This is a genomic window from Desulfovibrio biadhensis (genome assembly GCF_055388615.1).
The window spans coordinates 2812500-3043185 of sequence record NZ_AP042477.1 but is presented as its reverse complement, the minus strand read 5'-3'; the positions used below and the strand labels follow the sequence as shown (position 1 = coordinate 3043185).

The following is a 230686-nucleotide window of genomic DNA, read 5'->3' as shown; positions in this document are numbered from 1 at the left end:
GAATTTCGCAGGTATCGCCCTCCACGCAGACAGGAGCGCAACGGCCCGAGGCGTCGGGTTCGCCCAATTCCATTTTCTGCAAGGCAAGCCCCTTGAGGTTGCCTTGTCCGTCATCCATAAATTCCAGAGGACCGAACAGACATTGCAGCTCCACGCCTTCTTCCAGTGCGTGTTCCAATTCCTCCAGCCTGGCCGGCATTTCCTCTTTTGTGCGGCGGTAGACAATGCTGACCTTTTCCGCACCCAGGCGTTTTGCCGTGCGTGCAGCATCCATGGCGACATTGCCGCCGCCAATGACAGCAACATGCTTGCCAGGAAAAATCGGCGTATCGTAATTGGGAAAATCATAGGCACGCCCAAGATTGACACGGGTCAAATATTCGTTGGCAGAAAAAACGCCTATGAGGTGTTCGCCAGGGACCTTCAAAAACCGGGGCAAGCCGGCGCCCACACCCACAAATACGGCCTTGTACCCTGCATCCAGGAGTTCCTGAACCAACACGGTTTTACCGCCAACCCAGTTGGTGCGGATATCCACCTTGAGTTCCTTCAGGGCCTCCACTTCACGCCTGACCACGTCTTTGGGCAGCCTGAATTCCGGAATGCCGTAGACGAGAACGCCTCCCGGCTCGTGCAGGGCCTCGAAAAGGGTAACCTTGATGCCGCGGGACGCCAGGTATCCGGCAACCGTAAGGCTGGAAGGACCAGCGCCGATGCAAGCGACTTTCAGGTCTTCATCAATATAGGGGCATTCTTCCTTGCCCGTTATTTCATCACAGGCGTCCATGGCGGCATAGGTATCTGCCACGTAGCGTTCCAACCGGCCAATGCAGACGGATTGCCCTTTGGCGGCAAGAATGCACCCCCCTTCGCACTGAACTTCCTGGGGGCAGACCCTGCCACAGACTGCGGGCAGGCTGTTGGTGCTCTTGATTACCCGGTAAGCGGCCTCCACCCCGTCCTCAAGCAGCGCGTGGATGAAGTCCTTGATGGGAACTTCCACAGGACACCCTTTTACACAGGTGGGGCGCTTGCACTGCAGACAACGCCTGGCTTCTTCCAGGGCCATCTCATGGGTATAGCCGGTGGCAACCTCATTGAAATTCCGGATGCGTTCCTCGGCCAGCTGCGTCGGCATGGGCGTACGCGGCCGGATTTCCTTTTTGGGCTTTTTTCCTTGATCAGACGAGGCCATGATTTTTCTTGTACTCCTCGTAGGAAATGGCTTCCTGGGGCTTGAAGGCCCGCAGGCGTGCGCCGAGTTCGTCGAAATCCACCTTGTGTCCGTCGAATTCCGGGCCATCCACACAGGCGAACCGGACTTCGCCCCCAACCGTAACGCGGCAGGCGCCGCACATGCCAATGCCATCGACCATGATCGAGTTCAGGCTGACCGTGGTCTTGACGCCAAATTCAGCCGTAACGTTGGCCACGGCGCGCATCATGGGCACAGGGCCCACGGCCACGACCTCGGCAACGTCCTTGTCCTCTTCCAGCCGCTTGCGCAGAACATCCGTAACCAGGCCCTTGTGCCCTTGGCTGCCGTCATCCGTACAGACAAGCACTTCGGGGCAAAAGCCGCCGAGTTCATCGCAGAACAGCAGCAAATCCTTGCTGCGCGAACCAATGATAGCCACCACATGATTGCCGGCCTGATGGTGCCCCTTTGCAATGTGATGCATGGCCGCGATACCTGTACCACCGCCGACGCAAACCACGGTGCCGACCTTGTGTATTTCCGTTGCCTTGCCCAGGGGGCCGCACAGGTCGAGAATCGTATCGCCCTCGCCCAGGGTTTCCAGCTCCGCCGTGGTCTTACCCAGTACAAGGTAGACAATGGTAATGGTGCCGGCATCCGGATCTGCGTCCGCGATGGTCAATGGAATACGCTCCCCGTTTTCGCTGACGCGCAGGATCACGAAGTTCCCCGGCTTCGCCTTTTTGGCGATGTGGGGTGCATCGATAACCAGCTTGCTCGTCATACCCGGGATGAGCTTTTCTTTGCTCAGGATAGTATCTGACATGCGCTGCATCCTTGAAATGATGATCTTGAGCGGGAATGTCCCTGTTTCCCGACTTGTTTGCCAACATTTTCCTTAAATGCAATATCTTAGTTTTGCAAGAAGAATTCAGAAACTTGCCAAAATGTTAAGCAGGTGTTATTTTTTTATTAAGGCTCAAGGTGCAGCCGTTGCAGTTTAGTGGAGACAACGCACCTTTACGTAAAGCGCGTCATGCGTATGCCTTCCACACATGCTGGCAGATGCACCACGTAAGACGTTGTATTTAAGTTGCACGAGGGCACTGATGCGAATAGACGAAAAAGCTGCAATATTTACACGCGCAGCCCAAAGCGCCTACGAGAAAGAATCCAGGCGAGCTGAACGCCCCGATTCTGCGCGTGCGTCTACCGCCCAAAAGGGTGAAAGCACCAGTGCGAGCAAAGACAATGGCTTCACCTTTTCCTTTGGCAAGTTTGGACTTCGCTACGAAGTGGAAGAACCTGAAGTCAATGCGGAAGAGATAGCGCAGCATGCGTTACGGCGTTTTCAGCGTCAGCAGGAAGCAGCCTTCCGCGCTGAGCTCGAGGTGGAGGAACTGCGACGGACCATCGCCTCGCCAGCAGAAGAGACGCAGGACGCTGCCGAAGCGATTTCTGGGGCGGCCCTCCCCGAAGGCACAGCCCCCTTGCATGTACGCAAGGCGGCGCAACGCGCCTATCAGGAAGCGGGCGAGCTCACAGAAACCATGAATTTCAGACCAGGGATACTTATAGGGCAAGCCTGATCAGTGCTCCTGTTGCACGCAGCCCGCTGCAGAAAACAAAAAACCCCCGCTTTGACTGGTTGTCCAAAGCGGGGGTTTTATAATGCCCTTTGGTGAATCAAGGGTGCAACTTCAGGCTCTATCTATTTCTTGGCGCTTTTTTTGCGCTTTTCCCAAAGTTGCATTTCCTTCATCTTTTTGCGGCGCTCACGTTGCAGAGATTTGCAAACCAGGGGAGCGCCTTTCTTGTATCCCCACTTTTCGCGGTATTCCTCGGGGGTAAGATCATGGGTACCCAGGTGCTTCTTGGTAATGATCTTGAAAGTCTTGCCGCATTCGAGGCAAACGATGGACTTCTCTTTTACAGCCTTTTTGGGATCAACAGCAGGTTCCTGACCTTCAACAGAAAGCTCGCTTCCTTCACTGATGCCCTTGATTCCATCTGCTATCTTCTTGACCATGGAGGTTATTTCCTCTTCGGTCATATTGCGCACACTTGCCTGCGCCTTCACTATCTCCAGTGCTTCTTTCAAATAATCATCCATTATCAACTCCTACGTTGTTTTAAGTCAAAATGTACGTTGCTATTACAACAGAACATTTACTCTTGTAAATACGTCTCCCTGATTTTCTTAGCATCGTGCCTTGCTACCTGCTAAGAGAGGATACACTGCGTACCCGCAGAGTGAAGACGTCTTCAAATATAAACTTCTCGCCTTGTCAACAAAAGATTATACTAAATGCCTCCTGAGAAGGCGTTTATGATACGTTTATCTGCGCTGGAGCCCCTCACCATACTCTATGGAGTCCTGATTACCAGAAATTAAGGAGCCGGTAATGTAGGGTTAATGATTCGTGCTTAGATGTAAGATAACCGCAATAGCAAAGCGGGCAAGACCACACCCGATCCAATCACCCCACACGACGAAAGCCCCCGTTCCCCCGGGGGCTTTCACATTGGATCATCTGTCCATACAGACAATTACGCAGAAAGAAGCTATTCCCAACACATCGGGAGGCCTGCTTATACACTGCTGCAACTCCCCCCGATTGCCTGCAGCAAGGGATTCTTCCAGGATTGACGCCGACGTTCATACCCGGTCTGGCACTGCGTATTCTGGACATCCGTAGCATTTCAAGCTATCGAAGCACTCCCTAATGATCATTGTGTCAGCCGGGCCGTTCTCCGCCACGAGTCACTGTTTATTCTACTGGCCTGACATGCCGCAACATCCCCGTACTGCATATGAATTCACGAACACTACTCTATATTCCCATTGAAACAAAAGTCCGCGAGTACCACGGCAAACTGCTGTTGAGCATGTACGCAGCGCGCGCCGGCTTTGATGTGGTCCTGGGCGGCCATACGGACCTCCAGAAGCATCTTCTCAAGCTTCCCACAGGGCTGGTGCTGGAACGCAACGTGAACCAGCGCAACAGGATGCCCCTGGAAAGAGCGAGCATGCGCGGGCACCGGCTGACGGCCTGGTGCGAAGAGGGCATAAGCATTTTTGACAAGCAGCAGTATGGCGCCAGGCGCATCGACAGAGACGCAATAAGCGTCCTGGACTCATTTTTCGCATGGGGTAAAGTGCAGGCCGATGCCATTGCCTCCTGGGCGCCCAATACCGCCGACAGAATAGTGCTCACCGGCAATCCACGTTTCGACCTTCTGCGGGAACCATACCGGCAGCTCTTTGCACGTCAGGCGGATGCACTGCGCAAGGAGCATGGCCCCTATATCCTGCTCAACTCAAGCTTCAGCATTTACAACAACCACTTTGGCTTCGATCACTTTCTGCAAAAAATGATGTGGCAACCCAAAGACTCCCCCCCTGATTACCAGGATTTTCTTGAAAAATGGTACGAACACATCAAGAATAGCTTTTTCGCTTTTGTGGAATTGATGCCTGTTTTGAGCAAAACCTTTCCCGACCACAACATAGTTGTGCGTCCGCATCCGTCAGAAAACAGAAACGTCTGGCGAGAAAAGACCAAGGACCTGCCCAACGTAAAGGTCATTTTCGAAGGCTCCGCCCTGCCTTGGATTCTAGGGGCGGATGCGCTTTTGCATAACAACTGCACCACCAGCATTGAAGCCCACGTTCTTGGCAGGCCGACAGTTTCCTACCTGCCCTGCAATAATCCGCGTTTCAACCATGAAGTGCCCCAGGCTGTAAGCGTGACTGCATTTACCGCGGACGAGGTCGTAACCGCACTGCAAAATGCAGTTAAACAAAATGCGGCAAACACGCTTTCCCCCGAAGATCAAAAGATTTTTGACGATCACGCTTGCGCTACGGAAGGCGCTTACTCCTGCGAGCATGTGATTGCCAGCCTCCTGGAACTGGAAAAGGCCTTCAAGGCTGGAACGCTGCCCAAACGCCTGGGAACTCTCGGGAGGGTGTTTTGGCATGCAAAGAACACCAAACGCAGGACGCGTGCATTTCTGGGGCGATTACGCGGCAGTGGCAAACGCTACGAGACATACAGTAAAAGCAAATACGACGGCATTGAACTCGATGAAATGCGCGCTGACCTGGAGCAATTCCAAGCACTGTCCGCCGGGATCACCAAAAACGGCAACGCTGCACCCGTTACAGTCATGCCCATGCAAGGGGCGGAGGACTGCTTTCTCGTGACCTGCGCAGACAAAGGCTCACACTAAACATAACGCAAATCACGGCAGATTCTGAAACAACCAGAGGGGGCACTGTGCGCACCAAACTCGTTCTGCTGATCGCTGTCTTCCTGCTGCTTGCCGGCGGCGTATGGCTGCTGTTCCAAACCCTCCCCTATGGCGAGGAGCTTGCAAGATTCAAGCGGATTCATCGCAACTGGGATCGCGAATACTCCCGCCTGACCGCTGCGGATGTGGACCAGGCGGTTGTAGCGCATTTCGACCGCGACAAGTTCCCGAATGAAACGGCCCGTATCGATGCCGTGCGCTCCCTGGTGCATGCCTTTTCCATCCGCAAACTGGACACCACCATCTCCAAGCATGGCGACACCATCACCAAGATGTTTGCCGCCCAGTTACAGGACCCTGATGCGCCCAAGCCAAAACTGCTTTGCGATCACCAGGCGAACATCATGATCGCCATCCTGGACGCCCTGGGCATCAAGGCCCGGCTGGTGCATGCCTTCAGCACCAGAAAAGCGCCCGACCTGGAAGACCACTCCTTCCTGGAAGTCCTGAACCCCGATACTGGCAGCTGGGAGATTCAAGACCCATACTTTGATGTATACTGGAAAAATAAAAAGACGGGACGACGCGCCGTGTTGCTGGACCTGGTGATGAACGACATTTCCGACTACACCCCTTGCCAGGGCGAAGTGTGCGACTGGTCCCTGAACAATATCCAGAAAAAACGCGACGGCTTCTTCCAGGCCATGGTCTGGGACTACTCCCGGGACAAGAAGCGCTCGGTCTGCATCATCAATACCAGGCGCTTCGCCCTTGATACGGTATTTGACGAGGCGAGACTTCCCAAAAAGACATTCGAGGAATTTCTGGAAAACTGGATCGATCCTATTGTCATTGAACAATAAGGTGATGATCGACCGCCCCCCCTTTTAGATGCTTCAAGACTTTCCTTCGCTTAGATGCGCGCCATTTGCCCATAAATGGCGCGCTTTTTTTATTAAAAAAGTTGTTCCTGAAATACCAACCAATTACGCTTCCATTTAATACCTATTCCATGACGAACAGCAGCCTGTAACAGCACTGACTGCAGCACGCGCCGTTCTCACCTTTTTGGCTGTAACATGCTATTTTCATAGCTATACTCTTCTAATTATATGCAATGCATGCTGTCCACCCGGTGTGCCCCCTCCTGCAGTCCGCATTGACAGCGCATGAAAGTTGTCATTGAAGTGCAAAACATCATCAATCCCTGATACGCCCGCGACATCTGTGTAAGATTTAAGCTACAAGCAACAAACTGCTGGCTTCATGCCTGCAAATCATCCCTCTTGACATTCATCCCCATATTTTTAATAAAGATGCATACAGCATACAACATATCCCACCATTATTTCCGGCATGAAATACCTGGAAAACGCAATCACTGCACGCAACGAACGGCGCGGATTACGCGAATCAATAGCCAAGCTGGATCATGCCTTGAGCTATTTGCAGCCCTGGTTTGCAAAGCACAACACGCACCTGTTGTATGTTGGCGTGGGACAAGGGCACGATGCGATGCATGCCCTGCTGCGGGGCGGCGCGGGACGTGTCATCGGCGTCGACCCATACATTGACAAGGATGGGAACGACTGTACCGATTACGAAGCGTTGCTGGCTTTGATCCGGCATTGCGAGCTGGAAAACCGCTGTGAGATACACAAAAACACCATGCAGCAGTACATTCAGGACACGGGGAAAGAGATGCAGGGGCGCTTTTCCATGATCATCATCCCCTGCACCCTGCACCATATATTTGAGACAAACACCCCATTGGGGCGCTCTCCACTGCTGCCAGAAGCCATATCCTTTTTCCGCGGCCTTTATGGATTGCTGCAACCAGGCGGCGTGTTGGTCATTCTGGAATGCACGCGCCACGGGCTGCGCCCTTTCTTGAAAAAGCTGGGACTACTCAACGAACCGGTCAATTATACCACGAAACAAGGGTGGAAAGAGTGGCGCAAGGCCATCGAGCCTGTGGGATTCACCCTGCAACGCAATAACGCCTACACGCCTTATGCCCTGCGCAGGTTTCGGGCCATTTTCGATACACGGCTCGGTTTTCTCGGCCCTGCGGACCATTACTTCAGTATCTATACCCGGGATTGATGCGCCCAGTCGGCTTTGCTCTCCATTGAGGAACTGTCGGGGTTCCAATGCAGGCGACAACCAAGGCTATGAGATCCCCTGCCCGTTGCAGACAAGGGAAAAGCTCCCATGGGGTCAAGAGACGATTCAGACCTTGGCCAGCCCAGCAAGAACATCTTGTGTGATCTGCTGCACCGCCCCTTCGCAAGGGGCGAACACCCCGGCGTATCCTTCCCGCAACCGGGCGAGCACCCCTTCCCTGTCGGCTGCTATTGCCGCGGCCTGTTGCCGGAGCTGTTCCAGATTACAAGCCCCCAGAACGAGACCATCCCGGAGGTATTGCATTTGGGGGGCGCCCTGTGCGTCAAAGGTAATGCGCGAAGACACGCTCTGGTCAAATCCCCGCAAGTCCAGCCGCTCTATCATGGGTGAATCCGCCACGATCATATCCGCGCACACGCTGGTGAGGTACGCCACGGAAAACCGGCTGTTTCTGCCCAGATAAAACGGGTGGTTTTTGGAGTATACCCAATCCACTCCCTGCCGTTCCTTGCCGAGGAGTTCCTCGTAAAGCCCTTCCTGCATTTCCTTGGGGTGCATCTTCACCACCAGGCCACAGCCCAGTTCCTCGATAACGAGTTGCTTCAACTCCTGAATGGCAATCCGCTTGCGGTCCATGGGAAAATGCCGCGTTGTGCCAGGCCTGGAAATCAAAAACACATATCCCTTGTTGCGCTGCAAAAACGCTTCGGGCAGGTCGCTTTTCACTTCCGTGCAGATACGGTCTATCCAGAATTTCTCGTGCCGGGGAACGCCCACCACTTTGCACTGCTCCGGAGCCAGGCCAAAATGTTTTTGGTAAGGGACACTTTCCACAGCGCCATGCAGGTAGGCCGTGACATTCTCCGGCACATTGAGCCCTGCCTCGGGAATGGTGTCCCCTGAAAAAATATTGGGGCCATGACGCAGCGAGAACCAGGGCAAATCCCCAAAAACCTGCAGCAGTTCCTTGAAGTAGGGCTCCGGTGAAATGTGCAAGTCGAACAGCACGGCCTTGATATTGCCGCGCACAGCCGCAAGGGGCAGCACTTCTGCATCTACGCCCTTTGGCGCGGCAACCATATCCCGCACGCGCTGCACAACCTTGCCGGCAAGCGGAACAGGGGAGCGGTTGTTAAAGCGCTTTGCAAACTTGTCCACAGTGGAAAATGCCGCCAGCTTTCGGGCGTCGGCCAGGCTTTTCGCACGTATCCATTGGCGATAGATGGAAAAAAATGTCGCGCTCTTGAAAACCTCATTCCCCATGACGTAGGTAAGGTCCCTGGGGTCGATGTTGGCAGCGCTTTTCTGCTCCGGAAACAGGATGTGCACGCCAACGCCATGCTCACGGGATAAGGAATCGATGACCGGCAGCCATTGGTCCAGTATGCCGAAACTCGGCGAGCAGATGAACAGCACGTCCCCTTGCCCTGCAGCATGGGAGACCGTATTTTTTGGAGCGGATTGCACTATTTCCCCGTTTGTTTCCCGGCATGGCAAAAGCACAGCACGCCGGCATTTTTCAGGAGCGCCCCTGCATCTGCGTAGAACACATGCAAAAAAGAAATCCCTGCGGGGCCGTACTTGGGATAGCGCAGGGGCGGCAAGTTCTCAAGACCGATATTGGTCCGGAAGGCCAAAGCGCCCCATGTATCTGCAGGTTGCAACGCCGCCTTGCTGACGATAGTAGGGAGTGCGCGCGGCGAATGCCGCGGGGGGCGGTCAGTAACACTCTTTCCGCTCATTTGAAGAGAAGAAACCGTGGCCGGTGTTTGCCACACCGGCAGGTCCGCATGATGCGGATCGCTACATAAATCCAAGCATGAAATAGACGAGCAAGAATATGACCGAGCCCACCGCTCTGCCTGCAATTCCAATAGGCCTGCGCCTGAAATCGCTGGTAAAACGCTTCAGCAACATACACCGCCCCGGTGATTTGCCGGATGTTTTTCTGTTCACCACGGCGCGCAGCGGCTCCACCCTTCTTTCGGAAGTGCTCACGTCGCAGCCGGGCATGAAGTTCGTGAATGAACCCCTGGACGTACGCGACCCCATGGTGGTTCGGGAATCCGGATTCACATCTTTTCCGGACCTGCTGCCCCACCCCCGCCGGGAGCAACTCCTGCATTATTATTTCAACAGGTTGCAACAGAACAAGATACCCTACGCCAATCCCAACCCCTTCAGCCGGGACCGCGCCCTGTTCACCAACCGCATCTGCTACAAGATTTTGCACGGGTGCAAGGACATGGCCAACTGGTTCCGCGATACATACAAGGGGCAGGTGCTGGCCATGTACCGCCACCCCATTGCAGTGACGCTCTCGCGTCGCTACTACCCCTCTCTGCCCTTTTACCTGCAGAACGAGGAATACATGTCCCTGTTTACGCCGGAGCAAGCCGCCCTGGCCGCCCGCATCATAAAAACAGGTTCGGACCTGGAACAGGGGGTGCTTGACTGGTGCCTGCAGAACGCGCCGCTTCTCTTCTGCCAGGACAAGCGCGACTGGGTCAGCGTGTGCTATGAGGACATCGTGCTGCGCCCCGCAGAAACCGCGGCCACCCTGGCCAGGGCGCTGCACCTGCCCGACCCGGAACGCATGGCCGCCAGCGCTTCGCGCCCCTCCCGCACGGTGCGGTACTCCGGCAGCGACACCAAGGAGTTCTTCGAGGGCAAAACAGGTGCGGGCGACAAACGCTACCTGGTGGAAAAATGGAAAAAACGCGTCACGCCCGATGAAGAGGCAAAGACCTTTGCCATTGTGGAAGCCTTTGGCATCGACCTCTACACAAAGGGGAACGTGGAGCCGACACGGCAGGGATAAGGCGATGCCTCTCCCTTTACTTTCCTGGCACCAGCCAACTCGCTGAGAGTGGCCGGCGCTGCTCTCTTCCTCTCAATTCCCGGGGCGCTTATCGCCCATGCTGGCCTTGCCGTGGGGGAAGAGGTTGCAGTCATAGCGCGGCAACGCCTGGGGGCGCCCCAGCAGGTCGTCAGGGGTGATGTCGCGGCCCTCCACATTGAAGGTGAAACGACAGCCGCAATCGTCCAGGATGCGTTCCGTATCCGGGGTGAAGCTGTGCGCCCCTCCGTATGGATAGCAAAAGCTACGAGGCGCCATCTGCCCCAGGCCGGATTCCAGGTAGGCAAAGGATTTATGGATGTCGTCCTGTTGCTCGTCCGGACGCAGTTTCGACAGCAGCAGGTGGTTATAGCCATGGCTGCCGATGAGCATGCCCGCGGCCTGCATCTCCCGCAGTTGCTCCATGTTCATATAGATATCTTCAATGCGCAGCCCCTGCCAGCCGCCCTCCAGAAATGCGTCGCACAGGCGGTCCAGCACTTCTTCCCGCCACTGGTAGGAAATGAAGTAGTTCAGCATGCGCTTGAAGGCGTCTGTGGCCGCGTCGTTATCTTGCCGGGTATAGGTGTGGGTCCTGAAGGCCTCCACATCCCTGTCCACCAGCATTTCCTCGTCCACTATCTCCTGGGCGGCCTCCAGCAGCGCGCTGCCGCCAAAACGCCCCAGCAGGATGTGGATGCGGTGTACGTCCAGGGGCTTGCCAGTCTCAAACATGGCAGTGGACACATAGAACGCGCCCCATAAATTACGGCGCACAAGCTCGGGAAACACGAAGTCGTAGTGGTCGGCAAAGCCGTCGTCAAAGGTCAGGATGACGCCGTCCCGAGGCACCAGAGCGGGGTCGCCCGCTTCAATGGCGCGGGTCAGGTCCTGCAGGGAAACAAACCCGTATTCGGACTCGAACAGGTCCAACTGGCGTCGGAAATCCTCCAGATGCAGGTAGCGGAAATACGGCAAAGATGCTTTGGCCTCGCGCACATAGTGGTACATTATCGCTTTCATGGCGGCCGACCTTAGTCCTGCTGCATGCTTTGCGCAAGACACGGATTTACAACCAGGGGCGCGGCCGCGTCTCGCTCCTGCTGCGCGTCGAGGTATTTCTGGATCATGCCGCCGGTAAAATTCGCGTACAGCTGCTCCACGGATTGGGGCGAGAAATCTTTGCGCATGTAATAACGCCCCCCGCGGGCTTCGCCGGCGAAAGACGGTTGCGGCATGTGCTCCAGTTCGTTGAACCGCGCAATGAGTTCGCCATAGACCATGGCGATGTCCGCAATCAGGCGGTTGCCAATCTGATGGGGCGTGTCTCCGGGATAAATTCGGGCCCGTATCTGATGGATGATTTCGCCCGTATCCACCCCGGCGTCGATGTGCATGAAGGTCGCGCCCACATATTCAGGCTCGCCATTGACCAGGGGCCAGAAGTTCGTGCCTGTGCCACGATAATAGGGCGAAAGTCCCAGATGCACGTTGAGAAAGCGCCCTGCAAAGGCTTCCAGCAAGGGCTCCTTGACCAGGGAGCAGCCATAGGCGGCCAGCACATCCGGCTGCAGGGAGACGATCGCTTCCAGGCATTCGGGCGTGTTTATCGCACCGTAGGCCAGCTCCACAGGATGCGAGTAGTCAGGCGCCAATGTCACAAAAGGGGCGAAAAAATCTTCCTCACTGCGGCGGCGCCCTTGCAGATGGCGCTCTTGCAGGGCCGCGCCCTCTGTATGCTGCTCAATGGCCGCGCGGACCTTCTCTTCCTTGTGTTCACAATACGTGCGCAGCACATCCACCTTTGGATGCAGGGAAATAGCCTTGCGCATGTATTGGTGGCGAAGTTCCGTGGCCGTAAAGAAAACTGCGTGCACTGGCGCTCTATCCTGCTGAAGTTGTTTGTTTTTGTTCATCTCGTTTTCCGCTTGCTGTTTCTCTTTGATGCCCGCAAAAGGGGCAACATGATCGCTGTCTCCAAGGGGTAGCCCGCTGCAAAGATACTGGCAAGTCCCCTTCTGTGGGGAAAAGTCGCTTCGGGTCGGCACGCCGCTCATGCATGGGGGGCTTTTGCTTACCCTTGCACATGATTGCGCCTTGCAGTATCCCACACGTGCCCCGGGATGGCCGAAAGGGCCATGCTTTGAGAAAAAGGGCCCTGTGCGATGAAGCCAGAGCGCAGCCCCTGGGAAGTACAACAATGATGAAGGATACCCTATGACCACGTTGTCCGACACGTTATCTGAGGCAAATCGCCCCAGCCTGACCATAGATGGCAAAACTTACGGCGCCCAGCACCCCTGCCTGATCATCGGTGAAATAGCGCAGGCACATGACGGCAGTCTGGGCATGGCGCACAGCTACATCGACGCCATTGCAGCAGCCGGTGCGGATGCGGTCAAGTTCCAGACGCATATCGCCTCTGCCGAGAGCACGGAGAAAGAACCCTGGCGCGTACGCTTCAGCCCTCAGGATGACACCCGCATGGACTACTGGCGGCGTATGGAGTTCACGCCGGAGCAGTGGAAAGGCCTGGAGGAGCACGCCCGGGAAAAAGGTTTGCTGTTTCTGAGTTCGCCCTTTTCCCCCGAAGCAGTGCAACTGCTCAAGAAAATCGGCATCAAGGCCTGGAAGATAGCCTCTGGCGAGGTGACCAACCCGACGCTGATGGACCCTGTGCTGGCGACGAAATTGCCGGTGCTGCTTTCCACCGGCATGAGCTCCTTGCAGGAGATCGACACCACTGTGGAAACAATCTGCAAGGCCGGCTCCCCCCTTGGGGTGTTCCAGTGCACGTCCATGTACCCCGTGCCGCCGGAAAAAGTCGGGCTGAACATGATCTCCTTTTTCCGGGAGCGTTACGGGTGCGCCGCCGGACTTTCCGACCATTCTGGCACCATGTACCCCGGCTTGGCTGCTGCTGCTCTCGGCCTGGACATGTTGGAGATACACGTTACCTTCAGCCGCGAAATGTTCGGCCCGGACGTGCCGGCCTCTGTAACCACCGGTGAGTTCAAGCAGCTTATCGAAGGCATCCGCACCATTGAGCGCATGCGAGAAAATCCATTGGCCAAGGATGATATGCTGGACACCATGCAACCGTTGCGCTCCACCTTCACCAAAAGTGTGGTGGCTGCGCACCCTTTGAGAAAGGGCACGGTGCTGACCCCGCAGGATCTGGCCGCCAAAAAGCCCGGCTGCGGCATCCCAGCGCACAGGATACCAGAGCTCACCGGCCTGGTGCTGGCCAGGGATGTGGACACGGACCATTTTTTCGATGAGAATGACTTTGAAGACCATGCCTGATGGGGCATGAGAGCTAACCGCCCAGCAACACATATTTTCCAGCGAGGAAGGACCATTGTCCAACAAGCGCAAAGTTTGCGTGGTCGTTACGGCCCGCCCCAGCTATTCCCGAATCAAGACAGCACTCCTGGCCATCCGCGAACATCCGGACCTGGAGTTGCAGTTCATTGTGGCGGCATCCGCCCTGCTCGATAGATACGGCAATGCCGTCAAAGTCATCGAGGATGACGGTTTTGACATTGCAGCGCGTATTTACATGATACTCGAGGGCGAGAATCTGGTCACCTCGGCCAAATCCACCGGCCTTGGCCTTATGGAACTGGCTTCGTCTCTGGACAATCTCAAGCCGGACGTTGTCATTTCCGTGGCAGACCGCTTTGAGACCCTGGCCACGGCAACGGCCGCCGCCTACCTGAATATCCCCCTGGCCCATGTACAAGGGGGCGAGGTCACCGGCTCCATCGACGAAAAGGTTCGCCATGCCGTTACCAAGCTGGCGAACATGCATTTTGTATCCACCAAGGCAGCAAGAGAGCGCGTCATCAAGATGGGCGAGGACCCGAAATCCGTGTACCTTACGGGCTGCCCCTCCATTGATCTGGCGCATCAGGTGCTCTCCAACCCTGAAATGGATTTCGATCCCTTTGAAAAGTATGGCGGCGTGGGCAGTTACATGGGGCTTTCCGATGGCTACATCGTAATCATGCAGCACCCCGTCACCACGGAATACGGCCTGGCCCAGGAGCATATCCTGGAGACCCTCGAGGCGGTGAGCCGGCTCGATGTGCCCTGCCTGTGGTTCTGGCCCAATGTGGACGCCGGCTCGGACGGCACCTCCAAGGGCATCCGGCGTTTTCGCGAGCAGTACAATCCAAAAAACATTCACTTCTTCAAGAATATGAAGCCCAAGGATTTCCTCAAGCTGCTCTACCACTCCCGTTGCATTGTGGGTAACTCCAGCGTGGCCATTCGCGAATGTTCCTACCTGGGCGTGCCCGCCGTGAACATCGGCACCCGGCAATGGGGGCGCGAACGGGGCCTGAATGTCCGCGATGTGGGGTATGACCGCGAAGAAATCTATCAGGCCATCCAAGCTCACATGAAAAACGGCTCCGTACAGACAGACAAGCTGTATGGCGACGGTCAGGCAGGCAGACGCATAGCGCACCTGCTGGCCACCGAACCGCTGACAATAACCAAACACATCACCTATTGAGCAGCCCTGCACTCGGGGCGGATACCGCATGTCCAAAGCCAGCCAGGAACAAGCAGGCGCACCTCAGGGACCGGGATTTTTCCGGGTCCTGTTTGAACTCAGCCAGGGGTACAGGAAAATATCCGTACTCCTGTTGGTTCTTGTCATACTGGGCGCCTTTTTCGAAAGCGCCGGGCTCTCTCTGCTCATGCCGCTGCTTTCGAGTCTTTTTGGCGTCGATCAGGGCGGCATCGGCGGCCACATGCAGATACTTCTGCAATTTTTCCCAGAACAGTACCACCTTGAGGTCATTCTGGGGCTGCTGACCATTTTCTTCTTTCTCAAAAGCGTCCTCCTCTTGAGCTACGTGGGGCTATCCACCCATTTTGCCATGTCCCTGCGCAGGCGCTGGACCACCAAACTGCTTTCCCGGTACCTCAACGCCGCCTACCTGGACGTCATCACGGAAAAACAGGGCACGCTCATCAACGACATCCGGGTGGAACCGCAGCAGGCAGCCAAGGCGCTGACCCTGATGCTCCAGATGCTGAGCAAGTTTGTTTTGTTTCTTTTCCTGCTCTCGGTACTGCTGTTCACCGACTGGAAGGTAACGTTGCTCACACTGGCATTGGGGGGCGGTCTCTTTTGGATGATGCGCGCCATCACGTCCCGCTTTTCCATTGCAACAGGCAAGCAACGCCTGGCCCTGGACCAGGAAATAACCGCCGTCACGGCGGAAAGCATCGGCGGCCTGAAAGAGGTAAAGCTCTTTAATCTACAGTCGCGCTTCATCAAGCTGGTAGACAAACACACCGCACAATTCGCAAAAATCATGACCCGTTTCAGCCTGGCTGCAGACATGCCAGGCTACACCATCGAATTTTTTGTCATTTTCCTGCTTTCCATAGCACTCATGGTCTATCACCTGACAAAGGGCGATCTCCAGGCCATCCTGCCCTTTCTCAGCTTTTTCGTTGTCGTCACCCAGCGTATGCTGGTGTATGCCTCCAACACCATGTCCCTGCGCATGAAACTGCTCTCGTTCGTGCCCTCCCTGAACATGATCCACCGCAAGATCAACGAGGGTATCTCAGCAAAGCAGTCCCGGGGAACCAAGGATCCCGGCCGCTTGCAGAAGGACATTGTCTTCGATGATGTGCATTTCAGCTACGATGGCAAGACACAGGTCTTTGCAGGGCTGAACCTCACCATCCAAAGAGGCCGCATGACCGCTCTGGTCGGGGCTTCCGGCATCGGCAAAACCACCATAGTGGACCTGCTGGTGGGGCTTTTTTCTCCACAACAGGGGCGCATCCTCATCAACGATATACCCCTGCAAGAAATCAACGAAGACAAGTGGCGCAAACATATCGGATACGTCGGACAGGACCCGCTGGTGTTCAATGCTTCCATCCGCGAAAACATCATGGTCGGGAATCCGGACGCCGATGAGGCCGCCATGCTGCAGGCGGCTAAAATGGCCAACATTCACGACGTGATCAGCGCCCTTGCCGAGGGATACGAAACCCAGGTGGGAGACAGGGGCGTTTCTCTTTCCGGGGGGCAGCGCCAGCGCCTGACCATTGCCAGGGCAATCCTGCGCGATCCGGACATATTTATTTTCGATGAGGCGACCAGCGCCCTGGACGGAGAATCGGAAAGGCTTATCCTCGAATCCATCGAAAATCTGTCCCGCTCCAAAACCGTGCTCGTCATTGCGCACAGGATCACCACCCTGCGCAAGGCAGACCGCCTTCTGGAGCTGCAACCCATGGGGCGCACCATCGAACGCAGTTATCAGGACATCCTGGATCGCCAGGAATCACTTGAAATAGAAAAATCCAAGGCCAAAGGGCCTGGGGCGCAAGAATAACAGCGCTCACGCTCATCAACACAAGCAAAGGAATTTACATGCGCATCACCTATCTGGGAGACAAGGTCGGAGCAGACGCAGCGCGAGAGGTGCTTCCGGAATCAGTTGAAATCATCCACCCTGTTGCAGAACCCGCCCCCGTGGCTGAAGCGTTGGCCCAGAGCCACGCACTGCTGGACGCCTCCATGAAGGTCAAAATTACGGACCAGATGGTTGCCGCAGCTCCTGACCTCAAGATCATTTCCTGCGCCACCACCGGCTCGGACCATATCGAACGTGGTGAATTGGATAAGCGCGACATTCCTGTCCGAACTCTAAAGGAAGACCGAGAACTGCTGCTGAACATAACCCCAGCCGCCGAGCTGTCCTTCACCCTGCTTATGGCCTGCGCCAGACGTCTGGTGGCGGCCGCGGAAAGCGTGAAGGCCGGCAACTGGACCAGGGAAAACTTCCCCGGCATCATGCTGCAAGGTAAGCGTCTGGGCGTGATAGGGTGCGGCCGTCTGGGCACCTGGATGAGCCGCTACGCCCAGGCCTTCCGCATGGAGACCATCGGGTATGACCCCTTTCTCAAGGACTTCCCCGAGACCATCACGCCAGCTTCGCTGGAAAAGGTCGTCACCACTTCGGACTTCATCTCCGTGCACGTGCACCTCTCCGAGGACACAAAGGGGCTGGTGAGCCGTGAACTGCTCAGCCGTGTCAAACAGGGCGCCATTCTCATCAATACCTCTCGCGGCGCCATAGTGGACGAGGCCGCCCTCATCGATGCCCTCAAAGAGGGGCGCATGGCCGGCGCAGGTCTGGATGTTCTCAGCGATGAACCCGAGCTGGAAAAATCCGCACTGCACGCTTTTGCCAAAGAGCACGACAATGTAATCATCACACCACACTGCGGTGGATTCTCACCGGACGCCGTGGCTGTTGTCTGCGCCCACGCAGCCAAAAAAATCCGTGAAAGGCTCGCCGTATGAACCATTTGGAGCGTATCGCGCAGGAAGCGGCAGACCGCGGCGTCAAAGACGTTTTCGGCATCCCAGGATCAGGGCCAAGCCTGTCGCTGATCCACGCCCTCGAGCAGCAAGGCGTTGCCTTTCACCTGACCCACTTCGAAGGCGCCGCCGTCATCATGGCAGGCGCCCTTGGACGCATCAGGCGCGAAACCACCATGGCGATAGGCATCAAAGGTCCGGGCCTTTCCAACATGGTGCCGGGCATGGCCGCCTGCCACCTGGAGCGACTGCCCGTTATCACCGCCACAGAAGCCTACCCCCCTGGAGCGCCCGCGAACAAGGCGCACAAGCGCCTGGACCATGGCAACCTGGTCGCGGCCGTCTGCAAGGGACGCTATCACCTGGGAGAGATCGCCCCTACTTTTCATGAACTTGCCTCCCTGGCAGAGGGCGAAGCTCCAGGCCCCGTGCACCTGGAAATCAGCGGCGCCCCCATGGAACAAGCGCCGGAATTGCCGGAATCCAACCTGCAGGAGTTCATTCCCATGGCCCTGGGGCAGGCATTGGAGCTGGCTTCCAAAGCCGAGCGCCCCGTGATCATTGCCGGCACTCTCGCCATACGTAAAAACTGGGGACCGTTACTCGAAAAGCTGGCCATTCCCGTATTTTCCACCGCTGCGGCCAAAGGCGTATTGGACGAACGCCTGCCGCAATCCGGGGGCGTTTATACAGGTGCAGGCGGCCCTCTGGCTCCCGAGAAAGCAATTTTGCCAGAGGCCGACCTCGTTATCGGCCTGGGCCTCCGCCACAACGAGGTGCTTGCAGCAACGCCCTTCCATTGCCCTGCCATTGCCGTGGATCCCATGGGGGAAGCTGAAAGCGACGGTTTTGCCTTCAGCGCCGTCATCAGAGGGGGCGCCGAGGAAATGGAGTCCCTGGCCCAGGCATTGTCCGGCAAGGAATGGGGGCTGGAGACTCTGGCCATCACCACCAAAAAGCTGCGCTCGCACCTTCTGGAACAGGGGTTCATGCCCGCCTCGATAATGGCCGCAATTGAAGAACATTTCGACCACCAGGCCAGGGTTGTAATGGACACGGGCAACTTCTGCGTGGTGGCGGAGCACGTCTGGCGGGCCCCCACCCCGGAACTGCACATCGCCTCCGGGCAGGGGCGCTATATGGGCGTTGGCCTGCCCATGGCCATTGGGGCCAGCATTGCGGACGCCACTGTGCCCACCGTGCTTTTTACCGGTGACGGGGGGCTGGGCATGTTTGTGGCCGAAGCCCGCATTGCAGTTAAATTGGGATTGCCCCTTGCCGTGGTGCTGTTGACGGACGGACATCTAGGCACCATACTTGGCGGCGCGCTGGCAAAGGATCTGACCCAAAAGCCCACGCAGATCGCCGCGCCATCCTGGCTGGATGCCATGGCCGGTTGCGGGTATCACGTCAAATCCGTGGATTCGCTTGCCAGCCTGGGCAAGGCGCTGGCCGCGTGGAACTGCAAGTCGCCCCTCTTTCTGGAAGCGGCCTTTGACCCCATGGCGTACCAAAAAATGACCGTAGGCGTGCGCTGACGCGCCTTTTCCTAATGCAGCAAAAAACGCAGGAGAACGCAATGTCTGACAAGCACATCCTGATTTTGGGCACAGGTAGCGCTGGCAAGCGCCACGCCAAGAATCTGAGCGACCTTGGGTGCAAGGTCTCCTGCATGGATCCGCGCCAGGATCGCCTGGACGAAGCAGCCCAGGCCATGCATGTGCAAAAAGGCTACACATCCCTTGAGGCGGCGCTGGCTGATGCCTCCCAGTTCAGCGGCGTGGCCATCACTTCGCCCCCTGCCTTCCACGTGGAGCAAGGGCTGGCATGCCTGGACCATAAGCTGCCCATTCTGCTGGAAAAACCCGTCTCACCAGACAAAGCATCGGCTGCCAGGCTGGCTGCTGCTGCCAATGACGCCGGCACCCCCCTGCTTTTGGGATATACATGGCGGTGGTGGCGCCCCATGCGTAAGCTCCGCGAAATGATCAAGAAAAAAGCCGTTGGTGACATACGCTTTGTCCGCTTCACCATGTCCGCACACCTGGCGGACTGGCACCCCTGGGAGCGCTATCAGGATTTTTTCATGGCCAGCAAGGAACAAGGCGGGGGGGCGCTACTCGATGAAAGCCACTGGATCGACATCATGCTCTGGCTTTTCGGCATGCCGACATCGCTTTTTGCCCGTGTGGAAAAAATAAGCGACCTGGAAATAACCACCGATGACAATGTAGATATGCTCGTGACATATCCAGGCGGTATGCGCGTGAGCCTGCATCTGGACCTTTACGGCCGGCCGCATGAAAAATCCCTGCGTGTCATTGGCGAAAAAGGTAGCATAGAGTGGGAGCCAAACGCCCTACGCACCACTGGCGACATGGAACCCAACTGGAAGGAAGAGCACTTTTCCGATGAGCGCAACGACATGTTTGTTGCTGTTGCTGAAGAATTTCTCTTGATGCTGGATTCAGGAATTACGCCCTCCTGCCATATCGACGAAGGCGTCCGTGTGCTGGAACTGGTTGAGGCCGCCAGGGAGAGCAGCAACACTGGGCGCGCAATAGACTTTGCGTAGCGTCATGAGTCTGCTTGATAACAACATACTGGCCGTGGTGCCCGCCCGTGGCGGGAGCAAGGGCATTCCGCACAAGAACCTGCAGCCTGTATGCGGCGTATCCCTTGTAGGGCACGCTGCTGCGGTAGCGAAATCCTTGCCCTGGATTGACCGCGCCATCGTCTCTACTGATGATACCGAGATAGCTGCCGAAGCAGTGCGCCATGGACTGGAAGCACCATTCATGCGTCCGGACGAGATTTCCGGAGACAAGGCGTCTTCGGTTGATATGTGGCGGCATGCCTGGCTGACCAGCGAAGCGCACTACGGCATGCGCTTTGACGTCTCGATATTGCTGGAGCCAACAAGCCCTCTGCGCCGACCGGAAGATGTTGAACGCACCGTCCGCACCTTGCTGGAATCCGATGCGGCTGCAGCAGCAACCGTGAGCCCGACTCCCGCGCACTTTACGCCACATAAGACCCTACAGCTTGATGACGGAGTTATCGGCTTTTACCTGGATGAAGGCGCACGTTTCGCCATCCGCCAGTATATTCCCCAATACTACCACCGCAACGGTATTTGCTATGCGCTCCGGCGTGAGACATTGGTGGAGAACGGGCACATAATCGAAGAGAATTGCCTTGGCGTGATCATTGAGCGCCCTGTTGTGAATATCGACGACCGGCACGAACTCGAATACGCTGCATGGCTTATGGAAAAAGAAGGACGCTGCAACGGGTAACCCTTTCGTTGCAGCCGCCTGTTTCGACTGATAGCTATTTCATACCACACTAGCCGCACTTACCTAACTTGTTTTTTACTTTTGTTTTTAAAGAAAATCATGAATGAACAAAACGACATAAAAGCAGCATTTTCATCTTTTTCGGCAAACTCCCAACCTGTTTTCCTTTTTGGCAACAACAGGGCGGGAACAACCATGTTGAACAACATGGTGGACCTGCATCCTGAAACGCTGAAGCTGCATAAAAACTCCTATTTTATCAGCCATTTTTGGCGTTATCGCCATATCCTGCCAAAAAAGATGCTGCATCGCCTGTTCCTTGCAACGCAAGTGAGGGAATGGCTACCTCCTCAGGACAAGCAGGAAATCTTTACTGCATGCAGCGATTACTTTTCCAAACTGTTGAAAAAGATGGACCCGGCAGACCTCTTGCGTTTCATTGCTTACACCCAGTATGCCTTGCAGGGGGATTCCAACCAGGCGCCCCGTATATGGGTGGAAAAGACCAACAACCATATGTTCTTTTTTCGCAAGTTGAAAAGGTGGTTTCCGCAAGCAAAATTTGTGTGCATTGTGCGTGACCCTCGCGCCAATGCTGCTTCTGCCTTCAAAGTGGCAAAAAGAGAGAACAAGGATATCAATGTTCACCGCGCAACCATGAGTGCGGCGACATCATGGACGATGCACAATAGATACATCAGGGACCTTGTAGATGCTTACCCTGCCGACAGCATTTTGCTGCGGTATGAGGATGTCGTCGCCAACCCCGCACATGAAATTGCAAAAGTATATGATTTCCTGGGCCTGACGCCTCTTTCAGAGGGGGCCGTTGAGAACAGCCTGGGCTCCTTTGGCAATGTGAAAACGTCCAACATCGGGGTTCAAAGGCAAGCTGGGATTGATACCAAATCTGTGGATTACTGGAAAAAGATACTTACGCCCTATCAAGAGGAAGTCATCACGACGATCACCGGTTCCCTTGCCGCGTCCTTTGGCTATGATCTGGACACAAGTAAGGTTACGCCCGGCAAGCACCCAGAGGACACCACGAGCATTTATCTGCGTCGCAAACTGTGGCTGGCTCTGGACAAGACACAACTGTGGAAAGTGTTGTTGCCGATTCTACAACGCTGAGCAAAGAGAGTTTCAACGTTCCCGTATGGCAAACACAAGGAGTATGGCCACAAGAGTAATGGCCACGATCTGTACCAGAAGCTGCCCCCAGGCAACCATGAGCACACCGGTAAGCGAAAAGAGAAAACGGTAACCGGCATACGTTGTCCCATCGTCCATAACAACCATGGTGGGCGGAAAGACGATCATGAACATGATCAGCAAAGCCGCCCCCATAAGTATAATACGTTGCATGCGATTCATATTCTCTATATACATTTTTTCTCTATGTCTTTCCAGCATGCTTTTCTCCCCTCTCCTTGCTTTTCGACAGCACCATAAAGATTTCTTTACCGAAATCTAAAGGTTCTTCTGATTGTGCCATCTTCCTAAATTGGCTTAGCGTAGAAGTGTAAAAAAAGCCGATTGACCTCGCTGCAAGTTATCAGCAGAACAAATAGCAGCGATTTCTGGGGGACGAGCGCAAGAAGTACAAGCGCCAAAGCATGACGGAGCATGCCATGATGTCGGTAACGAAAGTCGTACAGGAAATGGTTATGAACTGCAGCCTGCCGCTGAAGGCAGTTGCAGCGAAAATCCAAAAACCCTATCCGACGCTGCTCAGGGAACTCAATCCTTATGACAAAGGAGCAAAGCTCGGGGTGGAAACCCTTTTGGAGCTGATGCGCGTAACCAACGATGCATCACCGCTGCACCACATGGCCGAAGAACTCGGCTACACTCTGGTGCCCCAGCATCGCAACAAGCCTGTGAACGAAAAAACGGCCCAAAAGGCTGCGCACGCTCCCTTACGTGATGAACCAGGCAAGGAGCCAATCTATCTGCAGCCTTTTTTTTGAGATCTAGAAACCTTGTTTCCTACCCATATAAAGTAGGAGCATGGCAACTGCAGCCTTTTGAAAAAGAGAACCTCCATGGCCTTATTGCAGTCGCAAAAAAGGTCCTGTCTGGCTATTGCTTCATTGTCTTTCACAGGTATATGTTTTTCTTTGTGTAAATCCACCAGTTCCCCACTTTCATTCTGGTCTATTTGCAAGAGATATGGCACTGATGTAGCCAAGCTTTCTTATGCAGATTAACGTGACTGCCTATTATCGCCACCATAAATGGTAACTGCTATTCCCCTTTAAAAAAATGCTTCAATCATTTGAATTATTAGATTTTATCCCTATGGGGGCTTTTGTCCTGGATAGGCAGTACCGCGTTCTTTTCTGGAACAAGTGTATTGAAACCTGGACAGGGATGAAACGCGACGCCATTTGTGACAAAGATATCCGGGAATTTTATCCCCAGATTACGCAGTCTAAGATAACCACCCGGCTTGACGATATTTTTACAGGCGGCCCTCCCACCATGTTTTCTGCGCAGCTGCACCGCTTCATCATCCCCGCCCCTTTACCGGGGGGAAACATGCGCATGCAGAATACCCAGGTCAGTGCTGTGCTTACGGATGATGGTTTCCGTGCCTTGTTCACGCTGCAGGACGTTACGGAGATCAACCATCGTCTGGAGCAATACATTGCCATGCGCAACCATGCGCTGAACGAGGTTGAGGAGCGGCGCAAGGCCGAGCGGGAAATACGGGAACGTGAAGCCATGTACCGCGCTATTTTCGAGAAAATGCGCGCCGTCAAGCTCATTGTCGACCCGGAATCTGGCGCCATCGTAGACGTCAACACTGCTGGTTGTTATTTTTATGGCTACCCCTACCCTCAATTGCTGCGTCTGAACATCCGGCATCTCAATGGCATGGAGACGAGAGAATCCGCCGCCGCCTTGCAGCTTGCAGCAAACGAAACAAAAAACATCTTTGAAGACAGACACCGTCTGGCCAGTGGTGAAATGCGCGATGTGGAAATCCATTCCGCACCCATCGAACTGCACGGGCAAACGCTGCTTTATCAAATTATTTTGGACGTAACGGAGCGCAAGAACGCCGAGAGAGCCTTGCGTTTGTCTGAAATCAAGTTTCGCAATCTGTTCGACCTGGCTGCCGACATCATTATTGTGATGGACAAGAATGGAATAATACAAGATGGCAACCAGCAAATAGAAAAAGTACTGGGATACGAAAAAAGGGATATCAAGGGAATTGATTCCACTGAGCTTTTTGCGAGTATGCCAAAAGAGACCTATGCGCAGTATCTCTGCGACATAGTGAACAATGACGAAGTCATATCTTTTGAGGCTGAACTCAACGCCCGGGATGGTTCACTGGTGCCTGTAGAAGTGAAGGCCCGGCAGTTGGAGCTTGATGGCGAACCTGCAATTCTCAGCACCGCGCGCGATATCACGTCCCGTCGCAAAATGGACGCCTTGCGCGAAGACGTTGAGCGCATTACGCGCCACGACCTGAAAAACCCGCTCGCCGCCATGCTGGGACTGCCGGATGTCCTGCTGCAGGAACCATCTGCCCTCAACGAAGAGCAAAGTAAAATCGTCCGGGTCATTCGCAACGCCAGCTATACCATGTTGAATATGATCAACCTGTCCTTCGACCTCTACAAGATCGAGACCGGCACCTACACATTGAAACCCAGTTGTGTCGACATCCTGAAAATCCTTGAGAAGATTCTCTTCGAAGTGAAAGACAGTCTGACCTCAAAAAGGATTATTCCCTCCGTGCGTCTTTTCACACAGGAAAAAACAGAGCACGTAACTGCAATTCTCGGCGAGGAACTGCTCAGCTACTCCATGCTCCACAACTTGGTGAACAATGCAATTGAGGCATCACCAAGGGGCGAAAAGCTCTGCATAGAGATAACTCCGTGCGATAAACGCTTGCGCATAACCATACACAACCAGGGCGCTGTCCCTAAAGACATACAAAACCACTTTTTCGAAAAGTATGTCACCAGCGGCAAGCAAGGGGGCACAGGTCTTGGCACCTACTCCGCTAAGCTGATGGCCGAAGTACAGGGCGGCAGCATAGGCTTTGCAAGCAGCGAAGAGACAGGCACCGAGGTCTGGGTGGAACTGCCGCGCCCCTGATTTCCGGCCTTACGTCCTTCGCCGCAACACACACGCTTGTAATCTGTGAGCAGCCTGCCGCCAGCGAGGAAAAATGACCCCCGACAATACCTTTCCATGCCCGCTCTGCGGAAACGAGGCTGTCATTCAAGGACGCTGAAGCGCCTCCCGCATCCGCTGCACGGTGTGCGGCGCCGACCTTCTGGCCCGTGATTATCAAGAAGCAATTCAGGACTGGCTGGAGCAGCTTTGCACCACCTTTGATGCAGAACATAACGAGAGCGATACGCCTGAAAAATGAATCGCCTGCAGTTTGGAGATGACAAATCAGCCATTCCGTCAGGCTGGGGGAAGCCAGGAAAAGAGGGCGTGCAACAAAGACGCTGAAATGAGGGGGAACGGCGCTAAAACGACCTACTCATTGAGTTGCGCCATGGCTTGCCCCAGGTGATCCATCCAGATGGCCACGAACCTTTCGCGTTCAGCCGCGCTGGCCAGCACGGGAGTACAGGGCACACCTTTTCTCTCAATGACCGATTTCCAGGATTCTGCATGCTCGCCCGACATATCCCGCAGGGCATGCGCGCCAACAACCGCCAGAAGCGGCATCAGCCACGCGCGGGGCGTTCCCTGTCTGGCCAGCTCCTCTGCAATGTCTTCCACAGCGCCAACACCATCCATGGTGCCGATATATATTTCTTTGTCATACTTGCGCACTGCATCAGAAAGATGCTGATACATGGCGTCGCCCTCGTGCCAAGTACCATGCCCCATAAGCACCACGGCTTCATCAGCAGAGCGTTCCTCCGGAATGTGGCGCACAACCGCGGCAGCGGTCCGATCCACATCTGCAGCCGTCGCCATCAACGGCAGCCCAACCACTATACGCTCAAAGCCATCTACCATTCCCTGGCCCGAGTCCGGATCAATGGTCGCGGCGTCAAGACGAAATCCCTGCGCCTGCGCCTGCAATTCTGTAAACTCCCGCCCTGGAATAACGTGCAATGATTGGACAGCCACATGGGTGTAGCGCTCGAAACGCATTTTTTCCAAGGCCTTTACAACAGAGTCTGTCTTTTTGCCTTCTCCGGCCAAACGCCGACGGATAACGCCTGACGTGAAGGCCCAGCGAACAGGCACCCCTGGAAATCGTTCCCGGATTTGCTGGTCGAACTGCCAGAGGGTCTGATGCGCCTTTGGATTGCTGGAACCAAAGGCGGCCACAAGTATGCCGGTCTTGGATGTCATGTATTTCTCGTTCCCGTTGGGCAGCATAGATGTAACGTCGCTGCTGCACCCCGTTACTCTCTAGCCCAATCCACGCTTTGGGGCAATACAAGCCAGACAACTCCAAACAGGTTTCGCTTTCATCCAGCGACATTATGTCATACCCTTGTAAACAACTTGGTGGGTAGGGTTGGTACTCTCTGCTACATCACAAAAGGGATCGAAACGTGCACTCGCTTCGCAACAAAATATTCCTCCTGGTCCTCTGCATTCTGGCAATGGTCGCAGCCGGGGTCATGTTTTTTTCCAAGCAGGATGTGGAAAAGGCCATGGTTTCCGTGGAGCAGCGCTCTGCCCACAACGTCCTCGAACTTTTGAAGCTCAATCTTCAGGGACGCTGGCAAACCATGCTTGTCGACAAGGTAGATGCAGTCCAGGACGTCAAACGGAGCATAGCCCACATCTCCGGCATGGTGCTTGCCGGTCTTTCGCCCTACCGGGACATGACCCGCCAGGGCACCCTGGATGCAGAGCAGGCCCAGAAAATGGCCCTGGCCTGGCTTGCTGGTTTGCAAACCGATGGCGTCTACTGCTTTGTTGTTGATGGCAAGGGGCGCACCCTCTACCATCCAGACAAGGACCTGATCGGCAAGGACCTTTCCTCGCTGCAGGACATCAAAGGGCGCCCTCTTATCAAGGCGGCCCGGGATGATATCCGACGTTTTGGCAGCAGCTTCGCCATCTTTCGTTTCATTCATCCGCAGCGCAATGAAACCGTCAAACAATACGCCAATTTTGTGCCTGTTCCCGAATGGAACTGGCTGGTCGGGGTGGCGGCGTTCATTGGTGATGTGGAAGATATAATCGCCCATAAACGTCTTGAAATCATTGACGTTTTAAAAGACAACATCCCCAAGGTCCGCATTGCGGAAAGCGGATTCGCGTTTTTGTTCAACTCCAGAGGCAAAGTGCTTATAAGCCCGCCGGCGCAATATGCCGGCAGGCTCCAGGCGGCAACCGCGGACGGTCTTCCCTTGATGCAGCAACTGGTACGCGCCGGGCAAAGGGGTGAAACAGCCCCCATCAGTTGGGAGCTCCCGTCATCTGATGGCCAGAACGCCATTGCCATGGAGTCTCTCATCACCCTGTTCGAACCGCTGGACATTTTTATCGCCACTGCCGCCCCCAAACGTGAAGTAGCACGCCCCGCACGAGAACTTATACGTAATCAGGGTTTTATCATCGCCGGAGTTTTGGTGTTGGCCATGCTCGTTGCTCTGGCCTTTTCATCCCGGCTTTCGCGCCCTTTGTCGCGACTGGCCACCTATGCCAAATCCATTCCGGAAGAAGATTTCACAGCCCCAAATCCTGGCCCACCAGCCATTGCAGACCTTCCCCAGCAATACCGGGACGAAGTGGGACGGCTGGCAAGCGCCTTCATCTTTATGGAAGCTTCACTGCGTGAAAATATTGTCGGCCTCATGAACATCACGGCAGCCAAGGAACGCATAGAAAGCGAACTCGCCATTGCCAGAGAAATACAGATGGGCCTGTTGCCCAAAGGTGAACCGCCTCTGCCGGAATGCCCTGCCATTACACTCCACGCCTTTCTACAACCAGCCAAGGAAGTAGGGGGCGATCTCTACGACTTTTTCCCCCTTGATGACGGACGGCTCTGTTTTGGACTTGGTGATGTTTCGGACAAAGGCGTGCCTGCCGCCCTGTTCATGGCCGTTACCCAGACATTGATCCGTACAACAGCACTCCAGAATCCGCAGCCCGCCGTAATGATGCACACGCTCAATGAAGAGCTGGCCAGGGAAAATCCCAAAACCCTGTTCGTCACCTTGCTTGTTGCTGTCATGGACCTGGGGAACGGCGTGGTGGAATACGCCAATGCAGGGCACAACCCGCCCGTACTCATCCAAAATGGTGAAGCACGCACCGTCCCGGCCATCAGCGGCCCCATTGCCGGCGCCATAGAAGGATTGGACTATGAACCGCTGCGTTTGGAACTGCAGCCTGGAGACACCCTCCTGCTTTATACGGACGGTGTTACCGAAGCCATGAATGAAGCGGAGGAAATGTACACGGAAGATCGCCTGTTGCGCACGGTGCAATCCATTGCGGCGCAATCGCCGGAATCCATCGTGAATCGCATCCTTGCCGACGTGCAGGATCATGTAGCCGGTGCAAAACAGTCCGACGACATCACCATGCTGTGTCTGCGTTTCAACGGGAGGGCATCTTCATGACCCGGCATCTCTTCCCCAGCGCCATCGCCTTTATTGCGCTTTGCTGCCTGCTCATGCCTTTTTCCGCCGCGGCCCAAGCCCAACAGACAGATGCTTCCACTGAAGCCGCGCAGAAGCTGGCGCCCCATACCAGGCCGGATGGTTCCAAATGGCGCATCGCATATTACGAGGGCGGTCAGTATCCCGACTACCGCTTGACGCTGATCGCCACCCTCAAAGGGTTGGAGCGCCGCGGCTGGCTGCACGTGGAGATTCCGAGCACCGATAATGCGTTGGCGACCTCGCCCCTTTCTCCAGAAGATCACCGCGCACTCTGGCAGTGGCTTTCTGCAAACGTGCAAAGCGATTACGTGGAACTCGTGGCCGACGCCTACTTCACCTCTGGCGATTTCAATACTGCCCTGCGGGATACAACGCGAGAAAAGCTCCTGGCCCGCATCCACCAGGGAGACATCGACCTGGTGCTGGCCATGGGCACCTGGGCCGGACAAGACCTGACAAAGGGGCATTCCGTCCCCGTGGTTGTGGCTGCCGCATCTGATCCGGAGTCCGCCGACATTGTGCCCCCAGGCGGCAAAAATGGAGCGTCCCACATCTTTGCAGTGCTCCAACCCGGCAGCTTTGCGGCGCAAATCCGGCTCTTCCATGACATGGACACGTTCAAGCGACTGGGCATCGTCATGGAAGACAGTCCTGAAGGACTCACCTACGCTGGCTTTAATGAAGTAAAGCAGGTTGCGCAGGATGTGGGGTTCGACGTTATTCCCTGCTATGCCGCCTTCAATGATGTTCCCATTGCTGCATCCTCGAAGCAGGTCGTCACTTGTTACAAGGAACTTGCCCCTGTGGTGGATGCGGTCTACATCACCGCCCACCGGGGGCTGACACCAGAGGTGTTGCCCGACGCGCTGGCGCCGCTTCTGGAGCACCGAATCCCCACCTTTTCCATGATGGGGCCGGATGAAGTTCGTAGAGGCGTGCTGGCGAGCATGGCCCACGATGGCTTTGACTTTGAAGGGCAGTTCGTGGCGGACGCCGTAACCCGTATATTTGCCGGCGCCCACCCTGCAGACCTGAACATGATTCTGGAATCGCCGCCTTCCATCGCCTTGAATCTGAAAACCGCCGAGATCATCGGCTATGATCCGCCTGTCGACATCCTTATGGCGGCAGATGCAATTTACGATACCATCGCACCCCCCTCGGAAGCTGAGCAGGGAATCCTACATCAATAGCTTCCCCCTGGCAGGGCAGAAATTAAAAAAACGGCCGGAGACTCCTGTCCCCGGCCGTTTGAGCATCTTTGCGCAGAACGCCCTATTCTTTTGCAGCCCAAAGGGCAGCGCCAAGGGCGCCGTTCATGTCAGGATTTTCAGGCACCAGCATTTCCTTGCCTTCCCCCGTGCCCAAGCGTGCTTCAAGCAGCGAACGCACGCAAGGATTGTGCGCAACGCCGCCGGCAAACACCAGGGGATACACCAGCCCCACGCGGGAAAGCATGTTCACGGTGCGCTTCACAATGGCCTCGTGCAGCCCAAGAGCGATATTTTCCGGCAATATGCCCTGGGCCATCAGCGAAGTGGCTTCGGTCTCGGCAAAGACAGTGCACATGCTGTTTATCACGGGCGCCTTGTCGCCCTGCAAGGCATAATCCCCAAATTCCTCCACTGGAATCTGAAAGACTCCGGCAGTATACTCCAGGAATTTCCCTGTTCCCGCAGCGCAACGGTCGTTCATTTCGAATTTGCCGACCCTGCCGTTCTGGAGAATGGAAATGGCCTTGGTGTCCTGCCCACCAATATCCAGCACGGTGCGCGCCTCCGGAAAAAGATGGGTCGCACCCAATGCATGGGCTTTGATCTCGGTGATGCTCTCCACAGTGCCTTCCAGGCCAAACTCTCCGGCAAGACGCTCCATGAGCCCACGGCCATAGCCTGTGGCGACCAGCCGGGTCGGCTTGTCTCCATCCAAAAGCAAACGACATTGGGAGGCAGGGTTGAAGGTCGTCGGCAAACGCCGACTCTCCAGAACCCTGCCCTCCCCATAGAGTACCAGTTCGATGGAGCGCGAACCGATGTCGAGCCCCGCGAATGTGTTCTTCACTATTTCAATGTCTCCACAAAAGCTTCAATGCGCGTCTTGAGCTGTTCCACGTCTTCCATGCTGTAGTCGGTCTCTATGGCCAGCATGGGCACGCCTGCCTGCTGCAAGGCCTTGTCCACCTTGAAGGCCTCATGCGAGTAGGGCTGGCAGAAAAGCAGCGCGTAGTGGATCACACCAGCGGCGTCCAGCTCCTTGGCAAGGGCGGTGACGTTTTCCAGGCGTTCGTCATTGGGCGTAAAGCAGGCGCAGTCGATTTTCATGTAGCGATCGGTCAAAAGATCGATGAGCTCGTCAAGAGTGCTTGCCTTGGCCACAGCGTCTTCATCCACCAGATCCCGAATATTGCGCGTGCCGATGCAGGATTCCTCACCAACCACCACAGCGCCCGAACTCTCCACTACATAGGGCAGCTTCCAGTTGGGCACGGCCATGGGGCACCCGGCCAGCAACAACCGCGGCGTGCCCTTTGGAGCCACACCTTCGCCATTGGCGATGCGGCCTTCCATCTCGTCGCACAGCTCATTGATCTTGGCGGTAAAGCGCACAGGATCCTCATAAAAACTGATCTGGTTGATCAGCAAAGCGTCTCTTCCGGAAATGGGCGCGGGTTCCGCCTTGCGCAGCTTGTTCAAGCGCTGGATAGCCTTGCGCTTGCCATTGACGGTGGCAATGCCCTGCTTGAGGTCCTCGACCGTGATGGTCTTCCCAGTGAGTTCTTCCAGCTTTTCCTTGTAGCGCACCATCTCGGCACGCAACATGTCGCGGTCAGAAGCATTCTTCTGCTGCGGCACTTCCATCACGTACATATTCACATACTCGCCAAACGCCTCGTACGTTTTCTTTTTTCCGTCGCAGGTTGTCTCGCCTACGATGAGGTCGCAGCTTTCTGTAAAAGGACATATTTTCGCCAGTTTGAACCCGACGAAGGACTTGATGAGGGCGCAAGTATTCCGCGGCACCAATGTTTCAGCCGCTTCCTTGCCTGCGTCAGCCCCTGCGCAGAGACCCACCTGTATGGCATCGACTGCCAGGGTCAATTCTTCGGGCACGAAAACGCAAAAGCTTCCGATGATTTTCCGGCCTTGGGCCTTGGCGTCCTGCAGTTCCTTGATGCGCAGGCCATGGACCTCGGACAGGACAAAGTCCAGGTATTCCGCGCCCTGTAAGCGCCCCTGCTGTGAAAGATAGATGTCGCCATAAAATTTGCCGAGAACCTCGAGCAACCCGTCATGGGCGTCGATGTCCATATTCAGCTTTTCCCACATTTCCTTGTAAGGTGCTTCCGCCATAATGTGCTCCCTCGGTATGGGTTTTCAAATAGCGCGAACGATAGCACCCTGTGCGACATGCTCTGAAATGATTTTTTTGGATAGATTTAGGCAATACCAATCAGTATTTTTTATAGTTTTTTTTAGCAATTCAGCCGCAACCTTTCAGGCAGTCCCCATACATCTGCCAGGTGCGCTACACTTGCAGGCACCATGGCGCGCCAGTCTCCCCCCTGTATCATGGCCTGGCGCACATCCACGCCACTAATTCCCTTTTCAGACAAAGGGCGCTCCCACATAACCTCTACGTTCAGCCCAAGCTCCTTAAAGCGCTGCTGCTTGGCACGCCCCCAGTCATCGTAAATGGTCAAAAAAAACACGGCGTCCATTGGCACGTAATGGCAGTAAAGCTCTGGGATATTCACGGGCAAAGGCACTACACTGAACGCCTCCCAGGCCAGACCAGCTTCACGCAGCGCTTCTCGCACCATCCACTGGCGCTCCCAGTAGGTAAGAGGGTTGGCGGCCGCAGCATCCCGCTTTGCGTCGGCGCTTTCGCTTCGCGTCAACGAAGGGTCAGGGTTTGTTACCCCGACGACCAGGTGTTCACAGCGTTCTTTACCTGCCAGCAGATAACGTAAATGATCGTTGTGCAAAATCTGAAAACGACCGTGAATCACGCCTGTCGGATGCCGGGAAACCATGGGAGACCTCAGTCCAAGGTAAAAGGTTCATAAGTGCCTGGCCAGGAAGGTGTGGCGGCAAACCCTTCAGGACTGTCTCGCAGTCCCATAAGCCGGGCCCTGTCCAGATAATTGAGCACCAAAAGCATGAGTTCAGCCCCCCTGAGCAAGCCAAAGCACCCGGCAGCGGCGGCAACCTCATCAAAACGCGCCACATCGTCGCGGCGTACGCCTTCGCCACACAACAGCAAGGGAACAGGCTCCCCGGAATGAATAAGCGCTCCGGAACTGGGGGTGGAGTGATCCGCCGTAACCACAAGCAATAGATCAGGGTCATTGACCATTTCCAGCAGCTTGCCGGCGCCTTTGTCCAGCGAGGCTATAACGTCGCGTTTGTGCAGGCAGTCTTTGGTATGGGCAGCCACATCGGGTCTTTTGGTATGCAAATGCACAAAATCATAGCGCTGCAAGGCCTGCTCGGCCTGCTCCAGCCTGCCGGCCAGCTCAGCGCCGGGGTCAGGTGCTTCATGCCCTTTGATAAAATCCATGCCCACATAGCTGGCCAGCCCTTTGAACATGCTGCCCGTGGCAATACACGCCGCATGCAGGCCATGGCGCTGTCTGAAACCAAGCAGGGGGCGCGCCTGCCCTGCCCTTTGGGTTGCCAGAAAATTCATGGGCAACAGCCCTTTCCTCCGGCGCTCCTGATTCACAGGGTGGGCATCCAAAATTGCATACGCGCGACGGAGATATGATTGCAGCGCATCCGCACTGCGGCTGGCGGCTCCTGGAGCCCTGGCATCGGCAAAAGGGCGCGGCGCAATAAGCATGGCCCCATTGCGGATGGGATTCACGTCCGTCACATCCGGGCTGGGGGGCAGATTCTCCTCCAGGGAGCGCAGCAACAACACTCCATGCAATCCCTTGATGTGGCAATGCTCAAAACGCAAGCCATCCAGCTCCAAGGCAGGGAGCACAGCGGCAAGAGTGGCCGTCTCGTCGTCAGTGACGTCCCCGGGAGTATCCGCAACGAGCTGCATGGCGCCATCAACATCCTGGGCGCATACGAATCGCGCCATTATAGAGACATCGCCCCCGGCGTCATCCACCAGTGGGCGCAACGCAATGCCTGCTCCCATGGCCTCCAGCGCACCACGGCCAGGAAATGCAGACTCGGGGAACCCGAACATCAAAAAATGGGCAAGTTCACTGGGCATGGCCTGCCCCACAAGTCCGGCATGATACAGCCCATTACCACCCATGGTCGCAAGGGCGTCAAAGGTGGGTGTCGGCGCGGCCATGAGCGGTGTTGTGCCGCCAAGGGCAGCATGGGCCCTGTCTCCCAGACCATCCAGCAACAAAAGCAAGCACTTGCTTGGCATGTTTTACCTCGTGCTTGAAATATAACGGAAAACTTATTCCCAGTCATGTACGGTTTTTCTTTTGTGTTACCATCAGCATTTCAAATCATATATAGTCTGCTTCCTGATACATTCGTCACTGCAACATAGAAGCTTTCAATTTGTCATAAGCATGCTGCCGGCATATATTCTGGCTATGCTCATCGATCTTCATGTCCATTCCAGCATATCTCCCTGCAGTTGTTTGGGGATGGCTGATATTCTGTCCCACGCACGAGGCCTGGGGCTGGACGGCGTCTGTATTACTGACCACGACTGCATGGACGCACGTTTCGACGTGACGGAAGGTCTGCAATCTGACGGACTGCTGGTGCTCATTGGCATGGAGTACGCAACCGCGCAGGGCGATTTCCTTATTTTTGGGCCTTTTGAAAGCCTGCGACCAGGATTGCCAGCAATGGAAATGCTGCAACTGGTTCACAAAGCCGGTGGCGCAGCCGTTGCCGCGCACCCCTGCCGCTCATTGCGCCCTGCAGACGCTACGCTGGCCGCCAACGGGTTGCTGGCTGCCGTAGAACGCGTCAATGGCCGCAATACCACCAAAGAAAACGAACGCGCTGGAGAATGGGAAATGCGCAGTATCCAGCACAAACTGCACAGCACTGCCGGCAGTGACGCCCATACACTGTCAGAGCTGGGGCGTGCGCCCACCCGTTTTCACACCCATGTGCGCAGTAGAACCGATCTGATCAACGCCCTCAATAGCGGGATGTGCTCGCATGCCGTGCACGCCCCCCTGAAGGATCGCCTGCACGCACACCCTTCAGGCTACTTTTGCCCCCTGCCTGCGCAAAATTTTGCCGGCATGGCCCGCTAAATCCAAACGCTGTCTGCCTGCCAAATAAAAAAAGCCGGGATTGCGTCCCGACTGTTTCTTTTCCCGCCCCAGATATTGTCTACCGTTCAAATGGCGTTCTTTCAGAATCCTTTGCCCGGGTTCATAATGCCTGTGGGGTCGAAGGCCGCCTTTATCTGGCGCATGAGATTGATCTGCTCCTGACCAAGCTGCTGCCCAACATAGGGCTTTTTACTGGTGCCCACGCCATGCTCTCCGGAAAGTGAGCCACGCAGCGAAAGCACAAGGGAGTGGACTTCCTGTTTGGCGGCAAGGGCTTCTTTTTGTTGGAGAGTGGCGTCGTACATGATGTTCACATGCAGGTTGCCATCGCCCAAGTGCCCGAAAACGAGAATTATCAGTCCGTGACTACGCGCAATTTCCTGAACACCTTTTATGGCCTGGACCACCGTGCCACGGGGAACAGTCACGTCATCACTCATCTTGTCCGGGGCCAGGCTGTAAGAGGCCGGGTTGATAAGCCGGCGCAATTCCCAAAGTTCTTCCTCTACTGCGCCCGCACCTTCTGCAAGAAACTCCGGGGAGTGGCGCTCTACTATCTCACGCAGACGCCGCATGGCAGGGGGCAGGGTTTCCACAGCGCCGTCAAGCTTGAGCAACAGCGCAGCCTGCACACTGTTCGGCCAGGGAACGGTGGTGACATTGGCTATGGCGGTGAGCACCTCCGCAGCCATGAGCTCCATGGCTGTAGGCAGGATGCCGGCGGCAAAGACGGATTTGGCAACGGCCAGGCATGTATCGAGGCTTGCGCAGCCGACAAGAAGAGAGGCAGTGCTCTCGGGCAGCGGCAACAGCTTGAGCGTGATCTTTGTGGTCAGCGCCAGGGAGCCTTCAGAACCAACAAGTAATCGCACAAGGTCCAGGCCGACCACATTCTTGTGGGTGCGCCCGCCAGGGGTGATGACACGCCCTCCAGGCAGTACGGCTTCCAGCCCCAAAACGTATTCTCGCGTCACGCCATATTTCAGGGCGCGCATACCGCCGGCGCAGGTGGCAACATTGCCCCCGATGGAGGAAGAGCGCACGCTCGCCGGGTCCGGGGGGTAAAATAGCTTTTGGGCGGCAGCGGCGGTCTGAATATCATTGGTGACAACGCCGGGCTCCACAACCGCCACAAAATCATCAGGATCAATCTCGATGATGCGATTCAGCTTCAGGGTGGAGACCACCACACCAGGAGGGTGCGGCACGCAGGCGCCCACAACATTGGTTGCGCGCCCCCTGGGATATATGGGCATGTCTTCGCGTTGCGCCCAGGCCATAAGCTCACGGCACTGTTCAAGGTTTTGTGGCCGCACCACAGCCAGTGGCGCTGCGTGCTGTCTGCTGGCATCCGCCCCGTAAGGATACACCTGTTGGGATTCGAGCAGACAGTCTTGACGACCGAAAAGGCGGCGCAAAAAGGCGCGCTGGGACTTGCTGAGAGAATCAGTCATGGCCTTGCGACTGTATGGAGATCGTCATGATGTTGCCCAAAAAAAGGGCGCACGAAAAGAGACATGCTCCTCTGCTTCCGGAGCCGGCTACGCATTATTTGAGTTCGCGTGCGAGTTCCCGCTCAACGGCACGGCGTTTGAGATCGTCCCGGCGGTCATAGTTCTTTTTGCCCTTGCCAATGCCGAGCTCCACTTTGACTTTGCCGCGGGCGAAATAAAGCTTCATGGGTATAACGCTTAATCCCTTTTGCTCGGCCTTGGCAGTCAGCATATCTATCTCGCCGCCATGCAACAGCAATTTACGGGGGCGCTCCGGGTCATGGCCGCCATGGCCCACAGGGCCGGCATTTTCATACGGCGCAATATGCACTCCTATCAGCCAGGCTTCGCCATTGGAAAAACGGACATACCCATCCTTGAAGCTGGCTTTCCCTTCCCGCAGACTTTTTACCTCTGAGCCCTGCAGCACAAGACCAGCCTCAAGACGATCAAGAATTTCATAATCGTGCCTGGCCTTTTTGTTCTGGGCGATGAGGTTTTCGGATTTTTTATTTTTAGCGCACATGTGTGGCGTATGGAACCTGGGTTAAAAACCGTCGTCCTGGTCCAGGAGCGAGGCGTAAAATGAGAGTTCTTCCGGAAAACGGCGGAATATGGATTCTTTCACATGACGGTTGATAGTTGCAACCGTTTTGCAGCCCAACACGTTCTTGAGCAGGTTCATGCACTCGGTCATGGTGGTCTGGCGTATCACACGCTTGATGCCAGGTATGGCCTGGGGCGTTATGGAGATGGAATCGATCTTCATCCCCATGAGAATCGGCACGCAAAAGGGATCTGAAGCCAATTCACCGCACACGCTCACCGCGATGCCGGCCTGGTGCGCAGCGTCCACCACGTGTTTGATGCTCCGCACTATCGCGGGGTGCAGGGGCTGGTAGAGATAGGAAACATAGCTGTTGGTGCGGTCTATGCCCAGGGAATACTGAATCAGATCATTGGTGCCAATGGAAAAGAAATCGACTTCCTTGGCCAGCATTTCAGAGATCATCACTGCGGAAGGCAGCTCGATCATAATGCCCACAGGCAAATCAGGATTGAAAGCATGCCCTTCACTGTGCAGTTCCCGCTGCACTTCCCGCAGCAGTGCTTTTGCCTGGCGCAGTTCCTTCAGGCCAGAGATCATGGGAAACATGACCGCCACGTTGCCCGAAGCGCTCGCGCGCACAATGGCCCGAAGCTGGCGCTTGAAAATATCTTCATGGTGCAGGCAAAAACGGATCGCCCGCAGCCCGAGGGCGGGGTTGATCTCCTTTTCGTGCTCCATGTTCAGGGCCAGCTTGTCCGCCCCGAGGTCAAGGGTCCGCAGCACAACCCGCCGCGGCGAGAGTATCTGCGCCATGTCGCGATACTCTTCGTAAAGTTCCTCTTCCGTGGGCACTTCCTTCCGGTTCATGAAGGAATACTCAGTGCGGTAAAGGCCCACTCCCTCGCCCCCGTTGTCCAAAACAGAGGTGACTTCCTCAAAAAGCTCTATGTTCGCCATCACGCCCAGACGGTACCCGTCTATGGTTTCGCCGGGTAGGTGGCAGTCCCGCATGATCGAAACGTGGTACGCCTCGAACTGATATTTGAGATCGGAGTAGTAGGCGAGCTGCTCCTCGTCCGGGTCGATAATGAGCTTTCCCTTGAGGCCGTCCACCACGACGAGATCGCCGTCGCTAACGGTTTCCTCCAGGTCCTGCACGCCTACCAGCGCAGGAATTTGCAGAGAACGGGCCAGGATGCCTGTATGCGAGGTTTTACCCCCTTGCACCGTGGCAAAGGACATTATTTTGGAAACTTCGATGTCTATGGTGTCGGCTGGCGAAAGGTCGTGGGCCATAAGCACCACACGCCCCTGTATGGCTTTGATGGCGTGCTTGGAGCGTTCATCCACGTGACTCTGGCTGGCCAAACGGTTTTGCACGCGCTGGGCCACAAGGTTCACGTCCTGAATGCGGTCACGGATGTAGGGGTCATCAATGGAGCTGAAGGCTTTTTCAATCTCTCCGACAACCTTTTCCAAGGCCCATTCAGCCGTAATGCCCATTTCCTCCACGACCTTGCGTGCTTCATTAAAGAGCCTGGGGTCCTGACTGATGAGCAAATGGGTGTCTATGATTGCGGCGTGTTCCTTCAGCTCCGGCGGCACCTTGTCACGGGCGGCGGCAAGTTCTGACTGCTCCTCTTCAAACGCAAGGCGCAACCGTTCCACCTCGGTTGTAACGAGTTCCTGTGCAATCGTCTGCCGGGGAATCTGATGAAAGCGATGGCGGTTGAGAAAAAAAGCCTTGCCTATCGAGACGCCGGCTGAGACGGGTATGCCGGTGAGCACCCTGGGAGCCACTACTTCTCCTCTCCAAACCTCTTTTTGACCAGTGCCGCCAGGTGTTCGACAGCCTGTTGGGCATCGTTGCCCTCGGCGGAAATATGCAGTTCACATCCGCGCCCTGCAGCCAGGGTCAGGATATCCAAAATGCTTTTTGCATCAACCTGCTGCTCTCCCACAGCAAGATAAATCTTGGAGGAGAATTTTTGCGCCTCCTGGGCGATTTTTCCCGCAGGGCGTGCATGCAGGCCGAGTTCATTGCTCACGTGGACCTGCAGTGTTGCCGTGAGCAATTCTGCGTTTATTTCCTCGTTTTCCACCGTCATGTCAGTTTCCTGTGCATATCTTGACTGAAGTACGCAAAACAACAGCACTTCTCTATTAATTTTTTAGGATCGCGCCGTGCCAGTCATTTTCTGCGCGATTAAGATGCATATGTACAGAGCCGGTGCAGCATCGCATCTCAAAACGACTCATGGGACGCGACAATCCAGCAACAGCGGCGCACTTGTACGTGCTGCCTTCCGGGCGTTTCCCCGCGTCTTCCACCGCTTGAAGACAAAAAATCAGCTGCCCGCCAACAGCGTATTTTAAACCACATCCATGGCAGGCAGGACACTATAGAATGCCAGCAGGATAATCGCAACGACTTCTCTGGAAAGGGTCGCCCTGTACACCAACCAGGCGCCGATTGCCAGTCCGCCAACGCCCAGCAGCCACATATAGGACCCTGCCTGACCAGGCCAGACCAGGTACAGTACGATGGACAAAAGCAAGGCGTTTACGGCCTTGAGCCGCTGGCCCCAGTTTATAAGGTTCCAGCGCTTCAGTCGCAAGAGGAATCTCAACCCTTCCCGGTACCCCATGGCAAATGTCGCGAGCTTGAAGACATGCAGCATCACGAACCAGAGCACCATCCAGGCCACAACAAGATGAATCTGCCCCAAAAGAGCCAGCAAGATAGAGATCAACGACCAGAACACCAGGAGACTGCCCGCGAAAACCGAATCACCAATGGCGGAAAGCGTATAAATGGTGGTGTTTTTCACCCCTTCCAGCACGGACGAGGACAAGAGTCCCCGCGCAACCTTGTCCTCGAATGACAAAAACACGCCCAGCAGCAAAGGGGTCCAGAACAAATGCGTATTGTAGTGCTTCATATAGCGCTTGCGCGCGGCCAGTCGCTGCCGCAAATCCGGATAGATGCGCCGCAAACCGGGTTCCAGGCAAAAGATAAGCCCCACGTTTTGCATACCCCTGGTGTTGAAGGCAGAGCCAACCAGGTAGCTTCGCAAAAAGCAGTTCAAAAGCGTCTTGAAATTAAGAGGATTATCCATTCCAGCCCGTTTCGCCCAGTGTGGTCATCAAATGTCATCCGCGCTGCTGCAAGGCGTAAATCTGCTTCACGCTCCACCCTTGCACACGCTCTTTCACGCGCTTTGCTATCTCTTTTGGGGCGCCGCCGATTTCCTGCTCTTCTTGCAATATTCGCAGTACGTTTTCTTGCGTGTCTGCGCCGCTCTTGTCGGGTGGCCCGAGCAAGACAGTGACTTCCCCCAGAAGCTCGCGTTCCAGTTCCTTGCGCTCTTCCAACCTGCCCAAGATAAACTCCTCATGGGTCTTGGTCAATTCACGCGCTATACAAAACTCGCGAGATCCCAGCACTTCCCAGGCATCATCCAGAGCCTGCCAGACCCGGTCCTTGCGTTCATAAAAAACCAGGGTGCAGCCAATGCCGGCATATTGCGCAAAAAGCGCGCGGCGCTCCCCTCCTTTGCGCGGAGGGAACCCAAGAAAGGTATATGGATACGGAGGAATCCCGGCTGCCATCAGGGCCGTTGTCACGGCGCTTGCCCCTGGCAAGGGCGTTACAGGGAGCCCGGCGGCGCGGCAAGCCCGCACCAGGTGATAGCCGGGATCAGCCACCAGCGGGGTGCCGGCGTCCGTCATAATGGCGATACGCACGCCTTGACCGAGCTGCTCCAATACCTGTGGCAGCTTTTTCTCTTCATTGTGTTCGTGAAAACTCTGCAGCCGGGATACGCTAATGCCAAGACGGCTGCACAACAGGCCGGCGCGGCGCGTGTCTTCCGCCAGCACCAGGTCTGCCTGTTCAAGGGCCTCTTTGGCCCGGGGGGTCATGTCACCAGGGTTGCCAAGCGGTGTTGCCACCACCCAGAGACCCGGAAGCGTCGAAGGCATTGGGCACGTGCTCCACTGAAAAACCGTTTTCGCTTGCAGTCACACTGACTAGGTCAAAGCGGCATGGGCGCTCCCACAGACCGTAAGCGGAAAGATACAGGCTGGCTGCGCGACTGAGGCTCTGCCGTTTGCTTTTACCCACGGTCTGGGCCGGGGTAGCTCTGCCTCCCTGCTTTCTCGTGCGGACTTCGACAAATACCAGTGTTTCAGGTTCAGTTGCCGGATCAGCGCACACCAGGTCAAGCTCCATGCGCCCCTGCCTCCAGTTGCGTTGCAGGATGCGCAAGCCGCTTTTTTTGAGGAAAGCGGCAGCGGCGTGCTCGCCCCCTTGTCCGGTAATCAGGTGCCGGGGGGGCACAGGTCCAGGACTCCTTGCTCTGAGGCTGTTCTGGGGGGTTCAGGCGCAACGCCGCGAAACGTCATGCGGTGCATACGACACGGCCCCAAACGCTTCAAAGCAGCGTAATGCTCACGGGTGGCGTAGCCTTTATGGCCGGCAAAACCATAACCTGGATAGCGTTTGTCCAGGGAGGTAAGCAATCTGTCGCGAAATGTTTTGGCCAGAATGGAAGCAGCCGCGATGGCCGGAACGCGGGAATCTCCCCCAATGACAGTGCGCTGTTCACAGGGCATGGGCAATTCCTGATTCCCATCCACGGCAAGAAAGGCGGGGGACAAACGCAAATGCCCCACTGCACGGCACATGGCCGTGAGTGAGGCTTGCAGAATATTTATGCGGTCTATTTCCTGCGGCCAGGAAAGGGCCACACTCCAGGCCAGAGCCTGGGATTTGATGGCCGGTTCCAGCACGGCTCGGGCATCAGGAGTCAGCAGCTTGGAATCATTGAGCTTTGGCAGATCAAACGATTCCGGCAAAATGACAGCCGCCGCGGCGACCGGGCCGGCCAGGCATCCCCGACCGGCTTCATCGACACCCGCAAAAGGCGTGGGAAAATTACGCCAAAACGCATCCGAGGAGAGCTGGAGCAGTTGCCCCTGCTGCTGTTTACGTTTCGGTTTCCGTTTTCCAGTGGCCTTGCCGCCGGTACCGGCCATAGCCGGCCCCTAGGACCACTGATTCTTGGTCTTGATCTTGGCGGCTTTACCCTTGAGACCACGCAGGTAGTAAAGACGGCTACGGCGGACCTTACCTTCGGTAACCAGTTCAACGCGTTCGATGAACGGAGAGTGGAAGGGGAAAATGCGCTCAACACCGATGCCGCTGGAAATCTTGCGGACGGTAAACGTGGCGTTGGTGGTGCCGCGATGAATGCGCATTACAGCGCCCTGAAAAACCTGGATGCGTTCCTTTTCGCCTTCAATGATCCGCAGGTGCACCTTCACGGTGTCGCCGGTCTTGAACTTGGGAATATCCATGCGCATCTGTTCGCGCTCGATTTTGCGAATAACGTTCATGGCTGCCCTCCTGGGGAGTAGTATCTGCAAACGACCTGCACGGATTGCACCTGCGTTTGCGCATAACATTTAAAATTTCTCTGTACGTCTCGTCTCGCCGCCAACCGTACGTCTCGTTCCGTCTTCCGTCATGCCTTTGTGTCAGAGACAATCACCAAGGACACGGTCGCAGTATATTGCGGCTGCGGCGCGTACCGGAAGATGGTTGTATTCGCTCAGAGGGCGAATCGGCCTCATTGTCCCGTCTGCCGCCTGCAGCACCTGTGGAGCCAAACCATGCCCAGTGCCCAAAAGGAGCAAAACAGGTTCGCGCCCAAGCATCTTCCGGATGCTTCCGGGCGTTAGGCTGCCACGCATGGCAGCAGTGGTGGCAACCACCTTGGGTGTTGCTCCTGTTTCCTCACGCACCGCTTTCACGGCGTCTTCAATCAGGGGCAGAACCCTTATGCCCTCGAGAGCGCGCCCCCTTTCGGGGTTGCTTTTACAACCAGGACCTTCTGTCCAGTGCTGTAACAGCTCCCGGGCCAGAGCCTGCTGATCTTCCAGTGGCGTGAGAATGAAAGCACCACCTAAATCATAGGCACGGGAACAGCGGGCTATATCATGCAGGTCAAGGTTTGTCAAAGAGGTCGCGGCCATTTTTTTCTGACCATCCAGCACGGGATAGTGGGTCAGGGCCAGGTACAGATTGCGCCCCAACCTGGCGCAGGAGCCCGTCTGGCGCAGTCCGCGCAGGGTTGTCACGTCCGTCTCGTCCAGAGGCGCTTCACCCAGCAAATCCGGGCGTCTCTCCAGGGTCAGTTGCAGCCCCTGCTCTCTGCGCCATGCAGCGATCCGGCCATGGTCGCCGCTGCGCAAGACCTCTGGTACCTCGATCCCTTCCCAGACCTCAGGCCTTGTATAATGGGGGTATTCCAGTAATCCGGCCGAGAAGCTCTCCTCCTCGCCGGAATCGGCGTGCCCCATGAAACCTTCACGTAAACGGCCCACTGCTTCGATGACGCAAAGGGCTGCAGCCTCGCCGCCGCCCAGGACAAAATCCCCCACCGAAACAGGCTCCACCGGATACTGCTCCAGCACTCTGGCGTCCACACCTTCATAGCGCCCGCAAATCAGCGTCACACCCTCTTCTTCCTGAGCTAGCTCCCTGGCCATCTCCTGATTGAAGGGGCGACCGCTGGGAGCCATGAGCAAAATGCGGCCCGGCTTTTCCACGCTGTCCAACGCCTTTTTCAAAGGCTCGGCCAGCATCACCATGCCCGGCCCACCACCATAAGGGCGATCGTCCACGGTGCGGTGCCTGTCTTCAGTAAAGGTGCGTGGATCAACACATTCCAAACGCACCACGCCTGCATCCCGCGCTTTGCCAAGCAAAGCGCAAGAAAATGGAGAGTCGAAAAACTCAGGAAAAAGCGTAAGTACGGTAAAACGCATCTCCAGCCCCTGATGTGCGGCCCCGTGTGCAGCGTCATGCGGGCCGGGGACGGGAATCACCCCCCGAGATACAAGTCCAGCAATCCCTCAGGAGGGGCGATGCGCACCGTCTGCGCCGCGAGGTCAATGTCCAATACGGTTTCAGGATGCGCCGGTAAGAGCACTTCCTTGCCGTCGGCCGTCAATATGGCCCAGATTTCCTGCTCCGGTGTGGGAAACTGCACTTCCTGAATGTTTCCAAGAAACCGCCCGTCTTCAAGCAAAGCCGCACATCCCACAAGATCGTGGCAGTAGACTTCGCCCTCCTCGAGCGGTGGAAAGGCATCCTCAGGAATGCAGAGTAGACGGCCGCGCAGCTCTTCTGCGGCGTTGCGATCGTCTACCCCTTCAAGTTGCAACAGCACGCGTCCCTTATGTTCACGCAGGCTTCGCAGCTTGTGCGTTGGCAGTCCAGGCGCACGCCCTTTTTCCACTTCCTGCCATTGCCGGGGGGTGAACAGGCTCACCTGCCCGGCGTCGAGCAGAAAGAAAGGGTCCTCCAGGTCCAGATCAGTAACCAGGTCGCCGCGTATTCCATGCGGTCTGGCCACACGTCCTACGCAGACAAGCACTTCAGTGGCCATTGTAGTGACGACCACCTACTCGAGGATTTCCAGGACCGAGCGTTTTTTGGCCTTTGTGGAAGCAGCGCCGAGGATGGTGCGCATGGCGCGCGCCGTCCTGCCCTGCTTGCCAATGACCTTGCCCAGGTCCTCCTTGGCTACCTTCAATTCCAGCACAGAGGTCTGCTCGCCTTCCACTTCCGTGACATGCACCGCGTCGGGATTGTCCACAAGCGATTTGGCAATGTATTCGATCAAGTCTTTCAGCATGGGAACCTCCGGTCATTATCGAGGTGAGTTCGAGCGTATGTCGACCCGTTCCTGCGAAGACGCGGCGTGCCTTTTCGGAAGCAGATAGCTAGGCCTTCTTAATCTGGCGCAGCAGGGACTTAATTGTGTCAGAAGGCTGTGCGCCTTGCTCGAGCCAGCTGTTGAGCTTCTCGTTGTCCAGTTTAATCTCTACAGGGTTGACCATGGGGTTGTAGTAACCCAGGAAGTCGAGTGCACGGCCATCCCTTCTGGTTTCCGAATTAATCGCCACGATACGGTAAAACGGGCGCTTTTTAGACCCCATCCGAGTCAGTCTGATTTTCACAGCCATTGTCTGGTATTCTCCTTACATAATATGGTTTCGCGCGAAAATGGCAAGCGTCGGGGAAAAACAATCAAAATCAGCGCTTCTTGCGCTTCTTGCGCTTCTTGCGTTTGTCTTTCTTTTTCTTGGTGGCCTTACTGCCTGTGGGGCGGTTGCCCGCTCCGGGCATTCCGTCCATTCCGGGCAGTCCGGGCATTCCGTCCATTCCGGGCAGTCCGGGCATGCCGCCCATGCCACCCATTCCAGGCATGCCTCCCATTCCAGGCATGCCGCCGGGCATCTTGGGCATGGCGGGCATTTTGCCCTTCTTGCCCTTGCCGCCCATCATCTTTTTCATCATCTGCCGCATGTTCTCGAAATTTTTAATGAGCTGATTGACCTCGGCAATGTCCACGCCACTACCTTTGGCAATACGCTCCTTGCGGCTCTGGTTGATAACCTTTGGCTGACGCCGCTCCTCCATGGTCATGGAGCTGATGATGGCCTCAATGCGGCCCATGTCTTTCTCGGGGACCTGAATGTCGCCCAATTTTTTACGCATGTCCCCCATTCCGGGAATCATCTTGAGCAACCCTTCCAAAGACCCCAGCTTTTTCAACCGGCGCATCTGGGTGCGAAAGTCCTCAAAGTCGAATTCAGCCTTGGACAACTTCTTGGCCATGGCTTCGGCTTCGTCCTTCTCAAAGGTGGACTCCGCCTTTTCAATGAGGCTGAGCACGTCGCCCATGCCCAGAATACGCCCTGCAATACGGTCAGGGTGAAAAACATCCAGCTCGGAGAGTTTTTCACCAACACCGATAAATTTGATCGGCTTTCCCGTCACGGACTTGACGGAAAGCGCCGCACCGCCGCGGGCGTCGCCATCCATTTTGGTCAGCACAATGCCGGAAACATCCAGCAGGTCATTGAAGCGCTCGGCTACACTGACCACATCCTGACCGGTCATGGCGTCGGCCACGAACAAAATTTCCTGGGGCGCAACGTGTTCCTTGATGGCAGCCAGTTCCTGCATCAAGTCTTCATCAATGTGCAAACGCCCTGCAGTATCAAGCAGCACGATGTTGCAGCCCTGCTCCTTGGCATCTTCACGGGCCTTGAGCGCGATATCGACCGGGCTCATCTCCGTGGTGGAGGCATACGCCGGCACGTCAATCTGCTTGGAAAGCGCATGCAACTGCGCAATGGCCGCAGGACGGTAAACGTCTGCAGGAGCCAAATAGGGGCGCATTTTCTGCTTACGCAGGTGCAGAGCAAGCTTAGCGGCGCTGGTGGTCTTACCAGAGCCCTGCAGGCCCACAAGCATGACCACGGCAGGCTGCTTGCCGCGCAGGTCCAGCCCTTCCTGCTCGCCCCCCAGCAGCTCGATGAGCTCCTCGTGCACGATCTTGACGACCTGCTGCCCCGGGGTCAGGCTTTTGAGGACATCCTGCCCCATGCAGCGCTCGCGCACGCGCTCCACAAAGTCTTTGACGACCTTGAAGTTGACGTCGGCTTCCAACAGGGCCAAACGCACTTCACGCAGTCCCGCCTGGATGTTTGTCTCATCCAAACGGCCCTGGCCGCGAAAGCGCTTAAATACGTCGTTCAGGCGGTCTGAAAGGCTATCGAACATCATGCATCCATTGTTACAAACAGAGGTGAAACAGGAGTCGTTACGCCACCTGCCGTGCTTATGTCAAGCAAATCCATTACGGGCCGGAGCAAGGCGCCCCTGGTATTGCGTCCTCAAAAAGAGTCGTGAGATGCGGCGCTGGACAAACACAGCCCAGCCAGGCGCAAATGCGCCCCGCGAGAGACGGCAAAGGCCCCCAGCAAGCTGGAGGCCTTTGCTTACAGGCAACCCTGAAAAAACAAAACTATTTCTTTGCAGCGGCAAAACCCTTTGCGGAGCGCTCAATGACTTCCTGCCCCACGCAAAAACTCAGGCGAAAATGTCCGGGGCAGCCGAATCCCGAGCCGGGGACGGCCAGCACAAGCTGTTCCTGCAGCTTTTGCACAAAAGCGACGTCGTCGCCACCTGGCGCCTTGGGGAAGAAGTAAAACGCCCCCTTGGGCATCACATACTCGTATCCGGCATCATCCAAGACCTTGGCCATTGCCTTGCGGCGGGCGTCATAGATGCTGATATCCACAGAAGCGTTAAGGCATTTGGCCATCAACGCCTGACCAACCGAAGGCGCGTTCACAAAGCCCAGAATGCGGTTGGCCAGCACCAGCCCCTCGGCAAGCTGCGATTTGTTCGGCATATCCGGCGCCAAAAGCGCATAGCCCACGCGCTCACCAGCCAGAGCCAGATTCTTGGAGAAGGAGCTCAGCACAACACTATAGGGGTAGAGTTTCAAGACGCTTGGCACCTCGACCCCGTCATAAGCCAGAAAACGGTAAGGCTCATCCGACGCCAAAAAGATGGGGCGGCCGTATTTTTTTCCAGCGCGGGTCAGCACCTTTGCCAGGCCTTCCAACTCTTCGCGTCCGTAGACCTGTCCCGTGGGGTTATGGGGCGAGTTGATCAGCACAACGCGCACCTTTTCGTCCAGGGCATCTTCGATGGCGTCCAGATCCAGAGAAAAATCCTCTTTATTGGCGGGAACACTTTTAAAGCTGGCGCCATGATTTTCCGTATAAAAACCATATTCAACAAAATACGGGGCAATGCCCAGGACCACATCCCCCGGATTGAGCACTGCACGGAAAAGACAATTCAAAGCGCCTGCAGCGCCGCAAGTGATGGTCACATCTTCCATGCCGACCTGAACGCCCTGTTCTTGGGTAAGTTTTTCGGCCAGAGCCTGGCGCGCCCAGGGGTATCCCGGGTTCGGCATGTAGCCGAATGCAAAAGGCTTGTCCGCTTTTTCCGCAAGCTCGTGCATGGCGTCTTTCAATATGGCCGGTGGGGGCAAGTCGGGATTCCCGAGGCTGAAGTCGCATACTGCTTCTTCACCGTGTTGCTGTTTGAGCAACATGCCGGTCTCGAACATCTTTCTGATCCAGGATGCGTGCTGGATGTATCCTGCAATCTGCGTTGACAAAAGGTTCATGAACAATCCTCCTCAAAAAAATATGGCCAGCCCGAGGAACTCCCCAGGATAGTCTGTTTACATGCAGGGTGCTGCGTATCATGCAGGGGGTCCACCTGCCAACCCGCGGGAACAAATGCACGAACTGATAAAAACTCATGACAAAACATACTGGATTCCCGCCGCCGCGGGAATGACAGGGCGGCGGGGCAGATGTCTCTCACCTGTCTGACCGCTTCCAAACGTCAATTGGCATGGCGCGACGGCCTGCCCTCTTCTGATGGTGCAGCAAAAACGCCCTGTCATCCCCGAGAAATCGGGGATCCAGGGGTTGCCTTTATGGCCGCCCAGCATCGCAAGGAAGACGAAAGTCACTGGATTCCCGCTGCCGCGGGAATGACAGGGTGGCTGGGCAGATGTCTCTCACCTGTCGGACCGCTTCCAAACGCCAATTGGCATGGCGCGACGGCCTGCCCTCTTCTAATGGTGCAGCCAAAACGCGCTGTCATCCCCGAGAAATCGGGGATACAGGGTTTGCCTTTATGCCCGGCTTAGCACCGCGAGAAGGAAGACAAAAGACACTGGATTCCCGCCGCCGCGGGAATGACAGGGTGGTTGGGCAGATGTCTCTCACCTGTCTGACCGATTCCAAACGTCAATTGGTAAGGCGCGACGGCCTGCCCTCTTCTGATGGTGCAGCAAAAACGCCCTGTCATCCCCGAGAAATCGGGGATCCAGGGGTTGCCTTTATGGCCGCCCAGCATCGCAAGGAAGACGAAAGTCACTGGATTCCCGCTACCGCGGGAATGACAGGGCGGCGGGGCAGATGTCTCTCACCTGTCTGACCGCTTCCAAACGTCAATTGGCATGGCGCGACGGCCTGCCCTCTTCTGATGGTGCTGCAACAACGCACTGACATCCCCGAGAAATCGGGGATACAGGGTTTGCCTTTATGCCCGGCACAACACCGCGAGAAGGAAGACAAAAGGCTCTGGATTCCCGCAGCCGCGGGAATGACTGGGCGGCTGGGCAGATGTCTCCCACCTGTCGGACCGATTCCAAACGACATTTGCATGGCGCGACAGCCTGCCCTCTTCTGATGGTGCAGCAAAAACGCCCTGTCATCCCCGAGAAATCGGGGATCCAGGGGTTGCCTTTATGGCCGCCCAGCATCGCAAGGAAGACGAAAGTCACTGGATGCCCGCTACCGCGGGAATGACAGGGCGGCGGGGCAGATGTCTCTCACCTGTCTGACCGCTTCCAAACGTCAATTGGCATGGCGCGACGGCCTGCCCTCTTCTGATGGTGCTGCAACAACGCACTGACATCCCCGAGAAATCGGGGATACAGGGTTTGCCTTTATGCCCGGCACAACACCGCGAGAAGGAAGACAAAAGGCTCTGGATTCCCGCAGCCGCGGGAATGACTGGGCGGCTGGGCAGATGTCTCCCACCTGTCGGACCGATTCCAAACGACATTTGCATGGCGCGACAGCCTGCCCTCTTCTGATGGTGCAGCAAAAACGCCCTGTCATCCCCGAGAAATCGGGGATCCAGGGGTTGCCTTTATGGCCGCCCAGCATCGCAAGGAAGACGAAAGTCACTGGATGCCCGCTACCGCGGGAATGACAGAGTGCAAGAACATAGCGCCCCATTCTGGTGGAAGGATTCCTGCTACGTCAGCTTGGAACGAGGAAAAGCAGAAGGTGGAGCGAAAGCATTTGTTTTCGCTCATGTGGATGCAGAGCAGGCGACAACCAGAGCCGGGCCTAAGGAATATCCAGCCCCTGGCTGCGGTACTCATTGAGTTTATTGCGCAGGGTGCGTACGGAAATGCCCAGCAATTCGGCAGCCTGGGTGCGGTTGCCAGAGGTGTGCTCCAGGCCGCGCATAATCATAATGCGCTCCATTTCCTGCAAGGACATGACCTTGCCCCCAAGGAACTGCTCCGCCATCTCACCGCTCAAGGGGCGGGGCACGCCGCCGACAGAGGCCACAGCAGCAGCGGCATCCGCAATGTCGTCTGCTCCCGGCACGGCGCCAGAGGCATCCGCCACGGATTCCGCCTCGCCTTCCACAGGGGGCCAGTAGTCTTCATCGTCCAGCAGAAAATGCTGTTTCTGAACAACTCCCCCCCCTGCAAGCAGGATGGAACGCTCCATGAGGTTCTGCAGTTCACGCACGTTGCCGGGCCATTCATAGTTTTTGAGCCAGTCCACAGCTTCCTTGGAGAAATCCGTGGAAGGCAACCCATACTGCCCCCGGTATTTTTCCACAAAAAAACGCGCCAGGTGCAGCACGTCATCCCCTCGATCCCGCAACGCCGGCAATTTCAATGGGATGACATTGAGCCGGAAAAACAGGTCCTGCCGGAACTTGCCCGAGTCCACCCATTCCTGAAGGTTGCGGTTGGTCGTTGCCAGCACGCGCACATCCACCTTAACGGTTTCAGTGCCGCCCACACGGTCCAGTTCGCCCTCCTGCAGCACGCGCAAGAGCTTTGCCTGGAGCCCCAGGTCCATCTCGGAGATTTCATCGAGCAGCAGGGTGCCCTTGTCCGCCAACTCGAAGCGTCCCAGCTTGCGTTGGATAGCGCCGGTAAAAGCGCCCTTTTCGTGCCCAAAGAGTTCACTCTCCAGAAGATGCTCTGGCAGGGCTGCACAGTTGACGGCAATGAACGGTTTGTCATTGCGATCACTATGGGTGTGCACAAAACGGGCGAACATTTCCTTACCCGTGCCGGACTCTCCGGAGATAAGCACCGTAGCCTTGGAGCGGGCCACCTGTCTGGCCAATGAAAGCACCCTGCTTATGGCGGGGTGCTGGCCGATTATGCTGAAGCCACTCCCTGCATCAAAAACAGGGGGCGCACTTGGTTTCTGCGCAGCGCCACTGCCAGAAGTCGCAGCAGGTTGGGCAGGCCCAGCCGGAGCCTGCGGCGCGGCACCAGCGCCGCGACCATTCGCCACCGGCACCATTGCCTCTATCTTTTCCCACTCAAGGGGTTCGAGCCAGTAGTCTCTTGCGCCCAGCTCCAGCAATTTCTTGGCTTCTTCAGCCGTACCTTGATCCGTGAAAATAACGACAGGAGGAAAATTTTTTTCCTGGGCGGCATGGGCCAGAAGATCTTCAGCACGATAGCCAGGCATACGGGGGCGAGAAAATACGATCTCTGGCGCGGATTTTTTGATAAAACCCAACGCACCCGTGAGATTTTCGGCCAATCCGGCCTCGTATCCGTCCTCTTTCATCAGCGGAAATATGCGCGTAATGGATTGGGGCGGAGCAATGAAGAGCAGTTTTCGGCTGGGCATGGCCTTCTCAATAGCCATAAGCGGGAAGCATTTCAACGATTCTGTTGCATTTTTTCGCGAACGGGGAGCTTTTATCGTTATTTTCCACGGCTTGACCGCTCTCCATTGCTCTCGTAGCCTGCTGCTTACCGTGAGCGGTTTTGACGAAAAAGCCTGTTATTCTGGTATGTGGCGTGTACACTTCTTTGCCGTGGCGCGAATCGCATATTCAAAGTAATAAAAAGCAGTCGCTAATCGCTCTCCGGTAGGATGACGCAACTTTGCCAAGGAGACAAGCATGCACGATGATGCACTGTTGCAGCTATTGCGCGAGGTCGCTTCCGGCAACCTTGCACCTGAAAAGGCGCTTTCCAGGTTGCGGGCTGCGCCGTCCATGAGCAATGCTGCCGGCATTTCTCCAGAGCTGGGGCAAGAATCGCACACCGGGTTAGCGGAAGTGGTGTTCGCCCCCGGTAAAAACGTTGAGCAACTTTGTGCTGCTGTTAGCGCCTTGCAACGTTCACGGCAGCCGGCTCTGGCCACAAGAGTCTCCCCCCGACAGGGAAAAGGGCTTGCCGCAACATTTGCCGGCGGTGAATACTGGCAAGAGGCCGGACTGTTCGCTTTGGGAGGCTGGGCGTTACGCAGCTCCAAAGCTCCCTTGCCAACTGGGGAGTGCATTATTGTCACGGCGGGAGAGGCCGATCTCCCTGTTGCCCTCGAGGCTCTTGGCACGTCGCGCTTCCTGGGGGTGGACCCCGGGCTCATAACAGATGTGGGCACGGCGGGCCTGCAGCGAATCGAACCTCATTTGCACGCTCTTACCAAGGCCAGGCTGCTCATTGCCTGCGCTGGGATGGAAGGCGCTCTGCCGAGCGTACTGGCCGGGCTTACGGGACGTCCCGTCATTGCGGTTCCCACCTCCATAGGGTACGGAGCCAGCTTTCAGGGCATGGCAGCCCTGTTGACCATGCTCAATGCATGTGCCCAGGGAGTTGCCGTGGTCAATATAGACAATGGATTCGGCGCCGCCATAATGGCTCACAAGCTGCTGGAAATATACGAACAATGAGAATCGTTTTTGTCACTTCCTCTTCCAATCTGAGCGGTGGCTCGCGTCAGGCGCTGTATACGGCCCAAGGACTTCTCGAAAGAGGTCATGAGCTGATTTTCTTTACCCCGGCGGATGCCGAGCTGCCTGTGCTTGCACCCGAACTGCCCTGGCACCGCCTGCCCCCCCAACGCAATCAATGGGGCGCCGCCATTGCCGCCACTCTGCCTTCGCATTCCGGCTCACGGGGCATCACACGCCCTTGTGTGGTCCATGCCTATCACAACAAAGCGGTCAAGCTGCTTGCCTGGCAGGGCCTGTTCTGGCGCAAGCGAGGTGTTTTAACCGTTGCCCAGAGGGGGGTTGTGTATCGCCCCAACAATCCTTTGCCATACTGGTCCCCGGGAATTGACTGCTTCATGGTCAATTCTGAAGCATGCGCCGCGGTTTTGCGCAAAAAAGGCGTTGGAAAAGAGCGGCTGCACGTCGTTTACAATGGCATTCCTGAAACTCGCGTGACCCCGCAGTTCTCCATGGAAAAATCGCGCCATGAATTTGAACTGCCCCCTGCTGCTGCAGATGAAGTGGTTTTCGGGTGCGTGGCAAATGACAGTGACAACAAGGGAGCGAAAGTACTGCTTGAAGCTCTTGCGCTGCTCAAACGATCGGCAGCCAAGGACTTTCCTCGTATCCGGCTGATTTTGGCCGGTGTCACGCCATCGCGCTTTGCCGAGCAGGTGGAAAAGCTGCACCTGGGAGCGCAGGTGCACATGCCCGGCCCCCTGCAGCATGTGGCGGATTGTCTGCAACTGTGCGACGCATTTGTACTGCCGTCGCTTTCCGAAAGCATGCCCAACACCCTGCAGGAAGCGGTTTGCATGGGATTGCCGGTTGTGGCCAGCTCCGTAGGGGGGGTTCCCGAATGCGTGCAGGGCAATGGCCTGCTCACCCCGCCGGGTGATATTCCTGCCCTGGCGCAGGCGTTGGAGCGCATGGCCAGGGGGCAAGAAGAACGGGAACAATGGAGCCAGGCAAGCCTCAAGTTGGGACAATTATTCAGCATGCAGCACAAGCTCGACCGTGTAGAGCAACTTTACACCGATCATTGCATACGCAGGAAACTGCTCTCCGGCCAAAAGAGCGAGGAGGCAGCGGCATGACGTCGCCTTTTTCTTCCTGCTCAGCATCCTTTACCAGGCAGGGCGCTCACGGGGGCACGGTGATCGAAACCGCCCGCCATCTGGGGTTGCCCCCGGAACAAATCCTGGACTTCAGCAATAATGCTGACAGCCTGGCTGCGCCAAAAGCCCATGCTTTGCTCAGCAAGCTGGACTACCCTTTTGCGTATTATCCGGATACGTGCTGCCAGGAGCTGTGTCAGGCTCTCAGCGAGCATGAAGGCATCCCCCCGCAGGACATCATTGTGGGCAACGGTTCTTCCGAGCTCATCTACCTGACCCTCAAAACCCTGCGGCCCGCACGTGTATTGCTGGTTGGCCCCATATTTCTGGAATATGCGCGCGCCTGCGCATCATTGCATATCCCCTACGCGTTGCACGCACTGGACCCGGACGAGGACTTTCAGCTTTCTGCAGAAGAACTCTACGTGGTTCTGGATTCACTGGCTGGGGGGCGCTACGACATGCTCATCCTCTGCTCGCCCAACAATCCGACTGGGCAGGCGTTCGCGCCTTTGGAGCGGCTGCTGCACAAGGCGCCCTGCCGGACCGTCATCCTTGATGCGGCATACCGCGAATTCACATGGGGGACCCAGGCCTTTGCCGCGCATAGCCACGCCATGCTCAGCAAGCACTCCCAACGATGCTCCGACCTCATCAGCCTGCACAGCTTCACCAAGCATTTTGGCGTGCCCGGCATCAGGCTGGGCTATGCCATGGGGCCATCGCCCATCATGCATGAAATGAGTAAAGGACGCGCCCCGTGGATGGTGAGCCGGTACGCAGAGCTGGCCGGTCTGACGTTGCTCGACAACATCGAGTCTTTCCGTGCCCTGCGCAATGATTTGCCACAACGCCGCAAAGCCTTCAGGGCTGCACTTGCCGGAACATCACTGTTCACGCACATTGCACCATCGGCGTGCAATTTTCTGCTTTGCCAGCTCCGCAACAAGCAGGAAACCCGCCCACTGTATGCCTGGCTGGCCGCACGCGGCGTCCTTGTAAGGGTATGCGACACCATACCGGGCATGCCTCCTGGCTACCTGCGGCTACAGGTCAGAAGCACGGAAGACAATCTGCGTTTGGCGAAAATCTTGAAGGAATGGGCATTCAGTCAAGAACGGATGGAAGCGCTCTTGAGATAGCGGGCATACAGCTTCGGATTATGCAGCGGCCATCAGCGAGAATCACCGTGGACGCCCTGCTCGAGCATGGTGGCGGCTTCATCGCCATGAGCCCGCAACTTACGCCGAACAGCGATTTCCGATGCAGGGGGCAGTTCGTGGCTTGACATTCTTACGTCCACCTCTCCACCGAAACGCACCAGCACCATCCCTGCAAACTTGCCGTTCTTGTAGGCTTCCACGCGGTAGACAGAACCATCGTTATCCACGGAAAACCGCTTCATGAAATCGGCATGGCTGATTTCCAGACCGGATTCATTTTCCTGGGAGGGGTGGGTATAGCCGATGGCGTTTATGCGGCATCCTTCAATGTCCGTCACCTTGAACGTATCGGAAACGCTGACAATGGAGCCGAAAGGCACATGCATTTCGTGGCCGTCCACCTGCAAATCAAGCCCATTCAGGCTGAAATCATACTCAAAATACTGTGGACGGATGCTGGTGAGGTGCCTGTTGCCGTAGTAAACTTCGTAGCCTTTGCCGGCATCCCCCACCATGGTCAGCAAGGGATTGCTGGGGGTGAATTCCAGGGTATTCCCTTTGCGCAAGGGCACGTAATTTAGCCGTTTGCGTACGTTTTCCAGATCAAGGTAAATTTTGTTCCCGTAAAAGGCCATGGCGACATTGCGCTGCATGGCGCGCCCTACACCTTCCTGGGTCAATTCAAACGGGCGCTCATACTCGATGCCCATAGAATCCATGAAGGATTCGATCATTTGCAAATGGTAGTAGGTGCGCAGCGCGGAGGAAAGATTTTTGCTGGCCTCCACGCCAAAGGCTGCTTTTGCACGATTGATGGCAAAAAATGTCAAGGTCTTGGCCATTTCTTCATCGCCAAGCCGTGTTTTGGTATTCTTTACATGCAAAGTGTGCTCAGGATCGTAAAGCGAGCGGTTGACGCGATCACAAACACGCTGCGCCAGTTGGGCGAGTTCACCGTACCGGTTACGGTCGATGCGCTCCTGGTCGATGATGACACTCTGCCCCCAACGCAAGGGGTTGTGCATGGAGTCCTGATACGTATCCCGATAGAAACCGCTCCCGTCGTGCATGTTCACAATCAGGTCGATATTCGGGTTTTGGATGACGGCTTTGATGCGGCGAACGGTCTCGTAGTCCGGGTCCTGATCCTTGAGCATGGCGAACTTGCGGTTCATGTCGCCATAAACCCCGCGCATACTGCGCACAATAGCCAGGAAGTTCAGGTTGGGCACAACCCAGACCGCTCCCTTTGTTATGCGGTATTGGGAGACAAGAAGATTTGCAGCGCTGAAACCGCCCGGTTCATCGCCCTGAATACCGGCGACAAGAAGCAGCGCATGCTCCTTGCCAGGTCCGAGCTTATGCAAAGTGAACTCTAGATTGCCGCTGGCAGTGGCGATTCCAGTCGAAAAAAGAAGTATTGCCAGTGCGATACCGAGAATCCGGCGCATAGGGCACATGTATAGTCTCAGGGCAAACCTCCAGGAGCGCCCGTGTTTTCCTTCGGCGGCGCACATGCGGTGTGATATACAAAGGGGGTGCAAAAGAATCAAGACACGATGGCCGACCTTACGCATTACTCCACAAAAAAATTCAATTTTTATGACCAAAGGCATCGCTGTCAAATTATCGGACCGGCAAACGCATCATTTCAGCAGCTGTAGACGTTGATGTTTATATTAGTGTAGTATCTTGTGTATGGCAGCTTTTGCCCCTTCAACATATACCAATTCGGGGGGATTGATATATGAGCGACAACATAACACCAAAAATAATATATGACATTGATGCTAAAAACGTCATTTTTAATATTGAAGGAAGCTGGAAAGAGTTTCTCGAAGAAAATACAACCTCTGATCTCAATACCACAAACGTGATAGGTTCCTCGTTATTTACTTTCATCATTGGTGAGGACATGCGCTTACTGTACAAAGATATGCTATCGTTTGTTCGCTCCAGACAACGTGAGATATCGTTCCCTTTTCATTGCGATTCCCCCGGCATTATACGACGTATGCGCATGGACATGACCCCCTTAGCGAACAACGCCGTCCGCTTTTGCACCTCCCCCTTGGAGATCAAACCACGTCCCAAGCATATCTGGTACAAATACGTAGCTTTTGGAATGAGCAAGCACTATTTTTGCTGTAGCATCTGCAACAAAATTTTCTGTGAAAATGAATGGCTTTCTCTGGATATGGCCTTGAGCCAGGCAAAAATGCTGGATTGTGACAAACCCCTGGCCTTTTATGGGGCGCTTTGTCCCGACTGCAAGTCGGGCATCACCTCCATAGAAAAAGATTTACATAACATTCTGGAGAGTTGATCCAGACACAGCGTCTCTTCCACATCGGGCATGATTGAATGTTGCCCTTGCATCGGTAACATTCGCAAGGCATACCTATGGCAAAGGGAGTGCCCATGTCTGTGAAAAAAATATATATTCGTGCGCTGCTGCTTGGTGTTCTGCTGGTTGCCCTACTCATTGCCCTGGCCATTATCGGTCTGGGTTCCATACGTCCAAACGTCCGCGCCACGCAGGAGGAAAAAACCCTGCTCACGCAAATTTTCGGGGGCAAATACGTTCCAGAGCTTCCCGCCGACAGGGAAGACTTCGACGTGGAGCGTCACTCCTGGTATGTGCCCATGCGTGATGGCGTACGCATCGCGGTTGACGTCCTGCTGCCTGCCGACATGCAGGAAGGTGAACGTTTACCGGCTGTGTTCATCCCGACCCGCTACTGGCGCTCCTGGGACCTGCGCTTTGGACTGGACAAAGGCCTTGGCGCCGACCTGTACCAACACATGCTGGTGGCGCACGGATACGCCGTGGTCCTGGTGGATGCGCGCGGTTCTGGCGCGTCTTTTGGCACGCGCGCGTACCCGTGGTCTAAGGAAGAGCGCCAGGATTACGTGGAGCTGATGGATTGGGCAATTTCCCAACCCTGGTGCGACGGGAACCTTGCGGCATCCGGCATTTCCTACGCCGGCACGGCCGCAGAATTCATGGGCATAAGCGCACACCCAGCCCTAAAGGCCGTGCTGCCGCAATTTTCTCTGTACGACACGTATACTGACATTGCCTTTCCCGGCGGTGTCTTCAACAACTGGTTTGTGGAAAATTGGGGAGAGTTCAACCAGCAACTGGATTCGGGCATGACGCCCGGCGGCCTGGGTGTCATTGGCGAGCTGCTGGTGCGGGGGCCGCGCCCAATTCCCAAACCCGACAATACCGCCGCCTCAAATTCCCTGACATGGGAGGATGCGGCCCTTTCCCAGGCATTGGCCGAACATGCTGCAAATGTAGATATTGCTGCGGCGGCGCGGCAGGCGCGCTACCGCGATGATGTTTCCCCACTTGCCGGTACAGATGTTGATGGATTCAGCCCCCATTCCGGTAAAGAGGCCGCAGAAGCCGGAAACGCCGCCTGGTACAGCTGGGGCGGCTGGCACGATGGCGCATACGCAGCCTCGCTACTCAAACGCTTCACAAACCTGAATGTGCCCCAACGGGCCGTCATCGGCGCGTGGAATCATGCCGGCGTGCAGGACACCAGTCCGTTTCACGCTGCGGACGCGCCCCCGTCTCCACCGCGGAAAGTTCAGTTCCTCGAACAGATCAGATTCCTGGATTATTATCTTAAAGGACAAGGCGAACGCCCTGCTTCTGTGCTCCATTATTACACCATGGGTGAAGGGGCATGGAAAACCACCCAGTCCTGGCCGCCTGAAGGATTCTCTCCACTGCGCCTGCATCTGGACGCCGGCCACAAGCTTACGGCCGAGCCCGGTAACAAGACGTCTGCAGATGACGCAGACATACTGCAGGTGCGTTATGACACGGGGAGTGGCGGCAAAAACAGGTGGCGCACGCAAATTTTTCGCAGCGATGTGATCATGCAGCCGCAACCCATCGATTCAGAAGGCGTTTTGTATTGGCAAAGTGAGCCTTTGGATCAGGATGTGGAAACCACGGGACACGGGATAGCTTCCTTTGAGCTCCTTTCTGATGCCCCTGACGCTGCGCTGTTCGCCTATCTGGAAGACGTGGCCCCTGATGGCACTGTGCGCTACGTGACGGAGGCGCCGTTTCGTTTGGCAAATCGCAAGGAAATGGCTGCAAACGGTACCATCCCGTGCCTTGGCGAACCTTGCCACAGCTACCTGCGCGCAGACGAACAACCACTGCCGGAAAACAGTTCCGTCACGGTGCAGTTCAAGCTTTTGCCTGTTTCCTGGCTGTTCCAAAAAGGGCATCGCATTCGTTTCAGCATTACAGGGGCTGATGCGGACCAATTCGAGCGTACTCCCAAGGAGGGGCCTGCCCCGACGCTGCGAATTTTGCGCCCTGCCGCTGCGTCGTATCTGGAGTTGCCCGTCAAGCAATAGATGTGGCGGACCACAAAAGAAAAAGGGACAAAGCCGAGTAGCTTTGCCCCACGAATACGTTATTGCAGCGGATATGCGTTACTGCATCAGAAGTGTATGCCCAGGCCAAGGTAGGGCATCATGTCCTTGCGGTAGCCTTCCGGCGCAGTGGGCGCCAGCTTGGACTGTTCTTCATATTCCTTGGTCATGTCCCCATACTGTGCGCTAATGCGCCCCATATCCTTGCGTGGGGTGGCAAGGGTCAGACCATCTTCGGCAATACTGTCTTTATCCTTGAATCCAGCGCGGGGGGCGTTTGCCGGAGCGGCTTTTCGCTTTGCCGTCTTACGTACCGGCGCAACCACCTGCTCATCATCCACCCCTTTCCTGCTCGTTGTGCGCACCGGCCCGGGCACATACTTGTGCAGTTGGTTCATGCCCTTTGCCAGCACTTTCACACGCTGCGCCATCACTTCTGCCGTTGCCATGGGCACGCCATCGCCCGCCGCCAGACCTTCAGCCTTGTCTTTGCGCTTCGAGTCGAGGGAAGGTGCAGCAGGCGCCTTTACCTTGGCGACAACTGGGGGGGCCATTTCTGGAGAAGCCGGTGCGGCTTTGGCAGTACGGGCAGGTGCAGATTGGCGATTCTTGGACGATTCAGCCAGTGGGGCGACCGGTTGTTGCACTTTTTTTACGGGGGCAACCGCCACCTGACGTGGCGCTACAGGCGCAGGTACATGACCAGGATCATATGCAGGTGTTGCCGCTCCCGTCGGTTTTTCGACGACAAGGGGCAATACATCAGCATAGGCTCCCCTTTTGCGTAACGCTCTGGCAAGCTCAAGGGCCTGGCTGCGATCGCCGAACATACCTGCTATCACGCGGGTAAAGCGCCCTTTGCCTGGAATGTCTACAGGAATGTAGTTCTGGGCCAAAGAGGCCAAGACATCGGGATATTTGTGCAATACCTCCTGCCATCCGGCAATGGCGCCCACAGGGGATCGAAAAGACGCTACATGGACGCCCCAGCTGGGCTCGGCCCCGGCTGGATTGGGCAAGAAGCACAACGCCGCAAAAAAAGCGGACACCAGCAACAATGCAGGGGGCGTTTTAGTGATCTTCATGGCAACTCCTTGGCTCATGTGCATGTCCGCCAGTATGTAAGCAAGGAGTGTGCCTTGCTGCATAAAGCAAGCGATATTTTTCAATTTGGCTTTTCATTTTGACACCTTGCCATAACTGGCATGACGCCCCCCAGATGAAATACCGCCTACAGAGTATATGACGAAGCTTGCTTCGCCAAGGTCTTGACGCTATCCTGCCCTGCAGACTGTAGAACAACACCGACCCCCCGGAGGAGAACATGCTGCTGCAGGAAAGCGAGGCAAAATTCAAGTATTGCCCCCTATTAAAAACCCATGATGACAAGCTCAAGTTCTGCCAAGGCTCCATGTGCATGATGTGGCGTTGGGACACCACCGAAGAATCAAAAGGATTCTGCGGCCTTGCCACACATCCTTTGTATTCTCCTTCCCGCGATTAGCGAAAAAAAACACACCCTCTCTTTCTGTCTTATCGACCGGAACAGAGAGGGTGTTTAAATATTTTTCAGGATTCCGCCCCAGGAGTCCCGAAGCTGGCGCGTACGCAAGCAGTGCGAAAACGCACTAGGCTGTCATGTCCGCTATTGCACCAATGCCGGTGGCGTAGGCGCCAAGCACATCTTTGGAAAAATCGTAGGTCTGGCTCATGCCGCCGTCATTGACGCCGTAATTGCCTCCCATGACACCGCTGTTCATGTAATCCAGCGTTTTGTTGACCACAGCAGCCCCAAAGGTTTGCTTGTCTACCGGCGCAAAAGAGCTTCCCCCGGTATTATTCATATAATCAAGCGTCTTTGCGACAACACCAGCACCAAAAGTCTGCTGGTCCATGGTAACGCCGGAATTCATACTGTAATCCATGGCGCCCTCCCACAGTAAAAGGGTTCTTGCGTATTATTTCTTATAGATCATTCCCGGGTCATTGGCAAGGTACTGTGTCACTCCGCCCTATTTAACGGGCGGTTTCATCGCCCAGGACTCTACATCTGCATCCAGATGCATCATGCCTGCCTCCTGGGCCAACTCGCACACCAGAACAAAGGCAAAGCACAAGATCAGTACCGCGGCCAGAGGCCGCACCCACCCCTTGCCCGCAGCTTTCGCCTGTTTGAAAAGCAATATGCCGGGTAACAGACCGAAAAGTATGCCGATACCCACACCACCGACCACATCGAGCGCCTTCAGAAAGATATCGGGCTCGATGAGCGCCACGGCAACAGGGGGAGCAAACGACAATCCCCACACTGCCCAACGCCGGCCGCCCAGACCTATACGGTGGGTCAGGTCGCCGCAGAAGCCCACCAGTGCGGTGCAGCAGGTGAGATAGGATGTGCTGATGGCGACAAGCGCGAACATGGACGAGCAGATCATGAACGATTCCGAGTTGATGATCGTATCAAGGGGGATGGTGGCCGGAAGATTATGCTGAAAAGTATACAAAAGCGTGCCTGGCGTGACGTCGCCCCCTGGCCCGGTGAGGGGCAACACGCCGGTAACGGCAAGCATCCAGCAGGCGTTCATCAGCATGGCAAGTGTCGTGCCGATGCAGATGGCGATGGTAATCCCCTTGCGATCGAAATTCATGGCCCGGCAAATGGATGGTATGACAAAGTGAAAGTTGCAGGAGGTAAGGATAACAGGGAGCGCAGCCGGGAGAATCTCCCAATGCGCGACCTTCACCTTTTCCACGTCCGCATGTTTGAGCGCCAGCACCAGCATGAAAGCGAAGGCGCTCCACATCAGGATCATGAGCACTGCGTTCCCCTTGGTCACAGCATTAATGCCGAACAAGGCCACGGCCGTGACAAGGGTAAAAAACAGCAGCATGCTCAACCACATGGGCAGCGCTCCCCCGGTCAGGTCGTGAATGACGCTGGCCGCACCGCTGAGATAGGCCACCATGAGGCCGTAAAATATGACCATGTTGCCGAGGATCGCCACCCACATGCCCACAGGCCCGAGGGCGTCGCCAAACAAGGAGGGTAGATCCGAAGCCTCCCCGGCCTGGAGTGATTTCTGCCCTGCAATGATCAGGGCCGTTATCGTCATAAGCAGCCAGAGAACAACAAGCCCAAGCATGGAAGGGATGAAGCCGGCCAGACCAGTCTTGACGGGCAGCGCCAGGATACCGGCGCCTACAATGCTGCCAGTGACAAGAAAGGCCATGCCCATGATACGCGAGGTTCCAGACGCCATGAAATTTATCCTTAGGTTGTGGTGGATCTAGCAGGTGACGGTGGCCGCCAGGCCGCCTTGGGAGGTTTCCTTATATTTCGGGCACATGTCACGCCCTGTTTCAGCCATGGCGCGGATGGTCTTGTCCAGGTCCACCTTGTGCCATTCCGGCATCACAACTTCACTCAAAAGATAGGCATTATAGGCTTTTACTGCCCCCATGGCATTGCGCTCCACGCAAGGCACCTGCACATACCCCAACACAGGGTCGCAGGTCATGCCCAGGTGATGTTCCAGGGCGGATTCAGCGGCATTGAGCACGCAGCGTCTGGGCAGTCCCATGGAATGGGCGAGCATCGCGGCCGCCATACTCGAGGCAACGCCCACCTCTCCCTGGCAGCCGACCTCGGCGCCGGCAATGGAGGCATTGTGCATGGCCAGAAACCCCACGGCGGCAGCAGCCAGCAAACCGCGCCGCCTGTCCGCCTTGCTAACCCTGAGTTGGTCCTTAAGCAATTGGTTCACCGCCGGAACAACACCACAGGAGCCAAGCGTAGGCGCCGTGACCGAAGGTTGACCTGCCGCATTTTCCTCTGCGCCGGCAAAAGCATAGGCATTCAGCAGGCCAAGGAAGCGCTTGACCTGGGAGTGCATGGCCAGGGAGCGCTCCTGCACACCTGCAGCCTTGCGCATCAGGCCAATGGGACCAGGCAAGACGCCGTGCGCGTTTATGCCCCGTTGCACGGATTTTTCCATTGCCCCGAGGATAAAATCCAGCTTGTGGTTAATGGTTTCTTCAGATGCGCCTGTGATGGCCATTTCATTGTCCATGACCAACACATCCAGGGGTAGGTCATTGTCCCGTAATTCCTTGATCAGTTCCTGTGCATTTGCATAAGGGTGCACCGGTTCGCCCCGCTCCGGAGCGACATAGCCCTTCCATTCTATGAAACCGCCCCCGATGGAATAATATTCCATTTCGAAAAGCGATTCAGATTGCAGACTTTTGCCTGCCAAAAGCCGCAACACCAGAGTATTGGCATGGGGGTAGTCGTTGACCACGGCTGCATTGCGCACATCGTGCAACCCGATGCGCAGCCTGTGCTTTCCCAGGTCTATATAATGAGGAGCGCGGGGGGCGGAGGCCAGGGTATCCAGAAAACCAGCCGGGCAGCGATCAGGGGCGAATCCCAGCAATCCCGCCAGCACCGCCCTGTCGGTGCCGTGTCCTGCACCTGTTGCGGCAAGGGAGCCATACAGCGCGGCATCTATCCTGTGAACACGCTTAAGCGTCTCCAAAGGCAGTTCCTCCGCCCTGCGGATGAAATCGAACCCAGCCAACATAGGTCCGATGGTATGCGAACTGGAAGGGCCGGGACCGACTTTGAACAATTCAAAGACAGACAGTTTCACGGGCCCTTTCATGGGTTCGAGATTCTTCGTCGTTCCACTGTCCTGTGACGTGGTATTCTCTTGCCCGCCCTTTGCGGGCCTGAGCTTGACCTTATTCACCACTCCAGCCTCCCATGAGTATCACTGCCGCATGAGTGCCGCATTCACGCCATCCAATGTATACCTGATATATATTCTGCATGGCGGCAAACACCTTCAAAGTCAAGGTATATCGACCGTATGTGGTTATTCCTGCAGTCAACATTTCACAGACACCGCCTCCCCATGGATTACCCTTTGCCAGATTCCCGCGGCCATTGTATTGTTTTTTATGGTTTGCCCAAAAAAACTATCGCCTTCAACTTCGAGGATCACAGGATAATACGATGCAGCCCATGCAGCCCATAACGGACCAGACAAACATGAAGGTGCTTATTTGCGGCCTGGGGCGGGTGCCCACCGAACTGCTGGAATTGCTTGGCGAAGCCTGGCAGGTCACCCTGGTGGACAAGGACCCCGAAGCCGTGGAAAAAGCCAAACCGCTGTTCCCCAATGTGCTTGCCGCCCACGTCGAGGATGCATCCAGCCCCGTGGTGCTGGAGCGCCTGGGCATTGCAGAGCACGATTATGTGCTGGCCCTCACTGACGACGACCACGCCAACCTTGCCATTTGCGCCACGGCAAAGGAAAAAGGCGTGCAGCACATTTCGGCCCTGGTCTATGCCAAACAAATGTATCCTAAATTCACGGACCTGGGCATTCATGTCCTCCATGCCAGCAATATGTTGGCAAAAATCATCCATCACTATCTTCAGGACCCGCGAATTTATGTGACGCCCATGGTACTCGGCTCCGGAGCGGTGTTCGAGATCAACGCTTCCGACCATTTCAGGGTCGTAGGGAAACGCGCGCGGCATTTTTCAGACAAGAATCACCGTCTTGTGGGCATTTTCCGGCAAAATGAGCTCCGCTTTCCCCGTGACAACACCGTCATCAAGGGCGATGACACGCTGGTCATCATGGGGCGCCCCCAGGTGTTCAAAGAGGTGTGCGGCCTGCTGGACTGCGGCAACCCACATTTCCCCTTGGCCTATGGCCAGAACCTGCTCATGGCTCTGCCTCAAATAGATAATAATTTCATCGACATGTCTGTTCGAAAAGCACAGTTCCTTACCAGAAACATCAAGGTCAAGGGACTGACCCTGGTCTGCCCCCAAAATGGGTGCGAAGAACAAATCAAGGAGCGTGACTGGCCTAGGTCTGTTACTCCAGCCAAATTCGCCTCCCGCAAAAATGACGAAAGCATGGCCGAGCGCCTGTTGAAAGTATACCGCGAGGGAAACTATGGCCTTGTTACCATGCCCCCAAGCAAGCTGAATGTTTTTGAAAAATGGTTTCGCTCACCCTATGTGGGGCTGGCCCACGAGCTGGATTGCCCCTTGTTGCTGATGCGTTTTACAGCGCCGTGGGAGAAGATTCTGGTTCCCTTCAACGGCACGCCCCGCGCTGAACATGCCCTTGGCGTGGCTGTGGACATTGCCCGCCAGTTGGGTTCCACCATTACGGTTGTACTGGTCGAACACCCTGAATTCATGCACGCGCCTGACGAGCGGGAGATGTACGATTCCGCCCTGACCCGGTTACGAGAGCTGGGGCATATTCACAAGACCCGCTTCGAAGAGTTGCGCCGCAAGGGTAATCCCGTAAAGGAAATCGCCCCCCTGTCCAAAGATTACGACCTGCTGATTCTTGGCAGCACCAACAACAGGGGATCGGTTTTTGCCCCAAATGTAGGTGAACTTCTTGCCCGCAGGGCGGCATGCTCCGTTCTGTTGCTGGCGAACTAACCCCAGACGTTTCTGCTACGCTGCCAACGGATACGATAATATGGAACTCAACGAGGCGCTTTCACTTTTGCTGGTCACCGGTGCAGTGGCCATACTGCCATGGGTCGGCAGACTTCTCCGACTCCCTTCTCCTGTGACGGAAATACTCTTTGGCGTTGTGCTGGGTAAAAGCGTGCTTCATCTTGAAATGGGGGGCGACTGGCTGCCTTTTCTCGCGCATCTGGGATTTCTGGTGCTCATGTTTCAGGCAGGAATGGAAATCAATTTCTCCATGCTGGAGCGCCAAAGCAAATCGCAGCTTGTCTTTCAGGTAGTGTTCTTCGGCGTAACCCTGCTTCTGGCGGTGGGCGCTTCTATACTTCTGGGGCGGGGGGTGTTCATCGCCCTGGTGCTGACAACAACATCCCTGGGCCTGGTCATGCCAGTACTCAAAGAGGCTGGCATGAGCCGCAGCCAGCTGGGGCAAAGCATCCTCATGGCCGCCACACTGGCTGATTTTCTGACACTGTTTGGCATCACTTTCTTTGTGCTTTGGGAACAGCACGGCCTGTCCTGGCGCTTTGTGCAGCCACTGCCCCTTTTTGCCGGCTTTGCCATGCTCCTCTGGTGCGTACGCCTGTGGGCCTGGTGGAATCCTGAGAAGGCAGCTCGTTTGCTGAAAACACAGGACCCGCAACAGCAAGGGGTGCGCCTTTCCCTGGCCTTGCTGTTTCTTTTTGTTGCCCTCTCCGAACTTGTGAATCTGGAACCCGTTCTCGGCGCATTCATGGGGGGCTCAATCATTTCCTTTGTCTTCCGAGAAAAAAACGAACTGGAATCAAAAATCAACGCCTTGGGCTTTGGCTTCCTCATTCCACTCTTTTTTATCTATGTCGGAATGCAGTTTGATCTGGCAAACGTTCTTGAGCCAGGCCGCATAACCTTCACTCTGTGGCTTCTGTTGCTGGCCCTGGCCGTGAAGATCCTGCCCAGCCTGCTCTACCCGCTCTGGAACATGCCTATCAAACAGGGGCTGCTCGCAGGGCTGCTGCTCTCTTCGCGGCTCTCGTTGATCATCGCCGCCGCCTCCATTGGCCTGCAAGAAGGCTTTATTACTCCCGAACTCAAGGACTCCATCGTGTTGCTGGCTCTCTTGACCTGCTTTATCGGGCCAACATCTTTCAAGATAGCCCTCGGCCCCCTGGGCACAAGACGCTCAGGCTGGTGATAGATTGTAGGGTGGTAGTCCATCTTTTCTTGTCGCAGCGAAACAGCTTTTTCTATTAGATACAAAATAATTTTTATCTTGCCCTGGATTCAAAGCGCACATTATCCGATGAAGAAATCATGGAGGAAGAATGAAGAACCAATCTATGACATCTTCAAAGGATACACCGGTTGAAGAGGCGCCCCAATTCCTTACACTGACGTCTTCCACTATTCGTCTTGGGTACGGGTCCGAGGTATTCCAACTCTCCAACATCACACGGATTGGAAAATACAAGGTCAAATCTCAAAACGCGATATTCATCCTACTTTTCATCTTGTCCTTGGGCATTGCCGGCCTGCTTTTCACCCTGGCCGCCTTTTTTGGGAGCAGCCCCTTTGTTGCAGGATTAATCATCAGTGGTATTGCCATCTTGCTGTATTTCCAAATCGCCAAACCCGGCATGTTTGCTTTTGGTTTTGAGTGCACCTCTGGCGCCTCACGATACATTTATACAACAGATGAAAAGTTTATAGACGAAGTGCTTCTCACCACTGCGGCTTTCATTGAAAATTCCCAAAAAGACAATATGGTCATAAACTTCAACAATAAATCCATTGTAGATTCAGGGCAGAAGATAATCGTTGGCAGGGACAACAACGGGCCAATCTTCCAAAAAGGAAATTGAGCATGGGCAACGGAAGACAGATAAAGATTGGCAGAGACAATAATGGCATCATAAACCAGGGTGATAACACTGGTGCAAACCAACAGCAGAATAGCGTACACAAACCGCCCCACCACCAGGAAAAGCCCAAAGGCAAACTGAGTCACTTGCAAGGGTGGCTTATTGCGATTGGCTCCATCACCATAGCCACAATGGCCATTCTAACTTTTTTTCTCAAAAAATAGGGCTCTTCCAGCCCTCTTCAAACCTCCCCCCAAGTCCTTTTACATTGCTGCCCTCGCATGTAGCAGCGAGTTACCTTCCTATTCATTCTCGTTCAGGGGTAAACGTCTGTGCTCCTGATTTTCTGCAGAATATTTTTGGAGGGCCCTCCTTTTCTTGCGCCTGCCACGCCTTATTTTACGCCATTTTGAACCCCCCTCACGAAATGAGAACCTAACACTCTGAAATATTGAATTAAAAATCTATTGACTTTTTGCCGCAGGAAGCAGATTACCGCTATCCAGATTGAAGTACCTTTTGCGCCTTTATATATTTTTCTCATTTATTTCATATTGTTGTCTTTCACATGTAGTATTTCATCCTCTTTACAACAGTGAAGATGGAGAACGACACAATGAGTAGTGATCGTCGGTATGGGCCTGCAGGAAGGCGGCATTCCCCTCGAAGGAACGGGGGCCATCAAATTGCAGACGCTTTTGCCCTGCTTCATAACGCGCACATGGCTCAATGTGGCTTTTGGGCTATTGCGCACAAGGCGCCCAGGCGAATGAGATGTTTTCCTGAGATCACCCGAGCCTCTATCTCTCTGTTTTTTCTTCATGAAGCGCCCCCTGTCAGGCGCAGTACAAGTACATGATTGCAATATCGCACTATTGCAATTCGCACACTAGTACTATTTTGCCCACATACATCACACACTGTGTGTATATGCGCACAACACATCCATTACAAAGAAGTAATACTAGTACTGTGCGTACCTTTTACATTAGACGCGATCCCTTGTCTGGAGCGGCCTCTGTGCTTTCCTTTATTACATTTTCAAACCTTAATACTCTGTATTTGCGACATAAATTATTGTTGACATTTACCCTCAACAAGCAGATTAACGCTACTCAGATTGCATCCCCCTAGCGCGTCCACCTACCAATCTCCATTCATCCTTACACCTTATATGCGTGCATCAATAATCGATGCATAGCAAATGTAAAAAAAGGGAGAAAACAATGAATACTAACCAGATGAACGAAAATAAATACGGGAGATACTTTCCCTACGCTTTTCTCCAGAAGAGAGCGCTCTCTGACAAAAACGATCACAACTTCCTGAACAGGTTACTCGTTCTAGCGGGTGTGGTAGCGCTCGCAATAGCTGCTGCGATCATGGTGATTCTCTACGACGAAGAATTCAAGAACATGTGGGGGGAACTGGAAAGCTCACCCATGCTTCTTGGCATTAAGGTCCTGTTCGCAGTCAACATCCTGGTGTTCATCTGGCGCGTTTTGCTCGTCCTCACCCGAAAAGAAACGCCTCTGTGCGAAGATCAGGAACTGCTCACCTGCACGGTGATAATCCCGGCATACAACGAAGGACGCCAGGTGCTGGAAACCATGCGCAGCGTAGCCAGAAGCAACTTCCCCATGGAAAAACTGCAAATCGTCTGTGTAGATGACGGCAGCCGCGATGACACTTGGCATTGGATGCAAAAAGGTGGTGAAGAACTAGGCGACCTGGTGGAACTAGTGCGCCAGCCTGCAAACAAGGGAAAACGCCATGCCCTTTACGAGGGCATAAAGCGCGCCACAGGGCAGATTCTGGTGACCATTGATAGTGACAGCGAAGTGGACCCAATGGCTCTGCGTCAAATGTCCAGCGTCTTTTCCCGCAACCACAGGGTCGGCGCCGTGGCGGGCAATGTTCGCGTTCTCAATCTAAGTGAAGGCATTCTCCCGAAGATGCTGGACGTTGTATTCACCTTCACCTTTGACTTCATCCGGCTGACACAAAGCAGGGTCAACACGGTTTTTTGCACCCCTGGCGCCCTTTCCGGCTACCGTCACTGTGCGGTGGAGCCCATTCTCGAAGAATGGCTGCACCAGCGCTTTCTTGGGAAAGAAGCCAATATTGGCGAGGACAGAGCCATGACCAACAAAATTCTCCGAGAAGGGTGGCTTACCCATTTTCAGTCTAACGCGGTGGTCTACACCAACGTGCCCACGCGCTATATTGGACTTTCCAAGATGTATCTCCGCTGGGCGCGGAGCAATGTACGCGAAACCCTGGCCATGGGGAGCTTCATTTTCCGCAAAATTCGGCCGGAAGCCATGTCCGGTGCGAGGATAAACTACTGCCTAGCCATACTGAAACTGGTTCTTGCCGAAGTTTCCAAAGCCGCCCTCATTTGGAGCATTTTTTCTTTGCCCGCCATGGTTCAAGTTAATTTCATCATGGGATTGCTTTTTGCCGGCATGGTCCCAGCCATGATACACCGATTGCGCCATGGCGGCTGGGACTGCATCTGGGCCTTCCCCTACATATATTTTTCAACAATAGGCCTCAGCTGGATCAGCTTGTATGCCCTGCTAACCCCGCATCGCAACGGCTGGTTGACACGAAACCACCCACAGGCGCAGCAGGTGTTGCAAATGCTTCCTCAGTCCCGTGGCGTAGGCGAGCTTGCCACAACTTCAGTTTCGCTGAATAACGATCTAATGTAGGCAGCTTCTGCACAGCAGCCTTTTGCGTCTTACCTTTTCAAGAGGGAGCCCCAGGGCTCCCTCTTCCCTTTCCCCCCACTTCTTTTTAAATTTTTTCCCACCACTCCCTAAAGAGCGAGACCTTTACTGCCGATAAGTGACAGTGAAAAGCATGAACAGAATCTCGGGAGGCAAATATGAGTATGATCGACCTGCAGTCCGGTCTGAGTGGCATGATGGGTTCGCTTGAAACGCAAAAGATGGCGACGGAACTGATGCAGAAAACCGTACAGCCTGAAATGGGTGAGAAAGTTCCCGCACTGGTCAATGACAACCAATCAGACAACACCATGCTGGCCAAGGCGGTGCCTGGCCTGGGCGACAAGCTTGACGTAAGCGTTTAGCACACCAGAGACAGCGCTCCTGACCGCCGAAGGGAGCGCGCCTTGTCATAATGTGCAGCGCCAGCCATTGCGACAAGGCACAAAAAAAACGCGGTGCGAATGAGTCCTTGCCAGGCCCTCATGCGCGCCGCGCTTTTATATTATTTTTGAAGTGGGGTCAGCCCCATACTCTGTTACATGCTCAGGGTGCTTTCAGAACGCTCTTCCCAACTGCCTCACGCATGTAATTCTTAATCAATTCAGCCTGCAATTCCTGCTTGGTGAATTTTTCAAGATACTTGCCCTTTTGCAAAATAGGCTCGAATTCTTCACGCTGCAGATCATCGTTATTCTGCACGCTCGCAAGCAGGAGCTCCACTTGCGGTTCCAGCTTCTGCCGCATTTCTTCCTCAGACATCTTGCTGATGGCGGCATTGGCCTGTGCTATGGCTTCCGGACTGGGAAGATTCGGAGCCTTGATCACTGATTTAAGGTTGGTCGCGAACAATTTGCAGCCCTCGAAAATATGATTGGACTTGACCATGTTCATGCTTTTCCACCCAGCCTTGACCCACTTTAGTAGGCTGACACTCGTTTTTCCTGGAGTCTCCTCGCGCATTACGAACACGGTAACGGCGTCATACATAGAGGCTTCTGCCCAACTCACCCCAGTCATCAGGTTTCCCGGCAGTCCGGAATAAAAGAAGTACCAGTCTCCCTTCGGTCCAAAGGGGCAGCCCTTCTTGCCCACATCGCTTTTAGCCGCCATTCGCGAGACGGAAACTATGGTAGGCACGCCGTCTGCCTGATAGCCGGAGACCAGACGATTGACATCATAGGAATAATAGGTGCCTGAGTTGGGATCAGGCGTGGTGGCTTCCGACTCCTGCCCCCGAAAGGAGACGGCGTTGTCTGCATCAGGAAGGGTCGAGTATAGTCCCGCCAGTCCCGCGCGAGCTTTCGCCGTATCGTGCCAGCCTCCCAGACGAACCGAGCCAGGATAGATAGCATGTGGCGGAACATTAGGATTTTGCATGTATTGCGCCACCTTGGAGAGCGAAATCGGCAGCGTGAACTTTATATACGCGCCTTCCATGCCGTCAAATTCCGGCACGTCCACATCTTCGTTATCCCCCGTGTCCATACTTACAAACTCCAGGAGATTCTTTGCCCTGGAATGATGGAACGGGAGGTCCGGGCGCTCTACCATCTGCATTAATTGCTTTACATCTTTCATGGCGCCTTCAAGAGCCTTATCCACTTCTGCATTGCCAAACAGCCCTGCCTGGACAGGTGAAGCAAGCAATAAAATGCACAGTAATATTGCGACAACGCCGCAACGTGTCGAAAAGATCACGGAATCCTCCTGAAAAAAAGAATGCGGGCTACTGAGCTGGACCACCTTCAGGACCAGTTGAAAAAGGCGACATCTCCTCAAGCTCGAGGGCCTGCACTTTTTCTTCCAGCCAATCAATGATGGCGCGAGCGGTCTGATAATTCATAAAGACCTTGGCATGAACGTGGCGCACGATGACTTTTGTCTTCTGCTCTTCAAGGGAACTGACTTCTTCCCCCACTGAGCCATCGGCATGAATGAAGCGTTCAGAAAACGGGGGCAGTTTGTCTGATTCACTATAAATATTCATCTCGATTTCACCCTGCGGACTTACCCCGCCCCAAACACCGTGGGCAGGCACACGCGGGCAAGCATCATCGAGCTCATATTCGTAAACGATCTTCAAAGGAAAATCAGGGCGCTCGGGGTTGTCCCGACTCATGCGCAGACTCCTTGGTGGCTGTCATTATTGTGGCAAGCGCAAAATGGTTTGCATCCTGCGGCCTACAATCTGGATGAAGAAAAACGCATACCTCATACAAGGAAGTGCGACAAGGGGCAGCAGTAAATTATATTCCCCCTCTGTGGCTTCACCCTTTCCAGTTGAGAACCGTACCGGAACTGTCTTCAGGCGAAATCACAATGGGCCTCGTCTCCGGCAAACCAGGCGGGCCGATCCATGCCGGCATGCCTGATTGCGTCCTGTCCAGAAATCCAGCGTCGTATTCGCCTGCCGCCTTGTCTCGCATCTGCTGCACGATTTGCGCTGCTTTTTCCAGAAGTGGCGGATCTTGCACAGGCAAATAGGGCAAATCCCTGAAGCTCAAAACAAGGGGCTGATCAAACCATTCCTGGAAGGATTTGATCCCAAGAGCAAACCGCGTCAATTCAACGTTATCTGCTATACGCCCCATCGTAAACTCCAATACCCGTCTTACAAAGCTAATTGTTATGGGCAGTGCAGGAATTCTCAACAATGCAAGTCTACAATGTAATAATATGCCAGGGCTGGTGCAAAGTAAAGCGACCCAAAGGAAAGGGTGATTTTTCCGCCCAGAAAATAGGCGCCGGGGAAAGGCTTTTGACCTTTCCCCGGCAGGATGGAGAGAAGAGGTCCGGACAGGGGCAGGGATCCCGCCCGGCTTTGGGGAGAGAAGGAGTCGTATGTGCCGGCCGGCTGAGCGCCGTGTTAAAGGCGGCCGCTTTTGGCAGGGGTAAGCGACGGCCCGGGGGTGCACGGCGCGTTTTATGAGGAGGCGCGCTGGCCCGGCTTGCCCCTTGGCTCCATGGCAATACGTAGCAAAGGGGGCTTTTTACGACTCATACAGACAGGCTTGTCTGTCATGCCTGCTTTATTGGCAGGTCATGAGTACGGGCCCTGGCAGAGGCCCGAACAATCGTGAGCGGAAGACACGTTTGCGTACGACCGCTTTTTGTCAAATATCGTTCCTACGACTTAGTGAAGGAACAGCAGGTAGCAGAGGCTGGCGCCGGCAATGTACAGCGCTGCAAAAATGCCTACTTCAACGACACTTCTGGCTATATCCGCTACGTAAGAAACTTGCTTGTTACTTTCGTTGGCAGCTTCGGGCTGCGCCTTCTGCGAAGTATACAACGGCGATGTAATGGTCGTTTCCATGTCAGTCTCCTGATTGATCAATAAATCAATTGCTGGTCGGACCACACGTAATGTCGTTCTGGTCAGCTGTCAATATTTTCTTGTGAAAAAAATAATTTTTTCAGTAAACACTCTATTTTTCGGCATTTTACTTCAAAAATCGTCCAGACTCACACTTTATCCTCTTATTCGAGGCATTTGCCTTCTGAAGGAGAGGTGCCCTCCAGGTCCGATGGTCATTTCGGACCTGGAGGACATAAAGAGGAGTAGGAGGTCAAAAGAGGCAGTGTGTGCGCTGCCTTTTATTGTAATGCTTTTCAAGCCTCAGGGAGCTGGAAAAGCAGTGTGCCCGTTACTCGCAATGTCGAAGAGCAGAGCCAACAGCAACCATTCTTATTGAAGGGTTACGGCGACAGTATGTCTCCTGCGTTGTGTTGCAGCGTCATACTGTCGGTTGGTCAGACCACAAGTAAGGACATGCCAGCCACCTATCAAGCGCAATCTCAATTTTTTTTTCACATTCTCCTCGCAAACAACAAACACCAGCTGGAAGGGCCTGTTAATTATCTATAATCATATACAAAAATGAACACCGTATTTTCCGTGTCTCCCACCGGGTATTCGCTCCCCCTTGCCGCCTCCCATGCACCTAAGCTGAAAACGCAGGTTCCCATGTAGACAATCCAGCGAAACCCGATTTCGATATTCCGAGCAAACCAGCAACATTTTTTTTCTGGTTCGAAAACCAGTCCACAACCGACCTTACGCATTTTTCTGAAGTGAACTGTTTTTTACACCGCAACCTCTTGCAATAACGTGTAAAGATTCACCGTTAACACTTGACAGCACACGTTTAGGGGCATATATGCCTGCCTGTCTGGTCATACCACAAACATCAGGGAGCACCCGGTACAATGCAAGAGCTTTTCAAGGAAGTTAAGGTTCAGAAGGTATCTGACGAAATTGTGCGCCAGATAATTGCGCACATTGCTGACGGTTCGCTCAAGCCCGGTGATAAACTGCCTTCTGAAAGAGAATTGGGGGACATGCTCGGAGTGGGGCGCTCTTCCTTGCGTGAAGCAATGACAATTCTTGAAACCATGGGCCTGGTTGAAATCCGCAAACGCAAAGGGAACTTCGTCAAAGGTATCAAGACCACCCTGGACATTGATCCCCTCAAGCAAATCCTTAAGGAAGATCCCAGCAAGATCGATTCCTTCTACGATCTCCGCAATGACGTTGAGCTTGCGTCTGCGAGCGCTGCCGCAAAAAATCGTAATGATGAAGACCTGAAAATATTGCGTACAACCTTGAAGCTCCGTGACACAGCATCAGGTGTGGACCCCCTTACGCCGTACACCAGCCGCGACGACAGGGAGTTTCATGTGGCCGTGGCCCAATCCACACACAATTTTCTGCGCGTTCATGTCATTCGCCACCTTTTTGATTATACCAGGGACTTTCAGGAGGACGTCTTCGTCAAACTTATCCGCAACCAGGATAAAGTTTCCATGATCCTGACCCAGCACGAAGCCATCTATCGCGCCATTGAAAAACGCGATGCAGAACGCGCACGCGAAGAAATGTACAGCCACCTCTCCTGGGTAAACCAGACCATTCGCGAATACCTGAGCGTTTAGGGAGCCCAGCGCTCCCTTTTTTACAGCCGTAGCTAAGGCGCTGCTGTTTCTTTTTGTGCTGGCTTTCCTCGTATGCCGCCCTCTTCTCTCCTCCCACCTGGCACCTGTCCTTGTGCGTTCCCGAACACCCCTTGCTCATTTCCTACCTTTTAATTCAATTTTTTTCATAATTCATGTCGGCTAGTTATCTGTTGTTACTGTCACGAAGTCTAACTTTAATACATTTGTCACAATTACATGTTTATTGGTTAACGATTCAACAATCAAAAGGATCGATACCATGCTGCATCTTGAAAAAACGTCTTTCCGGACCAAATTCATACTGGGCGTCAGCCTCGCGGTAATTGCTGCGATCGTCGCCATGAGCCGGATCAACCTGCAACAGGTACACAAATCCCTGAACATGCTGGGGCGCACATCACTTGAATCCTACGCGGGCAACGTGCTTTCAGTCATGCAAATGCAGCGCGCGTTGCTTGAGGAAAAAGCCCGTACCGATCTGAGCCTTATGAACAAGGAGATCAACTCCTTGGGCTTTCCTACCTTAAACCGAATGAACTCCATGCAGATGGACGTTACCGTTGATGGCGCGACAGAAACCATGGAAGTGCCCTCTCTGGACATCGGCTCCACCCCTTTGAATGGCAACGACGCCCTCATTGATGACATCAAATCAAAGGTGGGCAGTGATGCCGCCGTGTACCTGCTCGACAAAGGGCTGCTCATCAGGGTCGCCAGCACGGTGCAAAACGCAGAAGGCGAGCGCCCCTTGGGCGTTGCAATCAAAGAAGGGGATCCTCTTTACCAGGCTGTCACAAGTGGAGAGAGTTATTTCGGCATCGTGCAGGAAGTGGATGGCTGGTATCAGGCGGGTTTCATGTCTCTGAGCGATTTCAATGGCAAACCCATTGGCGCTTTGGAAGTGGAGCGCAAGGTCATTACGCCTGATTTTGAAAACACGATCCGCGCTCTCAATTTGGGAGGAGAAGGGTATGGGTTCATCTACTCCGAAGATGGCACCCTGCTTTCGCACCCCACATTGCTAGGGGATTCCCTTCAGCAGTTTCCTTTTTGGGACAGCTTCCACGAAATCACCGATGGCTTTTCCGAGTACACCTATCAGGGTGATAAAAAAATCGCCTACATCAAATATTTCGCCCCCTGGCGTATGTACTTTGCCTTTGCCATGGAGCAGCAAGCCATGACGTTTGGCCTGCTGGACCGACTGACCACCAGCTCCTTCGCTTTGGCAGGGGGCGCTGTGATCGTCCTGGTGCTGATCATCATCCTTCTGATGCGCCTTATCTCCCGCCCCTTGCGGGAACTTTCCAGCTACACGCGGGAAGTTGCAAAAGGCAATTATGACGCCACCATCGCGTATAATGCACACGACGTCATTTCAGAGACCATCGCATCCGTTCAGGATATGGTGCTCGAGCTCAAGAAACGGCTCGCATTTTCCGAAGGAGTCCTCCACGGTTTTACCCAGCCCTGCTCCATCATCGGTACTGACCAGACCGTACTCTGGACCAACCAGCGCATGCTGGACCTTTTGGGCAAACAAGGTGTGCCGGAGGAGTATATCGGACAAAAAGCAGGCGTCTTCTACCATGGCGACCCGAACCGGGAATCTCCTTCATGTGTGGCGCTGCGCGAAAACAGAGTGCTTCATAAAGAGGTCAAGCACCTCCTGCACGGTGGTGAAGAACGCATCATAGATGTCACCGCCACCCCTTTCCAGGATGCGGACGGCAACATGCTGGGCGCTCTTGCCGTATGGTACGATTTGACGGAAATCAGGCGCCAGCAGCAAATCATTGAAGTGCAGAGCACCAAGATTGCGCGGACCGCAGAGGATGCGCAGGAAATCGCCCAGAGTCTTGCAAAGGCGTCCGCCCTGCTCAAAGGGCAGGTGGACGAAACCGAAAAAGGCTCCCAGATGCAGTTGCAGCGCACAACCGAAACCTCAACGGCCATGGAGCAGATGAACGCCACGGTAATGAATGTGGCTCAAAACGCCACGGAGGCGGCAACCAAGGCCGATACCACGCGCCAAATGGCAGAAGCGGGTGCGGAAATCGTGGACAAGGTGGTGGAGACCATCAAACTGTTGGAAGAACACTCCAACTCTCTGCGCCAGAGTAATGACCAGCTTTCCCAGCAGGCCGAGGATATTGGCTCCATCATGCAGGTCATCGAAGACATTGCGGATCAAACCAACCTGCTGGCTCTCAATGCCGCCATTGAGGCCGCCCGTGCAGGCGAAGCCGGCCGGGGTTTTGCCGTGGTGGCCGACGAGGTGCGCAAATTGGCGGAAAAAACCATGGCAGCCACCAAACAAGTGGGGCAGGCCATTGTTTCCATTCAAAGGGACTCGCGCCGCAATTCTGAAGCGACACACCGCGCAGTGGAATCCGTACATGAAAGCACCGAACTGGTGCAGCAATCACGCGAGGCTTTGACGGGCATCGTCTCCATGGTAGAGCAGACAGCGACCCAGATTCAGTCCATTGCAACAGCTGCGGAACAGCAGTCTGCATCCAGTCAGGAAATAAATGCCGCCACTGAAGAGATTAAGATCATCTCTTCTGATACGGCCCAGGCCATGCTGCGTTCCAACGAGGCCGTTCACGAAGTCTCGGAATACGCGCACCGGCTGAGCAACATCATCGATGAAATGCGCGGCTAGCAGAACGGGAGCCTCTGCCTACTGCCCGCCCTCTTCCTTATCGTGCAGCAAGACCTTGGCTTCCTGCCACAGTTTGTCCTGATCGGCCAAACTCATTGAAGGCAGGTCAAGGCCCCGTTCTCGCGCCATTTCTTCCATGGCCTGAAAACGTGCGAGAAAACGATGGTTTGCCTTATGCAGGGCGGCGTTTGCTTTCAATCCCCTGCGGCGCCCCCATTCGATGAGCGAAAAAAGATAGTCGCCAAATTCGTGTTCCAGAGCAGGATCGGGGCCATCTTCCGTATTGCCGTCCCAGGCATCGAGAGCCTCTTGCAGCTCTCTTTGCTCCGAAGCAATCTGGGCGTCCAGATCCGCGTCATTTTCCCAGGTAAAGCCTATCCGCGCCGCCTTGGAGTGCAGGCGATACGCACGGAGCATGGGGGGCAGGCTGGAAGGCACGCTGTCCATCACACCTTTTGGCGTTGCGGCGTCCTTTTTCTCTTCACGCTTGATGCGCTCCCAGTTTGCCAGCAACTCTTCCTGGTTATCAAATTTCGTTTCGGCAAACACATGGGGGTGGCGCCGGATCATCTTGGCCGCATTGCCTTCCATGGCGTCAGCCAGGGTGAAGTCGCCCTTGCGCTCATACAGGGTGGCGATGAACAGCAACAAAAAGTTGACATCGCCCAACTCCTCGGCGGCCTCTTTGGCGTCGCCGGAGCGAATGGCTTCAACGAGTTCGTAAGATTCCTCGAGGATGTAGTCGCACAGACTTTCCACGGTTTGCTTCTGGTCCCACGGGCATCCGCCGGGCCCTAACAGGCTGTCAATGACGTCGAGAACACGCTTGTAAGCGTCAGACATTGTATCCTCTTGAATGTGTGGCGTTGTATGAACAAGAAATGGAAATTACATGACTTCTGCATCATGTCGCAGGGAAGCGCCTTACCCCTGCGGGCTGGAGGCCTGATCACTTTCATCCCCTGGAGCATCAGGCTGCAAAGCATCAGGGTCAATGATCCGATACATATCCACATCGGGCATGTAAGGCCGCAGTCTGTTGGCCGCTTCTTCCAGGTATGGCGCGCTGCGAGAGGTATTAACAAGGGTGGAGTCCGGCAGGTATTGAGACATTACCAGAAAGATGACCAGACAGATGAGCCCCGCCTTGACCACCCCAACCACAGCGCCGGCCAGCTTGTCCAACCAGACGGCAGTGGAGGGCGTCATCTTGCTCAATAGCCGCGCCAGCAGGGATACCAGAATAATGCTGCCAATGAAGATCAGCAGGTAGGAGATGGTGGCGCTCCACTTGGGGGTATCCAGGATACGGTTCACATCCGGCGCGAGTTGCAGATGGTACTTGTTGGCCAGAAAAAAACCGGCCACAACGCCAGCAATACCCGCCACTTCGATGATGAAGCCGCGAAACAACCCTCTGACAAGAAAATAAAGTGCGATACCGGCAAATACGAGATCAAGAAAGTTCATATATTCTGAGCCCAACTCTTTGGGTAGCAAGGTGCTGTAATGAATGTGCCAAGACACGGTAGTGTCTGTGTTTTGTGTCTATAATAGCAGATCACCTTCAAAAGGAAAAGCGCCCGCCCCCTTCCTGTTTCTGGAAAGTCCTTTTCCTACGGAGTAAAAAGCATGCCCAATGGTTGCGCAGGGGTGCGCCTGGGCGTAAAGATAGCTCATGAGACACCATCTGCTGCGTCTCTTCATCTCCTTTGCAATCTGCCTGTCGCTCTGCCTGCCTCTCCCGGCTTTGGCAACGGGTGAATCCGCTCTGCAAACAGATACGCCCAGCGACATTCCCGGGGTGCGACTTTCAGGCGCCCTGCTCATGCACTTGCTTGGCGAGGAAACGCCCTACGGCGGGGAAGTGGAAATATCCGCCCACTTCCCTGCTCTCAAAGGTTTGGAGCAACCCCCTTATTTTATCGCGACCATCAAGGATTGGCGTGTAAATTCTCCCTGGCTGGCAGGCGTATTCTCCGGCACAGCCACCCTGCGCAAAGACGAAGGGCGCCTGATCATAGAACGATTCGCTCTCTCTTGCCCGGAAGCCACGGTGACCTTTGAGGACGTTCCCTTGGAAAAGATGGCGCTTTCCATTTCCGGCCGTGCTGAAAAGGATATTTCCAGCCAGTCATGGCGTTTGCCCTCACTTTCCCTGGAGCTTGGCCAAGGGGGCAAAGCGCTTTCCTTGCAAGGGAGCGCCTCCTGGAGTCCGGGCAAAGGTGTCGCCGGCCTTGAAGCCAGCCTGGCCGGCGCAATGGCAAAAGCAAAAGATTTCCAGGATATTCTCAGCCCGCTTCTGCCCACTTGGCTGCTGGACGCCGGTGCAACAGGAAGCTGTAATGTGACCTGTGAGATCACCCCCTCCACTGAAGACGCGCAAGGCTTGAGCATCCGCGCCGTGCTCCAGCCACGCAAGGTCACCCTCTGGTCCAGACAAGGCGCTGGCTCGCTCTCTGGGCTTGCACAATTCCAAGCGCACATGGATCAGGATGGCATGTTTGAATCCTGGAGCCTGGAAAGCAATCTTACATTACCAGGGGGCAAGGCATTCAAAGGCGCTCGCCTGGCCTTGGCCCTCCAAAGCATAGAGGGAGACGCCGATTCCGCTGCCATCCGGAAATGTGTGGTGCGCCCCTTTGCAGCAGCAGATGGCTCTCCATTGGAATTCAATGGGCGCATTCGCTCCCTGGAGGAAGCCGTTTCTCTTGAAGGGTTGGCGCTGCAACTGGGGCAGGCCGGCAGGCTTTCCGGTTTGTTGGTATTAAGTAAGGAGGCGCTTTCCGGTTCACTGTTCGGCAAAGGCCTGGACCTGGGGCAAGCGGACGCCTTCATCCGCCAGTTATGGGCCCTGCCCTTTCCGAGCTACGCCCCGCAAGGCGTCATCGATACGACCATTTCTCTTTCTGGCTCGCCCGATTCCCCCGCGATTGTTGCGGATCTGAAACTTGGCGGTGTAGGGTTCGCTTCACCGGATGGAGACCTGCTTGCGGAAAACGTTGGGCTCTCCCTGCACAGTGAAATCACCGTTGCCAAACAAACGCAGATGCACTTCACGGTTTCCGGTAGCAAAGGGGGCATGCTCTACAAGACCGTTTTTCTGGATTTAGGCGTCAATCCTCTATATTTTCAGACAAAAGCCACGCTTGACCCCACGGACACGTTGCGCTTGTCCGGATTCCGCCTGCAACTCGAAAAAATGGGGCTGGTCATGGCTAACGGCAGTGTCACACTGGGCACCCCCATAGCCTACAATATCGATGCTACGGCCTCCCGACTCGAACTGGAAAACATCTTCACCAATTTTGTCCGCGAACCATTGGCCGCAGCAGCACCTGCATTGTCGGATGCCGTGGCGTCAGGAGGCGCAGCCCTGGAGATTCAGGCAAAAGGCGCGGGTACGTCTGCAACATTGGCGGGAGAACTGGACCTGGTGCAAGCAGGCTTTGCCATGGGAGACAATGAAACCGCCATCAAAGGATTACAACTTCACCTCCCGTTTTCATATGACTTGACAGTGCGAAAACGCGCAGAAAAAAATGCCACGACGCGCGGTAGGATTTCAGATAAAATGGATGTTTCATGGGGGGCAGGTTCCGCCAAAGATTTGGCGTCTGGACCACGACATGGCGTACAGACCGGCACGCTCAGCGTATCCCGGATAACCACGCCACTGGGGAAAATCGAGAGTTTGAACATGCCTGTGTGGCTGGCTGACAACCAGCTGGGGCTGGCTGGTGCGGTAAGGCTTCCCCTATACGGGGGCGCTCTTGCCATCAGTAATATACGCATTGACAATCCCCTTGCAGAGGATTTCTCCATGCGTTGCAAAGCAGTGCTTGAAAGCATTGATTTCGCACAGATACATGCTGGCCCTGTACCGCTGCAAGGCACACTGCAAGGTGATCTTGGTCAGATCACTTTGGACAAGAAACGACTCACAACGCAAAAGGCACTAAACGGTTCCTTTTTTGGCGGTGAGTTAACTGTAAAGAATGTCGGCGCATTACGCCCTCTGAATGCAAGCAGAACGATGATGGCGGATGCCTCGGTAAAAGGGCTGGACCTTGAACGACTGAGCAAAGCCCTGGATTTGGGCGAAGTCACAGGCAGGCTTGATGTAAACCTGCAGGATCTGGAAATGGCCTACGGTCAGCCGGTAGGGTTCCAGCTTCAGGCCCGCTCCATTCCCACAGACGGGGTGGACCAGGACATCAGCTTGAAGGCCGTGAACGCCATATCCGTGATGGGAACAGGACAAGGACTGACGGGAATGGGCGTCAGCATGTTCGCTTCGTTCTTCAAATCGTTCGCCTACGAGGCCATCGGCCTTGCCTGCGACTTGAACAACGATATATTCAAGGTTAGAGGATTGATTAAGGAAGGCGGAGTTGAATACCTTATCAAGAAACCGCCACTTTTCGGAATCAACGTAATAAATGGAAATCCAGACAACAGCATCAGTTTTTCCGACATGCAAAAGCGTCTTGAACGCGTCCTTTCACCCAGTGGGGCTAAAATATCCCTGTTTGAGAAAGCGACCTTTGCAAAGACTCCCGCTTTTCTCACAATGCTGAAGGACAAGGAGATTGTACAATGACTTCCACGAACCATACCGCTTCCCGCCCTTTCTTCCTGCCCCGCCTACAGCGGATGACGCTGTCCATGTTTGCCTTGCTGCTTCTGGGCGCATGCGTCACGGTGAACATATATTTCCCCGCTGCTGAAGTGGAAAAGGCGGCCGAAGACATCGTGCAGGATGTCTACTCCAATGATCAGCAAGGGGGCGCGGACGAGAGCTCCTGCCTCCAGATATTTGTGGCACTTGCCGAGCAGTTGGGCCCCGCCACGGCCCATGCCGCCGACGCAAAAACCGTAAGCAATGCGGCCATCCGCAACTTGAAGCAACAGATCGTAGAGAACTACAAACAGATGAAGCCTTTTTACGAGTCGGGCAATCTGGGCATCGACAGCAAGGGACTTCTCGAAATCCGCAATACTGACGGCCTGAACATACAGCAGGTGGCTCAGCTCAAGCGCCTTGTTTCCTCGGATAACAAGGCCCGCCAACAACTTTATGCCGAAGTCGCCAAGGCTCTTGGCGTGGAATCCTCGCAGGTGAGCAAGGTGCAGGACATCTTTGCCCAGGAGTGGCAATCAAAAGCGCCTGCTGGCTATTGGATTCAACAATCCGGCGGCTGGCGCCAGAAATAATGGCCTATCAGTCCGGTGACAGAACAGATAGAACGGGACACAAAGGAGTGTAATGGAATGGGGCGACTCCCCCTGAGCGCATTGAAACAGGGCATGGTCCTGGCGGACGATGTGCGCGACCGTAACGGCAGGCTGCTGCTTGAGGCCGGCCTTGTATTGGAGGAGCGCCATCTGCGCATCTTCAAGATATGGGGGATTGCCGAGGTCTTTGTAGAGGCTGACGAGGAGCCTCCTGATCCGCCTGAAGAACGAGGCATGACCAAGGAGATGCTTGAGGCCGCAGAGCAGTACCAGCGGGCCCGTTTCGCGCACAACGACCTGCAGAACGAACTCATTGCCGTGCTGTTGGCCTTTTGCGTGGACGCCACGGCAAAACGCTGCACCAGTGACGCGGTCTCCCCGGCTGTCCTTGTGGGCCGTTCCATTTCGTTACGATCAGGCCCGCCCCCTGAAGAACCGCCGGCGTCATCGACGCCTTTTCCCAAAGAGCTGCTTTTTGATGCCGAAAAACTGGTGCGCGAAGAACTGAGCATGGGAACGTTGCCCATGATCTTTCACAAGCTTGTGGAAGTGGTCAACGATCCACGCAGCTCCGCACTGGACGCCGCGGATATCATTGAAAAAGACCCTGAGCTTGCAACGCGCCTGCTAAAGATAGTGAACAGCAGCTTTTACGGGATGCGGGCCAAGGTGGACAGTGTCTCCCGCGCCGTCGCCATAATCGGCGGCAACCAGCTCCTCAGCCTTGCCGTGGGACTCAGCGTAGTCACGGCGTTCCAAGGCATACCGGCCGAGATGGTGGACATGGAATCTTTTTGGCGGCACAGCGTCGGGTGTGGCATCGCGTCCCGCCTGCTGGCCGGACACCAGAGCTTTTCGAACACGGAGCGCTTTTTTGTAAGTGGCCTGCTGCACGACATTGGCAGGCTTGCGTTGTATACGGAGAAACCGGACGTGGCGCGCAAACTCTTGGAACGCGCCCGGGCCGCTGGAAGACTGTTGGTGGAGCAAGAATTGCTTGACCTTGGATTCAGCCATTGCCGACTGGGGGGGTTGCTGCTTGAAACATGGAAGCTGCCCCTCTCCTTGGAAAGCAACGTCGCATTCCACCATGATCACAAGCGCGCCCAACACAGGCAAGAGGCCGCCATCTTGCATGTAGCTGACTTTCTTGTAAATGCCCTGGAGCAAGGCACCAGCGGGGAGCGTTATGTCCCCAGCATTGATCCTGAAGCGATTCAGGATCTGACCCTTACCCCGGGCGTACTCGTGCAGGTGGCGCAACAGGTGAATCTGCAGCTTGATGACGTACTACGGTTCTTTACACATGACTGATAGCGGACGCAGTGACGACAACAAGCGCGACGAGTTGGAACAGCGCATCAAGACCCTGGAGCAACAAGCCAGGCTGACATACGATATCCTTGAAATGGCGTCTACTCTTGGAGATTTTCAGACCAACATCAACAAACTCCAGGAGCCCACCGATATCTTGCGCGAAACGACCAAACGCATACAGGGCTTTATCCCCTTCCAGGGGGTATCATACTTTCTCGTGGACGAGCGTACCCAGGACTTCGCACTGACCTTGTGTCAGCCCAAGGAGTTGACGGAGTATCTTGCTGGGGAAGTGGACTACCTTATAGAAAACGGCGTGTTTTCTCTGGCCCTGCGCGAGCACAGCCCCATCCATGTGCACACGCGGTGCGGCAAGCAGCGCCTTGTTATGCATTCGCTTTCCACCAGCTCGCGCACACGCGGCATGTTTGTAGGACTACTGGGGCGCACGGAGCGCACCGTCTCCGGCCTGGTCCTTTCGCTGCTGTCCATCATTCTGAAAAACTGCGCAAACGCCATCGAGAGTTTCGAGCTCTACAAATTGTTCCGTGAAAACGAGTGCCGCTACCGAGAATTGGCGGAATTTCTCCCCCATACCTTGTTCGAAACCGACCCCGCCGGCTTTTTCACCTTTGTCAGTCAGGGAGCCGTTCATCTGGGGCTGGAGCCGTCGGTACTGTGCAATCACACCCGCGTTGTCGATCTGCTGGATAAAGACAGCGCAAGCGCGCTTGAAGAACGTCTGGCAGCCTGCCTCGAAAAACAGCAGGCGGAAGGCGTGGAGTGTGACGTGACCCTGTCCTATCCGGAAAGGGCCATGGGCAAGGCACTGTTGCGCATGCGCCCGCTGCACTCAGGAGGCGAATGTATAGGGTGGCGTGGTATGCTGGCGCTCGATGAATCCACCAAGGAAAAGAACAGCCCCTAAGAAGTATTCTCCAAGCCGCCAGCAAGGGTCAAAAGCCCAGCTTCACCTTTTCAAAGGTAAAATCTTCCAGGTCGAAAAAAAGCACCCTTCCCTCTTCTTTTTCCTCAGAGACCAAGAGCCTGAGGACTTCTGAAGCCTGTAGCGACGCTGCCAAATGTACTGCCGGCGCCTGGGTGCCGAGATAATCCTCTGCTGGAGCGTTTTCTCCCGCGTCCTTTTTGGCCTCCAGCTCTACTTTGTCATCGCAGCACGCGCCAAAAAGCAGCCCGGGCCCGGCATCTCCGGGGAAATAGCTGCCTATGCACCCCCCTTGCCCTGCAACGGCCGCGCTGACCATGGGCACGCCAGCCGCAGTGGCGGCCTGCCACAGACTGGGGCGGCATTCCAAACCTCCCAGCGCGTCCACCACAATATCCACTTCACTGGCCAACGAGACCATGCTTGGGGCGGTCAAATCTTCATCTACAGGGCGCAAAACGACATCGGGATTCACCAGGGCGACGCGCTGCGCTGCAGCCTGGCTCTTGGAGAGCCCTATTGTTGCGCTGGTGGCGAGCAACTGGCGATTCAGGTTGCTTTCCTCAAAATGGTCGCCATCAGCCGCGATGATATTGCCGACACCGGCCCTGGCGAGGATTTCAAGAACACTACCCCCTAATCCTCCAAGTCCCACCAGCAGGACGCGCGACTGCAGCAGGGCAATCTGGTCTGCCAGACTGTAGGCAGCGAAATTGCGCGCATAGCGTTCGGGAATTATCCCCTGCTCCAAGGCAGCCAGGGCGCAATCTCTTGCACTGCACCCGTTTTCGGCGGCAATACGTTCAAGCTCCACCCCAGCGATGCTCGCATAGGGGGCGCCATCAGGTCTGCGTTTGGCTGCCGCACGCTGCTTTATCGCTTCCACAACCTCTGTACTGGGCGAGTCGGCTGTGTTTCGCATCGTTACCCCCCGGAAACCAGGGGAACGAATCCCACACTGTCGCCATCCTTGAGAGTGCTGTCCCATTCAGACTGCTCGCGATTGACGAACACCAGATTCACTTCCTTGCGGGGTATGCCGAGGCGCTCCAGAAGTTGCAGGGGTGTTTCTTCCGCCCCAATGTCAACGACACCGCCTTCGGGCTGATACTTGGCCAGGGTTGAAAGACAACGCACTGTAACGTGCGCTGCTTGTTGCTCTTCAGATGTAGTGGCACTCATTGTAGCCTCCGGTCGTTTTTGCTGCTCACCTTGCCAACCTGGGCTGCCATCCACTCTCTAGCGCCCCCAACCTCAGGTTGTTTCAGGCGCGGCCGCTTTCCCAGCATTGGGGCATTCGCGCCGCAGGTGGCAAATGTCGCATCCACCGACAAATGGGTAATGCGTCAGCATGGCATACTGGCGTTCAAGTGCGCCAGACTCGTTCCAGGGCACGCCAGCATCGACCAATGCCTTGCGCAAACGTGTGGATGGTTCCGGCACAGGGGCGCACCCTGCGTAGGCCACTTCGGGCACCAGGTCCCGGATTGTGGCCATGAGCATTGCCTGAGCCAGATTGTTCACGGAAAAGGCGCGCGAAGGCGCAGTTTCCCACAGCTTGTTGACTTCCTCTTCCACAATGTCTTCCAGCCAGACAAGAATGTATTGCTGCTGGCCCAGACTGATGCGTTTCACGCGTAACAACCCATGCCAACGCTCCCAGTACTCGTCGATGATAGCCGCGCTTTCCTCATCTATCCGTTTTGTCTGGGTGATGAGCATGAACTGCTCCATGTCAAAATATGGAACGATTTCGACATCTTCTATCTTGTGGGTTGGTTTTTTTCCGGTCTTGCGGCTCACGAGTACTGCATCCTCCATGTTTTGCCCCCCGCCATGGCTGAGGGCTGCAATTCAAGATGACACCCTGCGTTCTGTGCAGCGATTATAATCAACCTACTCCCCGATCAGCGGTACCGACGGGCCGTTACTATTAAAATAAGGGCCGATATGCCCCTGCGTCAACGCCCCCCGGTGTATGCAGCCAGGAAGATAAAACAAGCTCCGCCCTCGACTTGAGCCGGGGGCGGAGCACTATGACTAAAACCGAGCAAGATGCTGCTGTTATTCTGTTTTCGATCTTTCCTTCTGGTAGGAGTCTTCGAATTGATCAGCACCTTTTTCTACGTTGTTCACTACTTTGCCAGTTGTTCGTCCTGCCCAGGAACAGGCGCCAAGGCTGGCCAGCAATATTACTCCTGCAAGCATGAGGGCTATGAATTTTGGCATGGCTACTCTCCTTAGAAGAAAAACTGAGCAAATTTATCAATGCAAACGGGACTGATTGCTACTTTAATTCCCTTGCCTTACGAAAATCACGAGAGGCTTCAGCATTTTGCCCCTTCTTATTATAAGCTTCGCCCCTGTGCAAGTAGGCCTCCCTGAACTGTGGGTATAGCTCAATGGCCTTATTGAAATCATTGATAGCTTCATCCATCTGGGCAAGGTTCAGGTGGGCAACCCCTCTAGAATACCAGAACATTTCATTTTCAGGATCCAATTCCACGGCTCTGTTCAGATCACGCAGCGCATCGGTGAAGCGCAACATTTCCTTCCAGACAAGCCCACGGTTATACCAGGCTTTAGCATGTTGCGGATCCAGCTCCACTGCTCGGGTATAGTCGGCCAGCGCTTCTTTGTATCTCTTCATTTCAGCGTGGAGCAAACCCCGATTATAATAGGCAGTGGCGAATTTTGGATTGAGCTCGATGGCCTGATCGTAGTCCAGAAGAGCTGCGTCGCGCATACCCTTCTGATAATAGATCATCCCTCTGTTGTTGTGGGCCAGGAACAAAGCGGGCGCCGTAGGAGAAAGCTCTCCGGACTCAATGACACGGGTATAGAGTTGCAGGGCTTCGTCCAAATTACCTGCGCTATGCTGTTGCACAGCGGTGTTGATATCATCCTGCCAGGCGGCAAGACAGATTCCGGATTGAAAAAACAGGGCAGCCGCCAGCATTGCAGCCACCGCGGAACGCAAAATAGCCATATCGTGTGCCTCCAAGGCAGAGTGTTGCCATAAAAAAGAGCCCCGAGTAGCAAGGCTCCCGCTGCCAACTATGCGTCACAATCGACACGCATGCAAGTAAAGTGATCAGGTTTTGAAGACGACAGGGGGCTTGGAAATGCCTGATTATTGCTCAAAAACAGGTAATTACGTGGGCAGGAAAGGCTAAAAAGCAGTAGCGACAACAAGCGATTTCATATGGTGACGCGAATACACACCATAATTCATCTGCAAGCTGAAAATTCCCCGTCGCCCCTTTTTATGGAGCGACGGGACCAGTTGCAGGGCATGCGCTCATATTTTCCCTCGCTCAAACAGTAAGATGCCGGGAAGAGAGCGCTGCAATGAGCTTGCCGCTGCTGTTGTAAACCGGGGACGCCTCAATGGCTACGAGTTCTCGTGCAAGGTCGGGGTCGGCCATTACTTGGCGACGCAACTTCATCTTGGCAATGTTCTTGACACTATCCATCATCGATGAAACTTCGTGTACCGGACCCGCCTCTGAGGATACCTTGCCAGTATTATTAGCGAATTGCATATCCATCATGGATAACCTCCCTTCGCCAAACGGCTGTTCCGCCGTGCTTCTTCGGGTGCTTCCCTGCGCCCGACAACTCTTTTATCGGACACTTCAGAAAATACTTTATTGTTACAGCCCATTTTTTCTTGTGCTTTGCATCACTTTACCGTGTTTTCTGCACGCATGTCATGAGCACTTACCCCCATTCTCTATGGCGCTATAGTCGCCCACCTTCGCTCACCGCCCCTTCAATACCCAGCTATCCCAAGCGCATCGGGGATCCCCTGAAAACTCCCCGTGCGCGCTGCAGCGCTTCTTGCGATCAGGCCCCCGAGAGGGTAAAGAAGCGCACAATGCATTTACAGTCCTGCCCTGCTTGGGTCGCACGCCACGGCCTGCCATGGTCTTCCTTAGTCTGGCCGGCAATTTTACAGGACTTGCTCCACTGCACATGCAAAACGTTTCGGAGGTAACATGCCTGCTGTAATGACTGCCAAAAAAACACATATCACGCTTGCTACGCTGCTTGTCGCTGCCTTGCTTCTTGCTACGACGGGTTGCCAGCAGCAAGCCACATCCAGCCTGAGTATGCCCACGCCTCCCACGCCATCGCAATTCGTTCTTGTGAACCAGTCCACCCTGCCGGGTTTTTATGGCGTGTGTACGCTTGATGGGGAGTTGCTGAACTACAAGATCAGATCTGCGCAATATGTCGAGCGCCCCCGTTTGAAAGAAGGCTACCATCGCCTGGAGTGCCATGCAGAAGCCTTGTCTCTACAGCTCAGCTTCGACTGCGATCATGATTTTCGGGTATACGGCGATGAACCGGTCTATATATCCCTTTCTGGGCGCACCGTCCCCGGAGCATGCACAATCAAAAGGCTTTCCATGCTGCCCGAAGATTTTGGCAGCCAGTATCATCCCGCCAACGAAAGACTGTAACCACGCAGAAAAAGCAACGGGGGCGTTGGCTCCAGCGCCCCCTTGCACTGTTCTTGAAAATGGGCTAATTCCGCCCTCCGCATGCTGCTCGAAGCGCGCGGCATCACGGATGAAGATGCAGCGCCCTGCAGCATGGGATGAGTCTTTGTTTGAAGTAAAACGGCGGAGCAAGGGAACTGCCTTTGCGTACTTGGTCTCTCACTTGTTTTGGAGAGCTGCCCACAAGAAACGGATGCGCGCCACCGCCGCCAGCGCGTCCTGACAAAACTGAATTATGCAGAATAAGAAGAAAGCAACAACAGTAGCGACCTGCATCACTTTTGAAGCACTCTTTTTCGTTCTTCTTGCCGCGGCCATTGGCTTCGGCTTCAACGCCCTTTCGGGCAGGCCCCTGCTTGAGCCTCTGCTCATTGGGCAGGACAGCCAAACCGGTTCTTCGCCACAGACGTTTGACACCTCTGCCCGCAGGGTCCAGGCCGCAGCAATAGCCCCCTGATTCTACCCGGCTCCGGCTTCAGCGCTTCGCTTCACGCATCACGGCTTCCAAAGCCTCTTCAATGTCTTCTATATCCGGGGAGCTGAAATTCTCCCGTAGAAGAAAACGCCTGCACAAGGTGCCGTGTTGTTCTGCAGAGATATGCGCAAACTTGACGCCCAGGCCGGGTAGCGTGAGCCCTGCCCCCCAGAGCCTGCGCCAGCGTATATGCGCCAGAATAAGGTCGTCGGACGGTAAATCCACCAATTGCAGCCATACCCATTCTTCCGTGGCCAGCCCCTCGCACAACAAAATAAACATGCCGCCTTCCGACACATCGAGACTGCAGGTTCTGATGGGGTGCGCCATCTCCGGATCGTTCTTTGCGGAAATGAGCAGTGGCATATGCAGAGGCAGTCGCACATTGCTGCGTAAGGTCCTGGCCTGAAAGTCCCTACATTGGCAGCCAAAGAAAACATCCGGATCCACCAAGGTCTTCAACGTGACAGTGCCCCCGCAGCGGGGCATGTTGACATGCAGCACGGGAAAGGCCTCGATAAAGCTGTTCAATACATGCTTTTCATGGGATGAGGCGCGCATGAGGCCTATGACATCGAGCACAATCCCGGTGGTTGCATTTTTGTCCAGCAACTCAAGAAGCTCGCGCACACTTTCCGCTTTGATAAGCCTGACACAGTGACGCTCCGCCACTTCACGCAACGGTTCAAGATCTTCACAAAGGCAGATCACCAGCGGCAATGAAGGAAGCTGATCAGGCACCATAGAACCTTTTAGCCCTTCATCTGCAAACGGGCAAGAATCGATAGCAGAAACTGCTCTTGCTTCAAGTGGAACACCTTGGATAGGATAAGCAGATGCATAACGCCCACCATATTCTCTTCGTCTACGGCACCCTGCGCCAGGGGCTGTACAATAATCACTACCTTCACACAGCAGAAGCCCTTGGGACCGCTACGACCCGTGACTTGTATACGCTTTACCAAGGGGCATACCCCTACGTTGCCAAGTCCCCAGCACAGTGCCCCATTCGTGGTGAACTTTTCAGAGTGGACAACGACACCTTGAAGGCAGTGGACATATTGGAAGAACACCCTACCGTTTATTGTCGTGAACAGATCGAGGTTTTGGCGGAATCGGGCGACTCATTGTGGGCGTGGATATACTTTCACCCTGCTCCTGAAGGGCGCATTATTACAAGCGGCGATATTCTGGCGCCATAAAAAAGGGGAAAGCGCTGTTAGCACTTTCCCGTTCATCCGAATACTCTTTGGGAAACGAAAAATTTCTGCGTCGGAAGACTTCACTTTCATATTGAATTGCAGCCAAATGGTGCGCTCCTATCAGGAGCTTTTTTTCTTGCGTTTTTCCCAAAGCTTCATGTCTTTCATTTTTTTACGACGCTCACGTTGCAATCCCTTACAGACAAGGGGCATTCCCTTCTTGTACCCGAAGGTTTCCCTGTATTCCTCTGGAGTGTACCCGTGAGTTGCAAGATGCTTCTTAGTAATGATCTTGAATGATTTACCACATTCCAAGCAGGTGATGGATTTTTCTTTGATGGCCTTCTGGGGATCCATCACTGGAGTAGCGACTTCTTCCGGCATTTCACCGTTTTCGCTTATACCGCGAATGCCTTCGGCCAGTTTGCGAACCATAGAGGTGATTTCTTCCTCTGTCATGTTACGGACACTGGCTTGCGCTTTCACGATCTCCAATGCTTCCTTCAAGTATTCTTCCATAAAATCGCTCCTTTTGTTTTCGGAAGTTACCTATTACACCTACAGTCATTTTAGCGCAACATAAAAAGTATATATATAACGCAAAAAATAATGCAGTCTTTTTCTTGACTGCTTTCAACGTTATAATTGTCCATACGTAATAGTATCAAGTATATTTTATAAAAAAGTTCTAGTTTACCTACAGCAGGCATTTTAAAGCAAGCAGTCTACCTTGCCATTCCCCTGCCCCCTCTTTAGCCAGCAGTAAATCACCTCTGCTTCCCAGCTGGACAATAATCAGGTACCCGGAAAAAAACATACCTGGGCGCTATATATCATATCTGTGATGTTGCCTTATTTACTTTCAGATGACATTTAACATTGCAATCTCTTGGAAGCAAAATACATTAAAATCGGCAACAATCCGCCGACAAGACGTGATTTTGTTTTTTGCAAAAGAATAATAATTTACCTTTCAAGGATATTTCTGCTACGTTTATGTTTCTTTTATTCCTTTATTGGAACTGAGGGGAACCATTATAATGCAGCATGATATCGAAGATCATGGGGAAGCCATATTCGTAGCGCGACAACCCATTTTTAATCGCGACGAAGAACTGTGGGGCTATGAACTGCTTTTTCGCCACAGCGGACAGGCTGGCGTGGCTGTTGTGGCCGACCCTGACCAGGCAACGGCAAAAGTGATTGCCGACGGCTTTGCCCTTGCGTCCAATGGCGTCCCCGCTGACAAACATCTGCTCATCAACTTTCCTGCAAACCTTATTCTGAACGGCGCCTTCCATGCCTTGCCCAGCAAGACCTGCATCATCGAGATTCTTGAAACCGTCGAACCCACCCCAGAGATCCTGGCTGCGTTGAAATCAGGCAAACACCACGGCTACACCCTGGCGTTGGACGATTTTGTAGGACAATCCGGGTTTGAATCTATTCTTAAAATTGCAGACATCATAAAAGTAGACGTCATGGGGCAGTCGCACGACGCGCTTGCCCGGATCACAAAAGATTTGAAACGTGGCAATGCCAAGTTATTGGCTGAAAAAATTGAAGATCGGGAGACTTTTCTTTTTTTGCATAAGCTTGGCTATCAGTTTTTTCAGGGATTCTTTTTTGCCAAGCCCGAGATCATTCCCGGCCGCAAAATATCATCCGGCGCACTGCAAAAGATGCGCTTGCTCCAAGAGTTGAGCAAAGGCGACTATGAGGTGAAGGACTTGGGCGCCATCATCTCCACGGACGTTTCTCTTAGCTACAGACTGCTCAATTATCTCAATTCCGCCGCGTTCGGATTGCGCCGTTCTATAGAGTCCATCAATCAGGCCATAACCATTCTTGGTTCCCGCAGCACCAGGCAGTGGCTGATGGTCGTCATTCTTTCCGACCTGAACCCTTCCGCCAAGGCCGCGGAGCTCAGCCTGCAGAGCGTGCACCGCGCCAGATTCTTTCAGGCTGCAGTAGAAGCAGGGGCGCAGTCGCCCCACTCAAGCGATTCCATGTTTCTCCTTGGCCTGCTTTCCAGGCTGGATGCATTGCTGGGGCATTATATGAAGGATATTCTTGCCAAGCTGCCCCTTGACGAGGGCATCAAGAATGCATTGCTCAAAAAGGAAAACACATTGGGAACATGGCTCTTGTTGGCGGAAGCCATGGAAGCTGCAGAGTGGGAAAAAGCCGAAACCTACCTGAAGGAATTGGATCTGCCCCTGGACAAGGCCGCGACGTTGCATGCCGAGGCGGCTTACTGGGCCTTTCAGTTGTTGCAGTCCAGCTAAGAAAAGACGCGGCAAGCCCGTCTTATCCCTAGTTTATACCCGCCTTCCCCCCTTCCATGGCGTATCCGGCGCATGTATCTTCTTGAGTAGGGACAATCTCGGAGCAACGCCCTACACGCTCCTGTGAGAGGTCCCACCTCATCAAGCCAATTCCATGTAAGGAGGACTGACAATGGCTTTAGACATCAGCTTGCGCCCCCTGTTGGCACTTATTGCGGGGATATTGATCCTGGTTCAGCCCAAACTGCTCAACTATATCGTTGCCATCTATCTGATTATAGTCGGCGTATTGGGCCTGGTAAACATGTAGTACCACTGCGGTGCATCGCGTCGCAAGCTCCAAACGCATTGCACCACGCGCCGTACTGGCAGTGCAAAACGCGCAGCATTGCTTCTGGCAACAAATGCGTTCGGAATTCTCAGCGTAAAAGAGAAGCAAAAGAATGTGGCCGGAAACAAGCATCCGTCCACTGCGATGTAAAAAGCGAGGGCTGTGGCAGAAAGCGGCAGCCCTCGCTTTTTGCTATCAAAGCATTTGCAACTGCTCTTCTTCTTCTTGACTGATGATCTTGTCCAGATCCAGGAGAATGAGCAAACGATTCTCTAGTTTACCAATACCTTTGATGTATTCGGATTCAACACCCGCCACAACAGGGGGCGCTTGCTCCACGGTATCGGTTTTAATGCGCAACACTTCAGAAACCGAATCAACCACAAACCCCACGATCATGCTTCTGATTTCAAAAACAATGATACGCGTGTTCTGATCGTGACTTTTGGAAGCCTTGCCAAAGCGGCGGCGAAGGTCAATGATCGGAATCACTCTGCCACGAAGATTGATAACGCCTTCTACAAAATGCGGCGCACGCGGCACTTTAGTGATTTCCATGGTGCGGATGATTTCTTGAACCTTGAGGATATCCACACCAAATTCCTCGCCGCCCAGCTTGAAGGTCACAAGCTGCAAAAGCTCGTCGCTATGCCGTTGACCTGCCATATCCATGTTGTCCCCCTCCTTTTGGGCGAAGAGCTGTGCGCCGACTGCGCAATCCTTATCTCAAGGAGATATGGCCCAAGTTCTATTGTTTGTCAAAAGTACTTCTTCAGAAAAGCTTGGCAATTGCTGCAAAATCTTCTCTGGAAAGCCCCAAGAGTTTGCCCTGCTCGTACAGAGCCGAAAGCGCGTTGGCAATGGGAGTCTTGGCCCCATTTTCCTGCCCCGTGTCCACGGCAAAGGCCAGGTCTTTTGCCATGTGCTCCAAAGGAAACTGCACAGGATATTCACCGTTGCGCAGCATCGGCTCCTTGCCGGCATAAAGAGCGTTGGCCATGGGGCCGGCCAGCACAGCATGTAAAACCATGTCCCTTTCAAGCCCGCATTTTTCCGCAAAATGGAGCACCTCGGCAAGGGCTGCCATATGCGCCCCTAAAAGTAGATTGATGGCCAGCTTGAGCGTGGTTGCAGCAGGTGGCGCGCCGCAACGCAACACCTTTTTGCCCATGCTTTCAAGCAACGGGTGCACCGTATCCACTGTCGCAGGCTCACCAGCAGCCAGCACCACCAAGGTCCCATCCTCCGCGGGTTTTTTCGTGCCCAGCACCGGCGCCTCAACAAATGCAGCGCCTGCCTGGCCAAGCCGCTCTCCAAGCTCCTTGCTATAGGCCGGGGGTACGGTGCTCATATTCACCACAACTTTAGCGGAGAGCCTCACTTCGGCGCCACCCTGATCGAAAAGCAAAGCGTCCACAGCTTCCGGCCCCGTAACCATCAGAACCAAAACATCCGCAAACGCCGATAATTCCTGGGGCGTTGCTGCAATGGACACCCCATCTGCCCGTAAAGTATCCAGTTTGTCTTGGCTCCTATTGTAGACCATGAGCTCAAACCCAGCCTTGCGCACGTTCAGCGCCATGGCCCGCCCCATGATACCCATCCCCAGGAATCCAATACGCATCACTCCCCTCCTGTGGCTTCGATCTTAAAATCCTTTCGCAAGGAATTCTGCAGTTTCTCAACCTTTTTACGAAGATCGGGCTCTTTTCGCAGTTTCAAAGCAAAACGCTGCACAGCGCTGCTGACAGAACTATGCCCTCCGGCGCCTATTACAGCAGCTATCTGCATAACAGAAAACCCGGCTGCGCGTCGAAGTAAATAAATATAAGCCCCCCTGGCCGGATTGCTTTTCCCTTTTTTTACATCCATCAATTCCGCTGCAGCCACCCCAAACACCTGGCAGACCGCATCGCGCACGCAATATTCCAACCTTTTGGAAGAAGGGGGCGCTTCCTTTTGCAGCCCATCGCGCCCTTTGCCCCTGTGCTCTGCAATGAAGGCGTCACTGCCCAGAATGGTCGGCAAACGCCCCCGTGCATAAAGCGACTTGAATTGAAGGGTTTCATCCTGCGACATGAAGCGCTTGCATGCCTGGCGCCGCTCCGGCAAATCGCCTGGAAACAGGTCGAGAATACACTCTACATCCAGCCATGCAGGCCGATTCCGCTGAAATAAATAACTACGGTAGCTGCTCCAGACATAGTCCAGCCCTGTTGCGCTGCCTTCCTCCATAGGGGCGCGATGCACATGCCGTACAACCTGCGCCAGATACTCCTTTGGCTCGATGAGCGCGGCCTTGTATCGCCCGACAAAAACCTTATCTTTTTCGCCCAGCTTGCGCTTTCTACGCGCATATTGCCCGTTTATCTGGCGTATGACCGCGGCGAGATTTGGCAGACGTGTCTGCACCACCAACTGATAACTCTCGGGCAGCATGACAAAGGCGACCAGACGCACTTGCATGGCTTTGCTGGTGCTGGCAATGGCGCGCAAAAAAAACCGGTAGTCCACCGGATTTGCAAACAAGGGGGCGTCTCCCCCATTTTGCCTGACGTGATACCACGCACCAGGGAATTCTATACGCAAAGGCCTGGACATATTGTAGAGTTAACAAGCAGCCATAAATGGCGTCAAGTACGCCGCCCGTAAACACCCTCATTTACGACCCTCCCCTGTGGTTACACACAAACATTCCCCCCCATCAGCGTTGCACATTTTAAACGCTTCCGCCCCTCCCCTTGAAAGGAGGGCCATCAAAACCACCAGCTACAAGCACTTATTTATGGCAGTCATGTTCCGTTGGGGATTATTTTCTTGACAGAGTTTTCATGCCGCGTTTAATATCCTTGTTTCGGGTGCGCGTGCTGCACATCTGAACAAGGAGAGGTGTCCGAGTCGGCCGAAGGAGCTCGCCTGCTAAGCGAGTATACGGATAACCCCGTATCGAGGGTTCAAATCCCTCCCTCTCCGCCATATTTCCAAGGGCTTACGATGCAAATCGTAAGCCTTTTTTTTGTTTGGGGAAATGCCTTCAAAAAACCTGGCCCCCCACAGGACAGCCCTGTCCGGGTTACCAATGCAAATTGACTGTCGAGCAAAGCACAAACGGCCATTATCCGACCGTTTTGCGGTCAGTGGCATGAGGCGCCCTACACTTTGTGGGCTCACTATCTCCTTAAGAGCCTGCCCCCTTGGGGAAGAAAGCCTGTAACGTAATAGAGGGCATGAGTTTGCCCGAATAAGGGGAGGAGACATCTTACGCTTTAAGAGTCAGAAGCCTTCAAAAACAAAAAACGCGAGATAGCCATGAAATCGCGCTTAACGGCCGACAACCAGCCAATTTCCAGCAGTATTCATCTCCTGCAAATACAAAAAAATGTGCAAATTAAATTATTTACATAAAATACCTATCTCTAGGGAGGATAGGGCGTGATGGCATATCGCTCCCCAAGGCTTAGCAATAAGTATTAGCTACCATTGCTCCTTTGCCGGCAGCGCAACCCAATGAATCATTCGCCATGATCCGGGAGAAGTTCTTGGGCATGTGTGGCAAGGCCCTCCCCTGCGGAACCAAACAGGTTGTAGGCCATGTCGGCTCCTGCCTCGAGAATTGCCCTGACCTGGTCGTCATATTCGGCCGTGGCGGCGATGTGCCCCTTGTAGCCTTGTTCACGCAAATTTTGCAGGAGGCACATGTTGGTTTTGTGGGCCATGGTCAACAACACGAGCCGCACGGAATCACTTTTTGTCACGCAGGCCCAGGTTTGCGGGTCCCCGGCGTCTCCGAGTGCAGTATGGCGGCCGGAGCTGTTATTACGAGCAACCACGTCCGGGTTGAAATCCAATCCCATGACGCTCGCTTCGCCAGTCTGCTGGAAGTGGTCGTAGGCGCCGCTTCCCACCCTGCCCATGCCGAAAATCACGATCTCGCTTGCAGCTGGGGGCAACAGGGTTTCTTCAGGATGAAACACCTGGGGCTCGAAACGCTTAAACCAGGCTTCCCAGCGTATGGACAAGTCTGCAGCAAGCTTGTTGACCGGAGAGGCGATGATGAAGGAAAGTGAGACGGCGATGGCCAATATTGTCAACCATTCCTGACCGAACCACCCCAGTTTGACGCCAAGAGCAGCCACAATCAGTCCGAACTCGCTGTAGTTGGCCAGAGAAAAGGCAGTGACCAGTGAAGTGCGACCGCGCAAGCCGAAACGCTGCAAGGGATATACGTAGAGCAGAGTCTTTAGCGGAATGAGCAATAGCAGCCCGCACGCGATGGCAATGGTCGTCATATCCGGCGCGCCGGCAAGGCCGATATTCACAAAAAATCCCACGAGGAAGAGATCCTTGAAGGAGAGCAGCGCGTTGGAGACCTCGTTCGCCTTGGGATGCGTTGACAACAGTACCCCCATGATCAAGGCTCCGAGATCGGGCTTGAGTCCGACCATGTCGAAAAGCTCCGCGCCGACCAACATTGTTGCTGCCAGCGCAAAGAGAATGACCAGCTCCCCATGGCCGCAGCGGTCCAGCATTCGAGAGAGGGCATAGCGAATAAACGGAAGCGCAGCCAATAGCACCAGAGCCCAGGCAGAGGGAGTTTTACCTGAAAAGAGCGTCATGAACAGGACCGCGAAAAGATCTTGCATGATCAGTATGCCAATGGCGATCCGACCATGCAATGAAGCCATTTCGGACTTCTCTTCCAGGATTTTCACAGCAAAGACGGTACTGGAGAAGCTCAAGGCAAAGGCAAGAATAAGGCGGTCCGGGAAATCCAGGGCGCTGAAAATTGAAATACTGCAAAAGCTAGCTGCGTACAATGCCAGGTTGAATACGAGGGTGCTGACGAGGATGTGGATGCAGGCCGTACCGTAGATTTCAGACCTGAAGAAGGATTTCAGCTTCAACTTGAGGCCAATACTAAACAGCAGCAGGATTACGCCAATATCGGCAACCCGCTCCAACGCCGCCCCTCCTTGGATGCCGAAGGCGTGCAGCGAAAAACCGGCGATCAGGAAGCCGACCATCGGGGGGAGCCCCACCTGACGCACCGCAAAGCCAAGAATGAAGGCTGCTGTCAATAAGAGTGGATCCACGTCGTCCTCATGCTCTCTTTAATTTCAGTGCCAAGTTTTTTCGCCATCAGAATTTCCAGCTCAAGTTCAATCCAAACGAATTGGCGTAGGTGTGGTTTGTCCCTGAACAAGAGCCCGAAAGAGATCCGCTGTTCTGGTCTTCATTTCCGGGATCGAAAAGAATAAGCGTGTAGTTCACCCCAACTGCCAGCAGTTCAGTAACGTCGTAAACCATACCTGTCGCAAGATGATAGCTGCTATTATCGATATGCGTGGCAGTGCGTTCACCATTGTCTACAGAACTCGTATCGTATGCAGCGCCCAAGCATAGCACCAAGTATTCAAGCGCTTTATACTGCATGCCCACGGCAAAATGCCACGTGGCATTAGCAAAGCATCTTCATTTCATGCATCTTTACCACGCAATACATCCAAGCTCTTCTACATTCAAAACAGGAAATCCATGCAACTCTTCAAGAGAAATGCCTAAAAAGTCCAAGGCAATCGTGACCATTTTATTGTAGGTATCCTCACTTACCGGCTTAAAACCATGAGCCAGCAACGAATCGTTGCGGATATTCAGAAGGTCTCTAAGTTCTTTTTCCCGTGCAGCAAATCGCTCCCCTAAATCATCCCCCAGGTGTTGCAGCAGCGAATAACTGCGAAATAGAGGCAGCTTCACTCTGCCATCACGTCCATCTGTGCACTTCTCACCCAACTCAAGTCTAAGATCAGCGTCTTCTATCCTGGACAGGTCAAGGTTACCGCTGTCGAGATTCCAGCCCTGCTGCAAACGAATCTTGGCGACCTTTTCTATCGCACTGTAGAGTCTTGCAACAGCGTCGTCATAATGATGCTTGTCATGTGCCCGCCTAACGGCGTTTGCAACTATATCTCTGACCGTCGCCTGGCCCCATTCCCCTCCAGAAAACTCCTTTACCAGGAGAGTAAGCTCCTCAAAGCTGTTTTGCATGTGCCTCAGCAGCCCCTCCAAGGCAGAGTTGGATCTGAAGACGAGCATTTTTTCAAGGGCGTTTTGGGCATTTCCTATATAATTTCGAGCCTCTTTGTACTTGAAGGAATCCCAATGGTAATACCCGAGCGCCACTGCCTCCATTGCCTTGAACAACGGCTTCAAGCCCTCGGCCTTTTCAGCGGCATCCCTTGCCAAGGCTGCGGCAGGACGGAAATGTTGGTTATTGATGAGGATAGCCAAGTCTCGCAAAGTGTTGATCGCCAGCACATCCCATGGATTGGCAAGGGTAAGTTGTACCTCATGCCCGTTTTGGACAATACCAAGCCCCCCCTTGTCCCTGAGGTCCCCCCCTATATAGGAGTAGTTGCTCCCGCGCCCCAACAGTGCAAGGACAACAGCAGCAGACATGGTTTTGGTTCCTCCGGTGTAGTCCCCATGGACATCGCCGTAGCCAATACCCCACATGGCCATTATTTCAGGAACCCTTTTCAAAAGCTCTTTCACGCAAAGAACAAGGTTTTCCTCATCAGGAGTAGTGACTATTTCGTGGTCCTCCGGCGTGTGCTCCAACTGGGGTTCGACCTTCTCGCGCACCACCTGCCTTGATTGCCTTGAAGTAAAATAGATAACATACTTTGGTTTATGTATGTTGATGGAATTAATGACGGGGGTTTCTGAGCCCCCTACAGAGATAAGCAGGGCCTGCGCCATTTGAACTTCTCCATTTGTTATGAAATTCAGGACTGTTTAATACAATTTTCGATGCGGGCTTGCAGATTGTTGATCTCGCCAGCCTGGACAAGATCTATGCCCCACTTTTTACAACGGGCTTTTTGCGCTTCACGCAACCTCATGTAGCTTACAAACATTGTCTTGCCATACACACCGCTCAATTCCGGCTTAAGCGCACTGAGTTTGTTGATCGCGTTGTCTGCCAGCCCCTCATCTTTGCCAAAGAACCTGGTTTTACATTCTATGATGAACAGCCTGTTTCGCGCAGTGAAGGCAACATCCAACTCGTTAGTCACCCCAGTCTCACTCGTAACGGTAATATTTGCAGCCAAATCCCTGATTTTCTTTTCATGTAGCAGTTTGCTGCACACAGCGTATACATGCAATTCCAACCAACCACCGTTGACAAAAAAACGCTCTGCCTCGCCAGGAAAGGTGATGCGACAGTCAGAATCCAGGTTCAGGAAGCCACCCTCCTTGAAAAGCCCCAGAATTTCCATGAAGGCGTCCCACTTCAGGTGCTTGGTGTCCACCGTCACCGACAAATTTCTTTCGGCTTCCCGCGCGTAATAATTGAGCGTACGCAACGGTTCTCCAAGGTTTGAGGAATGCTTGACCAAGTGCTCCGTCAATGCCCGCGTCTCGCGGTGCAGCGGGTATGTGTCCTTCTTGACAGGGGTGTAGCCATAGGCTCTGAGACAATCGTCAACTTTCAAGACGTCCTGCAGCGGTGAATCTTCACTCTGCGGTAACAGGGTTATACGCCTGTCATTCTTTGTATCGATGTAAAAAATCTCATTTACATTTTCCCGGCAGGCCTCAAATGCACCAAGCGCCATAAGCTTGGTGCCGCCGGTGACATTCAGTCCGATGCGTTTCCCATCATAAGCGGCCAAGGCATCAAGTGTCGCCTCGCAAATGTTCTGAAAGTCCCATGCGGAAATATCCCGTCTGTCGATGGAGATACCAAAACGCTTACACATCCTTGCGATTGTTTCAAATTCCTGCCCCATATCCGCTGAAACAAGCAGAACCACTGTATCCGGTCTTGTTGCCGCATCCAGCAAGGGCAATAAATTCGGCAGCAGCTGCTTCGAAAGGAGACAGCAATGTATCTCTATAGCTCTTGCTCCCACAAGAATCCCCTCCCGCCTTCACAACAAACTGTAATTTTGGAGACTTTTTTTTACACCATATCCGGTACGCGGCGCATGTATAGTACCATTGAACCATCGATCCACACAATCGGAGACTGGACTCATTTTTCCAAGCGCAGGCTTCCCAGTACTCCCCGTCGCAATCCCTTCTCAAATCAGGTCTGTTCCAACGTCGCCGTAGACGAAGCCGGAGCCGGAGCCGGAGCCTCTTAATCCCTTCTCAAATCAGGTCTATTCCGACTTCTGCAGGGCCAACACGGCCCGGCTCTGCATAGATGAAAGTCTTAATCCCTTCTCAAATCAGGTCTATTCCGACTTTTGCGTAGAGTGCGGCAGGGAAATGTCTTACGGCGAGTGGTCTTAATCCCTTCTCAAATCAGGTCTATTCCGACCGATGCCGTGCGCATCGTAAAGCCGACTTACGGCGGGGTAGTCGGGTCTTAATCCCTTCTCAAATCAGGTCTATTCCGACTCACCCATGAGCGAGGAAACATGTGGGCTGGGGGGAAGTCTTAATCCCTTCTCAAATCAGGTCTATTCCGACTTATGCCTTCACGCGATCTGGAAGTAAACTTCCGGCAGACGTCTTAATCCCTTCTCAAATCAGGTCTATTCCGACAGCACCCCCTTGATGAGCTTTCTTTTCAGCATATTACACCCCCTTTTACGCGAACCTACAAGATCAGCCCATACATTGTCTGCAAAAGTACCGTTCTCAACACCTAAATTCATTTCTATCATATGGATATTCCTTGTCAATCTGTCTCTGCGGGAACCTCAGAAACACTCTCATACCAATTCTCATATTTTCAATATATTACAGAAAAATGCCTTTTTGCGCCTTAGGTTCCCGCAAGAACGGTTCCCCCCTGAACATCACAACACCAGATACTCTCCAGCCACGCCGGGCATGCCCCCAATACCCAAAACCACGGCACGCTGCAGGCATTTCTCGCATAGCGGGTAATACTTCACGCCATCAAATTCCTTGTTAATCACCTTTTCCACTCGCCGCTGCATCATATCACTGTGCAAGGGGCTTAGCGCAGCTTCAAAGATGGAATACTGCACCCGCTGTCCATAGTCCTCCATAATCTTCGCCACCCGCAGCAAACGTTTTGAATCTGCTATGTCGTAAGCAATTATCATATACATGGCTACACCACCTCGAAGGTTCGCGGCAAGATAACCACCCCCAGCCCTTGAACCTGCACCTTTCTGGCACACCGGTCACAAATGCTGTACATTCTGATCGAGTCCGTCTTTTCATCAATCAGTTCTATCCCCTTGGCCACTATACGCCGCTGCACCTTCGCGTTCACCTCACACTCAAAAACAGACTTCTGCGTATTCAAACCCATTTCCTTAAGATATTTGTGCAATTTCATCCTGGGCTTGTCCTTGACGATATCATACGAAACAATAGTCAGCATACAGGCTTTCCTCCTTGGTTCATCTGAGCAACAGGGGGTGATACTCAATGGCCTCCCCCTCCACCACACGACGGTAAAGACGCGCCTGAAACACCATGGCCTGGGCGTATGTCAGTCTTTCACCCGCCAATACGTGATGAAACTCCGTATCCATTTTCTTCTCATATGCAGTGATCACGCGCTTGAGCGCATCCGACCGTAACCGCAATGGATGCTTCCCATCGCTGGATGCAGCGGTCTGAGGCATAGGCTGCTCTAGCATGTCAAAGGCGTCCTTGTCTTCCGGAACATCCATGCCATGAAGAGGATCGACGCTTGCAGCATCAACCCTGTCACGGGTGGTGCTGTCCTCCTGCTGCGGTCGCAGTTCAAGAAAATCACCCTGTTCCAGGACACCGAGATTGAAAAGTGACAGGGTCAGGGCATCTGCAACGATGGGGCGGAACTCTTCCACAAGGTCGAGAGGCAGAGCGTTTCTTCCATATTCAAGATCATGAAGAACCCCCGGCGCTGGATCCAGCCCTGCCTGGCGGATTGCAGCATACATACGATTTATGCAGAAAGTGTATAAAAGGGAGAGTACGCTATTCACCGGATCAGTTGGGGGGCGCCGCACCCTTTTGCGAAAACCAAAATCACTGGTAAAGCCTGCTCCAAGCACACTAAAATAGCGTCTTGTGGCTGCGCCTTCTATCCCGCGTAAGGATTCCAGGCTTTCGACCTTCGGTATGGCATCGGCCTGCTTTCGTATTGAATATGCCGCCTCCCCGGCTTCTTGGACTTTGCGTGCGCGCCGTATCCGCATCAACAGCGTGGCCATATTCAGCAGCTTGCCCTGCACTATCCCCCCAGCCACCCGCAACCTGAAGACAGCATCATCCGTCAGGTAAAACTGGCGTTTTCGCAAAGCTACATTTTTGGGCGCAAGATTTTCCAAACGCCCCCTATAGCGACCGTCTCGACGCAGGAAAACGGTATCCACACCCTCGCGCATAAGCGTGGAAAAAGCCTGGGGAGTAAGGCTTACATTGCCGTAAAGCACCAGTTGTTCAAGCCTGTGAGGAAACAGAGTGTGATAGGTATCGCCCTCTTTTTTCACCAGCAGATGCCTGCCCTCAAGAACTATTCGCGCTCCCTGGGTGGTGACGTGCACAATCATGTTCCGCCTCCAGGGTCGCATGGGACTTCTTCGCCATAACGACGCCAGAGGTGCCTTCTGGCTGCGATATGCCGGCGAACCAGATCGGAAAATTGCAGTGAACGGCCCCTATCCGTATCCGCACCACAGTGGCAGCAGAAGACCTCTTCTGGAAGATGAATAAAATGGGCATCACAGTCACACGTCCACAATCCCCCTGCGAGGGCCAGCGTACCCACCTTGCCGTGGCGGATGTACCAGGCAACCTCATAGCCTCTCGCCACCTCGTCCAGGCGCCAATCGTTTGCCCGGATGATAGCCATTTCAGCATCGCCAAGTACATCTCCCACTGCAGCAAGATGCAAAAGGAGCGTATTGCAACAATCTGTCATGGCATACAGCCGGAGCGGTTTGACTTTATGATTGGAAACTTTTTGCATGTCCCGCCCCTTGGTCGTCTTGCGACGCATTCATGCAATAATCCTGACATGGATCGGCCTTAGACGTTGTGAGCAAACCGTTCAGTGCGCATTGTCCCACCCCTAACTTACACATCACCGGGTGCGGCTGATAGTGGCGGCATTTGCCGCACGAATGACTACGTACAGACACTGAAACACCCTCCTGTCTGTGCCGCCGCTTGCAAGAGGCGCGACGGCTTCGGCCTCACTCTTTTCATTAAGGGAAGGCGAAACGCGTCACCACATCGGCAATGTTTCCGTGTGCAAGAAATATCGTGGGGGAGATTGTATTCGGTCGGGAGGGGAAAAGGCTTAAGACACTGGAAAAAACCTTTACGGGCGGGAGTGGAGTTGCCCCCGCTAAACCGGACACCCCAGTTATTGTTCCGCCTCCGGGACGCTGCCTCCGACGAGCTGCACTTTGGCCCATTCTCGGCAGCGACCCTCCGGCTCTGCCGTGCCTTGGTCCACTGACTCCATGGACCTGATATATTCCCGTGGTGACATCATCTTCAGCCCCTTGTGGGGGTGGTTCTCGTTGTAGTCTTCAAACCAGCCTCCGAGGGCTGCCATGACGCTCACTGCATCAGGTCGCTCATTGACCTTCACGTAATCCCTTCGGAAAGTCTTGATGAACGATTCCGCCATGCCATTGCTCTCCGGGCTTCTCACGGGCGTAAACTTCGATACCAGGCCAATCTCAGCCGAAAACTCCACCGTCTCCTTTGCCGTGTAGCAGGAGCCGTTGTCGGATAGCCATTCCACCCGGTACGGTGCCGGGGTTCCGTCGAAGCGCTTTTCCACGGATTCAAGCATCAAGTCGCGGATCATTTCCCCGGAAACGCCCCCGGTCGTGGCGACATGACACATGACCTCGCGGTCACGGCAATCAAGGGCGAAGGCGACCCGAACCGACTCGCCGTTGTCGCAAGCAATCTCGAACACGTCAGAACTCCAGCGCACATTGCGCTTCAGTACGATGACCTTGCCGTCATGAGGCCTGTCAGCGCGCTTGCCGGTATGCCTTGCGAGCAGCAGGCCATTGAGCTTCATTATGCGGTAGACTCGTTTGTGGTTTACCGGCGCCAAACCCCGCTGACGAAGCCGCCTGTTGAGCACCGCACAGACGCGGCGGTAGCCGTAGGTCAGGCGTTCGTCGATGATGTCCCGTATCTCAGGCAACAGCCTTTCGTCTTCTGCCTTTGAGTACCTCGGGGGGCGCATACGGGGCTGGCCTGCCAGGCGATCATTCAGTCTCGAGCGTGAAACGTTGAGTGTATCTGCTATGCGCTTCACGGCGTATCGTCCTTGAAGGGCAACTGCGAACGCGAGATCAGTTTTTTTTCGCGAGCAGCCTCCAGGGCGTCCTTGAGTATTTCGACCTCCATGGTCTTGCGGCCGAGCAAACGTTCAAGCTCACGAATCCGTTTCTTCATGTCCCTGGCCTCAGACGCGCTGATCACCGAATCGTCGGATTTCACGGCAACCATGCCCCCTTCGCTCATGAGTTTGCGCCATCGATACAGCAGACTTGGCGCAACACCGTTCTTGCGGGCAACGTAAGAGACCGTCATACCAGGATGAAAGGACTCCTCGACGATGCGCATCTTCTCCTGGATGCTCCAGCGCCTCCGCTGCACCTCTGTGACAACCTCTACCCTGTACCTCTCGTTAGCATCAGGTCTGGTCATAGTGCTAGACCTATCTCCTATGCGTTTGCGAGGTGTCCGGTCGAAATGGGGGCTACTTCAATAAGAAAAAGGCAATAATTATTCAATTAACCACCGGGGAGACAGCGTGCTAGGTGAAGACCGTCAATGTATAATTAGATACATAGCTATTCCTTCTGCATCTCAAGCTTTAATTTTACATAGTCAAGCAAATCACTTTCAACGTTATTCAAATTCCTATATCTTGAAAGCTCGCTAAAGTAATATTCTGACTTCTTAAAATAAGCAACCGTATCAAGATCGTTATTTTCCGCCAATTGAACATAATTTAATGCAAGCATACTATAACATTCAATACAGTAATCTTTATTTGTCTTTCTATTGAGAATCAAAATGCTTTTCTTATATTCCTCTGACGCATAAAAAACTCTAGCAACAGAAACACCATAATCAAAGTAATAACCTGGCATTGCATGCCCTACAATCGCACTCCCAGATATTGCTAAAAGAAAAGATGAAGCAACAGATAGAATCGAAGGTATGAATTTTTTTGAATACCGAAAGATATAAAGAAAAATAAAAGCAGAAGTGAAAAATGAAAAAGCAATGAAAAATACATATGGTACAACTTCATTTACTAAAATATTATAAGCCATAACTATTAAATTTTGAAAAATGCATGCAATCCCAAAAAACATACACGGCAACTTAAGCACATCATGTTTTAATTTTACAAAGAAATACCCAAAAAAATACAATGAAAAAACAAAAATACCAATATAAATTAAGTCAACTGCAACATATTCAATAGTAATAGGAGCGACGCTCCACGTAATTTGTACTTCATATACATAGTACAACTCTACATAATACATCAATAAAAAAACAAAAATAAACAACATAAAAACAAATACACATTTAAATTGTTTATTTATATAGTTTATTATAAAGAGACGTTGCTTTTTTTTCAATTTTAGTCCTTACAAAACTATTTTATGAGTCTAGCTTAAAGGCAATCAGCTACCACTGGCTGAGCCGGTGAGATAACGATGCCCCCTCGAAGGAGGCTAGCCCTACGGAATTTTTTCACTTGGTCATCTTCTTGCCTACATCTTGTAATGCCAACTGTTGAGCACGTATCTCGTGTTCATTTTGTTTGCGTATGTACTTCTGACAAGCTTCATATAAACCAAGGAATTAACGGAGGGCCAACGAGCCCCAAAAGAGATAGCCTGTCAGATTTTTAATTCTTCTAAGGCATCAGCGATGGACAAGTATCGCAGACCTTCTCTTCAATTTGCTGACGGCGTTAGTAATACTATATTTTGGCGGTATGCCCATACACATATAAGCGTTGTCAATCAAAGCATGCTCCTCTATCAGTTGCCCTCGCAATTCCCGAAATATTGTACCGATCACTTTTCGCAGTCTTCCGAAGATCACTTCCTTCTGGTGTTTTGTGATAAAAAGGGCATGGTGCCGACAATATCACTTACTTGAGCTTGATTTATCCATCCCTTCATAGGCCTCTCCAAATCCTTGGCGAGTCTGATTTTTTGAAAATTGCAAATTCGAATCGATCTAATCTCTAAAGGTAAGGCCGCCGAGGGCGGTGGTTTAACTGTTGTAACTATGACAATCACAGCTGTAGTTCTTGAGTAAAAAATGATATTTTAAGTCCCCAACGTGCGTGACGTAGGTTTGAGTTGCACTTAGTGAATACTCCCTTGGCTAAATTCGGTGGAATATTTACTATCTATTTTCCTAATAAATGCTTATCTCCCTCATATGTAATTCTATGATCATTAAGCCACCTCCTCAGTCTATTTTCAGACTTTCTAAACTCCCACACTTCTTTTAAACATTTAGCGATACAATCTTTCTTTTTGGGAGGGCATTCACCTCTCCCCCCTGATTTAAAACCAAATTCCCTATCGCAACTATCCAAACAATTTTCACGCATCAGGACACTTGCTTTATGTAGTTCATCAGCGTTCTTTTGAATACTCTCAAATTTTTCAATATAAGCTTGTTGCATTGCGTTCATAACATCGTCTTGAATTTTAGCGCTGATTGCTTCTTCAATCAACTGCCCAAAAAAACTTAACAATTGTGAATTAGTGCCATCCAGGTCTACATAGTTGACAGGATCCCCACCACAATACCCATATAGATCGCTATCGCCCCCACCAAACCCAATCGGATCCTTGGCCGTCCATCTCCCAACCTCTGCGTCATAGTCCCTGAACCCAAACCGCACCAGTCCGGTGTCGGCGTCATACAGTCCCCCAGCGAAGCCGAAGGGCACATCCAGAGCCGAATTCGTATCCTCCAGCACGTTGCCGAAGGAGTCGTATTCAATCAGCTTCACGACTAGGCCATTGGCGTCTGTCACGGCGCGCAGGGAGCCCACTTGGTCGTACGCCAGGTAGTAGGTCTGGCCGTCGGCTGCCATGGATACAGGCAAACGGCCATCGGCGTAGTTGAAGCGGTATTTCAAAGAGCCGTCGGCATTGAAGACAGCCAGGAGGCGCGTGCGCCCCAGCCATAAATACTTTTCAACAATAGTTCCGTCGATCTTTTTGGCGGCGCGGCGGCCAAGGGCGTCGTTCTCGTATTCCACCAGGCGGCCGTCGGGCAGGTGCACCGAGAGCAGCTCGCCCGTGGAGGCATAGGCATACTGCGTGACGTCCGCGCCGGTGGTTTTGCTTTGCAGGAAGCCGTCAGCGTCGTAGGTGTAGCTGGTGTCGCCGGCGCTCTGCAGGCGGTGGTCTTCGGCGTAGGCGTAGGCTTTGTCCGCCACCCCGCGCAGGGCGTTGGTCTCCAGGCTACGCGCACCGTTTTCGCCATATGCGTACGACTCCACACTCCAGGAAAGGCGGCGTTTCCACCAATGGCTATGATTGCTCCTGCCTATTCACTTTTTCGTATTGAAACAAAACAGTTCACTGGATTAATATTCAGTCTTTTAAGCTTAACATGCAAGAATACCAAAGGATTTTTAATGACCAGAGCTAACTAAGGTATGCAAAATTCGACACAAACGCCATCAGAGTCCACCGAGCACAGCTGAATGATGACATAAAAGAGTAGCATAACGACACAACTTTCAGGGATAGTATGTTGAATTTGCATTATTATTTTTTCTCGTCATAGTGAAAAGAAAGTTATATTTTCCCAAGTTCTTTAAAAAATGCATGTGCAGATTTATCAAGAGAATTGAATACTATATTCGCCTCCTCAATCAAATCCAGATCATCGAATTCTATAAACACATAAGAAGGTTCAAATGTAATTTCTAAAGTCATACGCAATATCTCCCTCCAAAGTTTATGCTCAATATCAATTGTAATTTGATGTGGAGAGAGCTTACATAACGTACTCCCTTTGCTTGTCGATTTAAGAATAAGTTTTGAAAAACCATATAATGAGACAAAATCATCGCTAACAACCTCAATTGTGCAATCTTTTTCCATGCCTAGGCAATGCAGCTTGAGCATAAGATGTAGAAAATCTAATGGTTCCCCAAACCAACACAAATTCGGCCCAGGCTCGCCGAATGCAAGATTAGGGGTTAATTCTATAATCATGATATCTCCATTGGCATGACTGAAATTGGTACATCTCGCCATCGCATATTGTTTCCAGGGGGCTTATAGTCCCAATGTGGAGTCTTATGATATTCGTCAGGTCTATGAATTCTCCATTGTCCCCCCTCTCTATCAAAGAGTGATTATTCTCCACGCTCTTTAGGTTTCTTTCTCGTCGGATCGCCTTCCTTATAAGGACCTAAATCTTGCCTTGGAGGAGTTGGCCACGTTGAAGTATCCCCCATATCGATGTCATCCCATTTTATATTCTGAGAAGGCATAATTGGACAAGCAGGGTCAATCAATGTGTCAGGAGTAACAGGAGTTGCTCGAGGGACTGCAGGAGAAACAGGGCGAGGCAAGAAGACTCGCGGCAGGATTATAGTGTCACCGCCAAGAAAAAAAAGACCAAGTGGATCAGTGTAGATTGCAGGAGAATTATCAACAAACCCATACAAATCACTATCACCTCCGGCAAAGCCAATGGGATCCTTAGCCGTCCATTTGCCGACTTCTGCGTCATAGTCGCGGTACCCAAAACGCACCAATTCAGTAGCGACGTCATACAGTCCCCCAGCGAAGCCGAAGGGCACCTCAAGCGCAGGATTCGAGTCTTCCAGCACATTGCCGAAGGAGTCGTAGCTCACGGTTTTTATCACCGCGCCATTCGCATCGGTCACGGCGCGCAGGGACCCTACCTGATCGTAGGCCAAGTAAAAGCGTTCGCCGTTGCTTGTCATTGCCACAGGCAAACGGCCGTCGGCATATTCGAAGCGGCATTTCAAAGAGCCGTCCGGGGCGTAGGTGGCAAGCAAACGCGTGCGCCCCAGCCATAAGTACTTCTCTATTAGCTCGCCATTGAGGTATTTCGCAACCCGTCGCCCCAGTGGGTCGTGGCGGTATTCAACCACGTCGCCAGAGGGCATCTCCACGCGTTTCAGTTCGCCACGGCTGGCGTAGGTATAATTGGTCGTACCGTTAGCGTCGGTCTTGCTGGTGAGGTAGCCGTCCGGATTATACACATAGCTGGCGGTTCCGGCCGTCAGCAAGTGGTCTTCCGCGTCGTACGTGTAGTTGCGGTTGCTGATGCCACGCCGCGTATTGGTCTCGGTCAGGCGCTCCCCTTGGGGGCCGTAGGTATAGGCCTCCACCACGGCGCCGTTGAGCTGCACTTCGGTCAGACGGCCGAAGGCGTCGTAGGCGTATGCGTAGGCGAATGTCTCAGCGCCAATGGTCTCGGTCTTGGCTGTGATGCGCCCCACATTGTCGCGCGTGAGGGCGATATCGCCTATGACAATACCATTGACCGTCAGGGTCTGATGCTCGACCTCGCCATAGCCGTTGAATTCACGGGAAATGCGCGCCGCGCCGTCATCCACGGCAAGGGGCAAGCCATTTTGTTCGTCGCGCTCGATGCTGAAGTCGCCGGACTGGATGAGCAGCCGGTCATCATCATATGCTAAAGCACTCTCGCCCCCTGCATAAACAATTGAGATGAGCTCCATGGTATCGCTGTAGCCGAATGCCAAATGGGCGTTGAGCTCACCCCCTTGATCCAGGGCGGTGAGGAGCGGGCCGTCATACTCGAAGGAAAGGAATTCATCGCCCTGGGTGATGGAGCCGATCTTTGAGGAACAGAGATAGGTGAAATCTATGGGGCAAAAAAAGTATTCATGCTGACCTTATTTTAAGCAAAATTCCGTTTAGCATAGAAAAAAAGACCATTCAAATATACTAACACTTTACAGTAAAGTAGTTATTTTTTTATATTTACAGACATTATTGTTACGCTATAGACTTCGCTTTCAGTTCTCATTTATTATTCCTGTGGTACAAAATTCTGAATAGTAAACCTAGAAGACATCCAACGGTAATCGTTATTATACTAATTATAAAGAAAATTTTAAAGGTCACCTCTAAACCAGAGATGCCCCCAAAATCTATCTTGGCACCCAGTTCACCTGCTAAAAAATGAACGAGTGTGCATATAACACTTTGTATTGGGATATACAAAATACTAAGCAAAATTCCGTGCCTACTGTTGAAAAACACCACAATAAAGGATGCGAAAACAGGAAGTAACCATAGAAATGCGAGCAATAAATCTCTATCAATTCCCAATCGACTATATACATAGCCAGGGAAAGCAACTATCAGTTCAGAAATAAATGCAGATAGACAAATGATGGATAGGCCTAAAACCCATGCATTATCTTTAATCATACTACTCTCCCAAAGATGGCCCATAAACCGCATTAGGACTATAACCTGGCTCCCCCGGTTGAGGTCCCGGATTAATTGGCCAATTGGGCCAACTAGTTGAGGGAACTGAGACTCCACATTCCTTCATTGCTTGTTCAACACAATGACAGCAATTAAAAGACGTAAAATCATATAATCCGCTACATTTTTTCATTGCATTTCTTATGCACTCATCTTTGCCAGGTTGTTGAGACTCGGTACATGCAGTTCCCTCCCTATTTGGATCAGGGTCAGGGTGTACGCCTTTACTGTCAAAGCTTAACGTACTGCCATCATCAAATTTCGCAAAACAATGCCTAGCATAGGGTAAACGAAGTTGCATAGTTCTGTGGCACATTTGATAAAGCCCCAGAGGATCAACCAGACTAATCGAATCATTACCACTATAATCAAATAAATCTGCATCCCCTCCACCAAACCCAATCGGATCCTTTGCCGTCCATCTCCCAACCTCTGCGTCATAGTCGCGGTACCCAAACCGCACCAGACCGGTGTCGGCATCATACAGTCCCCCAGCGAAGCCAAAGGGAACCTCAAGCGCAGAATTCGAGTCTTCCAGGACGTTGCCGAAGGAATCGTATTCAACCACCTTCACGACTAGGCCATTGGCGTCAGTCACGGCGCGCAGGGAGCCCACTTAGTCGTACGCCAGGTAGTAGGTCTGGCCGTCGGCCGTCATGGACACGGGCATGCGGTCATCGGCATAGTTGAAGCGGTATTTCAAAGAGCCGTCGGCATTGAAGACAGCCAGAAGGCGTGTGCGCCCCAGCCAGAGATATTTCTCCGTAATCTGGCTGTCGATCTTTTTGGCGACGCGGCGGCCAAGGGCGTCGTTCTCATACTCCACCAGGCGGCCGTCGGGCAGGTGTACCGAAAGCAGCTCGCCCGTGGAGGCATAGGCATACTGCGTGACGTCCGCGCCGGTGGTTTTGGTCTGCAGGAAGCCGTCAGCGTCGTAGGTGTAGCTGGTGTCGCCGGCGCTCAGCAGGCGGTGGTCTTCGGCATAGGTGTAGGCCTTGTCCGCCACCCCGCGCAGGGCGTTGGTCTCCAGGCTACGCGCACCGTTTTCGCCATACGCGTACGACTCCACAACCGCTCCATCCAGCGTGACACCGGTCAGCCGCCCCAGATCGTCATAGGTATATTCGTAAAGCTTTGCAACACCGTCAAGCACTTCCTGCTTGCTGGTGATGCGGCCGGTGGCGTCGCGCTCCACACTCCAGGAAAAGGCGACGTTTCCACCGACAGTGACGCTCGCCCCTGCCTGTTCACCGTATGCGGAGAACGTGCGGGATTGCCCATAAGTGCCATCCTCCACAGTCAGGGGCAGGCCATTGTCCGCATCGCGCGCAATGGTGAAATCGCCGGACTGGATGAGCAGGCCGTCGTCGTCATAGGTATAGGACACGGAAATATCCGCATAGTCCATGATGGCGACGTCGAAATCGCTGTTGTATGCGAAGCCGAGCGATTGCTCCAGACTGCCGCTTTGCGTAATGGATGTGATAAGCGAGCCGTCGTAGGTGAATGACATGCTTGCAGCGCCCCTGGTGATGGATTCCACCTTTGCGCTGCAGGAATAGGTGTATTCGATATCGCCTTCAGGTGTGCTGACGTTCTGCAACACACCATTGGCGTATGTATTCACAATCTCGCGACCGGAGGGCATGACAACGCGCGCCAGGCGACGGTCTAGGTCGTAATAATAGTGGTATTCCGTAGCGGCTTGGTTTGCTTCAGTGGGCGCTTCGTACAGAGTGTTGTAGTCCACGGCGTTGTAGCCAAAGGTGTGCACCGACGCGCCGGGCACGGTGATGGTGCTCAGATTTCCATTGAGGTCATATGTAAAGTCAATGCTCGAGCCATCGGGGCGGGCGATACCCGTCCGACGTCCGTCAGCGTCATAGGTAAAGGTTGTGATTCTGTTCAGCGGATCCGTCACCGAGGCCAGGTTGCCCCGGTCATCGTAGGCATAGCTCAAGGAGCGCTCGCCTGTGGCGACGCTGGTCAGCCGGCCGCGGGCGTCGTAGCCGTAGGTGGTCTCCAGCAGGCCGGGCACGGTGGCGCGCTGGGGCAGGAGCGTTGCGGGGTCGTAATACTGCGTGCTGGAGCGCCCTTCCGGGGTGGTGACGGTGACGGCGCCAGCACCAAAATTTATATAAACAATAGAATGTAAATGAATTTCTTCATATTGTTATTATTCTACAACTAAATATTTGCTATGCAATCTATCCTTTTCCTTTTTTTGAGTATAAATATAGTACCAATAATGCCCAGACGTTGAAAAGAAATGAAAAAATAGCTGCAGCCGTTGTGTTTATATTTTTTTTCTTAGCAATCTTGTACCCAAACAAAGAACATATTAAAGAAAATACTAAAAACATAATCATGCCAAAAAAATTAAACATAAACAATTCATCTGAATTCATGTGGCCAAGCTGGTTCATAAAGTTTAATATTGCACGTCTCATCAATATATTTTACCTATCTATCTAGTACATAAGCATGACGTATTCAACGATTTTCCAAAACAATCAATCTATGGAAGGCACTAAACAACCCCTATAAAAATGCAAGAATAAACAACATAGTATTACTCTCATTTTTGTGAGGTTTTTACCATATGTAATAACAGTAGCCATAAAATACACGTAGGTACACGATGAAAAGTTAAATATGAAGCACTTAAATACAGCCACGGATCTGCATTTCTAAAACCATCCTACATCACAATTGACATCACATTTTGACTTATCTGGAAATGTCGTTGAAATGCTAACTGGTGTCCCGAGACCAACACCTATATGAATTACAAGACCACCCGTCAAATCACCACCTTCCTCTTCTTCAAAAAAGTAGTAACCAATACCAAGCCACCTACCAAGTCCCACCCCAAGCTCACTAACAATATCACATTCATTTGGCATATCGCCAATGGAAATATTTACGCTTGCCCCAACAAAGCTTAGGATTGACAATGTATCATGCTCTTCACCCTTTGATATTTCGGTTCCTTTTATACCAAGAGCAAAGCTAAATGAGGCACTCGCACCAAGATTAGATTCTCTTAGACCAATAGTATCAAAATATGAGATTGGGCAACTTAATGAATATGAGTATAAATTTGAAACTCCCCCACCAAACCCTATCGGATCCTTGGCCGTCCATCTCCCAACCTCTGCGTCATAGTCCCTGAACCCAAACCGCACCAGTCCGGTGCCGGCGTCGTACAGTCCGCCCGCAAAGCCAAATGGTAACTCCAGTGCAGGATTTGAGTCTTCCAGGACGTTGCCGAAGGAGTCGTAGCTCACGGTTTTTACCACCGCGCCATTCGCGTCTGTCACGGCGCGCAGGGACCCTACCTGATCGTAGGCCAAGTAAAAGCGTTCGCCGCTGCTTGTCATTGCCACAGGCAAACGGCCGTCGGCATATTCGAAGCGGCATTTCAAAGAGCCGTCCGGGGCGTAGGTGGCAAGCAAACGCGTGCGCCCCAGCCATAAGTACTTCTCTATTAGCTCGCCATTGAGGTATTTCGCAACCCGTCGCCCCAGTGGGTCGTGGCGGTATTCAACCACATCGCCGGAGGGCAGTTCCACGCGTTTCAGTTCGCCACGGCTGGCATAGGTATAATTGGTCGTACCGTTAGCGTCGGTCTTGCTGGTGAGGTAGCCGTCCGGATTATACACATAGCTGGCGGTTCCGGCCGTCAGCAAGTGGTCTTCCGCGTCGTACGTGTAGTTGCGGTTGCTGATGCCACGCCGCGTATTGGTCTCGGTCAGGCGCTCCCCTTGGGGGCCGTAGGTATAGGCCTCCACCACGGCGCCGTTGAGCTGCACTTCGGTCAGACGGCCAAAGGCATCGTAGGCGTATGCGTAGGCGAATGTCTCAGCGCCAATGGTCTCGGTCTTGGCTGTGATGCGCCCTACATTGTCGCGCGTGAGGGCGATATCGCCTATGGCAATGCCGTTAACAGTCAGCGTCTGGCGTTCGACCTCGCCGTAACCGTTGAATACGCGGGCAATGTGCGCCGTGCCGTCATCCACGGCCAGGGGCAGACCATTTTGTTCGGCGCGCTCGATGCTGAAGTCACCGGACTGGATGAGCAGCCGGTCATCATCATATGCTAAAGCATTCTCGCCCCCTGCATAAACAATTGAGACGAGCTCCATGGTGTCGTTGTAGCCAAACGCGAAGTGGGCGTTAAGCTCGCCCCCCTGGTCCAGGGCAGTGAGCAACGGCCCGTCATACTCGAAGGAAAGAAATGCATCGCCCTGTGAGATGGAGCCGATCTTTGAGGAACAGAGATAGGTGAAATCGACGTTGCCTTCAGGTGTTATGATTTGTTGCAACTGGCTGCCGTCATAAACGTTCTCAATGTTCGCGCCGGAGGGGAAGACCGTGCGCACCAAGCGGCGGTCGCGGTCGTACTCATACTGATAGCTGGATGAAATCGGCGGAACATAAGAAGTGTTCTTGTCGACCTTGTTGTAGCCAAAGTCGTGCTCCACATTAGAAGGAACTGTCAGCACTTCCAGATTGCCGTTCAAGTCCCAGGTGAAATTAATGGTTGAGCCATCCGGGCGCGTGGTGGAGGTCACACGGCCATCCGCATCATATGAATAGCTGGTCGTACGGCTCTGGGCATCCGTCACCGATGCCAGGTTGCCCCGGTCATCGTAGGCATAGCTCAAGGAGCGCTCGCCCGTTGCGACGCTGGTCAGCCGGCCGCGGGCGTCGTAGCCGTAGGTGGTCTCCAGCAGGCCGGGCACGGTGGCGCGCTGGGGCAGGAGCGTTGCGGGGTCGTAATACTGCGTGCTGGAGCGCCCTTCCGGGGTGGTGACGGTAACGGCGCCAGCCGCTACGTCATCCTCGATGGTCGTGGGTTTGCCATTGAGGGAGGTGATGCGCTGGATCAGGTCGTAGGTGCTGTCGCCATCCTCGTCGAGATAGGTGACGGCGCTTTCGGTCACGCTGGCCAGGCCGCTTTCCGTGGAGGCCACGCGTCGCGCCACGTAAGGCTGGTTGTATTCAGGATCGAGGGCGTAATCCACGTCCAGGATGGTGCCGCAGGAGAGCTCCTTGTGCACGTGAAGTTCGTCCTGACTGCGCCAGTATTCGGTAACGCCCCCGTCGGGCGTGGTGATGGTGGATTCCAGAGCGCCGGCCGCGTTGCGGTCCAGATAGGTGGTCTGCTGCCCCTCTGCGGAGAGTACGCTGGTGAGCAGCCCCTGCGTGGTGCGCTGCTGCTCGTATTGCCAGTGCCCGCCGGCCGGATCGTAGGCGTCGGTTACATGGCCGTACTCGTTGTATGTATAGGTGTAGTCGCTGCCCTTGGGATCGGTGAAGGCGGTGAGCAGGCCTGTGGCGTTGGATACCAAAAAGGCCTAATCCGAATAAAAGCCATTCTTTCCAAAAAGGGAATACCGTGGTTCGTTATCACAGTTGAAGTCTATAAAAAAAGGATGCATTAGCGCAAGATAATAGCAGCACTAAAATTTGTAACCAAGTGAATTATATAAAACACTACGAACAAACCATGAGCAAAAAAAGGTAACTGTTGAAACATAACTATCGTTTGCATAGCCGAAACAAGAACTATGATATTATATTTTGTTTTCAGTTTGAATATTATATTTGCGCAAAATAAAAAAATTAGAAGGCAATACATGGAAACAAAGCGTGAATAATGATACGGTTTGATAGGGTAACTTTCAAAAGAAGGCCATAACCAAAAAGGTAGTAACAAAGGCAGAGACAAAAAGAAAAGCGCAAAAAAAGCACGAACTAAATTGTTAAAAGAGCAACCTTTTATCCCGATGACCAAGATAATGATATTTAACGCCATATAGACGACCATTGGAGAAAATATTGATATTATTATTGATATACAGACGAACATGGTAAGTAGATTGCTCGCACGCTGGCCTGCAAGTAGATATACAGACTGAAAAAATAAATAATAAAGCATTGGTAATGCATATTTATAAATAATTTTTAATTCGATTGTCTCGAAAAATTTCCCACTAAAATAAAATATTTGAAGACATAGAAAAAGAATAAGGGGAGACAGAAGTAGAGATAATACATTATACTTCCTGCCTGTCTCCAAAGTCATCTCCTTGCATTAGGTGTAAAAGCTACTGATTATATTCTACAATATGTTTTGCACATTGCACCCCACAGTAGTAGTATGCCATTGAAACATAGCTAGTAGACAGAAGTGCAAGAGATCCAGACGCTTTTGATACAATGCTTAATGCTGACTTGACGAGTGTTTTTCTTGCTACCGAGTTAACAATGTTTTTCGAATCATGTAGAATAAGTGGGCTATGTTTTGACATTGTTTTGTCAACATTTATTGAACGCTGTAGCTCTCCAGAAGTGATTGATCCAGCAAAATCTAAAGTCTTACTAGTAACAAGGGACCCCCATGACAAGTAGCTCATCATAAGAGCATCATCAAAATAATACTTTTTGTAATACTTTTCAATGCAACCATCTACACACTTATGAAACTCTGGGCATGGACCACGTTTAATAGATATTTTCCAACTGCTAAAACCAGATGGATCAATAAAATTCACCGAATCTCCACCACAATACCCATACAGATCGCTATCACCACCGTTAAACCCTATCGGATCCTTGGCCGTCCAACTTCCGACCTCGGCGTCATAATCCCTGAATCCGAACCGCACCAGTCCGGTGTCGGCATCGTACAATCCCCCAACGAAACCGAAGGGTATATCCAGTGCAGGGTTCGAGTCTTCCAGGACGTTGCCGAAGGAGTCGTAGCTCACGGTTTTTACCACCGTGCCATTCGCGTCAGTCACAGCGCGCAGGGAGCCCACTTGGTCGTAAGCCAGGTAGTAGGTCTGGCCGTCCGTTGTCATGGACACAGGCATACGGTCATCGGCGTAGGTGAAGCGGTATTTCAAAGAGCCATCGGCGTTGAAGACAGCCAGGAGGCGTGTGCGCCCCAGCCATAAATAATACTCCGTAATCTGGCCGTCGATCTTTTTGACGACGCGGCGGCCAAGGGCGTCGTTCTCGTACTCCACCAGGCGGCCGTCGGGCAGGTGCACAGAGAGCAGCTCGCCCGTGGAGGCGTAGGCATACTGCGTAACATCCGAGCCGGTGGTCTTGGTCAGCAGGAAGCCGTCAGCGTCGTAGGTGTAGCTGGTGGCGCCGGCGCTCAGCAGGCGGTGGTCCTCGCCATAGGTGTAGGCTTTGTCCGCCACCCCGCGCAGGGCGTTGGTCTCCAGGCTGCGCGCGCCGTTTTCGCCGTAGGCATACGACTCCACAACCGCGCCATTCAGCGTGACGCCGGTCAGTCGCCCCAGATCGTCATAGGTATATTCGTAAAGCTTTGCAACGCCGTCAAGCACTTCCTGCTTGCTGGTGATGCGGCCGGCGGCATCGCGCTCCACACTCCAGGAGAAGGCGGCGTTTCCACCGACGGTGACGCTCGCCCCTGCCTGTTCACCGTATTCGGAGAACGTGCGGGATTGCGCATAGTCGCCGTCTTGCACACTCAGGGGCAGGCCATTGTCCGCATCGCGTGCGATGGTGAAATCGCCGGACTGGATGAGCAGGCCGTCGTCGTCATAGGTATAGAACACTGAGATATCAGCATAATCCATGATAGCAACGTCAAAATCGCTGTTGTATGCGAATCCGAGAGATTGCTCCAGACTGCCGCTCTGCGTAACGGACGTGATAAGCGAGCCGTCGTAGGCGAAGGACATGCTTTCAGCATCTCTGGTGATGGATTCCACCTTTGCGCTGCAGGAATAGGTGTATTCAATCTCACCTTCCGGCGTGCTGACGCTCTTTAGCACGCCGTCGCCGTAGGTATTCACGATCTCACGGCCGGAAGGCATGACAACGCGCGCCAGGCGACGGTCCAGATCGTAATAATAGTGGTACTCCGTAGCGGCTTTGTTTGCTTCCGTGGGCGCTTCGTAAAGATTGTTATAATCCACGGCGTTGTAGCCAAAGGTGTGCACCGACGCGCCGGGCACGGTGATGGTACTCAGATTTCCATTAAGATCATACGTAAAGTCAATGTTCGATCCATCGGGACGGGCGATGCCTGTCCGCCGTCCGTCAGCGTCATAGGTAAAGGTTGTGACTCTGCTAAGTGGATCCGTTACCGAAGCCAGATTGCCTTTATCATCGTAGGCATAGCTCAAGGAGCGTTCGCCCGTGGCGACGCTGGTCAGCCGGCCGCGGGCGTCGTAGCCGTAGGTGGTCTCCAGCAGGCCGGGCACTGTGGCGCGTTGGGGCAAGAGCGTTGCGGGGTCATAATACTGCGTGCTGGAGCGCCCTTCCGGGGTGGTAACGGTGACGGCGCCAGCCGCTACGTTATCCTCGGTGGTCGTGGGTTTGCCATTGAGGGAGGTAATGCGCTGGATCAGGTCGTAGGTGCTGTCGCCATCCTCGTCGAGGTAGGTGACGGCGCTTTCGGTCACGCTGGCCAGGCCGCTTTCCGTGGAGGCCACGCGTCGCGCCACGTAAGGCTGGTTGTATTCAGGATCAAGGGCGTAATCCACGTCCAAAATGGTGCCGCAGGAGAGCTCCTTGTGCACGTGGAGTTCGTCCTGACTGCGCCAGTATTCGGTAACGCCCCCGTCGGGCGTGGTGATGGTGGATTCCAGAGCGCCGGCCGCGTTGCGGTCCAGATAGGTGGTCTGCTGCCCCTCTGCGGAGAGTACGCTGGTGAGCAGCCCCTGCGTGGTGCGCTGCTGCTCGTATTGCCAGTGCCCGCCGGCCGGATCGTAGGCGTCGGTTACATGGCCGTACTCGTTGTATGTATAGGTGTAGTCGCTGCCCTTGGGATCGGTGAAGGCGGTGAGCAGGCCTGTGGCGTCGTAGGTGAAGGCGTAGACCTGCCCTTCCGGATAGGTGATGGCTGTGAGATTGCCGGTCGCATCGCACGTGAGGGCCGTTTCAATACCGTCCGGCGAGATGATGGCGGTTGGTGTGCCATCGGCCGCACGGTGGATCTCGATGCGGTTGCCAAAGGTATCCACCTGGGCGATGAGGCGCCCCGCGTCGTCATATTCGAAACTGCGCAGGGTAACGCCGGTGGCAAGGTCTATGGTGCGCAAATGGCGGCCATTGGCAGCGACAATATGCCCCGTGCCGTCGTCATCCGGAAACAGGAGCTGCCCGGCGGCTAAAAGGGAGCGGACGGAGTTGGATTGCTTTACGCGCCCCGTGGAAACATTACAAAATGTGTGGGTATTAAAGGCGAGGGAACCATCCGGGGCAATATCCATTGCATATGGACCGTCATAGCAACCTTTAGCCGTAGTGGCAGCTTTGCCGGTTTCAAAAGTCTCGCAAACCGTTCCTGGTGCACAGCCCATAACCGTTGTGATTGTGCCATCAGGAAGAACTTTCCGCACACGGTCCGTCCCCCAAATTTCAGACACATATACCAAACCGTCATCATCAACAGTAATTGCGTCAGGGTGATACAGCGGGGTCTCGGTAGCCAGCCCACCATCATAAGCATCGCGACTTTCTCCTGGAACACCAGCAACGACACTTGTCATTCCATCTGGAGTAATTTTATGCACTGCATTTGTCGACAAGGAAGATACATAAATATTACCATATTTATCAATATCGATATCAGTGAGATATGACAGATGGGCTTCGAGAGCTGGGCCATTCAAGTTTTCCAGTTTATCCGCATATCTATTCCACATATCCCCAGTACCGGCAATGGTGGTGATAATACCGTTGGTATCGATTTTACGGACTCTATGGCTTGTCCATTCTGCAAGATAAATATTGCCTTGCTGATCAATCGCAATTTTCGCATCTGACATAATTGCGGCGTCCGTAGCAGGGCCATTATCGCCCGAGTAACCGGATTCTCCCGTGCCCGCAACGTGGCGTAAAATCCCATCGTTATCAACTTTAAGAACATAAACCGGGGCGATGGTCAAAAAGTACACCGCATTATCACTATCAAGAGCAACATCGCCCGGAATCGGTAATGACGCTTCAACAGCTGGGCCATCCAAACCCGTAAGCTCATCGCCTTCATGACCACCAGCTACAATGACAGGAGCCTCGTCCTTGTCTGGATTAAACCTCATAACCGCAGATGGGCTCAAATACCAATTGGTATAATAGTAATCGCCATTGCTCGCCACAGCCATACCTTCTGTGTGTTCACCCAAATTCCACAGCTCATACACAGCGGTCGTCGTCTCCAGCGTACCGCCATCTCCTTTGAAAAGACTATTGGGATTTGTTGGATTCAGGCTATGGTGCGTACTAAGTGTCCAGTTATTTCCTGCGTCGCTTTTGTTTACCGGATTACTCTGCATACTGACTTCGTAAGAACTCCAAAGTGTATAATCCGCCCGCGTGTACACCTTTGTAGGACTGAGCCCAGGCATGGCAAAAGCAAAGGGCGTATCCGCAGGCACAGCGAAATACGCATTATACACATAGCCCACTCGAACATGAGCTGTAGCATTAGGCGCAGGATTACCATACTGGTCCAAACCATCCCAAGCATACGTTTCTGTAAGATTCGTCTCAGGGGCATAACTACGCGTAAAGACCTTGCCCGCCACTTCAACTTTGAGCTTTATCTCTTTACAGGGTTCCGGCAACGAGTCGCCACTTAAAGGAATCTCGATGGTCTGTTGGTATCCTTCGGCACGGTCGCTCGCATAATGCAGGGAGACATCCGTACCCGGAATGGCCACATCTTTGTGGTACACTTGGTCACGGTGTGAAATATAGGAGCCGACGCTATTCTTGCATGGATTACAATCCGGGGGCGGGGTACCGGCTGCAGGCTTGGCTGCCCCATCTGGGAGCATAGCCGGATAATTGCAGTCAAAAGATGTAAAATGCGGCAGCATGGCGCGCATATATGTCGCGCCCGGGGTGGCGTTCTCCTGCCCCTGCACTTCATCGGTAAGGATGCCGTCGCCATCCAAGTCGTCTGCTTCTCCATCCCCCGTGGCGTCCAAAGCATCCACCTGTCCATCGCCGTCCGTATCCAGCAGTTGCACGATGATACCGTTCTGCACGGGAACCCAGGCAGCTTTGTCGCGGTCATAGAACCCTACGGGCACAGGTAGCCCAACGTCGAAGCCGAGAAAATTGTCAATCCATGCAGCCACGGGGGCGCTGAACTGCACTTCGTCAGCCTCATCCACACTGAATTCCGCGCACCAGGTAAATGCGCTGGTGGGAGGCAGCATGGCCGGCATGGACGCAAGCGTCGGAAACTCGCTGGCGCGCACCGTAAAGGACGTGAGCTCGGTTTCGCTGCCGTCATCATTCACCTTGTAAGCCTTGACATCGCCAGGAAAGACAAGGGTAACGCCCCTTGTTCCCGCATCGTCGGTAACGGGCGTACTCTGGTGCACGGCAACGGTGGCCGGGTTGCCGTCCGGAATGATGGTCGTTGCCGCGGTATCAAAGGGAACAAGCGCCACCGTGTCGAGCACGGTGATGTCGTTCCAGGAGACTTCGCTTTTTCGCTGTGATTCAATAAATCCATCCTTAGTAAAGCGCAGCGTGACTGTGCCACCGCCCTCCAACGGCATGGAGTAATCGCCGGTTTCATCCGTATACGCCGTACCGTAAAGCGCTTCGGCGCCCTGCACCGTAACGGCGACGTCGGCCAGTGGCTGGCCATTGAGATCGGTTATATGCCCTGTTACAAGGGCGAAGCGCGACGCATCATAAGCGCCGATGCTCGCGTCGGGCGGAATCAGGTCTTCATAGGTTTGACCAAAGGATTCCTCAGGTTGCGGCTCTACGGCGGCCTGAACGTCGATGGAGACCGAGGCGGTGGCATCGCCCCCTGGGCCCGTGGCAGTGAGGGTGTACACGGTATTGCGCGTGGGAGAGACGGTGGCCGTGCCCGTAGCATCTACCACGCCCAGGCCGGGGGAGATATTTACGCTATCCGCGTGCTCCGTACTCCAGGTGAGCTCCGCTGATTCGCCGTAGGTGAGGGTTTCGGCCGAGGCGCTAAGGGAGGCAGTGGGAACGAAAATCTCCTCGCCCACTAGGATTTCAATGCGAATCTTGGCTCCCTTGTCGCCACGCAAATAAAGCAGCGAGCTGTTGCGCTTATTGCTTCTGAGAGTAATTTCTTGTTCATATATTTCGTCGTTGCTACGGCAGAAATCGCGAAAGCCATTCATCCAGTCTTCATTAAAGAGCAGCAAAGAGCCTCTAATATCCTTATCCGGCGTAAGGCGGGTGACGCGCAAGGTTGCTGTTTCATCGGCGCTGTGGCTGAAGCTGTCATACGCGACGAGGAGGTGCAGCCACCCTATGGCGTACTCCTTGCTGAAGACCGTTGTCTCTCCGGAGATGGCAGGATCAGGAGTGGTTTCGGCGTGCGGGGCGGCAAGAAAAACAACACCGCCAAAGAACAGGACCAGGGCTGTAAGCAAGACGAAGGCACGGTTTCGCACAATGAACTCCTGGAGAATGAGGTAAACTTCTGAATAAATATTGCTCAACTAATAATTGTATTGCAATGCAATTTTATTTTTTGCAACTAATAAATTTATTGATGAATATTAAAATACAATATATTACATAATTATTGATCATTTTTATTCCGTCACCCAAGTAGAATATCTATGAGTAGTGACTAGCTAAGGGCACGTTTTCATAATACTGAAGTAGCCCCCATTTCGACCGGACACCTCGCAAACGCATAGGAGATAGGTCTAGCACTATGACCAGACCTGATGCTAACGAGAGGTACAGGGTAGAGGTTGTCACAGAGGTGCAGCGGAGGCGCTGGAGCATCCAGGAGAAGATGCGCATCGTCGAGGAGTCCTTTCATCCTGGTATGACGGTCTCTTACGTTGCCCGCAAGAACGGTGTTGCGCCAAGTCTGCTGTATCGATGGCGCAAACTCATGAGCGAAGGGGGCATGGTTGCCGTGAAATCCGACGATTCGGTGATCAGCGCGTCTGAGGCCAGGGACATGAAGAAACGGATTCGTGAGCTTGAACGTTTGCTCGGCCGCAAGACCATGGAGGTCGAAATACTCAAGGACGCCCTGGAGGCTGCCCGCGAAAAAAAACTGATCTCGCGTTCGCAGTTGCCCTTCAAGGACGATACGCCGTGAAGCGCATAGCAGATACACTCAACGTTTCACGCTCGAGACTGAATGATCGCCTGGCAGGCCAGCCCCGTATGCGCCCCCCGAGGTACTCAAAGGCAGAAGACGAAAGGCTGTTGCCTGAGATACGGGACATCATCGACGAACGCCTGACCTACGGCTACCGCCGCGTCTGTGCGGTGCTCAACAGGCGGCTTCGTCAGCGGGGTTTGGCGCCGGTAAACCACAAACGAGTCTACCGCATAATGAAGCTCAATGGCCTGCTGCTCGCAAGGCATACCGGCAAGCGCGCTGACAGGCCTCATGACGGCAAGGTCATCGTACTGAAGCGCAATGTGCGCTGGAGTTCTGACGTGTTCGAGATTGCTTGCGACAACGGCGAGTCGGTTCGGGTCGCCTTCGCCCTTGATTGCCGTGACCGCGAGGTCATGTGCCATGTCGCCACGACCGGGGGCGTTTCCGGGGAAATGATCCGCGACTTGATGCTTGAATCCGTGGAAAAGCGCTTCGACGGAACCCCGGCACCGTACCGGGTGGAATGGCTATCCGACAACGGCTCCTGCTACACGGCAAAGGAGACGGTGGAGTTTTCGGCTGAGATTGGCCTGGTATCGAAGTTTACGCCCGTGAGAAGTCCGGAGAGCAATGGCATGGCGGAATCGTTCATCAAGACTTTCCGAAGGGATTACGTGAAGGTCAATGAGCGACCTGGTGCAGTGAGCGTCATGGCAGCCCTCGGAGGCTGGTTTGAAGACTACAACGAGAACCACCCCCACAAGGGGCTGAAGATGATGTCACCACGGGAATATATCAGGTCCATTGAGTCAGTGGACCAAGGCACGGCAGAGCCGGAGGGGCGCTGCCGAGAATGGGCCAAAGTGCAGCTCGTCGGAGGCAGCGTCCCGGAGGCGGAACAATAACTGGGGTGTCCGGTTTAGCGGGGGCAACTCCATTCCTCAAAATCTCCGTGCGTGGAGTGCAGAGTCTTAATCCCTTCTCAAATCAGGTCTGTTCCGACCACAATGAATCTCTACATTTACGACTCTGGCGCATCATCGTCTTAATCCCTTCTCAAATCAGGTCTGTTCCGACTAGCGGAGCCGGCAGCGGGTGGAGGAGCTGGAGCACCGATCTGTCTTAATCCCTTCTCAAATCAGGTCTGTTCCGACCGGAGGTGCAAAACACTATATTCACCCCGCCGATTTCAGGTCTTAATCCCTTCTCAAATCAGGTCTGTTCCGACAACCGGGGTTTTATTGCACTATTGACGAGGATAAGTGCAACGTCTTAATCCCTTCTCAAATCAGGTCTGTTCCGACAAAAATGGACCTGGAAGAGGCCGGCCGGGGTATCATGGGGTCTTAATCCCTTCTCAAATCAGGTCTGTTCCGACCGAGGCCCCCTGATGATGAAGCTTGTTCTTAACTTAGGTCTTAATCCCTTCTCAAATCAGGTCTGTTCCGACATGGATATTTTCGGCAAGGCGGAGGCGCAGGTTTACCGCTGGTGGTCTTAATCCCTTCTCAAATCAGGTCTGTTCCGACACCCCGTAGACATCCAAATACTCGGGGCATTGCTTGCCCGTCTTAATCCCTTCTCAAATCAGGTCTGTTCCGACAGCACCCCTTTTTTCGTTTTTACTTTCAACTTGTTAGATAGCATGTTTCGGGAACCTCCGGTGCAACGGTTTGATTGCCAATGGACAACCGAAATACCGCCATGCATTTTAAAGTCTATCCAATTGCAATTACACATAAATGCAGTCTTGCGCGAACCTCCAGGAACAGAATTTGAGCATATCTAATCAATTCAGCAAATTAGAAAAAATCATAAATATGTTCTTAAGGTTCCCGCAAAACTATTGTTTGCCCAAAATTTTCCTCACTTGTTGCACTTTTTCATATTGTTTCTTCTTTTTCGGTTTCACATTCCAATCACCTGCATTTTTCCATATCCTCTCAAGCTGCCTGGCCGCACGGAGCTGCAATTCGCCTTCAAGTGACAGAATCTCGTCCCAATGTTGCCCAATCGCGGTATTGTCCAATATACCTTTTTCAAGTTCCAGAAGAAGACGCTCCTCTTTTGGCATAGCTTCCAGCTCAGCCTGATATCTGGCTTCTTCAGCGAATTTGCGCTTTTCTTCTGCTTTTCGTGCAGCCTCAGCCTGCATTTGCCGACGGACCTCCTCCATGGAATCCAGACGCAACACCACCCACCCCATGGGCAATGCATCGTTGCCTGTAATTGCAACCTTTCGGGTTTTTGGGAATGGGTAACTGAGATGATTGGTATTCGGGGCAAGCTTAAGCTTTCGACGAAGGGCACAATTATTCAGGGCGAGATCATCTGGAGAAAGGAGCTCCCCTGTCATGCCTCTCCAGCCTATTCCCCAACCAAGGTTACACATTGCCTCGGCCTTGCCAAGGGAATCCAATCGCTTCAAAAGACTCTCATAATGAGTCCTTAACTGTTCAATATGCAGACCCGATTTCCCTTCCAGAAAAGCAATCTCGTTTTCAAGAAAATGCCGAGAGAGCTTTCTCAGCGTCATCAGCAGTCCGTCGCGGTCTAACTTAGCCCGAAAACCAAACAAATCAGAGCATTTCCCCTTGGCAGCAGCTTGCAGAAAACCATCGAATGAAATCATGCCTGCCGAAATCACACCAGTATTCAATCCCTCCACAACGTTGACATGCCCCTTGGGCGCAAATGTTCCTTTGGCTTTCAGCGAGAGGGTAAGAACTTTAAACAATGCAAGATCGCTACACTTAAAAGCAATGTCTCCCACTCGAAGCGTCCGCATAAGGTTATATTTTGCGTCCGTACCAAGAACGTGTTTCAAAAGCTCTGCATCTGCGAATTTAAGTTTACCTCTCCATTTTGCCAAACGTGTCTTCTCTGAATCCAGGAATTGCTGCAATTTTGGATCTGTCCTGACAAGCAGCTTAACAACCGATGTTCTGAAGGCTCCTTTCAAAGAACTGCCCGGTAAAAGAGGATTCCCATTTCCGTCTCTGATATGTTCACGAATTTCACGAGGAGGATTTTCCTTGTTTGTGAAGTCTAGCGTATGTCGTGTTAATTCCTTAAAAAGACCAGATTTCTCGAGCCATCTTTTAAGTCCGCCATCTTCTATCGCCGCGACCAGCTGTTCTATCTGATCATGACTGAGCCTGCTCTCGACAATCTTCAGCCAGTTCCGAGGCAGGACTTTCAGGATGGCGCCTCCAGTTGGCATCTTCTGCCTAAAAAATTCAATATCTGAGTAGTAGACTTCCCCAGATCCCACATGAACTGGTGTCAGTGTCTCAATCGTGCATTGAAAAGCCTGAATTGATGGTGTTCCCGTACTCATCTGGCCTCCCTGTTCATAATTGGCAGCGTGAGGGCTCTCGCGTAACGCAATACAGGGTGCCTGGCCCCGTCACTTTCGCTGAGCACTTCAGGAATATCACCCTTAACCTGTTGTAAAAGGGTTGCCCCCTCGCCTAGCACCCAGAGGTCCGCACGTCTGAGGTTACCAACAGCTGGTGTTGCGGCATGCCCCCCCCTGCGGACGAGCTCATAAGAAGCCCCCTTAAGAACCCCCTCGGCAAGCTCACTAGGAGTGGGGTGATAAAGAGAAAGCAAAAGTTTTTTCCCTGAATCTTCTGAGTGAGAGAGATTTGTTTCATGAGAAGTAAACGTAAACCGTCCTCTCCCAATGGAACGATCAGCACCAAGTCCTGTATCGCCTAGAAGTCGGAGCGCAGCCTCAAACATCTCCCTGATGGAGGTATCATCGGATTCATACAGAAAAAAAAGTCCGCTTTTCGGTTTAAAGTACTGATCAGTACAATAGAAAAAGCTCTCCCCCTCAACGCCCCCGGTCAGCCTGTCAATTCTCTGCCTAGGGCGCTGCGATGTAACCGAATGCCCCTCTGTATTTTTTGAAAGACCTGGGAAGTGGCTCTGTGCTTTTTGCAAGTCCTCAAGGTAAATCGTATCGCCACAAATCAAACGTTCCAGCAGAGACTCTTCAATATACCGAATTTTCTTGAGCTGTTTGAAACGGATTCCTGCTTCATCTTCACCTATGGTAGCCAATTCCTTTGCAAGGTCTTCTTTTGCACGAGCAGGTAGTGGATATAGCCGTTTTCCCCCGACAAGCGGAAAGCAAGAGCTCACCAGGAAAGGACATTTACTTGCCAATTCTCTTGGGGAATCATCGAAAAGCAATGACCACATTTGGGCAAGGGCGCCCCATAGTGTATCGGAGTGAATCGTCGTGTTAATGCGCTCCTGCCCAATGCCCTCGACCCCCATATGCAACGGAGTACTGAACTCAAGGTGATACGCGCGCAGCTTCATGCCACAGTCTCCTCGCGAGTCATGAACTCTGCGAATAACGGTTCGTATTCTGACGGGCGATCTTCAAGCGTTGCAGCACGATAATCTTCTGCGGTGCGTTCAATCACTGAGTCGAGAATAACTTTGACTTGACCGTACCCCCGTGAACCCTGGCCACCGAGATAGTCGTCCTGCATTAGACGCAACCCTTCACGCAACATCTCCATGTACATATCCCTAAAAGGCTTTTCATCGCCCTCGGGCATCCCGGCGTCCACATTGTAAAGATCCACAATCATCTCAAAACAAAACTCGGCTCCTGCTGGAACACGTTCAAAGTTACGGGGATTCGCAGCAGATGTAAGGCGGTCTATGCTAACCTCTGTCTTTAATTCCGTCCCGTACATGTCTGTGCTTCCAGATTTTTCAATCTGCTGAATATTATTCAGCTCCCCATCACGCACTGTAAGCCGTGTGGGGCCGACAACAAGAAGATCACCTGTCGGTATCTCCTCTGCCGGGAAACCGAAAAGCTGCACCAGAGGCTCTGCCGGATTCTTACACAGAGGGCCAACCCAGTTGCCCTTGGCGTCTTGCTCAATACGAATGAGGTTGTGACTTTTTTCGAGTAGGGAACGCAACTTCCCTTTTATGCTTGATCCTGGGGCATATGGCAGGTTACTTACCGGGTTGCGGACTATGACTTTGTCTGCGCCCCCAATACTAAGCCCCAGAGAGGCACCACCGATATGCATTCCAGTTACAAGCTTGAGGGTACCGCGAAAAAAAATTTTCCTATCAAGTTTGAGCATTTTCATCTGGACTCCCCTATTTACCGCCCTGAGCACGGTGATATGCAAGTATTGCTTCGAAAAGACTGCAAAAATTCACAAAACGCTGTTTAATAAGAGTTTCTTCTCCGCCAACAACTTCATCTATCCCTATTAGCATCCCGTCTTTCAGTTCCTGTAATCCCAGGGCGTTTGATCGACTGGCAGCATATGCCAGGTAAGGCTTAAGCATCAAAAATTCTGCGAGATTATTTTTGATCCCTTTTGCTTCAATTGACTTCAGTCTTGTGAAGACTTGTCTTATTTGCGATGTGGACAATTTTTTATCGCTAAGCCCTCTGCCGAAGTCTTCGACCTCTTGAAGAGATCCAAGATCTGGTCCTTCACTGACCCATTTCGCGATTGTTTTTTTCTCAAGCATCCTGTTCCTCCAAACTTCAGTTGCTGTCCCTGAATCGGAACTCCAGCCACCTGACAAGCAAGGGTAATAGTTCAATTCCAACGCGAGTACTTGAACCAATTTCATCGACTAGAAATTTCTGTATTTTTGATACAACAGGCGCAAGACTGGGATCCATCGCTACGTATCGCTCCAGACTGTAGACCATCCTCCATCGCCACCGTTCTGCCTGAAGGGCATCACGTATCTGATCCATCCCCATCTTTGCAGATTTCTTATCTATCATGTCCTTACTTTTAGCCCAGGACATGGCAATTTCTCTGAGACGATGAAGTAAAGGCCTATTACTCTTCACTGTAAGTACGGCTTGCAGTGACTTATTTTGCTGACTCAAAATCTCAAATTCTTCCCAGTGCATCTGTGTACCTAAGAAAGAAAACGCTGCCTTTTTTGTACTTTTCCGCCCTCCTGTGAAATATGTTCTATGTTCCTTTGCACGATCCTCCTCTTCCCCCGCCATCTCTGCACTTTTGTAAATTGGAAAACGACCACCGCTCAGGATCAGGCCGCCAGATAAGGAAAAACAGGGGTTCATGCAGCAAAATTCCGAAAACTTCCGCTTTACCGTCAATGCCAAGTCCGGAAGCGCATCCCATGCTCCCAGTAAAAACAAATCGTCACCACCCGAATATACAACCGTAACCCGCTGTTCCTCCTGCACTTCCTGATCTTCAACTATCCGTGGCAGGAGATATTCAAAGAACAACCTGAGCTGCCAACTCAAGGTTGTGATGCGAGCAAGAGAATGAAATCTTCCAGTATCGCTTATCTCCTCATGTCTGTAATTTTTAAGACCTTTGCTAAAAATACGTCCCAGATTGTCTACATCCATCCTTAATATGCCCAAGCGTTTGATACCTTTTGACGATGTGGCAATTGCCTCAAAGTCTTTTTCAAAACGATGATTGCTCCCTAGCATTAGAGGAGCACATGCAACTCTACGTCTGATAGTCTCTTTAAAAGCGCTAAATATGTAGTCGTCGCTATTAATAGACCAAAGCACTACTGCATCTGTTTCAATTATTTTTGGCTCATCTTCTAACACCCATACGTTGTATCTCATTGGCATTTGAAGAGTTGGCCTCTGTTTAATGACTCTGTCTGTTCTTCCAATTACAATAAAACGTGCATTTCCAAGCTGCCGCCCCAGCTCCTCAAGACCAATGCATGTCTTGCACCTTTCTCTGCCTCCTTCTTTCCCAGTTGAGGCATGGCAGACTTCACATGTTTGATGGCCTTTTGCAGAACTAACCTTAAATATTTTCTCGTAAACTACATCTGGATCGAGACCTGAAAAACGCTCGTAGTCTTTTTTTGCTACATCGCGTGAAAGATTTTCCCAGAGGATATCCAGAGGATTGCCCTTTTCATGGCACAAGTCCCCACCTGAAAGAGCCTGGAATCCACTTCTTACATGAATATCTCCATTGAAATACTCAAACAATTCCAGGTTAAGGTCATTAAAGATAATTTCCAATTTCCTTAAGACTTCCGGAATGTTTGGCAACAGGAGGTAACATTTCCCCCCACTGGCATAGAGAATATTTGCAATGGTTAGTTTGCATTCTTTTACGACATGGCGAGCAATAAGCTCACTCATCAACTGAATGAAAAAGGATCTTCCTTTTAGATGACGATACGCGCCCTTGGAAGATATTTGGTATATAAATTGCTGAATACCAGCTATATCAGCACAAAAGAGAATAAATTTCTCTGTATCCTTATCCGCAAGAACCAAACTACTGGGTTTCTTTGTATCATTCTCATGGTATAAATAGAGACAACTGGCGATTGCAGCTGTACCCTTGGCATGCTCGAATAGAGACACGTCAGGCATATCATCGTACCTTGTGGAGGCAGGTATGCACCATTGGTACTGGCGGCAGACTTCAAACAGCGTCTCGAAATCGTCGACAGGATGCAATTTGCTAGGTCCCGCATCAGCTCCGAGCATATCAAGAAAACCACCCCATAAAAGAGGATAATCTTTTTCTACGTCATGGCTTGTATAATCTTTAAATTTGCGGGGAAAGATATGAGTTTCTAATTCTTTTTCGCCTTGTATTGCTGGAGATAACGGGCAGTACCAGTCATGAGAATTTTGTGACCCTTCATCTACTTGTACGCGGCTTAGTATGCTGACAAGTGGAATCTGATTTTTTCGTTGTCTGCCGGTTGTGGGGTAGCTCTTTGCAACTTCATCTGCACTTGCCCTCTCATGCCCTGATGCCCATTGATCAGCTATTTGAACTATTCTTTCAAAATAATATCGTGGCTTATGATGACGACTTGCGAGGTTGATCAATGTTTCATCTACATTATCTTCTATGCCGACGGACACATTTGAGCTATCACCAAAAATTCTTTTCAATGCCCATTCAGTCGAATAGGCATGAGCGTATCGATACTCTTGTTCAATCTCTTCTTTATCACCCATGGGGACTTCACTAGCCCTTTCAGCAAATTTTCCTAGATCGTGAAAGAGTGCTCCAGCAGCAATACTTTTACAAACGTGGGTTGCGTTCCACGAATTCTGAGCAGAAGACTTTGACATTATCTTACCTCACAAATCATAGTTTCAACTCTTGAACACTGAAGCTAGAATCACATGAAATCGATCCTTCAGCACCATTGGCAACATTTCCGTCTTTACCATCTGATCTCGATGGCTTCCTTCTCAATAGGAATGCCATATCGCTTCGCCCCATGTTCTCCACAGGCGCTGATAGAAAGGGAAGGACCGTCATATAATCCAAAAGCTCCCTGAATATCCTTATTTATTTTTGATCTATAAGAATTGAAGTTTTCCTGGTTCAACGCCACTATTCCCGTATCACTCATGCCCTCTAAAACGCGATCCGTATGAATCCGCTTTTCATAGAGAGCTGTCAATTCTTCCTGGCTATCCTGTATTTGTTCTTGTGATATAAAACAATCAAGGCATTCACCGCAACGGGACTTCTCACAAGCAAACGTCTTCTTAATTTGGGCGAAAAAGGCATAAAGGGCGAGACGAGCTGGTGGCATATCGAGTTCTATGCCCTTCCAGGACAATTTCCTTTCCCGGAGGTCCACAATAAGCCTTGGGCGTTCTTCTCTGACCATGGAAAGCAATAGCGCAGCTGGGTCCTCAGGAGCCTTCAGCATCCCCTCGCTCAGCCGTTCCCGTACTGAAACGAATGGCATGTGTACGAGGGTAACCTTGGCGTAGCGGGTTTCCTTTACATATGGTTGCCCCTGCTCGTCTCGCAGGGACACAGGCCTTGATTTGGGGGGTGGATAAAAGAAATCCTTGGAATTTTCGAATTCCGGTGAAACGAGAACATGGTAGATTCTGTCCTGCCGACGGCCATAGAACTGGGCGGCTAAGGCCAGGCAGGCTCCCATGGTCTTACGTCCACCTGCTATTGAAAAAAAGACCCTGCTCCCAGAATCCCTCGTTTCCTGAAAAGCCGTTTCCATGCATGCTCTGAGAAAGTACTCGTTATCATCCTCACTTGAAATATCTGAAATGGGATTGCCATTCATATCTTCTACGGCAATCACGTTTCGAGATGTGAAGTCGATACTCTCTCCTTCAAATCGAAAATCCTTCAAAAATCGAATGAAATGTCCATATTTTGGATCAAAAAGATGTGCATTACATGCCGCTTTTCCTGAAATTGTCGTGAGTACCACGACCCTATCGATCTTTATCTTCTTCAAAAAAAGCGCATACAGCGTCTCAGTGATTACTTGGGGGGTACACCCGCAAACAGCGAGAAGCGTGTTGCTTGTCATGGGTCAGTTCTCAAAAAACATATAATCGACCTTACCAAGGCCGAAAACAGTTTGTTTGCCAACGTGCACCAAACGGACAATTTCCAACAAGGGTAAAAACTCTTTGATGTCACCTTGATACACAACGTTTCCAACGATTCCCCCGAATTGCATTGTCTTACCTTGTCTGCTCGAGTAGCGGGTCCAATCCATCCAGCGGGAGTTATCTTTTATTAGATTCACTTCTTGTGAACGATATACTAGCCCCTTGTAGTCGAGGTCTGGCTCCCCTCCCCCATAAACGGAATAGAGAGCTGAAAGCCTTCTCAGGACAGCTCTGACGAGAAGATGAAACGGTAGTTCTGTGGCTAAGGCGTTAAAGTTCTTAATCCTAAGAGGAGTCACCAAATCCAGGCGAAGCTCTCCCTTGCCTCCAGCCTGGCCAGCAACAACCTGCATACTTTTTGGTGAAACATCATCGCTCAACACCTTATTCTTCCCATCATATATCGTCTGGTCCTGACAGGTTACCTTCTGGACATGGAAGGGGCTAAAACCCTTTTCCCTACTGGTGCCAATCCCATCTTGCCCCATGTTTTCAACAGCATAAACAAAATATGGTAGATAATTATTCATTTCACCAAAGAGAAGCAGGCCAATTTCAAAATCCTCCCCCTCTGCATATTCCTTTTGGAGTGCCAGAGGAGGCTCAAGGACATATGGATGTGGAGGGGTGGGTGATTTTTTATAACTAGAATCCCCCCCCTTTGGGGCTTCAAACGCCAAGCTGTATACACAGCGCTTGGCGAGAAGACAGGACGAACAATCATTCTTTCTTAAGGCACAAGCTGCCAAGCGGAGCGACCTCCCAAGCATGCCCCTTATAAGTGAGCCTTTAAAGGGCGGTAGCGTAGCCTGTTTTGAAAAACGACAATAAAATTTGTATTTATTTATCAACATAAAATCTCCAATCATTTTAAGCTGTATAGCTTCAAGCTTTCCCCCTGTAAAGTTTGGCAATGTTGCCGCCTGATATTCCCAGGATAAAACTGTCTAGCTTACTCCTGACAAAGGTACGAACCATTTAAAACCTCAGCATTGCACGACTATTAACCGTGCATAGAATCAATATATCTTAAATACTTTCCCCACATGGAGCATTGGCCTGTGCAAACATTTCCTTTTCATAGGTATTAATCATATTCTATAGTGGCCCTAAAGTATTTCCTATTCAAAAGGTATGCTTTTACGCAAACACGACTACACCCTGGCCGCTCCCCCCAATCGCTTATGCAAAAAGAGGTCTCCGTAGACAACACAACGCAAAACTTTTTAAGATATTGTATGAAGTGTTTCCCTAGAATTAGGAGCACCTGACAAAGGACTTGCTCAACAAAACCTACTATTATAATAGTTTAAAATTGCTTTTAAAACATCGGAATACACTAAAAGCAAGTCATCTACGTACTGCATCAGGCATGGAGGAGACGCCAGTGATGGGCGCGACTGGGCTAGCCCGACGACTGCACACCGGCCAACGTTTTTCAATCCACGCGCCCGTGATGGGCGCGACGTGCCGTTATTGGGACGCCTCAACCGCGTTTGTCCCGCGCGGAAACCACAGTCAGGACGCAATATTCAAAAATTTGGAGAAAGAGAGGAATGGGTGCTCATTTTTCGGGATGCGGCTGAGTAAGCCGGAACCTCAGCCCCGTCGCCAGATCATATCCCTAACCCCGGCGGGCGATCCCAGAACGACGGCCGATAGTGATTAAAAGATAGGTAATACTAATGCGGGAGTCAATATGAAAACAAAATGGATCGACATTTTCACAACAGGTCGCCACAGGGATCATAGTGGCCAGCCCCGGGAATGGACCAAGGCCGATCTGAACCGTATGGTCTCGGGTTTTGACCCGGCAACACGGCGCGTGCCCCTGGTTATCGGCCATCCCAGGCTGGATGATCCGGCCTGGGGTTGGGCGTCCGCGGTCCGCCGCCAGGGCAGTACTCTGCAGGCAGCTTTCGGTGATGTTGACCCCGCCGTGGCGGTTTCAACCACGCGCCCGTGATGGGCGCGACCTCGGCAGCCCTCGAACAGGGGCGCGGCCTCGCGCAATGTTGCGGCAGGGTAGAATGCGCCGTTCAGGCTCATGCCCTCGCGAATGATCCGAACTTCGAAGTGGCTTGCTCCGCCAGCCTGGGGTTCTGCCTCCACGAATACACTGGTTTCCGTTGGCGTTGGTTCCGGGGGGGCTGTCCGCCAGCACAGGCAGCCGGCACATACTGCGCCACCACGCTCTGCGGCTCGCCCAGGGTCAGGCTGTCGCCCTCACCCAGCACGTAGGGATAGCGCCAGAGCTGGCCGTCCAGCTCGACCACCACGGCATCCTGGAACAGGCCACGCACAAACGGCCATGGATCATCCTTGCCCTGGGCCGTGAAGAGTTCTTTGAGCCGGGCCTGCAACCGTTCGCGCAGCTGCATGAAGTCGCCATCCAGCGCCTCGCGCAAGCGCGCCGGCTCGCACAGCCCAAGCGGCCCCAATCGGGCCAGCAGGGCTTTAAGATTCATGCGACACCTCCAGTTTGCGGCCGTCCACGGTTACCACCCGGCGGCCGTTTGCCGACACCGCAAAAATGTGGGCGGGGTTGATGTCCAGGCTTTTGGCCGCCTTCTCACGAGTTGCGATTTCCTCCTTGCCAAGGCCATCCCGCCAGGAAGCCGGCTTGTCGGCAGCCTGTTCGTTGGTCTCGTTCTTGGTGTCCTTCGCCATCACTGCACCTCACAGGGGTTAATTTTCCGCGCTTGACGCGCCGTTTGTTTCGAGGTTTATTGCATGTGCGGGACTGAACCTGAGCCCGGAAAACTTTCCGGCCCACGTCCGCCCCTTTGTTCCTGAATCAAAACGCTTCGATTAAACGGGCATTTAACGGGCTGTATTGCACGAAAGGGCAAACTGGCGGCCCCGAGGTAGGGCGTCCAGGCATTCGCCATTCTGGCGGCCATTTCGTGCATTTTCCGTGGTTGCATTTTTCCCCGGCAGTGTTATTTTCTTTTAAAGGCCGCCGCGACTCGTCAGCAAAGTCGCTATGAGATGATACGGGTCCAGCGTTTGCTGCATCCGGCCCGGCCGCACCAGCGGTAATCGGGGGCGGGGACGGAGCGCACCCCCGCGGCGGTCATATTTTCCCCTCAAGAATTTCATAGCGCTTCTCATCACGCAGCCCCTCAGCCTGCTCCTGCCGGCCAGTTTGCACCCAATTGTGTCTGGTGCGCACTTTTTTGTCCTTATCTCTCAACTTGATCGGAAGCACCCCGAGGTGTCCCGGCTTCCCTCCTGCGGGTTCAAATACAAACAACAACGCGTTTGCCCCCTTCTCCAACAACACAGCTTTAGGGCGTGCAAGGTGGTCTTGAATGTTGATCACGTCTTCGAGGGGGACGCCTTTATTGTCCGGCGCCTTATGCCCCCGCTTGCCGGTTGTGCCGGCCTGAGAGAGAAAATGGCGGACGCGTTTATCCGAAATACCGATTTCCCGAGAGACCGGCGTTAATCCACGGGCCTCCAGTTTTTCCATAAGAGATGGGGCAAGCTGTCCCACCGTGCGCCATTTTTCAGCTGTGACAAGGCCCTCAAGCCACGTGCGGTTTCGTGCCTTCTGGGCCGCGTCCATAACCGCCTCGCTTGTTGTCCGTGGCTGTTCGATGGGAATCTCGCCAGGATGGCGCATCTCCCAGTTTTCCATGTAGGGCAAAGAGACGCAACCGCAGTTTGCGGCGTGCCCCACCGGTTCCAATCCACGCGCCCGTGATGGGCGCGACGTCCCGGTCCGGACATGCGGCCTGGACCAATGCAGTTTCAATCCACGCGCCCGTGATGGGCGCGACTTCCATAATTCATAATTAAAAATGCAAATAAAATGTTTCAATCCACGCGCCCGTGATGGGCGCGACAGGCAGGAAGTCCCTATGAATACCGCAAGGCCAAGTTTCAATCCACGCGCCCGTGATGGGCGCGACCAGGCAGCCTGGGCAGGTCATAGGTGAAGTCCCCGTTTCAATCCACGCGCCCGTGATGGGCGCGACCTATCGCCACGCCCCAACATACAGAGCCTGTGCAAGTTTCAATCCACGCGCCCGTGATGGGCGCGACCTGGCATGTTGATTTCAGGACCAGGCTCTATACGGTTTCAATCCACGCGCCCGTGATGGGCGCGACCAGCTCCGACTGGACCAGACTGATAACAGCTGCGGTTTCAATCCACGCGCCCGTGATGGGCGCGACTCCAGCAAAAATCGTCCAGGCCGCCAGCAGATAGTTTCAATCCACGCGCCCGTGATGGGCGCGACCTGCGGTTGGCGGTCCAGGTCAGCGCCGCCTCAAGGTTTCAATCCACGCGCCCGTGATGGGCGCGACTTGGAGGGGGTGGAGGTGGCTATTTCAACGGATTGTTTCAATCCACGCGCCCGTGATGGGCGCGACCCGTCGATCCACTGCCAGACGTTGCCCCAGAGGCCGTTTCAATCCACGCGCCCGTGATGGGCGCGACTTGTGATGGAAGAATCAAAGGTCGATCCGACGGCGGTGTTTCAATCCACGCGCCCGTGATGGGCGCGACTTCACCCTGGGGCATGCCGAAGCGGCTCTATCTGGTTTCAATCCACGCGCCCGTGATGGGCGCGACAGGTCACGGACGACCCTCGCGACCCCGGCGGCCTGTTTCAATCCACGCGCCCGTGATGGGCGCGACTGGCGCTACTACCACGAAAAGCTCCACCAGTACGTTTCAATCCACGCGCCCGTGATGGGCGCGACCGCTGCTCCCCAAAAACGCTTGGGGCAACGCTTAGCAAGACTAAATACGCGAACCTCTTTTGGTTGCCTGTTGTACGATATATCTCTTACATACGCTACTATGACACATATTTATGGATTCAAAGAACTTTCGACTCTTCCCAGTAAAACAAGAAAAATTTGGGCGCTTCAGGTTCGCGCTCAAATCAAAAGCACTCCCTCTGGATTATAGCCTTCCTTCGCGCCCTGGTGCTCCACTCTGCGCTGCCAATTTTTACCAAGGAAATAGAAACGCAACGAGTCCGTCTCCGGATTAATGGTCTCTAAAAGATTCAATTTCAACTGCTGCCATTGTGCTGGTTCCAGCAGGCATTCAAACACCGAAAACTGCACACGCTGCCCCTTGTCTTCGCATAGTTTTGCGACCTTACGGAGCCGCTTCCTACCTGCTGCCGTTTCCGTATTCACATCATAGGATACAACCACCAACATTTCCTCTCACCTCCAGACAAAAGGGGGATATGCATCAAGATCGCCCCTGATGGTACGCGCAAGGAGAACGGCCTGGGCATGCGGAATAAGACCAAGTTCAATCTTCTCTTTTAAAAAAGGGTGTTTTACGCATACCTCTCGTTTACGGTCCTGCCACAAGGTAATGAGTCGTTTTCTTGCCTCGTCGCAGAGGACTATGCCACCGCTTTGCGTTGTCTTGAAATCCTTAGCCGTGGTCTGTTTCCTGTTAATGCAGGAAAGTACAAACCTGTCCACCATGTACGGTCGCAGTTCCTCCATAAGATCAAGCGCAAGACTGGGGCGCCCCGGCCTGTCCTGATGCATGAAACCAAGCTGCACATCCAGGCCGACAGCTTGCAACGCCGCGCTTACGTCATGTGCGAGCAAGGTATAGAAAAACGAGAGTAAGCAATTGATGTTATCCAAAGGGGGGCGCTTGTTTCTACCGGAAAAACAAAAATCCTTTTTCTGATGCAGTACGAGATGGTCAAACACGCGAAAATACGTGGAGGCTGCTTCTCCCTCTATCCCGATGAGGCTGCTGACATCAGGTGTGCCGGCCAACCCTTGAGCCAGAGCCGCGATACGTGAGGAAGCATCGCGCAGAAGTTCCTTGTTGGCAGTGTCGTCTCGATCCCGGGCCGCTCGAAGAAGCAATGTTTGAGAGTTGCGCAATTTGGCTAGAACAAACGAACGGGCATACCCTGCAGCACGTTCCGGAGCATCTGCGATGCGGAACTGCTCGCGACGGAGCGTGATATTACCGGAAACCGGACCACGAACCGTTGCAAGATAGCGTCCTGAGCGAGAGAGAAACGTCAGCAGGGTACCATTTTCCGCAAGCGCATGCATCAGAGGCGGACTGGCACCCACACTGCCCCAGCATACGACACCTTCCAGGGTGTGCAGGGGCAAGGATAATACACGCTCGCCTTCAATGCTCACATGCAGGGTTTCATTTTTTTTCGAAAGATAAGCACCAAAGGTAGTAACATACAAAGTATTCAGCATTCGTCGCATGGTGGCGCCTCTTTGCGGATATCATCCATAATGTCATTGCAGTACCGTATGGCGTTGGCCTTGCCTATGCGCGGCATACAAATGTGTTCTAACGAGCACGCTGTACATTTTTTACTCAATACAGGCTTTGGTAAATCCTCCATGGCCAGGAGCTCATGAAGTTGCACAGCATTTTTATAGGTTTTTTCCCGTAAGGTGGCGTCAAAATTAATGGACAGACGACGTCTGGTCTTTCCAAAGAACAATGCGCCTTCCGGAATCGAACATCCGAGCATTTCCTCAAGACACAGGGCCTGGGCGCAAAGCTGGGCGATGTAGCCCTGCTCTCTACGCAAACGCCCGTTTTTGTATTCCACGGGAAAGGGGCGCCACAATCCTTTCAAGCCTGGCACTGTGACCGCGCCGGAATCCTCCGACGTAGCGCGGTGAAATTCCACCACGTCAGCAACGCCATAAAGACCCAAAGCCTTACTTCGCAACGGCAAGGCACGGGCAATACGAATATCCCCACGGGATTCGCATGCAAAAACATTATCCGCCGTCTGGTGCAAATGCCGGCCGTCAACGGTGGCTATGCTCTCGGCCCAGGCCTTGTCGCGGTGAACAAGAACCACCCGACGCTCGCAATAGAGCAGATGCGCCAGGGCCGAGAGCGGATATTCTCGCTGCATTCGCTTGCTACGCCACCCAGTCTGAAACGCTGACATTGGGCGGGCAAACCTTTTGTAGTTCATCAAGCGAGGTAATGGAGTAATCTGCGAAACTTCGAGGCGTATCAACCCCTTCGCGCAGTGCGACATTCACTAGGTCGAACAACTTGCCGGCGGGTGCATTGCCTAGTGCGGATGCATGTTCAAAGGCAAAGGCATGGCGCGCGCGCATAAGTCCCCGCGCAGCAGAACGGTCTATATCAAACATATTAGCAAGGGCTTGTTTCAAAACGTCGAGATCGTCCGTGGAGAACCCCGTTCCCTTTTTGCCTGCGGCAGCGAAAACAGGATTGATAAATACATGGGCGGCATACAGCCCATAAGCCACTGTGTGCTTGCGTCCCATTTCGGTTCGCGCGGTGGTTTCGGATGTTTTTCTCTCTGTGGTGTAGGCCACGCGGGTAATGCCGTGCTCCGTATTGAGAACACGATCGCAAGACCTGGCAAATGTGACCTGCACAGGTCCCTGAACCTGCCCACAGTTGAAGTCAGTTGTACTCATCACGGCGCCAAAGGCTCGTACATCAAAGAAGTTTTCACACATCCACTCCCGCGCCTTGGAAACGTCGTTGCTGTCACTCTTGCTGCCTTTGGCTTTGAGCTTCAGGTTGTCATAGGGCATGCGCTGCCGACTTTCCAGGCTGTGCCCCTGCAGGATGAAAATATCGTACCCTTGTTCCACTGTACCGGATTGCGACTTAAGGGCATGCACATAATTTCTGATCTTACGCTTAAGACAGACATCCGATACCAAGCCTTGGAAAGTTTCAGGATCAAAACGGGGAGTGTTGTCAAAATCGGGGTCACCATTGGGATTACCGTCTTTGACGTCGAAGAGGTAGAGAATGTCAATACGATTGTCGATGCTAGTAGTCATGGTATGCTCCTTTTATGTATCCTGGCTGGTGACAATGTCGGTTTCAGTCGCTTTGCCGTTCTCATTGAGAGCTGCGGTTTTGGCCTCTTTCTTCTCTTTCGCTATATGTGCCTGGCGCAAGTCATCCGCTTTCTGGTGGTGATAGCCGATGATAAAGCGCCCCTGCTCTTCCAGGCTGAGACGTTTGGGATAATTCCCCCCCTTTGCGCCGAGAAGTTCGATGAGTTCGCTGATTCTGTTCGTAATGGCGACTTGCGCACTTCTCTTATCCCTACGCAGGCGCTTGAGGTGGGCATGGCTCAAATCCTCGAGCCGCTTGAAAGCCAAAAGCGGATATGTGGACGCAGTTGAGAAGTACCTGTCCCCCACGGTGACATTCACCCTGCCTAAGGCTTCGTATTGCAGGTTTTCATAGACAGCCAACAACCTGCCGCAAATGTACCCCGTGTCGGTTTGATTCCAGTCCAGATCCTTGGTCATGAGTGGCGCTCCTTGTTGCTGATATGTTGCGATGTCGTTGACGCACAGACGTATGAGTCCCACCCGAGGGGCGTAAACCCTGTTGCTTCTCTGCTCCCTACGCACACGAGCCAGGGCAGCAGCCAACACATGACGCCCCAGAGGCTGACCGAACAGGGCGCGTTTGCAGAGCTGCAACTGCTGTTTTTCACGTTTCTTGTCGGGCTTGTTCTGGTCATGTGCGCCACTCACTCTTGCCCGGGGCAAGATGGCGTTCACCAGAGTGTAGATGCCAGGCGGAGGCGTGGGTTCCAGCGGGGTAAAACAGTTTGGAACCTCCAGTTCCTGGAACCAGTTGGCCACGTTACGACGCACGGTCTTCAGATTTTCAAAGTGCCAACTCTGGACAACCAAGCGCCCCCCGTTGGCAGTAACACCCAAAAGATAAAAGATATTATTCAGTTCCTGCTCGGGCAGAGCACCTCCATCTTTCCAAGGAGCGTCCAGGAGTTGTTTGACATTGACCGGATCCGGGGCTTCGATAAGCGCCATAAGGTCCTGGTCCTGAGGTTCCTTGGTCCAGAAGAGTAAGGCCAAGGCACCGACATCGCGGCGCGTGTGGAGCATTGCCTCGTGACTGCGCCCCTGATGGTGCAAGCCCTTGCGTAGCAGGTCGTTCAAAGCCAGCACATATCCCCTGGCAGCAAGGGGCAGCATCGGACTATTGGCATTCTTGTCCCACCCGTATGAGCAAAAGGAGGATTTATCAAAAGACATGAGGGATACGCCGCTAGCTTGCCCACCGAGGCTGGTTGCGCCTTTAATGGTCTCATGGGTTACGGCCAAAGTGCCCTTTTCCCCGGTGAGCAGACAGTACCCCTCGCGCCCTTTGGCGTGGCGCTCCTTGAACAAGCGCAAATAATACTCACGCCACCAGTCCATAACACTCGCGCGGTGAGTTACTGGCCCGCCTGGATTATCAGGATCGATGTGCTCTGGCCTGACGCTCAGGCAAGCAAGTTCCCCAGCGCCAGGCTTCATTTTTTCCATATTAGAGCGAGCCTTTTCCAGCGCATCTTCGTCCTCATAAAACCGCAAACAGGCAGCCAGGGCAGGATCACCCGTCTCCTGCGCTGCCTGCCGGAGCAAGGCCTTAAACCCAAGGGAATCCTTATCGCCCTCAAAATGCTTGCGATGCTTTTCCAGGTCAGCCTCCTTACTCCAGGCACCCAGGCGTGGCCCCAGCACATAGGATAACGCATCGCACCCCAACAGAGGATACACACCACTATTGCGGTTTACTGGGGAAACTGGAGCAAGCATAGTGTCCGCAATTGTATGCACTACCTCCTTGCCTTTGCTCATGTTTCTGACAGTGCGTTCGTTAAGCGTAATGCCAAGAAATCGTCCGGTGGCATGGATTTCCAGCAAATAGCGGACAGGGCGTTCCTCAAATGCCGGTTCTGCAAGCTCCCGGGCCAAATAAGTATGTGCGTAATCGTTTAGTGGCTGTACGAGCATGCCAGCACCCTCCTGCGGAGTTCAGGATCCGCGATAACGTCGTCCACACGGGTGTTGATACGCCCCTGCTTGAGGAGAGCAGGAAAGAATACGGCTTGGTGTTTTTGTTTGTGCGGGTCGAAGATGATATCGTACAACATTGCCCCCAGATCCATATCGATGGGGAGCGGAGAATCTTCGGGTTCGGGTGGAGAGACCTCGGCGGCGAACTCCCTGCACCCTAAATAGGGGCGCTTATAGCATTGCCCTTTCTCCACACGCCGCTCGATCATCGCCTTATACTTCTGCGGTGTGTTTTCCCCATTTGGCTTGTAAACGATGGGAACAGCCTCGATGATGTAGGCTACATCCTTGAGCGCTTGAGAATTACGTTGGGTGACATCTTCACTTCCTGCTCCAGCAGGCCTGGGGCTGTAGTTGGCATCCGGGTCCACCATCCACCCTTGCACGCCTTTTTTACCCTTGACTGGCGTTTTACTCTGGAGCTCATTGCGTTTGAGCGCTATATACCGAATTGGGCGCAATACCTCGATGGCCGTGATGTGCCATCGCATTTCAGGTTTCCAAAGGATACTGTCCAGTACCCCCCTGGCACTGGACGGTGTGGGAGCCATGTAAGACAGCCTTTCCACCTTGGCTGCGGGGCTAGTGAACAACGCAAGGGCTCCGCTGACCTTGACACGAATACTGGCCGGATCGTTTCCAGTCATAGCACCTCCTGTTTATTGACTCCTAATATAACGATAAAAACACTTTGGCCAAACATAGCCTTTGGCGTATTTCGTGTCAACAATATATATCATTTAAACGGGATTAAATCGAAAAGAGTGGGGACGAAAAATACAAAGCTATAAGGCATTGTGTTAAAGGTATATTGTACTCCGAACATGTTTCAATCCACGTCCCCACACTGCGGCATATACAAGCTGCGAGAGCAGGAGGCAATGCGGCATTTTCAGACAACGTGACTTGCTGCACTCAGGTGCGCTATCCGCAAGCCGATGTCAGCAAAATAGCAATCTTCCTGTGCACGCCAGAGATCCGCATCTTCCCGAACCAGAGAGACCAGCCCTAGCGCATAGGCTTCGGCAAATTCATTGGGATAGAGCCCCACTTGATAGCGCTGGAGCCTACGCAACAGTTCACGTGAGATATGTTGCGTATGCGCTGCTTCATCGAGCAAAGACTTGCCTTCTTCACCATAGGGGATGAGCACGCCTCGGGTCCTGTCCTGGATCATTTCAAAAGCGCTACTCACTTCCTTAAAATTGAACCCCTTGCGTAAGGGTTGAATAGACTGTTGATCCTGCCCAAGTTGGTAAAGTCTGTTAAAATACTCGCGTACATGGTCGGGATCGTGCAGCGAAAGCGTCCTGTTCTCTGCATTACAAAGGGTTTGTGTCACACTTGTTTCCTGTCTGCAGGGATTACCGGAGTCCTCAGGATGAAAGACGATCAGCTTCCCGGCAGGCGCACCGGTTTGGGCAGTAAGAATCCCCTCTCTGTCGCAACGCCCCGCCGCCTGGACAATACTATCAAAGGGGCCCATAGCCCGCATAACAACAGGCAAGCTTATATCCACCCCCGCTTCTATAAGTTGCGTACTGACAATATGGCACGCTTCACCCCGCTCCAGCGCCATATGGATCCGCCTGAGGCACTCCTCTCTATGGACAGGGCACATTCTGGTAGAAAGATGCCATACCCCTTGCACTCCCTTTTGCACCGATGTTTCGTAAAGCTCACGCGCCTGACGTTTGGTATTGACGATGCACAACGCCTGCACATGGCTGGCCAGCTCCTGGGCTTGACGTTCGCAAGACCAGACTTCACCTTCCTGTGGCCAGACAGGGGGCGCTACCCGTTGTAGCCTGCGTTGCAAATCGCGTTGCATTTCAGGTGGGATTATATGTGCGATGGTGCCTGGCTCCCAACGACAATCCGTATTCGCCAAAGGGCTTAATTCGCTTGCCAAGGGCTTCTCAAACGCCGGCTGCGTGGCAGTGCAAAATACAAAATGCGTGTCCCACTCATCGGCCAGGCCATGCATCATATTCAATAGTGGAGCCAAATACTGCCTGGGCATGGTCTGTGTTTCGTCCAGAATAACCACTGAGCGGGCAATATTATGCAGCCTACGGGCATCTGAGGGTTTATTGGAAAACAGACTTTCAAAAAATCTGACCGCTGTCGTGATAATGATTGGAGCGTCCCAGTTTTCTCGCAACAGCTCCAATCTTCTGGTCTGGTGCAACAGCGCAGCGTTTTCGGTATCCTTCAGGGAAAATACTTTGTCCCCCGTATTTTCGCTCCCAAACGCCCCACCTTTGCCTGGGGTTGCAACCAGACCGCCCAGTTCTCCTGAGTGATGCTCCAGGATACAGCCTTCACCCAATGCTTCGCGGTAGACACGTGCGTTCTGTTCGATAATCGAAAGGAACGGCACGACAATAATAATGCGTCTGACCGCATCGGGACGCAATGAGGCGTGCTTGAGCGCGAAAGCCATGGATGACAAGGTCTTGCCGCCACCCGTTGGCACTGCAAGTGATAGAAGTCTGGCATCTCTCCCTGATGCGGCAAGGCAAGCCTGCAGCACTTCCTGGCGAGCCTGGAGAACGTGAGGAGGCGCTTTGCTCTCTGCGGCCTTTTTCGCGACAAAGGTTAGCAATCTGTTGAGCAACATATCAGCCTGCAACGGCTCTTTGGCAGAAAGGCCGCCCTGGTCAAAGCGCAAAGCGTCCAGCCTGTCGGCATCTACCAGGCAACTATAGAGCATGCGCAGTCGCAGCTCTGCAGCAAAGATTTCGGGCGGCGGCGCAAGAGGAGGCAATGGCTTTTGCAGCGTTGCTATCTCCGACTGAGCGAGTTGCAAACTTTCTCGCCCAGCATCATGATAAGACTGCAAAAAAGTGCTCAATTCTTTAGCATTTGGCAGACCGGAATGATGCCCGTAAATCGCCAGGCATAAGTCTGGTGCCTTTGCAGCAAAGGCTGCTGCCGCTCCTAGTGGAGAATGGGGCACTTTCTTCCCACTCTCTTTACCTGCCGCCGCAGCATTGAGGCGATGCTGCCATTTATCCGGGAACTTACCAATATCATGGAGCAAACCGCACCACATGGCACGATGATGAAAAGTCTTGTCTTTTGGGATTGCTTCCAGGGCGAACCGGTAAGCATTCCTTGCAGTGTTGCGAAGGTGCTCGGACAAGAGTTGCCAAAGGATTGCACCATCACCGGCGTCAGAAACTTTATATCTTGCGTGTCGCATAATATTTCCACTTACTTATAGCACACTATGAATATTTAAGGCATTATGCATAACAAATAAGCTTTCACTGCGCAATTACTTATTTTCTTGGAAAACAACGTTCAGTTATTACAACAACAGAGCGATCATTTTAATCTAAACACCTAAAAACACAAAAGCCAGAGGGGGCGCCACCTCTGGCTTGCACCCACCGGGCGGCGTAATCCCGTAAATTGTCCACCTTAACTTTGCCGCCAGATGGTCCGAACAAATGGCCCCACTTCTGTAAACAAAGGCTTTTGGCCAATAGCTGCAATAGAGGTTCAGGGTAGTGGACACAACCAAGATGAAAAAGCCCGTCTAAGAGACACCATTAAGAAAGAAGCTTTAGAAAGTGCTGGAATAAAATACATACCATTGGATTTACCAAGTGCCAGTAAAGATAACATAAATACCACAGTATCCTGTGTGATGCAGGAATACATTCCAAATCTTTCTGCAACAAAAAAAAATGGAGTAGTGAACTTTAATGCAGTTTGCATAATGATGGCATCCCCCTGATACAATGTCCCTGATAGGTGATTGGACAGACGGCCTCTTCGACTTTATCTATATGCTGTTTAGCTATAAAAATGCCCCTACAAGCAACGGTTGATAAGGAGTTCGACCGTTATCGCAGTGCCCTTTTTTGTCCACGCCTGTTATGTCCTTCATGCTTGCAGTGCTCCAGATAGCGGACAAAATGTTTCTACATTTTGCATTACGATTGAAATGCTGTCACAGTGTTCTTCCTTACAAGGAACAATTTTTACAATAAATTCCATAGCCATTAATATTTACCAGGTACAACAGGTTTTCTACACAGCACACCTTGTCCCTCGTCTGCATATGAGCGCTGTATCTTTATATTCACCCCAAAGGATTACAGGGAGTGTTGGCATCAAACATAGACCGTGTCGCACATGCCCCGCCCTGCATGTCTGACCAGAAAAGAATCATACAATTCCTTTGCTTGTTCTGGTAAACGTTGTACCCATAGTTGTGTTTTTTTGTTTGCAAATACTCCGGGAGTCTGAATGAAGCTGCGACTCAGGTGGGCGCTCCTTTTTTCCCTTCTTGCCATGTTATGGGGCGGGCAGATGCTCACAGCCATGTCCTCCCACATATCCTCCAGCCGTGTTCTCACCAGGCACGCAACAGATATCATGGAGAACATCGCCGCGTTCACCATGAAGCGCTCCCAGAGCTTTCTCTCCATTGCCCATGCTGCCGCAGGACTCACCAAGCGCATGGTGGATTCCGGCGTGGTGGCCGGAGGCAACAAGGCCATGTTGGAGCGGTATTTCTTCAACCAACTGGCCATCTATCCACAGTTTGCCGGCATCTATTTTGGAGGAGTGAACGGGCAGTTCTTCTATGTCAGCCGCTACACTGCCGATGGAGCAAGCTTCCGCACAAAATCCATAGAGACTTCTCCCGAGAGCGGCCAGCTGGTCACGCATTTGACTTTCTACAATCAGAACATGGAATTTCTGAGGCAAACCGAGGATGTTGAAGACGCCTACGACCCGCGAGAGCGCCCCTGGTTTATCAAGGCCATGCACCAGAAAGGGCTTATCTGGACAGACCCGTACATGTTTTTCACGGCCAAAAAACCGGGCATCACCACTGCAGCCCCCGTCACAGGAGAAGACGGAAAAATTCGTGGCGTAGTGGGAATCGACATCGAGATTGATGACCTGTCCACCTTCCTGGCTAGCCTGAGCATCGGCAAAAATGGCAAGGCATTCATTCTGCACCCCAATGGCGACGTACTCGCCCACTACGATCAGGACATGGTCATGCATGGGGGCGAAGATGGCTCCGACCTCCGTCTGCCCGCAATCGACGAGATTAAAGACCCCCTCGCCCAAATGGCGTATCGCGCTGCGGACCTGGATCACGACAAGGAAGGGAACCTGTCTTTAGAAGAGTCCCGATTCACAACTTTTGAACATGAAGGTGAAACGTACCTGGGCATGTTTCACCCCTTTGAAGATGAGATGTGGCCCTGGATCATCGGTATATACATGCCTGAAGACGACTACCTTGGCGCACTCAAAGAAAACAGGAACAACAACTTTTTAATCGCGGTATTTGTTACGATTGTGGCCACCATCGCCGCGTTGTTGCTTTCACGGGCCATCTCCCGCCCTATTCTGAATCTTGAACGCGAAGCCGTGGCTATCCGGGAGCAGGACCTGGACACCACCTTTGCAACAGGCTCTATCTTCCGTGAAATCCAGGAGACGGCAGACTCTTTTGCCCGAATGAAGGCGGAACTGAAACGACTTCAGGGGGATTTGACGCGCTCTCACCTGGAAACAATCATACGGTTGGCAGCCGTTGCCGAGTTCAAGGACCATGACACGGCCGATCACCTGCGTCGTGTGAGCGCTATCGCCGAAATTCTGGCAGAAGAATTGGGCCTGCCAGCGCGTGAGGTCGAGCTGATCAAAAACGGCAGCCCCATGCACGACGTGGGGAAGATGGGCATTCCCGACGCCATTCTGCTCAAGCCGGGGCCCCTCACCCCTGATGAGCGCACAATCATCGAGCGCCACCCTGAGTATGGCGCTGACATTCTCAGCCCCCCTGTATCAGAGCTGATGCACATCTCACGGGACATTGCCCTTTATCATCATGAGAAGTGGGACGGCAGCGGCTACCCCCAGGGGCTGGCCGGTGAAGAAATCCCCCTGGCTGCGCGCATCGTAGCTCTTGTGGACGTGTTCGACGCCGTGAGTTCTGAACGCTGCTACAAGCCGGCCATGCCCTTTGACGAAGCCGTGGGCATCATTAAAAAGGGGAGGGGAAATCATTTTGATCCCGACTGCGTTGATGCCTTTATGCTCCGGCTGAAGGACATCAAAAACCTGTACGGCAAAGAGCAGCCATCCTAAGGTCAGGCAAGACCCGCCAGAACGTAAGCACCTGTGACTCTATCATATGTACGGGGTCGAGCTATTATTGACTGTTTGCCCCCGCACCGAGTTGCCTAAAGGATAGCCCACACAGCAGCTATGCAATTATAAGCATTATCGCATATAGAAAGTTGCGCCCCATATATTGTCCTGGATTGCACGCCAAGTAAACAACTCTTACAATATCCACAGTGCGCTGCAGTTTTACTACAACTGCAATCAACATCATGATCCGATCCAAGCAGAATGAACAACAGTAGACCTGCAGCTATGTATTTCTACCGCACACCGCGACAGCGCAGGGACAGGCCCTGGCAATGATTTTGTTGACAATACAGTTTTTGCATCATAGGCAAATCAAAGAACACGAAGACAACTGGCATAGATGCTTCTCGTTTTTGAAGAAACCGGATACGGACATGAGCAGCGTCCTCCACGAACCTGACCATTGCGGACATGCCCTTTTGCTCACGAACATCACTCCCCCTGCTGTTGCATAAGGGTTTGTCAGGCTATCACCGTATCCATGTCTGGCAAGCATGTATTCTCGTCTGCTCGCTATGTGCGCTATGTCTGGGAGCCCCTCTCAGTGCCGCAGAGAGTGTTGCTGAAAAACCCGACACGCCTTCCCCTCTTTTTGACGATGCAACGCTGCCTGACGAGGTAGAAGAAGCTCGCTCCTTCTCTTTTGTAGGGGATTTGGACATGTGTGACGGCCCCCCCAGGCCCATGACGCTGGAGGAGTGCGTAGCACTTGCCATGCGCCGGAACGTAAACATTGAAATAGCGTACCTGGAGCGAGTGCTTCAAAAATTCGATCTCGTCACCACAGCCTATTATACGTTCGCCCCCCGCGTGAGCCTGGACGGCCGCCTGCAGCGTCGGGGAAGCGAATCACGGCAGCATGTACATGAGGATGACACCCTGGCCGGCACTGCGACCTTCACTGAGACAAGCAACCGTACCACTACGGACAGTTACGGCGTAACGCCCTCCATTGAAGGACTTGTCCCGACGGGAGCCCGGTACGCAATGTCCTGGCGTTTGGAAAAAGAGCACACTTTGCAGGATGACAGAACCCTGGGCACCAACAATGCAACTGGTTGGGAGCGTACAAGTCGCCGCGGCATGGAGAGCGAGTTGCGTTTTTCCATCTCGCAGCCACTGCTCAAGGGGGCCGGTCTGGACTACTCCCTGGCCACAGTTCGCCTTGGCGTGCTGGACGAAAAAATCAACGTGCTCAATCTCAAGTCCAGCATCATCAATGAATTGACTACCGCCATCCGGGCCTACCGTGCTCTGCTCGCCGCACAATGGAGCGTGGCCATCAGCCGCAATTCTCTGCAGCGCGCCATGGAGAACCTGGAGTTGGCGCAAGCCAAAATCCAAACCGGCCGCATGGCGGCGATGGACATTCTGCAATTCGAGGCTGACAGCGCCAACCGGGAACTGTCTCTTGAACGTTCCCGCGATGCCTACAACACCGCTCGCCTGGATCTTTTGCAGCTGTTGGACATGGATCGCAGCCTGTGCATCGAACCTGCCGAGACGCTTGAATTTGACCCCATGGATCTTGATCTCGACCGCTTACAGGGCATGGTATTCGAATCCAGACCTGAGTATCTGACAAATCTCCTGCAGATACGCAAAAACGAGCTGGCCTTGTTGCAGACCCAACGGGACAGGCTTTGGGACCTGAGTCTGGATGGTGAGGGGGTGGTCAGCGAACCTTGGGACTATGTGGACAAGAGTGGAAAAAACACTCGCACCACGAACCAGGATGTCAGTTGGAGTCTTGGCTTGAACCTGAATATTCCTATTTTCGGCAATGAAGTTCGCAATTTGCAGCGCAGCGTACTGCAGGCAAAGTCCACTTTGCACACCTCCCGCATCCGACTCAGGAAACAGGAACAGGACATTCTCAGCAATCTTGAACAGCAGTTGGATAACATTGGACTATTGCACAGGCAGGTCACCATCTCTCACAAGGCGCGTATCCTGGCGGACAGAAAGCTCGAGGTGGAGCGTATCAAACTCCAGAAGGGGCGCTCCTCCACATTCCAACTCGTCACGTTTCAGGATCAACAATTCCAAGCCAGGGAGGCGGAACTTGCAGCCAAGATTTCCTACCTCAACGCACTTACGGAGCTGGACCAATTTCTGGGCACGACGCTGGACTCCTGGGACATCGAGTTCAAGAGTTACAGAAAGGCCGACGCCAATACGATTGACGCCGTGAAGATGGATGCCCCCGCCCCTGCCCTTTTCAATTGGGGAGTGGAGCTGACGCCATGACCGGAGCACATACATACTTCATGTTTGTAAATGAGAAAGGAAAACGATCATGACCCCTCGTCATGAGGCGTACAGGCAGATCCTCCAGACCCTGGACGACGGGGTCATGGCCATATCAGACAAAGGCGAAATAGTCGTCTTCAACCACGTTGCATCCAGACTGCTTGAACTTCCCGAACAGGATGTGCTGGGGAAGCGGCTGGCGGAAGTCTTTTTTACCGCTGCAGCAGATAACGACGAATTTGTGCAGGCTGTACTCAATTCCGTGCAGCATAAAAACGAAACGTGCCGGGTTTCCGCGCCCTACCTTTCTCCACATGGCACAAAACGATTCCTGGAGATCGCAACATCCTTCCTGGACGAAAAATTCAAAGGCGTTGTCGTTGTTTTCAAGGACGTTACAACCTACCGCGACCTGTACGAACAGGAAAAACAGCTCACAACCAAGCTTGGAGAGGCCTATCGCAGTATAGAAGAACATAACCAGGCTATGGCCTCCAAGGCTACGGAGCGTCGATTCCGACGTCGCATGACACTCGCCTTTGTCACTCTTCTTTTACTGATTGGTGGTGCTTTTCTCCTGTATAATGAAGGCTTTTTTGAAACAGACCAGCAGCCTGCTGCTATCCAACAGGCAACTCAGGGCGACAACACAGTCGCGGCCTATGTTGCGCCGGTAAGCCTCAATGTCTCCCTTATCGGGCATTTCGAGCCCCGCAGCATAGTGAACCTTGTCACCCCCTTTACTGGCAAAATTGCGGAAAAATTTGTGGACTGGGGGCAGGAAGTCCAGGCGGGCGCCCCCTTGGTGCGGCTGGATGTCTCAGAACTTCAGGTACAGCTGCGCAAGGCCGAAGCCGAGGTCATCAAAGCCAAACAAGACTACCAGAAAATTCGTGACTGGGAAGAAAGCGACGATGTCCATACCGCCCAGCGTGATTTTGTCCGGTCCAAGATGGCCCTTGATTCCGTGCGTGCACGGCTGGAATCAAGCCGCGATTTGCTGACCCGCGGTATCATCCCCCAGGATGAATTCGACAATCTACAGCAGGAATACGAAAACAAGCTTCTCGACTATACCAGCAGCAAAGAAAAGCTTGATTCCGTCAAACAGAGAGGGGCGGAAGAAAACCTGCGCATAGCAGAAATGGCGCTGCAAAACGCAAAGTTCATATATGCCGACGTTCGCTCGAAGATCGAAGCCGCCACAGTCACAGCGCCCGTCACAGGTCTGGTCATCCCTTCCACGGCCGTAGAGAGTGACAAGCAGCGCGCCCTGGAGGTGGGGGCCTCGTTTAACGAAGGCGAGATCATTTTGGCCATCGGAGACCTGGAAGGCTTCACCGTGCGTACAAAAGCCGACGAGGTGGACATGGTCAAACTCAAGGTGGGGCAACCTGTCCATATTCGAAGCGATGCCCTGCCCGACATCGAACTCGCAGGCACGATAAAAAGCATCTCGCTCCAGGCTGCTACGCGTACCGAAAACAGTGATGAAGCGCTGTTCGATGTGGTTGTCAGCGTTGCCCCCCTCCCCCACGGCCAGCGAGAGCGTATCCGTTTGGGCATGATAGCCGTCATGGAAGTGACGACCTACAGCAACCCGGAAGCCGTACTCGTACCCATTGCAGCAGTGTATGAAAATGGCGGCAGCCACTACGTGCGCGTCCAGAACGCCTCTGGAATCGAAGAACGTAAGGTGCAGACGGGCCTGACAACCCTTGATGCAGTGGAAATCAAGGCTGGGCTGCGCCCAGGCGAGCTGATCCTGACTGAGGCGCCATAATGCTCCACCTCCGGGATATTCGAAAAAGTTACCACATGGGAGGGGTGGACATTGAAATCCTCAAAGGCGTCTCCCTGGAAGTGCAAACTGGCGAATTTCTGGCCATAGTTGGCGGCTCTGGCTGCGGCAAATCCACGTTCATGAACATTCTCGGCTTTCTCGACGTGCCGACCTCAGGCAGCTACCATTTTGAGGGGCGCGATACAGCCGGCATGGCTGACGATCAACTCTCGACCATTCGTAACACCAGCATCGGCTTTGTCTTCCAGCAATTCAACCTGCTTCCACGACTCAATGCGCTGCAAAACGTTTGCCTGCCTCTTATCTACAGAGGCGTGAAGGAAAAACAACGTGCGGAAATGGCTACAGAAGCCCTCGGGCTTGTTGGTATGGCAGAACGCATGCGCCACAAACCACGCGAACTATCAGGGGGGCAGCAGCAACGTGTTGCCATTGCCCGGGCTATTGTCAGCCAACCCAGCATACTACTGGCTGATGAACCAACTGGCGCGCTGGATACCAAAACAAGCGACGAAGTGACCCAACTCTTTTTCCAGCTCAACCAGGAAAAGGGGCTTACAACGATAATCATCACCCATGATCCCGGGCTTGCCAAACAATGCAAGCGCGTCGCACATATGCGCGACGGCATCATGGTGTCCTGAGGCCGGCCGCCATGTTCCTCCGTGAAACAGCAAGTGAAGCCCTGCGCAGCCTCTGGAGCTCCAAACAGCGCACGCTGCTGGCGCTTCTGGGCATTGTCATCGGCATCGGCTCGGTTATCGCCATGATCTCCATAGGCGTCATTGTCCGCAATCAGGCTCTGCAAAGATTCAAGGACATGGGCACAGACATCGTCTCCCTCCAGGTCATTCAAAATTCCAAACGCGAGCGCCCTTACCTGCTCCTTGATGAAGCCCTGGCCATCACAACCCATTGCCCGGACATCGTGAACGTGGCGCCCTACACCTCCATTTCGACCGAGGCCAGAATCATGGGCAAGAAGGTCAGCGCCTCAATCCTGGGAGTAACCGGAAACTTTATGGAGCTATGCAAGCTCGAACTGGTAGCAGGACGAGCCTTGTCCGATCTGGACGCCATGATGCCCTACTGCGTGATAAGCAACTCCATTGCAAACAAACTCGCCACCGCTGGCATCCGTAACCCCCTGGGATACAAGCTCACCATCCATGGTCGCCTGCTGACCGTTGTGGGCGTGCTCCGAGAAGCCAGCTTGAACATCGTCCGCCCATGGGAATTGAACGAAGGGGTATTGGCCCCTCTGACAACCACCTTGAATCTCCGTAAGGGGGGAGACATCCGGAGCATCATTGCCAAGCTGGCGCCCGGCGCCAATTGGCGCGATGCGGAAAAGCAGGTGAAGCAATACGTAGCAAACAGAACAAAAGCCGGCAGCATCGATATGAACAGTGCAGAAGAACTCATCGAAGCCATACAGGAACAGATGCAGTTGCTCACGCTTCTGCTGGGTGCTGTAGGCAGCATATCCCTTGTTGTAGGGGGGGTGGGCGTCATGAACGTTATGCTCATCTCAGTGACGGAACGCAAAAAAGAAATCGGCATCCGTCGCGCCATCGGCGCACGCAAAAAGGATATCCAGGCGCAGTTTCTGGTGGAGTCAATCTGCCTCTGCCTGACAGGAGGCTTGCTGGGCATTGTCGCCGGGGTTGCAGCCAGCTATGTGGCTGCACGGCTCAATGGCTGGGAGTTCCTCATCTCATGGTGGGCGGCTCTGCTCGGCGTGGGCGTATCCTGCCTCGTTGGAGTATTCTTCGGCTATTATCCTGCGCGCCAGGCCGCAAGAATGAACCCCATCGACGCGCTTCGCGACGGCTAGGCTCGAATCGCGCCGCGCCATGTTCTCCCGAGCCAGCAAAAGCCCCCCTCGTTCCAGTAAGAACCAGGGGGGCGATTATAAGACGTATTTGAATCGCGAGACGCCAATTGCACCCAGGCGCCAAAGGAGTTGCATCCCTTCAAAAAACCGGCAGTATCCCGCCTGCAAAAGCTCTGCCGGGGCACGGATATACTCAAAAAAACGTTACGTTCTCAGGCCTCTGACAAAAAACACGTACAACGGGACTGCAAATACTACTTGCTGCACATCGCATTCTTCACGTGGTCCAAAGCCGCTTTCCTGTCGGAAAAAGACTGGGCTCCCTGAGGCATTGAGACTTTGTAGTTTTGGTCATCCTTCGTGCTGATTTTGGCCATCATGGCAGAGCCAGTATTAAAATAGTATACGAAGAATTCTCCACCAAAATCACCATGGCTCGCTCTTTGGCATTTAACGCCAAGATCAATCGGGAAATTATCCAGGCTTTCAGCGCTTGCAAAGGAAGCAGGCAGAACGAGGAGGGAAAACACCAAAATCGAAACGAAAATCCGCATGAGATACTCCCGTGTTCAGGTTTATAGCAGGCTTATTAGTCATAGTATTGCTCAATTATACTTGTCAATTATTAGATGCCAGAATCCATCAATGTGTCATGGAATTTTCCTCTTGAACGCCATGCTCCATAAATAATGTCTGGATGCTGTGTTCTATTGCACAGACATGCAGTTCCGGACCATTCGCCTTACCACTGCATCATTATAAAACAACGTCGACGCACGCGCCTTTTCCATTCACTCCCCTGCGTTCTTTACATCCGTTCTGAGATTGCATCCATATACGTACACAACTTTTCCTATCAGGAGGCTTTCATCCTATTTTTTGAAACAAACAACTGTATAGTGGCGTCATGTGTCACCTGGCGGTCCCTCTATCAGGAGAATATCTGTCTTACAGCCCACTCTTTGCGGATGATGCGGAATGGGATACTATGGAAGCCCCTTACCTAACTACCCAAGGATGCCCTTATGCAGCTGACCGTCCTCGTCGTCTTTTTGTTCCATGTCATGGGGTTCATCTCTGCTGCACATGCGGTCATGAGCACACGCACCCCACAAGGGGCCATCGCCTGGACGGTGTCTCTGGTAACATTCCCCTACATTGCGGTTCCGGCCTATTGGGTGTTCGGACGCAACCGCTTTCACGGCTACACCACAGCCAGACGCGGCACCGTGGCCCGTACAGCGGCCATCGGCGACAAAGCATTCAAGGCCACGCAACAGTTCCACGTCCACTCCGGCGAGGTGGACCAGGCATTTCTGGCGGCTCAGGAGCTGGTAGGCATCCCGTTTCTTTCCGGCAACTCACTTGAGCTGCTCATCGATGGAGACGCAACGTTTGCCGACATTTTCAAGGGCATCGAGACTGCACAGGACTATATTCTCTTCCAGTTCTTCATTGTGCATGATGACATGATAGGCAGGGAGGTAAAGCGCAGACTCATGGCCAAAGCCAAAGAAGGCGTTCGCGTTCATTTTCTGTACGATGAAGTGGGCAGCAAGGACCTGCCCAAAAGCTACCTCCAGGATCTTCGCGATGCAGGCGTGGAGGCGTTCAACTTTCATACTCGCAAGGGCCCACGCAACAGACTGCAGATCAATTTCCGGAACCATAGAAAGGTCGTTGTTTTCGATGGTAAGCAAGCCTGGATAGGGGGGCACAATGTGGGCGACGAATATTTGGGCAAATCCCCCAAATTTGGCCACTGGCGCGATACCCACATCCGCATAGAGGGACCGGCCGTGCTCTCGGTGCAACTGGCCTTTGCCGAAGACTGGCACTGGGCCACGGACAAACAGCTCGATGCCGTGTGGACCCCCACCCCTGCCGCAAAGGACAACATTCCGGTGCTGATACTCCCCACCGGGCCTGCCGACACCATGGAAACCGCCAACCTGATGTTTGTGCACGCCATCAATTCTGCCAAAAAGCGTATTTGGATCACCAGCCCTTATTTCATTCCCGACCCGCCCGTGGTCACCGCGCTGCAGCTTGCCGGCTTGCGAGGGCTCGACGTCCGCATCCTGATCCCGGACAGCCCCGACCACATTGGCGCGTATCTGGCTGCGTTCACCTACCTGCAGGATGCTGAACAAACGGGGGTAACCTTTCACCGTTATCAGGAGGGTTTTCTGCATCAAAAGGTCATGCTTATCGATGATTCCGTGGCAACTGTCGGCACGGCCAATTTCGACAACAGATCCTTCCGGCTGAACTTCGAGATAACGGCCCTGATCCAGGACGCCGACTTTGCCGCCCAAATACAGGAAATGCTGGAGGCCGACTTTGCCAAATCGCGGCAAATGGAGCCCGATGCATACAAGGGTAAACCATGGTGGTTCAAGGTTGCTGCCCAGTTGGCCAGACTCACCGCGCCAGTACAATAAGACAGGTGCTTACTCGTTTCGGCACAGCGCGAAAATGGCCGCACTATACTGGAGCAGTTTTTCCCTGCTCTCTATCCCCCTACCCACCGGCGGCGTAATGAAGAAAAATACCGAGTACGCCCCTTCCTGCAAGCCCTGGCGTTATTAATTGTCCTGCAAAGCTGGATAAATATATACAGTTGAAGTATACTCTGCTTATATTTATTGAGAAATGCTCTCTAAAATCCTGAAAAACACTGCGTTGGCGGAAGATTAAGCATGAAAATCATTTACCCCTGTGCCGCGCTAACTCTGATCTTACTGAGCATCCTGGCCCTGCCTGCAACTGCCCGGAATGAATCATTCCGCCACGTCCTCATCATGCACTCCTACCACCCAGGCATGACATGGGTTGATAATATGGACAGGGGCATTCGAGACGAATTAATGGTGCCGCCATATGAAAACATAATAATTCACACAGAATATATGGACACGAAGCGCCATCACAGTCCTGAATACTACGACAGGCTGTTGCACATCTACAAGGAGAAGTACAACGACATTTACCTTGACCTGATAATGGCCACCGACAACAACGCATTCGATTTCCTTTTGAAATACAAGAATGTGCTTTTCAGAAGCGCACCTGTTGTTTTTGGTGGCGTTAACAATTTTTCCGATGCGTCCATCAGAGACAGAGATGATTTCACCGGTGTTATCGAAGTTGTTTCATTTCGGGAAACTCTTGAAGTAATCTTGCGACAATTTCCCGACACAAAGGAAATCTTTGTAATCAACGACTATCTCAATTCAGGGCGCGCCTGGGCTGTAACCATCAAGCAAAAACAAAAGCCTTTTGAAGACAAACTCCGTTTCATTCACAACCAAAACCTCTCTGTTGAAGACTTACAAGAAGAGATACGCTCGCTCAAACCAGGCACAGTTGTGTTATTTGGGGCGTATTACGCCGACAACTCAGGGAGATATTTGACTTACGAAAAAATCGGGAGCCTGCTGACCAAAACGCTCCTGTGCCGGTTTATTGTCTGGCGCGCATACATCTGCGGGATAATATCATCGGCGGTAAACTCATAGACGGGTACAATCACGGGCGCATGATCGGCAATCTGGCCAGGCGTGTTCTGGGGGGAAAAAGCCCAAAAGAGATTTCTGTGGTTAAGGTCGGAACCAACCTCTATATCTTCAACTGGCTCGGCATGGAGAAATACGGCGTCTCCAAAGATGCATTGCCCGAGGACAGCATCATCATCAATGAACCTTATTCCTTTTACCAAGGGAATCTCGCCCTCATATGGGGCGGCATCGCCGTGCTTATCGTCCTTTCTCTGCTGGTACTCATGCTTTCCAGAACGGTGTTTACCCTGCGTCGCGCCCGCAAGGAGTTGAGCTATTCCGAGCGCAATTACAAATCCATTTTTGACAACGCCATGGAAGGCATTTTCCAACTTTCTCAGGAAGGTAAATTCCTGGCCCTGAACAAGGCCTGCGCCACCCTGCATGGCTATGATACTCCTGAAGAATGTGTCGCTGCCATCAAAGGTCCTGAAGATGTCTACGCCAATATGTCGGATTTTGAAGAAATTAATAAAACACTGCAGCAGGAAGGCCGCGTTTCTGATGTCGAGGTGCAGGTAAAACACAAAGACGGGAGTTTCCGCTGGGTCAATTTCAATATCAGGAAAACCTTTGGCCCGAACGGTGACACCATTCTTGAAGGCGCTATCATAGACATTACCGAACGCAAGAACGCCGAGATGGAACTGCGCCGCATGCGCAAATACCTGTCCAACGTTTTGGATTCCATGCCGTCTATCCTGGTGGGGGTGGACCGAGAAGGACACGTAAACCTGCTGAACAAAACGGCAGAAGAATATGCAGGGGTGACCTCCGAAAATGCTTTTGGAAGAAACCTGACAGAGATTTTCCCGTGGCTGGAGCCCTTTGCAGAAATGATCCAGCAAAGCATACATGAACAGGTGCCACGCTACGCCTCCAAGGTGATGCGGCATGACAAGGGGAAAACACACTATGAAGATATTACGATTTTTCCATTGAGTCCGGATGTTTCCAAAGAAGCTGTTGTCCGTGTCGACAATGTCTCCCGCAGCGTGCAGATGGAAAAAATGATGCTGCAATCAGAAAAGATGATGTCCCTGGGCGGCCTGGCTGCCGGTATGGCGCATGAAATCAACAATCCCCTGGCGGCTGTTATAGGCTTTACCCACAACATCAAAAAACGGATCTCCCCGGAGAGCAACAAGAATAAAAGAGTTGCCGAAGAATGTGGCATGACCATAGAGGCCCTTAACAGCTACCTGGAAAAGCGCGACATCACCACCATGATCAGTGGAATTTCAGAGTCTGGCGAGAGAGCGGCCAATATCGTCAGCAACATGCTTGATTTCAGTCGTAAAAGCGAACCTTCAGGGGCTGGCAGGCACAAGGTCGCCGATCTGCTGCACCAGGCCATTGGTTTGGCTTCCAACGTCTACGACATGCAAAAGCAATTCGACTTCCGCAGCATCACCGTCACACGCGAATACGCCGATGACCTTCCAGAAGTTCTTTGCGACGGAAATGAGATGCAGCAGGTCTTTCTCAACCTGCTCAAAAACGGAGTCGAGGCCATGGCGGAAAAGGATTACGGGGAAGAAAAACCCACGTTTATTCTGCGGACCTATCAAAAAGATTCAATGGTGATCACCGAAATCGAAGATAACGGCCCTGGCATGCCGGAGCACATTCGCCGGCGGATACTGGAGCCTTTTTTCACCACCAAGCCCGTGGGCAAAGGCACGGGACTAGGCCTTTCCGTTTCCTATTTCATAGTGACCGACCTGTGCAAAGGCTGCATGGAGGTACAGTCTGAAGAAGGTAATTGGACACGGTTTACCATTGGCCTCCCCATTGCCGACAAATCCTAATTTACGAGGGCGCTGGCGCCCCGCGCTATACAAAGAGACGATACGTCCCTTTTCCCTGAACTCCCTGGGCTCTTGTTTCCTGTCCGCCCCGTCACTGCATTCCCCCTGCCACCGTATTCCCATGGCAAACGGCTCCTGTTGTTGCATTTCCCCCGGATGGCAGCCGTGGTCACCTCATAGTTGGTCCGTAGTTATTCCGTAACTATTCCATAGCTATTCCGCATTCACCCCGTAGTTACCAGTGGAACACGCCACCCGACAGCCTACGTGTGTAATCCATTAATCCACGCCACATCATCTTGAATGCCTATTACAGCAGATAGACAATTCTATCATGCGCCAGGATACAGCACATAGCATTGATAGATGCTTCTGATGCAAATAATCAGCAAGGTGGTTTGACCTCAATATGTCACCTGTTTGCAATGACTCGCCCGCCTTGAACGTGCAAAGAGCTATCTCCGTTGCTTTTATAAACTATCTCATAATAAAGGGTTTTCTTCATGCACGTAAAGAGTCTGACTACCTGCGTAGCCGCATGTGTCATGGCAGTGGTCGTGATAGCGCTCGCCACAGGTATCTATTTTGTCAGCGCATCAACCTATGACGGGATACTTCAAGCCCAGAGAAAGGCCATGGACAACGCCGTCACCGCCGCCATGGGAGGTGTCGAGGATTTCATCTCAAATGCGCAGACCGTTGCCCGCTCCGTTTCTCTTGCACCATCTGTAAAGGAGCTTTTGCAGGGCAAGCACGAGCAAAAGGACGTTCAGGCCATGCTGGAGGGTATGTTACGCGGCAACAAAAACTATTGGGCACTGTTTGTCTTTGACAAGGAAGGCAATGTGCTTGCCGGGGGCAACGCAAAGGGCAAGAACCTGAGTGGAGCCTCAAGGAGTGGGCGCCCCTATGTTGAGGCGATACTGCAGGGGGAGAGCTCTTACCTCTGCAATCAGATTCTGCGTGCAAAAAGCGGTGGCGGACTGCCCATTGCTGCGGTGGCACACGCTGTCACGGATGCTTCCGGGGGCGTCATCGGCGGTGTCGGTCTTTTCCCCAATTGGCAGAGCGTGACGACGAAATACGTGGATCCAGTCCGTATCGGTGAAAGCGGATACGGTTTCATTGTCTCCGCCGATGGCACTGTCATCAGCCATCCTGACGCATCAATGCTCTTCCAAAGCGTTGCGGATCAGACCTTCATCAAAAAAGCACTTGGCATGAAACATGGCAAGATTACATACGACTGGAAGAGAAAGGAAAAACATCTTTCCTTTCAAACCTTTGCGAGAACAGGGTGGCTGGTTGCCATGAGCGCCTATGAGGAAGACCTCACCGCCACCGCCCTTACGCAGCGCAACTGGCTTATCATTGCCGGCGTTGCCTGCCTGCTCCTTCTTGCAGCCGTCATTGTCATCTGCCTGAGAAAACTCGTGCACACACCAATCGTCCGTCTTTTGGAATATACGGACAGCATCAGTAAAGGCGACTACCAGGCCACCCTGCAAGGGCATGTTCACTTTGAGCTCAAGAACCTTGCTGCAAATGTACAGAAAATGGTCGATGATCTCAAGCAGCGGCTGGGCTTTGCTCAAGGGCTGTTGCACAACATGCCCCTTGGCACTGCCATCAGCGACCTGGAAGGCAACATCTCACACGTGAACCGCCCCTTGCTTGCGTTGCTGGGCTACAAAACTTCCCCGGACGACCACCTGGGTGAATCCATGGCAAACTTCTTTTATGGCGACAGTACGAAGCAAACCATTGTAGGGCAAGTACTGCAAGACCGTTCTACTGTTACCAACAGGGAGCATTCGCTGCGTAATCAGGATGGTGATAACGTCTCGTTGCGCATCGACGCCGCGCCTCTTTTTGACCTGGATGGCGAGCTGACAGGCGCCTTTGCCATGCTCACGGACCTGACCACGGTGCGGGAGCAACAGAACAGCATTGAAGCCCAAAACGAGATGATTGCCAAAGCCGCGCTCCATGCTTCTGACATATCCCACCGCGTGGCTGCCGCTTCCGAAGAGCTTGCCAGCCAGATTGATCAATCCAGTCAGGGCGCCAGGGAGCAGCTTTCCCGCTCCACTGAAACGGCCACTGCCATGGAACAAATGAACTCGTCCATCCTGGAAGTAGCCAGAAATGCTTCGCTGGGTGCCGAAAATGCGCAAAAAGCCATGCAGTTTGCCCGCGATGGTGCGCAAAAAGTGGAGATGGTGGAAAGCTCCATCGGCCAGCTTCAGGAGCAGATCAACGAACTCAAGCTCAGTATGTCAGATTTGGGAGGACGCGCCGAAGGCGTGGGGCAGGTTATGGATGTCATTAGCGACATAGCAGACCAGACCAACCTGCTGGCCCTGAATGCCGCCATAGAAGCCGCCCGCGCCGGCGAGGCCGGGAGAGGCTTTGCCGTGGTTGCGGATGAAGTACGCAAGCTGGCCGAAAAAACAATGTCCGCCACCCAAGAGGTGGGGCAAACTATTGCCGCCATCCAAAAAGGCACCACGGAAACCATTCGCAAGACAGAGGCCTCCGTGGCTTCGGTGGAGACCAGCACCGCCCTGGCCGGGGAAGCGCGAGAATTTCTGAATGAAATCGTCAACATGGCCAGCAGCACCTCAAAACAGGTTCAGGCCATTGCCGCAGCAGCAGAAGAACAGTCCGCCGCCAGCCAGCAGATCCACACGAGTGCCGAACAGATCACCCGCATCTCGGATGAGACCTCTTACGCCATGGGGCAATCGTCTAGCGCCGTGCACGAACTCTCCCAACTCACGGGGCAGCTCAACGAACTTATCGAAAACATGCAAGGGGCTTAAGCACGAGGCTCATTACAAGCAACTGAGATTACGAACCCTATTGGACGTGGCGCAGATTGCATTATGCACACATATCCAACGCTGTTTTTGAGAAAGGGCCTGTAGTGGACACTGCAGGCCCTTTCTCTTTTAGGAGAGGACAGTCGGAGTGGCATGGACACTCAAGGACTGGTCGAAATATCTTTGGAAAAACCTTCCATGGCAGCCCCGGCGACACAACGATCCCCAACGCAGGGGCTAAAGGCCATTTTTATGCAAGTGCCCCCGCTACCGGCTTTCGCTCTTTTCATAATACGTCGTCTGGGGCGCATACCCTTTTGGCAGGTGGGCAGTCCCCTTGATACAGGGCAGTCCACTGGCTTCGTGCATTGCCTGAAGAAGTGCATCAATCCTCTGACAAAAACCACCCTCTTCCAGACTCCATTCAGAACCGTTTTTCATGGCAAAGGTGCAAGTACACACATGGATGGCTTCTGCGCCCTTGTTTTTGAGTATCTTCGCCAGGGCCGCCACATTGTCACCGGGGCAATGGCAGGTGAAAACGCCTGCCAACTGCGTTGTGTCATACTCCTGAAATCCTTGCTGCCGCCCTTCCAAAGAACGGATGCACCCTGTCAATGGGCATGAGTTCTCGTTTTTTTCACAACGAATTATCGCCACTTTCGACATGAAGGCCTCCTTTCTTGCTCCATGCGCCAGGGTGCTTGAATATTGAGAACCACCGCTACAAGCTGCTGGTCATGGGTTGCCTCAGGCCACCCGGCATTGCTCCGTGGGCAGTCTTGTTGCGACCACGCGGACCAATGCGGCCATGGCGTCCCGATATTCCGGACTGCAATCCTTGAAATTGCCAATTTCACCATTGTCGCCTTTGGCAACCACCTCAGGATCAAGGGGCAAATTTGCCAAAAGCGGCAGGCCATGTTGCAAGGCCATCTGCACCCCTCCGTCACTGCCGAAAAGAGAGATCATTGTTCCACAATGGGGGCAGCGCAAACCGCTCATGTTCTGCACTATCCCCAAAATATCCATCTTCACTGAATAGCAAAAGGAAATGGACTTGCGCACATCAGCAAGGGCCACCTCCTGAGGCGTTGTCACGATCAAGGCTTTTGCTTCAGGCACGCTCTGGACCACTGTCATCGGCTCGTCCCCCGTACCCGGCGGCGAATCAATAATCAGATAGTCAAGCTCCCCCCAATCACCATCGGCTATGAATTGTCTGATTGCGGCGCCTTTGAGCGGCCCACGCCAGACCACAGGGGAATTTTTCTTTTCCAGCAGAAAACCTATAGACATGACTTTCAGACCACTTTCATGCTGCAAGGGCTTCATAAGCTTGCCTTCTGCGCCTTCTGTCACGTGCCCATGCAACCCAAGCAAGCCAGGAATACTGGGGCCGTGGAGATCCACGTCCATGAGCCCTACCCGTTTGCCCGCTCTGGCCAAAGAAACCGCCAAGGCTGCCGCCACACTGCTCTTGCCTACGCCCCCTTTACCACTCATCACCATGATGCAGTGAGTGATGCGTTCCAGTGTTGACTGAATGTCCTGCTGCACTTCTTGCAAGCGTATCTTGCGAGTTTGTTCCTTGATATCTGGATTGGCTGAAGCCATTGTTTTTTCCTGTGCTTTTTGAAATCGGGCGCTCCCATGTTGTCTAAAAGCGAGGAACGCCCTGCAAGGTCTGGCGTTATTTCTCCTGAAGTTGCCCCAGCCGGTGCTTGATTGCTTCCAGTTCATTCTGTAGTTGCTCGGCTCGGCTTCGAAGCGAATCTTCCTCTGACTGTTCCGGGACGTTTTCATACTGTGGTTGATACGGAGCAGCACCCCAGCCCCACGGATTCCAACAGCCGCGTCCACGGCCAAAGCCGCCTCGCCCTCTTCCATAACCAAAACCACCGGTAAAAGCCCCAGGTGCGGTATTCTCGTTGCAGTAGCCAAGCCCTCTTCCGGTACGCGGGCCACCGCCCATGGGACCTGTCCTGTCACCTCTTGGCATAGCTCCCTTCTCCTTGTAATGGTTTATTATTTATTCTTTATGATTTCACATGCGGACCAGTTGCGCGCCACACAGCGGACACAGTCTCGTTACACATGGCCCCCTGTGATCGGGAGGCTCTCTGTGCCCACAGGATGGGCAGCAACACTCATTTTGAGATATTCGGGCGCCGTCATGGCGCCCCCCTCGCCATCTATTTCCATGCCTTCCCTTGCGCTGCTCTGGAGAGCACCCAGGCAGGGTGAAACGGTTGTGTAGCGGCTCGTTGTTTTGCCATGCACGCATTACCAGCGGCAGCTCTCCTCCAATAAACGACTGTACGGCTATGCCTCTCATGGCGAGCAGGTATGCTGCTTGTCTGGAAAGCGCCCCGCATACCAATTCCTGGACGCCTGATTGCGCTAACTCCGCTATTTTACGAGCAACATTCTCTTCATAAGAAGTAAATGTGCTCTGCGAATCGGGCTTGCCCTCCTCCACCCTGACAAAAACAAACACCGACGCCGCATCAAAAAGGGGGGCGATACGTCCTTTCCAACAGGAAAAAGCAGTGAGCATCATTTCTCCCCTCATTTACCAGCTCTAAAAGCAATATTGAGGCCAGAAGACGCCACACGCTTAACCAACTATTTTATAGACAGAAAATCACAACGGACGGGTCCAAAGTGGTGCAATGACGCACCAATGGAAAGAAGAAAAGGTGCACACACGCACCGCTCGGAGATTACTTTTTCGGAAGTGCCAAACCGAGACGCTTCATGCGCCGGTAAAGAGTGGTCTTGTGGATGCCCAGCTCTCTTGCAGCCGCCAGGCGGTTTCCCAGATTGCGCTCCAGGGCGGCATGTATGGCCTGGGCGTCCAGCATATCATGGGCGGACTGCACATCCCCAAAGTTCTCTGACGGAGCGCTTAATGTCCTGAGTTCCGGGGGAAGGTGCCTTATGTCGATAAGCCCGTCCGCACAGAGAATAAAAGCCCGTTCAATGGCATTCTCCAATTCACGAATATTGCCGGGCCAGTGGTGTGTCACAAGCAAAGAAAGCGCCTCGCCTGTAACTCCCTGGACTGTTTTATGCTGCAGACAATTAAAACGCTCAATAAACTGGGCAACAAGCAAGGGAATGTCTTCCTTGCGCTTGCGCAACGGCGGCAACTCACAGCGCACAACATTGATCCGATAATACAGGTCCTGACGAAAACTTCCCTGCGCTACCATGTCCTCCAGGTTTCTATTGGTTGCCGCAATAATGCGGACATCTGCTTCCTCGCTCTTAACAGCGCCCAAAGGCTCAAAACAACGCTCCTGAAGCACCCGTAACAGCCGGATCTGCAACGCGGGAGTTATTTCTCCTATTTCGTCCAGCAGTAGTGTTCCGCCCTTTGCCAGACTGAAACGACCAGGCTTGTCTGAAACTGCGCCGCTAAAAGCGCCGGACTTGTACCCAAAAAGTTCTGATTCCAACAACGTATCAGGCAGGGCGCCACAATTCACAGCCACAAAAGGCCCTTTGTTTCTTGGACTCAATGCATGAATGGTGCGGGCGAGCAACTCCTTGCCGGTTCCTGTTTCGCCCAGAATGAGGACAGTACTGGGGCTTGCCGCCACTGCGGGCATATCCGCAAACAGGCTTTGCATGGACGCGCTTTTGCTTGTCATGTCTCCCAAGCGCGCCCTGCCTTCAAGTTCTTCTCGCAGGACTTCCACCTCACTGAGATCACGAAACGTTTCAGCGCCACCGATTATCTTCCCCGCGGCATTGCGCAACAAGGCGGTGGAGACACTGACGGGCACACGCTCTCCCAGGGAATTGACGATATAGCCGGCAACGCCAATGATCGGCCTGCCCGTCCGCATGGTCTGCCGCAATGCGCACGCTTTTTCACACATGTTGGAGCGGAAAACGTCCGCACAATGACGCCCCAGAGCCTGATCGCGTGGAACGCCGGTGATTTCCTGGGCGGCCCTGTTAAAGGAAGTAATTATCCAATCCAGATCAACGGTGAAAACACCGTCTGAAATACTCTCAAGAATAGCTTCTGTAGGGGTTTGCGCAGCTGCTTTCATTTCTAGATATACTATTGATTTTACGCAATAAGATTGGGGAAATCATCTTCGAACCACAGTGGGCGCCTAAATATAGCCTTTTTTTTCGGGAAATAAAACAGACACGGATTGCCTCGCCTTGCAAGGCCCTCCCCTATACCTTCCGTTGCAACAAGGTGGAAAAGCCCTCGCCCCCTAATGAGGAAGCAACAGGTTCTTCCATGCGCAAAGCGAATTGGGAGAGATTACAAAAACAAGATGCTGACTTCTTACGGAAAAACAGTTGCTGGCGCCCGCCTATGCAGCACCAAACCGAATATTTTGTTGCGAGGAGGTATTGTTGCGGATTTGTATTCCAGCTGCGGATGCACCCTTGAATGCGACGACTGTGGCGGCATGCGGCTTGGCCCTTAAAAATCCGGCTTCTGCACCTGCAGAAGAAAAGCGCCATCAGCCAGCGCCTCTGCGCCCCTCGTTGTGATGCACCGCGTCGGGGGCTACGGCATACTGGGGCGTATCCGGCAGTTGCGGCACAAATCCGCACAGCGCAGCCGTCAGCACAGGAAGCAGACTCTGGTCGCGGTGGTTGAAGCGCAGTTCCCATTCTTTAAGGTGTAAGGGGAACTGTGACGGCATTATCCCCCGTAACATTTTGAGCTGTTGCTTGACGTATATCCAAAACTTCATGGATTCCGCAGGCAAGCGCTTATCACAGTGCACGATGTAGCGTGGCGTCCACAAGGATGGTCCACAGCAAACCAGTGTGAGGTACTGTTGATAGGGCGCTGTATAGACCACCTGCCCCAGGCTTGCGGTTTTCAAACAGAAATTCAGCTTGAAGTGCAGGAGGTTTTCTGCGTTAAACTCTGGCAACACGTCACAGATCACATGGCCGTTGATCTCCATGAGTCCAAACACAGGGGAATCCAGCAAGGTGCCCCCTGTCTTCACCTGCCCCGGGCCCGGCCAGATACCCAACGAGTAATATTCAGCCGCGTCCATTGCTTGGGCAAGTATGGCGCGCCGCATGAGGTCATTGGCCTTGAATACCGTGGCGGGAGAGACCCTGAGCTGCGTAGCGATTTCCTGGTTGGGCACATTCATCTCAAACAGCTTCAAAAACCACAACCACTGCTGACAGGTGAATGCACACCCGTTTATATACCGCCGGCTGAAGTCGTGGAACGTATACAAACAGCGCGTGCAACGACGCCTGCCTCCGGACAGCTTGTATAATTTCCGCTCTTTACAACGGGGGCAGTAGCGCTGGTGGTTCTTCCAACAAAAACCCAAAATGAACCTTCGGGCGCATGTTTCAGAAGAAGCCATGTCAGTAAAGGAGATTATGCCCATTTCACCCTGTCTGTGTCGGTAAAAGACCAACGAGAAGTATTAACTCACCACATGCAAAGTATTTATACAATCTATTCAACTTTTGTCGAGCAACAACTTGCAAAAACCAAAATAAATCAATAATTCTGGACAGTAAGACAAATCTCTCAGCATTTTCCACATACGTATCAAGTAAAAGCATGCGTATTAATTATACGAAAATCAATTCCGTACGCAGCCATTCTATCCACCCGCAAACGTCTGAAATGTACTCCACAAATGGGTGGTGTTATGCATAACACATATCCAGAAACATGCTTTTTTCTCCAAGAATGGCTCAACAACACCCCTTTGAGAATACACTTTTACTTTTTATACCACACTCTCCCGCAACAGACCAGAAATTAACCACACATCAATTCTTTATATAGGGAAAAAAGCATTCCATCACGCCTCCAAATCATTTTAACAATATTAACAAAAACATAATATTTCATACAGTCAAAAAATTCCTGTGCCATATCGTTTAAAAGTGTTCTTCAATGCATTTGAAGAATGTCTTTTTTCAACGTAGTTCATCATCACGCATAAATAATTACACAGTCATTCAGTAACGAAACATTTTTCTGAATATCATTCCTTCTGCACAAGGTATGAAAAATAGTCATCTCGTCCCTGAATGACGTCTGAATAGTATAAGAACACCCTTTTCTTCTTTTCTGCATCTTGTGTGTGAGGTGATGGAACTGCACAAGGGGGTAAAAAGCAGCGATGAGGAACAAAGCCATGACACAACGTACTGCAACAGTTCGCCTGCATGTCTGGCTCGAAACAGATGAGGACACTCTTTTGGGCCCAGGAAGGGCCATTCTGCTTGACCTCATTGAAGAACACGGGTCGATCCGCAAAGCAGCCAAGGAGCTTGGCATGTCTTATCGTGGCGCGTGGGGCAAAATTCACGCGTCTGAAGAAGCCCTTGGAGTAAAGCTCATCGACACTGGCGAAACAAAGCGTGACGGCTGTCGCCTTTCCCAAGAGGGCCGCAAAATGCGTGACATGTTCCGAAAATGGTTTGACGCCGTAGAGCAGGAGGCCGTTATCCAGGCCAAAGAAATTTTCCCCTGGGCCATCAGCAGCTTTGACGAGAAAAACGCCCCCCAGGAAAAAGACGCTGCTCCCCCTCATGCATACATTTCCGTGCATGTGCACATGGGCGAAGAAAAAGTGTGCAGAACCCGAAAGGTGGAGAAGATCTTATAGATGTAACGTTATTTTTTAGAAAAAAAATTTCTTGAAAATAGTAGAGTAACCTATTCTTCGTCTACTTAAGGCGAAGCTGTCTTGTTGTGCTTTTTCCTCCGATATGTGCTACAAATAACTCCATTAACCACTCATAATTATTGACTTTTAATATTGACACAACGCTTCACTCCTGGATACCAGAAGAGAACAGTGTGGCTTTGGACTGGCAATCCTGACATTCAATAGCCACTACTAAACGTTCAATTATATAAGGAGGCTTGTATGGAATGCTCCCGTCGTGGATTCCTAAAGCTGACCGGTGCAGGAGTCGTCGGTTTATCACTGGGACAGCTCGGATTGGACTTGAAAACAGCCTCGGCCTATGCGGCAGGGCTGAAAATCGAGGGGGCCAAGGAGTCCATCTCGGTTTGCCCGTTCTGCTCTTGCGGGTGTAACTTCCTGGTCCATGTAAAGGACGGAAAAATCATCTCAACCGAGGGCGACCCGGATTATCCGGTGAGCGAAGGCTCTCTTTGCGCCAAGGGCGCCGCCATGTTCACCATGCACGTCGGCGAGCACCGCATCGAAAAGCCCATGTACCGCGCCCCCCACAGTGACAAGTGGGAAGAAAAAGACTGGGACTGGATGCTCGATCGCATCGCCCGCCGGGTCAAGGACACTCGAGACAAATACTTTGTTGAGAAAAACGACAAAGGGCAGGTGGTAAATCGTCTGGAAGCCGTTTTCCAGGCAGGCACCTCGCAGATGGACAACGAAGAATGCGCGGTACACCACCAGATGTCGCGCGCATTGGGTGTGGTGAACATGGACCACCAGGCGCGCATCTGCCACAGCGCCACAGTGCCGGCCCTGGCGGAATCCTTTGGTCGCGGCGCCATGACCAACCACTGGATCGACATTAAAAACGCCAACGCCATCCTGATCATGGGCGGCAAGGCAGCAGAAAACCACCCCATATCCTTTAAATGGGTGCTCAAGGCCAAGGCGAAGGGCGCTACCGTCATGCACGTGGACCCGGTGTTCAACCGCACCTCGGCGCGCTCGAATTTCCATGTGCCCATCCGCTCCGGTACGGACATCGCTTTCCTTGGCGGCATGATCAACTACATCATCAACAACGACAAGTACTTCAAGGACTATGTCGTCAACTACACCAACGCTCCTTTGCTGGTAAACAAGGACTTTGGTTTCAATGACGGACTCTTCACAGGGTATGATGCAAAATCCAGGACCTATGACAAGAGCACCTGGACCTTCCAGATGGACGAAAACGGCATTCCCAAGCGTGACGAAAGCCTGCAGGACCCCAATTGCGTCTTCCAGCTGCTCAAGAAGCACTACTCCCGCTACGATCTGGACAAGGTTTCCGAAATCACGGGCGTGCCCAAAGACAAGATCATGAAGGTGTATGAAGCCTTTTCCGCCACTGGCGTTTCCAACAAGGCCGGCACCGTCATGTACGCCCTTGGCTGGACACAGCACACCGTCGGCGTGCAGATCATCCGTACGAGCGCCATGGTGCAATTGCTGCTGGGCAACATCGGTGTTGCGGGCGGAGGCATCAACGCCCTCCGCGGTGAACCCAACGTACAGGGATCAACGGACCAGGCCATCCTTTGGCACATCCTCCCCGGCTACAACCCCGTGCCCAAAACCGGACAGGACACGCTGGAGCAATACCTGGCCGCCTGCACTCCCGTATCCAAGGACCCCAAGAGCGCCAACTGGTGGCAAAACCGCCCCAAATATATGATCAGCATGCTCAAGGCCTGGTACGGCGATGCAGCCACCAAGGAAAATGACTTTGGCTACAACTGGGTGCCCAAATGCGATCCAGGCGAAGACTATTCTTACATTTTCTTCTTCGATCGCATGTACAAAGATATGATCAAGGGCGGTTTCGTCTTTGCGCATAACCCCTGCCAGAGCGTCCCCAACACCCACAAGGTCCGCCGCGCCATGGACAATCTGGAGTGGCTGGTTGTGGGGGAAATCCATCACACAGAAACCTCGGACAACTGGAAACGCCCCGGTGTTGATCCCAAGGACGTGAAGACTGAAGTCTTCCTGCTTCCTTCTGCGCAGCGCGCTGAGAAAGACGGATCCGTCACCAACAGCGGCCGCTGGCTGCTCTGGCATTACAAGGCAGCCGAACCCATCGGTGAGTGCCGCACCATGGGCGACATGATGGTAGACATCATGAACCGCGTCAAAGCGTTGTACGTCAAGGAAGGCGGCGCACTTCCCGAGGCGGTCGTCAACATGAACTGGCCCGAGAAGTACGACGCTGAAGCCGTTGCCAAGATGAACAACGGCTACTTTACGCGTGATTCCAAGGTGGGCGACAAGGCCTACAAGAAGGGGCAGCAGGTGCCCAGTTTCACAGCGCTGGCGGACGATGGCTCCACAGCCTGCTACAACTGGCTTTTCAGCGGTAGCTATACTGAAGAAGGTGGCAACAAGGGCAAACGCCGCGACCTCTCCCAGAACGACCTGGAAGCCAAGCTGGGCCTTTTCCCCAACTTCTCCTGGGCCTGGCCCGTCAACAGGCGGATTTTGTACAACCGCGCATCTGTGGACCCCAATGGCAAGCCTTGGAACGCAGACATGCCTGTCATCAGCTGGGACGGCGGCAAATGGGTCGGTGATGTTCCCGATGGCGGCTGGCCCCCAATGGCCAATGAAAAAGGCAAGTACCCCTTCATCATGCACACCCATGGTTTTGGCCAGCTGTTTGGCCCTGGGCGTGTGGAAGGCCCCTTCCCAGAGCATTACGAGCCAGTGGAAACACCTGTCACCAGCCACCCCTTCTCCAAGCAGCTCAACAGCCCGTGCTACAAGTTCGTAGAGAGCGACATGGACAAGCTGGCACCCCCAGCCGACCCAAAATACCCCATCGTATTGACCACATACGCTGTAACGGAACACTGGTGCGGTGGCGCAGAAACCCGCAACACCCCCAACCTGCTGGAAGCCGAACCCCAGATATTCGTGGAGATAAGCCACGAGTTGGCCAAGGAAAAAGGCATTGAAAACGGGGACGTTGTTGTCGTGGAAAGCATCCGCGGTGCGGTGGAAGCCGTGGCCATGGTAACCGTACGCATGACCCCCTTCACCATTCAGGGGCGCACGGTTCATGAGATCGGCATGCCTTACAGCTTTGGCTGGACAACCCCTGGCTGTGGCGACGCCACAAACAGACTGACGCCTTCGGTGGGCGACTCCAACACCGGTATCCCAGAGTACAAGTGCTGTCTCGTCAACATCAAGAAGGCCGACAAGGTCACCGAACTGTCCCGCTGACGGCGGCGTTAAAAGGAGCTCTACATGCCTAAGGCATTCTTTATCGATACGACCAGATGCACCGCTTGCAGGGGTTGCCAGATCGCCTGCAAGGAGTGGCACGAGCTGACCCCCAACGCAACCCTGCAACAGGGAACGCACCAGAACCCCCCGGATCTGAATCCGAACAACTATAAGCTGGTACGTTTCAGCGAGTTCAAGGACGATGCAGGCGTTGTCAACTGGAACTTCTTTCCGGACCAATGCCGTCACTGCGTCAACCCGCCCTGCATGTATGCGGCGGAGGGCTTTGTGGAAGGCGCTGTCATCCAGGACCCCGACACCGGCGCTGTGATCTACACTGAAAAAAGCAAGGAGCTGCCGCAGGAAGCCTTCGAGCAAATGCGTTCCGATTGCCCCTTTGACATTCCCAGACGGGCCGACGCCAGTGCCAGGGTGGTCAAATGCGACATGTGTATCGACCGTGTGCAGAACGACATGCTGCCCATGTGCGTGAAGACCTGCTGCACGGGCACCATGAACTTTGGCGAACGCGATGACATGGTCAAGTTGGCCCAGGACCGCCTGACCGAGGTCAAGAAGGAATTCCCCGAGGCCACCCTCAATGATGTGGATTTCGTCTCGGTGATCTACCTCATGGCGTTCAAGCCTGAACGTTTCTGGAAAAACGCCGTGGCCAGCGCGGCTCCGATGATGAGCAGGCAGCAGCTTTTCGCAAAGCTGACAAAGCCGGTCCGCAACACCATCAGCGGATAAACCCAACTCAATAAAGGGGTGGGAGGGCGTTTTCGTTCTCCCACCCGTAAAGAATATACGGAGTTCCGCATGCAAGTTTCCCAGGAGCAAAGAGCAGAAACCATGGAGCGCCACATCCAAAAAATGACCAGGGAAAAGCCCGAGCTCGAAACGCTGATCGCCACCTTTGGTCAGGTGCAGGCCGCAATAGACGATTGTCGTATGATCTTGCCACAACAGGAAACATCCAGTGTCACGCTGAACACGGATTTACTGCGTGCGGGCGTTCCGCTTCTGGAACAACCAGACACTGCACCGCTTGATTTTCATTTGGAAAAAACGGCGCCAAAACTGTTGCCTGTCCTGGCTGAAGTGTTCCCGCCTTTGGCCGCAAAGCTGGAAGCATTCGACAACAGTTTGAATGATCCCGACACATTGCTCCTCATCAATGAATTGCTGGGAACTGGAAACGAAGATTTGCTGCAACAGGTTGCGACGAAATACAACCTGGACAGCAATGTACTGCTTTATGTCCTGGAGAGTCTGGCGCGCCCGGCCCTGGAAAACGCAGCCACCGCACTGGAGCCGCTTTTTGCCGACGTGCCCTGGAACTTTTGGAACAAAGGGCGCTGCCCCATCTGCGGCAGCAAGCCCACCATGTCCCTACTACAACTTGGACAGCAGGAACCCACAGAGTATCTGAAAAACAATTCTGCACAGCGCTGGTTGTGCTGCTCCGCCTGCGCCCACACTTGGCGCTTCAGCAGGACCCGCTGTCCTGAATGCGACACCGAAAAGCAAAACGACCGGGAATACTTCCATGTAACCGACAGTAATCTTGAACGTGTGGAACTGTGCCCCAGTTGCAACCACTATCTTCTCACCATGGACATTCGTGAACGAGTGAGCCCGCTGGACCACCGGCTGGCGCCTCTTGGGCTGGTACATCTTGACATTCTCGCCAGGCAACAGGGGTACACGCCGATGGTGTTGCACCCCTGGAATACTGTGGCGTCGGAATAACCTGCGCAGAGCCATTGCTCTCACAAGGCGGAAATCCGTTTCTCCCTCCATCCGCCCTTTGGGCACTCCCGAGTGAGGGGAAGCCGGTTGCGACGCCGGTTTCCCCTCTCGGGCAGGTGCTCCCTTCACTGCGACAAAAAAGCCGCCCCAAAATCCATTGGAGCGGCCGTGTAGCCTTCCCTTAAAACAGGACCAGCAAAAACTGGAGATTTCTGGCAAAAGGTTCCCATGGAGGAAGCAATGCGGAAATCTCGATTCACTGAAAGCCAGATCCTCAAGATTCTCAAGGAAGTCGAAGGCGGTCGCAAGGTTGCTGATGTCTGCCGCGAATACGGCGTGAGCCAAGCGACCTACTACAGCTGGAAGTCCAAGTACGGGGGCATGGAAGCCTCGGATATCCGGCGCCTCAAGGAGCTCGAAAAGGAGAACCGCAAGCTCAAGCGCACGTTCGCGGACTTGAGCCTGGAAAACGAGGCGCTCAAGGACGTTATCACAAAAAAGCTTTAAGGCCGGCTGAGAAGCGCGATCTGATCGATCATAGTCATGAACACGGTCTGAGCATCAGGCAGTCATGCGCCGCAGTGCGTCTGAGTCGGACCGTCTACGGCTATCAGCCTACGCCGCGGGATGACGCGCCCGTGATCGAAGCACTGCTCAAGCTGGCCGAACGCTATCCGCGCTACGGCTTCGGCAAGCTCTTCGCTGTTGTACGCCGGCACGGCTATCGCTGGAACCACAAACGGGTCTACCGCGTATACTGCCTGTTGAAGCTGAATCTGCGCCGCAAGGGCAAGAAGCGGTTGCCTTCAAGGAATCCGCAACCGTTGGCCGTGCCACCCGAGGCGAATGTGTGCTGGTCGCTGGACTTCATGCACGACGCCCTCATGAGCGGGCAGCGATTCCGGACCTGCAACGTGCTGGACGACTTCAGCCGGGAGTGCCTGGCCATCGAGGTGGATACAAACCTGCCGGCGGCGCGGGTTACGCGAGTGCTCGACCGCATTGTTGCCTGGCGTGGGCTTCCCGAACGGATTCGAATGGATAACGGACCGGAACTGGTCTCGGTGACCATGGCCAATTGGGCGGAAATCCATGGCGTGGACCTGGAGTTCATACAGCCAGGCAAGCCGACGCAAAATTCGTACGTCGAGCGCTTCAACAAGACGTACCGCAATGAAGTGCTTGATTTTTATCTCTTTCGCACTCTGACTGAGGTCAAGGACATCACGGAGAACTGGATCAAGGAGTACAACGAGGAACGGCCCCACGAATCACTTGGCGACCTGACGCCAGCCGAGTACCTCGAAGCCCATTCACCCCAGGAAATCTCTACTTTTGGCTGGCACTAACTTGGGGAGGTTTACATCCCCACAAAGCGATTTTGTTCTTCACCCTTGCAGTTCCTGAAAAACATGCAGCAAGAAACACTGCATACAGAACAATCACCGCTATATAACCACGCGACATGATACCCCCTTCATGCCTTCTCAAAAGCAAGACGCCACAAGTCTGTCATGCCTCAAGCCAGAAGGCACCTTAAAAATATTATACTCTGCTTTTTTAGAGACATATAACAAACATTATCACGACAACACATCTACAAAATACTCATATTTTTTACAAAAAAATAAGTAAAAAAAAGATAAAAAAACACACTACACAATAATAACATTCACGACAAAGAAAGCCATGCATAAAAAAATATAAGAATAACAATTTATATAAAAATATCCTCCCCTAAATTCCCAACTACCCTTAAGCACAGCAAATGAATTTCACTGCATGATCCAAAAACCCACACCACCCCACACACAAGAAAGCCCCTATACGCATTACAGCTTCTCAAATCAATTATTATCATAAAAGACTACTATATATAAAATTCTACATTATGACTACATCAAAATTACATATCCTATTGCGCACATGCTATAGTCAGATAACATTACAACGACTTCCACATTTTCAAACAAGCTTTTCCTCAGTAACAACTAAGGAAAACGCCCTTTTCCATTGCGAATATTCCGGCATGGAGCTACAAAGCTAGAAGTTGTATCTTTTTGGATAGAGTTGGCGTTTTGCCAATCAGAAGGAGGGGCAAGAATCTCGTCGCAGAGGTGCTTATGTTGAAAAAATAATTGCGTTCAGACTCCACTGGTCCAGATTTGTTTTTACAGTTATCCCTTTCAAACCGCCGTTCTCACTGGCCTTTTCAAACCAATCATGGCCTTCTAGGAAAGCCATTTGTAAACACATGCACTCACAACTCCTGGTCGTTCCCCATTTCATGATACGGGCGTTTTTTGACACAGCAAATTCTTAACATTGTTGCAATGCCTTCTTGAGCCTTGTAGTTTACAAGAATTTACATCGACAATGGTAAAAAACTAAGGAGACGCAGATGCAAAACAACGGTTTGTACAAGATTATTTACGAGGTTGCCCGAATCATCAACCTCAGCCTCAAACCGCGAGAGGTCTTGAACAAGATCGCCGAGGAAACAGCCAAAGGTATGAACGCCAAAGGGTGCTTCATCCGCGTGCTCAGCCAGGATGGTAAAACCCTTGAGCCCGGCGCCTATCACGGACTCTCGGACCGCTATGCGAAAAAAGGCCCCGTTGAAGTGGAAAAGTCCAAACTCGACCGCGACGTGCTCAGAGGAGAAATTGTAACCATCAACGATGTCCGCTCCGACTCCCGCTTTCAGTACCCCGAACAGGCTGCGGAAGAAGGGCTTTGCTCTCTGGTGGTGGCCCCTCTTTCCATAGGCGGCGGCAAAGTCATCGGCTCAATCCGGGTCTATTCTGCTGAAGAAAGAGCTTTCGACGACAACGAACTGGACTTCCTTCGTTGCATCGCAGACCTCTCAGGCCTGGCGCTGGAAAACGCACGGATGTACACGGCTCTCAAGAGAGCCCAGGAACTGGCGGACGCCTACACCTATCAGGTTTTCGAGGACTAACCATGAGCAAGATAAAAGTCGGTATCAACGGTTTTGGACGCATTGGCCGCCAGGTACTCAAGACCATCTGGGAGCGCCATCGCGACGTGATGGAAGTTGTAGCTATCAATGACCTTTTCGATATAAACACCAACGCGCATCTGCTCTCGCACGACACCTGCTATGGACGTTTTGCGCCCAAAGTATGGGTTGAGGGCGATGTCATGCACATCGGTGACGACTTCCAGGTCAAAAGCCTGGCAGAACGTGACCCCCGCATGCTTCCATGGGGCGCTTTGGGCGTTGACGTGGTCGTGGAATCCACCGGTATCTTCCGTACCGGCCCCAAGGCCATGCAGCACGTGGAAGCAGGCGCCAAGCGCGTGGTGATTTCCGCACCTGCCAAAGAAGAAGACATCACCCTTGTCATGGGCGTAAACCACGAGCAGTACGACCCCGACAAGCACGTCATCATTTCCAACGCGTCGTGCACCACCAACTGCCTGGCGCCTGTCGTCAAGGTAATGCACACTGAATTTGGCATCACCAAGGGCGTAATGACCACGGTCCACGCCTACACCAACGACCAGCGCATCCTTGACCTGCCGCACAAGGACTTGCGGCGGGCGCGTGCCGCCGCCTGCAATATGATCCCCACCAGTACGGGGGCAGCCAAGGCAGTGGCCCTGGTTATTCCTGAAATGAAGGGCCGCTTCGAGGGCTTCAGCGTACGTGTTCCTACACCCACCGTGTCCCTGGTGGACTTTGTGGCCGTGCTGGAAAAGGACACCACAACCGAAGAACTCAAAGACAAACTGCGTCAGGCAGCAGAAAACGAACTCAAGGACATCCTGGCCTTTTCCACGGATTCCTTCGTCTCCTCGGACTTTGTGGGCAACCCCCACTCCTCCATCGTGGATGCTGAATTCACGGTGGTGCAGTCCGGCAACCTGGCAAAAGTCTACTCTTGGTACGACAACGAATGGGGCTATTCATGCCGGGTTGGCGATCTCATCGCCTACATGGCGCAACGCGGCATCTAATCCCCCAACGACGCTAAAAAAACGGGCAGGCGGCATGCAAGCCGTTTGCCCGTTTTCCTTTGCAACGTATTTTTCAGTTAGGAGCTATTCGCTCTCCCCCTCTGGGAGCAGGCATTCCTCCACTGTATCCCCGTCACAAAATCTGGTTCGCAGCTTCACCGTAAATTGCGTGCCTTGGCCAGGGGTGCTTTCTACCTCCAAGTCTCCTTTAAGAAGAGACAAGGCCTTGCGGACCGTCCTTATTCCAAGGCCAATGCCACCGTACTGTCGAGAGTAGGAAGAATCGGCCTGCCCCATTCCGCTCGTCACAGCTTCCATTTTATCCTGCAAAATGCCCTGCCCCGTGTCGGCAACGATAAAACGGCACGCCACCTCCCCTGCGTCTACTTTTGCGGCATCTATCATTACCCGTATTTCGCCGGAATCAGTAAACTTGACCGCATTGCTCAACAGATTGTCCAGGACAAGCTGCAGCAATTTCATATCCACCATAATGACCTCCGGACAATCCGGAGCCAGGCTGGTAGACAGCTTCAAATGTTTACCAGCTATCTTTGGCCCATGGTTTTGGGTAACGAATTCCATAACACCCTGCAGGCTTACAGGCGCCAGGACAGGGGAATAATGGTCCAGGCTGGTAAAGCTGAGGACACCGTTGACCATTTGTAACAAGCGGTTAGCCGCTTTCTCCGCTTCAACAACATAGTCCTCTTGCTCAGCATCGAGTTTGGAATCGGCCAAAAGCTGCAGCAACCCCTGGATGCCATTCAAAGGCGTGCGCAACTCATGCGTAATGCTTCCCATAAATTCGCTTTTCATCCTGTTAGCCGACTCGGCTTGTTCCTTTGCGACATGGAGGTCCTCCAAGGCCTTTTCCAGGTCGGCGGTTCTTTCTCGTACACGCTCCTCCATCTGGACATGGGCCAACTGCAAGGCTTCTTCCGCATGCTTGCGCTCTGATATATCAACCATAATGCCTACAAAATTCATTGGCTGCCCGGACTTGTCTCGAATGACAGCCACTGCCAGGTCAACCCAGACCATGCCTCCGGATTTTGTCTTATACCGTTTTTCAATACGATATTCGTCGGCCTCTCCACGCTGAACGGACTGGAGCAATTCCTTTTCCTGCGGCAGATCATCCGGGTGGGTGAACATGGCATAATTCAATCCCGCGAGTTCGCTGGCGGCATATCCAACGAGATCTTCAAAACTCTGATTGAACAGCAGCAGGTCACCGTCGGCATCGGCAAAGACGATACCGAGATTGGCGCGCTCGAAAATGGTTTTCAGGCGCGCCTCTGATGCGGCCAGCGCTTCCGCAGCCTGCTTTTTGTCTGTGATATCCCTGAATACGTTGAGCAACGCCCCTTTGCCGTCAACCTCCACGCGCTTGGCGGTGACAAGCACATGCATAAGGGAGCCATCCCTGCGGCGGTGCCGCGTCTCAAAGTCATCACGCCCTGACTCGCAGACCTTTTTGATATGCGTTTCAATTTCCTCCGGAGTTTCATCTACTTCTATGTTCTCGATACCAATATTCCAAAATTCTTCGCGACTGTACCCAAGCTGCTGATAGGCAGCCTCATTGAATTCAAGAGGCTTGGAACTTTCAAGATCAATGAGAACGATGCCGTCCGGAAGCAGTTCCACAAGAGTCCGGTAGCGCTCTTCCGCCTGCCGCAATTGCTCCTCTGCAACCTTGCGTTCTGTAATGTCCCAATTGGTTCCCAAAATCCTTACAGGAGCGCCCTGCATATCCCATTGCACAACGGCATTGGCCTTGATGTGGTGTACTGAGCCATCTTCGGGCCAGACAACCCTGAATTCGGGGGTAAATTCCGCCGCCCCCTCAAGTGCGCGGAAAAAGGCGCTTCTCGCTGCCTCACGGTCTTCCGGGTGCAGGCCCGCCTCCCATGCTTCATAAGCGCCGCTGAATTTTTCGGGACCCACGCCGTACAGGGCGTACATGGCGTCATCCCACACCAGTTTGCCGGTTTTGAGGTTGTAGTCCCAAATACCGACCTTTGCGCCGCTTGTGGCCAGGCTGAGTCTGTCGGTCAGAATATGCAATTGCCGCTCGGCTTCCTTGGCGTCACTTATGTCGGTGAACGTTACAACGGAACCGAGTTTTCGGCCTTCACTGACAACAGGAGCGGCAGTATAGGCCACTTCAAAAAAAGTGCCGTCCTTGCGCCAGAACACTTCATTGCCCACGATAACAGTCCGGTTTTCACCCAGTACGTCACGCAGAGGACAATCCTCCTCCTTGTACGCTTCGCCCGAGGCATGCGTATGATGCAGCAAAGAATGGCTATTTTTGGAAAGCACTTCCGAAGCGTCGGAATACCCCAAAATCTCCAACCCCCCCGGGTTGATGAATGTGATGCGCCCGTCTGTATCTGTACCGTAAACGCCTTCATGCAACGCATTGAGCAAAAGGCGGTAGCGGTCACGGCTTTCTCGTATTTCACGATCGAGTCGTCGCTGTTTGCGTTGATAAAACAGCAATCCAAAGACTAAAATCATTACGGCCAGGATGTACATACCGCAGTCACGCAACGCATCGTTCTTCCAATGTACGAATATGGCGTTATAATCGCGGACCGCGGCAACGATCATGTACCCCTCGTTCTCGACATCCGAAAAACGCAGGGTCTGCGTCGCCATCATGCATTTTTCACCCGTTACGTATACTTTGCCAGTAAAAACATTGGAATCCTGCTTGCTTTCCATGTGCTTGGTAAAGAAACTGCCAGGCTGGGCAATATCCATCCCCAGGATGTCCTTGTCCGGCAGAGGTTCCAACATGAAAAGTTTTCCATCGCTGTGTGCAATGGAGAGCCACATATCCGGAGCATACCGCACTGACAAAAGCAACGGCTTGAAAAAATCCGGGTCCAGTGAAGCGACAATCGCGCCTGAAAAGTCGTTGCCCACTTTGATAGGCTTGCTGATGGTGGTGATGTACGCGTTCAACGAGGAAAGGAATGGTGGTGATATCAACAGGACATCGCTTTTCTCGGCATTCTTCGCCGCTATAAAATATTCCCGCGTTTTGAAGTTTTTTCCGATAAGCTCTGCACGGCTTGCGGCAAGGATGTCGCCCGTAGCATCAAAAAATGTGATGGTCCGCACTCCGGGCATGCCATCGACCAACGTTTCCAGACGAGCATTAAGGTCGCGGCGGTCATCATTCCGCAACCAATCCTGCTGCAGGTCTCCCATCACTTTGTTCAAGGAAGCTATATTCCAGGCAATTATCTGCTCCACTACCTTTGCCTGGGTGCGCAACCGTTCCTGCTCGTTGTTTTTTACAAGCTCGCGCTCCTTCAGCGCGTTAAACGCCACAAAAGCCCCCAACAAGAGCAAGGCTGTGCAAACAATAACCCACTGTGCCGAGTATGGGTTGGAAGCACTGTTTCCGTTTTGTAACGACATCAGTATTCCTACCTTAAAAAACAGAAAGAACGTGCACTTTACAATAAAACACACTTAGCATCGGAGAAATGAATACGCACCATTATACTTTTACAAAAACGCCAGCGCAAAACAATTGATACAAATATGCTACGCAAACTATATATTGTCAGGCACCGAGCGCAGAAAAAACACCATCAATACCCTGACCCAAAAACAATTCTAACTGAAGAAAAAACAACTTTTACACTTCAATAAAACATCATAGGATATGCATAAAATATTTATTTTTCATCCAAAGATACCAATTTCAATTATTAATAGCAAAACTTCCAGCGGTATGAATAAGCGGATATCTATACAATACAATTGGAATGTAAAATTGGCTTGGAGCCCAATCGCCCTACGCAAGGCCCACGTAGGAACAAGACGGCGCCAACCTTTCAGCGCAAGCCACTATGCGTCATGATTTCATGGATATGGCCTTGCCCTGAGATTTTTGATAGGCAGTAAACAAACCCCCCTTATCCGTGAGGATGCTCCGCCATGAAAAAAACCGCTCTTTTCAGAAAATTGATCAATGCTCCTGAAATATTGATGCTGCCTGTCGCCCACGACGCTCTTTCCGCCCTGACTATCGACCAGGCAGGCTTTTCGGCCTTTTGCGTGGCTGGCTATGGCACATCCGGAAGCGTATTGGGAGCGCCTGACATAGGCTTGATAAGCGCAACCGAGATGCTCACCCACTATGCAAACATCATCAATCGTGTGGGGCTCCCGGTCATGGTGGATATCGACACCGGCTTTGGCGACATCAACAACGTCATACGCACAGTACGCCAGGTGGAGCGCATGGGTGCAGCCGCCCTGTTCATTGAAGACCAGACCTATCCCAAGCGCTGTGGGCACATGGGGGGCAAATCCGTTGTTCCCGTTGACGAATACCTGCCCAAGCTCAAGGCGGCGTTGTGGGCAAGAAGCGATCCAGACTTCGTCATCATGGCCAGAACAGACGCAGTTGCCCAGTACGGCATAGAGGAAGGAATCCGCCGTGCACGATTATATGCCCAAACCGGCGCAGATATGATCTTTGTTGAGGCAGTAACCACTAGGGAAGACATGCAAGCCGTCAATCAAGCGCTGCAAAGCACTCCCAGCATGGCGAACATGATCGAGGGCGGACGCTCGCCGTTTCTCTCTGCGCAGGAGTTGCAAGACCTGGGGTATGCAGCCGTGGCCTACCCCTGCGCATCGGTGTTCACCGCAGTCCGCGCTATGCAAAACTGGGCGAACCACCTCAAAAAGCACGGCACCACAAAAGGATTCGCAAGTCCGGAGACCATGCTTGACTTTGAAGAGTACTATCGTTTCATCGGCGCAGACGCCATCCGTGAGCGGGAAAAGCAGTTTTTCGAGGAGCCATGATCCCTTCAGGCAGCAGGGGCTTCAAGCATTATCCGTATTGCTCTTGTCCCTGTCCTGGTCAAAAAAGACATCCACGGTGAACGTGCCGTCTTGATCCTGGATTTGAATATCCCAGCTGATGCTGCTCGCCAGTTGCCTGGTCAGCATGAGCCCCAGGCCGAACCCCTCCTGGGTGTCATCGTCCCTGTTGCCTGCATTGTCGTTGCGAATGCGTAAAGAGGCAGCATCCAGACGCATGCTCACATCTCCACGCAGGGTGTGTTGCAAGGCGTTGCGGACCAGGTTGCTCAAAATGATGAGGGCGATTGTCTTCGGCGCCTGGATCGTTTTGGCTGCAAAACTGGTTTCCAGGTTGATATCCTTGCCTTCCAGCAGATACTCATTTTCGTGGACGATACTGGATAACAGCGCCCCAAGCTTGACCTCCTCGTGCGGGAGTCTGGTCTTCTCCTCCCTGCACACCCAAAGCAACGTAGTGGTGATGAACTGCATCTTCATCACGGCCTTTTCCATGCGGCTGAAAGCCGGGACATAGCGTTTGTTTTCCTGTATTCCCAATTGCTCCATAAGCTCAAGGTTGTTCTTCAGAATGGCGATGGGGGTGCGCAATTCATGGCTGGCGTATTGTTGGAACTGATGCTCACGCTCAATCCCTGCGCTAAGGCGGCGGAGATTACTCCTGAACATTTCAGCCAGCTGGTTGAGCTCAGAATAGGTGAAATCAGGCGCTTCCTTTTCCAGATGTTCCATCTCCAGCGTCATGGCCCAATTGCGCAAATCCTCCACGGGGCGGGCGCCCCGCTTCAACATATAGACCGCCAGCAGAATTATGAGCGTAGTACTGACCACACCAATGGCAATGGGCAAATACAAATAGTAGGCGAAAAAATTCTCAATGGATTTCAGTGGCTTTCTGCTGGGCTGGAACTGAAACACAAAATGCACCAGTGCGCCATCGGGGCGCTTCGCTGTGTACATGTAGCTAAAATTTTCCTTGGTGCCGGTTTGCAAGAATGTTCCAGGAACAAGTTCTTCCTTGTCCGCGCCTTTGCGGATTATCTCCGGAAGCGCGTCGTAGCCCAAATATGCAGTAATTGTAGCTGTTTTTGGAAGCGAGGTGTCAGGATTATTCTCATACTCCTCTAAATACTTGTTGGCCTCGGATTCGAGCCGAAACTCGGTATCCATGTGCAAGCCATGGGTCAAATAGAAACGCAGCAAAAAAAAGCAGCAAACTGCGAGAACAACGCAGGTTGCTGCTATAGAGAAAATGATGAATCGCCTGAGACTGGTCGTGCTACGCATTCGCTTTTAACCTGAGCGTGAAACCAACTCCCGGGACAGTATGAATGAGGGGTATATCAAACGGCTTATCCACTTTTTGTCGCAAATTGTGGATGTGCACCTTCAGGCTGTTGCTTTCCGGTGTTTCCGCCCCCCATACAGCCTTAACCACTTCTTCCCGCAGGGCCACCCCAGGGCTGACCCGGGCCATATATTCCAAAAGCGCCCATTCTATGGGGCCCAGGCGCAATTCCACGCTGCCTCTTTTTGCCTGACGCAATTCAGTGTCTATTTCCAGATCCCCGACCACAAACCGACGCGGCTGGCTGCTCCGCCGTTTGGCCAAAGCCTTTATCCTGAAAAGCAGCTCCTTCATTGCAAAGGGCTTCACGAGATAATCGTCAGTACCAGCCTCAAAGCCGGCAATCTTATCATCAATCGTATCACGAGCCGTAATCATCAAAATAGGCACATCAGAGCCTTCACGCCTGATGCTTTCACAAACGCTGTACCCGTTCATCTTAGGCAGCATTACGTCCAGGAGCAACACATCGTATGTGTTTTCCCTGGCAAGCTGCACACCATGCACGCCATTGGATGCATGATCACAGATAATATCTTCCAGCTCAAGGTACTCCACCATCGAAGCTGCGAGATCATAATCATCCTCTACAAGGAGTATATGCACATTCATTACTTTACCCCTCTTTATTACCTGGCGACTACAGTACAACACGGAATCCGAATTGACCATATCTGTTCTTCGCCAGGATCAAGCACCCCCCCATCGGGCCGAAATGCAGAAAGACAATGTGCTCTCATGCCTCCTCCCAAAAGCGAGGGATTATACAGAGACGGATGCGCAAACACCCGCCTCTTAGTCTATACAGGTCCCTTACACTCCGGATCCGACAGGTGAAGTTTCAGGTTTTTTGTCAGCATCCTTTTTATGAGCAGGAGCCTTTTTCCAGATTCGCCGCACCAGAGACAGCACCCAGACAAAGAAGACCGGCGCAAACAGTATACCGAGCACCGTAGCGCTGAGCATACCGCCGATAACGCTGATGCCGATGGAGTGCTGGCTCGCCGCACCTGCGCCCCTGGCGATGGCAAGGGGTATCACACCCAGTATGAACGCCATGGACGTCATAATAATGGGGCGGAACCGCAGACGCGCACTCTTTTTGGCAGCGTCTATCAAACTGTCGCCATGTTCATAGAACTGCTTAGCCACCTCAACGATGAGAATGGCGTTTTTGGAAGCCAGGCCGATAATGGTGATCAATCCGACCTTGAAGTACACGTCGTTGGCCATGTGCATCACCATGACGGCAGCCACAACACCCAATGCGCCCACAGGCACGATGAGCATGACAGAGAACGGAATGGCCCAGCTTTCATACAGGGCGACCAGCAGCAGAAATACGACCAGCAGAGCCAGGCCGAAAAGCATGGGAGCCTGCGCGCCGGCGAACTTTTCCTGGTAGGAAAGCTCGGTCCATTCATACCCTATACCCTGGGGCAGATTCTGCATGATCCGCTCCAGTTCCTGCATGACTTCACCGGAACTATGACCGGGCGCAGCTCCGCCTGTGAGCTTGAATGCATTATAGCCATTGTAGCGGACAACCTGCACCGGGCCGGTTTCCCATTTGGTGTTCAAAAGTGCAGTCAGCGGCACCTGCTCGCCCGAGACATTCGGCACGTACAGGTTTTCCAGACTTTTCGGCGTTTGCCGCATGCTGCCGCTGGCCTGAACCACCACACGCTGCACCCTGCCGGCATTGATGAAGTCGGCTACCATGCTCGAACCGTAGGCAGTCGACAATACAGACCGTATGTCATTGAACCGTACACCCAGCGTTTCGGCTTTTTCGCGGTCGATCTCCAAACGGAATTGCGGGGCGTCGGGCAATCCATCGATACGGGCGTAGGCAATGACCGGCGAGGCGTTTGCCTCGGCCAGAACCATACCGGCTGCTTCGGCCAGTTTTTCGCGCCCCAAGCCGGCTCTGTCTTGCAAGCGCAAAGAAAAGCCGCCCGTGTTGCCAAGACCATCAACTGGCGGCGGGTTTACCGCAAAGATGGTGCCGTCCAGGTTTTGGGAAAACGCCATGTTGGCCTGCATTACTTCATTTTGTGCGGACTGGCTTTCGTCACGCTCGGACCAGTCCTTGAACTGGGGAATGACCATACCGGCGTTCTCCCCCGTTCCGGAAAAGCTGAAGCCAACAACGGCAAAAGCCTGGTCTACCGCGGGCCTGGACTGAAGATACCCTTCCACGCCCTTGATCACCGCCAGTGTGCGGGCATACGTGGCCCCTGGAGGCAACTGAATACTGATAAACATGTTGCCCTGGTCTTCCGTGGGGACAAATGACGCAGGCAATCGCACGTAGTTGTAGGCAAGAGCGCCCAAAATGACGAGATAGATGACCATCACCCGCCATGTACGCGACACCAGAAAGCCGGTGATGCGCTCGTACTTGTCGCCCAGCCTGTCGAACATGCGGTTGAAAAGCCCGAATACGCCACGCTGTGCATCGTGATAGCCCTTTGGAATGGGCTTCAGGATTGTGGCGCACAGGGCAGGTGTCATTGTCAGCGCCAAAAAGCCGGAGATAAGGATGGAAACCGCCACGGAGATGGCGAACTGCCTGTAGATGACGCCAACAGAGCCGCTCATGAACGCAAGCGGAAAGAAAACCGCGGAAAGCACCAGCGTAATACCAATGATGGCGCCCGATATCTGCCCCATGGCCTTGATGGTGGCCTCGCGAGGCGGCTGGCCTTCCGTGGCCATGATGCGCTCCACGTTTTCAACAACAACGATGGCGTCGTCCACCAGAATACCAATGGCCAGAACCATGCCGAACATGGTCATCATATTTATGGAAAAACCGACGACGCCCATGACTGCAAAAGCGCCGAGCACGCATACGGGCACGACAATGGTTGGAATGATGGTGTAGCGAAACTTCTGCAAAAACAAAAACATGACCAGAAATACCAGTACCACGGCTTCCAGCAAGGTGTGCACGACCTTTTCAATGGCGGCGTCCACGAATTTGGACGTATCCAGGGGGATGGCGATTTCCATATCAGGCGGCAGCGAGATGGAAAGCTCGTCGAGCCTGTTCTTGATGCGCTCCACAGTGCCCAGGGCATTTGCGCCGGGTCCGAGCTGCACTGCCGCCGCGGCCATGGGAATGCCTTTCAGGCGGGAAACGATGTTGTAGGATTCGGGTCCGATTTCGATCCGCGCAACGTCATCCAAATGCACATTTGAGCCGTCCTTGTTGGCGCGCAACAGAATGCGGCCAAACTCCTCCGGCGTCTCGAACATGCCCTTGACCATGAACGTGGCCATGAGTTCCTGCTCCGAGGCAACGGGGCGTCCGCCAAAGCTGCCCGCAGGCACCTGCACGTTTTGCTCGGTAATGGCGTTTCTGACGTCATCAAAGGAAAGGTCGTAGCTCAGCAGTTTCTGGGGGTCCACCCAGATGCGCATGGCGCTTTCCGAAGCAAAGAAGCGCAGCTGTCCCACGCCATCAACACGCCTGATTTCATTATTGATATTGCGGGCCATAATGTCGGCCAGCTTTTGGGGATCCTTGTTCTCGCCCCCTTCTTTATACCGCAGGGCGTAAATCATCAGAAAGCCCGAGTTCGCCTGCTCCACTTCAATGCCCTGGTCCCTTACAGACTCGGGCAAGCGGGGTTCGGCCTTCTTGATGCGGTTCTGCACGTCCACCTGGGCCATATCGGGGTTGGTGCCAGGGTTGAAAGTGACGGTGATATCGCCCCTGCCCGTGGAGCTGCTGGTGGACTCATAATACAGGAGGCCTTTTGCACCATTGAGCTCTTCCTCAATAAGGCTGACCACGGAGTCGTTGATGGTAGACGCCGATGCGCCGGGATAGGTCGTCTGTATACGGATCTGGGGCGGCGCCACTTGGGGGTACTTCTCCACCCCCATGGAGGGGATGGCGAGTATGCCGCCCAGGGAGATGAACAGCGCGACGACCCAGGCAAAGTTGGGTCTGTTAATGAAGAATCTATACATGAATCATTCTCTTCTTATTCTTTCGTTCCGGCTTCGTTGGTTGCCACGTTGTCTTCGGCCTGTTGCCTGACCGTGACGACCATGCCGTCGCGCACTTTGGCAACGCCATTGACAACTATGCGCTCTCCCGGCGTAAGCCCCTCAGTGATCTGCCAACGGCCACCGGTTTCCATTTCACCCATGCGCACAGAACGCGCAGCCACCTTGTTTTCGCTATCCAGCACAAACACCTGGGCGTGACCGTCGTTGCCGAGCTGCACCGCTCGTTGCGGAATAAAAATGACCTGTTCTTCTCGGCCGAGTCGGATCCTGATCCGCACATACATTCCAGGAAGCAACATCATCTGCGGGTTGTTAAACTCGCTGCGCAGCGACACCTGGTTGGTGTCCTGGTTTACCGTGACATCGGAAAAAAGCAGCTTGCCTTTTGCCGTATAGTCAAGATCCTCAAGGGTCACAGAGACTTCGGGCTCTTCATCCTTGTTCGTCGCCTTGTTCATTGCGGATTTCAACTTCAGATAGTCAGAAACCGGCTGGTTGATATCGGCATAAATGGGGTCCAACTGTTGGATGGTCGCGAGTTGCGTTGCTTCCCCTTCGCCTACCAGGGCGCCTTCCGTGACATACGCACGGCCAATGCGTCCTGAAATGGGTGCAGTCACCGTTGCGTAGCTCAAGTTCAGCTCGGCAGTCTGCACCGCAGCCTCTGCCGCATCCTTGCTCGCCAGCGCCGCCTTGTAGCTGGTGACGGTTGTGTCGTATTCCTGCTGGCTGATGGATTTGGTTTTGATAAGCTTGGAGTAACGATCCGCCGTTACCTTCAGGTCCACCAGATTTGCCTGCGCCCTGGCAAGGTCGGCCTTGGCCTGGGCAAGGGCCGCCTTATAAGGAGCCGGATCGATGTGGAACAAAACCTGCCCTTTTTTGACTTCACTACCCTGCTCGAAATCACGGGTGAGAATAATTCCAGAAACACGGGCGCGCACCTCTGCAATTCTGCGCGCGGAAATCCGTCCAGGCAGCTCGATGGTCTTCCGGTAAGGGACTGTGGTGATTTCCATCGCCTCTACCTGAACAGGAGGGCGCTGGTGTCCCTGCGCCTGCACGGGCTTGTCACTGTTGCACCCTGCAAGCGCAAGCAGGGAAGCAACCACGGCAAAAACATAAAAACATTTGATATATCGCAGCATTTTGGCTCCTGTTCTTTATTATCCGATACGCGTGGCAATGGAGGAAAAAGAATGAGTGGCATTTTCGTCTACGTCTGGTGGCAGCCTATTCCACTGCAGGGTTAAGCCTAGGTTAACCAGGGGAAGGTATTGGTAAGAGAGACGACAAAAGAGCCGAGGCGACTAGCTAGTCACCTGAAAAGATGTGCTTTTGTACAAAAAGAAGAAGCGTGTCACGCAATATAAAAGGTGGGAGGGGGAGACAAAAAGGTTAAACAAACACCCTGTTTAGAGCAGCCTGTGAATCTCGTCCACCAGGGAATCAAAGTCATGTATGGGTTTGAGAAAAATGGTATTCGATACATTGGGGTCGCTGACGAGACTGCTGGGCACCTGGAATTCGGGGGAGCCGGTATACACGATGAATTTCAGGCCGGGGCATTTCTCCTTTGCAACCACGATGAACCTGAGCCCATCCATTCCTGGCAGACGCAAATCCACAATCACAAGATCGGCAAGCTCCTGTTCCAGAAACGCCAGGGCCTCTTCGGAGCTCCCAGCCTGTTCTATCGCAAACCCCTCATCTTCAAGAGCTATCGCGAGGCTGTCACGCACCTGCAAATCATCGTCGAGGATGAGTATTTTATGCGCCATTATTCTCCTCCAGGTCTATTGGAAGCTTGATGCTGAACCGGGTCCACTCCCCAATGGCGGATTCGACCTCCATACACCCCTTATGTTGGTCCGTAATGATGAAGTAGGACACAGAAAGGCCGAGCCCAGTCCCCTTGCCCACTTCCTTGGTCGTGTAAAACGGTTCGAAGATACGCTTGCGCACAGCGTCATCCATGCCAGGCCCGTTGTCTTCAATTTCCACCACGGCCATGCCACCCACCTGCTTTACGCGACAGGTGATAGTGGGGGGTACATCCTCATAGTCCTTATCCATCATGGCTTCGGCGCCGTTTTTCAACAAATTGAAAAAGACCTGCTGTATTTCATTGCCGTCACAATGGACGGGGAGGCTGGCCTCGTCGTATTCTCGTATGATCTTGATTTTTCTGAAATCATAATATTTTTTCAGATTATAGTCATTGGCTGCCAGTTCCAGGGTAGCGTCCAGAAGCAGCGCCAGATCATGCCGCTTCAATTCCTTTTCTGTTTTCCGGCTGAAGCTGAGCATGTTTGCCACAATGTTTGCTGCACGGGCGCCTGATTCGTGAATACCGTCGAGCATACGGGGGATCTCTCTGTGCTTCAGATACTCCTGAACGTTTTCAAGGCTCACCCCACATTCCTCCGCCACAGCATGGTTCTTCTTAAGCCCACCAAACACACGCTTTTTAATATTCTGGGTATAGCCCAGGATCGCAGCCAGGGGATTGTTGATTTCGTGGGCCATCCCGGCTGCCAGCCCACCGACAGACATCATTTTTTCTGACTGCACCATTATCTGTTCAAGGTTGACCCGATCAGTCACATCATCCACACGAACAACGGCGCCATCCACACCATTGGCAATCAAGGGGTAGATGGTGACATTTTCATGCTGCACTTCGCCTGAGGCGCTACGCACCTGCAGCAAATCGGAACAGGTGGTGCGCGTCCTGATGGACTCCCGTACCCGCTCCACTTCCCTGGAGAGAAACGGCAACACACTATGGAGGGGGCGCCCAATTGCATCCTGGGGCGCTATGTTTGTTATGCGCTCAGCTTCCATATTCCATTGGGTAACATTGCACTCGGTGTCCACCCCCACCACCATGGAAGGCATGGAATCTATTATATTGGACAAATAATTGCGCGTTTTGGCGAGTTCGACTTCGGCTTTTTTCAAATCGGCTATGAACCGCGCCTGCTGCACATTCTGAAAGGCGATGTCGGAGAGCTGGTTGGCAAGTGTGAACAACATCTCGGCAATGCGCTTGAATTTTTCCGGAGCCATGGAGGTGACTTCCTCAAAAGCCTCCACGATCTCCTCTTCATCCGCGCCGATCTCACGGGCGTAGGCGCGCATCATTTCCGGGGTGTGCCTATCGTCACGGACCTGGCCGACGAGCCAGCTGGCCACATGACGCCCCCCTACGGCAATTCCTGCGCCAGCATCCCAAAGCCCCCCACTCTTACAGGGGCGCACTGTAGGGCCATCCTTTTTCAATTGCCCCACTGCCGCGTCAGATTTGCGACAATTTTCTCTTCCTTTGGGGCTGTTGCGGATAACATCATTACAAAATCTGCAAAAATTACTAGGCCTTGTGATCGGTGTACCATTAGGACGGGTGATGAGCGAGCCCACCCCTGTGGCTTCGGCGAACTGATCCTGGAGACGCTGAATATCTTTGAGATTGAAGAGGTCCTCGAACGTGACACCCTCCGGATCCTCCAAAGGGCGTGTAAGCGCGACAATACGCTTTTCCAGCGCCTCTTCCGCATGTTTACGACGGGTGACATCGCGAGCAACGCCAAGAACCCCCAGGCGGTTTCCACTGTTGTCCTTCAGTGGCGTTTTGATGGTTTCAAAAAGTTGTGTTTTCCCTGTATTGGCAATGGTAAGCCACTCTTCATTGACGCAAGGGGCATCCGCTTCAAGGGCGACTTTGTCCTTGGCCCGAAAAAAATCCGCCGAATCCTTGTCCACAAGCTGATAGTCTGTCTTACCGATGATCTCCGATTCCTTTTTCCCGATAAAAAGCTCAAAAGACTCATTGCAGTAGAGGAATACCCCTTCTGTATCTTTGAGCCAAACCAGATCTGGAATAGCCCTGATCAACATGCGTAGAGAGTCCTCTGACGAACTGTGCACGCCCCTGCTGGCAAGCTTGGTCGCAACCTGACTCGTGGAAATACATGTTGCAGTCTCCAACTCGCGTACACGGGCGCGTAGAGTCTGCAACTCATCGAGAAGGCGTTTTCTTTCCCCGTCGTCTTTGGTCATATAGCCCTCTCCCTCCCCGGGGTTCTGCCGACAAGGCGATGCAATAAACGTATCTATGAAGTATCTAGTAATACTCGTAAATGATTTGTAATTCAAGTAGCTGCACAGTTTTTTTTGCATTACGCATGCAGACCATTCCAAAACTGAACGTCATACAGTTTATGCCGTAGCATCAGCCCCAAAACTATACGCGAAAGAGGGCGCATCAATATTTCTCTGTGGCAACATCTTTTTTATCATATGCTACTTGGCCTCTAACACATTGATAAAAACCCTGTTAAAATCTTCCAAATTGACAGGTTTCGCGAGATAACCATCCATACCTACGTCAAGAAACCGTTTTTCATCCCCAGGCATGGCGTATGCGGTCAACGCGATTATCGGTATCTTGGCTTTGCCACGCCCTACACTCCCTTTGCGAATGGCTTTTGTTGTAGCAATACCGTCCAGTACCGGCATTTGCACATCCATCAGCACAATATCAAAATCCTGCTGTTCCAGTTTGTCCAAGGCCTCTTTGCCATTCAAAGCGGTCTCTACCCTATGGCCGCACGATTCGAGCAGTTTTTGCACGGCGACCCGGTTCACCATGTCGTCTTCCGCCAGCAACAATTTGAGTGCGGCGGCATGGTGCTCCCCTTCAGTGCGGGATGTGCCTGCCGTCTCAGCCTTAGGGGCAACCCGTTCAAAAGGAATGGTGAAATGTATACTTGTGCCGGCCCCTTCTTCACTGGCAATTGCAATGGACCCATCCATCAATTCAATCAGTTGCTTGCAAATGGCCAGTCCCAGGCCGGCTCCCTGGTAATCGCGCTGGAACCCCTCCCCTACCTGAGAAAAAGGCTTGAAAAGCATGCCGATTTTTTCATCCGGAATGCCAATTCCCGTATCGGCAACAGAAAAGTACACATTGACCTTGTCAGGGTCTTTATAAGGAAGCGTACACACCTCGACATGCACCTCGCCCGCCTTTGTAAACTTGAAGGCATTGCCTAAAAGATTGTTCAAGACCTGCACCATGCGCATGGAATCCCCCGTGACCTCTCTTGGTGTTGCGGCGTCTATGGTGCAAGAAAAACCTACCCCCGCCTGCTTGAAGCTGGCGTCAAACAGTTCACAAGTATTCTTAATCGTTTGTATAAGGTCAAAACGTTCGGATTGAATACTGACCCTGTTCGCCTCGATACGAGAGATATCCAGAATGTCCGAAAGCAGGCGTGTCAGGCGTTTGGCAGAATGAATCGCGGTGAGGATATACTCGCTTTGCTCCTTGTCTACATGGGTGGTGTGCAAAAGTTGGAGCATTCCCAAAACGCCATTCAAGGGGGTCCGTATCTCATGGCTCATGTTCGCCAAAAATCCCGACTTAGCCCTGCTGGCGGCTTCTGCCTGCTCCTTTGCAATCAGCAAATCCTCTTCGTATTGCTTCAGGTTGGTCACGTCCGCCACCTGGGAGAGAATCGAGACCATTTCCCCTTTGGCATTGCGCAGGGAAAAATTGTACCACTGGCAGTATACGACTGACCTGTCATTGCGATAATTACGGTTTTCCACAGTGTTGAACAGGTCTCGTCCATCAAACAATCTGGTTATCTTCTTGTACGCAGCCTCCATATCCTCGGGGTATATGAATTCAAAGTCAGACCATGTTTTGCCAAGAACTTCCCCCTCTTTCCAACCAAACATTAATTCCGCCTGTTTGGACCAGGTCTTTATATATTTGCCCTTTTCCCATTCAATGACCGCAAGGGGCGAGTTTTCAATCTGGAAAGACAGCCTGTCATGCGCTTGCGCCAATTCCTGTTCCGCCTGCCTTCTTTCAGTGATATCCGACAGGTTCCCGATTACGGAAACGGGTTTACCCATAACATCGTGTTCAACAACACGGGCTTTGGCCTCAATGAGCCGGTATTCTCCATTCCGGGCGCACATCCGAAAAGAATATTGCCCCGTGTCTTTTTTGGAACTCATCCAGGCCCTGAAAACATCACGCGCATAGCTGCGGTCATCCGGATGAATGTAATCCAGCCAGACTTGAAACGATGCAGCAAAGGCTCCCGGTCGATAGCCGAGCATGGTATAAAAACGGGGGCTGAAAACCAGGGTGTCCGTAACCAGGTCCCATTCCCAAATGCCGTCTGTCGTTGCATCGAGAATATCTTGCAAATGCTTTGTATTCCTTTCCCGCTCCTCTATCACGGCCTTTTGCTCGGTGATATCTTGCGCCACACCCACATAATATTGCGGCTGCCCGTACTCCCCTTTCAGGGCGGAAACCGTCAAAGACATGATGACGACACGACCAGACTTTGTGACACATCGCCTTTCTTCGAAATAGGCTTCGGCGTCAGCGACTGTGGATTCAGACATTCCAGCTGCTCCCCCCCCCGGTGCTGTTCGGATGCAGCAGGTCGCTGAATGTCATATCCAAGAGTTCCTCTTCCGCATATCCCGTCATATTGCAGAAGGCCCTGTTCACGCGCATGAACCGACCATCTACACTGCCAAGATACATACCGACGGCTGCATGCTCAAAAGTCAGCCGGAACCGCTCTTCACTTTCCTGAAAGGCCTCCCGTGTGGCTTTCTGGTCCGTAATGTCACGGATGAGAGCGGCCACGGACCTGCCATCCGTAAAGTCGCCCACAGGGAAAAAAGACGCCTCCAAAAAGCGCTTGCCACGCAGAGGGTGCTCCACAGTCGCGCAAAAATCCACACGTCTGCCGGCAAGGGCATCATCCAGCAAGGGGTAAATCCGTTGATACAACGGGCCCAGAACCTCAGTGACGGAATGCCCTATGACTTCTTCCTTGGATTTTCTGGTCCACTCGAGAAAAGCCTTGTTGGCGACAACATACTTGTGCTCACTATTTACCTGAGCGACCATCTCACTGGTGGATTCGAGCACCCGCTCATATTGCGCCAGGTGGTCTATCAACTGCATTCGATCGGTAATATCCAAAGAGAGCGACAAAACGCACTTTTCCTGATGTTCACCGTACAGGACGGGCGACAGGGAATTCTGAAACCATTTGTCCCCCGTCGTCATGGAGACCATGACTTCCCGTATCCTTGGCGTCCCCGTAGCTATAACCTCCTGATATTCCTCTACAAGATCCTGCGCTTGAGAATGGGGCAACAACTCGAAAATGTTTTTGCCTATCACATCATCCGGCGCTCCGTGCTTCGAAAGATTGGCGGCAGCCTTACTGTTTACAAACCGGAATGTGCCATCAGCAGCTATGACGGAAAGTGTCTCCTGGATGGAGTCCACAACCTGGCGGTAGCGCTCCTCACTTGCGCGCAATTTTGTTTCGAATTCCTTGTGGGCAGTGATATCCAGGATGGAACCGAAAAGACGGGTCGTCTTGCCGGCTGCGTCGCGCTCTGCCTCGCCACGGGCAAGGATGTTCATTGTGCTGCCGTCAGGCAGTCGCCGTTCCAGCTCCAATTCATAGGGCGCACCACTTTCCACGGCCAGCGCCACGGCCTTCTCCAGGCGTTCTCTACTTTCCGGGGTATAAAGAGCTATCTCCACGGGATAGTCGGGCGGCGCCTGATGCGGGGGCACCATGAACATCCGGTAGAGATTCTCTGACCACGTTGCAATATCCGTTTCGGGAAACCACTCCCAGTCGCCAAGCCCTCCCAATTGCTGCGCCTTGTTGAGCCGCTGATTGCTTTTTGCAAGCATGAAGCGCACCTTCCGCAATCGCAGCGTATACCCCATCAGAATAGCGCCGCAGAAAAGCAGCACCAGTATTGAAATAAGGATGCTCAGCAGTTCAAGCTTGTGTGTTTTCCAGAGATTTTGTTGCGGGTTAAGCAACTGGCTGCCGGCAGGAAGCGCATTCGCATTTATTCCATATGCGGACAATGCATCGTAATCGAAGATATATTTATTGGCCCGCTTTCCCTCAATCACGGGCAGGCTGGACACCGCCTTGCCATGTAAAATCTTACGCGCCAGGAGTCCTGCCCGCCTGCCTTGCTCATAATGGGAGATGACCTTCCCCCCTACAAGCCCCTGCCCGATGCCATGTTCCCAAAGGTGAAAGACCGGCGCCTGTGAATGCTCGACAAGGAAATCCACTGCTTCTTCAAAAGATTTTGGACTCTTATTCCTGTCTCGATAAGCGGAAAGAAGCAAAACTGCGGCGTCATCGAGTTTCTCCAATGTCTGCCCCAATTCGCTCCAGGTCATCTTTTCAAGGGACAGTATTTTCAATTCCCTCCCTGGATAGTTCCCCTTCAACTCCAGAAACGTCTCCAAGTCACCCTGTCCGCTGGGCGTAGAATCAACAAGGGCGTAAATCGTCCTGGCCTTGGGACACAGCTCCCAAACGACCTTCAGCGTTTCATCCATGGACACAGCCTCTATGACGCCGGTGTAGAATTGGCTGCCATCTAAGGATTTTGCGAGATTTTGATTATTCACCCCCAGAAAGACCACCGGCGTTTCAGGAAAAAGACTATCATGATTATCCATGACAAATTTCAATGCGTTGTCATCAGCAGTAATCACCACATCGTAAGGGCTAACACGATGCAACTTTCTTTTTAGTATCCTACGAAACGCCGCAATATCTTCCGGAGTGTAAAATCTTTTACTGTCCATGAATTCGACATCCAGAGCGATATCGTCTGGACCAAGGACACTCTCCAGACCTTCTATCTGTTTATAAAATGTGGGAAAACCGGGATGATAGGAACTGATAAGGAGTGCTCGGCCGGAAGCCGCAAAAGATACGCCGGCTAATACAAATAAAAGTATGACAACACTGAACAGAACAGTGCTGCCAAACCAACGTTGTGTGCCGGTCAAAGGTATTGCCATCTCCCCCCCTGCATTCATGGAAACAAGGCTTGCGGAGCATGCTGCATCACGTATACGATCTACATCACGTATCCAACCAATATTCTATACTGTTTACAATTATAAAAATGGCTGTGGCCGCTTTTCAGCCCCAGACCGAAGCAAACGCATGCAATTTGATTCAAGGAACCATCAGAATCTCACAGCCCTGCCGCCATGACAAGGTGGCAACCTCTATTTATTTATACGACCGCATCCATGGGGCTGTTCAAAAATCTTTTTTTTCTGCCTGTTAGAAACGGTTTCCAGCTCTCTCTACATTACCATATTTCGATTGCGCTATGCATGGAGCAGTACCTCCGCCTCTGCATACCGCACATGATTTTATTGAAGCCAACAAGGCTTGACTTTCAGCCCACTGCACTTAATCCTTGTTTTTCTTTTCCATCTTGCTCCTTTTTATCTCGTATGGCATTATAGAGGTTGTTTGTGTGAGGAATCAGCTCCCTTTGAGCTGTTTCTCAGTATTTTCGTAGGTTTTTTCCGCAGCAGGATACCACCTGTATAACATACGAACCGTTGGAACTTGAAACTAAAAGGAAATGAAATGAGCAGCACTCAAGAGAACTTACAGGAAGCTTTTGCTGGCGAATCCCAGGCCAACCGTCGTTACCTTGCCTATGCAAAGCAGGCTGACAAAGAAGGCTACCCTCAGGTCGCCAAGCTGTTCCGCGCCGTTGCCGAGGCTGAAACCGTGCATGCGCACAACCATCTGCGCATTATGGGCGGCATTGGGACAACTGCCGAGAACCTGAAGGACGCCATCGCCGGTGAACTGCATGAGTTCAAGAACATGTACCCTGAGATGATCAAGGTAGCCCAGCAGGAAGGACAGCCCCAGGCCGAGCGCACCTTCATGTTCGCCAATGACGTGGAAAAGATTCACCACTCTCTTTACGAGCGGGCCCTCGAAGCCATGGAAAACAAGTCCGATGACGTGGAATACTACTCGGTATGCTCCGTTTGCGGCTACACGCACGAAGGCGATTCGCCTGACAAGTGCCCTGTATGCAACGCCGCCAAAAAGGCATTTTTTCGTGTGGACTAACCATAACGCCCCCCATCCGACACGTGTCGGCTGAGCATTTCAAGGCCCCCGGTCAATTCGCCGGGGGCTTTTTACTGTCCACGTTTACCTGCAAGCAGGGGCACGGCTGGACGGCAAGCCGTGCAATGCGCTATTGGTTCCACACTGTTCAACCCTTTACAGTACAGAAAAATACGCATCTCACAGGCCTATGAATAGACCGTATAAATGCGCCAGATGGCAACTTCTGCTTCTTGGGCTCGGTGCTGCGTGCACTGTTGCGGCAGTCTCAATTTACAATGTTGCCGATTTCGACCTCTGGGGCTACATGGCCTTTGGCAAAGAGTTCTGGAACACCCCAGGCTTTCCCTACACTGACCCATTCTCCTATCTCCCCACCCGTGATGTCTGGATTTACCACGAGTGGTTGACGGGCGTTATCCTGTACCCTGTCTACAATACCTTTGGCGGCCCAGGGCTGCAGATTCTGAAATACCTGACCATCGGCGGCATGACGTACTGTATTTACAAGGGTGCTTTGCTACGCAACGCCTCGCCCTGCCTCGCCCTTGTTTTCCTGCTGTTATGGAGCCCTTTCATTGCTTTTGGTTTCAGCCCCATACGCGCTCAGGCGTTTACATATCTTTTTTTCGCCATGACGCTTTTGCTGCTGGAATGGTGCCGGTTGCGCGACAGATACCGCCCCCTTTTTCTGTTCATCCCCATGATGCTGGTCTGGGCCAACCTGCATGGCGGATTTCTCTCGGGCCTGGCCATGCCTTTTGTATACTGGGGCAGCGCCATCATAGGGCGGCGCAAAGCCTGGCCCTATGGGGCAATTGCTTTGGCAGCAGGGATGGTTACCCTCATAAATCCCTATGGGCTCGCCTACTGGCAGGAACTCATCGACGCCGTCAGCATGGCTAGACCGACTATTGTGGAATGGCAATCCACCCTCTCCATGTTGCAGGGCGGAGAATACCAGGGGCACGCACAATTGTTTTTAGCTCTTGCCCTGCTTACCGCAGCACTGCTTGCAGCGAACCGCACATTGCGCGACCCGGCCCTTCCCGTGTTACTCCTCACGGGATACATGGCCACAAGCCATGTTCGCCATTTTGTATTCTTTGCGCTGGCCTTCGGGCTCTATGTTCCTTCGCTACTGGATGCTTTCGTAACCACTGCCAGCAAGGACGCCGCAATGGTCAGGCGTTGGCGCTGGCTGGCCGTGATCTGGCTGCTCATCCCCCCCATTGCTTTTATGGATTGCGCTTGGAACCTGACCAGCCGGCTACGCCAGACGCCCCCCTTTGCATTGACAGCAGTCGCCAAGACCGACCCTCAGGACCAGCGTCTATTATATCCCGTGGGCGCCGTTGCCTTCATCAAGGACAAAAAACTCTACGGAAATATCCTGCCCAATTTTGCCTGGGGAGAATATCTCCTCTGGGAATTGGCGCCTGAATGCCGTATCGGCATCGATGGCCGCTACGAAACTGTTTTTCCGCCAGCAATAACCGCCGCCTATTTCGATTTTTTATACGTGCGCCCCAACGGTGTGCTGTTCTTGGACAAATGGCCCCATGACATGCTGTTGTTCGCTACCAGCGACGACGTGTACTACATGGCAAAAGATTATCCCGATTGGGTTGAAGTATACGCGGACCTGCAATCACGATTGTTCGCCAGACGTTCCTTTCTAAAGGAACAGCACCCTGACCTGCTGCAATAAGGCGCCCTCTTTCTTCCTCCCCCCTTTTTTCCAGCCGCAACAAATATGAGGCGCAGTTGAATATTGCCTTGGCCGTCTGTCTGTGTGATGTAGATACTGTCATTATTTGCACCCGTTGCCTGCTACACTTAAGAGCAGGAAAAACCGGAAGGAAGGCCTATGCCCGGCACGGAATTTACTACCGATATGCTCTTATCACTCCTTGTGGTGGCCGGCGTTACAGTGCTGTTCATTACCGAGTGGGTCCGTGTCGATGTCGCTGCCATCATCGTCATGGTTGTCCTGCCCATGCTTGGCCTTGTCAGCGGTCGCGAAGCCTTCTCCGGGCTTTCCTCAACTGCGGTTGTTTCCATCATCGCGGTAATCATCCTAGGCCGGGGGCTGGACCATTCCGGCGTCATAAATCGCGCCATTGGCCCCATCATGCGCATAGCAGGCTCCAGTAAACGCCGCACCATCATGTTCTTGTCGCTCACGGTCAGCATCATCTCAAGCTTCATGCAAAACGTAGGCGCAGCCGCATTGTTTCTCCCTGCACTCAAACGCATGAGCCGCCAAAGCGGCTTTCCCCTTGGGCAATTGCTTATGCCGGTGGGATTTGCCGCGATTCTCGGCGGTACCATCACGCTGGTGGGCTCTAGCCCCCTCATCATGCTGAACGACCTGTTACGCTCCTCCAACCTGCCCCCCCTTAATCTGTTTTCCGTAACTCCCATTGGCCTGTTACTGGTGCTGGCCGGGGTTCTCTTTTTCATTCTTTTTGGCGACAGGGTATTGCCCGGCAAGCAGCAGGACGATGATGGCGGCGAAACCGATAAAAGCCCCATTGCCTTTTACCCGCAACTGGCCGGTCCCTTTGAGCTTGTCTGCCCCCCGAATGGAGAGGCGTTGCGCATAGCCGAACTGTGCAACAACTACAACGTACATACTGTCGCCATGGCCAGAAATGGCGGGCGGGAAAAACTCCTCCCCCCTGACCGTGACATGCCCATATCCCCCGGCTCCGTCATTGCAGTCTACGCCACTGCCAAACATGTGGAGCGCCTTTGCAAGGAGAAAGGGTTGCGCCGCAAACCAGAGCTGGACGTCTTCAAGGAGGATCTGGCCCCTGTAGTCGCAGGGGTGGTGGAGGCAGTGGTCCCGCCCCATTCGTCTTTCATCGGCAAAAGCATGAGTGAAATCCGACTGCGCCACAATCATCTCATCACGCCTCTTGCCGTGTACCGCGATGACGAGACCTGCTATATCAATCTTATGGATGTTGAACTTCAGCCGGGGTTGATTCTGTTGGTGCATGGCACTTGGGAGCGTTTTCACGCCATGCGCCCCCGTAGGGATTTGCTTTTTGTGCAGCGACTGACTGACGAGTTCGCCTCCCCCAGAAAGGCAGTGGCCGCCACAGCCTGCTTTCTGCTTTCCACAGTTTTGGTCATCTTTTCCAACTTGAATCTGGCGGTATGTCTCATGGCAGGGGCGCTCGGCATGATCCTCACCAAGGTGCTCACCATCGAGGACGCATACCGAGGCGTGGACTGGCGCACCGTCTTCTTGCTGGCGGGCCTTATCCCGCTTGGCACTGCCATGCAAAACACAGGCACGGCCGAATGGCTGGCGCAACGGATACTAGGGCTTTTGGGCTCGCCGCCGGAAGTCGTCTTCTTTTTCGTGCTTGGCCTGCTGACAACCATTTTAACCCTGGTGGTTTCCAATGTGGGCGCTGTGGTGCTTCTTGTCCCCCTGGCTATCGACATGGCCATGAGCACGGGAGCTGATCCACGTTTGGCAGCCATGATCGTTGGTCTGGCTGCATCAAACTCCTTTTTGCTGCCAACACATCAGGTAAACGCCCTCTATATGGGACCGGGCAAATACTCGACGCAGGACTTTTTGCGCGCAGGTCTACCCATGTCATTATTGTTCCTGGTTGTACTAACTACTGTAATGACTATATTTTATTAATACCAATAGTTAATTTTCATTCTGGACAAAAAACCTTTTTTGGCGCTAAACAATACTTTATCATTTCATATTTTACGGTGTGATAAATACTGCAGAGATAATCGCAATTGGGCTTTTTCCCATTGTGCTTGTCCGAATTGCCTGCTTTCGCCACTTCCTTTTACTGCATGCTGTTTGTATAATTGTTTTTGTTCATTGTAGCATGACACTGAGAAACGGCCATGAAACATATCGTACACATCACATTATCCTTCCTGATATTGTCTCTAGCATTCTCCATGACTGCTGCAGCGCAACAAAATATAGACTTTCTAAAAAAGAAACGCATCATGCTCTTGCAGTCCTATCAAAAGGGGTATTACTGGTGCGATGGGATCGAATCCGGCGTTCGTCAGCAACTGGCCGGAACCGGAGTGCTGCTGGAAGTGTTCTACATGGACAGTAAGCGCAAGAATTCTAAAAAAGAAATCGCCAATGCAGCCAGGGAAGCGCTTCGCGCCATCGAGCGCTTCAAACCCGATTTGATTATCGCAGCCGATGACAACGCGCAGCGGTATGTTGTCGTGCCTTCCTTCAAAGGTAAATCCATTCCGGTTGTATTTTGCGGTGTGAATTGGGACGCCACTGAATATGGGTACCCCGCCTCCAATGTGACAGGCATTCTGGAATTGGAAATGGTGCAAACCCTTGTGGACAACCTGTCCCCTTTTGCAGCGGGGAAACGCATAGGGATGATAAGCGATGACGCATTTTCCGAACGGAAAACCGCGACCTGGTACAACAGGCTCTTTTTCAATGGAAAAATGCAACTCTGGTTCTGTAATTCCTTTGCATCATTTAAGCAGACCTTTCTCGCTGCCCAAGAAGAATGTGACATCCTTCTCTTCCTGAACAATGCTTCGCTCGCAGACTGGGACAATGAAGAGGCCGAGCGATTTTTACTTGAAAACATCACTGTCCCCCTCGGTGCGGTCAACAGGAACCTGGCGCAGTTCGCCCTGCTTACCATGATCAAGATGCCGGAGGAGCAAGGCGCTTGGGCGGCCAAAAAGGCCATTGAAATTCTGGGCGGAGCATCTCCTGCAGATATTCCTATTGCCAGGAACCAGGACTGTGGCCTCATCGTCAACCTCAAGGTCGCCGAAGCCCTTGGGGTCATCATCCCTGTCAGTACCCTGAAGGCCGCCAATATCGTCATTGGGCAGGATGCCATTATCACGGATACGCCCGACAATGTGCACCACACACCCTCTACACACCTGTTACCTGAGCAGTAAAGGGGGAATGACCATGAAGCACATTACTCTTTTTTTGCAAATTTTTACTGTAGCGTTGAGCATCCTCTGTATCTTTGGCGGCAAGGCCTTTTGCCAGGAAAGCATCGGGCGTTTTGCCGGGAAAAAAGTCCTTTACGTGAACTCATACAGTAAAGGCTATCCATGGGGTGACGGCATTGAACAAAGCATCCGTGCGGTTCTGGAACCTACGGGGATTGTACTGCAGGTGTTTCACATGGGTACCAAGTTGAACCCTACGCCGGAATTCATGACAGCCACGGGACGAAAGGCCAAAGAGGCCATGGACAATTTTATGCCTGATGCTGTTATCGCCTCCGACGACAATGCCCAAAAATACTTTGTCGTGCCATACCTGCTCAATACTGACATGCCAGTCGTTTTTTGCGGCGTAAACTGGGACGCTTCCGAATACGGATATCCTGCAAAGAATGTTACAGGCATGGTGGAGCTTGACGGAATAGAAGAAATTCTTCCTCTGCTGAAGCGCGATGCAAAAGGATCTGCAATTGGATTCATTAGCGGAGATTCATTTACCCAACGCAAGATAGCCCACGAACTCAACAGTAGATTTTTCTCAGGAAAAATGAAGGTTTGTTTTGTTACGACATTTGATGCTTTCAAAAGAAACTTTCTGCAACTGCAAAATGAAGTCGACATCCTTTTTATCCGTAATTATGCAAGTATACAGGGTTGGGAAAATGACAAGGCAGTTGATTTTCTGGCACAAAACACCAGAGTTCCAACAGGTTCAAATCTTGAATTCATGGCGGATTACGTCATCTACACCATTGGCAAATTGCCAGAAGAGCAAGGGGAGTATGCCGCGCAAACCGTATTACGCATTCTCGGCGGCACCCCCCCTGCTGATATACCAATCGTACAAAATGAGCATGTCCACTTGATCGTCAACCTGAAGATGGCAGACGCCCTTGGGATCGTCGTTCCCTTTAATGTTCTGAAGACGGCCCGCATCATTGGGCCATGAAAGGCTTTGTGGCGTTGCAGAGAACAGGTAGGCTGTGTATTCCTGTACCGGCTCTGGAAAACCTTTGTTAAGAAATCTGCCAAGGCGCACTGCGCATGAAAATCCAGTTCAAAATAAACCTCGTCAGTCTGGGCATTCTCATTGCGGTGGTCATTGCCATCAGCGCAGCCGGTGCTCTTACCATCCAGCGACTCAGCTACGATCTCAATCACAAGCTGCTTTCCACCGAACTGGCCAAAGTCATGGAAGATCTGAAGGATGTGCAGCAGGTGCTGGTGCAAAGCGGTGTGGCCAAAGCACCGGGCTATGTGAAAAGCGCTCAACAAACGTTTCTGGATGATCTGACGCGAAGCAATGAAAACCGCTTTGGCCATCTGGCCATCATAGACACCTCGGGGGAGTTGCTGCTGCACGAGAACCTTCCCGCTGGCCTGGTCCTGGATGTGGACTGCCTGCCGCAAATCCTCAAAAACAAACATTTCGTCACGCAATGTACATACGATGACGCGCAGTGGATTTTTTTCTCGCAACATTTTTCCCAATGGGGGTGGATCGTCATCCTTTCTGCATCCGACCAGGAAATGACGTCCATGCGCAATGCCTTCCTGCGGCAGGTAATGCTGATAGTAGCCTGCAGTATTCTCGCAGGCTGCATCATCCTGATAGCCCTGACCAGAAGCATTGTCTCGCCCATCCAGCAGCTTGCCACGGTAGCCATGAATCTCAGCAAGGGGCGCTTCAATCAGCCGTTACCGAAAATAAGCACCAACGACGAGGTGGCGGATTTGACCAGGGCATTCAAAATAATGTCCTTTAATCTTGCAGCAGCCCACCAAGACCTAGAACGGCAAACCCAGGAACTCACCAAGACCAATAAAGACCTGGAACAACAAATTGTAGAGCGAGAAAAGGCCGAGCAGGATCTTGCAGACCTCAATCACCGGCTGGAGCAACTTGTCGAAGAAAGGACCGGAGAACTTGCAGCAAAAGCCGATGAACTGGAAAAGGCCAACCAGCGACTTCTTGAACTGGACGAAATGAAATCCGCGTTTCTATCTTCTGTTTCACATGAATTGCGCACGCCCCTCACTTCCGTACGCGGTTTTGCAAAGATGATCTGCAAGGACTTTGTGAAGCATTTCAAACCACTGATCCAAAACCAAAGCACGTTGGAAAAAAAGTCAGAGCGCATACTCTCCAATTTGAATATCATCGAGTCTGAAGGCGCTCGTTTGACCCGGATGATCAACGATGTGCTTGATCTGAACAAAATTGAATCCGGCCGGATAGAATGGGACGACACGGATGTGGACCCGGCCGTGTGTCTCCTTCAGGCGGCCAGCATGCTGCAGTATGTTTTTTCCAGAAAAACGGCTGTCCAATTCAATGTGGACGTGCCAGAAACACTGCCGCACATCCGTATCGACCCGGACAGGTTTGAGCAGGTATTTATCAATCTGTTGAATAACGCGGCAAAATTCACGTCTCAAGGAAATGTTACACTCAAGGCCGAAGTTATTGGGAAAACATTACGCATAGAGGTTTCAGACACGGGCGAGGGCATCCCCCAATCCGATCTGGCCACAATCTTCGACAAGTTCCACCAAGTACGCAAAAGAGACACACTCAATCGCGGTTCCCAAGGCACTGGACTGGGTCTTGCCATCTGCAAACAAATCGTGACCCATTACAAGGGCGATATCAGCGTTATCTCTGAAGTCGGCAAAGGCAGCACCTTTACCGTGGAGATTCCCCTGCACCCCAACCAAGTCTGAATGATCGACGACGTTTCAGCGACTCCGAGAATCCGGGATTCCCGGAAAAAAACGGCTGGAACGCAGCACGCTCCAGCCGTTATCAGAACACAATCGGTTAGTGGTCTAGGTGCGCTTGCGGCGCACGAAAGGCACGATACCTAACAGGCCGCCACCCAAGAGGAATACTGCTCCCGGGATGGGTGTTGCGTGGACGATCATGCTTTCGCTGGCTCCTTCTGGCCCCAGGGATTGCACATGGATCCCTACTGCCATCGATCCGTCAGCCAACAGAGAATCAATAGTTCCCGACCCAGCCCAATCCATAGAGATCGTTAAGAATTCACCCGGATTGACGCCGTTCTTCGGACTGGGATTATTTGCGTCGTAGGTGAAAGAGTACGTCTTGAACCCGGAATACGCAGGCAAGTTCGGCGGTGTGGCGCCGGGGCTGAACGAAACACCAGGTGAGCTGCTCAACGTCGGATTCGTCAGCGCGTCATAAAGACTCTGCGTGGCCAGGTACAGATACACCTCGCTGATGGTGCCGGCGTTCGGGTCACCAATGGCGAAGTTATTGGTAAACGTTAATGAAACCGAATTAGTACCGGCAGTTTCCAGCTGGAAATAATTATCCCACACATTGGAGTTGCCGGAATTGTCGGTTATCGCCTCAAAGCCATAGGTCGCGGCGTGCACCACAACGGGAGAAAGCAACAATCCCATTGCCAACACTGCCCCAAGCAATAAAATCAGTGACTTATTATATGTGTTCATAGCTCCCCCCTCGGAGAAATCCACTTTTTTAAGACTATCACGCCATTTTCATCGACTACTTCAATATATGAAAAATCCATGCCAATTTCTGTTTCTCCTAACATAAGTCTAATTCTTTACCTTGCCAAGAGATGACTGATTGCTATTTTTATAAGACGATTTCAAAGTGTTTTTTGCGATTTTACCGCAAATTTTCAAGGCATTGAACTGCTTCCCCCTCAAGGGATGACACCAAAAACAGACCAAGGAGCGCACCGTGCGCATGACAGATTTACTCAGTAAGGAAGCGTGGATGGAGATTGAAGATAGATTGCAGCGGGAGTGGAACGTAAACGCCCATGCCTATGACGCTGCCGGCAGCACCTTTACGGGTCACTCGCAGTACGCCAATACCCTCTGTCCGGAAATCAGGGAAAATCCCGGGGGTCTGCAAGGCATCTGCTCCGTGGCGCATCAGTTCATGGCAAAGCAGGCGCGTGACAGCGGCAAAACAGTTATCGACGCTTGTGATGCGGGGCTGACAAAGATATGCGCCCCTGTCGTTGTGGATGGCGAATTCATTGGCATTCTCGGTATCTGTGGCGCTCTTGATGAAGACGGCGAAGTGGAAACTTTTATTGTTGAAAAATCCACCGGCATGACTGAGGAGCGGGCCGAAGAACTTGCTGCCCAGGTGCCTGTCTTGCCATCCAGCAAAGCACGCGAACTGGCCAGCCAGTTGGAAGTCATCATTGCAGATGCCATTTCCAAGAGCAAATGATCGGGGAGACTGTTGCCCCCTGACGGTAAACGCGATATTTTTTGAAGCTGGATCATTCCTCGTGCCGGGAGTGCCGTACCAGCCATGGCCGCATCATGCTGGATTGGTATTCACGGCCTTCTGCACGCTGCAAAAACATCAAGGAGTTGCACATGCGTATTTTTGGAATTTTCTCTCTTCTTACCCTGCTGCTACTGACATTTGTGCTGCCTGCCCAGGCCGAAGGCGAAAAAACGCCCATAGAATCATACTGTGGCATTGCTGTTGGCGAAGAACAACAGGCAAAGGAAATACAGGGCGACATTCCCTGGTCCCTGAAGCTCATCTTTGCCGACAAGGTGACCCGGAATTACCTGAGCGACGTGGAAGTCACCGTGGCGGACGAAAACGGTGAGCAACTGCTCCAGAACCTGTGTGAGGGCGCCTGGATCGTTATGGCCCTCCCCAAAGGAACATACAAGGTCAGTGCAAATTACAACGAAGATATTCAGGAGAAAACAATCAGTGTCCCGGGTGGGGACCTGAAAACGGAATACTTCTTCTGGTAATAAACGCGATACGCAGGACAAAAACACCCCCCGGCTAGGTTCTCCTGCCGGGGTTTCTTATTGCAGGCAAATCATCTGCCGGGTGGGCATTCCAGAGGAGTGGCCCTTTTGCTACTCGCTGTACCAGGAAGCAGCACGGTGAAGCATGCGCCCGTTGGGAATCTGTTGGCTGCGCAAATGGCTCCGCCATGGGCCTCTACTATGGAGCGTGCAGCAGCCAGACCCAGACCCGAACCTTCAGTCCCTTCGCCTGCCGCCCCTCTATGAAAGGTTTTGAAAAGGCCGACCATATCCTCTTTGGTCAACCCGGGCCCTTCATCCAACACCTCGATGATAATCCACTCTTCAGGCCCATTGCGCGCAATCAGCTGCACGTTCCCATCCAATGTGTATTTAATGGCGTTGTCCAGCAGATTCACAAGCACGCGCTCAAGCCTGCGAGCGTCTCCGCGTAGCTGTCGCAGTTCGGGGTCGATCGTCGTGGACATTTCGAGCCCCTCGCTAACTGCCCGTACTGAAAATTCATTCCCCAGCCGCTCCAGCATGGGCTTCAGGTCCAGAGGTTGGAGCGACAAGGCGAACCCATCCTTGTCCATACGCGCCAAGTCCAGAAAATCAATGGCCAGGTCGAGAACCCTGTCCAGCAGGTCGCGGACTATGGACAGCTCCTTATGCTGCGCTTCCGTGAGCGGACCGGTCTTGCCAGTGAGCAGTCGCTCCACAAAGGAGCGCGCCCCAAACAAGGGCGATTTCATATCGTGTGCAAAAAAGCTGAGCCCCTGGATACGTTCTGCTTCCACTGCCTTGAGTTGCCCTACGTCATGCATGGTCATCAATCCGGCTATGGCATTGGCGTCCGCCCCTGGTAGGGGAACAGCATTGACCAGCACCCATCGGGTTTCACCGTCAGCGCGCTCGATAATCGCTTCCAGGCTTTTGGTTGATTCGCCCCGCAAAACCGCCATGGCCAAGGGGTGGTCATCCTCCGTATACGGGCTGCCGTCTTTTCGCAGCAAGCGCCAGTTCCAGTCGCCCTCCGATCCAGAAATTCCCGTACAAACAAACAGCGGCACTCCGGGCTTCTGTGGCATCTGTATGCCCAACCCTTGCAGGCTGGCGACAAGAATACGCAGGTTTTCGGCTTCCACGACAACAAAGCCGGAACGCACCTGGGAAAAGGCAGCAGCCATGATGGCGTCCTTTGTCGCCAATTCCTGTTCCAGCCGTGCACAGCGTGCAGCAAGGCGCTTCACTTCAAGGTCGGACGCTTCCGCCTCACCGTGCGCTCGTTTTCGGTTGTCTGATGCATCACCACCCATATCAACTCCGTCTGGCCATCACCTCAAGGCACTATTCCGAATCATCCGCAGCGGTCGACGCATTACTCGCAAGGTTGCCTTCAATGCTTTTCACCGCGTCGGCAGCCTTTATCAGAGAAATGCGGTATTCGCCAAAATCCTGGGACAAGGTCTCCTGCCCCTGAACAGCGAGAATTTGCGACAGGTCATCCATTTTTCTAATGTTATACCGCAGGCTTTCCAACAGCTCCTGCAAGCGCGACGTGACATATTCGCCCATCAGTCCCTTATCATCATAAGGGCGATGCATTCTGTACAAGAACATAATATCCAGAACATTGCTTATCAAAAAAACATTGGTCCGTAATTCCCCGATAAAAATCTGAGCGCCCTCCGTGCCGGCGGTGTTGTTGCTATCGATATAGACCTTACGGAGCCTGTAGAGATCTTCAAGCTTGTCGGTGGACTCCAGGCGAAACGTTTCAAGCTGAGCGGTCAGTTGCATCATGGCGGCGCCGGCATGGCACGGGGCGGCGCCGGCCACCAGAAACAGGAACAGCGCAACCGCGCTGGCCACCAGAACATTTCCCGGGCCGCGTTTGCAAGGTATATGACCGAATGCGAGACAGGTCTGCATGGCGTGACTCCTTGTCACTCAAGACTGACTATCCAGAAGGTGTAAAAAAAACCGGCCAGGGGCCGGGTCCTTCAATCATATTGCCCGGGTGGGCTCAGTTCTTTTTCGCGCCACCCTGAACAGGAGCCTTGTTCTTTGCCTGGCTCCCTTCATGGCTCTCACCGCCGCGGCTTTGTAAGGCCTGGACGATCTCCTGGCGGACACTTTGCAGCTGTGCATTGCCGGGGGCGTTCTCCAGCCCCTTGTCCACATAATGCTTGGCGTCTTCATACTGAGCAAGGTTCAGATAGGCCTTCCCCATAATGCTGCACGCCTGTGCATTGCCAGCATCAAGCTTGAGCACATGGTTGGCGGATTCCACAGCGCCGAGGTAATCACCGGCATTGAGCGCCAGATTGGCCATGGTCAGGTACACATCGATGTCAAAGGCGCGAATATTCGCCTCGCTGGAATCTTCCTTGAAAACCATGCCGTCTGAAGCTTCTTTGGTAAGCGAAGCATCTTGCGTGGGCGCGCCGGCAGAAGCATCCGCCACAGAGGGAATATTTGTTTCCGGCATACGTTCCGGAATGTCGTTGGCAATTTCTAGCGTTTCCTTGCCGGCATCAACGCTGGCAACTTTACTCTGGTCAACGGAAGCAGTTTCTACCATCTTGGTCTCACTGCCAGCTGCCAGTCCTGTTTCGGATACGGACTGTGCAACTTGCGGAAGCGAGGCAGGAACCGCCACCCGAAGTTCAGGGGCCGGGTCGCCAGTATCCAGGGAAACAACCGGAGAGTCGGTGGTCTGCACATCTACACCGAATTCTGCGGCGGAAGATTGCGAAACGGGGAAAACGTCCGGCTGCCCCATGATGAATTCAATATTCTGCCTGGCCGGCACAGCAACAGGCTGTTCTACCACTTCCTGCTCTTGCACCGGTGTTTCGACTACAGGCTCGGCCTTTGCTGCCTGCATATCCGAATGCACGATCGGAGCTGCAGGTTCGCTTGCAGATACAGGTTCCTGAGCTATGGGCGCTACGGCTTCCGGCTCGTGCATGGCCACAGGGATCATCTTTGGGGCCTTGGGAGCCCGATTCAAAACAACATCCTCCGCTGCTGCTGCAACACTCGGACGCTCACCAAGGGACAGAGAAACCGTAGTGTCACGTTCCGGCAGCACAGCAATATGGCGAACCGCCGTTTCGTAGCCTTCCTTGGAAATTTCGAGGGTGTACTCGCCGGATTCCAATACCATGCCCTGCTCAAAGGTGGGCCAAATGTCGAGCACCCGCACTGTGGCGTCGGCAGGCTCGGTTTTCACGAACAAACGTCCCGTGGTCTGGGATGGCGGCAACTGCACGCTGTAGCGGTTGTCCTGGCCGGCTTTAATTTCCACCTGCATCGCTACGGTGTTGCTGTTGTCTATGGTGGCGTCGATGGTGTACGTGCCTTCAGCCAGTTCAATCCCCTGATGAAACGTGGGCAGAATTCCCAGAACCCGGACGATGGCGTCGTTGGGTTGGGTATCCACAAACAGCTTGCCGGTGGGCTTCACCTGGTCGAGGTTCATTTCCAGAACGTTGTCCTTGTTCCCGGAAACCTCAACCTTCAGGGTCTTGGTCTCATACCCGGAAACATGGGCGTCGACCACGTAGCTGCCAGCAGGCAGATCCATGCCTTGCTCGAAGCGAGGCTTGATGTTCAGCACACGGACATACGCATTTTCTGGGGTGGTCTTTACAAACAATCGGCCAATGGGCGCCTCTTCCATGGACAGGTGCAGGGAAGTTTCTTCACCCGGAAGCACCTCCACTTCACGACGAATGGTGCTGTAGCCGAAAAGTTGGGCATCGATGGTGTAGACACCAGGCTCAAGCGACATGCCCGGCGAATATTTTGGCTTGATACGCAGAACGCGAACCTGTGCTCCAGCGGGCTCGGTGGTCACCGTCAGGGTCCCATCCCCCGGGGCAGGCTGCTGCTTGAAATGCGCCGTGGCGGGACTGGCAAGGGCAAGCCCGACTTCAACTGTCGGCGCAGCCGTGTGCGCCAGAAGCTGTTGGGCGGCGGGGCGGGCTTCCTGCGGTGTATAGCCGGGTGTGGCAAGGTTCTTGGCCAATTGGTCACTGGTGGCGGCGTCTTCACGCATCGGGGCCGCTGCAGCGCCGGCACCCGTTCCAGAAGCGACAGCCCCGGAATCGGCCTTGATCAGGTCCAGACGGACGGTTGCGGCCATGCCTTCAACAATTTCCACACGCCGCACCTGAGAAGCATATCCCGTGCTTGCCACTTCAAGGACATATTGCCCGGGGCTAAGGTCCATTCCCTGGCTGAAGCCTTTGTCAGCATTGAGCAAACGCACCACAGCATTGGCAGGAGTGGTTTCCACAAACAACTTGCCGATACGCAGTTCGTCATGAAAGCTGCGTTCTTCCGCCCAGGGGATTCCAAAGCTGGCGGTAACCGGCGCGGTAGCAACGGCAGCAGTTTCCGCAGCAGCAACATCAAACTGGGGCGCCCCCCAAGAAAACTCCATGGCTTCCAGTTGCGCATCAGCGCCGGAATAATCCAGCACCAGTTCAAGGGGGGCGTTGCCCTGCACATCACCAGAGAACTCCACCGTAAAGTCGGCTGGTGTTTCCCAGGCGATTTGCCAGGCCGTTTCCCAGGCGGATTCCCAAACGGAATCACGCTCTGATTGGAGCAACGGAACAGGAGACGCCTGCACCGGAGCTGCGGCGTTCAGCAACATGATAAATAAATAAGAGCAGAGGGCGACGATGACGGATGAACGGCTCGTCAGGCGCATCGCGATCTTTCTCATGGCGGCATCCTTGCAGCAGGCCGTGTTGGCCAGGCTTGGCAAAAAACCCCGGTAATCACCGGAGTATTTATTCACTTTTTTGGTGGGGACTACAGGCGTTCAGGGCAAAGGAACAATACGGCTTTCGGCGTTCATGCGCATTTTGGTGCGATTCGTTCCCAAAGGGACCGTGCGCATCGCTCAGAATAGTTCCTTTCAACCCATTGCCATGCCAGCATTTTCTGCTGCATAGCACATAGTACACTCCCACCATACTCTAGCGTGCAATATAATATTACCCGCCCGCAAACATGGTGTCAAGGAGATGCTTCCAGAAAAAACGAGGTCTTAGCGTATTTTTTACACGAATTTGCAAGCGTGCAGCACTGGTGCGAAGAAAATTATAAGGCATTGTACATCAATGATTTGCGGCAGGATCCCCTTCTATGCGCATCACACCGTTAATTATGAGAATGGTTTCTCCTGGACGGACATAAATATTGTCCTTATGCCCTTGCAATACAATGGTTGCCTTGCGCTCATCAAACCCCTGGGTTTCACCAGGGCCCAGTGAAAAGGTTTCCGGCTTGCTCAAGTCTTCCCAATGAATGGTATACTTGTACTCTTTCTTATCGGTATTCCGGATTATTCCGGCGTTTGCGCACCTCAAGGGCATGAGCACACAGCCCGCCACAAGAAGAAGCGCCAGAAGCACGTTGCGCACCTCGATACTCCCTAGGCTTTCACGGTCAGGCTTTTTACCAGCCGCGCCAACAATTCCGGCTTTTCCACCAGTTCCGTGCTTTCAAGAAAACGTCTGCGTTGCCTGAACCGCTCCTGCATCAGTGCAACAAACGCTTCAGGATTCCCAACCTTTGCAGGGGCGTAGGTTTTGCTGAACCCTGGCAAAATCTCGTCCACACTGGCGGCTGTCGGCACCATTGCGCCAGGCAGCAAGGCCCACTCCTCCCATTCCAGAGAGTCCATAAGCACGGCGGTCTGCAGCGTCAGGGATGTCTGCAGCGGAATGCGGTTGATGTCTTCCGCCGAATTGCGCCAGAATCCTACGGAATTGAAACAGTGTCCCGCAGCGCCGTGTTCAAAGACCTTGAGAAAAGCCTCCACGTCCTTCCAAAGTTCATAAACCCGGAAAGGATTGGCGAATGGCACGAAGACCAGCTTGTTCAACTCCTCTTCGGACACGTTCTCAGCGCGATTGCGCTGTGTCATCAGCGATGCGCCCATGGCCACTGCCAGCACCGGATCAGAAAAGCGCATGATCGGGGGCAGGCAGGTATCCTTAGAAAGCCAGCACATGATGTCCGGAAACGCGCAACGGTTCACGTACGTGCCCAGCAAATCCCGGTCAAAAAGAGCTCGGCCGTTGGGATTGCGCACATCCTGCCCCAAGGGCATCACCTTGCCGTCCACTTCGATACAGCCATGGTTCATGGCGGCTATCAGATATTTCCAATCCCCATGCCCCAAGGGGCGCGAGTCTGTCTTGTCAAAAAGCGTAGGCTCCCACACGCGGCAAATCTTCTGCTCGCAGTCGATCTGGAAGGCGTCGTCGTGCAACACCACCTTCTCCACTCCGGCGGGCAACGTACCGTTGTTGTCATGGGAGTTGGTGTGTGAAGACTTGCCAGTGCCGGAAAGACCGAAAAAGGCTATGGAGCGCTTGCCCAAGGTGCGGGCGCTCGCATCCTGACTTCCGCTGAAATCCATTTCCTTCACACCACCATGGCAGGCAACCATTCCCACCCGGATGCCAGAGGTCCATGCCAACGTAAGCGTGCCTTTTTTGCGCTCCCCAAAATATCGCATACCAAAATTGAAGATGACATTGGCGGCTTCGTCCACCAAGGCAAGCTGCGGTGCCCCTTGATTGTGATAATAGGGGTCGTCGTTGCGCCACTGATTGTCGCCGATGATGATGATATCCTGAATCGGAAGGCTGGCGCTATTGGCGTACTCTTCGGCCAGCTCTTCAAAGGGAGTGAAATTTACCAGCCAGTTGAAGATGTTGCATGCATCATCTTCCCCCCCGATGATCGTTGCCTTGAGCATCAGGTCCTTATCCAGGCCAACAACGCCATGCGCCTTGATCAAAGGGCGCAGTTGCAGGTCGTATACCGCCTCGCGCAGGTCACCCAGCACCTTCACGCGCTCAGACTGTCTGAGGTGATTATAGAACCGCCTGGCCTGGGCAGTGCGCCCAATTATTTTGCCATGACAATTATTGAGGACCTTGGCGCCCTGCGGCAGACCGAGCCGCGCTGCAGCAGGAGCATATATCTCCAAATCGGTTTCCTGCACATCTCCCTGCTGCATAGCCAGTTCATAGGCTTCGGCCGCACTGACGGTCCTGATGCGCCTATTTGCGAGCAATGTCTCGGCGATAGCGCGCAAAGGCGGCATTTTGCTCAAATCGTCGCGGTAATACTCGTAGCTGCTCTGACTGGACATTCTTCATCCCTTTATCTTGTATATCGAATACATAAGAACTGAATTTCACCAGTGTATCCTCTCGGGGATACTCCCTATACGTGACAACTTACCAAGCGGCAACCGGCATTGAGAGCCCTTACATACACCGGACATTCCCCTCTGAAAATGGCTGGTATTTTATTTCACAATCTGCTAGGGAACTTCCCGAAAGGACACAATCAACGCACAGTTCTTTTACTATAGTGTCCGATGCTATTGCATCCGCTGGACTTTTCGGGCAAGTGCTTGACATTTCCACCCAAACAAGTATGGTTATGTCGCGCTGGACGGCGACGCCAATCCTGTCCCCGCCCGAATTTCTTACAATTGATACCATGGCAGTACAATTAGACTTTGACTGTGGTTGCGCCTGATCAAACCAAATCACATTTGCGCACCCGGTTTTACTCAAGGAGGGCTGCATGAAGCTATCCACCAGAAGCAGATACGGCACACGCATGCTGCTGGATATAGCAATGAACGGACAAGACGGTCCCGTTCGCATCAAAGACATTTCCAAACGGCAGGGCGTTTCCGTCAAGTATCTGGAAAAGCTCATTCGCCCTCTTAAAAAGGGCAAATTTATCAAGAGCAAACGTGGCCCCAAAGGCGGGCACATGCTCGACGTGGAACCCAGGCAGATCACGGTTGGTGAACTGGTGCGGCTTTTCGAGGATGAGTTGTCCCTGACCCGCTGCGTCAAAGAGCCTGACTGCTGTCCCATCACTGGTGATTGCTACACCCGTCGTGTCTGGCTCGAAGCTAGCCAGGCAATGTACGACAAGCTGGATTCCATTACTTTGCAAGACCTGATCGACGACGCTCTGCGTTCCGGTAAAAACCCGGACGCCTGCTTTCCCCGTCGCAAGGCTTGCTGAGCAGGCTTCCATCTTTCTCATGCTATCCCTGGCCTCCCGTGCCTGACATCAGGCACGGGAGGCTTCTGCTATTTTCCTAATCCGCTACAGTTCTGAGTCTTCTGCTATGCCCGGAACAGGGTAAGCGCTGCACAGTTCACGCACGTTTTCTCTGATCTGGCGCCGCAGTGTCGCGTCCTCTGGTGAGGCCAGGATATCCGACATCCAGTTTGCCAGGCGCACCATGTCGCCTTCCTGCATGCCCCTGGTCGTCGCGGCTGGCGTGCCGATACGTATGCCACTGGGCCGCAGGGGCGGATTGGGATCGTCCGGAATGATCTGCTTGTTGGTGGTGATACCGGCTTCATCCAACAACTCCTCCGCCACCCTGCCATCCAGGCCGAAACTCTTGCTGGTATCGAGCACCAGCATGTGGTTGTCGGTGCCCCCGGTAACAAGCTGCGCTCCCCTTTCCAGAAAAGCCCCCGCCATGGCCTTGGCGTTATCAAGCACTTGTTGCGCGTAGTTCTGGAAAGCCTCTGACCTGGCTTTTTCCATGGTCACGGCTATGGCGGCAATGACGTTCATGTGCGGCCCGCCCTGCAACCCAGGAAAAACAGACTTGTCGATCGCAGCGGCCAATTCCTTGCGGCACAGCACCATGCCGCCGCGCGGGCCGCGTAAGGATTTGTGGGAAGTGGTGGTTACGATGTCGAACCCGTAGTCAAAGGGGTTCGCCATGGCCTTGCCAGCGACAAGCCCGCCATAATGCGAGGCATCGGTCATGGTCAGCGCGCCAACGGCATCGGCCACGCGCTTGAAGGCCGCGTAATCGAGATCGCGCGGGTAGGAGGTGTACCCGCACAACACCAGCTTTGGTTTTTCCTTTTTAGCCATGGCCAGGACCGCGTCATAATCTATGGAGCCGTCCTCAGGATTGGTGGTGTAGCGCACAAAACGAAAAAGCTTGCCCATGTGTGAAACAGGCGCGCCGTGGGTGAGGTGCCCTCCGTGCGAGAGGTCCATGGCCAGGATGGTATCGCCGGGTTCAAGCAATCCCAGATAGACGGCCTGGTTCATGGGCGAACCGGAAAGCGGCTGCACGTTGGCGTGCTCGCAGCCAAAGACTGCACAGGCCCGTTCACGCGCAATGTTTTCAACCTTGTCAGTGAACGTTTGCCCCCCGTAGTAGCGCCGGCCGGGATAGCCTTCAGAGTATTTGTTGGTGAATACGCTGCCGAGCAGACACAACACTTCGGGGTAGGTGTAATTCTCGGAAGGAATCAGCTCGATACCATCGCGCTGGCGTTGTTGCTCGCCAACAAGGGTATCGTAAACAAGAGGGTCGTTTTTTTGCAGCAGGTCACAAAATGATCGCATAGGGCCTCCGTGGCGTCCTTTTCATAGTGTGAAAAGGGTTGGAGTCTGCAACATAGAGTTGCTGCCCAGGCGAACGGCAGGAGATCATCGCGCTTCACCGTGGTCAATTCCACGCTTGCTCGCCAGTCACGCGAAGAAATGCTCAATGAACTGACTACGCCCTATCTCGCAGGGCTGCTTTCGTCAAGTATCCAACGGCGCCCCATTATAAACTACCCCATCCCATATTCGTTATCCATGGGATATCGTGTACGATTTTTACAAGGAAAGGCTATGGTGGCGAGCCATTTCTTCCCACAAAGGGTTGGTATGCAACTTGCTACCCTCTTTGTGTGACTAGAACCGGGGGAAGAAAATTCCCTGTCAGGCACCGCACCTGTCTGACAGGAATCACGACCAGAAACGGCGCCAGCAGCCAGACATAATCGGAGTACACCATGTCGCTCGTCATCAATCATAACCTCATGTCCATGACCGCAGCGAGAAACCTGCAATCAGCGTACGGAGACCTGGGCAACTCTGTACGCCGGCTCTCCACGGGCCTGCGCGTCAACAGTGCGGCGGACGATGCTGCAGGGCTTGCCATTCGCGAACTCATGCGCGCCGACATCACCACCCTCAACCAAGGGGTGCGCAACGCCAACGACGCCATTTCGCTGATTCAAACCGCAGATGGCGCGCTGCAGGTCATCGATGAAAAGCTCATCCGCATGCAGGAACTCGCAGAACAGGCCGCCACCGGCACCTATAACTCCGACCAACGTCTGATGATCGACTCCGAATATCAGGCAATGGCTTCGGAAATCACACGTATCGCCAATGGCACGGACTTCAACGGGGTCCATCTTCTGGACGGTACGCTTTCAGGGGCGCATGACGGTTCGGGCCTGGAGTCCACAGGTATGCTGAAGGTCCACTTCGGCACCTCCAATGACTCAGCAGAAGACTACTATTACATACAAATCGATTCCTCCACGGCATCTTCTTTCGGCCTTGGCACTGGCGCGGGCAACCGTCCCGGCAGCACAATATCCACCCAGCAGGCTGCGCAGGAAGCCCTGGACGCCATTCACAACGCCATCATATCCAAGGACAAAATCCGCGCCTCACTGGGCGCGCTGCAAAACCGTCTGGAAAACACCATCACCAACCTTTCCATCCAGGCGGAAAACCTGCAGGCTGCGGAATCCCGCATCTCGGACGTGGATGTCTCCACCGAGATGACCGAATTCGTGCGCAACCAGATTCTTACGCAGTCGGCCGTGGCCATGCTGGCGCAGGCGAATTCCCTGCCGCGGATGGCCATGCAACTCCTGCAGGGCGGCTAATAACCCCACCACGCTTCAAAATATAACGCCCCGGCGCAACATGGCTGCACCGGGGCGTTTTTGTTTTTTCTGAGGCAAGGTTCAAAGCACTTCGACTTTGTTCCGCCCTGCATCTTTTGCCTTGTACAAGGCCTTGTCAGCTCTGCGTATGAGGTCTGTGACCGTCTCGTTCTCAAAATGTTCAGCCACGCCAAAACTGCCGGAAATGGGCTCCACGCCGGTGAAGGCATGGGTTGCCATTTTTTTGCGTAAATTTTCGGCCAGGTTGACTGCGCCTTGTGCATTCGTTTCAGGACACACAATGATGAATTCTTCGCCCCCCCAACGTCCCAGAACATCTGTGGCGCGTATGTTGTCCGTAAGCAGTCTGGCCGTCTCACACAGAACAGTATCGCCAACAGGATGCCCGTGCTTGTCGTTCACCTTTTTGAATTCATCGATATCCATGATGATTACCGAAAACGTATGGCCGTAACGCGCCCTGCGTCTGGCCTCCTGGTCAAAAACATCTTCCAGCTTGAGACGGTTGAAGACGCCGGTGAGCCTGTCCGTTATGGAAAGTGCTTCCAGTTCCTTGTTTTTGAGGGCGAGCTGGGCGTGCGCTTCTGCAAGCTGATTCTGCGTGGCTTTCAATTCGGAAATATCCACTGCAATGGAGCACATGACCACGTTGCCGCTGGGCCAGTGCAATGCCTTGTCCTGCATCTGGTACCAATGGTCGTCCATGGGGTTGAAATGCTCGTACACGGCCGAGTTGCCATTGGGCAGACCATCTTCCCCGAGCAGTTCCTTGAACTTGCAATGAAAACAGGGTGATTCTTCTTCATAGAGCGCAGAATAGCACGTCTGCCCCTTCAAATCACCGAACATGCTCTTGGCAAACCGATTCAAAAAGATGAGCCGATAGGTCTTCACATCCACGACGTAGATATTGAAGGGAATGACGTCAAAAAACGTCTCTACCATGTAGTCTTCGTTAAAAAACACAGTCATGACCTATATTGCTTGATGACCTTGTCCAAATGCTCTTCCAGCTTATCACTGCTGAAAGGCTTGAGCTCATAGCCTTTTGCCCCTGCATCAATGGCGTCCATTACCATTTGTTCCTGCCCGTGGGAGGTAATCATGATGATCAAGGCATTTGGACTGATCTCAAGTATTTTACGCGTGGCTTCTATACCGTCCATGTCCGGCATGGTGATGTCCATGGTAACCAGGTCGGGCTTGCTCTCCTCAAAGGCTTCAAGAGCCTGCTTTCCCGTCTTGGCGACATCCACAACCTCGTGGCCAAGGTCTTCAAGTATCTTTTTCAGCTTCATGGCCACGATGGCGGAATCATCCACGATGAGGATTCTCAGCTTCGCCATTTAGGCCTCCTTGTATTGCAGATCGGATTCAAACAGTTTTTCCGGGCCTATGCACATGACACTCATGCTGCCGATACCGGTCTTGATTTCAGCAGTATAAAAATAAGCATCCCTATGTCTGACTATGCTCTTTGCTTCGCCCAGAACAACTGGCGGTGTAAGGGATATGACCCCTCCCGTCGCAGGAACATCCGCCAGCGCATTACCGATGATGGTGTTGATGATCTCACCGGCGGCCTCGTCAACAAGTGATTCGTCATACTCATTACCGAGGTCTAGTTCTTCAGTAAAGGACTTAAACAGATGCATAATGACCGCTTCATCAAAACTAAAGGCGATATAGAGCCCCAGATTGCCCCCGACTGCAACCAGAGATGTAAGGTAGCGTAAAGTCAAGGATTTAACTTCCTGGAGGTTATATTCCATCCCTTTGACTTCTACTCCAGACTCTTCGTGCAGATAGTCAACGCAGCGGTTGGTTACAGCGTCTATCAGCCGTTTGACGTCAACCCTGAGTCCCATATGCGTCTCCTTTACCATCAACAGCCCTGGGAATTTCAAATAAGAAGCTTACCCCAAAGCCGGGTTTATTGTCGATAAACACTTTTCCGCCAAGTTTATCGAGTTCCACCTTGACCGCAGCCATACCCACTCCGCGTCCCGAAACCGATTCGCGTCTCTCCTTGGCATCAGTCCCGGCGCCATCTTCGCAGGCCTGCTGCTCCCCTGCCGCCTGGTATGCGGTGGTGGAAAGCCCCTGGGCAAAGACCAGCTTTTCAGGCTCGCGCATACCGGCTTCGACCGTCTCCGGCGCAAGTCCCATTTCCCTGGCGCGTGCAGCCAATGCCACAAGATCCAGGCCCATGCCGTCATCCTGGATTTCTATGAACAGCGACCCCGCCGCATCTTCTCGCACACTGCAGGTAACCTGCCCTGCTTCGGGCTTACCGACCTCGAGCCTTTGCTCACGCGTTTCAATGCCATGGTCCACGGCATTACGAAAAACGTGCACCAGACTGCGTACAAAAGGCATGAGTCGCAGCGGATCAACAAGGGGGCTCTCTCCGTGCGTTTCGATCTCAAAAGGAACGATTTCCTTTTCCAAACGCTCGGCAAGCTGCAGGGACATGCGGGGGTATCTTCCCAAAAGACGCCGTAACTCCACATGCCGCAGGTCCCGCAAAATTCTGAGTCCTTCCTGAATTTTGTGGTTTTCAGTTCCATCAAGAATGCATCCCGCTTCCCTGGCGAAAGCCAGCAAGGCCTGAACACGCGGTTCGGAGAGAATGACTTCCCCCCTGGATTCGAGAAATTCGCCTCCAAGCGTATTGCGTATGACCTGCAGATCATCGTCCAATGCCTGCAGCAATTCATGAGGCGTAAGCGCCTCTCCCACCCGGCGGCGTTCGCTTTCCACATCAGGGGCGTTTCCCCCTTCCAGCGATTCAAAACTTTTACAAATGTCAGCCAAACGGTCTTCCGCATCCTGCAGCGCAAGGGGCAGATGAATGCAGTCCATGAGCGCGAACAGTCCCTTGTACGTGTGTATCAGCCTAAAGGCGCGGGCTGCCAGGGCTCCCGTCTCTGTCTTGCCGCTCCCGCCTGAAGAAAGTTGTCCGTTTTCAACCTCCTCCATGAACAAACGAAAATCGTCCATGACATCGAGCATTTCTTCCCGGTTGGTGACGGCCCCCACAACCAGAGCCAGCCGCCGGCTTTCCATTTGCACAGCATCCGCCAACTGGCGTTCCTCGGTGATGTCAGTGAGCAGCAACATCATTTTTCCCGCATCCAAGGGGCGGTACTGCACCTCCACAACCTTTTCGCCAAGAACAACTTCCTTTGGCATGAGGGAAAGCAGCAGATCACGCCTGAAGGCATCCTCCTCCCTGCAGACACGCTGCAGATTGGTAATCATGCGCTGCCTGGCGCTGGCATCCTGGGGGCACAGCAGTTCGGGCGCAGGTAAACCGGTAATATCGTCACGATCGAAAATGAGCAGGCTTTCGCGGCTATAAGCAGGGTCCACGATCAAATCCTCGCCAAAAGAAAGCACCCCTTGCCCGCTGTTATCCAAAAGCGTTCTGATTTGCGCCAATGTCTTTTGCACCTGGTCCTGTGCCTGGCGTAGATCGCCAATGAGCTGATCCTTTTCTGCTTGCAAATCCCCGACCTTGCGCACCGTGCCGGCAAGGGCGCTCAATTCGTCATCCCCCCCTTCCGGCATGACAGAAACGGTGCGCCCTGCCGCCTGGGCCCGCACCGCCCTGTGCAGTACGGCAAGGGGCGCGGTGATTGAATAGCCAATGGCCCATGAAAGCAGCAGGCTCATAAGCAGCAGGATGCCGATCAAGCCCATGCCGACCACAGCAACCCGTCTGAGTTCGTTGCGAAAATTGCTCGATGCTTCACGTTCATTGAAGGCAATGGTCGTGAGCATGCCGTTGATGATTCTTTGAATCTGCGCCTGCGGCTCATTGAGCTTGGTGACAGCCAGCTTTTTTTCACGCTCCTTGCCTTCGATAAGGTTGAGCAAGCCATTCCTGTATTCTTGCAGGAGTGCAGCCGACTGCAGCAGATACCGACTGCGCAGTTCATTACCGGAACGTCGCGCAAGGGGGGGCAGGTAGTCGATCAAAGCCTCCACATAATCAGTCGCATCCTGGGAATCTTCTCCCGAGAAATAATAGCGGTTTGCGGATGCCACCAATTTGGCCATCCAACCGCCGATTTTCCCGAGCTCCGGCATGATTTCATAATAGCCCGTCCCCCAGGCATTGGCGTTAACCATGGCCAGGTAGCCCCCCACGGTCTCACCCAGGTCAAGAATGTTGCGAAATTCTTCGGATTGTTTTTTCTGCAGGGAAAACAACTCCCATGCGCCATCCTGAAACATGTTCAGCTCCTGGAGCAGAAGAGTTGTCTCCTCTTCCATGGTGGGGTCCAGGCTTGCTTCATGATGGATGATGCGTTCCAGATCATTTCCAAAGACAGTTATCTGGGAAAACGTATGTCCACCAATGCGCGCGTCCATCAGTTGCCTTGCCAGCAACATCAAACGCATGCTTTTTTTACTGATGTTCTCCACACGCGTGCTTTGACTACGGAGTTGCTCCATAGCCTCAAGACTCTGGTCAACGCGCTGCAGCGCCCACCAGGCGATACCGAAAAAGACGGCAGCAACCAGGGCATTTATGCAAACCATCAGTGTAATGCGCTTGCCTATACGAACGGAGCGCAAAAACTGGATAAAATGCGACGGCATGAAGAAACCTCTTTGATCCTCTCCCCAAACGATTAACACCAATAGGCGCGGCGCATCGCTGGAAGACAATTAGTGCATGGACGATTCCCTCCCACACCAGGAAGAAAATAGCAACAAACCCCTAAACCACTTGAATACAAGAATGTATCTAGTAATTTCGCGTGAACTCAGCTCCGCCAATGCTAGGGAATCTGGCGCCATGCGGAAAAGGGCTTCAGCTCAAAGAGCTTCTTGGTCTGGGTCGAAACAATGTGAAAATACTGATCCTGTGGAATGTAAATATAAGGAACGTCCTCTGTTCTACGGAAAAGAAAATGGGAAAGAATCATTCGATTGACGGCCTGGTGCCCTACAATCATGATATTTTCCGCATTGCCGCTTAGATAGAGAGCCTTTTTCAGCCCTCGGTGCACACGCCCCCGCAGGGTTTTGTAACCTTCACCTTCCGGATACACATAATCATACTTGTTGCGACCGCGGGCTGCATACTCTTCGGGCATTTTCTCCTGAATTTCCTGATAGGTCATTCCCTCGCAAATACCGGCGTCGATCTCATCGAATTCACCAAGCACCATCTCCTGGCAATCGTCCCTGGACTCCAACAAGGGGCGCGCCATTTGCATGGTACGGAGCTTGGTGCTGCGAAAGAGGTAGGGAATATTCACACCTATGAAATGACGCGCCAGGGCCTGTGCCTGGGCCTGACCTTTTTGCGTCAGCCCGGAGTTGCCCCCGATGCGTAAAATGACATTGTCATCACTTTGCCCGTGCCGCACCAGAAACAGACTTTTTACCCAGTCCGAGACGACAATATCGCGGATGCGCGGATAAAAGGGCAGCACTGCACGAACGCGTTCCTTGATGATCCGGTTATTCAACGAATCAAGGATGATGTGATCATTCTCATCCTCAATTGGCTCATAACGCCGCTCATAGTTACGGATGCGTTGCTGCAGGCTCTCAAAAGCCTTTTCCGGGCTCAGATGGGAAAACTCGGACAGCTTTGTTTTGCGGCCGATGCTGGCGGCTACGAGGTCCTCATCCTTGTTCACACATTCTATGAATAAAATGGGGTGATCAGTGAGGTGGCAGGCGAGTTTGTTGCGCCGTGTGCGCGAGACATTGGTGGCGTCGAGGATGGCCACCTGCCCACCTTCGCGCAGGTAATTCTTTGCCTCGTAAATATTGACGAGGGCGATCTCCTCCCGAAGACGCGCGCACTCAGTATTATCCGGATCGTAAAATTCGGCATGGGAGGTATTTTCCGGAAGCAGTCTGCGGCGAACGTCACCATTGTTGAAAACCTGAATCCGAATCTCCTCTTTGACGAGGTTCTCCATGATTTTTCTGGCGACCATTGATTTGCCGCGGGCCGGCAAGCCAACCATGACGATGTAAAGCTGCGTATCCATATTCTGCCTTATAAGCTGCTAAATCGGTGCCACAACCAAATGCTGACAGGCTGCGAGAAGTGTCATTGTTGCCCGAATACCGGCGCTTACGTCAACTGCTCAACGTAAATTATCTGGATTCTGGGCAGGTAGGGAGAGATTTGAGGAAAGCCAGAGCGTCATCAGCACGTACAGGGCGGGAAAAAAGGTACCCCTGCCCGTATTCGCAATTCAGAGTGCACAGCTCGCCATGCTGTTCCAGCTCTTCTATTCCCTCGGCCACCACTTTCAGCCCCAGATTATGGGCCAGTGTCACGATGGCTTTGACGATTTCAAGATTCTCCGGCGCCCTGTGCATTTGCTGCACAAAACTCAAATCTATCTTGAGATGGTCGAGGGGAAAACGACTGAGCTGGTTCATGGAAGAATAGCCAGTGCCAAAATCATCTATGGAAAGCTGGATACCGAGGGCGCGCAGTTTGCTGAGCTTGTCCACCGCACTTTCGGCGTTCTCCATGATGGTTGACTCGGTGATTTCCAGCTTCAGCCTGCTAGGCGGCAGGCTGTAAAGATCAAGCAACTCCTCTATTCGCTCCACCAGCAAGGCCTGCGACAATTGCCGTGGCGACAGGTTCACGGAAATTGCAATGTCTTCGCCTAGCTCGCATTGGGTAAGCCAGTCCGCCATCGTGCGGCAAGACTCCTGCAGCACCCAGTCGCCCAGGTCCAGAATAATGCCGCTCTCTTCGGCAATGGGAATGAAGACATCCGGCGTGACAAGCCCTTCTTTGGGGTGTTGCCAGCGGACCAGCGCCTCGAACCCCACGAGGATGCCTTCCGTCAACGACAAGATAGGCTGGAAGGTCAGGAAAAATTCCCCTGCTTTGACAGCCCGGCGCAAATCGCTCTCCAGGGAGAGATTATGCAGCGCTATTTCCAACAGTTTACGGTTGAAAACCTTGAAACGGTTGCGTCCCGTTTTTTGTGCGTGTCGCATGGCAATGGAGGCATTTTGCAACAGATCCTCGGGCTCACGATACTCCGCAGGACTGATGACTATGCCGATGTTGACGCCGGTCAAGGTCTCGTGTCCGTTGAGCAGGAAGGGCTTCTGCATCATGTCGCGGATACGCTTGGCCACTTTTATGGCCTCACGGGGCGATTCCATCTCGTCCAGTATGACGACAAAGGAATCCATGCTGAAGCGCGACACCGTATCAATGCTGCGGACGATACTCGAAATGCGCGACGCCGCCTGAACAAGAAAAATGTCACCGTAGCGGTGGCCAAGGCTTTCATTGACTTGGGAGTACCGGTCCAGCTCTATGACAAGCACGGAATAATGGTAATTGTAGCGCCGCCTGCTGCGGTCCAGAACACGGGCAATGCGGTCCAGACACAAGGTTCTGTTGGCCAGCCCGGTAAGGGGGTCATGCAGGGATTCATGCCGGAGCTGATTTTCCACACGCTTTCGTTCGGTGATTTCGCGCATGCTCAGCCGCACTCCCAAGGAGCGGCCGTCATCACCGCGCACCGACGTGCAGACCTGGCAAATCCAACGCTCCTGGCCGGAAGTATCCATGATACGCAGGTCGAGCTTGCCCGTTTCCGCTGCCGGCGCCTGCTTCACCTGATTGTGCCAGGCCTTACGATCATCCGGGTGCAGGCATTCGCGAATGCCGGAAATCCCCCGCTCCATAAAATAGCTGGCAGGCCGCCCTGTAATGCGCTCACAGGCAGGATTCACGAACAGCACTTCTCCCAAGGGCGAAAGCCATACTTCCCAGTCGTACGTATATTCGGCAACAATGCGATGGCGCTCCAGCGATTCCGCCAGAGCCCTTTCCATGCGTTTGCGCTCTGATATATCGCGGGCTATGGCCTGGAGCACATGACCTTGGGGCAGGTCCACTCTGTTCAGACAAATCTCTGTCTCAAACAGCTCTCTTCGGGCAGGATTAACAGTACTGGGGCGCAAAAACGTCCATTCAAATCGCTGCGGTTCTCCTTCCAGAGCCCGCTCCATATATTGACAAAAAAGCGCCGGGGAGGACTTGCCGCAAGGCTGCACCGACGGCGAAAGCTGGTGTGTGGATGAAAGTAAAAGCTGCTCTCTCTCGCAGCCCAGCATCTGCTGCGCCTTGAGATTGCAATCGACAATACGGCCATCTTCAATTGTGAAAATGGCGTCGTTGGCGCCTTCGAACAAGGAGCGGAAGCGCAGTTCACTAATGCTCAGCGATGCACAATCTGAAGCACAAGGGATTCCGGACGTCTCGAGCTCCTCGATACGCCTGCGCAAATCCGAATTTTCCTTTTCCAAATGCGCAATGCGCTTCAGTTGATCGTCCATAAACGTCAACCACCCCGCAAGGCGCCCCCCAAAACCTTACTACAACACGTTTGACAGTATACTTCTTCTTTTGTCCCAGAGTGCAAATGGAATGTTCGGAATCACCCGTTTCAAGCAAAAACGGGAATCTGCTACCCGAAAACCCCTCTTTTTTCTCTCCCTATGTCATTATTCCATTGCCATGGCAAGTGGTTGAATGACACTTCATAGTAGCATTCAGTTATCTTCAAGAAAACGCCCCGTCACGGAGTCAGCATTGGCAATGAGGTCTTCCGGAGTGCCGCTGGCAACAATGCGTCCACCATTCTCTCCGCCTCCTGGCCCCAGGTCCAGTACATGGTCAGAGGCCAGAATCACATCGATGTTGTGTTCTATCACCAGAACGCTGGCGCCCTTGTCCACCAGTCCATGCAGCACCTGAATAAGCTTCCCCA

Annotated in this window: 180 protein-coding genes, 1 tRNA gene, 6 pseudogenes, 3 CRISPR repeat arrays and 1 riboswitch (2 of these 191 only partly in view); of the genes and pseudogenes, 72 read left to right on the top strand and 115 right to left on the bottom strand. The window is 53.3% G+C overall.

Translation table 11 applies throughout. The annotated features are described in order from the left end of the window. Positions 1-1195, bottom strand: the 5' portion of a protein-coding gene (gene gltA / locus ACZ5EH_RS13120; RefSeq protein WP_464274330.1) for an NADPH-dependent glutamate synthase. The gene continues 254 nt to the left of window position 1, outside the view; 1195 of the gene's 1449 nt are visible here — the first part of the coding sequence; the start codon lies at positions 1193-1195; the stop codon falls past the left edge of the window. Next, positions 1182-2024, bottom strand: coding sequence for a sulfide/dihydroorotate dehydrogenase-like FAD/NAD-binding protein (locus ACZ5EH_RS13115; RefSeq protein ID WP_464274329.1), 843 nt, complete (start codon positions 2022-2024; stop codon positions 1182-1184). Before ACZ5EH_RS13115 ends, gltA begins: the two co-directional genes overlap by 14 nt. A gap of 283 nt (positions 2025-2307) precedes the next feature. Between ACZ5EH_RS13115 and ACZ5EH_RS13110 the strand changes: the two genes are divergently transcribed. Next, positions 2308-2787, top strand: coding sequence for a hypothetical protein (locus ACZ5EH_RS13110; RefSeq protein ID WP_464274328.1), 480 nt, complete (start codon positions 2308-2310; stop codon positions 2785-2787). A 122-nt stretch (positions 2788-2909) separates the two neighbouring features. Here ACZ5EH_RS13110 and ACZ5EH_RS13105 read toward each other — a convergent pair whose 3' ends face one another. Beyond that, entirely contained in the window at positions 2910-3311 is a 402-nt protein-coding gene (locus ACZ5EH_RS13105) for a Ros/MucR family transcriptional regulator (protein ID WP_464274327.1), read from the bottom strand. Between the two features lie 701 nt (positions 3312-4012). Here ACZ5EH_RS13105 and ACZ5EH_RS13100 point away from each other — a divergent pair. The 3 genes from ACZ5EH_RS13100 (at position 4013) to ACZ5EH_RS13090 (ending at position 7561) form a co-directional block, all read left to right on the top strand. Next, a complete protein-coding gene (locus ACZ5EH_RS13100; RefSeq protein ID WP_464274326.1) occupies positions 4013-5434 on the top strand; it encodes a surface carbohydrate biosynthesis protein in 1422 nt (473 codons plus the stop codon). A 47-nt stretch (positions 5435-5481) separates the two neighbouring features. Beyond that, entirely contained in the window at positions 5482-6318 is an 837-nt protein-coding gene (locus tag ACZ5EH_RS13095; protein WP_464274325.1) for a hypothetical protein, read from the top strand. Between the two features lie 493 nt (positions 6319-6811). Beyond that, the gene (locus tag ACZ5EH_RS13090) at positions 6812-7561 is read left to right on the top strand and encodes a methyltransferase domain-containing protein (RefSeq protein ID WP_464274324.1); all 750 of its coding nucleotides are present in this window, start codon (positions 6812-6814) and stop codon (positions 7559-7561) included. A gap of 126 nt (positions 7562-7687) precedes the next feature. On the opposite strand, the gene ACZ5EH_RS13085 is transcribed toward ACZ5EH_RS13090, so the two are convergent. Next, the gene (locus ACZ5EH_RS13085; RefSeq protein WP_464274323.1) at positions 7688-9049 is read right to left on the bottom strand and encodes a hypothetical protein; all 1362 of its coding nucleotides are present in this window, start codon (positions 9047-9049) and stop codon (positions 7688-7690) included. 373 nt (positions 9050-9422) lie between these two features. Between ACZ5EH_RS13085 and ACZ5EH_RS13080 the strand changes: the two genes are divergently transcribed. After that, on the top strand, positions 9423-10403 hold the full coding sequence (locus ACZ5EH_RS13080; RefSeq protein WP_464274322.1) for a hypothetical protein: 981 nt from the start codon (positions 9423-9425) through the stop codon (positions 10401-10403). A 72-nt stretch (positions 10404-10475) separates the two neighbouring features. On the opposite strand, the gene ACZ5EH_RS13075 is transcribed toward ACZ5EH_RS13080, so the two are convergent. Both ACZ5EH_RS13075 and ACZ5EH_RS13070 read right to left on the bottom strand, forming a co-directional pair. Continuing rightward, a complete protein-coding gene (locus ACZ5EH_RS13075; protein ID WP_464274321.1) occupies positions 10476-11444 on the bottom strand; it encodes a polysaccharide deacetylase family protein in 969 nt (322 codons plus the stop codon). An 11-nt stretch (positions 11445-11455) separates the two neighbouring features. Next, on the bottom strand, positions 11456-12298 hold the full coding sequence (locus ACZ5EH_RS13070; protein ID WP_464274320.1) for a formyl transferase: 843 nt from the start codon (positions 12296-12298) through the stop codon (positions 11456-11458). Between the two features lie 340 nt (positions 12299-12638). On the opposite strand from ACZ5EH_RS13070, the gene ACZ5EH_RS13065 reads away from it, so the two are divergent. The 8 genes from ACZ5EH_RS13065 (at position 12639) to ACZ5EH_RS13030 (ending at position 22220) form a co-directional block, all read left to right on the top strand. Beyond that, the gene (locus ACZ5EH_RS13065) at positions 12639-13727 is read left to right on the top strand and encodes an N-acetylneuraminate synthase family protein (protein WP_464274319.1); all 1089 of its coding nucleotides are present in this window, start codon (positions 12639-12641) and stop codon (positions 13725-13727) included. Between the two features lie 55 nt (positions 13728-13782). Next, positions 13783-14943, top strand: a complete 1161-nt coding sequence (neuC, locus tag ACZ5EH_RS13060) for a UDP-N-acetylglucosamine 2-epimerase (protein WP_464274318.1) — start codon at positions 13783-13785, stop codon at positions 14941-14943. Positions 14944-14971: 28 nt separating this feature from the next. Further along, positions 14972-16795 (top strand): ATP-binding cassette domain-containing protein, encoded by a 1824-nt coding sequence (locus ACZ5EH_RS13055; protein WP_464274317.1) that lies wholly within the window; start codon positions 14972-14974, stop codon positions 16793-16795. Between the two features lie 38 nt (positions 16796-16833). Beyond that, entirely contained in the window at positions 16834-17769 is a 936-nt protein-coding gene (locus ACZ5EH_RS13050) for an NAD(P)-dependent oxidoreductase (protein WP_464274316.1), read from the top strand. Next, positions 17766-19325 (top strand): thiamine pyrophosphate-binding protein, encoded by a 1560-nt coding sequence (locus ACZ5EH_RS13045; protein WP_464274315.1) that lies wholly within the window; start codon positions 17766-17768, stop codon positions 19323-19325. Before ACZ5EH_RS13050 ends, ACZ5EH_RS13045 begins: the two co-directional genes overlap by 4 nt. A gap of 14 nt (positions 19326-19339) precedes the next feature. Beyond that, the gene (locus ACZ5EH_RS13040; RefSeq protein WP_464274314.1) at positions 19340-20362 is read left to right on the top strand and encodes a Gfo/Idh/MocA family protein; all 1023 of its coding nucleotides are present in this window, start codon (positions 19340-19342) and stop codon (positions 20360-20362) included. 4 nt (positions 20363-20366) lie between these two features. Continuing rightward, positions 20367-21086, top strand: a complete 720-nt coding sequence (locus ACZ5EH_RS13035) for an acylneuraminate cytidylyltransferase family protein (RefSeq protein ID WP_464274313.1) — start codon at positions 20367-20369, stop codon at positions 21084-21086. Positions 21087-21185: 99 nt separating this feature from the next. Then, positions 21186-22220 carry a sulfotransferase family protein gene (locus ACZ5EH_RS13030; RefSeq protein ID WP_464274312.1) on the top strand — a complete coding sequence of 345 codons (1035 nt, stop codon included), beginning with the start codon at positions 21186-21188 and terminating at the stop codon, positions 22218-22220. Positions 22221-22232: 12 nt separating this feature from the next. Here ACZ5EH_RS13030 and ACZ5EH_RS13025 read toward each other — a convergent pair whose 3' ends face one another. Then, positions 22233-22502, bottom strand: coding sequence for a hypothetical protein (locus ACZ5EH_RS13025; protein ID WP_464274311.1), 270 nt, complete (start codon positions 22500-22502; stop codon positions 22233-22235). Between the two features lie 218 nt (positions 22503-22720). Between ACZ5EH_RS13025 and ACZ5EH_RS13020 the strand changes: the two genes are divergently transcribed. Both ACZ5EH_RS13020 and ACZ5EH_RS13015 read left to right on the top strand, forming a co-directional pair. After that, entirely contained in the window at positions 22721-23059 is a 339-nt protein-coding gene (locus tag ACZ5EH_RS13020) for a phage regulatory CII family protein (RefSeq protein WP_464274310.1), read from the top strand. Between the two features lie 295 nt (positions 23060-23354). Then, the gene (locus ACZ5EH_RS13015; RefSeq protein WP_464274309.1) at positions 23355-25211 is read left to right on the top strand and encodes a PAS domain-containing protein; all 1857 of its coding nucleotides are present in this window, start codon (positions 23355-23357) and stop codon (positions 25209-25211) included. A 393-nt stretch (positions 25212-25604) separates the two neighbouring features. Here ACZ5EH_RS13015 and ACZ5EH_RS13010 read toward each other — a convergent pair whose 3' ends face one another. Continuing rightward, positions 25605-26438, bottom strand: coding sequence for a sirohydrochlorin cobaltochelatase (locus ACZ5EH_RS13010; protein ID WP_464274308.1), 834 nt, complete (start codon positions 26436-26438; stop codon positions 25605-25607). 206 nt (positions 26439-26644) lie between these two features. On the opposite strand from ACZ5EH_RS13010, the gene ACZ5EH_RS13005 reads away from it, so the two are divergent. Together ACZ5EH_RS13005 and ACZ5EH_RS13000 are read left to right on the top strand one after the other, a co-directional pair. After that, on the top strand, positions 26645-28672 hold the full coding sequence (locus ACZ5EH_RS13005; protein WP_464274307.1) for a SpoIIE family protein phosphatase: 2028 nt from the start codon (positions 26645-26647) through the stop codon (positions 28670-28672). Then, positions 28669-29907, top strand: a complete 1239-nt coding sequence (locus ACZ5EH_RS13000) for an ABC transporter substrate binding protein (RefSeq protein ID WP_464274306.1) — start codon at positions 28669-28671, stop codon at positions 29905-29907. The genes ACZ5EH_RS13005 and ACZ5EH_RS13000 overlap by 4 nt, the downstream gene beginning before the upstream one ends. An 82-nt stretch (positions 29908-29989) precedes the next feature. Here the strand turns inward: ACZ5EH_RS13000 and ACZ5EH_RS12995 are convergent, their stop codons facing one another. The 4 genes from ACZ5EH_RS12995 to ACZ5EH_RS12980 all read right to left on the bottom strand — a co-directional run bounded on the left by ACZ5EH_RS12995 (position 29990) and on the right by ACZ5EH_RS12980 (position 34108). Further along, complete coding sequence (locus ACZ5EH_RS12995; protein WP_464274305.1) at positions 29990-30775, bottom strand: acyl-CoA dehydratase activase; 786 nt, start codon at positions 30773-30775, stop codon at positions 29990-29992. Next, complete coding sequence (locus ACZ5EH_RS12990) at positions 30775-32064, bottom strand: double-cubane-cluster-containing anaerobic reductase (protein WP_464274304.1); 1290 nt, start codon at positions 32062-32064, stop codon at positions 30775-30777. Before ACZ5EH_RS12990 ends, ACZ5EH_RS12995 begins: the two co-directional genes overlap by 1 nt. Before the next feature lie 122 nt (positions 32065-32186). After that, entirely contained in the window at positions 32187-32747 is a 561-nt protein-coding gene (locus ACZ5EH_RS12985; protein ID WP_464274303.1) for a nicotinate-nucleotide adenylyltransferase, read from the bottom strand. 8 nt (positions 32748-32755) lie between these two features. Then, positions 32756-34108, bottom strand: coding sequence for an alkaline phosphatase family protein (locus tag ACZ5EH_RS12980; RefSeq protein ID WP_464274302.1), 1353 nt, complete (start codon positions 34106-34108; stop codon positions 32756-32758). A 151-nt stretch (positions 34109-34259) separates the two neighbouring features. On the opposite strand from ACZ5EH_RS12980, the gene ACZ5EH_RS12975 reads away from it, so the two are divergent. Next, complete coding sequence (locus tag ACZ5EH_RS12975) at positions 34260-34964, top strand: PHP domain-containing protein (protein ID WP_464274301.1); 705 nt, start codon at positions 34260-34262, stop codon at positions 34962-34964. Between the two features lie 101 nt (positions 34965-35065). Here ACZ5EH_RS12975 and ACZ5EH_RS12970 read toward each other — a convergent pair whose 3' ends face one another. The 16 genes from ACZ5EH_RS12970 to ACZ5EH_RS12895 all read right to left on the bottom strand — a co-directional run bounded on the left by ACZ5EH_RS12970 (position 35066) and on the right by ACZ5EH_RS12895 (position 51389). Next, positions 35066-36439, bottom strand: a complete 1374-nt coding sequence (locus ACZ5EH_RS12970; RefSeq protein WP_464274300.1) for an FAD-binding oxidoreductase — start codon at positions 36437-36439, stop codon at positions 35066-35068. Positions 36440-36533: 94 nt separating this feature from the next. Beyond that, positions 36534-37004 carry an SsrA-binding protein SmpB gene (gene smpB / locus ACZ5EH_RS12965; protein ID WP_464274299.1) on the bottom strand — a complete coding sequence of 157 codons (471 nt, stop codon included), beginning with the start codon at positions 37002-37004 and terminating at the stop codon, positions 36534-36536. 21 nt (positions 37005-37025) lie between these two features. After that, positions 37026-38828, bottom strand: a complete 1803-nt coding sequence (gene ptsP / locus ACZ5EH_RS12960; protein WP_464274298.1) for a phosphoenolpyruvate--protein phosphotransferase — start codon at positions 38826-38828, stop codon at positions 37026-37028. After that, positions 38828-39136, bottom strand: a complete 309-nt coding sequence (locus ACZ5EH_RS12955; RefSeq protein ID WP_464274297.1) for an HPr family phosphocarrier protein — start codon at positions 39134-39136, stop codon at positions 38828-38830. The genes ptsP and ACZ5EH_RS12955 overlap by 1 nt, the downstream gene beginning before the upstream one ends. Positions 39137-39400: 264 nt before the next feature. Beyond that, entirely contained in the window at positions 39401-40147 is a 747-nt protein-coding gene (locus ACZ5EH_RS12950; RefSeq protein ID WP_464274296.1) for a PTS system mannose/fructose/sorbose family transporter subunit IID, read from the bottom strand. A 34-nt stretch (positions 40148-40181) separates the two neighbouring features. Further along, a complete protein-coding gene (gene rsmI / locus ACZ5EH_RS12945) occupies positions 40182-41012 on the bottom strand; it encodes a 16S rRNA (cytidine(1402)-2'-O)-methyltransferase (protein WP_464274295.1) in 831 nt (276 codons plus the stop codon). Next, positions 40954-41370 (bottom strand): YraN family protein, encoded by a 417-nt coding sequence (locus ACZ5EH_RS12940; protein WP_464274294.1) that lies wholly within the window; start codon positions 41368-41370, stop codon positions 40954-40956. Before ACZ5EH_RS12940 ends, rsmI begins: the two co-directional genes overlap by 59 nt. After that, a complete protein-coding gene (locus ACZ5EH_RS12935) occupies positions 41352-42068 on the bottom strand; it encodes a ribonuclease HII (protein ID WP_464274293.1) in 717 nt (238 codons plus the stop codon). The genes ACZ5EH_RS12940 and ACZ5EH_RS12935 overlap by 19 nt, the downstream gene beginning before the upstream one ends. A 9-nt stretch (positions 42069-42077) precedes the next feature. Next, on the bottom strand, positions 42078-42428 hold the full coding sequence (gene rplS, locus ACZ5EH_RS12930) for a 50S ribosomal protein L19 (RefSeq protein ID WP_464274292.1): 351 nt from the start codon (positions 42426-42428) through the stop codon (positions 42078-42080). A 141-nt stretch (positions 42429-42569) separates the two neighbouring features. Further along, positions 42570-43862, bottom strand: a complete 1293-nt coding sequence (trmD, locus tag ACZ5EH_RS12925) for a tRNA (guanosine(37)-N1)-methyltransferase TrmD (RefSeq protein ID WP_464274291.1) — start codon at positions 43860-43862, stop codon at positions 42570-42572. Between the two features lie 56 nt (positions 43863-43918). Next, positions 43919-44485, bottom strand: coding sequence for a ribosome maturation factor RimM (gene rimM / locus ACZ5EH_RS12920; RefSeq protein ID WP_464274290.1), 567 nt, complete (start codon positions 44483-44485; stop codon positions 43919-43921). Between the two features lie 15 nt (positions 44486-44500). Continuing rightward, positions 44501-44734, bottom strand: coding sequence for a KH domain-containing protein (locus tag ACZ5EH_RS12915; RefSeq protein WP_464274289.1), 234 nt, complete (start codon positions 44732-44734; stop codon positions 44501-44503). An 88-nt stretch (positions 44735-44822) separates the two neighbouring features. Continuing rightward, positions 44823-45065 carry a 30S ribosomal protein S16 gene (gene rpsP / locus ACZ5EH_RS12910; protein WP_464274288.1) on the bottom strand — a complete coding sequence of 81 codons (243 nt, stop codon included), beginning with the start codon at positions 45063-45065 and terminating at the stop codon, positions 44823-44825. A 70-nt stretch (positions 45066-45135) separates the two neighbouring features. After that, a complete protein-coding gene (gene ffh, locus ACZ5EH_RS12905) occupies positions 45136-46671 on the bottom strand; it encodes a signal recognition particle protein (protein WP_464278298.1) in 1536 nt (511 codons plus the stop codon). Positions 46672-46915: 244 nt separating this feature from the next. Beyond that, the gene (locus tag ACZ5EH_RS12900; protein ID WP_464274287.1) at positions 46916-48097 is read right to left on the bottom strand and encodes a pyridoxal phosphate-dependent aminotransferase; all 1182 of its coding nucleotides are present in this window, start codon (positions 48095-48097) and stop codon (positions 46916-46918) included. A 1747-nt stretch (positions 48098-49844) separates the two neighbouring features. After that, positions 49845-51389, bottom strand: a complete 1545-nt coding sequence (locus ACZ5EH_RS12895; RefSeq protein WP_464274286.1) for a sigma-54 dependent transcriptional regulator — start codon at positions 51387-51389, stop codon at positions 49845-49847. Between the two features lie 277 nt (positions 51390-51666). Between ACZ5EH_RS12895 and larB the strand changes: the two genes are divergently transcribed. Genes larB through ACZ5EH_RS12880 form a run of 3 tightly spaced genes read left to right on the top strand, consistent with a single transcriptional unit; the run spans position 51667 to position 54742 of the window. Next, positions 51667-52440, top strand: coding sequence for a nickel pincer cofactor biosynthesis protein LarB (larB, locus tag ACZ5EH_RS12890; RefSeq protein WP_464274285.1), 774 nt, complete (start codon positions 51667-51669; stop codon positions 52438-52440). Further along, positions 52437-53579, top strand: a complete 1143-nt coding sequence (locus ACZ5EH_RS12885; RefSeq protein WP_464274284.1) for a glycosyltransferase family 4 protein — start codon at positions 52437-52439, stop codon at positions 53577-53579. The genes larB and ACZ5EH_RS12885 overlap by 4 nt, the downstream gene beginning before the upstream one ends. After that, positions 53576-54742, top strand: coding sequence for a pyridoxal phosphate-dependent aminotransferase (locus tag ACZ5EH_RS12880; RefSeq protein ID WP_464274283.1), 1167 nt, complete (start codon positions 53576-53578; stop codon positions 54740-54742). Before ACZ5EH_RS12885 ends, ACZ5EH_RS12880 begins: the two co-directional genes overlap by 4 nt. 32 nt (positions 54743-54774) lie before the next feature. Here the strand turns inward: ACZ5EH_RS12880 and ACZ5EH_RS12875 are convergent, their stop codons facing one another. Then, positions 54775-56223: a M99 family carboxypeptidase catalytic domain-containing protein gene (locus ACZ5EH_RS12875; RefSeq protein WP_464274282.1), complete on the bottom strand. Its 1449-nt coding sequence runs from the start codon at positions 56221-56223 to the stop codon at positions 54775-54777. Between the two features lie 287 nt (positions 56224-56510). Here ACZ5EH_RS12875 and ACZ5EH_RS12870 point away from each other — a divergent pair, with 287 nt between their 5' ends. Both ACZ5EH_RS12870 and ACZ5EH_RS12865 read left to right on the top strand, forming a co-directional pair. After that, positions 56511-57089, top strand: coding sequence for a hypothetical protein (locus ACZ5EH_RS12870; RefSeq protein ID WP_464274281.1), 579 nt, complete (start codon positions 56511-56513; stop codon positions 57087-57089). 95 nt (positions 57090-57184) lie between these two features. Continuing rightward, positions 57185-59152 (top strand): CocE/NonD family hydrolase, encoded by a 1968-nt coding sequence (locus ACZ5EH_RS12865; protein WP_464274280.1) that lies wholly within the window; start codon positions 57185-57187, stop codon positions 59150-59152. A gap of 86 nt (positions 59153-59238) precedes the next feature. On the opposite strand, the gene ACZ5EH_RS12860 is transcribed toward ACZ5EH_RS12865, so the two are convergent. Next, positions 59239-60255: an SPOR domain-containing protein gene (locus ACZ5EH_RS12860; protein ID WP_464274279.1), complete on the bottom strand. Its 1017-nt coding sequence runs from the start codon at positions 60253-60255 to the stop codon at positions 59239-59241. A gap of 239 nt (positions 60256-60494) precedes the next feature. On the opposite strand from ACZ5EH_RS12860, the gene ACZ5EH_RS12855 reads away from it, so the two are divergent. After that, on the top strand, positions 60495-60674 hold the full coding sequence (locus ACZ5EH_RS12855) for a hypothetical protein (protein ID WP_464274278.1): 180 nt from the start codon (positions 60495-60497) through the stop codon (positions 60672-60674). Between the two features lie 124 nt (positions 60675-60798). On the opposite strand, the gene ACZ5EH_RS12850 is transcribed toward ACZ5EH_RS12855, so the two are convergent. The 3 genes from ACZ5EH_RS12850 to ACZ5EH_RS12840 all read right to left on the bottom strand — a co-directional run bounded on the left by ACZ5EH_RS12850 (position 60799) and on the right by ACZ5EH_RS12840 (position 63834). Further along, a complete protein-coding gene (locus tag ACZ5EH_RS12850) occupies positions 60799-61095 on the bottom strand; it encodes a hypothetical protein (protein ID WP_464274277.1) in 297 nt (98 codons plus the stop codon). 87 nt (positions 61096-61182) lie between these two features. Continuing rightward, positions 61183-62430, bottom strand: a complete 1248-nt coding sequence (locus ACZ5EH_RS12845) for an aromatic amino acid transport family protein (protein ID WP_464274276.1) — start codon at positions 62428-62430, stop codon at positions 61183-61185. 27 nt (positions 62431-62457) lie between these two features. Continuing rightward, positions 62458-63834 (bottom strand): L-serine ammonia-lyase, encoded by a 1377-nt coding sequence (locus ACZ5EH_RS12840; RefSeq protein ID WP_464278297.1) that lies wholly within the window; start codon positions 63832-63834, stop codon positions 62458-62460. A 353-nt stretch (positions 63835-64187) separates the two neighbouring features. On the opposite strand from ACZ5EH_RS12840, the gene ACZ5EH_RS12835 reads away from it, so the two are divergent. The 6 genes from ACZ5EH_RS12835 (at position 64188) to ACZ5EH_RS12810 (ending at position 70622) form a co-directional block, all read left to right on the top strand. Then, positions 64188-65648, top strand: coding sequence for an NAD-binding protein (locus tag ACZ5EH_RS12835; protein ID WP_464274275.1), 1461 nt, complete (start codon positions 64188-64190; stop codon positions 65646-65648). A 40-nt stretch (positions 65649-65688) separates the two neighbouring features. Further along, on the top strand, positions 65689-66855 hold the full coding sequence (locus tag ACZ5EH_RS12830; RefSeq protein WP_464274274.1) for a cation:proton antiporter: 1167 nt from the start codon (positions 65689-65691) through the stop codon (positions 66853-66855). 130 nt (positions 66856-66985) lie between these two features. Beyond that, the gene (locus ACZ5EH_RS12825; protein WP_464274273.1) at positions 66986-67522 is read left to right on the top strand and encodes a hypothetical protein; all 537 of its coding nucleotides are present in this window, start codon (positions 66986-66988) and stop codon (positions 67520-67522) included. A gap of 2 nt (positions 67523-67524) precedes the next feature. Continuing rightward, on the top strand, positions 67525-67746 hold the full coding sequence (locus ACZ5EH_RS12820) for a hypothetical protein (RefSeq protein ID WP_464274272.1): 222 nt from the start codon (positions 67525-67527) through the stop codon (positions 67744-67746). Between the two features lie 1002 nt (positions 67747-68748). Next, complete coding sequence (locus ACZ5EH_RS12815; protein ID WP_464274271.1) at positions 68749-70239, top strand: glycosyltransferase family 2 protein; 1491 nt, start codon at positions 68749-68751, stop codon at positions 70237-70239. Between the two features lie 176 nt (positions 70240-70415). Further along, positions 70416-70622: a hypothetical protein gene (locus ACZ5EH_RS12810; protein ID WP_464274270.1), complete on the top strand. Its 207-nt coding sequence runs from the start codon at positions 70416-70418 to the stop codon at positions 70620-70622. Between the two features lie 181 nt (positions 70623-70803). Here the strand turns inward: ACZ5EH_RS12810 and ACZ5EH_RS12805 are convergent, their stop codons facing one another. The 4 genes from ACZ5EH_RS12805 to ACZ5EH_RS12790 form a co-directional block, all read right to left on the bottom strand. Next, entirely contained in the window at positions 70804-71958 is a 1155-nt protein-coding gene (locus ACZ5EH_RS12805) for a hypothetical protein (protein ID WP_464274269.1), read from the bottom strand. A gap of 28 nt (positions 71959-71986) precedes the next feature. After that, entirely contained in the window at positions 71987-72379 is a 393-nt protein-coding gene (locus ACZ5EH_RS12800; protein ID WP_464274268.1) for a hypothetical protein, read from the bottom strand. A gap of 148 nt (positions 72380-72527) precedes the next feature. After that, positions 72528-72851, bottom strand: coding sequence for a hypothetical protein (locus ACZ5EH_RS12795; RefSeq protein WP_464274267.1), 324 nt, complete (start codon positions 72849-72851; stop codon positions 72528-72530). 542 nt (positions 72852-73393) lie between these two features. Continuing rightward, positions 73394-73576 carry a hypothetical protein gene (locus ACZ5EH_RS12790; protein ID WP_464274266.1) on the bottom strand — a complete coding sequence of 61 codons (183 nt, stop codon included), beginning with the start codon at positions 73574-73576 and terminating at the stop codon, positions 73394-73396. A gap of 893 nt (positions 73577-74469) precedes the next feature. Between ACZ5EH_RS12790 and ACZ5EH_RS12785 the strand changes: the two genes are divergently transcribed. Both ACZ5EH_RS12785 and ACZ5EH_RS12780 read left to right on the top strand, forming a co-directional pair. Beyond that, positions 74470-75195 (top strand): FadR/GntR family transcriptional regulator, encoded by a 726-nt coding sequence (locus ACZ5EH_RS12785; RefSeq protein ID WP_464274265.1) that lies wholly within the window; start codon positions 74470-74472, stop codon positions 75193-75195. Positions 75196-75475: 280 nt separating this feature from the next. After that, positions 75476-77884, top strand: coding sequence for a methyl-accepting chemotaxis protein (locus tag ACZ5EH_RS12780; RefSeq protein WP_464274264.1), 2409 nt, complete (start codon positions 75476-75478; stop codon positions 77882-77884). A gap of 18 nt (positions 77885-77902) precedes the next feature. Here ACZ5EH_RS12780 and mazG read toward each other — a convergent pair whose 3' ends face one another. Both mazG and ACZ5EH_RS12770 read right to left on the bottom strand, forming a co-directional pair. Further along, positions 77903-78727: a nucleoside triphosphate pyrophosphohydrolase gene (gene mazG, locus ACZ5EH_RS12775; protein WP_464274263.1), complete on the bottom strand. Its 825-nt coding sequence runs from the start codon at positions 78725-78727 to the stop codon at positions 77903-77905. Between the two features lie 81 nt (positions 78728-78808). Beyond that, positions 78809-79354: a CvpA family protein gene (locus ACZ5EH_RS12770; RefSeq protein WP_464274262.1), complete on the bottom strand. Its 546-nt coding sequence runs from the start codon at positions 79352-79354 to the stop codon at positions 78809-78811. A gap of 208 nt (positions 79355-79562) precedes the next feature. On the opposite strand from ACZ5EH_RS12770, the gene ACZ5EH_RS12765 reads away from it, so the two are divergent. The 4 genes from ACZ5EH_RS12765 to ACZ5EH_RS12750 are packed head-to-tail and all read left to right on the top strand — an operon-like array spanning position 79563 to position 85367. Next, positions 79563-82487, top strand: coding sequence for a hypothetical protein (locus ACZ5EH_RS12765; protein ID WP_464274261.1), 2925 nt, complete (start codon positions 79563-79565; stop codon positions 82485-82487). Next, positions 82484-83101, top strand: coding sequence for a DUF1318 domain-containing protein (locus ACZ5EH_RS12760; RefSeq protein ID WP_464274260.1), 618 nt, complete (start codon positions 82484-82486; stop codon positions 83099-83101). The genes ACZ5EH_RS12765 and ACZ5EH_RS12760 overlap by 4 nt, the downstream gene beginning before the upstream one ends. Before the next feature lie 57 nt (positions 83102-83158). Then, positions 83159-84436: an HDOD domain-containing protein gene (locus ACZ5EH_RS12755; RefSeq protein ID WP_464274259.1), complete on the top strand. Its 1278-nt coding sequence runs from the start codon at positions 83159-83161 to the stop codon at positions 84434-84436. After that, complete coding sequence (locus ACZ5EH_RS12750; RefSeq protein WP_464274258.1) at positions 84429-85367, top strand: histidine kinase; 939 nt, start codon at positions 84429-84431, stop codon at positions 85365-85367. Before ACZ5EH_RS12755 ends, ACZ5EH_RS12750 begins: the two co-directional genes overlap by 8 nt. Before the next feature lie 28 nt (positions 85368-85395). Here ACZ5EH_RS12750 and ACZ5EH_RS12745 read toward each other — a convergent pair whose 3' ends face one another. The 6 genes from ACZ5EH_RS12745 to ACZ5EH_RS12720 form a co-directional block, all read right to left on the bottom strand. Further along, the gene (locus ACZ5EH_RS12745; RefSeq protein ID WP_464274257.1) at positions 85396-86307 is read right to left on the bottom strand and encodes a HesA/MoeB/ThiF family protein; all 912 of its coding nucleotides are present in this window, start codon (positions 86305-86307) and stop codon (positions 85396-85398) included. Positions 86308-86309: 2 nt separating this feature from the next. Next, a complete protein-coding gene (locus ACZ5EH_RS12740) occupies positions 86310-86567 on the bottom strand; it encodes a MoaD/ThiS family protein (protein ID WP_464274256.1) in 258 nt (85 codons plus the stop codon). 72 nt (positions 86568-86639) lie between these two features. Beyond that, positions 86640-87206 (bottom strand): hypothetical protein, encoded by a 567-nt coding sequence (locus tag ACZ5EH_RS12735; RefSeq protein ID WP_464274255.1) that lies wholly within the window; start codon positions 87204-87206, stop codon positions 86640-86642. A 243-nt stretch (positions 87207-87449) separates the two neighbouring features. Continuing rightward, complete coding sequence (locus ACZ5EH_RS12730; protein WP_464274254.1) at positions 87450-87614, bottom strand: hypothetical protein; 165 nt, start codon at positions 87612-87614, stop codon at positions 87450-87452. Positions 87615-87672: 58 nt separating this feature from the next. Beyond that, on the bottom strand, positions 87673-88374 hold the full coding sequence (locus ACZ5EH_RS12725; protein WP_464274253.1) for a tetratricopeptide repeat protein: 702 nt from the start codon (positions 88372-88374) through the stop codon (positions 87673-87675). A 328-nt stretch (positions 88375-88702) separates the two neighbouring features. Next, a complete protein-coding gene (locus ACZ5EH_RS12720) occupies positions 88703-88864 on the bottom strand; it encodes a hypothetical protein (protein ID WP_464274252.1) in 162 nt (53 codons plus the stop codon). Between the two features lie 522 nt (positions 88865-89386). Here ACZ5EH_RS12720 and ACZ5EH_RS12715 point away from each other — a divergent pair. After that, positions 89387-89854, top strand: coding sequence for a hypothetical protein (locus tag ACZ5EH_RS12715; RefSeq protein WP_464274251.1), 468 nt, complete (start codon positions 89387-89389; stop codon positions 89852-89854). Positions 89855-90128: 274 nt separating this feature from the next. Further along, the gene (locus ACZ5EH_RS12710; protein WP_464274250.1) at positions 90129-90350 is read left to right on the top strand and encodes a hypothetical protein; all 222 of its coding nucleotides are present in this window, start codon (positions 90129-90131) and stop codon (positions 90348-90350) included. Positions 90351-90368: 18 nt separating this feature from the next. On the opposite strand, the gene ACZ5EH_RS12705 is transcribed toward ACZ5EH_RS12710, so the two are convergent. Continuing rightward, entirely contained in the window at positions 90369-91112 is a 744-nt protein-coding gene (locus ACZ5EH_RS12705; protein WP_464274249.1) for a PilZ domain-containing protein, read from the bottom strand. Positions 91113-91204: 92 nt separating this feature from the next. Here ACZ5EH_RS12705 and ACZ5EH_RS12700 point away from each other — a divergent pair, with 92 nt between their 5' ends. Then, the gene (locus ACZ5EH_RS12700; protein WP_464274248.1) at positions 91205-91570 is read left to right on the top strand and encodes a gamma-glutamylcyclotransferase family protein; all 366 of its coding nucleotides are present in this window, start codon (positions 91205-91207) and stop codon (positions 91568-91570) included. 120 nt (positions 91571-91690) lie between these two features. Here ACZ5EH_RS12700 and ACZ5EH_RS12695 read toward each other — a convergent pair whose 3' ends face one another. Beyond that, complete coding sequence (locus ACZ5EH_RS12695) at positions 91691-92089, bottom strand: Ros/MucR family transcriptional regulator (protein ID WP_464274247.1); 399 nt, start codon at positions 92087-92089, stop codon at positions 91691-91693. 521 nt (positions 92090-92610) lie between these two features. On the opposite strand from ACZ5EH_RS12695, the gene ACZ5EH_RS12690 reads away from it, so the two are divergent. After that, positions 92611-93858, top strand: a complete 1248-nt coding sequence (locus ACZ5EH_RS12690; RefSeq protein ID WP_464274246.1) for an EAL and HDOD domain-containing protein — start codon at positions 92611-92613, stop codon at positions 93856-93858. A 172-nt stretch (positions 93859-94030) separates the two neighbouring features. Next, positions 94031-94168, top strand: coding sequence for a DUF3096 domain-containing protein (locus ACZ5EH_RS12685; protein WP_464274245.1), 138 nt, complete (start codon positions 94031-94033; stop codon positions 94166-94168). A 216-nt stretch (positions 94169-94384) separates the two neighbouring features. Here ACZ5EH_RS12685 and ACZ5EH_RS12680 read toward each other — a convergent pair whose 3' ends face one another. The 3 genes from ACZ5EH_RS12680 to ACZ5EH_RS12670 form a co-directional block, all read right to left on the bottom strand. Then, on the bottom strand, positions 94385-94861 hold the full coding sequence (locus ACZ5EH_RS12680; protein ID WP_464274244.1) for a chemotaxis protein CheW: 477 nt from the start codon (positions 94859-94861) through the stop codon (positions 94385-94387). Positions 94862-94961: 100 nt separating this feature from the next. Further along, positions 94962-95813: an NAD(P)-dependent oxidoreductase gene (locus ACZ5EH_RS12675; RefSeq protein WP_464274243.1), complete on the bottom strand. Its 852-nt coding sequence runs from the start codon at positions 95811-95813 to the stop codon at positions 94962-94964. Beyond that, positions 95813-96718 (bottom strand): hypothetical protein, encoded by a 906-nt coding sequence (locus ACZ5EH_RS12670; RefSeq protein ID WP_464274242.1) that lies wholly within the window; start codon positions 96716-96718, stop codon positions 95813-95815. Before ACZ5EH_RS12670 ends, ACZ5EH_RS12675 begins: the two co-directional genes overlap by 1 nt. Positions 96719-97072: 354 nt before the next feature. Here ACZ5EH_RS12670 and ACZ5EH_RS12665 point away from each other — a divergent pair. Then, a tRNA-Ser gene (locus ACZ5EH_RS12665) sits at positions 97073-97165 on the top strand. A gap of 536 nt (positions 97166-97701) precedes the next feature. On the opposite strand, the gene ACZ5EH_RS12660 is transcribed toward ACZ5EH_RS12665, so the two are convergent. The 18 genes and pseudogenes from ACZ5EH_RS12660 to ACZ5EH_RS12575 all read right to left on the bottom strand — a co-directional run bounded on the left by ACZ5EH_RS12660 (position 97702) and on the right by ACZ5EH_RS12575 (position 125150). Then, positions 97702-99282: a cation:proton antiporter domain-containing protein gene (locus ACZ5EH_RS12660; protein WP_464274241.1), complete on the bottom strand. Its 1581-nt coding sequence runs from the start codon at positions 99280-99282 to the stop codon at positions 97702-97704. 46 nt (positions 99283-99328) lie between these two features. Then, a pseudogene (locus ACZ5EH_RS12655) lies at positions 99329-99631 on the bottom strand (outer membrane protein transport protein); the annotation flags it as partial. A gap of 45 nt (positions 99632-99676) precedes the next feature. Then, the gene (locus tag ACZ5EH_RS12650) at positions 99677-100948 is read right to left on the bottom strand and encodes a TIGR02710 family CRISPR-associated CARF protein (RefSeq protein ID WP_464274240.1); all 1272 of its coding nucleotides are present in this window, start codon (positions 100946-100948) and stop codon (positions 99677-99679) included. 26 nt (positions 100949-100974) lie between these two features. After that, positions 100975-102105: a Card1-like endonuclease domain-containing protein gene (locus tag ACZ5EH_RS12645; protein ID WP_464274239.1), complete on the bottom strand. Its 1131-nt coding sequence runs from the start codon at positions 102103-102105 to the stop codon at positions 100975-100977. A gap of 157 nt (positions 102106-102262) precedes the next feature. Further along, a CRISPR array of direct repeats spans positions 102263-102745; the repeat unit is 35 nt; unit sequence GTCTTAATCCCTTCTCAAATCAGGTCTATTCCGAC. A gap of 257 nt (positions 102746-103002) precedes the next feature. Next, positions 103003-103281, bottom strand: coding sequence for a CRISPR-associated endonuclease Cas2 (gene cas2, locus ACZ5EH_RS12640; RefSeq protein WP_464274238.1), 279 nt, complete (start codon positions 103279-103281; stop codon positions 103003-103005). A gap of 2 nt (positions 103282-103283) precedes the next feature. Next, positions 103284-103559 (bottom strand): CRISPR-associated endonuclease Cas2, encoded by a 276-nt coding sequence (gene cas2 / locus ACZ5EH_RS12635; RefSeq protein WP_464274237.1) that lies wholly within the window; start codon positions 103557-103559, stop codon positions 103284-103286. Positions 103560-103578: 19 nt separating this feature from the next. Next, the gene (cas1, locus tag ACZ5EH_RS12630) at positions 103579-104718 is read right to left on the bottom strand and encodes a CRISPR-associated endonuclease Cas1 (protein ID WP_464274236.1); all 1140 of its coding nucleotides are present in this window, start codon (positions 104716-104718) and stop codon (positions 103579-103581) included. After that, a complete protein-coding gene (locus ACZ5EH_RS12625) occupies positions 104715-105137 on the bottom strand; it encodes a hypothetical protein (protein WP_464274235.1) in 423 nt (140 codons plus the stop codon). The genes cas1 and ACZ5EH_RS12625 overlap by 4 nt, the downstream gene beginning before the upstream one ends. Positions 105138-105641: 504 nt before the next feature. After that, positions 105642-106849, bottom strand: a pseudogene (locus ACZ5EH_RS12620) (IS3 family transposase); the annotation flags it as partial. Between the two features lie 146 nt (positions 106850-106995). Beyond that, positions 106996-107799: a hypothetical protein gene (locus tag ACZ5EH_RS12615; protein ID WP_464274234.1), complete on the bottom strand. Its 804-nt coding sequence runs from the start codon at positions 107797-107799 to the stop codon at positions 106996-106998. Between the two features lie 289 nt (positions 107800-108088). Beyond that, a pseudogene (locus ACZ5EH_RS12610) lies at positions 108089-108301 on the bottom strand (transposase); the annotation flags it as partial. A 283-nt stretch (positions 108302-108584) separates the two neighbouring features. Continuing rightward, positions 108585-109694, bottom strand: a complete 1110-nt coding sequence (locus tag ACZ5EH_RS12605) for an RHS repeat domain-containing protein (RefSeq protein ID WP_464274233.1) — start codon at positions 109692-109694, stop codon at positions 108585-108587. A gap of 301 nt (positions 109695-109995) precedes the next feature. Beyond that, positions 109996-110418 carry a hypothetical protein gene (locus ACZ5EH_RS12600; RefSeq protein WP_464274232.1) on the bottom strand — a complete coding sequence of 141 codons (423 nt, stop codon included), beginning with the start codon at positions 110416-110418 and terminating at the stop codon, positions 109996-109998. 143 nt (positions 110419-110561) lie between these two features. After that, complete coding sequence (locus ACZ5EH_RS12595; RefSeq protein WP_464278296.1) at positions 110562-111977, bottom strand: RHS repeat domain-containing protein; 1416 nt, start codon at positions 111975-111977, stop codon at positions 110562-110564. Between the two features lie 253 nt (positions 111978-112230). Then, positions 112231-112641 (bottom strand): hypothetical protein, encoded by a 411-nt coding sequence (locus tag ACZ5EH_RS12590; protein ID WP_464274231.1) that lies wholly within the window; start codon positions 112639-112641, stop codon positions 112231-112233. A gap of 1 nt (position 112642) precedes the next feature. Beyond that, positions 112643-114838, bottom strand: a pseudogene (locus ACZ5EH_RS12585) (RHS repeat domain-containing protein). A gap of 553 nt (positions 114839-115391) precedes the next feature. Next, on the bottom strand, positions 115392-118058 hold the full coding sequence (locus tag ACZ5EH_RS12580; RefSeq protein WP_464274230.1) for an RHS repeat domain-containing protein: 2667 nt from the start codon (positions 118056-118058) through the stop codon (positions 115392-115394). 759 nt (positions 118059-118817) lie between these two features. Then, on the bottom strand, positions 118818-125150 hold the full coding sequence (locus ACZ5EH_RS12575; RefSeq protein WP_464274229.1) for an NHL domain-containing protein: 6333 nt from the start codon (positions 125148-125150) through the stop codon (positions 118818-118820). A 269-nt stretch (positions 125151-125419) separates the two neighbouring features. Between ACZ5EH_RS12575 and ACZ5EH_RS12570 the strand changes: the two are divergent. Beyond that, a pseudogene (locus tag ACZ5EH_RS12570) lies at positions 125420-126627 on the top strand (IS3 family transposase); the annotation flags it as partial. A gap of 168 nt (positions 126628-126795) precedes the next feature. After that, a CRISPR array of direct repeats spans positions 126796-127430; the repeat unit is 35 nt; unit sequence GTCTTAATCCCTTCTCAAATCAGGTCTGTTCCGAC. A 240-nt stretch (positions 127431-127670) separates the two neighbouring features. Here the strand turns inward: ACZ5EH_RS12570 and csm5 are convergent. From csm5 to cas6, 7 genes are all read right to left on the bottom strand, one after another. Then, positions 127671-129167 (bottom strand): type III-A CRISPR-associated RAMP protein Csm5, encoded by a 1497-nt coding sequence (gene csm5 / locus ACZ5EH_RS12565; protein ID WP_464274228.1) that lies wholly within the window; start codon positions 129165-129167, stop codon positions 127671-127673. Next, positions 129164-130162 carry a type III-A CRISPR-associated RAMP protein Csm4 gene (gene csm4 / locus ACZ5EH_RS12560; RefSeq protein ID WP_464274227.1) on the bottom strand — a complete coding sequence of 333 codons (999 nt, stop codon included), beginning with the start codon at positions 130160-130162 and terminating at the stop codon, positions 129164-129166. The genes csm5 and csm4 overlap by 4 nt, the downstream gene beginning before the upstream one ends. Further along, positions 130159-130959 (bottom strand): type III-A CRISPR-associated RAMP protein Csm3, encoded by an 801-nt coding sequence (csm3, locus tag ACZ5EH_RS12555; protein ID WP_464274226.1) that lies wholly within the window; start codon positions 130957-130959, stop codon positions 130159-130161. Before csm3 ends, csm4 begins: the two co-directional genes overlap by 4 nt. 10 nt (positions 130960-130969) lie before the next feature. Next, on the bottom strand, positions 130970-131353 hold the full coding sequence (gene csm2, locus ACZ5EH_RS12550; RefSeq protein WP_464274225.1) for a type III-A CRISPR-associated protein Csm2: 384 nt from the start codon (positions 131351-131353) through the stop codon (positions 130970-130972). A gap of 16 nt (positions 131354-131369) precedes the next feature. Continuing rightward, positions 131370-133946 carry a type III-A CRISPR-associated protein Cas10/Csm1 gene (cas10, locus tag ACZ5EH_RS12545; protein WP_464274224.1) on the bottom strand — a complete coding sequence of 859 codons (2577 nt, stop codon included), beginning with the start codon at positions 133944-133946 and terminating at the stop codon, positions 131370-131372. A gap of 95 nt (positions 133947-134041) precedes the next feature. Then, complete coding sequence (csm6, locus tag ACZ5EH_RS12540; RefSeq protein WP_464274223.1) at positions 134042-135172, bottom strand: CRISPR-associated ring nuclease Csm6; 1131 nt, start codon at positions 135170-135172, stop codon at positions 134042-134044. Positions 135173-135175: 3 nt separating this feature from the next. Beyond that, positions 135176-136171: a CRISPR system precrRNA processing endoribonuclease RAMP protein Cas6 gene (cas6, locus tag ACZ5EH_RS12535; RefSeq protein WP_464274222.1), complete on the bottom strand. Its 996-nt coding sequence runs from the start codon at positions 136169-136171 to the stop codon at positions 135176-135178. 785 nt (positions 136172-136956) lie between these two features. Here cas6 and ACZ5EH_RS12530 point away from each other — a divergent pair. Further along, a complete protein-coding gene (locus ACZ5EH_RS12530) occupies positions 136957-137223 on the top strand; it encodes a hypothetical protein (RefSeq protein WP_464274221.1) in 267 nt (88 codons plus the stop codon). Positions 137224-137302: 79 nt separating this feature from the next. Here the strand turns inward: ACZ5EH_RS12530 and ACZ5EH_RS12525 are convergent, their stop codons facing one another. The 10 genes from ACZ5EH_RS12525 to cas3 form a co-directional block, all read right to left on the bottom strand. After that, a complete protein-coding gene (locus ACZ5EH_RS12525) occupies positions 137303-137725 on the bottom strand; it encodes a hypothetical protein (RefSeq protein WP_464274220.1) in 423 nt (140 codons plus the stop codon). Further along, a complete protein-coding gene (locus ACZ5EH_RS12520) occupies positions 137715-137927 on the bottom strand; it encodes a hypothetical protein (RefSeq protein ID WP_464274219.1) in 213 nt (70 codons plus the stop codon). The genes ACZ5EH_RS12525 and ACZ5EH_RS12520 overlap by 11 nt, the downstream gene beginning before the upstream one ends. A gap of 406 nt (positions 137928-138333) precedes the next feature. Further along, entirely contained in the window at positions 138334-138942 is a 609-nt protein-coding gene (locus ACZ5EH_RS12515; RefSeq protein ID WP_464274218.1) for a hypothetical protein, read from the bottom strand. Positions 138943-138944: 2 nt separating this feature from the next. Then, positions 138945-139970: a CRISPR direct-repeat array (repeat unit 32 nt; unit sequence GTTTCAATCCACGCGCCCGTGATGGGCGCGAC). Between the two features lie 180 nt (positions 139971-140150). Next, a complete protein-coding gene (gene cas2 / locus ACZ5EH_RS12510) occupies positions 140151-140441 on the bottom strand; it encodes a CRISPR-associated endonuclease Cas2 (RefSeq protein WP_464274217.1) in 291 nt (96 codons plus the stop codon). Positions 140442-140447: 6 nt separating this feature from the next. Continuing rightward, complete coding sequence (gene cas1c, locus ACZ5EH_RS12505) at positions 140448-141482, bottom strand: type I-C CRISPR-associated endonuclease Cas1c (protein ID WP_464274216.1); 1035 nt, start codon at positions 141480-141482, stop codon at positions 140448-140450. Then, complete coding sequence (gene cas4, locus ACZ5EH_RS12500) at positions 141467-142153, bottom strand: CRISPR-associated protein Cas4 (RefSeq protein WP_464274215.1); 687 nt, start codon at positions 142151-142153, stop codon at positions 141467-141469. Before cas4 ends, cas1c begins: the two co-directional genes overlap by 16 nt. 7 nt (positions 142154-142160) lie before the next feature. Beyond that, positions 142161-143069: a type I-C CRISPR-associated protein Cas7/Csd2 gene (gene cas7c, locus ACZ5EH_RS12495; RefSeq protein WP_464274214.1), complete on the bottom strand. Its 909-nt coding sequence runs from the start codon at positions 143067-143069 to the stop codon at positions 142161-142163. A 12-nt stretch (positions 143070-143081) separates the two neighbouring features. After that, on the bottom strand, positions 143082-145049 hold the full coding sequence (cas8c, locus tag ACZ5EH_RS12490) for a type I-C CRISPR-associated protein Cas8c/Csd1 (protein WP_464274213.1): 1968 nt from the start codon (positions 145047-145049) through the stop codon (positions 143082-143084). Next, positions 145031-145759, bottom strand: a complete 729-nt coding sequence (gene cas5c / locus ACZ5EH_RS12485; protein WP_464274212.1) for a type I-C CRISPR-associated protein Cas5c — start codon at positions 145757-145759, stop codon at positions 145031-145033. Before cas5c ends, cas8c begins: the two co-directional genes overlap by 19 nt. Positions 145760-146004: 245 nt before the next feature. After that, entirely contained in the window at positions 146005-148320 is a 2316-nt protein-coding gene (cas3, locus tag ACZ5EH_RS12480) for a CRISPR-associated helicase Cas3' (protein WP_464274211.1), read from the bottom strand. A 237-nt stretch (positions 148321-148557) separates the two neighbouring features. On the opposite strand from cas3, the gene ACZ5EH_RS12475 reads away from it, so the two are divergent. From ACZ5EH_RS12475 to ACZ5EH_RS12450, 6 genes are all read left to right on the top strand, one after another. Then, positions 148558-148860: a DUF2726 domain-containing protein gene (locus ACZ5EH_RS12475; RefSeq protein WP_464274210.1), complete on the top strand. Its 303-nt coding sequence runs from the start codon at positions 148558-148560 to the stop codon at positions 148858-148860. A gap of 515 nt (positions 148861-149375) precedes the next feature. Then, a complete protein-coding gene (locus ACZ5EH_RS12470) occupies positions 149376-151241 on the top strand; it encodes an HD domain-containing phosphohydrolase (RefSeq protein ID WP_464274209.1) in 1866 nt (621 codons plus the stop codon). Positions 151242-151967: 726 nt separating this feature from the next. Next, positions 151968-153557 (top strand): TolC family protein, encoded by a 1590-nt coding sequence (locus ACZ5EH_RS12465; RefSeq protein WP_464274208.1) that lies wholly within the window; start codon positions 151968-151970, stop codon positions 153555-153557. A 49-nt stretch (positions 153558-153606) separates the two neighbouring features. Continuing rightward, the gene (locus ACZ5EH_RS12460; RefSeq protein WP_464274207.1) at positions 153607-155343 is read left to right on the top strand and encodes an efflux RND transporter periplasmic adaptor subunit; all 1737 of its coding nucleotides are present in this window, start codon (positions 153607-153609) and stop codon (positions 155341-155343) included. Next, positions 155343-156008: an ABC transporter ATP-binding protein gene (locus tag ACZ5EH_RS12455; RefSeq protein WP_464274206.1), complete on the top strand. Its 666-nt coding sequence runs from the start codon at positions 155343-155345 to the stop codon at positions 156006-156008. The genes ACZ5EH_RS12460 and ACZ5EH_RS12455 overlap by 1 nt, the downstream gene beginning before the upstream one ends. Positions 156009-156019: 11 nt before the next feature. Next, entirely contained in the window at positions 156020-157201 is a 1182-nt protein-coding gene (locus ACZ5EH_RS12450) for an ABC transporter permease (protein ID WP_464274205.1), read from the top strand. Positions 157202-157455: 254 nt separating this feature from the next. On the opposite strand, the gene ACZ5EH_RS12445 is transcribed toward ACZ5EH_RS12450, so the two are convergent. Beyond that, positions 157456-157755: a hypothetical protein gene (locus ACZ5EH_RS12445; RefSeq protein WP_464274204.1), complete on the bottom strand. Its 300-nt coding sequence runs from the start codon at positions 157753-157755 to the stop codon at positions 157456-157458. 471 nt (positions 157756-158226) lie between these two features. Between ACZ5EH_RS12445 and cls the strand changes: the two genes are divergently transcribed. The 4 genes from cls to ACZ5EH_RS12425 all read left to right on the top strand — a co-directional run bounded on the left by cls (position 158227) and on the right by ACZ5EH_RS12425 (position 165397). After that, a complete protein-coding gene (gene cls, locus ACZ5EH_RS12440; RefSeq protein WP_464274203.1) occupies positions 158227-159645 on the top strand; it encodes a cardiolipin synthase in 1419 nt (472 codons plus the stop codon). Positions 159646-159903: 258 nt separating this feature from the next. Continuing rightward, on the top strand, positions 159904-160722 hold the full coding sequence (locus ACZ5EH_RS12435; protein WP_464274202.1) for a hypothetical protein: 819 nt from the start codon (positions 159904-159906) through the stop codon (positions 160720-160722). Continuing rightward, positions 160659-162572: a PAS domain-containing sensor histidine kinase gene (locus ACZ5EH_RS12430; protein ID WP_464274201.1), complete on the top strand. Its 1914-nt coding sequence runs from the start codon at positions 160659-160661 to the stop codon at positions 162570-162572. The genes ACZ5EH_RS12435 and ACZ5EH_RS12430 overlap by 64 nt, the downstream gene beginning before the upstream one ends. A 503-nt stretch (positions 162573-163075) precedes the next feature. Beyond that, on the top strand, positions 163076-165397 hold the full coding sequence (locus ACZ5EH_RS12425) for a methyl-accepting chemotaxis protein (protein WP_464274200.1): 2322 nt from the start codon (positions 163076-163078) through the stop codon (positions 165395-165397). Positions 165398-165664: 267 nt separating this feature from the next. On the opposite strand, the gene ACZ5EH_RS12420 is transcribed toward ACZ5EH_RS12425, so the two are convergent. The 6 genes and pseudogenes from ACZ5EH_RS12420 to ACZ5EH_RS12395 form a co-directional block, all read right to left on the bottom strand. Beyond that, positions 165665-166066, bottom strand: a complete 402-nt coding sequence (locus tag ACZ5EH_RS12420; protein WP_464274199.1) for a CGGC domain-containing protein — start codon at positions 166064-166066, stop codon at positions 165665-165667. A gap of 81 nt (positions 166067-166147) precedes the next feature. Beyond that, complete coding sequence (locus tag ACZ5EH_RS12415) at positions 166148-167014, bottom strand: P-loop NTPase (protein WP_464274198.1); 867 nt, start codon at positions 167012-167014, stop codon at positions 166148-166150. Positions 167015-167090: 76 nt separating this feature from the next. Beyond that, entirely contained in the window at positions 167091-167399 is a 309-nt protein-coding gene (locus ACZ5EH_RS12410) for a DUF5320 domain-containing protein (protein ID WP_464274197.1), read from the bottom strand. Between the two features lie 724 nt (positions 167400-168123). Beyond that, positions 168124-169464: a sigma-54 interaction domain-containing protein gene (locus ACZ5EH_RS12405; protein WP_464274196.1), complete on the bottom strand. Its 1341-nt coding sequence runs from the start codon at positions 169462-169464 to the stop codon at positions 168124-168126. 429 nt (positions 169465-169893) lie between these two features. Then, positions 169894-170547 (bottom strand): hypothetical protein, encoded by a 654-nt coding sequence (locus ACZ5EH_RS12400; RefSeq protein WP_464278354.1) that lies wholly within the window; start codon positions 170545-170547, stop codon positions 169894-169896. Between the two features lie 96 nt (positions 170548-170643). After that, a pseudogene (locus ACZ5EH_RS12395) lies at positions 170644-170772 on the bottom strand (transposase); the annotation flags it as partial. Between the two features lie 789 nt (positions 170773-171561). On the opposite strand from ACZ5EH_RS12395, the gene ACZ5EH_RS12390 reads away from it, so the two are divergent. From ACZ5EH_RS12390 to gap, 7 genes are all read left to right on the top strand, one after another. Continuing rightward, complete coding sequence (locus ACZ5EH_RS12390; RefSeq protein WP_464274195.1) at positions 171562-172035, top strand: winged helix-turn-helix domain-containing protein; 474 nt, start codon at positions 171562-171564, stop codon at positions 172033-172035. Between the two features lie 264 nt (positions 172036-172299). After that, the gene (gene fdnG / locus ACZ5EH_RS12385; RefSeq protein WP_464274194.1) at positions 172300-175341 is read left to right on the top strand and encodes a formate dehydrogenase-N subunit alpha; all 3042 of its coding nucleotides are present in this window, start codon (positions 172300-172302) and stop codon (positions 175339-175341) included. A 24-nt stretch (positions 175342-175365) separates the two neighbouring features. Beyond that, positions 175366-176097 carry a 4Fe-4S dicluster domain-containing protein gene (locus ACZ5EH_RS12380; RefSeq protein WP_464274193.1) on the top strand — a complete coding sequence of 244 codons (732 nt, stop codon included), beginning with the start codon at positions 175366-175368 and terminating at the stop codon, positions 176095-176097. 69 nt (positions 176098-176166) lie between these two features. Further along, on the top strand, positions 176167-177099 hold the full coding sequence (locus ACZ5EH_RS12375; protein WP_464274192.1) for a formate dehydrogenase accessory protein FdhE: 933 nt from the start codon (positions 176167-176169) through the stop codon (positions 177097-177099). A 240-nt stretch (positions 177100-177339) separates the two neighbouring features. Then, positions 177340-178448 (top strand): IS3 family transposase gene (locus tag ACZ5EH_RS12370; RefSeq protein WP_464274191.1). Its coding sequence is split into 2 segments (ribosomal slippage): positions 177340-177592 and positions 177592-178448, totalling 1110 coding nucleotides; the frame shifts between segments, so codons are not numbered across the junction. Positions 178449-179500: 1052 nt separating this feature from the next. After that, complete coding sequence (locus ACZ5EH_RS12365; RefSeq protein WP_464274190.1) at positions 179501-180061, top strand: GAF domain-containing protein; 561 nt, start codon at positions 179501-179503, stop codon at positions 180059-180061. Positions 180062-180063: 2 nt separating this feature from the next. Beyond that, a complete protein-coding gene (gene gap, locus ACZ5EH_RS12360) occupies positions 180064-181083 on the top strand; it encodes a type I glyceraldehyde-3-phosphate dehydrogenase (RefSeq protein WP_464274189.1) in 1020 nt (339 codons plus the stop codon). Between the two features lie 84 nt (positions 181084-181167). On the opposite strand, the gene ACZ5EH_RS12355 is transcribed toward gap, so the two are convergent. Continuing rightward, the gene (locus ACZ5EH_RS12355; protein WP_464274188.1) at positions 181168-184524 is read right to left on the bottom strand and encodes a PAS domain S-box protein; all 3357 of its coding nucleotides are present in this window, start codon (positions 184522-184524) and stop codon (positions 181168-181170) included. Positions 184525-185049: 525 nt separating this feature from the next. On the opposite strand from ACZ5EH_RS12355, the gene ACZ5EH_RS12350 reads away from it, so the two are divergent. Beyond that, a complete protein-coding gene (locus ACZ5EH_RS12350; protein WP_464274187.1) occupies positions 185050-185928 on the top strand; it encodes an isocitrate lyase/PEP mutase family protein in 879 nt (292 codons plus the stop codon). A gap of 21 nt (positions 185929-185949) precedes the next feature. On the opposite strand, the gene ACZ5EH_RS12345 is transcribed toward ACZ5EH_RS12350, so the two are convergent. The 8 genes from ACZ5EH_RS12345 to ACZ5EH_RS12310 form a co-directional block, all read right to left on the bottom strand. Continuing rightward, positions 185950-187233: a sensor histidine kinase gene (locus ACZ5EH_RS12345; RefSeq protein WP_464274186.1), complete on the bottom strand. Its 1284-nt coding sequence runs from the start codon at positions 187231-187233 to the stop codon at positions 185950-185952. Beyond that, positions 187226-187906: a response regulator transcription factor gene (locus tag ACZ5EH_RS12340; RefSeq protein WP_464274185.1), complete on the bottom strand. Its 681-nt coding sequence runs from the start codon at positions 187904-187906 to the stop codon at positions 187226-187228. Before ACZ5EH_RS12340 ends, ACZ5EH_RS12345 begins: the two co-directional genes overlap by 8 nt. Positions 187907-188107: 201 nt before the next feature. Then, on the bottom strand, positions 188108-191278 hold the full coding sequence (locus ACZ5EH_RS12335; RefSeq protein ID WP_464274184.1) for a multidrug efflux RND transporter permease subunit: 3171 nt from the start codon (positions 191276-191278) through the stop codon (positions 188108-188110). Between the two features lie 14 nt (positions 191279-191292). After that, on the bottom strand, positions 191293-192468 hold the full coding sequence (locus tag ACZ5EH_RS12330; RefSeq protein ID WP_464274183.1) for an efflux RND transporter periplasmic adaptor subunit: 1176 nt from the start codon (positions 192466-192468) through the stop codon (positions 191293-191295). Positions 192469-192735: 267 nt separating this feature from the next. Next, positions 192736-193101: a response regulator gene (locus ACZ5EH_RS12325; RefSeq protein ID WP_464274182.1), complete on the bottom strand. Its 366-nt coding sequence runs from the start codon at positions 193099-193101 to the stop codon at positions 192736-192738. Further along, positions 193091-195382, bottom strand: coding sequence for a PocR ligand-binding domain-containing protein (locus ACZ5EH_RS12320; RefSeq protein WP_464274181.1), 2292 nt, complete (start codon positions 195380-195382; stop codon positions 193091-193093). Before ACZ5EH_RS12320 ends, ACZ5EH_RS12325 begins: the two co-directional genes overlap by 11 nt. A 243-nt stretch (positions 195383-195625) precedes the next feature. Continuing rightward, positions 195626-197752, bottom strand: a complete 2127-nt coding sequence (locus tag ACZ5EH_RS12315) for a PAS domain-containing hybrid sensor histidine kinase/response regulator (protein ID WP_464274180.1) — start codon at positions 197750-197752, stop codon at positions 195626-195628. After that, the gene (locus tag ACZ5EH_RS12310) at positions 197745-200219 is read right to left on the bottom strand and encodes an ABC transporter substrate binding protein (RefSeq protein WP_464274179.1); all 2475 of its coding nucleotides are present in this window, start codon (positions 200217-200219) and stop codon (positions 197745-197747) included. The genes ACZ5EH_RS12315 and ACZ5EH_RS12310 overlap by 8 nt, the downstream gene beginning before the upstream one ends. 586 nt (positions 200220-200805) lie before the next feature. Here ACZ5EH_RS12310 and ACZ5EH_RS12305 point away from each other — a divergent pair. From ACZ5EH_RS12305 to ACZ5EH_RS12280, 6 genes are all read left to right on the top strand, one after another. Then, positions 200806-201306: a rubrerythrin family protein gene (locus ACZ5EH_RS12305; protein WP_464274178.1), complete on the top strand. Its 501-nt coding sequence runs from the start codon at positions 200806-200808 to the stop codon at positions 201304-201306. Positions 201307-201496: 190 nt separating this feature from the next. Then, positions 201497-203017, top strand: a complete 1521-nt coding sequence (locus tag ACZ5EH_RS12300) for a hypothetical protein (protein WP_464274177.1) — start codon at positions 201497-201499, stop codon at positions 203015-203017. Positions 203018-203176: 159 nt separating this feature from the next. Next, positions 203177-204976, top strand: a complete 1800-nt coding sequence (locus ACZ5EH_RS12295; RefSeq protein WP_464274176.1) for an SLC13 family permease — start codon at positions 203177-203179, stop codon at positions 204974-204976. 221 nt (positions 204977-205197) lie between these two features. After that, entirely contained in the window at positions 205198-206253 is a 1056-nt protein-coding gene (locus ACZ5EH_RS12290) for an ABC transporter substrate-binding protein (protein WP_464274175.1), read from the top strand. A gap of 301 nt (positions 206254-206554) precedes the next feature. After that, positions 206555-207259 (top strand): ABC transporter substrate-binding protein, encoded by a 705-nt coding sequence (locus tag ACZ5EH_RS12285; RefSeq protein WP_464274174.1) that lies wholly within the window; start codon positions 206555-206557, stop codon positions 207257-207259. A gap of 95 nt (positions 207260-207354) precedes the next feature. After that, positions 207355-209034, top strand: a complete 1680-nt coding sequence (locus ACZ5EH_RS12280; RefSeq protein WP_464274173.1) for a sensor histidine kinase — start codon at positions 207355-207357, stop codon at positions 209032-209034. Positions 209035-209139: 105 nt separating this feature from the next. Here ACZ5EH_RS12280 and ACZ5EH_RS12275 read toward each other — a convergent pair whose 3' ends face one another. Then, positions 209140-209790 carry a hypothetical protein gene (locus tag ACZ5EH_RS12275; protein WP_464274172.1) on the bottom strand — a complete coding sequence of 217 codons (651 nt, stop codon included), beginning with the start codon at positions 209788-209790 and terminating at the stop codon, positions 209140-209142. Between the two features lie 262 nt (positions 209791-210052). Between ACZ5EH_RS12275 and ACZ5EH_RS12270 the strand changes: the two genes are divergently transcribed. Then, positions 210053-210550 carry a PocR ligand-binding domain-containing protein gene (locus ACZ5EH_RS12270; protein WP_464274171.1) on the top strand — a complete coding sequence of 166 codons (498 nt, stop codon included), beginning with the start codon at positions 210053-210055 and terminating at the stop codon, positions 210548-210550. 152 nt (positions 210551-210702) lie between these two features. After that, entirely contained in the window at positions 210703-211098 is a 396-nt protein-coding gene (locus ACZ5EH_RS12265) for a hypothetical protein (RefSeq protein WP_464274170.1), read from the top strand. A gap of 71 nt (positions 211099-211169) precedes the next feature. Here ACZ5EH_RS12265 and ACZ5EH_RS12260 read toward each other — a convergent pair whose 3' ends face one another. The 5 genes from ACZ5EH_RS12260 to ACZ5EH_RS12240 all read right to left on the bottom strand — a co-directional run bounded on the left by ACZ5EH_RS12260 (position 211170) and on the right by ACZ5EH_RS12240 (position 218290). After that, on the bottom strand, positions 211170-212417 hold the full coding sequence (locus ACZ5EH_RS12260) for a PAS domain-containing sensor histidine kinase (RefSeq protein WP_464274169.1): 1248 nt from the start codon (positions 212415-212417) through the stop codon (positions 211170-211172). Between the two features lie 31 nt (positions 212418-212448). After that, a complete protein-coding gene (locus ACZ5EH_RS12255; protein WP_464274168.1) occupies positions 212449-213033 on the bottom strand; it encodes a hypothetical protein in 585 nt (194 codons plus the stop codon). 94 nt (positions 213034-213127) lie between these two features. Next, a complete protein-coding gene (locus tag ACZ5EH_RS12250; protein ID WP_464274167.1) occupies positions 213128-215842 on the bottom strand; it encodes a PEGA domain-containing protein in 2715 nt (904 codons plus the stop codon). A 397-nt stretch (positions 215843-216239) separates the two neighbouring features. Then, positions 216240-216545: a hypothetical protein gene (locus tag ACZ5EH_RS12245; RefSeq protein ID WP_464274166.1), complete on the bottom strand. Its 306-nt coding sequence runs from the start codon at positions 216543-216545 to the stop codon at positions 216240-216242. Between the two features lie 11 nt (positions 216546-216556). Then, a complete protein-coding gene (locus ACZ5EH_RS12240; protein ID WP_464274165.1) occupies positions 216557-218290 on the bottom strand; it encodes a phosphoenolpyruvate carboxykinase (ATP) in 1734 nt (577 codons plus the stop codon). Between the two features lie 443 nt (positions 218291-218733). Here ACZ5EH_RS12240 and ACZ5EH_RS12235 point away from each other — a divergent pair, with 443 nt between their 5' ends. Continuing rightward, positions 218734-219189: an RrF2 family transcriptional regulator gene (locus ACZ5EH_RS12235; RefSeq protein WP_464274164.1), complete on the top strand. Its 456-nt coding sequence runs from the start codon at positions 218734-218736 to the stop codon at positions 219187-219189. A gap of 84 nt (positions 219190-219273) precedes the next feature. Here the strand turns inward: ACZ5EH_RS12235 and ACZ5EH_RS12230 are convergent, their stop codons facing one another. After that, positions 219274-220548: a serine hydroxymethyltransferase gene (locus ACZ5EH_RS12230; protein ID WP_464274163.1), complete on the bottom strand. Its 1275-nt coding sequence runs from the start codon at positions 220546-220548 to the stop codon at positions 219274-219276. 56 nt (positions 220549-220604) lie between these two features. After that, positions 220605-220688, bottom strand: a riboswitch (ZMP/ZTP riboswitch). A gap of 297 nt (positions 220689-220985) precedes the next feature. On the opposite strand from ACZ5EH_RS12230, the gene ACZ5EH_RS12225 reads away from it, so the two are divergent. Beyond that, entirely contained in the window at positions 220986-221876 is an 891-nt protein-coding gene (locus ACZ5EH_RS12225; RefSeq protein ID WP_464274162.1) for a flagellin N-terminal helical domain-containing protein, read from the top strand. Positions 221877-221957: 81 nt separating this feature from the next. On the opposite strand, the gene ACZ5EH_RS12220 is transcribed toward ACZ5EH_RS12225, so the two are convergent. From ACZ5EH_RS12220 to uvrA, 7 genes are all read right to left on the bottom strand, one after another. Further along, complete coding sequence (locus ACZ5EH_RS12220) at positions 221958-222869, bottom strand: sensor domain-containing diguanylate cyclase (protein WP_464274161.1); 912 nt, start codon at positions 222867-222869, stop codon at positions 221958-221960. Then, a complete protein-coding gene (locus tag ACZ5EH_RS12215; RefSeq protein WP_464274160.1) occupies positions 222866-223243 on the bottom strand; it encodes a response regulator in 378 nt (125 codons plus the stop codon). The genes ACZ5EH_RS12220 and ACZ5EH_RS12215 overlap by 4 nt, the downstream gene beginning before the upstream one ends. Next, entirely contained in the window at positions 223244-223765 is a 522-nt protein-coding gene (locus tag ACZ5EH_RS12210) for a chemotaxis protein CheX (RefSeq protein WP_464274159.1), read from the bottom strand. It lies immediately after the preceding gene. Continuing rightward, on the bottom strand, positions 223749-226508 hold the full coding sequence (locus ACZ5EH_RS12205) for an ATP-binding protein (RefSeq protein ID WP_464274158.1): 2760 nt from the start codon (positions 226506-226508) through the stop codon (positions 223749-223751). The genes ACZ5EH_RS12210 and ACZ5EH_RS12205 overlap by 17 nt, the downstream gene beginning before the upstream one ends. A gap of 182 nt (positions 226509-226690) precedes the next feature. Continuing rightward, on the bottom strand, positions 226691-227920 hold the full coding sequence (locus tag ACZ5EH_RS12200; protein WP_464274157.1) for a bifunctional nucleoside/nucleotide kinase/histidine phosphatase family protein: 1230 nt from the start codon (positions 227918-227920) through the stop codon (positions 226691-226693). Between the two features lie 109 nt (positions 227921-228029). Next, positions 228030-230252, bottom strand: coding sequence for a sensor domain-containing protein (locus tag ACZ5EH_RS12195; RefSeq protein WP_464274156.1), 2223 nt, complete (start codon positions 230250-230252; stop codon positions 228030-228032). A gap of 216 nt (positions 230253-230468) precedes the next feature. Then, a protein-coding gene (gene uvrA / locus ACZ5EH_RS12190; protein ID WP_464274155.1) for an excinuclease ABC subunit UvrA crosses the window boundary here: on the bottom strand, positions 230469-230686 show its end. The gene runs 2542 nt beyond the window's last position; only the last 218 of its 2760 coding nucleotides appear in the window; its start codon lies beyond the right edge, outside the window; the stop codon is at positions 230469-230471.

What these genes read in the sequence shown, in the direction of transcription:
- ACZ5EH_RS13115 (WP_464274329.1), bottom strand. Translation starts at nt 2,024, where the DNA reads ATGTCAGATACTATCCTGAGCAAAGAAAAGCTCATCCCGGGTATGACG.
- ACZ5EH_RS13110 (WP_464274328.1), top strand. Translation starts at nt 2,308, where the DNA reads ATGCGAATAGACGAAAAAGCTGCAATATTTACACGCGCAGCCCAAAGC.
- ACZ5EH_RS13105 (WP_464274327.1), bottom strand. Translation starts at nt 3,311, where the DNA reads ATGGATGATTATTTGAAAGAAGCACTGGAGATAGTGAAGGCGCAGGCA.
- ACZ5EH_RS13100 (WP_464274326.1), top strand. Translation starts at nt 4,013, where the DNA reads ATGAATTCACGAACACTACTCTATATTCCCATTGAAACAAAAGTCCGC.
- ACZ5EH_RS13090 (WP_464274324.1), top strand. Translation starts at nt 6,812, where the DNA reads ATGAAATACCTGGAAAACGCAATCACTGCACGCAACGAACGGCGCGGA.
- ACZ5EH_RS13080 (WP_464274322.1), top strand. Translation starts at nt 9,423, where the DNA reads ATGACCGAGCCCACCGCTCTGCCTGCAATTCCAATAGGCCTGCGCCTG.
- ACZ5EH_RS13075 (WP_464274321.1), bottom strand. Translation starts at nt 11,444, where the DNA reads ATGAAAGCGATAATGTACCACTATGTGCGCGAGGCCAAAGCATCTTTG.
- ACZ5EH_RS13065 (WP_464274319.1), top strand. Translation starts at nt 12,639, where the DNA reads ATGACCACGTTGTCCGACACGTTATCTGAGGCAAATCGCCCCAGCCTG.
- ACZ5EH_RS13055 (WP_464274317.1), top strand. Translation starts at nt 14,972, where the DNA reads ATGTCCAAAGCCAGCCAGGAACAAGCAGGCGCACCTCAGGGACCGGGA.
- ACZ5EH_RS13050 (WP_464274316.1), top strand. Translation starts at nt 16,834, where the DNA reads ATGCGCATCACCTATCTGGGAGACAAGGTCGGAGCAGACGCAGCGCGA.
- ACZ5EH_RS13045 (WP_464274315.1), top strand. Translation starts at nt 17,766, where the DNA reads ATGAACCATTTGGAGCGTATCGCGCAGGAAGCGGCAGACCGCGGCGTC.
- ACZ5EH_RS13040 (WP_464274314.1), top strand. Translation starts at nt 19,340, where the DNA reads ATGCAGCAAAAAACGCAGGAGAACGCAATGTCTGACAAGCACATCCTG.
- ACZ5EH_RS13035 (WP_464274313.1), top strand. Translation starts at nt 20,367, where the DNA reads ATGAGTCTGCTTGATAACAACATACTGGCCGTGGTGCCCGCCCGTGGC.
- ACZ5EH_RS13030 (WP_464274312.1), top strand. Translation starts at nt 21,186, where the DNA reads ATGAATGAACAAAACGACATAAAAGCAGCATTTTCATCTTTTTCGGCA.
- ACZ5EH_RS13025 (WP_464274311.1), bottom strand. Translation starts at nt 22,502, where the DNA reads ATGCTGGAAAGACATAGAGAAAAAATGTATATAGAGAATATGAATCGC.
- ACZ5EH_RS13020 (WP_464274310.1), top strand. Translation starts at nt 22,721, where the DNA reads ATGATGTCGGTAACGAAAGTCGTACAGGAAATGGTTATGAACTGCAGC.
- ACZ5EH_RS13015 (WP_464274309.1), top strand. Translation starts at nt 23,355, where the DNA reads ATGCTTCAATCATTTGAATTATTAGATTTTATCCCTATGGGGGCTTTT.
- ACZ5EH_RS13010 (WP_464274308.1), bottom strand. Translation starts at nt 26,438, where the DNA reads ATGACATCCAAGACCGGCATACTTGTGGCCGCCTTTGGTTCCAGCAAT.
- ACZ5EH_RS13000 (WP_464274306.1), top strand. Translation starts at nt 28,669, where the DNA reads ATGACCCGGCATCTCTTCCCCAGCGCCATCGCCTTTATTGCGCTTTGC.
- ACZ5EH_RS12990 (WP_464274304.1), bottom strand. Translation starts at nt 32,064, where the DNA reads ATGGCGGAAGCACCTTACAAGGAAATGTGGGAAAAGCTGAATATGGAC.
- ACZ5EH_RS12985 (WP_464274303.1), bottom strand. Translation starts at nt 32,747, where the DNA reads ATGGTTTCCCGGCATCCGACAGGCGTGATTCACGGTCGTTTTCAGATT.
- ACZ5EH_RS12980 (WP_464274302.1), bottom strand. Translation starts at nt 34,108, where the DNA reads ATGCCAAGCAAGTGCTTGCTTTTGTTGCTGGATGGTCTGGGAGACAGG.
- ACZ5EH_RS12975 (WP_464274301.1), top strand. Translation starts at nt 34,260, where the DNA reads ATGCTGCCGGCATATATTCTGGCTATGCTCATCGATCTTCATGTCCAT.
- ACZ5EH_RS12970 (WP_464274300.1), bottom strand. Translation starts at nt 36,439, where the DNA reads ATGACTGATTCTCTCAGCAAGTCCCAGCGCGCCTTTTTGCGCCGCCTT.
- smpB (WP_464274299.1), bottom strand. Translation starts at nt 37,004, where the DNA reads ATGTGCGCTAAAAATAAAAAATCCGAAAACCTCATCGCCCAGAACAAA.
- ACZ5EH_RS12955 (WP_464274297.1), bottom strand. Translation starts at nt 39,136, where the DNA reads ATGACGGTGGAAAACGAGGAAATAAACGCAGAATTGCTCACGGCAACA.
- ACZ5EH_RS12950 (WP_464274296.1), bottom strand. Translation starts at nt 40,147, where the DNA reads ATGGATAATCCTCTTAATTTCAAGACGCTTTTGAACTGCTTTTTGCGA.
- rsmI (WP_464274295.1), bottom strand. Translation starts at nt 41,012, where the DNA reads ATGCCTTCGACGCTTCCGGGTCTCTGGGTGGTGGCAACACCGCTTGGC.
- ACZ5EH_RS12935 (WP_464274293.1), bottom strand. Translation starts at nt 42,068, where the DNA reads ATGGCCGGTACCGGCGGCAAGGCCACTGGAAAACGGAAACCGAAACGT.
- rplS (WP_464274292.1), bottom strand. Translation starts at nt 42,428, where the DNA reads ATGAACGTTATTCGCAAAATCGAGCGCGAACAGATGCGCATGGATATT.
- trmD (WP_464274291.1), bottom strand. Translation starts at nt 43,862, where the DNA reads ATGCGTTTTACCGTACTTACGCTTTTTCCTGAGTTTTTCGACTCTCCA.
- rimM (WP_464274290.1), bottom strand. Translation starts at nt 44,485, where the DNA reads ATGGCCACTGAAGTGCTTGTCTGCGTAGGACGTGTGGCCAGACCGCAT.
- ACZ5EH_RS12915 (WP_464274289.1), bottom strand. Translation starts at nt 44,734, where the DNA reads ATGCTGAAAGACTTGATCGAATACATTGCCAAATCGCTTGTGGACAAT.
- rpsP (WP_464274288.1), bottom strand. Translation starts at nt 45,065, where the DNA reads ATGGCTGTGAAAATCAGACTGACTCGGATGGGGTCTAAAAAGCGCCCG.
- ffh (WP_464278298.1), bottom strand. Translation starts at nt 46,671, where the DNA reads ATGTTCGATAGCCTTTCAGACCGCCTGAACGACGTATTTAAGCGCTTT.
- ACZ5EH_RS12900 (WP_464274287.1), bottom strand. Translation starts at nt 48,097, where the DNA reads ATGAACCTTTTGTCAACGCAGATTGCAGGATACATCCAGCACGCATCC.
- ACZ5EH_RS12895 (WP_464274286.1), bottom strand. Translation starts at nt 51,389, where the DNA reads ATGCCCAGCCGAAAACTGCTCTTCATTGCTCCGCCCCAATCCATTACG.
- larB (WP_464274285.1), top strand. Translation starts at nt 51,667, where the DNA reads ATGCACGATGATGCACTGTTGCAGCTATTGCGCGAGGTCGCTTCCGGC.
- ACZ5EH_RS12885 (WP_464274284.1), top strand. Translation starts at nt 52,437, where the DNA reads ATGAGAATCGTTTTTGTCACTTCCTCTTCCAATCTGAGCGGTGGCTCG.
- ACZ5EH_RS12880 (WP_464274283.1), top strand. Translation starts at nt 53,576, where the DNA reads ATGACGTCGCCTTTTTCTTCCTGCTCAGCATCCTTTACCAGGCAGGGC.
- ACZ5EH_RS12875 (WP_464274282.1), bottom strand. Translation starts at nt 56,223, where the DNA reads ATGTGCCCTATGCGCCGGATTCTCGGTATCGCACTGGCAATACTTCTT.
- ACZ5EH_RS12870 (WP_464274281.1), top strand. Translation starts at nt 56,511, where the DNA reads ATGAGCGACAACATAACACCAAAAATAATATATGACATTGATGCTAAA.
- ACZ5EH_RS12865 (WP_464274280.1), top strand. Translation starts at nt 57,185, where the DNA reads ATGTCTGTGAAAAAAATATATATTCGTGCGCTGCTGCTTGGTGTTCTG.
- ACZ5EH_RS12860 (WP_464274279.1), bottom strand. Translation starts at nt 60,255, where the DNA reads ATGAAGATCACTAAAACGCCCCCTGCATTGTTGCTGGTGTCCGCTTTT.
- ACZ5EH_RS12855 (WP_464274278.1), top strand. Translation starts at nt 60,495, where the DNA reads ATGCTGCTGCAGGAAAGCGAGGCAAAATTCAAGTATTGCCCCCTATTA.
- ACZ5EH_RS12850 (WP_464274277.1), bottom strand. Translation starts at nt 61,095, where the DNA reads ATGGATTACAGTATGAATTCCGGCGTTACCATGGACCAGCAGACTTTT.
- ACZ5EH_RS12845 (WP_464274276.1), bottom strand. Translation starts at nt 62,430, where the DNA reads ATGGCGTCTGGAACCTCGCGTATCATGGGCATGGCCTTTCTTGTCACT.
- ACZ5EH_RS12840 (WP_464278297.1), bottom strand. Translation starts at nt 63,834, where the DNA reads ATGAAAGGGCCCGTGAAACTGTCTGTCTTTGAATTGTTCAAAGTCGGT.
- ACZ5EH_RS12835 (WP_464274275.1), top strand. Translation starts at nt 64,188, where the DNA reads ATGCAGCCCATGCAGCCCATAACGGACCAGACAAACATGAAGGTGCTT.
- ACZ5EH_RS12830 (WP_464274274.1), top strand. Translation starts at nt 65,689, where the DNA reads ATGGAACTCAACGAGGCGCTTTCACTTTTGCTGGTCACCGGTGCAGTG.
- ACZ5EH_RS12825 (WP_464274273.1), top strand. Translation starts at nt 66,986, where the DNA reads ATGAAGAACCAATCTATGACATCTTCAAAGGATACACCGGTTGAAGAG.
- ACZ5EH_RS12820 (WP_464274272.1), top strand. Translation starts at nt 67,525, where the DNA reads ATGGGCAACGGAAGACAGATAAAGATTGGCAGAGACAATAATGGCATC.
- ACZ5EH_RS12815 (WP_464274271.1), top strand. Translation starts at nt 68,749, where the DNA reads ATGAATACTAACCAGATGAACGAAAATAAATACGGGAGATACTTTCCC.
- ACZ5EH_RS12810 (WP_464274270.1), top strand. Translation starts at nt 70,416, where the DNA reads ATGAGTATGATCGACCTGCAGTCCGGTCTGAGTGGCATGATGGGTTCG.
- ACZ5EH_RS12800 (WP_464274268.1), bottom strand. Translation starts at nt 72,379, where the DNA reads ATGAGTCGGGACAACCCCGAGCGCCCTGATTTTCCTTTGAAGATCGTT.
- ACZ5EH_RS12795 (WP_464274267.1), bottom strand. Translation starts at nt 72,851, where the DNA reads ATGGGGCGTATAGCAGATAACGTTGAATTGACGCGGTTTGCTCTTGGG.
- ACZ5EH_RS12790 (WP_464274266.1), bottom strand. Translation starts at nt 73,576, where the DNA reads ATGGAAACGACCATTACATCGCCGTTGTATACTTCGCAGAAGGCGCAG.
- ACZ5EH_RS12785 (WP_464274265.1), top strand. Translation starts at nt 74,470, where the DNA reads ATGCAAGAGCTTTTCAAGGAAGTTAAGGTTCAGAAGGTATCTGACGAA.
- ACZ5EH_RS12780 (WP_464274264.1), top strand. Translation starts at nt 75,476, where the DNA reads ATGCTGCATCTTGAAAAAACGTCTTTCCGGACCAAATTCATACTGGGC.
- mazG (WP_464274263.1), bottom strand. Translation starts at nt 78,727, where the DNA reads ATGTCTGACGCTTACAAGCGTGTTCTCGACGTCATTGACAGCCTGTTA.
- ACZ5EH_RS12770 (WP_464274262.1), bottom strand. Translation starts at nt 79,354, where the DNA reads ATGAACTTTCTTGATCTCGTATTTGCCGGTATCGCACTTTATTTTCTT.
- ACZ5EH_RS12765 (WP_464274261.1), top strand. Translation starts at nt 79,563, where the DNA reads ATGAGACACCATCTGCTGCGTCTCTTCATCTCCTTTGCAATCTGCCTG.
- ACZ5EH_RS12760 (WP_464274260.1), top strand. Translation starts at nt 82,484, where the DNA reads ATGACTTCCACGAACCATACCGCTTCCCGCCCTTTCTTCCTGCCCCGC.
- ACZ5EH_RS12755 (WP_464274259.1), top strand. Translation starts at nt 83,159, where the DNA reads ATGGGGCGACTCCCCCTGAGCGCATTGAAACAGGGCATGGTCCTGGCG.
- ACZ5EH_RS12750 (WP_464274258.1), top strand. Translation starts at nt 84,429, where the DNA reads ATGACTGATAGCGGACGCAGTGACGACAACAAGCGCGACGAGTTGGAA.
- ACZ5EH_RS12745 (WP_464274257.1), bottom strand. Translation starts at nt 86,307, where the DNA reads ATGCGAAACACAGCCGACTCGCCCAGTACAGAGGTTGTGGAAGCGATA.
- ACZ5EH_RS12740 (WP_464274256.1), bottom strand. Translation starts at nt 86,567, where the DNA reads ATGAGTGCCACTACATCTGAAGAGCAACAAGCAGCGCACGTTACAGTG.
- ACZ5EH_RS12735 (WP_464274255.1), bottom strand. Translation starts at nt 87,206, where the DNA reads ATGGAGGATGCAGTACTCGTGAGCCGCAAGACCGGAAAAAAACCAACC.
- ACZ5EH_RS12730 (WP_464274254.1), bottom strand. Translation starts at nt 87,614, where the DNA reads ATGCCAAAATTCATAGCCCTCATGCTTGCAGGAGTAATATTGCTGGCC.
- ACZ5EH_RS12725 (WP_464274253.1), bottom strand. Translation starts at nt 88,374, where the DNA reads ATGGCTATTTTGCGTTCCGCGGTGGCTGCAATGCTGGCGGCTGCCCTG.
- ACZ5EH_RS12720 (WP_464274252.1), bottom strand. Translation starts at nt 88,864, where the DNA reads ATGATGGATAGTGTCAAGAACATTGCCAAGATGAAGTTGCGTCGCCAA.
- ACZ5EH_RS12715 (WP_464274251.1), top strand. Translation starts at nt 89,387, where the DNA reads ATGCCTGCTGTAATGACTGCCAAAAAAACACATATCACGCTTGCTACG.
- ACZ5EH_RS12710 (WP_464274250.1), top strand. Translation starts at nt 90,129, where the DNA reads ATGCAGAATAAGAAGAAAGCAACAACAGTAGCGACCTGCATCACTTTT.
- ACZ5EH_RS12705 (WP_464274249.1), bottom strand. Translation starts at nt 91,112, where the DNA reads ATGGTGCCTGATCAGCTTCCTTCATTGCCGCTGGTGATCTGCCTTTGT.
- ACZ5EH_RS12700 (WP_464274248.1), top strand. Translation starts at nt 91,205, where the DNA reads ATGCATAACGCCCACCATATTCTCTTCGTCTACGGCACCCTGCGCCAG.
- ACZ5EH_RS12695 (WP_464274247.1), bottom strand. Translation starts at nt 92,089, where the DNA reads ATGGAAGAATACTTGAAGGAAGCATTGGAGATCGTGAAAGCGCAAGCC.
- ACZ5EH_RS12690 (WP_464274246.1), top strand. Translation starts at nt 92,611, where the DNA reads ATGCAGCATGATATCGAAGATCATGGGGAAGCCATATTCGTAGCGCGA.
- ACZ5EH_RS12685 (WP_464274245.1), top strand. Translation starts at nt 94,031, where the DNA reads ATGGCTTTAGACATCAGCTTGCGCCCCCTGTTGGCACTTATTGCGGGG.
- ACZ5EH_RS12680 (WP_464274244.1), bottom strand. Translation starts at nt 94,861, where the DNA reads ATGGATATGGCAGGTCAACGGCATAGCGACGAGCTTTTGCAGCTTGTG.
- ACZ5EH_RS12675 (WP_464274243.1), bottom strand. Translation starts at nt 95,813, where the DNA reads ATGCGTATTGGATTCCTGGGGATGGGTATCATGGGGCGGGCCATGGCG.
- ACZ5EH_RS12650 (WP_464274240.1), bottom strand. Translation starts at nt 100,948, where the DNA reads ATGGCGCAGGCCCTGCTTATCTCTGTAGGGGGCTCAGAAACCCCCGTC.
- cas2 (WP_464274238.1), bottom strand. Translation starts at nt 103,281, where the DNA reads ATGTATATGATAATTGCTTACGACATAGCAGATTCAAAACGTTTGCTG.
- cas2 (WP_464274237.1), bottom strand. Translation starts at nt 103,559, where the DNA reads ATGCTGACTATTGTTTCGTATGATATCGTCAAGGACAAGCCCAGGATG.
- cas1 (WP_464274236.1), bottom strand. Translation starts at nt 104,718, where the DNA reads ATGATTGTGCACGTCACCACCCAGGGAGCGCGAATAGTTCTTGAGGGC.
- ACZ5EH_RS12625 (WP_464274235.1), bottom strand. Translation starts at nt 105,137, where the DNA reads ATGCAAAAAGTTTCCAATCATAAAGTCAAACCGCTCCGGCTGTATGCC.
- ACZ5EH_RS12600 (WP_464274232.1), bottom strand. Translation starts at nt 110,418, where the DNA reads ATGATTATAGAATTAACCCCTAATCTTGCATTCGGCGAGCCTGGGCCG.
- ACZ5EH_RS12590 (WP_464274231.1), bottom strand. Translation starts at nt 112,641, where the DNA reads ATGATTAAAGATAATGCATGGGTTTTAGGCCTATCCATCATTTGTCTA.
- csm5 (WP_464274228.1), bottom strand. Translation starts at nt 129,167, where the DNA reads ATGAGTACGGGAACACCATCAATTCAGGCTTTTCAATGCACGATTGAG.
- csm4 (WP_464274227.1), bottom strand. Translation starts at nt 130,162, where the DNA reads ATGAAGCTGCGCGCGTATCACCTTGAGTTCAGTACTCCGTTGCATATG.
- csm3 (WP_464274226.1), bottom strand. Translation starts at nt 130,959, where the DNA reads ATGAAAATGCTCAAACTTGATAGGAAAATTTTTTTTCGCGGTACCCTC.
- csm2 (WP_464274225.1), bottom strand. Translation starts at nt 131,353, where the DNA reads ATGCTTGAGAAAAAAACAATCGCGAAATGGGTCAGTGAAGGACCAGAT.
- cas10 (WP_464274224.1), bottom strand. Translation starts at nt 133,946, where the DNA reads ATGTCAAAGTCTTCTGCTCAGAATTCGTGGAACGCAACCCACGTTTGT.
- csm6 (WP_464274223.1), bottom strand. Translation starts at nt 135,172, where the DNA reads ATGACAAGCAACACGCTTCTCGCTGTTTGCGGGTGTACCCCCCAAGTA.
- ACZ5EH_RS12530 (WP_464274221.1), top strand. Translation starts at nt 136,957, where the DNA reads ATGAAAACAAAATGGATCGACATTTTCACAACAGGTCGCCACAGGGAT.
- ACZ5EH_RS12525 (WP_464274220.1), bottom strand. Translation starts at nt 137,725, where the DNA reads ATGAATCTTAAAGCCCTGCTGGCCCGATTGGGGCCGCTTGGGCTGTGC.
- ACZ5EH_RS12520 (WP_464274219.1), bottom strand. Translation starts at nt 137,927, where the DNA reads ATGGCGAAGGACACCAAGAACGAGACCAACGAACAGGCTGCCGACAAG.
- cas2 (WP_464274217.1), bottom strand. Translation starts at nt 140,441, where the DNA reads ATGTTGGTGGTTGTATCCTATGATGTGAATACGGAAACGGCAGCAGGT.
- cas1c (WP_464274216.1), bottom strand. Translation starts at nt 141,482, where the DNA reads ATGCGACGAATGCTGAATACTTTGTATGTTACTACCTTTGGTGCTTAT.
- cas4 (WP_464274215.1), bottom strand. Translation starts at nt 142,153, where the DNA reads ATGCAGCGAGAATATCCGCTCTCGGCCCTGGCGCATCTGCTCTATTGC.
- cas7c (WP_464274214.1), bottom strand. Translation starts at nt 143,069, where the DNA reads ATGACTACTAGCATCGACAATCGTATTGACATTCTCTACCTCTTCGAC.
- cas8c (WP_464274213.1), bottom strand. Translation starts at nt 145,049, where the DNA reads ATGCTCGTACAGCCACTAAACGATTACGCACATACTTATTTGGCCCGG.
- cas5c (WP_464274212.1), bottom strand. Translation starts at nt 145,759, where the DNA reads ATGACTGGAAACGATCCGGCCAGTATTCGTGTCAAGGTCAGCGGAGCC.
- cas3 (WP_464274211.1), bottom strand. Translation starts at nt 148,320, where the DNA reads ATGCGACACGCAAGATATAAAGTTTCTGACGCCGGTGATGGTGCAATC.
- ACZ5EH_RS12475 (WP_464274210.1), top strand. Translation starts at nt 148,558, where the DNA reads ATGGTCCGAACAAATGGCCCCACTTCTGTAAACAAAGGCTTTTGGCCA.
- ACZ5EH_RS12470 (WP_464274209.1), top strand. Translation starts at nt 149,376, where the DNA reads ATGAAGCTGCGACTCAGGTGGGCGCTCCTTTTTTCCCTTCTTGCCATG.
- ACZ5EH_RS12465 (WP_464274208.1), top strand. Translation starts at nt 151,968, where the DNA reads ATGTGTGACGGCCCCCCCAGGCCCATGACGCTGGAGGAGTGCGTAGCA.
- ACZ5EH_RS12460 (WP_464274207.1), top strand. Translation starts at nt 153,607, where the DNA reads ATGACCCCTCGTCATGAGGCGTACAGGCAGATCCTCCAGACCCTGGAC.
- ACZ5EH_RS12455 (WP_464274206.1), top strand. Translation starts at nt 155,343, where the DNA reads ATGCTCCACCTCCGGGATATTCGAAAAAGTTACCACATGGGAGGGGTG.
- ACZ5EH_RS12450 (WP_464274205.1), top strand. Translation starts at nt 156,020, where the DNA reads ATGTTCCTCCGTGAAACAGCAAGTGAAGCCCTGCGCAGCCTCTGGAGC.
- ACZ5EH_RS12445 (WP_464274204.1), bottom strand. Translation starts at nt 157,755, where the DNA reads ATGCGGATTTTCGTTTCGATTTTGGTGTTTTCCCTCCTCGTTCTGCCT.
- cls (WP_464274203.1), top strand. Translation starts at nt 158,227, where the DNA reads ATGCAGCTGACCGTCCTCGTCGTCTTTTTGTTCCATGTCATGGGGTTC.
- ACZ5EH_RS12435 (WP_464274202.1), top strand. Translation starts at nt 159,904, where the DNA reads ATGAAAATCATTTACCCCTGTGCCGCGCTAACTCTGATCTTACTGAGC.
- ACZ5EH_RS12425 (WP_464274200.1), top strand. Translation starts at nt 163,076, where the DNA reads ATGCACGTAAAGAGTCTGACTACCTGCGTAGCCGCATGTGTCATGGCA.
- ACZ5EH_RS12420 (WP_464274199.1), bottom strand. Translation starts at nt 166,066, where the DNA reads ATGTCGAAAGTGGCGATAATTCGTTGTGAAAAAAACGAGAACTCATGC.
- ACZ5EH_RS12415 (WP_464274198.1), bottom strand. Translation starts at nt 167,014, where the DNA reads ATGGCTTCAGCCAATCCAGATATCAAGGAACAAACTCGCAAGATACGC.
- ACZ5EH_RS12410 (WP_464274197.1), bottom strand. Translation starts at nt 167,399, where the DNA reads ATGCCAAGAGGTGACAGGACAGGTCCCATGGGCGGTGGCCCGCGTACC.
- ACZ5EH_RS12405 (WP_464274196.1), bottom strand. Translation starts at nt 169,464, where the DNA reads ATGAAAGCAGCTGCGCAAACCCCTACAGAAGCTATTCTTGAGAGTATT.
- ACZ5EH_RS12400 (WP_464278354.1), bottom strand. Translation starts at nt 170,547, where the DNA reads ATGAATGTGCCCAACCAGGAAATCGCTACGCAGCTCAGGGTCTCTCCC.
- ACZ5EH_RS12390 (WP_464274195.1), top strand. Translation starts at nt 171,562, where the DNA reads ATGACACAACGTACTGCAACAGTTCGCCTGCATGTCTGGCTCGAAACA.
- fdnG (WP_464274194.1), top strand. Translation starts at nt 172,300, where the DNA reads ATGGAATGCTCCCGTCGTGGATTCCTAAAGCTGACCGGTGCAGGAGTC.
- ACZ5EH_RS12380 (WP_464274193.1), top strand. Translation starts at nt 175,366, where the DNA reads ATGCCTAAGGCATTCTTTATCGATACGACCAGATGCACCGCTTGCAGG.
- ACZ5EH_RS12375 (WP_464274192.1), top strand. Translation starts at nt 176,167, where the DNA reads ATGCAAGTTTCCCAGGAGCAAAGAGCAGAAACCATGGAGCGCCACATC.
- ACZ5EH_RS12365 (WP_464274190.1), top strand. Translation starts at nt 179,501, where the DNA reads ATGCAAAACAACGGTTTGTACAAGATTATTTACGAGGTTGCCCGAATC.
- gap (WP_464274189.1), top strand. Translation starts at nt 180,064, where the DNA reads ATGAGCAAGATAAAAGTCGGTATCAACGGTTTTGGACGCATTGGCCGC.
- ACZ5EH_RS12355 (WP_464274188.1), bottom strand. Translation starts at nt 184,524, where the DNA reads ATGTCGTTACAAAACGGAAACAGTGCTTCCAACCCATACTCGGCACAG.
- ACZ5EH_RS12350 (WP_464274187.1), top strand. Translation starts at nt 185,050, where the DNA reads ATGAAAAAAACCGCTCTTTTCAGAAAATTGATCAATGCTCCTGAAATA.
- ACZ5EH_RS12345 (WP_464274186.1), bottom strand. Translation starts at nt 187,233, where the DNA reads ATGCGTAGCACGACCAGTCTCAGGCGATTCATCATTTTCTCTATAGCA.
- ACZ5EH_RS12340 (WP_464274185.1), bottom strand. Translation starts at nt 187,906, where the DNA reads ATGAATGTGCATATACTCCTTGTAGAGGATGATTATGATCTCGCAGCT.
- ACZ5EH_RS12335 (WP_464274184.1), bottom strand. Translation starts at nt 191,278, where the DNA reads ATGTATAGATTCTTCATTAACAGACCCAACTTTGCCTGGGTCGTCGCG.
- ACZ5EH_RS12330 (WP_464274183.1), bottom strand. Translation starts at nt 192,468, where the DNA reads ATGCTGCGATATATCAAATGTTTTTATGTTTTTGCCGTGGTTGCTTCC.
- ACZ5EH_RS12325 (WP_464274182.1), bottom strand. Translation starts at nt 193,101, where the DNA reads ATGGCGCATAAAATACTCATCCTCGACGATGATTTGCAGGTGCGTGAC.
- ACZ5EH_RS12320 (WP_464274181.1), bottom strand. Translation starts at nt 195,382, where the DNA reads ATGACCAAAGACGACGGGGAAAGAAAACGCCTTCTCGATGAGTTGCAG.
- ACZ5EH_RS12315 (WP_464274180.1), bottom strand. Translation starts at nt 197,752, where the DNA reads ATGTCTGAATCCACAGTCGCTGACGCCGAAGCCTATTTCGAAGAAAGG.
- ACZ5EH_RS12310 (WP_464274179.1), bottom strand. Translation starts at nt 200,219, where the DNA reads ATGGCAATACCTTTGACCGGCACACAACGTTGGTTTGGCAGCACTGTT.
- ACZ5EH_RS12305 (WP_464274178.1), top strand. Translation starts at nt 200,806, where the DNA reads ATGAGCAGCACTCAAGAGAACTTACAGGAAGCTTTTGCTGGCGAATCC.
- ACZ5EH_RS12300 (WP_464274177.1), top strand. Translation starts at nt 201,497, where the DNA reads ATGAATAGACCGTATAAATGCGCCAGATGGCAACTTCTGCTTCTTGGG.
- ACZ5EH_RS12295 (WP_464274176.1), top strand. Translation starts at nt 203,177, where the DNA reads ATGCCCGGCACGGAATTTACTACCGATATGCTCTTATCACTCCTTGTG.
- ACZ5EH_RS12290 (WP_464274175.1), top strand. Translation starts at nt 205,198, where the DNA reads ATGAAACATATCGTACACATCACATTATCCTTCCTGATATTGTCTCTA.
- ACZ5EH_RS12285 (WP_464274174.1), top strand. Translation starts at nt 206,555, where the DNA reads ATGGACAATTTTATGCCTGATGCTGTTATCGCCTCCGACGACAATGCC.
- ACZ5EH_RS12280 (WP_464274173.1), top strand. Translation starts at nt 207,355, where the DNA reads ATGAAAATCCAGTTCAAAATAAACCTCGTCAGTCTGGGCATTCTCATT.
- ACZ5EH_RS12275 (WP_464274172.1), bottom strand. Translation starts at nt 209,790, where the DNA reads ATGAACACATATAATAAGTCACTGATTTTATTGCTTGGGGCAGTGTTG.
- ACZ5EH_RS12270 (WP_464274171.1), top strand. Translation starts at nt 210,053, where the DNA reads ATGACAGATTTACTCAGTAAGGAAGCGTGGATGGAGATTGAAGATAGA.
- ACZ5EH_RS12265 (WP_464274170.1), top strand. Translation starts at nt 210,703, where the DNA reads ATGCGTATTTTTGGAATTTTCTCTCTTCTTACCCTGCTGCTACTGACA.
- ACZ5EH_RS12260 (WP_464274169.1), bottom strand. Translation starts at nt 212,417, where the DNA reads ATGGGTGGTGATGCATCAGACAACCGAAAACGAGCGCACGGTGAGGCG.
- ACZ5EH_RS12255 (WP_464274168.1), bottom strand. Translation starts at nt 213,033, where the DNA reads ATGCAGACCTGTCTCGCATTCGGTCATATACCTTGCAAACGCGGCCCG.
- ACZ5EH_RS12250 (WP_464274167.1), bottom strand. Translation starts at nt 215,842, where the DNA reads ATGAGAAAGATCGCGATGCGCCTGACGAGCCGTTCATCCGTCATCGTC.
- ACZ5EH_RS12240 (WP_464274165.1), bottom strand. Translation starts at nt 218,290, where the DNA reads ATGTCCAGTCAGAGCAGCTACGAGTATTACCGCGACGATTTGAGCAAA.
- ACZ5EH_RS12235 (WP_464274164.1), top strand. Translation starts at nt 218,734, where the DNA reads ATGAAGCTATCCACCAGAAGCAGATACGGCACACGCATGCTGCTGGAT.
- ACZ5EH_RS12230 (WP_464274163.1), bottom strand. Translation starts at nt 220,548, where the DNA reads ATGCGATCATTTTGTGACCTGCTGCAAAAAAACGACCCTCTTGTTTAC.
- ACZ5EH_RS12225 (WP_464274162.1), top strand. Translation starts at nt 220,986, where the DNA reads ATGTCGCTCGTCATCAATCATAACCTCATGTCCATGACCGCAGCGAGA.
- ACZ5EH_RS12220 (WP_464274161.1), bottom strand. Translation starts at nt 222,869, where the DNA reads ATGACTGTGTTTTTTAACGAAGACTACATGGTAGAGACGTTTTTTGAC.
- ACZ5EH_RS12215 (WP_464274160.1), bottom strand. Translation starts at nt 223,243, where the DNA reads ATGGCGAAGCTGAGAATCCTCATCGTGGATGATTCCGCCATCGTGGCC.
- ACZ5EH_RS12210 (WP_464274159.1), bottom strand. Translation starts at nt 223,765, where the DNA reads ATGGGACTCAGGGTTGACGTCAAACGGCTGATAGACGCTGTAACCAAC.
- ACZ5EH_RS12205 (WP_464274158.1), bottom strand. Translation starts at nt 226,508, where the DNA reads ATGCCGTCGCATTTTATCCAGTTTTTGCGCTCCGTTCGTATAGGCAAG.
- ACZ5EH_RS12200 (WP_464274157.1), bottom strand. Translation starts at nt 227,920, where the DNA reads ATGGATACGCAGCTTTACATCGTCATGGTTGGCTTGCCGGCCCGCGGC.
- ACZ5EH_RS12195 (WP_464274156.1), bottom strand. Translation starts at nt 230,252, where the DNA reads ATGGACGATCAACTGAAGCGCATTGCGCATTTGGAAAAGGAAAATTCG.